The sequence below is a fragment of the Pseudomonas sp. RtIB026 genome, assembly GCF_016861355.2.
Lineage (GTDB): Bacteria > Pseudomonadota > Gammaproteobacteria > Pseudomonadales > Pseudomonadaceae > Aquipseudomonas > Aquipseudomonas peradeniyensis.
In genome coordinates this window covers 4128295-4351041 of record NZ_AP023348.2, presented here as the reverse complement: position 1 = coordinate 4351041, position 222747 = coordinate 4128295, and the positions used below count along the sequence as shown (strand labels likewise).

211 protein-coding genes, 3 tRNA genes, 2 pseudogenes and 1 riboswitch (2 of these 217 cut by a window edge) are annotated in these 222747 nt (G+C 65.3%); of the genes and pseudogenes, 97 read left to right on the top strand and 119 right to left on the bottom strand.

Going from position 1 to position 222747, the window contains the following annotated elements; genetic code table 11:
* Positions 1–322, bottom strand: the 5' portion of a protein-coding gene (gene nhaB, locus PRtIB026_RS19415) for a sodium/proton antiporter NhaB (RefSeq protein WP_198743543.1). Its footprint begins 1181 nt before the window's first position; 322 of the gene's 1503 nt are visible here — the first part of the coding sequence; it begins with the start codon at positions 320–322; its stop codon lies off the left edge, out of view.
* A gap of 151 nt (positions 323–473) precedes the next feature.
* On the opposite strand from nhaB, the gene PRtIB026_RS19410 reads away from it, so the two are divergent.
* Both PRtIB026_RS19410 and nudC read left to right on the top strand, forming a co-directional pair.
* Positions 474–1286, top strand: a complete 813-nt coding sequence (locus tag PRtIB026_RS19410; protein WP_028692407.1) for a crotonase/enoyl-CoA hydratase family protein — start codon at positions 474–476, stop codon at positions 1284–1286.
* A gap of 36 nt (positions 1287–1322) precedes the next feature.
* Positions 1323–2153, top strand: a complete 831-nt coding sequence (gene nudC / locus PRtIB026_RS19405; RefSeq protein ID WP_203652196.1) for an NAD(+) diphosphatase — start codon at positions 1323–1325, stop codon at positions 2151–2153.
* 860 nt (positions 2154–3013) lie between these two features.
* Here nudC and PRtIB026_RS19400 read toward each other — a convergent pair.
* From PRtIB026_RS19400 to PRtIB026_RS19380, 5 genes are all read right to left on the bottom strand, one after another.
* Positions 3014–3787 carry a TSUP family transporter gene (locus PRtIB026_RS19400; protein WP_203652198.1) on the bottom strand — a complete coding sequence of 258 codons (774 nt, stop codon included), beginning with the start codon at positions 3785–3787 and terminating at the stop codon, positions 3014–3016.
* A 167-nt stretch (positions 3788–3954) separates the two neighbouring features.
* Complete coding sequence (locus PRtIB026_RS19395) at positions 3955–5307, bottom strand: glutamine synthetase family protein (protein WP_203652200.1); 1353 nt, start codon at positions 5305–5307, stop codon at positions 3955–3957.
* Positions 5308–5317: 10 nt separating this feature from the next.
* On the bottom strand, positions 5318–5878 hold the full coding sequence (locus tag PRtIB026_RS19390) for a helix-turn-helix domain-containing protein (RefSeq protein ID WP_203652202.1): 561 nt from the start codon (positions 5876–5878) through the stop codon (positions 5318–5320).
* Positions 5871–7160: an NAD(P)/FAD-dependent oxidoreductase gene (locus PRtIB026_RS19385; RefSeq protein ID WP_203652204.1), complete on the bottom strand. Its 1290-nt coding sequence runs from the start codon at positions 7158–7160 to the stop codon at positions 5871–5873. The genes PRtIB026_RS19390 and PRtIB026_RS19385 overlap by 8 nt, the downstream gene beginning before the upstream one ends.
* Before the next feature lie 156 nt (positions 7161–7316).
* On the bottom strand, positions 7317–9263 hold the full coding sequence (locus tag PRtIB026_RS19380) for a DNA topoisomerase III (RefSeq protein WP_203652205.1): 1947 nt from the start codon (positions 9261–9263) through the stop codon (positions 7317–7319).
* A gap of 236 nt (positions 9264–9499) precedes the next feature.
* Between PRtIB026_RS19380 and PRtIB026_RS19375 the strand changes: the two genes are divergently transcribed.
* Positions 9500–11350, top strand: coding sequence for a polyurethanase (locus tag PRtIB026_RS19375; RefSeq protein ID WP_203652206.1), 1851 nt, complete (start codon positions 9500–9502; stop codon positions 11348–11350).
* 159 nt (positions 11351–11509) lie between these two features.
* Here PRtIB026_RS19375 and PRtIB026_RS19370 read toward each other — a convergent pair whose 3' ends face one another.
* The 7 genes from PRtIB026_RS19370 to PRtIB026_RS19340 form a co-directional block, all read right to left on the bottom strand.
* Positions 11510–11944: a GNAT family N-acetyltransferase gene (locus tag PRtIB026_RS19370; RefSeq protein WP_203652207.1), complete on the bottom strand. Its 435-nt coding sequence runs from the start codon at positions 11942–11944 to the stop codon at positions 11510–11512.
* On the bottom strand, positions 11937–13103 hold the full coding sequence (locus PRtIB026_RS19365; protein WP_203652208.1) for a cupin domain-containing protein: 1167 nt from the start codon (positions 13101–13103) through the stop codon (positions 11937–11939). Before PRtIB026_RS19365 ends, PRtIB026_RS19370 begins: the two co-directional genes overlap by 8 nt.
* An 81-nt stretch (positions 13104–13184) precedes the next feature.
* Complete coding sequence (gene purB, locus PRtIB026_RS19360) at positions 13185–14555, bottom strand: adenylosuccinate lyase (RefSeq protein WP_062359667.1); 1371 nt, start codon at positions 14553–14555, stop codon at positions 13185–13187.
* 241 nt (positions 14556–14796) lie between these two features.
* Complete coding sequence (gene hflD, locus PRtIB026_RS19355) at positions 14797–15423, bottom strand: high frequency lysogenization protein HflD (protein ID WP_203652209.1); 627 nt, start codon at positions 15421–15423, stop codon at positions 14797–14799.
* Positions 15420–16544 carry a tRNA 2-thiouridine(34) synthase MnmA gene (gene mnmA, locus PRtIB026_RS19350; RefSeq protein ID WP_203652210.1) on the bottom strand — a complete coding sequence of 375 codons (1125 nt, stop codon included), beginning with the start codon at positions 16542–16544 and terminating at the stop codon, positions 15420–15422. Before mnmA ends, hflD begins: the two co-directional genes overlap by 4 nt.
* Before the next feature lie 59 nt (positions 16545–16603).
* Positions 16604–17044, bottom strand: a complete 441-nt coding sequence (locus PRtIB026_RS19345; RefSeq protein WP_203652212.1) for an NUDIX hydrolase — start codon at positions 17042–17044, stop codon at positions 16604–16606.
* 221 nt (positions 17045–17265) lie between these two features.
* Positions 17266–19491 carry an NADP-dependent isocitrate dehydrogenase gene (locus PRtIB026_RS19340; protein WP_234560762.1) on the bottom strand — a complete coding sequence of 742 codons (2226 nt, stop codon included), beginning with the start codon at positions 19489–19491 and terminating at the stop codon, positions 17266–17268.
* Between the two features lie 522 nt (positions 19492–20013).
* Between PRtIB026_RS19340 and icd the strand changes: the two genes are divergently transcribed.
* On the top strand, positions 20014–21270 hold the full coding sequence (gene icd, locus PRtIB026_RS19335) for an NADP-dependent isocitrate dehydrogenase (protein WP_203652214.1): 1257 nt from the start codon (positions 20014–20016) through the stop codon (positions 21268–21270).
* 77 nt (positions 21271–21347) lie between these two features.
* On the opposite strand, the gene cspD is transcribed toward icd, so the two are convergent.
* Positions 21348–21602, bottom strand: coding sequence for a cold shock domain-containing protein CspD (cspD, locus tag PRtIB026_RS19330; protein WP_186716100.1), 255 nt, complete (start codon positions 21600–21602; stop codon positions 21348–21350).
* Positions 21603–21833: 231 nt separating this feature from the next.
* Here cspD and clpS point away from each other — a divergent pair, with 231 nt between their 5' ends.
* Both clpS and clpA read left to right on the top strand, forming a co-directional pair.
* Positions 21834–22208: an ATP-dependent Clp protease adapter ClpS gene (gene clpS / locus PRtIB026_RS19325; RefSeq protein ID WP_203652216.1), complete on the top strand. Its 375-nt coding sequence runs from the start codon at positions 21834–21836 to the stop codon at positions 22206–22208.
* 30 nt (positions 22209–22238) lie between these two features.
* On the top strand, positions 22239–24509 hold the full coding sequence (clpA, locus tag PRtIB026_RS19320) for an ATP-dependent Clp protease ATP-binding subunit ClpA (protein ID WP_203652218.1): 2271 nt from the start codon (positions 22239–22241) through the stop codon (positions 24507–24509).
* 183 nt (positions 24510–24692) lie between these two features.
* On the opposite strand, the gene infA is transcribed toward clpA, so the two are convergent.
* The 3 genes from infA to aat all read right to left on the bottom strand — a co-directional run bounded on the left by infA (position 24693) and on the right by aat (position 26460).
* Entirely contained in the window at positions 24693–24911 is a 219-nt protein-coding gene (gene infA / locus PRtIB026_RS19315; protein ID WP_002553999.1) for a translation initiation factor IF-1, read from the bottom strand.
* A 103-nt stretch (positions 24912–25014) separates the two neighbouring features.
* Positions 25015–25722, bottom strand: coding sequence for an arginyltransferase (locus PRtIB026_RS19310; protein ID WP_203652220.1), 708 nt, complete (start codon positions 25720–25722; stop codon positions 25015–25017).
* Positions 25723–25779: 57 nt separating this feature from the next.
* Complete coding sequence (gene aat, locus PRtIB026_RS19305; protein WP_203652222.1) at positions 25780–26460, bottom strand: leucyl/phenylalanyl-tRNA--protein transferase; 681 nt, start codon at positions 26458–26460, stop codon at positions 25780–25782.
* A 425-nt stretch (positions 26461–26885) separates the two neighbouring features.
* On the opposite strand from aat, the gene PRtIB026_RS19300 reads away from it, so the two are divergent.
* The 6 genes from PRtIB026_RS19300 to cysG all read left to right on the top strand — a co-directional run bounded on the left by PRtIB026_RS19300 (position 26886) and on the right by cysG (position 34416).
* The gene (locus PRtIB026_RS19300) at positions 26886–29318 is read left to right on the top strand and encodes a DNA translocase FtsK (RefSeq protein WP_203652230.1); all 2433 of its coding nucleotides are present in this window, start codon (positions 26886–26888) and stop codon (positions 29316–29318) included.
* A 62-nt stretch (positions 29319–29380) separates the two neighbouring features.
* Positions 29381–30004, top strand: coding sequence for an outer membrane lipoprotein chaperone LolA (gene lolA / locus PRtIB026_RS19295; RefSeq protein ID WP_203652232.1), 624 nt, complete (start codon positions 29381–29383; stop codon positions 30002–30004).
* Positions 30005–30016: 12 nt separating this feature from the next.
* On the top strand, positions 30017–31342 hold the full coding sequence (locus PRtIB026_RS19290; RefSeq protein WP_203652234.1) for a replication-associated recombination protein A: 1326 nt from the start codon (positions 30017–30019) through the stop codon (positions 31340–31342).
* The gene (crcB, locus tag PRtIB026_RS19285) at positions 31339–31713 is read left to right on the top strand and encodes a fluoride efflux transporter CrcB (RefSeq protein WP_203652236.1); all 375 of its coding nucleotides are present in this window, start codon (positions 31339–31341) and stop codon (positions 31711–31713) included. The genes PRtIB026_RS19290 and crcB overlap by 4 nt, the downstream gene beginning before the upstream one ends.
* A 30-nt stretch (positions 31714–31743) precedes the next feature.
* Positions 31744–33024: a serine--tRNA ligase gene (gene serS, locus PRtIB026_RS19280; RefSeq protein ID WP_203652239.1), complete on the top strand. Its 1281-nt coding sequence runs from the start codon at positions 31744–31746 to the stop codon at positions 33022–33024.
* Positions 33025–34416: a siroheme synthase CysG gene (cysG, locus tag PRtIB026_RS19275; RefSeq protein WP_203652241.1), complete on the top strand. Its 1392-nt coding sequence runs from the start codon at positions 33025–33027 to the stop codon at positions 34414–34416.
* 118 nt (positions 34417–34534) lie between these two features.
* Here cysG and PRtIB026_RS19270 read toward each other — a convergent pair whose 3' ends face one another.
* The 8 genes from PRtIB026_RS19270 to PRtIB026_RS19235 all read right to left on the bottom strand — a co-directional run bounded on the left by PRtIB026_RS19270 (position 34535) and on the right by PRtIB026_RS19235 (position 40337).
* Positions 34535–35494, bottom strand: a complete 960-nt coding sequence (locus PRtIB026_RS19270) for a glutathione S-transferase family protein (RefSeq protein WP_203652243.1) — start codon at positions 35492–35494, stop codon at positions 34535–34537.
* A 97-nt stretch (positions 35495–35591) separates the two neighbouring features.
* A complete protein-coding gene (locus PRtIB026_RS19265) occupies positions 35592–36575 on the bottom strand; it encodes a glycosyl transferase family protein (protein ID WP_203652627.1) in 984 nt (327 codons plus the stop codon).
* Between the two features lie 29 nt (positions 36576–36604).
* A complete protein-coding gene (locus tag PRtIB026_RS19260; RefSeq protein ID WP_028692378.1) occupies positions 36605–36940 on the bottom strand; it encodes a TusE/DsrC/DsvC family sulfur relay protein in 336 nt (111 codons plus the stop codon).
* Complete coding sequence (tusB, locus tag PRtIB026_RS19255; RefSeq protein WP_203652244.1) at positions 36937–37233, bottom strand: sulfurtransferase complex subunit TusB; 297 nt, start codon at positions 37231–37233, stop codon at positions 36937–36939. The genes PRtIB026_RS19260 and tusB overlap by 4 nt, the downstream gene beginning before the upstream one ends.
* Complete coding sequence (gene tusC, locus PRtIB026_RS19250; RefSeq protein WP_203652245.1) at positions 37233–37592, bottom strand: sulfurtransferase complex subunit TusC; 360 nt, start codon at positions 37590–37592, stop codon at positions 37233–37235. Before tusC ends, tusB begins: the two co-directional genes overlap by 1 nt.
* A gap of 1 nt (position 37593) precedes the next feature.
* A complete protein-coding gene (tusD, locus tag PRtIB026_RS19245; RefSeq protein WP_028692375.1) occupies positions 37594–37986 on the bottom strand; it encodes a sulfurtransferase complex subunit TusD in 393 nt (130 codons plus the stop codon).
* An 86-nt stretch (positions 37987–38072) separates the two neighbouring features.
* Positions 38073–39452, bottom strand: a complete 1380-nt coding sequence (locus tag PRtIB026_RS19240; RefSeq protein WP_062573555.1) for a nucleobase:cation symporter-2 family protein — start codon at positions 39450–39452, stop codon at positions 38073–38075.
* Between the two features lie 213 nt (positions 39453–39665).
* Complete coding sequence (locus PRtIB026_RS19235; RefSeq protein WP_028692373.1) at positions 39666–40337, bottom strand: Bax inhibitor-1/YccA family protein; 672 nt, start codon at positions 40335–40337, stop codon at positions 39666–39668.
* A gap of 147 nt (positions 40338–40484) precedes the next feature.
* Here PRtIB026_RS19235 and PRtIB026_RS19230 point away from each other — a divergent pair.
* Positions 40485–40572: transfer RNA gene (locus tag PRtIB026_RS19230), tRNA-Ser, on the top strand.
* Positions 40573–40692: 120 nt separating this feature from the next.
* Here the strand turns inward: PRtIB026_RS19230 and PRtIB026_RS19225 are convergent.
* The 4 genes from PRtIB026_RS19225 to PRtIB026_RS19210 are packed head-to-tail and all read right to left on the bottom strand — an operon-like array spanning position 40693 to position 42463.
* Positions 40693–41628 carry a tyrosine-type recombinase/integrase gene (locus PRtIB026_RS19225; protein ID WP_203652628.1) on the bottom strand — a complete coding sequence of 312 codons (936 nt, stop codon included), beginning with the start codon at positions 41626–41628 and terminating at the stop codon, positions 40693–40695.
* Positions 41544–41930, bottom strand: coding sequence for a hypothetical protein (locus PRtIB026_RS19220; protein WP_203652246.1), 387 nt, complete (start codon positions 41928–41930; stop codon positions 41544–41546). The genes PRtIB026_RS19225 and PRtIB026_RS19220 overlap by 85 nt, the downstream gene beginning before the upstream one ends.
* A complete protein-coding gene (locus PRtIB026_RS19215; protein ID WP_203652247.1) occupies positions 41927–42199 on the bottom strand; it encodes a hypothetical protein in 273 nt (90 codons plus the stop codon). Before PRtIB026_RS19215 ends, PRtIB026_RS19220 begins: the two co-directional genes overlap by 4 nt.
* 15 nt (positions 42200–42214) lie before the next feature.
* Positions 42215–42463, bottom strand: coding sequence for a hypothetical protein (locus tag PRtIB026_RS19210; protein WP_244670984.1), 249 nt, complete (start codon positions 42461–42463; stop codon positions 42215–42217).
* A gap of 292 nt (positions 42464–42755) precedes the next feature.
* Here PRtIB026_RS19210 and PRtIB026_RS19205 point away from each other — a divergent pair, with 292 nt between their 5' ends.
* Positions 42756–43019, top strand: coding sequence for a hypothetical protein (locus PRtIB026_RS19205; protein ID WP_203652248.1), 264 nt, complete (start codon positions 42756–42758; stop codon positions 43017–43019).
* Positions 43020–43155: 136 nt separating this feature from the next.
* Here the strand turns inward: PRtIB026_RS19205 and PRtIB026_RS19200 are convergent, their stop codons facing one another.
* On the bottom strand, positions 43156–43593 hold the full coding sequence (locus PRtIB026_RS19200; RefSeq protein ID WP_244670985.1) for a hypothetical protein: 438 nt from the start codon (positions 43591–43593) through the stop codon (positions 43156–43158).
* A 117-nt stretch (positions 43594–43710) separates the two neighbouring features.
* Between PRtIB026_RS19200 and PRtIB026_RS19195 the strand changes: the two genes are divergently transcribed.
* Positions 43711–43938, top strand: coding sequence for a hypothetical protein (locus PRtIB026_RS19195; RefSeq protein ID WP_203652249.1), 228 nt, complete (start codon positions 43711–43713; stop codon positions 43936–43938).
* Here PRtIB026_RS19195 and PRtIB026_RS19190 read toward each other — a convergent pair.
* Together PRtIB026_RS19190 and PRtIB026_RS19185 are read right to left on the bottom strand one after the other, a co-directional pair.
* Positions 43913–44272: a hypothetical protein gene (locus PRtIB026_RS19190; protein ID WP_203652251.1), complete on the bottom strand. Its 360-nt coding sequence runs from the start codon at positions 44270–44272 to the stop codon at positions 43913–43915. The two genes, PRtIB026_RS19195 and PRtIB026_RS19190, sit on opposite strands and share 26 nt — an antisense overlap.
* 81 nt (positions 44273–44353) lie before the next feature.
* Positions 44354–44803, bottom strand: a complete 450-nt coding sequence (locus PRtIB026_RS19185) for a hypothetical protein (protein ID WP_420713586.1) — start codon at positions 44801–44803, stop codon at positions 44354–44356.
* On the opposite strand from PRtIB026_RS19185, the gene PRtIB026_RS19180 reads away from it, so the two are divergent.
* From PRtIB026_RS19180 to PRtIB026_RS19170, 3 genes and pseudogenes are all read left to right on the top strand, one after another.
* Entirely contained in the window at positions 44721–44924 is a 204-nt protein-coding gene (locus tag PRtIB026_RS19180) for a head-tail adaptor protein (RefSeq protein ID WP_203652252.1), read from the top strand. The two genes, PRtIB026_RS19185 and PRtIB026_RS19180, sit on opposite strands and share 83 nt — an antisense overlap.
* Positions 44925–44932: 8 nt before the next feature.
* Positions 44933–45118 carry a hypothetical protein gene (locus tag PRtIB026_RS19175; protein ID WP_203652253.1) on the top strand — a complete coding sequence of 62 codons (186 nt, stop codon included), beginning with the start codon at positions 44933–44935 and terminating at the stop codon, positions 45116–45118.
* 3 nt (positions 45119–45121) lie between these two features.
* A pseudogene (locus PRtIB026_RS19170) lies at positions 45122–45445 on the top strand (HK97 gp10 family phage protein); the annotation flags it as partial.
* Positions 45446–45596: 151 nt separating this feature from the next.
* Here the strand turns inward: PRtIB026_RS19170 and PRtIB026_RS19165 are convergent.
* Positions 45597–46412: an alpha/beta fold hydrolase gene (locus PRtIB026_RS19165; RefSeq protein WP_203652254.1), complete on the bottom strand. Its 816-nt coding sequence runs from the start codon at positions 46410–46412 to the stop codon at positions 45597–45599.
* Between the two features lie 65 nt (positions 46413–46477).
* Here PRtIB026_RS19165 and PRtIB026_RS19160 point away from each other — a divergent pair, with 65 nt between their 5' ends.
* Entirely contained in the window at positions 46478–46780 is a 303-nt protein-coding gene (locus tag PRtIB026_RS19160) for an ArsR/SmtB family transcription factor (RefSeq protein WP_203652255.1), read from the top strand.
* A 722-nt stretch (positions 46781–47502) separates the two neighbouring features.
* Here the strand turns inward: PRtIB026_RS19160 and PRtIB026_RS19155 are convergent.
* The 5 genes from PRtIB026_RS19155 to PRtIB026_RS19135 form a co-directional block, all read right to left on the bottom strand.
* Positions 47503–48546: a purine-nucleoside phosphorylase gene (locus PRtIB026_RS19155; RefSeq protein ID WP_203652256.1), complete on the bottom strand. Its 1044-nt coding sequence runs from the start codon at positions 48544–48546 to the stop codon at positions 47503–47505.
* A 23-nt stretch (positions 48547–48569) separates the two neighbouring features.
* Positions 48570–49529, bottom strand: coding sequence for a nucleoside-specific channel-forming protein Tsx (locus tag PRtIB026_RS19150; RefSeq protein WP_203652257.1), 960 nt, complete (start codon positions 49527–49529; stop codon positions 48570–48572).
* Between the two features lie 350 nt (positions 49530–49879).
* Entirely contained in the window at positions 49880–50065 is a 186-nt protein-coding gene (locus PRtIB026_RS19145; protein WP_102682584.1) for a hypothetical protein, read from the bottom strand.
* Positions 50066–50362: 297 nt separating this feature from the next.
* Positions 50363–51391 (bottom strand): alpha/beta fold hydrolase, encoded by a 1029-nt coding sequence (locus PRtIB026_RS19140; RefSeq protein ID WP_232855624.1) that lies wholly within the window; start codon positions 51389–51391, stop codon positions 50363–50365.
* A gap of 269 nt (positions 51392–51660) precedes the next feature.
* Positions 51661–52602, bottom strand: a complete 942-nt coding sequence (locus PRtIB026_RS19135) for a LysR substrate-binding domain-containing protein (protein ID WP_203652259.1) — start codon at positions 52600–52602, stop codon at positions 51661–51663.
* A gap of 103 nt (positions 52603–52705) precedes the next feature.
* On the opposite strand from PRtIB026_RS19135, the gene PRtIB026_RS19130 reads away from it, so the two are divergent.
* The 3 genes from PRtIB026_RS19130 to PRtIB026_RS19120 all read left to right on the top strand — a co-directional run bounded on the left by PRtIB026_RS19130 (position 52706) and on the right by PRtIB026_RS19120 (position 54381).
* Positions 52706–53410: an SDR family oxidoreductase gene (locus tag PRtIB026_RS19130; protein WP_203652260.1), complete on the top strand. Its 705-nt coding sequence runs from the start codon at positions 52706–52708 to the stop codon at positions 53408–53410.
* A 78-nt stretch (positions 53411–53488) separates the two neighbouring features.
* Complete coding sequence (locus PRtIB026_RS19125; protein WP_203652262.1) at positions 53489–53980, top strand: GNAT family N-acetyltransferase; 492 nt, start codon at positions 53489–53491, stop codon at positions 53978–53980.
* A gap of 47 nt (positions 53981–54027) precedes the next feature.
* The gene (locus tag PRtIB026_RS19120; RefSeq protein ID WP_203652265.1) at positions 54028–54381 is read left to right on the top strand and encodes an SH3 domain-containing protein; all 354 of its coding nucleotides are present in this window, start codon (positions 54028–54030) and stop codon (positions 54379–54381) included.
* Between the two features lie 2 nt (positions 54382–54383).
* Here the strand turns inward: PRtIB026_RS19120 and PRtIB026_RS19115 are convergent, their stop codons facing one another.
* Positions 54384–54944 carry a cysteine hydrolase family protein gene (locus PRtIB026_RS19115; RefSeq protein ID WP_203652267.1) on the bottom strand — a complete coding sequence of 187 codons (561 nt, stop codon included), beginning with the start codon at positions 54942–54944 and terminating at the stop codon, positions 54384–54386.
* Positions 54945–55540: 596 nt separating this feature from the next.
* Between PRtIB026_RS19115 and PRtIB026_RS19110 the strand changes: the two genes are divergently transcribed.
* Positions 55541–55732, top strand: coding sequence for a hypothetical protein (locus PRtIB026_RS19110; RefSeq protein WP_028691846.1), 192 nt, complete (start codon positions 55541–55543; stop codon positions 55730–55732).
* Between the two features lie 121 nt (positions 55733–55853).
* Here PRtIB026_RS19110 and PRtIB026_RS19105 read toward each other — a convergent pair whose 3' ends face one another.
* Entirely contained in the window at positions 55854–56771 is a 918-nt protein-coding gene (locus PRtIB026_RS19105; RefSeq protein WP_203652269.1) for a LysR family transcriptional regulator, read from the bottom strand.
* Between the two features lie 101 nt (positions 56772–56872).
* Here PRtIB026_RS19105 and PRtIB026_RS19100 point away from each other — a divergent pair, with 101 nt between their 5' ends.
* A complete protein-coding gene (locus PRtIB026_RS19100; RefSeq protein ID WP_203652271.1) occupies positions 56873–57634 on the top strand; it encodes a sulfite exporter TauE/SafE family protein in 762 nt (253 codons plus the stop codon).
* Position 57635: 1 nt separating this feature from the next.
* Here PRtIB026_RS19100 and PRtIB026_RS19095 read toward each other — a convergent pair whose 3' ends face one another.
* The 4 genes from PRtIB026_RS19095 to PRtIB026_RS19080 form a co-directional block, all read right to left on the bottom strand.
* Positions 57636–59054 carry a GGDEF domain-containing protein gene (locus PRtIB026_RS19095; protein WP_203652273.1) on the bottom strand — a complete coding sequence of 473 codons (1419 nt, stop codon included), beginning with the start codon at positions 59052–59054 and terminating at the stop codon, positions 57636–57638.
* Positions 59055–59169: 115 nt separating this feature from the next.
* A complete protein-coding gene (locus tag PRtIB026_RS19090) occupies positions 59170–60999 on the bottom strand; it encodes an SLC13 family permease (RefSeq protein WP_203652276.1) in 1830 nt (609 codons plus the stop codon).
* A gap of 243 nt (positions 61000–61242) precedes the next feature.
* A complete protein-coding gene (locus PRtIB026_RS19085) occupies positions 61243–61623 on the bottom strand; it encodes a glycine zipper domain-containing protein (RefSeq protein WP_203652278.1) in 381 nt (126 codons plus the stop codon).
* A gap of 74 nt (positions 61624–61697) precedes the next feature.
* Positions 61698–61877 carry a hypothetical protein gene (locus PRtIB026_RS19080; protein WP_046855050.1) on the bottom strand — a complete coding sequence of 60 codons (180 nt, stop codon included), beginning with the start codon at positions 61875–61877 and terminating at the stop codon, positions 61698–61700.
* 176 nt (positions 61878–62053) lie between these two features.
* On the opposite strand from PRtIB026_RS19080, the gene PRtIB026_RS19075 reads away from it, so the two are divergent.
* The gene (locus PRtIB026_RS19075; protein ID WP_203652280.1) at positions 62054–62404 is read left to right on the top strand and encodes a hypothetical protein; all 351 of its coding nucleotides are present in this window, start codon (positions 62054–62056) and stop codon (positions 62402–62404) included.
* A 194-nt stretch (positions 62405–62598) separates the two neighbouring features.
* On the opposite strand, the gene PRtIB026_RS19070 is transcribed toward PRtIB026_RS19075, so the two are convergent.
* A complete protein-coding gene (locus tag PRtIB026_RS19070; protein WP_203652283.1) occupies positions 62599–63627 on the bottom strand; it encodes a PAS domain-containing protein in 1029 nt (342 codons plus the stop codon).
* Positions 63628–63763: 136 nt separating this feature from the next.
* Here PRtIB026_RS19070 and PRtIB026_RS19065 point away from each other — a divergent pair, with 136 nt between their 5' ends.
* Positions 63764–64585, top strand: coding sequence for a class I SAM-dependent methyltransferase (locus PRtIB026_RS19065; RefSeq protein WP_203652284.1), 822 nt, complete (start codon positions 63764–63766; stop codon positions 64583–64585).
* Positions 64586–64743: 158 nt separating this feature from the next.
* On the opposite strand, the gene PRtIB026_RS19060 is transcribed toward PRtIB026_RS19065, so the two are convergent.
* From PRtIB026_RS19060 to PRtIB026_RS19045, 4 genes are all read right to left on the bottom strand, one after another.
* Positions 64744–65511 (bottom strand): SDR family oxidoreductase, encoded by a 768-nt coding sequence (locus tag PRtIB026_RS19060; RefSeq protein WP_203652285.1) that lies wholly within the window; start codon positions 65509–65511, stop codon positions 64744–64746.
* A 27-nt stretch (positions 65512–65538) separates the two neighbouring features.
* Positions 65539–66606, bottom strand: coding sequence for a phosphotransferase family protein (locus PRtIB026_RS19055; RefSeq protein WP_186715188.1), 1068 nt, complete (start codon positions 66604–66606; stop codon positions 65539–65541).
* 197 nt (positions 66607–66803) lie between these two features.
* Positions 66804–67121, bottom strand: a complete 318-nt coding sequence (locus PRtIB026_RS19050) for an SCP2 sterol-binding domain-containing protein (protein WP_203652286.1) — start codon at positions 67119–67121, stop codon at positions 66804–66806.
* Positions 67122–67175: 54 nt separating this feature from the next.
* Positions 67176–67889 (bottom strand): histidine phosphatase family protein, encoded by a 714-nt coding sequence (locus tag PRtIB026_RS19045; protein ID WP_203652287.1) that lies wholly within the window; start codon positions 67887–67889, stop codon positions 67176–67178.
* A 199-nt stretch (positions 67890–68088) separates the two neighbouring features.
* Between PRtIB026_RS19045 and sohB the strand changes: the two genes are divergently transcribed.
* The 4 genes from sohB (at position 68089) to PRtIB026_RS19025 (ending at position 71212) form a co-directional block, all read left to right on the top strand.
* Complete coding sequence (gene sohB / locus PRtIB026_RS19040) at positions 68089–69105, top strand: protease SohB (protein ID WP_050706271.1); 1017 nt, start codon at positions 68089–68091, stop codon at positions 69103–69105.
* Between the two features lie 144 nt (positions 69106–69249).
* Positions 69250–69323, top strand: a tRNA-Cys gene (locus tag PRtIB026_RS19035).
* 386 nt (positions 69324–69709) lie between these two features.
* Positions 69710–70672: a hypothetical protein gene (locus PRtIB026_RS19030; RefSeq protein WP_203652288.1), complete on the top strand. Its 963-nt coding sequence runs from the start codon at positions 69710–69712 to the stop codon at positions 70670–70672.
* Between the two features lie 324 nt (positions 70673–70996).
* Positions 70997–71212 (top strand): hypothetical protein, encoded by a 216-nt coding sequence (locus PRtIB026_RS19025; protein WP_203652289.1) that lies wholly within the window; start codon positions 70997–70999, stop codon positions 71210–71212.
* 68 nt (positions 71213–71280) lie between these two features.
* Here PRtIB026_RS19025 and PRtIB026_RS19020 read toward each other — a convergent pair whose 3' ends face one another.
* Both PRtIB026_RS19020 and PRtIB026_RS19015 read right to left on the bottom strand, forming a co-directional pair.
* Positions 71281–71487 (bottom strand): DUF6434 domain-containing protein, encoded by a 207-nt coding sequence (locus tag PRtIB026_RS19020; RefSeq protein ID WP_203652290.1) that lies wholly within the window; start codon positions 71485–71487, stop codon positions 71281–71283.
* Positions 71488–71578: 91 nt separating this feature from the next.
* Positions 71579–72472: a LysR family transcriptional regulator gene (locus PRtIB026_RS19015; protein ID WP_203652291.1), complete on the bottom strand. Its 894-nt coding sequence runs from the start codon at positions 72470–72472 to the stop codon at positions 71579–71581.
* Positions 72473–72584: 112 nt separating this feature from the next.
* Between PRtIB026_RS19015 and PRtIB026_RS19010 the strand changes: the two genes are divergently transcribed.
* On the top strand, positions 72585–73235 hold the full coding sequence (locus PRtIB026_RS19010) for a DsbA family protein (RefSeq protein ID WP_203652292.1): 651 nt from the start codon (positions 72585–72587) through the stop codon (positions 73233–73235).
* A complete protein-coding gene (locus tag PRtIB026_RS19005; protein ID WP_203652293.1) occupies positions 73232–73624 on the top strand; it encodes a nuclear transport factor 2 family protein in 393 nt (130 codons plus the stop codon). The genes PRtIB026_RS19010 and PRtIB026_RS19005 overlap by 4 nt, the downstream gene beginning before the upstream one ends.
* 56 nt (positions 73625–73680) lie before the next feature.
* On the opposite strand, the gene PRtIB026_RS19000 is transcribed toward PRtIB026_RS19005, so the two are convergent.
* Together PRtIB026_RS19000 and PRtIB026_RS18995 are read right to left on the bottom strand one after the other, a co-directional pair.
* Complete coding sequence (locus PRtIB026_RS19000; RefSeq protein ID WP_244670986.1) at positions 73681–74400, bottom strand: META and DUF4377 domain-containing protein; 720 nt, start codon at positions 74398–74400, stop codon at positions 73681–73683.
* A 335-nt stretch (positions 74401–74735) separates the two neighbouring features.
* Positions 74736–75092 carry a hypothetical protein gene (locus tag PRtIB026_RS18995; protein ID WP_203652295.1) on the bottom strand — a complete coding sequence of 119 codons (357 nt, stop codon included), beginning with the start codon at positions 75090–75092 and terminating at the stop codon, positions 74736–74738.
* 184 nt (positions 75093–75276) lie between these two features.
* Between PRtIB026_RS18995 and PRtIB026_RS18990 the strand changes: the two genes are divergently transcribed.
* Positions 75277–75714, top strand: coding sequence for an anti-virulence regulator CigR family protein (locus PRtIB026_RS18990; protein ID WP_046856214.1), 438 nt, complete (start codon positions 75277–75279; stop codon positions 75712–75714).
* 297 nt (positions 75715–76011) lie between these two features.
* Here the strand turns inward: PRtIB026_RS18990 and PRtIB026_RS18985 are convergent, their stop codons facing one another.
* Positions 76012–76686 carry a polysaccharide lyase family 7 protein gene (locus tag PRtIB026_RS18985; protein ID WP_203652296.1) on the bottom strand — a complete coding sequence of 225 codons (675 nt, stop codon included), beginning with the start codon at positions 76684–76686 and terminating at the stop codon, positions 76012–76014.
* Positions 76687–76926: 240 nt separating this feature from the next.
* On the opposite strand from PRtIB026_RS18985, the gene PRtIB026_RS18980 reads away from it, so the two are divergent.
* The gene (locus PRtIB026_RS18980; RefSeq protein WP_050706261.1) at positions 76927–77115 is read left to right on the top strand and encodes a hypothetical protein; all 189 of its coding nucleotides are present in this window, start codon (positions 76927–76929) and stop codon (positions 77113–77115) included.
* A gap of 17 nt (positions 77116–77132) precedes the next feature.
* Here PRtIB026_RS18980 and PRtIB026_RS18975 read toward each other — a convergent pair whose 3' ends face one another.
* From PRtIB026_RS18975 to PRtIB026_RS18965, 3 genes are all read right to left on the bottom strand, one after another.
* Positions 77133–77546 carry a DoxX family protein gene (locus PRtIB026_RS18975; protein ID WP_028692439.1) on the bottom strand — a complete coding sequence of 138 codons (414 nt, stop codon included), beginning with the start codon at positions 77544–77546 and terminating at the stop codon, positions 77133–77135.
* A gap of 105 nt (positions 77547–77651) precedes the next feature.
* Positions 77652–77736, bottom strand: a tRNA-Leu gene (locus tag PRtIB026_RS18970).
* A gap of 93 nt (positions 77737–77829) precedes the next feature.
* Entirely contained in the window at positions 77830–78042 is a 213-nt protein-coding gene (locus PRtIB026_RS18965) for a hypothetical protein (RefSeq protein ID WP_203652297.1), read from the bottom strand.
* 102 nt (positions 78043–78144) lie between these two features.
* Between PRtIB026_RS18965 and PRtIB026_RS18960 the strand changes: the two genes are divergently transcribed.
* From PRtIB026_RS18960 to PRtIB026_RS18945, 4 genes are all read left to right on the top strand, one after another.
* The gene (locus PRtIB026_RS18960) at positions 78145–78429 is read left to right on the top strand and encodes a hypothetical protein (RefSeq protein WP_203652298.1); all 285 of its coding nucleotides are present in this window, start codon (positions 78145–78147) and stop codon (positions 78427–78429) included.
* Between the two features lie 80 nt (positions 78430–78509).
* Complete coding sequence (locus PRtIB026_RS18955) at positions 78510–79670, top strand: two-component system sensor histidine kinase NtrB (RefSeq protein ID WP_203652299.1); 1161 nt, start codon at positions 78510–78512, stop codon at positions 79668–79670.
* A gap of 6 nt (positions 79671–79676) precedes the next feature.
* Positions 79677–81122 (top strand): ATPase domain-containing protein, encoded by a 1446-nt coding sequence (locus PRtIB026_RS18950; protein ID WP_203652300.1) that lies wholly within the window; start codon positions 79677–79679, stop codon positions 81120–81122.
* Between the two features lie 4 nt (positions 81123–81126).
* Positions 81127–81486 (top strand): response regulator, encoded by a 360-nt coding sequence (locus PRtIB026_RS18945; RefSeq protein ID WP_203652301.1) that lies wholly within the window; start codon positions 81127–81129, stop codon positions 81484–81486.
* A gap of 75 nt (positions 81487–81561) precedes the next feature.
* On the opposite strand, the gene csrA is transcribed toward PRtIB026_RS18945, so the two are convergent.
* From csrA to PRtIB026_RS18905, 8 genes are all read right to left on the bottom strand, one after another.
* Positions 81562–81756 carry a carbon storage regulator CsrA gene (csrA, locus tag PRtIB026_RS18940; RefSeq protein WP_023628788.1) on the bottom strand — a complete coding sequence of 65 codons (195 nt, stop codon included), beginning with the start codon at positions 81754–81756 and terminating at the stop codon, positions 81562–81564.
* A 252-nt stretch (positions 81757–82008) separates the two neighbouring features.
* Positions 82009–83031 (bottom strand): DNA topoisomerase IB, encoded by a 1023-nt coding sequence (locus PRtIB026_RS18935; RefSeq protein WP_203652302.1) that lies wholly within the window; start codon positions 83029–83031, stop codon positions 82009–82011.
* 58 nt (positions 83032–83089) lie between these two features.
* Positions 83090–84181, bottom strand: a complete 1092-nt coding sequence (gene modC, locus PRtIB026_RS18930) for a molybdenum ABC transporter ATP-binding protein (RefSeq protein ID WP_203652303.1) — start codon at positions 84179–84181, stop codon at positions 83090–83092.
* A 1-nt stretch (position 84182) separates the two neighbouring features.
* Positions 84183–84863 (bottom strand): molybdate ABC transporter permease subunit, encoded by a 681-nt coding sequence (gene modB / locus PRtIB026_RS18925; protein WP_203652304.1) that lies wholly within the window; start codon positions 84861–84863, stop codon positions 84183–84185.
* On the bottom strand, positions 84863–85621 hold the full coding sequence (gene modA / locus PRtIB026_RS18920; RefSeq protein WP_203652305.1) for a molybdate ABC transporter substrate-binding protein: 759 nt from the start codon (positions 85619–85621) through the stop codon (positions 84863–84865). Before modA ends, modB begins: the two co-directional genes overlap by 1 nt.
* 103 nt (positions 85622–85724) lie before the next feature.
* A complete protein-coding gene (locus PRtIB026_RS18915; protein ID WP_203652306.1) occupies positions 85725–86789 on the bottom strand; it encodes an NAD(P)H-dependent flavin oxidoreductase in 1065 nt (354 codons plus the stop codon).
* 34 nt (positions 86790–86823) lie between these two features.
* Positions 86824–86994 carry a hypothetical protein gene (locus PRtIB026_RS18910; RefSeq protein ID WP_203652307.1) on the bottom strand — a complete coding sequence of 57 codons (171 nt, stop codon included), beginning with the start codon at positions 86992–86994 and terminating at the stop codon, positions 86824–86826.
* 15 nt (positions 86995–87009) lie between these two features.
* Positions 87010–87312 carry a DUF1883 domain-containing protein gene (locus tag PRtIB026_RS18905; RefSeq protein WP_050706249.1) on the bottom strand — a complete coding sequence of 101 codons (303 nt, stop codon included), beginning with the start codon at positions 87310–87312 and terminating at the stop codon, positions 87010–87012.
* 164 nt (positions 87313–87476) lie between these two features.
* Here PRtIB026_RS18905 and PRtIB026_RS18900 point away from each other — a divergent pair, with 164 nt between their 5' ends.
* The 7 genes from PRtIB026_RS18900 to ahpF all read left to right on the top strand — a co-directional run bounded on the left by PRtIB026_RS18900 (position 87477) and on the right by ahpF (position 94724).
* Positions 87477–87836, top strand: a complete 360-nt coding sequence (locus tag PRtIB026_RS18900) for a hypothetical protein (protein WP_050706248.1) — start codon at positions 87477–87479, stop codon at positions 87834–87836.
* Between the two features lie 145 nt (positions 87837–87981).
* Positions 87982–88632, top strand: a complete 651-nt coding sequence (locus tag PRtIB026_RS18895; protein ID WP_203652308.1) for a c-type cytochrome — start codon at positions 87982–87984, stop codon at positions 88630–88632.
* Complete coding sequence (locus PRtIB026_RS18890) at positions 88629–89543, top strand: c-type cytochrome (RefSeq protein WP_203652309.1); 915 nt, start codon at positions 88629–88631, stop codon at positions 89541–89543. The genes PRtIB026_RS18895 and PRtIB026_RS18890 overlap by 4 nt, the downstream gene beginning before the upstream one ends.
* Before the next feature lie 232 nt (positions 89544–89775).
* A complete protein-coding gene (galU, locus tag PRtIB026_RS18885; protein ID WP_010223914.1) occupies positions 89776–90615 on the top strand; it encodes a UTP--glucose-1-phosphate uridylyltransferase GalU in 840 nt (279 codons plus the stop codon).
* 94 nt (positions 90616–90709) lie between these two features.
* Positions 90710–92065, top strand: coding sequence for a glutathione-disulfide reductase (gene gorA, locus PRtIB026_RS18880; protein WP_203652310.1), 1356 nt, complete (start codon positions 90710–90712; stop codon positions 92063–92065).
* A 250-nt stretch (positions 92066–92315) separates the two neighbouring features.
* Positions 92316–92879: an alkyl hydroperoxide reductase subunit C gene (gene ahpC / locus PRtIB026_RS18875; protein WP_008090543.1), complete on the top strand. Its 564-nt coding sequence runs from the start codon at positions 92316–92318 to the stop codon at positions 92877–92879.
* Between the two features lie 282 nt (positions 92880–93161).
* A complete protein-coding gene (gene ahpF / locus PRtIB026_RS18870) occupies positions 93162–94724 on the top strand; it encodes an alkyl hydroperoxide reductase subunit F (protein WP_203652311.1) in 1563 nt (520 codons plus the stop codon).
* Between the two features lie 105 nt (positions 94725–94829).
* Here ahpF and PRtIB026_RS18865 read toward each other — a convergent pair whose 3' ends face one another.
* The 11 genes from PRtIB026_RS18865 to PRtIB026_RS18815 form a co-directional block, all read right to left on the bottom strand.
* Positions 94830–96011 carry an MFS transporter gene (locus PRtIB026_RS18865; protein ID WP_203652312.1) on the bottom strand — a complete coding sequence of 394 codons (1182 nt, stop codon included), beginning with the start codon at positions 96009–96011 and terminating at the stop codon, positions 94830–94832.
* Between the two features lie 58 nt (positions 96012–96069).
* Complete coding sequence (gene dkgB, locus PRtIB026_RS18860) at positions 96070–96873, bottom strand: 2,5-didehydrogluconate reductase DkgB (RefSeq protein WP_203652313.1); 804 nt, start codon at positions 96871–96873, stop codon at positions 96070–96072.
* Between the two features lie 270 nt (positions 96874–97143).
* Positions 97144–98349: an NAD(P)/FAD-dependent oxidoreductase gene (locus PRtIB026_RS18855; protein WP_232855595.1), complete on the bottom strand. Its 1206-nt coding sequence runs from the start codon at positions 98347–98349 to the stop codon at positions 97144–97146.
* 131 nt (positions 98350–98480) lie between these two features.
* Complete coding sequence (locus PRtIB026_RS18850) at positions 98481–99536, bottom strand: GlxA family transcriptional regulator (RefSeq protein ID WP_203652314.1); 1056 nt, start codon at positions 99534–99536, stop codon at positions 98481–98483.
* A 234-nt stretch (positions 99537–99770) separates the two neighbouring features.
* The gene (locus PRtIB026_RS18845) at positions 99771–101897 is read right to left on the bottom strand and encodes a TonB-dependent receptor (protein ID WP_203652315.1); all 2127 of its coding nucleotides are present in this window, start codon (positions 101895–101897) and stop codon (positions 99771–99773) included.
* Positions 101898–102003: 106 nt separating this feature from the next.
* Positions 102004–102209: riboswitch (cobalamin riboswitch) on the bottom strand.
* Positions 102210–102382: 173 nt separating this feature from the next.
* Positions 102383–102952, bottom strand: a complete 570-nt coding sequence (locus tag PRtIB026_RS18840) for a GNAT family N-acetyltransferase (RefSeq protein WP_203652316.1) — start codon at positions 102950–102952, stop codon at positions 102383–102385.
* Between the two features lie 78 nt (positions 102953–103030).
* Positions 103031–103375, bottom strand: a complete 345-nt coding sequence (locus tag PRtIB026_RS18835; RefSeq protein ID WP_198742706.1) for a carboxymuconolactone decarboxylase family protein — start codon at positions 103373–103375, stop codon at positions 103031–103033.
* A 112-nt stretch (positions 103376–103487) separates the two neighbouring features.
* Positions 103488–104261, bottom strand: a complete 774-nt coding sequence (locus PRtIB026_RS18830; protein WP_203652317.1) for a hypothetical protein — start codon at positions 104259–104261, stop codon at positions 103488–103490.
* A 64-nt stretch (positions 104262–104325) separates the two neighbouring features.
* A complete protein-coding gene (locus PRtIB026_RS18825) occupies positions 104326–105603 on the bottom strand; it encodes a bifunctional O-acetylhomoserine aminocarboxypropyltransferase/cysteine synthase (RefSeq protein WP_203652318.1) in 1278 nt (425 codons plus the stop codon).
* Positions 105604–105678: 75 nt separating this feature from the next.
* Entirely contained in the window at positions 105679–106644 is a 966-nt protein-coding gene (locus PRtIB026_RS18820) for an SCO family protein (protein ID WP_267812679.1), read from the bottom strand.
* 91 nt (positions 106645–106735) lie between these two features.
* On the bottom strand, positions 106736–110131 hold the full coding sequence (locus PRtIB026_RS18815) for an Ig-like domain-containing protein (protein WP_254464155.1): 3396 nt from the start codon (positions 110129–110131) through the stop codon (positions 106736–106738).
* A 244-nt stretch (positions 110132–110375) separates the two neighbouring features.
* Here PRtIB026_RS18815 and PRtIB026_RS18810 point away from each other — a divergent pair, with 244 nt between their 5' ends.
* Both PRtIB026_RS18810 and PRtIB026_RS18805 read left to right on the top strand, forming a co-directional pair.
* Positions 110376–111122, top strand: a complete 747-nt coding sequence (locus PRtIB026_RS18810; RefSeq protein ID WP_203652319.1) for a sulfite exporter TauE/SafE family protein — start codon at positions 110376–110378, stop codon at positions 111120–111122.
* Positions 111123–111391: 269 nt separating this feature from the next.
* Complete coding sequence (locus PRtIB026_RS18805) at positions 111392–112132, top strand: hypothetical protein (protein WP_203652320.1); 741 nt, start codon at positions 111392–111394, stop codon at positions 112130–112132.
* A 44-nt stretch (positions 112133–112176) separates the two neighbouring features.
* Here PRtIB026_RS18805 and PRtIB026_RS18800 read toward each other — a convergent pair whose 3' ends face one another.
* Positions 112177–113595, bottom strand: a complete 1419-nt coding sequence (locus tag PRtIB026_RS18800; RefSeq protein WP_186715225.1) for a PLP-dependent aminotransferase family protein — start codon at positions 113593–113595, stop codon at positions 112177–112179.
* 413 nt (positions 113596–114008) lie between these two features.
* On the opposite strand from PRtIB026_RS18800, the gene PRtIB026_RS18795 reads away from it, so the two are divergent.
* The gene (locus PRtIB026_RS18795; protein WP_234560700.1) at positions 114009–115418 is read left to right on the top strand and encodes an amino acid permease; all 1410 of its coding nucleotides are present in this window, start codon (positions 114009–114011) and stop codon (positions 115416–115418) included.
* A gap of 153 nt (positions 115419–115571) precedes the next feature.
* Complete coding sequence (tam, locus tag PRtIB026_RS18790) at positions 115572–116348, top strand: trans-aconitate 2-methyltransferase (RefSeq protein ID WP_267812676.1); 777 nt, start codon at positions 115572–115574, stop codon at positions 116346–116348.
* On the opposite strand, the gene PRtIB026_RS18785 is transcribed toward tam, so the two are convergent.
* The gene (locus PRtIB026_RS18785; protein WP_232855585.1) at positions 116325–116699 is read right to left on the bottom strand and encodes a DUF2784 domain-containing protein; all 375 of its coding nucleotides are present in this window, start codon (positions 116697–116699) and stop codon (positions 116325–116327) included. The genes tam and PRtIB026_RS18785 overlap by 24 nt on opposite strands.
* An 880-nt stretch (positions 116700–117579) precedes the next feature.
* Between PRtIB026_RS18785 and PRtIB026_RS18780 the strand changes: the two genes are divergently transcribed.
* Positions 117580–117708 (top strand): hypothetical protein, encoded by a 129-nt coding sequence (locus PRtIB026_RS18780; RefSeq protein WP_267812674.1) that lies wholly within the window; start codon positions 117580–117582, stop codon positions 117706–117708.
* Here PRtIB026_RS18780 and PRtIB026_RS18775 read toward each other — a convergent pair.
* Positions 117705–118574: a LysR substrate-binding domain-containing protein gene (locus PRtIB026_RS18775; protein ID WP_203652321.1), complete on the bottom strand. Its 870-nt coding sequence runs from the start codon at positions 118572–118574 to the stop codon at positions 117705–117707. The genes PRtIB026_RS18780 and PRtIB026_RS18775 overlap by 4 nt on opposite strands.
* A gap of 245 nt (positions 118575–118819) precedes the next feature.
* Between PRtIB026_RS18775 and PRtIB026_RS18770 the strand changes: the two genes are divergently transcribed.
* From PRtIB026_RS18770 to katG, 6 genes are all read left to right on the top strand, one after another.
* Positions 118820–120136 (top strand): MFS transporter, encoded by a 1317-nt coding sequence (locus tag PRtIB026_RS18770; protein WP_234563100.1) that lies wholly within the window; start codon positions 118820–118822, stop codon positions 120134–120136.
* 14 nt (positions 120137–120150) lie between these two features.
* A complete protein-coding gene (locus tag PRtIB026_RS18765; RefSeq protein WP_203652322.1) occupies positions 120151–121542 on the top strand; it encodes an FAD-dependent oxidoreductase in 1392 nt (463 codons plus the stop codon).
* 118 nt (positions 121543–121660) lie between these two features.
* The gene (locus PRtIB026_RS18760; RefSeq protein ID WP_198745486.1) at positions 121661–122371 is read left to right on the top strand and encodes a YebC/PmpR family DNA-binding transcriptional regulator; all 711 of its coding nucleotides are present in this window, start codon (positions 121661–121663) and stop codon (positions 122369–122371) included.
* Positions 122372–122457: 86 nt separating this feature from the next.
* Entirely contained in the window at positions 122458–123402 is a 945-nt protein-coding gene (locus tag PRtIB026_RS18755; protein WP_203652323.1) for a LysR family transcriptional regulator, read from the top strand.
* A 184-nt stretch (positions 123403–123586) separates the two neighbouring features.
* Entirely contained in the window at positions 123587–124999 is a 1413-nt protein-coding gene (locus tag PRtIB026_RS18750; protein ID WP_203652324.1) for a pyridoxal phosphate-dependent decarboxylase family protein, read from the top strand.
* 316 nt (positions 125000–125315) lie between these two features.
* Positions 125316–127562: a catalase/peroxidase HPI gene (gene katG, locus PRtIB026_RS18745; protein ID WP_203652325.1), complete on the top strand. Its 2247-nt coding sequence runs from the start codon at positions 125316–125318 to the stop codon at positions 127560–127562.
* A 44-nt stretch (positions 127563–127606) separates the two neighbouring features.
* On the opposite strand, the gene PRtIB026_RS18740 is transcribed toward katG, so the two are convergent.
* From PRtIB026_RS18740 to ampC, 7 genes are all read right to left on the bottom strand, one after another.
* Positions 127607–129241, bottom strand: coding sequence for a hypothetical protein (locus tag PRtIB026_RS18740; RefSeq protein ID WP_203652326.1), 1635 nt, complete (start codon positions 129239–129241; stop codon positions 127607–127609).
* Positions 129242–129392: 151 nt separating this feature from the next.
* Positions 129393–130739, bottom strand: coding sequence for an MFS transporter (locus PRtIB026_RS18735; protein WP_267812669.1), 1347 nt, complete (start codon positions 130737–130739; stop codon positions 129393–129395).
* 149 nt (positions 130740–130888) lie between these two features.
* Positions 130889–131341 (bottom strand): hypothetical protein, encoded by a 453-nt coding sequence (locus tag PRtIB026_RS18730; RefSeq protein WP_203652327.1) that lies wholly within the window; start codon positions 131339–131341, stop codon positions 130889–130891.
* Positions 131342–131453: 112 nt separating this feature from the next.
* Positions 131454–132233 carry a DNA/RNA non-specific endonuclease gene (locus PRtIB026_RS18725; RefSeq protein WP_203652328.1) on the bottom strand — a complete coding sequence of 260 codons (780 nt, stop codon included), beginning with the start codon at positions 132231–132233 and terminating at the stop codon, positions 131454–131456.
* 138 nt (positions 132234–132371) lie between these two features.
* Positions 132372–132704 (bottom strand): hypothetical protein, encoded by a 333-nt coding sequence (locus PRtIB026_RS18720; protein ID WP_186714050.1) that lies wholly within the window; start codon positions 132702–132704, stop codon positions 132372–132374.
* Between the two features lie 307 nt (positions 132705–133011).
* Complete coding sequence (locus PRtIB026_RS18715; protein WP_203652329.1) at positions 133012–133635, bottom strand: glutathione S-transferase family protein; 624 nt, start codon at positions 133633–133635, stop codon at positions 133012–133014.
* 1 nt (position 133636) lies between these two features.
* Positions 133637–134776 carry a class C beta-lactamase gene (gene ampC, locus PRtIB026_RS18710; protein ID WP_267812665.1) on the bottom strand — a complete coding sequence of 380 codons (1140 nt, stop codon included), beginning with the start codon at positions 134774–134776 and terminating at the stop codon, positions 133637–133639.
* 142 nt (positions 134777–134918) lie between these two features.
* On the opposite strand from ampC, the gene PRtIB026_RS18705 reads away from it, so the two are divergent.
* Positions 134919–135914: a bile acid:sodium symporter family protein gene (locus PRtIB026_RS18705; protein WP_203652331.1), complete on the top strand. Its 996-nt coding sequence runs from the start codon at positions 134919–134921 to the stop codon at positions 135912–135914.
* Between the two features lie 137 nt (positions 135915–136051).
* On the opposite strand, the gene gspI is transcribed toward PRtIB026_RS18705, so the two are convergent.
* Positions 136052–136411: a type II secretion system minor pseudopilin GspI gene (gene gspI, locus PRtIB026_RS18700; protein ID WP_244670987.1), complete on the bottom strand. Its 360-nt coding sequence runs from the start codon at positions 136409–136411 to the stop codon at positions 136052–136054.
* Between the two features lie 148 nt (positions 136412–136559).
* Here gspI and gspG point away from each other — a divergent pair, with 148 nt between their 5' ends.
* The 7 genes from gspG to gspF are packed head-to-tail and all read left to right on the top strand — an operon-like array spanning position 136560 to position 144380.
* Positions 136560–137006, top strand: a complete 447-nt coding sequence (gene gspG / locus PRtIB026_RS18695; RefSeq protein ID WP_203652333.1) for a type II secretion system major pseudopilin GspG — start codon at positions 136560–136562, stop codon at positions 137004–137006.
* Positions 137007–137030: 24 nt separating this feature from the next.
* Positions 137031–137963, top strand: a complete 933-nt coding sequence (gspK, locus tag PRtIB026_RS18690; protein ID WP_232855569.1) for a type II secretion system minor pseudopilin GspK — start codon at positions 137031–137033, stop codon at positions 137961–137963.
* Entirely contained in the window at positions 137960–138880 is a 921-nt protein-coding gene (gene gspL / locus PRtIB026_RS18685; RefSeq protein ID WP_203652335.1) for a type II secretion system protein GspL, read from the top strand. Before gspK ends, gspL begins: the two co-directional genes overlap by 4 nt.
* Positions 138870–139391, top strand: a complete 522-nt coding sequence (gene gspM, locus PRtIB026_RS18680) for a type II secretion system protein GspM (protein ID WP_203652336.1) — start codon at positions 138870–138872, stop codon at positions 139389–139391. Before gspL ends, gspM begins: the two co-directional genes overlap by 11 nt.
* Positions 139388–141757 carry a type II secretion system secretin GspD gene (gene gspD, locus PRtIB026_RS18675; RefSeq protein WP_203652337.1) on the top strand — a complete coding sequence of 790 codons (2370 nt, stop codon included), beginning with the start codon at positions 139388–139390 and terminating at the stop codon, positions 141755–141757. Before gspM ends, gspD begins: the two co-directional genes overlap by 4 nt.
* Positions 141754–143175, top strand: a complete 1422-nt coding sequence (gene gspE, locus PRtIB026_RS18670; protein WP_254464145.1) for a type II secretion system ATPase GspE — start codon at positions 141754–141756, stop codon at positions 143173–143175. The genes gspD and gspE overlap by 4 nt, the downstream gene beginning before the upstream one ends.
* Positions 143175–144380: a type II secretion system inner membrane protein GspF gene (gspF, locus tag PRtIB026_RS18665; RefSeq protein ID WP_203652338.1), complete on the top strand. Its 1206-nt coding sequence runs from the start codon at positions 143175–143177 to the stop codon at positions 144378–144380. Before gspE ends, gspF begins: the two co-directional genes overlap by 1 nt.
* On the opposite strand, the gene PRtIB026_RS18660 is transcribed toward gspF, so the two are convergent.
* Positions 144361–145287: a LysR family transcriptional regulator gene (locus PRtIB026_RS18660; protein ID WP_203652339.1), complete on the bottom strand. Its 927-nt coding sequence runs from the start codon at positions 145285–145287 to the stop codon at positions 144361–144363. The two genes, gspF and PRtIB026_RS18660, sit on opposite strands and share 20 nt — an antisense overlap.
* Before the next feature lie 87 nt (positions 145288–145374).
* Between PRtIB026_RS18660 and PRtIB026_RS18655 the strand changes: the two genes are divergently transcribed.
* Both PRtIB026_RS18655 and PRtIB026_RS18650 read left to right on the top strand, forming a co-directional pair.
* Entirely contained in the window at positions 145375–145680 is a 306-nt protein-coding gene (locus tag PRtIB026_RS18655) for a putative quinol monooxygenase (RefSeq protein WP_203652340.1), read from the top strand.
* A 14-nt stretch (positions 145681–145694) separates the two neighbouring features.
* The gene (locus tag PRtIB026_RS18650; protein ID WP_203652341.1) at positions 145695–146540 is read left to right on the top strand and encodes a type 1 glutamine amidotransferase domain-containing protein; all 846 of its coding nucleotides are present in this window, start codon (positions 145695–145697) and stop codon (positions 146538–146540) included.
* Between the two features lie 536 nt (positions 146541–147076).
* On the opposite strand, the gene PRtIB026_RS18645 is transcribed toward PRtIB026_RS18650, so the two are convergent.
* Entirely contained in the window at positions 147077–147283 is a 207-nt protein-coding gene (locus PRtIB026_RS18645) for a hypothetical protein (RefSeq protein WP_203652342.1), read from the bottom strand.
* Positions 147284–147454: 171 nt separating this feature from the next.
* Entirely contained in the window at positions 147455–147943 is a 489-nt protein-coding gene (locus PRtIB026_RS18640; protein ID WP_203652343.1) for a signal peptidase II, read from the bottom strand.
* 195 nt (positions 147944–148138) lie between these two features.
* On the opposite strand from PRtIB026_RS18640, the gene PRtIB026_RS18635 reads away from it, so the two are divergent.
* Together PRtIB026_RS18635 and PRtIB026_RS18630 are read left to right on the top strand one after the other, a co-directional pair.
* Entirely contained in the window at positions 148139–149185 is a 1047-nt protein-coding gene (locus tag PRtIB026_RS18635; protein WP_203652344.1) for a class I SAM-dependent methyltransferase, read from the top strand.
* Between the two features lie 131 nt (positions 149186–149316).
* The gene (locus PRtIB026_RS18630) at positions 149317–150177 is read left to right on the top strand and encodes an AraC family transcriptional regulator (protein ID WP_203652345.1); all 861 of its coding nucleotides are present in this window, start codon (positions 149317–149319) and stop codon (positions 150175–150177) included.
* A 64-nt stretch (positions 150178–150241) separates the two neighbouring features.
* Here PRtIB026_RS18630 and PRtIB026_RS18625 read toward each other — a convergent pair whose 3' ends face one another.
* The 3 genes from PRtIB026_RS18625 to PRtIB026_RS18615 form a co-directional block, all read right to left on the bottom strand.
* Complete coding sequence (locus tag PRtIB026_RS18625) at positions 150242–151807, bottom strand: hypothetical protein (protein WP_203652346.1); 1566 nt, start codon at positions 151805–151807, stop codon at positions 150242–150244.
* 169 nt (positions 151808–151976) lie between these two features.
* Positions 151977–152471, bottom strand: coding sequence for a DUF934 domain-containing protein (locus PRtIB026_RS18620; RefSeq protein WP_028691443.1), 495 nt, complete (start codon positions 152469–152471; stop codon positions 151977–151979).
* Positions 152455–154107, bottom strand: a complete 1653-nt coding sequence (locus PRtIB026_RS18615; RefSeq protein ID WP_203652347.1) for a nitrite/sulfite reductase — start codon at positions 154105–154107, stop codon at positions 152455–152457. Before PRtIB026_RS18615 ends, PRtIB026_RS18620 begins: the two co-directional genes overlap by 17 nt.
* A gap of 217 nt (positions 154108–154324) precedes the next feature.
* Between PRtIB026_RS18615 and PRtIB026_RS18610 the strand changes: the two genes are divergently transcribed.
* Positions 154325–155401 carry an ABC transporter substrate-binding protein gene (locus tag PRtIB026_RS18610; RefSeq protein ID WP_267812656.1) on the top strand — a complete coding sequence of 359 codons (1077 nt, stop codon included), beginning with the start codon at positions 154325–154327 and terminating at the stop codon, positions 155399–155401.
* Positions 155402–155764: 363 nt separating this feature from the next.
* Here the strand turns inward: PRtIB026_RS18610 and PRtIB026_RS18605 are convergent, their stop codons facing one another.
* Positions 155765–155983 carry a DUF2970 domain-containing protein gene (locus PRtIB026_RS18605; RefSeq protein WP_050706106.1) on the bottom strand — a complete coding sequence of 73 codons (219 nt, stop codon included), beginning with the start codon at positions 155981–155983 and terminating at the stop codon, positions 155765–155767.
* Positions 155984–156028: 45 nt separating this feature from the next.
* Complete coding sequence (locus tag PRtIB026_RS18600; RefSeq protein WP_203652348.1) at positions 156029–156970, bottom strand: LysR family transcriptional regulator; 942 nt, start codon at positions 156968–156970, stop codon at positions 156029–156031.
* A 139-nt stretch (positions 156971–157109) separates the two neighbouring features.
* Between PRtIB026_RS18600 and PRtIB026_RS18595 the strand changes: the two genes are divergently transcribed.
* The 3 genes from PRtIB026_RS18595 (at position 157110) to PRtIB026_RS18585 (ending at position 160322) form a co-directional block, all read left to right on the top strand.
* A complete protein-coding gene (locus PRtIB026_RS18595) occupies positions 157110–158339 on the top strand; it encodes an acyl-CoA dehydrogenase (protein ID WP_110738959.1) in 1230 nt (409 codons plus the stop codon).
* A gap of 178 nt (positions 158340–158517) precedes the next feature.
* A complete protein-coding gene (locus PRtIB026_RS18590) occupies positions 158518–159930 on the top strand; it encodes a PAAR domain-containing protein (RefSeq protein ID WP_203652349.1) in 1413 nt (470 codons plus the stop codon).
* A complete protein-coding gene (locus tag PRtIB026_RS18585) occupies positions 159927–160322 on the top strand; it encodes a hypothetical protein (protein ID WP_203652350.1) in 396 nt (131 codons plus the stop codon). The genes PRtIB026_RS18590 and PRtIB026_RS18585 overlap by 4 nt, the downstream gene beginning before the upstream one ends.
* A gap of 608 nt (positions 160323–160930) precedes the next feature.
* On the opposite strand, the gene PRtIB026_RS18580 is transcribed toward PRtIB026_RS18585, so the two are convergent.
* The 3 genes from PRtIB026_RS18580 to PRtIB026_RS18570 all read right to left on the bottom strand — a co-directional run bounded on the left by PRtIB026_RS18580 (position 160931) and on the right by PRtIB026_RS18570 (position 164730).
* Positions 160931–162283 carry an SPFH domain-containing protein gene (locus PRtIB026_RS18580; protein WP_203652351.1) on the bottom strand — a complete coding sequence of 451 codons (1353 nt, stop codon included), beginning with the start codon at positions 162281–162283 and terminating at the stop codon, positions 160931–160933.
* 170 nt (positions 162284–162453) lie between these two features.
* Positions 162454–163866, bottom strand: coding sequence for a purine-cytosine permease family protein (locus PRtIB026_RS18575; RefSeq protein ID WP_203652352.1), 1413 nt, complete (start codon positions 163864–163866; stop codon positions 162454–162456).
* A gap of 411 nt (positions 163867–164277) precedes the next feature.
* A complete protein-coding gene (locus PRtIB026_RS18570) occupies positions 164278–164730 on the bottom strand; it encodes an Lrp/AsnC family transcriptional regulator (RefSeq protein ID WP_203652353.1) in 453 nt (150 codons plus the stop codon).
* A gap of 112 nt (positions 164731–164842) precedes the next feature.
* Here PRtIB026_RS18570 and PRtIB026_RS18565 point away from each other — a divergent pair, with 112 nt between their 5' ends.
* Both PRtIB026_RS18565 and PRtIB026_RS18560 read left to right on the top strand, forming a co-directional pair.
* Positions 164843–165457: a LysE family translocator gene (locus PRtIB026_RS18565; RefSeq protein WP_198744729.1), complete on the top strand. Its 615-nt coding sequence runs from the start codon at positions 164843–164845 to the stop codon at positions 165455–165457.
* Positions 165458–165517: 60 nt separating this feature from the next.
* Positions 165518–165985 (top strand): FAD/FMN-containing dehydrogenase, encoded by a 468-nt coding sequence (locus PRtIB026_RS18560; RefSeq protein ID WP_203652354.1) that lies wholly within the window; start codon positions 165518–165520, stop codon positions 165983–165985.
* Between the two features lie 78 nt (positions 165986–166063).
* Here PRtIB026_RS18560 and PRtIB026_RS18555 read toward each other — a convergent pair whose 3' ends face one another.
* The gene (locus PRtIB026_RS18555; RefSeq protein WP_203652355.1) at positions 166064–166813 is read right to left on the bottom strand and encodes an SIR2 family NAD-dependent protein deacylase; all 750 of its coding nucleotides are present in this window, start codon (positions 166811–166813) and stop codon (positions 166064–166066) included.
* 141 nt (positions 166814–166954) lie between these two features.
* Here PRtIB026_RS18555 and PRtIB026_RS18550 point away from each other — a divergent pair, with 141 nt between their 5' ends.
* The 4 genes from PRtIB026_RS18550 (at position 166955) to PRtIB026_RS18535 (ending at position 171477) form a co-directional block, all read left to right on the top strand.
* On the top strand, positions 166955–167374 hold the full coding sequence (locus tag PRtIB026_RS18550) for a RidA family protein (protein ID WP_203652356.1): 420 nt from the start codon (positions 166955–166957) through the stop codon (positions 167372–167374).
* Positions 167375–167580: 206 nt separating this feature from the next.
* Positions 167581–168081 (top strand): GNAT family N-acetyltransferase, encoded by a 501-nt coding sequence (locus PRtIB026_RS18545; RefSeq protein ID WP_267812650.1) that lies wholly within the window; start codon positions 167581–167583, stop codon positions 168079–168081.
* 140 nt (positions 168082–168221) lie between these two features.
* Complete coding sequence (locus PRtIB026_RS18540; protein WP_203652357.1) at positions 168222–170321, top strand: putative bifunctional diguanylate cyclase/phosphodiesterase; 2100 nt, start codon at positions 168222–168224, stop codon at positions 170319–170321.
* Positions 170322–170598: 277 nt separating this feature from the next.
* Positions 170599–171477, top strand: a complete 879-nt coding sequence (locus tag PRtIB026_RS18535) for a DMT family transporter (protein WP_203652358.1) — start codon at positions 170599–170601, stop codon at positions 171475–171477.
* 12 nt (positions 171478–171489) lie between these two features.
* Here the strand turns inward: PRtIB026_RS18535 and PRtIB026_RS18530 are convergent, their stop codons facing one another.
* Positions 171490–172398 (bottom strand): AraC family transcriptional regulator, encoded by a 909-nt coding sequence (locus PRtIB026_RS18530; RefSeq protein ID WP_203652359.1) that lies wholly within the window; start codon positions 172396–172398, stop codon positions 171490–171492.
* A 102-nt stretch (positions 172399–172500) separates the two neighbouring features.
* On the opposite strand from PRtIB026_RS18530, the gene PRtIB026_RS18525 reads away from it, so the two are divergent.
* Genes PRtIB026_RS18525 through PRtIB026_RS18505 form a run of 5 tightly spaced genes read left to right on the top strand, consistent with a single transcriptional unit; the run spans position 172501 to position 176938 of the window.
* Complete coding sequence (locus PRtIB026_RS18525; RefSeq protein WP_254464136.1) at positions 172501–173061, top strand: carboxymuconolactone decarboxylase family protein; 561 nt, start codon at positions 172501–172503, stop codon at positions 173059–173061.
* A 47-nt stretch (positions 173062–173108) separates the two neighbouring features.
* The gene (locus PRtIB026_RS18520) at positions 173109–174173 is read left to right on the top strand and encodes an acyl-CoA dehydrogenase family protein (protein WP_203652360.1); all 1065 of its coding nucleotides are present in this window, start codon (positions 173109–173111) and stop codon (positions 174171–174173) included.
* Positions 174170–174991: an ABC transporter ATP-binding protein gene (locus PRtIB026_RS18515; RefSeq protein ID WP_203652361.1), complete on the top strand. Its 822-nt coding sequence runs from the start codon at positions 174170–174172 to the stop codon at positions 174989–174991. Before PRtIB026_RS18520 ends, PRtIB026_RS18515 begins: the two co-directional genes overlap by 4 nt.
* Positions 174978–176183: an ABC transporter substrate-binding protein gene (locus tag PRtIB026_RS18510; protein WP_110733784.1), complete on the top strand. Its 1206-nt coding sequence runs from the start codon at positions 174978–174980 to the stop codon at positions 176181–176183. The genes PRtIB026_RS18515 and PRtIB026_RS18510 overlap by 14 nt, the downstream gene beginning before the upstream one ends.
* Complete coding sequence (locus tag PRtIB026_RS18505; RefSeq protein WP_203652362.1) at positions 176183–176938, top strand: ABC transporter permease; 756 nt, start codon at positions 176183–176185, stop codon at positions 176936–176938. Before PRtIB026_RS18510 ends, PRtIB026_RS18505 begins: the two co-directional genes overlap by 1 nt.
* Positions 176939–177118: 180 nt before the next feature.
* Here the strand turns inward: PRtIB026_RS18505 and PRtIB026_RS18500 are convergent, their stop codons facing one another.
* From PRtIB026_RS18500 to PRtIB026_RS18490, 3 genes are all read right to left on the bottom strand, one after another.
* Positions 177119–179284 carry a TonB-dependent siderophore receptor gene (locus PRtIB026_RS18500; RefSeq protein WP_267812647.1) on the bottom strand — a complete coding sequence of 722 codons (2166 nt, stop codon included), beginning with the start codon at positions 179282–179284 and terminating at the stop codon, positions 177119–177121.
* 316 nt (positions 179285–179600) lie between these two features.
* Positions 179601–180443, bottom strand: coding sequence for a TIGR03915 family putative DNA repair protein (locus PRtIB026_RS18495; RefSeq protein ID WP_203652363.1), 843 nt, complete (start codon positions 180441–180443; stop codon positions 179601–179603).
* Positions 180440–181660, bottom strand: a complete 1221-nt coding sequence (locus PRtIB026_RS18490; protein ID WP_203652364.1) for a putative DNA modification/repair radical SAM protein — start codon at positions 181658–181660, stop codon at positions 180440–180442. Before PRtIB026_RS18490 ends, PRtIB026_RS18495 begins: the two co-directional genes overlap by 4 nt.
* Positions 181661–182214: 554 nt before the next feature.
* Here PRtIB026_RS18490 and PRtIB026_RS18485 point away from each other — a divergent pair.
* The 3 genes from PRtIB026_RS18485 to PRtIB026_RS18475 all read left to right on the top strand — a co-directional run bounded on the left by PRtIB026_RS18485 (position 182215) and on the right by PRtIB026_RS18475 (position 187890).
* A complete protein-coding gene (locus PRtIB026_RS18485; RefSeq protein WP_203652365.1) occupies positions 182215–183417 on the top strand; it encodes a TolC family protein in 1203 nt (400 codons plus the stop codon).
* 105 nt (positions 183418–183522) lie between these two features.
* Positions 183523–184719, top strand: a complete 1197-nt coding sequence (locus tag PRtIB026_RS18480; protein ID WP_203652366.1) for an efflux RND transporter periplasmic adaptor subunit — start codon at positions 183523–183525, stop codon at positions 184717–184719.
* Between the two features lie 15 nt (positions 184720–184734).
* Entirely contained in the window at positions 184735–187890 is a 3156-nt protein-coding gene (locus PRtIB026_RS18475) for an efflux RND transporter permease subunit (protein ID WP_203652367.1), read from the top strand.
* A gap of 121 nt (positions 187891–188011) precedes the next feature.
* Here the strand turns inward: PRtIB026_RS18475 and PRtIB026_RS18470 are convergent, their stop codons facing one another.
* The 5 genes from PRtIB026_RS18470 to PRtIB026_RS18450 form a co-directional block, all read right to left on the bottom strand.
* Positions 188012–188509: a DoxX family protein gene (locus PRtIB026_RS18470; protein WP_203652368.1), complete on the bottom strand. Its 498-nt coding sequence runs from the start codon at positions 188507–188509 to the stop codon at positions 188012–188014.
* Between the two features lie 128 nt (positions 188510–188637).
* Positions 188638–189363: a sel1 repeat family protein gene (locus PRtIB026_RS18465; protein ID WP_203652369.1), complete on the bottom strand. Its 726-nt coding sequence runs from the start codon at positions 189361–189363 to the stop codon at positions 188638–188640.
* A gap of 92 nt (positions 189364–189455) precedes the next feature.
* Positions 189456–190556, bottom strand: coding sequence for a hypothetical protein (locus tag PRtIB026_RS18460; protein WP_232855541.1), 1101 nt, complete (start codon positions 190554–190556; stop codon positions 189456–189458).
* A gap of 26 nt (positions 190557–190582) precedes the next feature.
* Positions 190583–191215, bottom strand: coding sequence for a LysE family translocator (locus PRtIB026_RS18455; RefSeq protein ID WP_232855540.1), 633 nt, complete (start codon positions 191213–191215; stop codon positions 190583–190585).
* Between the two features lie 2 nt (positions 191216–191217).
* The gene (locus tag PRtIB026_RS18450; RefSeq protein ID WP_203652370.1) at positions 191218–191994 is read right to left on the bottom strand and encodes a YqcI/YcgG family protein; all 777 of its coding nucleotides are present in this window, start codon (positions 191992–191994) and stop codon (positions 191218–191220) included.
* Between the two features lie 189 nt (positions 191995–192183).
* On the opposite strand from PRtIB026_RS18450, the gene PRtIB026_RS18445 reads away from it, so the two are divergent.
* The gene (locus PRtIB026_RS18445; protein ID WP_203652371.1) at positions 192184–193104 is read left to right on the top strand and encodes a LysR substrate-binding domain-containing protein; all 921 of its coding nucleotides are present in this window, start codon (positions 192184–192186) and stop codon (positions 193102–193104) included.
* On the opposite strand, the gene PRtIB026_RS18440 is transcribed toward PRtIB026_RS18445, so the two are convergent.
* Complete coding sequence (locus PRtIB026_RS18440; RefSeq protein WP_203652372.1) at positions 193085–193996, bottom strand: LysR family transcriptional regulator; 912 nt, start codon at positions 193994–193996, stop codon at positions 193085–193087. The two genes, PRtIB026_RS18445 and PRtIB026_RS18440, sit on opposite strands and share 20 nt — an antisense overlap.
* A gap of 114 nt (positions 193997–194110) precedes the next feature.
* Between PRtIB026_RS18440 and PRtIB026_RS18435 the strand changes: the two genes are divergently transcribed.
* The 8 genes from PRtIB026_RS18435 to PRtIB026_RS18400 all read left to right on the top strand — a co-directional run bounded on the left by PRtIB026_RS18435 (position 194111) and on the right by PRtIB026_RS18400 (position 210089).
* A complete protein-coding gene (locus PRtIB026_RS18435; protein ID WP_203652373.1) occupies positions 194111–195316 on the top strand; it encodes an MFS transporter in 1206 nt (401 codons plus the stop codon).
* Between the two features lie 266 nt (positions 195317–195582).
* Positions 195583–197943: a DNA polymerase II gene (locus PRtIB026_RS18430; protein WP_203652374.1), complete on the top strand. Its 2361-nt coding sequence runs from the start codon at positions 195583–195585 to the stop codon at positions 197941–197943.
* 77 nt (positions 197944–198020) lie between these two features.
* Positions 198021–202463, top strand: a complete 4443-nt coding sequence (locus PRtIB026_RS18425) for an NEL-type E3 ubiquitin ligase domain-containing protein (protein WP_203652375.1) — start codon at positions 198021–198023, stop codon at positions 202461–202463.
* Positions 202464–202557: 94 nt separating this feature from the next.
* Complete coding sequence (locus PRtIB026_RS18420; protein ID WP_203652376.1) at positions 202558–207027, top strand: NEL-type E3 ubiquitin ligase domain-containing protein; 4470 nt, start codon at positions 202558–202560, stop codon at positions 207025–207027.
* A 205-nt stretch (positions 207028–207232) separates the two neighbouring features.
* Positions 207233–207793, top strand: coding sequence for a DUF4174 domain-containing protein (locus PRtIB026_RS18415; RefSeq protein WP_203652377.1), 561 nt, complete (start codon positions 207233–207235; stop codon positions 207791–207793).
* A gap of 167 nt (positions 207794–207960) precedes the next feature.
* Positions 207961–208452, top strand: a complete 492-nt coding sequence (locus PRtIB026_RS18410; protein ID WP_110733818.1) for an EF-hand domain-containing protein — start codon at positions 207961–207963, stop codon at positions 208450–208452.
* Positions 208453–208546: 94 nt separating this feature from the next.
* Positions 208547–209380, top strand: coding sequence for a DUF692 domain-containing protein (locus tag PRtIB026_RS18405; RefSeq protein WP_203652378.1), 834 nt, complete (start codon positions 208547–208549; stop codon positions 209378–209380).
* Entirely contained in the window at positions 209373–210089 is a 717-nt protein-coding gene (locus PRtIB026_RS18400; RefSeq protein WP_203652379.1) for a DNA-binding domain-containing protein, read from the top strand. Before PRtIB026_RS18405 ends, PRtIB026_RS18400 begins: the two co-directional genes overlap by 8 nt.
* 41 nt (positions 210090–210130) lie before the next feature.
* On the opposite strand, the gene PRtIB026_RS18395 is transcribed toward PRtIB026_RS18400, so the two are convergent.
* From PRtIB026_RS18395 to PRtIB026_RS18350, 10 genes are all read right to left on the bottom strand, one after another.
* Entirely contained in the window at positions 210131–211375 is a 1245-nt protein-coding gene (locus tag PRtIB026_RS18395; RefSeq protein ID WP_028691662.1) for a saccharopine dehydrogenase family protein, read from the bottom strand.
* 30 nt (positions 211376–211405) lie between these two features.
* A complete protein-coding gene (nspC, locus tag PRtIB026_RS18390; RefSeq protein ID WP_203652380.1) occupies positions 211406–212503 on the bottom strand; it encodes a carboxynorspermidine decarboxylase in 1098 nt (365 codons plus the stop codon).
* Positions 212504–212847: 344 nt separating this feature from the next.
* Positions 212848–213462: a TetR family transcriptional regulator C-terminal domain-containing protein gene (locus tag PRtIB026_RS18385; protein ID WP_267812638.1), complete on the bottom strand. Its 615-nt coding sequence runs from the start codon at positions 213460–213462 to the stop codon at positions 212848–212850.
* Between the two features lie 334 nt (positions 213463–213796).
* Complete coding sequence (locus PRtIB026_RS18380) at positions 213797–214711, bottom strand: pyridoxal-phosphate dependent enzyme (RefSeq protein WP_203652382.1); 915 nt, start codon at positions 214709–214711, stop codon at positions 213797–213799.
* A gap of 15 nt (positions 214712–214726) precedes the next feature.
* On the bottom strand, positions 214727–215413 hold the full coding sequence (locus PRtIB026_RS18375) for a helix-turn-helix transcriptional regulator (protein ID WP_203652383.1): 687 nt from the start codon (positions 215411–215413) through the stop codon (positions 214727–214729).
* A 231-nt stretch (positions 215414–215644) separates the two neighbouring features.
* Positions 215645–217360 (bottom strand): amidase, encoded by a 1716-nt coding sequence (locus PRtIB026_RS18370; protein WP_203652384.1) that lies wholly within the window; start codon positions 217358–217360, stop codon positions 215645–215647.
* A gap of 185 nt (positions 217361–217545) precedes the next feature.
* The gene (locus tag PRtIB026_RS18365; RefSeq protein WP_203652385.1) at positions 217546–218130 is read right to left on the bottom strand and encodes a hypothetical protein; all 585 of its coding nucleotides are present in this window, start codon (positions 218128–218130) and stop codon (positions 217546–217548) included.
* A 16-nt stretch (positions 218131–218146) separates the two neighbouring features.
* Positions 218147–218710, bottom strand: a complete 564-nt coding sequence (locus PRtIB026_RS18360; protein ID WP_203652631.1) for a hypothetical protein — start codon at positions 218708–218710, stop codon at positions 218147–218149.
* A gap of 174 nt (positions 218711–218884) precedes the next feature.
* A complete protein-coding gene (gene yghU / locus PRtIB026_RS18355) occupies positions 218885–219721 on the bottom strand; it encodes a glutathione-dependent disulfide-bond oxidoreductase (protein ID WP_203652386.1) in 837 nt (278 codons plus the stop codon).
* Positions 219722–219784: 63 nt separating this feature from the next.
* A complete protein-coding gene (locus tag PRtIB026_RS18350) occupies positions 219785–220750 on the bottom strand; it encodes a DMT family transporter (RefSeq protein ID WP_203652387.1) in 966 nt (321 codons plus the stop codon).
* A gap of 104 nt (positions 220751–220854) precedes the next feature.
* On the opposite strand from PRtIB026_RS18350, the gene PRtIB026_RS18345 reads away from it, so the two are divergent.
* Both PRtIB026_RS18345 and PRtIB026_RS18340 read left to right on the top strand, forming a co-directional pair.
* Positions 220855–221739: a LysR substrate-binding domain-containing protein gene (locus PRtIB026_RS18345; protein ID WP_203652388.1), complete on the top strand. Its 885-nt coding sequence runs from the start codon at positions 220855–220857 to the stop codon at positions 221737–221739.
* A 120-nt stretch (positions 221740–221859) separates the two neighbouring features.
* Positions 221860–222747, top strand: a pseudogene (locus PRtIB026_RS18340) (diguanylate cyclase domain-containing protein); it runs 166 nt beyond the window's last position.

Below are 222747 nucleotides of genomic sequence, written 5' to 3'. Positions count from 1 at the left end.
GAATGCCGGCGACCATGAACATCAGCAGCAGGATCACCGGGAAGTTGTGCTGCAGCTCTTCGTACAGGGCCTCGGGCGTGGTCATGCGCAGCAGCAGCGCCTCGACCAGCAGCAGGCCGCCGGGCATCAGCGGGTAGCACTTGAGCGCCATCCCCAAGGTGAAGATGAACTGGATCACCAGCACCCAGCCGGTGACCACCGGGCCGAGGGTTGCCAGCAGCAACGGGTTGAGGACCAGGAACAGGCAGATGACGGCCTTGTACCAACGCGGCGACTGGCCCAGGAAGCCGTGGGCGAGGGCGCCGGTCAGGGAACGGGACATGAATTTGTATCCTTTTGATTCAGCAGTGGCGCAAGGTGCCGCATCGCGCCTCGGGGTGCAAGTCATCCAGTCCGGCTTTTGGCACATGTGCAGCCTTGCGGGTGCGCTAAGATCCGGCGTTGTGAATCCTTTTCCCACAGGAGTGCCGCTCGTGACCGAATACACCGCGTTCAAGGTCGAACTGACCGACAACATCGCCCACGTGCAGATCAACCGCCCGGACAAGATCAACGCGATGAACGCCGCCTTCTGGGAAGAGCTGGTCGAGATCTTCCAGTGGATCGACGACACCGACGCGGTGCGCGTGGTGGTCATCAGTGGCGCCGGCAAGCACTTCTCTTCCGGCATCGACCTGACGATGCTGGCCACCCTGGCGCAGCAACTGGGCAAGGATGTCGGACGCAACGCCCGGGTGATGCGCCGCACCATCCTGCGCCTGCAAGGCTCGTTCAACGCCGTGGACAACTGCCGCAAGCCAGTGCTGGCGGCGATCCAGGGCTACTGCATCGGCGGCGCCATCGATATGGTCTCGGCCTGCGACATGCGCTACTGCGCCGCTGACGCGCAGTTCTCGATCAAGGAGATCGACATGGGCATGGCCGCCGATGTCGGCACCCTGCAACGTTTGCCGCGTATCATCGGCGACGGCATCATGCGCGAGCTGGCCTACACCGGCCGCCGGGTCGACGCCCAGGAGGCGCTGCGCATCGGCCTGGTCAACCGCGTCTATGATGACCAGGCGGCGCTGCTCGACGGGGTCTTTGCCATCGCCCGCGAGATTGCCGCAAAATCGCCGATCGCCGTGGCCGGCACCAAGGAGATGATCAGCTACATGCGCGACCATCGCATCGACGATGGCCTGGAGTACATCGCCACCTGGAACGCGGCCATGCTGCAGTCCGAAGACCTGCGCGTGGCCATGGCCGCGCACATGAGCAAACAGCAACCGACGTTCGCCGACTGACTGGACAGAGGCGGGCGCCATCAAGGGACCCGAACCATGTCAGCACGCTGGACAACCGCAGTACTCGACCCGCAGATCACCGGGGGGCTGGCCGTCGCCCGCAGCCCGGAGGGGTTCCTGGTGGACGCCAACGGCGCGCTGTTTCCCCGCGACTGGCTCAAGCGCCAGGACCTTGATGTGCTGTGCGAGCATGGTATCGGCCATTTTGATGGCCAGCCGGTGTTCCTGCTGGAGCTGCGTGGTGCCGGTGAAGTGCCGGGGTGTCACTGGCAGGGGCTGCGCCGGTTCATGCTTGAGGGCGACTTCGACACCTACAAGGTACTCGGGTACGCCGCGCAAATCGGTACCTGGGCTCGCGAGCACCGTTTCTGTGGCAGTTGCGGGCAGGCCATGACGCAGATTCGCTGGGAGCGGGCGATGTATTGCCAGCCGTGCGACTTGCGCAGCTATCCGCGGATTTCTCCGAGCATGATTGTGTTGATTACTCGTGGCGACGAGGTGCTTTTGGCCCGTTCGCCGCGCTTTGTCACCGGGGTCTATAGCACCCTGGCGGGATTCGCGGAGCCTGGGGAGTCGGCCGAGGACTGCCTAGTGCGCGAGGTGCGTGAAGAGGTGGCGGTGGAGGTCAGGAACATCCAGTACGTTGGCAGCCAGTGCTGGCCGTTTCCGCATTCGATGATGCTGGGGTTTCATGCCGAGTATGCTGGGGGGGAGATTGTCATGCAGGCGGATGAGATCGAGGATGCGCGGTGGTTCAATGTGCATGAGTTGCCGCCTTTGCCGGCGGGGCGGTCGATTGCTCGGTATCTGATTGATTTGTATGTTGCTCGGCGGTTGGGGCTTCCTGAGCCGGTGTTGTCTGCCTGAGTTGTTTTAGTTGGTTTTAGTTCGTTTCAGTTGGTTTTTGAAGTTGTATGCGCATTCATTTGTGATGTAGACGCTTATTCACCTTTCCGCCCTTACGGCGGGTAACTTTTTGAAGGATCAAAAAGTCACCAAAAAATCCTCGCTCCATTCATCCGGCCCTACGCTTCGCTCCGGGTCCCCTCACTCCGGCCTTGCTCCCGGGAGGACCGCGCTGCAGGGCCCATCCTGGGCCCCAGCGCTTGACGGGCATCCATGCCCGTCACCTCCCTCCGCAAGACCTGCGCTCGGCCTCCTGAAGTCGCGAAGTTACGGGCGGCGCCTGAACTGGCGCAGCTGTCGCTAGTGGGAGCTTAATTAATCTCTCGATCACATCGCGGGGCAAGCCCGCTCCCACGCAATAGTCGCCGCTATATATAACCCTGTAGGAGCGGGCTTGCCCCGCGAAAGGGCCGGAACAGCCAATACATAACTAATGGTAAAACAACTAACTTCGCGCCTCTTGCTCTTGCTCTTGCTTCTAAGCGCGCGATAGTCCAGGCGCCACCAATTGCGACTTCAGGAGGCCGAGCGGAGTTCTTGCGGAGGGAGGTGACGGCCATGGATGGCCGTCAAGCGCTGCGCCCCAGGATGGGGCGTTCAGCGCGGTCCTCCCGGGAGCAAGAACGGAGCGAGGGGACCCCGGAGCGCAGCGTAGGGGCCGGATGAACGGAGCGGAACGGTTTTGCCTACTTTTCCCAAGAGAAAAGTAGGCCGCCGTAAAGGCGGAAAGGTGACTAAATGTCGATATCTTCTACGAATGTGCTTACAAAAATCAAAACGCTCACCAGAGTCCAAGCCCAAGCCCAAGCCCAAGCCCGACCCTACCCAAACCAATGCTGCCAAGCCAACCGCACAGTCAACGCCAACACCACGGCAATAAACACCGGCCGAATAAACTTGCTCCCCCCGCTGATCGCCGTACGCGCCCCAAAGAACGCCCCGACCATCACCGACACCCCCATGCACAGCCCAACGATGTAATCCACCTGCCCGGAAATGATGAACACCGTAAGCGCCGCGATATTGCTGACAAAGTTCATGCTGCGCGCCACGCCACTGGCGCGAACCAGGTCGATCGGGTAGAGCAGCAATGTGCTAACGGTCCAGAAGGCACCGGTGCCCGGCCCGGCGACGCCGTCATAGAAGCCCAGGGTGAAACCTTGCGGGAACTGCCACTTCTTCCTGATCGGCGCCTCGGCGTCCAGAGGCGCCTTGGGCGTGCCGCCGAACAGCAGGTAGACGCCACAGGCGAAGACGATCACCGGCAACATCTTGTTCAGCCATTCGGCGGGCATGTAGTGGGCCACCACCGCGCCGATCAGCGCGCCCACCAAGGTGCCGACGATCGCCAGGCGCCACTGCGCCGGATGGAACAGCTTGCGCCGATAGTAGGTGATGCTGGCAGTAGCGGCGCCGAAGGTCGAGCTGAGCTTGTTGGTGCCCAGCACCAGGTGCGGCGGCATGCCGGCGGTGAGCAGCGCGGGAGTGGTCAGCAGGCCACCGCCGCCGGCAATGGCGTCGATGAAGCCAGCGACGAAGGCGACCAGGGCGAGGATCAGCAGGGTGAGCGGTTCTACGGTGAGTTCGAAGGGCATGGAGTTTGGCTGGCGAGGGGGTGGGTGCGGCAAAAGGCCGCGCTAGAGGGGGCACATGGTAATCCCGGACGGTAGGGGTTGCCAGTGCCGGCCTCATCGCGGGGCAAGCCCGCTCCCACGCCAGTTCGGGATCGTTGCGTGGGAGCGGGCTTGCCCCGCGATGGATGTCACAGGAACCAGCGATATTCCCGCGCACTGACCTCCTGCAGGAACGCCAGATGGTCCTGGCGCTTGTTCTCGCAATAGACCATCACGAATTCCGCACCCAACCCTTCGTTGACGGCCGGATGCCCGCGCATCGCCGCCACCGCGCCGAGCATGTCCTTGGGAAAGTCGATCCCGCTGCCACGATCCTCGTTCAGCGGTGCAATCGGCTCCTGCGCGGTGTCCAGCCCATGCTCCATCCCGCAGAGGATCGCCGCCAGTACCAGATACGGATTGGCTTCCGCCCCGGCCAGCCGGTGCTCGATCCGCAGGTTGCGCGGATCCGACTCTGGAATGCGGATGCACGCGTCGCGGTCCTCGAAGCCCCAGCTCGCACGGCTGGCGGCATTGACCATGGCGCCGTAGCGGCGAAACGCGTTGTGGTTGGCGGCGAACACCGGCATGCAGTGCGGCAGCAGCGCCAGGCAGCCGGCCACGGCGTGGCGCAGCGGGCGCTGGGCGTCGGCGGCGAGCAGGTTGTTGCCGGCCGGGTCGTAGAGGCTGACATGCACATGCATGCCGCTGCCCGGCGCATGCAGGTAGGGCTTGCTCATGAACGAGGCACGCAGCCCATGCTTGAGCGCCACGCCCCGAGTGCTGCGGCAGAACAGCGCCGCCCAGTCCGCGGCGCGCAGCCCATCGTCGCAGTGGCCGAAATTGATCTCGAACTGGCCAGGGCCCAGCTCGGCGGTGATGACGTTGGCGTCCACCCCCTGGGCGTTGGCGGTCTCGACCATTTCGCGCAGCACATCGGAAAAGCGTGACAGGCGCTCGATATGCATGTTTGGCTGATCGTCGGCATCGCCACTGGCCGGGTCGCGGGGGAACTGCGGCAGGCCGTCTTTCAGCGCCCGGTCGAACAGGTAGAACTCCAGTTCGAACGCCACCACCGGGCGGATGCCCCGGCGCTCCAGGCGTTGCAGGACACGGGCCAGCACCTCGCGGGGCTCGAATTCGATGGGCGCCGCGGTACCGTCCGAGGTGATCAACATCTGCCCCAGCGGCTCACGCTCCCAGCTCACCGGTTTCAGCGTACCGGGTACCAGGCGGCGCGGGGCGTCCGGGTCGCCGTCGTTGAAGCAGTAGTCGCCGATGGGGAACAGCCCGCCCTGCACGCCGAGCAGCACGCAGTTCTGCGGCAACTTGAGCGGGCTGCCGGCGGCTACCTTTTCCAGCATGTCGATGGGATAGCGCTTGCCGTAGAAGTGCCCAGGGATGTCCAGGCTGAGCAGGTCGACGTAGCGCACCTGCGGGTGTTGGACGCGGAAGGCGCGTACTTCGCTGAGCAGATCGGGGAAGCCTGTTGTACTTGTCATTGGCATGCTCTCAACGGAAGACCCAGAGAACCCGGGTCGTTCGGGCGGTCAGGTTGGCGTAACGGAACTGGCTGTGGGGCGGCAGCTGGAAGCTGTCGTTGGGGTACAGGGTGATCGCATCCTCCTGGCCTTCGAGCCACAGGGTCAGCTCGCCCTCGAGAACGAAACCGCCCTGTTCCGAGCTGTCATCCAGATGCCCTTCGCCACTGCTGGCGCCGGGCGCCAGGTGGCTTTCGAGCATGGCGAAGCGGCCGGTGAGGGTCGGTGAGACCAGCACGTCGGTGACCCCGGCGGCGTAGTACAGGGTGCGTCGCTCACCGGGACGGGTGACCCAGTCGATCGCCCGGGGCGGCACGGCCTGGTAGAAGTAGGTGGTGGGGACCTGCAGCGCCTCGCTGATGGCGGTGAGGTCGGCCACCGTGGGGCGTGACAGGCCGCGCTCGACCTGCGAGAGAAAACCCAGCGAGCGCTTGACCCGACCGGCCAGCTCGTCCAGGGTCAGCCCGCGGTGCTTGCGCAGGTCGCGTACCAGCCGCGCCAGGCCCTGGTTGTCGTCGATCGGTTCAGACATGGTCGCGCATCCTGTACCAGGCCTTGGCGGCCGCTTCCAGCGGCGCGGCCAGCAGGTCGCCGCCGGGGAAGCGGCCACTTTCGATGCCCTGATAAAGCGCGAGCAGGTCGTCGTCACCCAGAATCGCGTCACTGACGGCGCGTGCGCCGGCCAGGGTCGGCAGCACGCCGTGGCCGGAGAATCCTTGCAGCCAGTAGCGTTGGCCCTGACGGCCGATATCCGGGGTGCGCTGGATGCTGCAGTCGATGTGGCCGCCCCAGGCATGTTCGATGGCCACCCCGCGCAACTGCGGAAAGGCTCGCTCCAGATAGGGGCGGGTGGCGCTGGCGACGTCCTTGGGGATGCCGCCCAGGTAGGTGCAGCCGCCGCCGAACAGCAGGCGGTGGTCGGGCGTCAGGCGGAAGTAGTCGGGAACGAACTGGTTGTCGATCACGCAGCTGTTGCGCGGCAGCAGCGAGGCGGCGAACTCGGCATCCAGGGGGGCCGTGGCCACCTGGTAGGAGCCCACCGGCAGTAGCCGGCGCGAGAGCGTGCGGTCGAGGCGGTCGATATAGGCATTGCAGGCCAGCACCAGTACGCGACTGCGCACTTCGCCCTGTTCGGTGCGGGCGACGAAGCCGTTGGCGTGTTCGTGGTAGTCGAGCACCTGGCTCTGCTCGTAGATCCGCCCGCCGTTCGCCTCGATCACGCTAGCCAGGCCCTGGGCCAGCTTCAGCGGGTTGAGGTGGGCGCCATTGGGGTCGTACAGCGCGGCCTGGTAACGGGGGCTGTCGATCCACTCGGGCAGTTCGTCGCGGCCGATCAGGCGCAGGCAGTCGTAGCCGAACTTCTCCTGTGCTTCGCGTCGGGCCGCCTCCAGCAGTTTTACCCGGCGTGGCAGCACGGCGGTCCACAGGCTGCCCAGGTGATAGTCGACATCGAAGCCATGACGCTGGGGCAGTTCGCGCAGCTCGCGGGCGGCCCAGCACATGCTGTCCCACAGGCGTCGGCTGCGCTCCAGGCCCAGGGCTCGCTCAAGTGGGGGCATGTCGCACGACCAGCCCAGCAGTGCCTGGCCACCGTTGCGGCCCGAGGCGGCCCAGGCCACCCGGCTGGCTTCCAGCAGGGTCACGCGCTGGCCGGCCAGTGTCAGGCGCAGGGCCGTGTGCAGGCCGCTGAAACCGGCACCGACGATCAGGATGTCGGTGTCATGGGCGCCCTGCAGGGTGGGGCGCAGGGGGATGGTGGCGGGGTAGGTGCGGGCGTAGTAGCTGGCGACGTGCTGGGCGGATTGCTTGAACATGCCGGGGCCTCGTGAAATTTTTTATGATTATTTTCATGAAAAAATAGCAGAGGATTTTCATTGCGCCAGTAGATGGCGCCATCGCGAGGCAAGCCCGCTCCCACGCGTCGAATACGAACAGGCGTGGGAGCGGGCTTGCCCCGCGATTGGAGCGCGCTAGGTCGCTGCCTTGCGCCGCGGCTGTCGGGGCTTGCCGGCTGCTGTCTTGCCCTTGGCGGCACCCTTGCGCTTCTTCTTCCACGGCGCCGCCGCCTTGCCCGCCGCCGGCCCGCTGATGGTCAGGCGCAGGCCGCTGCAGCGTTGCACCAGCTTGCCCATCCAGGCCGACTGGCGGGTGACGAACTCGTCCAGGCTCATCTCGCCGCTCTGCACCATGTCCAGCGCCTGTTCCCAGATTGCCGTGGTGCCAGGGTCGGCGATGGCCCGGGGCACGGCGTCGATCAGGCTGAAGGCGGCGGGCGTGGCCGACAGGGCCTTGCCGTTCTTGACCAGATAGCCACGGTCGAGCAGGCCCTGGATGATGCTGGCGCGGGTGGCCTCGGTGCCGATGCCGGTGGTTTCCTTGAGCTTCTGTTTCAGCCGAGGATCGTCGACCAGCTTGGCGACGTTCTTCATTGCCTTGATCAGGTCGCCTTCGGTGAAGGGCTTGGGTGGCTGGGTCCACAGGTCTTTCAGCTGCAGGTCCCGCACTGCGCAGTCCTGGCCTTCGCGCAGTGCTGGCAGCACCTGGGCCGGTGGCGCCTCGCGGCCCTTGGCCGGGGTCAGTGCCTCGGGCAGCGCCCGGCGCCAGCCCGGCTCGACGATCTGCTTGCCCACCGCCCGCAGCGCATGGCCGGCGCAATCGAACTCGGCCTGGGTGCGGTCGTACTCGTGGTTGGGCAGGAACTGCGCCAGGTAGCGGGCGCGGATCAGGGTATACACCGCCTTGTACTTGGGCGGCAGGCGCGCCGGGTCGCTGGCGGCGGCGGTGGGGATGATGCCGTGGTGGGCGCTGACCTTCTGGTCGTTCCATGCCCGTGAGCGGCGGACCGGATCCAGGTGCGCCCGCAGCGGCGCGAGGCTGTTGTCGGCCCGTTGCAGGGCGGCGAGGATACCGGCAGCCTCGCCGTGCTGGCTGAGGGGCAGGTAGCCGCTGTCGCTGCGTGGGTAGGTGATGAGCTTGTGGGTCTCGTACAGAGCCTGGGCGATGTCCAGGGTCTCCTGGGCGCCGAGGCCGAGTTTCTTCGAGCACACCTCCTGCAGGGTACCGAGGTCGAAGGGCAGTGGCGCCGCCTCGCGCACGCGTTCGGTGGCGATCTTGCGCGCCCGGGCGCTGGCGGCCGCCTGCATGTCGGCGGCGGCCTGCTGGGCCAGCTCCTGCCTCAGGCAGCGGCCCTGGTCGTCGCAGGCGTCTTCCGGCGCGCGCCACTGGGCGTTGAACACGCTGCCGGCGCTTTCCAGCTGCACCTCGATGGCCCAGAAGGGCACCGGCACGAAGTCGGCGATGCTGCGGTCGCGGTCCACCACCAGGCGCAGCGTCGGTGTCTGCACCCGTCCCACCGGCAGCACGCCCTGGTAGCCGGACTGGCGGCCGAGCAGGGTGAACAGGCGGCTCATGTTCATGCCGATCAGCCAGTCGGCGCGTGAGCGGCCAAGGGCCGAATGGTACAGGCTGAAGGTCTCCTGGCCCGGCAGCAGGCGGCCGAGTGCCTTGCGGATCGAGGCGTCGTCCAGTGCCGACAGCCACAGGCGCTGGATCGGTCCCCGGTAGCGGCAATGCTCGACCAGCTCCCGGGCGATCATCTCGCCCTCGCGGTCGGCGTCGGTGGCGATCACCAGCTCGCGGGCCTCGCCGAGCAGACGTTTGACTGCCTTGTACTGGCTGGCGGTTTTGGGCTTGACCGTCATCTTCCACTTCTCCGGGATGATCGGCAGGTCCTCGAGGGCCCAGCGCTTGTAGCGCTCGTCGTAGCTGTCGGGCGGGGCGGTCTCGAGCAGGTGGCCGATGCACCAGGTCACGCAGACATCGGTTCCTTGCCAGCAGCCGTCGCCACGACGCTGGGCGCCGAGGACCTTGGCGATGTCTTTTGCCTGGGAGGGTTTTTCGCAGAGGAAGAGGCGCATGGCCGAAACGCTTGATCGCGGAAGATGGGCACTAGGATGCGCAAGCCAGGGCGTGCAGGCAAGCTTTATCTGTATGCATGTACAGGTTTTTCGCCCGCATGTTTGGCAGGGTAGCCACCCCTTGGGGTTGGACGAGTCGGCAAATGCGTGCCAGCTTTGCCTTTCGCCCGCCAGTCGTGTCACTGGACGATGTCGCTGGGGTGTCCTTCCTACAATAACAACAGGGATGTAAACCAATGCCCGTTTTCGATTACCGACAGCTCGACAGCACTGCCTCTTCCTCGCTCTATAAAGATGCCATGGCCCTGGCCACCTATGCCTACCATGGTATCGACGATGGCTTCAGCGCCGGCTACCAGAAGTACGGCTTCGGTCTGGGCCTGCCGGCCACCCTGGTCAAGGCGCTGATCGGCGGCACCGACAGCCAGGGCGTGATCCCCGGCATCCCCTGGAACCCCGATTCCGAAGCCCGCGCCCTGGCCCAGGTCAAGGCCGCCGGCTGGACGCCGATCAGCGCGGCGCAGCTGGGCTACCAGGGCAAGACCGACGGCCGTGGCACCTTCCACGGCGAAGCGCCGGGCTACACCTCGGCGCAGGTGGAAATCCTCGGCCGCTACGATGCCGCCGGCCAGCTCAGCGGCATCGGCATCGCCTTCCGCGGCACCAGCGGCCCGCGCGAGAACCTGCTGGGCGACACCATCGGCGATGCCATCAACGACCTGCTGGCGGCGATCGGCCCGGCCGGCTATGCCCGTGACTACGCCGGTAACGCATTCGGGCAACTGCTCGCCGATGTGGCGGCCTTTGCCAAGGCCAATGGCCTGAGCGGCGCCGATGTCACCGTCAGTGGTCACAGCCTCGGCGGCCTGGCGGTCAACAGCCTGGCCGACCTGAGTGGCTCGCGCTGGGGCGGTTTCTACCAGGATGCGCGCTACGTCGCCTTCGCCTCGCCGACCCAGGCCGCCGACGCCGGCAAGGTGCTCAATATCGGCTACGAGAACGATCCGGTGTTCCGCGTGCTCGACGGCACCTCGGCGACCTGGGGCACCCTGGGCGTGCACGATGGTGCCAAGGCCTCGGCCACCAACAACATCGTCAACTTCAACGACCACTATGCCTCCGACGCCTGGAACCTGCTGCCGTTCTCCATTGGCAACATCGCCACCTGGCTGTCGCACCTGCCGACGGCCTATGCCGATGGCCTTGGCCGGGTGCTGGGCTCGTCGTTCTATCAATGGACCAGCCGCGACTCGACCATCGTGGTCAGCAACCTGTCCGATGTCACCCGTGGCTCGACCTGGGTCGAGGACCTCAACCGCAATGCCGAGCCGCACAAGGGCAGCACCTTCATCATCGGCTCAGAGCAGGACGACCTGATCCATGGCGGGCGCGGCAACGACTACCTCGAGGGGCGGGCCGGCAACGACACCTTCCGCGATGACGGCGGCTTCAACCTGATCGATGGCGGCGCCGGTCATGACACCCTGAAGCTGCAGGACGCCCTGGCCAATCTGAGCATCGCCCGGGACGGCGAGGGCACGCTGTACGTGCGCGACGCCCAGGGCGGCATCAGCCTGGTGCGCAATGTCGAGAACCTGGTGAGCAAGGAGTCGAGCCTGCTGATCTTCAGCAAGGAGGTCAGCCACGGGGTGGCGGCGCAAGGTCTGTTCGAGAGCGGCAAGGTCACGCCCTATGCGTCCTCGCTCAACGGCACACAGGCCGGCGACCAGCTGGTGGCGGGCAACCAGGGCCAGTGGCTGTTCGGCCTGGGCGGCGACGACCGGCTGCAGGGCGGCGCCGGCAATGACGTGCTGGTCGGTGGTGTGGGCAATGATGTGCTCATTGGCGGCGGCGGGCGCGACACCTTCCTGTTCAGCGAGCATTTTGGCCAGGACCGGGTGCTGGACTTCACCGGGCAGGACCGGCTGGTGTTCATCGGTGTGGATGGTGGTACGGCGACGCCGGACTGGCGTGCCCATGCCAGCCAGGTTGGCGATGACCTGGTGCTGAAGTTCGGCGGGGACAGCGTGACGCTGGTGGGGATCTCTGCTCAGGGGGTGGGGGATGGGCAGATCGTGATTGCCTGAGGGGGCGGGCGTAACCCTGTAGGAGCGGCCTTGTGCCGCGAAAGGGCCGCATAGCGGCCCCGGCGATCTTTGCGCCAACGCTGAAATCCTGGGGCTGCTATGCAGCCCTTTCGCGGCACAAGGCCGCTCCTACAAAGAGTAGGCCGCCAACCTGGTGGCTCAGGCCATCTCGCGCGAGTCGCGAACCATGTCCACGTGCGGGATGCCGGCCTCGAGGAACTCCTCGCTGACCACACGGAACCCCAGGCGCTCGTAGAACGGCGTGGCGTGTACCTGGGCGCTGAGCATCTGCTGCTTGAGGTCGCGGTTCTGCGCCTCGATGATCACCGCGCGCATTAGCGCGTCACCCACGTTCAGGCCGCGCCAGTCCTTGAGCACCGAGACCCGGCCGATGGTGCCGTCGGGCAGCAGGCGGGCGGTACCGATCGGGTAGTCGCCCTCCATGGCCAGGAAGTGCACGGCGGTCGGGTCTTCTGCGTCGAATTCCAGCTCCGGCGGCACGTGCTGCTCGGCGACGAACACGGCGCTGCGGATGCGGTGGATGTCGGCGTTGTCCTTGTGCCAGTCGGCCAGTCGAACACTGATCTTATTCATCGGCGAATCCCAGGCTGCCTTGCATGACCAGCTGTTGTACCAGCATCAGGCCGTCTTCGTCCTGCAACCACTGGCCAAGGTTCTCGCTGTGCAGGGCGTCGGCGGAGCAGATCAGCTTCAGCAGTTCGCGCAGTTTGCCCGGCAGCGGGCAGCTGCGACCGCTGGCGAACAGCAGCAGGTCGTCACCGAACTCCGACCAGGCCAGGCGCGCGCTCGGGTTGCGGATCAGGATGGCGCCCTGGCCGAGGTAGTCGAGCAGCTCCTGCTCGCTCAGCTCTTCGCCGACGACCTGCTCGGGATAACGCGGCTCGGTCATGAACTGGCCGAACCAGGTCAGCAGCAGGTCCTTGTCGGCCATGTGCTTGTTGATCAGCGCCTTGAGGCGGTCGAGGGCATCATGCTGGATCTGGTGCGGGTCGCTGACCGGCTGGGCGTCGGCGTCGCTGTAGCGCTCTTCATCGGGCAGGAACTGGCCGAGGAAGTCGGTGAAGTGGGTCAGCACTTCGGCGGCGCTCGGGGCGCGGAAGCCCACCGAGTAGGTCAGGCACTCGCTCTCGGCAACGCCGTAGTGGGCCAGGCGCGGCGGCAGGTAGAGCATGTCGCCCGGCTCCAGGGTCCACTCCTCGCTCTGCTCGAAGTCGGCCAGGATACGCAGGTCGGCGTGGTCGATCAGCGCGCTGTCGCTGTTGCACATCTGCCCGACTTTCCAGTTGCGCGTGCCGTCGCCCTGCAGCAGGAATACGTCGTAGTTGTCGAAGTGCGGGCCGACGCTGCCGCCGGGTGCCGCATAGCTGATCATCACATCGTCGATGCGCCAGCTGGGCAGGAAACGGAACTCTTCGAGCAGCTCGGCGACTTCCGGCACGAACTGGTCAACCGCCTGCACCAGCAGGGTCCAGTCGCGCTCGGGCAGGTCGGCGAAGGCGTCCTCGGCGAACGGGCCGCGACGCAGCTCCCACGGGCGCTCGCCGTGCTCGAGCACCAGGCGCGACTCGACTTCTTCTTCCAGGGCCAGGCCGGCCAACTCGTCGGCGTCGATGGGGCTGACGAAGTCGGGGAAGGCCTGACGCACCAGCAGTGGCTTCTTCTGCCAGTAGTCGCGCAGGAATTCACGGGCCGTAAGGCCGCCCAACAGTTGCAGTGGAGTATCAGAATTCATGTTCAACCTATTGAAAAAACTTGGTTTTCGTACGGGAATAAAAACGCCCGGCCAGGCCGGGCGTTAGGCGCGGGGCACAGGTCAGATGCGTTTGGCCTGGGCTACCGCGTTGCCGATGTAGGTGGCAGGAGTCAGTTGCTTGAGCTCGGCCTTGGCTTCGGCCGGCATGTCCAGGCCGTCGATGAAGGTCAGCAGCGCTTCAGGGGTGATGCCCTTGCCACGGGTCAGCTCCTTGAGCTTCTCGTAGGGGTTCTCGATGTTGAAGCGGCGCATCACGGTCTGGATCGGCTCGGCCAGGACTTCCCAGCAGGCGTCCAGGTCGGCGGCGATGCGGGCGGCGTTGACTTCCAGCTTGCCGATGCCCTTCAGGCTGGCTTCATAGGCGATGACGCTGTGGGCGAAGCCCACGCCCAGGTTGCGCAGCACGGTGGAGTCGGTCAGGTCGCGCTGCCAGCGCGAGATCGGCAGCTTGCTGGCCAGGTGCTGGAACAGTGCGTTGGCGATCCCCAGGTTGCCTTCGGAGTTCTCGAAGTCGATCGGGTTGACCTTGTGCGGCATGGTCGAGGAGCCGATTTCGCCAGCGACGGTCTTCTGCTTGAAGTAGCCCAGCGAGATATAGCCCCAGACGTCACGGTCGAAGTCGATGAGGATGGTGTTGAAGCGGGCGATGGCGTCGAACAGCTCGGCGATGTAGTCGTGCGGCTCGATCTGGGTGGTGTAGGGGTTGAACACCAGGCCCAGCTCGTCCTCGATGAAGGCGCGGGCATTGGCTTCCCAGTCGATCTGCGAGTAGGCCGACAGGTGGGCGTTGTAGTTGCCCACGGCGCCGTTGATCTTGCCCAGCAGCGGCACGGCGGCCACTTGGGCGATCTGGCGCTCCAGGCGGTAGACGACGTTGGCCAGCTCTTTACCCAGGGTGGTCGGCGAGGCCGGCTGGCCGTGGGTGCGCGACAGCATCGGCACGTCGGCGTGGGCGTGGGCCAGGGCGCGGATGGATTCGGCGATCTGGCGCATCAGCGGCAGCAGCACATCGTCACGGCCAGCGCGCAGCATCAGGGCGTGGGACAGGTTGTTGATGTCCTCGCTGGTGCAGGCGAAGTGGATGAACTCGCTGACCTTGGCCAGCTCAGGCAGTTGAGCCGCTTGCTCCTTGAGCAGGTACTCGATGGCCTTGACGTCGTGGTTGGTGGTGCGCTCGATTTCCTTGACGCGTTCGGCGTGCTCGAGCTTGAAATCGGTGGCCAGGCTGTCCAGCACGGCGTTGGCTTCGGCGGAGAACGCCGGCACTTCGCCGATCTGCGGGTGGGCGGCCAGGCGCTGCAGCCAGCGTACTTCGACCAGGGCGCGGAAACGGATCAGGCCGAATTCGCTGAAGATGGGGCGCAGGGCCTGGGTTTTGCCGGCATAACGGCCGTCTACAGGGGAAACCGCAGTGAGCGAGGAGAGCTGCATGGGGTGTTCTCGGACAGTCAGGCTTTTGGAAGGGCGCATATCATACATGAAAAACGCGCCCGAGTCGGGTGGCTGACCAAAGGTCGGGCCTGTGAATCATGTCGCAATACCCTGTGTAGGGGCGGCCTTGTGCCGCGAAAGGGGCGCGCAGCGGCCCCAGAACCTTCGCCCCGGCACAGATTGCCGGGGCTGCTGCGCAGCCCTTTCGCGGCACAAGGCCGCTCCTACACAGGGCGCAGTTTCAATCAGCGGTACGCATCATCCCGTACAGTTCATTGAGCAACTTGCGCCGGCTGAACACCAGTTGCCAGCGGTGTCCGCCCAGCTGTCGCCACAGGCGCGCGGCACGGATGCCGGCCAGCAGCAGGGCGCGGATCTTCGAGGCATTGCTGGCCTGCTGCAGGAAACGCATGTCGCCGTGCACCTGGATGCGTTGGCGCAAGGTGCTCAGGGTGTCCTGATACAAGGCTCCGCTGGAAGCGATGACGTTTTCGTGAACCAGGCCGAAATGCTCGGCCTGGGACTGGATCTGCGGCAGGCGGTTGCCGATCGTGTCGAGCAGGTCGCCACGCTTGTTCAACTGGCGTTCCAGGCCCAGCATCGACAGGGCATAGCGCAGCGGTTCGCGTTGCAGGCTGCTGGGGTCGCGCTCCAGGGCGCCGACCAGCGCGCGGTAGCCGTCGCGCAGGTTGAGGTCGTCGCCGCCGAACACCTCCAGGGTGTCCTTCGGGTCGCGCACCAGCAGGCTGCCGAGCATGCAGCCGATATTGGCTTCGCTGGCCTGGCCGGTGCGGGCGATGCGGTCGACCAGCACCGCGGCCTGGAACACGCCGCCCAGGGCGATCAACTGCTCCTGGAGGTTGTTCATCGGCGCGGGCTCCATGGCTCGGCGGTTTCAATCACGCCGCCGCCCAGGCACACCTCGCCGTCGTAGAACACCACCGACTGACCCGGGGTCACGGCGCGCTGCGGCTCGTCGAACACGGCGCGGTAGCCGCTTTCGGTGCGTTCCAGGGTGCATTGCTGGTCGCCCTGGCGGTAGCGCACCTTGGCGGTCAGGCGGCGCGGGCTGGACAGGTTGATCGGGTTGACCCAGAAGATCTCCGAGGCCAGCAGGGCGCGGGAGAACAGCCACGGGTGCTCGTTGCCCTGGCCGACCACCAGCACGTTGCGCGAGAGGTCTTTCTCCAGCACGTACCACGGCTCGTCGCCGGCGTCTTTCAGGCCGCCGATGCCCAGGCCCTGGCGCTGGCCTATGGTGTGGTACATCAGGCCATGGTGCTGGCCGATCACTTCACCTTCGGTGGTCTGGATCTCGCCGGGCTGGGCCGGCAGGTACTGCTTGAGGAAATCGCTGAAGCGGCGTTCGCCGATGAAGCAGATGCCGGTGGAGTCCTTCTTCTTGGCGGTGGCCAGGCCGTGTTTCTCGGCGATGGCGCGTACCTCGGGCTTTTCCAGTTCGCCGACCGGGAACAGGGTGCGGGCAATTTCCTTGCCGCCGACGGCGTGCAGGAAGTAGCTCTGGTCCTTGTTCGGGTCCAGGCCCTTGAGCAGCTCGGTCAGCTCGCCTGTGTCGCGGCGGCGCACGTAGTGGCCGGTGGCGATCAGGTCGGCGCCCAGGGACAGGGCGTAGTCGAGGAACGCCTTGAACTTGATCTCGCGGTTGCAGAGGATGTCCGGGTTGGGCGTGCGGCCGGCCTTGTACTCTTCGAGGAAGTGCTCGAACACGTTGTCCCAGTATTCGGCGGCGAAGTTGGCGGTGTGCAGCTTGATGCCGATGCGGTCGCACACGGCCTGGGCGTCGGCCAGGTCTTCGCGGGCGGTGCAGTATTCGGTGCCGTCGTCCTCTTCCCAGTTCTTCATGAACAGACCTTCCACCTGGTAGCCCTGCTCGATGAGCAGAAGGGCGGAGACGGAAGAGTCCACGCCGCCGGACATGCCGACGATGACGCGGGTCTTGGCGGGGTCTTTGAGTGCTGGGCTGGTCATGGCTACCGGTGTGTATCAGAGGGGAAAAACGCCGATTCTATCAAACCCGCGGGCTGGCGTCAGTCGCGCAGCAGATCGAGGCTATGCAGCGGGCCTGCCAGGTAGTCGTCGAGGCAGCGCGGTACCAGCTCGCTGCGCCAGCGCGACGGCTCGGCCAGCAGTTCGTCGCGGGTCAGCCACACGGCGCGGACAATGTCGCTGTCCAACGCCAGGTCAGCGTGATGGCGCACGGGGCGGGCGGCGAAGCAGATGCGCTGGTAGGTGACGCCGTTGCTCGGGGCGGTATAGAGGTAAATGCCGACCACGCCGGTGAGCTCGACCTCCCAGGCGGTTTCTTCGAGGGTTTCGCGCAGGGCGGCCTGGGTGATGGTTTCGTTGGCTTCGAGGTGGCCGGCGGGTTGATTGAATACGTGCTGGCCGGCCTTGAATTCCTCGACGAAGAGGAACTTGCCGTCGTGTTCGACGATGGTGGCGACGGTGATGTGGGGTTGCCAGGTCATGTGCGATTCCTATGGTAGGCGCGGGCCTTGTAGGAGCGGCCTTGTGCCGCGAATGGGCTGCGAAGCGGCCCCGGATTTTCAGCTTCGCAACAAACATTGCCGGGGCCGCCTTGCGGCCCATTCGCGGCACAAGGCCGCTCCTACAAGGGGCCGTTTCTGCGCTGCAGAAAGCACAAACCCCGGTGCGTGGCCGGGGTCTGTGCTGTTACGTCAAGCGAACCTTACAGGGCGGCAATGGCGCTGTTCAGGGTCTGGCTTGGGCGCATCACCTTGGCGGTCAGCTCGGCATCCGGGGCGTAGTAGCCACCGATGTCGGCCGGCTTGCCCTGGACGGCGTTGAGCTCGGCGACGATGGTCGCCTCGTTCTCGCTCAGGGTCTTGGCCAGCGGGGCGAAGCGCGCCTGCAGGGCGGCGTCGTCGGTTTGGGCGGCCAGTGCTTCTGCCCAGTACAGGGTCAGGTAGAAGTGGCTGCCACGGTTGTCGATACCGCCGACCTTGCGCGAAGGCGACTTGTTGGTGTCGAGGAACTTGCCGGTAGCCTGGTCCAGGGTGTTGGCCAGGACCTTGGCGCGCGGGTTGTCGTAGGTGTTGCCCAGGTGCTCCAGGGAGGCGGCCAGGGCCAGGAACTCACCCAGCGAGTCCCAGCGCAGGAAGTTCTCTTCGACCAGCTGCTGCACGTGCTTCGGTGCCGAACCGCCGGCGCCGGTCTCGAACAGGCCACCGCCGTTCATCAGCGGGACGATCGACAGCATCTTGGCGCTGGTGCCCAGCTCCATGATCGGGAACAGGTCGGTCAGGTAGTCGCGCAGCACGTTGCCGGTCACCGAGATGGTGTCCTTGCCTTCGCGGATGCGGGCCAGGGAGAACTTGATGGCGTCGACCGGGGCCAGGATGCGGATGTCCAGGCCGGAGGTGTCGTGATCCTTAAGGTACTGTTGCACCTTCTCGATCATCACGCCGTCGTGGGCGCGGGCCGGGTCCAGCCAGAACACCGCCGGGGTGTTGCTCAGGCGGGCGCGGTTGACGGCCAGCTTGACCCAGTCCTGGATCGGCGCGTCCTTGGTCTGGCACATGCGGAAGATGTCACCGGCTTCGACGTTCTGCTCCAGCACGACCTGGCCCTTGCCATCGACCACGCGCACGACGCCGTCGGCCTTGATCTGGAAGGTCTTGTCGTGGGAACCGTATTCTTCGGCTTTTTGCGCCATCAGGCCGACGTTCGGCACGCTGCCCATGGTGGTCGGGTCGAAGGCGCCGTTGGCCTTGCAGTCTTCGATGGTGGCCTGGTAGATGCCGGCGTAGCAGCGGTCCGGGATGATCGCCTTGGCGTCCTGCAGTTCACCGGCGGTGTTCCACATCTTGCCCGAGTCGCGGATCATCGCAGGCATCGAGGCGTCGACGATGACGTCGCTCGGTACGTGCAGGTTGGTGATGCCCTTGTCCGAGTTGACCATGGCCAGGGCCGGGCGAACAGCGTACAGGGCCTGGATGTCGGCTTCGATCTCGGCTTGCTTTTCAGCAGGCAGGTCCTTGATGCGGGCGTACAGGTCGCCGATGCCGTTGTTGGCGTTGAAGCCGACTTCGGCCAGGGCGGCGGCGTGCTTGGCCAGCACGTCGTTGTAGAACTCTTCGACGATCACGCCGAACATGATCGGGTCGGAGACCTTCATCATGGTGGCTTTCAGGTGCACCGACAGCAGCACGCCGGAGGCCTTGGCATCGGCGATCTGCTCGGCGATGAAGGCTTTCAGGGCCTTGCGGCTCAGGGTGGCGCAGTCGATGACTTCGGCGGCCTTGACGGCGGTTTTTTCTTTCAGGACGGTGGTGCTGCCGTCTTTACCGACCAGTTCGATGCGCAGGCTGTCGTCAGCCTCGATCAGCGCGGCTTTTTCGCTGCCGTAGAAGTCGCCCTGGGTCATGTGGGCAACGTGCGACTTGGAGTCGGCGGCCCAGGCGCCCATCTTGTGCGGGTGCTTGCGGGCGTAGTTCTTGACCGACAGCGGGGCGCGGCGGTCGGAGTTGCCTTCGCGCAGGACCGGGTTCACGGCGCTGCCCTTGATGCGGTCGTAGCGGGCGCGGGATTCTTTTTCCTCGGCGCTGGCTGGCTCGTCGGCGTAGTCGGGGATGTTGAAGCCCTTGGCTTGCAGCTCCTTGATCGCGGCCTTCAGCTGTGGAACCGATGCGGAGATGTTCGGCAGCTTGATGATGTTGGCTTCAGGGGTGGTGGCCAGCTGGCCCAGTTCCGCCAGGTGATCGCCTACCTGCTTACCTGCGCCCAGTTGCTCCGGGAAGGCGGCAAGGATACGGCCGGCCAGGGAGATGTCGCGGGTTTCGACGGCGATATCGGCCGAAGCGGTGAAGGCCTCGACGATCGGCAGCAGCGAGTAGGTGGCGAGGGCGGGGGCTTCGTCGGTGAAGGTGTAGATGATCTTGGAACGGGTGGGCATGCGGGTTAACTCTCTATGTGCTGAGCGTACTCGAGTCTCGAGGTGCGCAGGGTAGGCGCTTCGCCCTGGCGACGCCATGAGCGGAAAGTCGAGAGGCTGCGAGCGGTGATGGTGGATGCATCAGTCGAGCGTCAAGTGCTGGGCCGCGGTAACAACCCAGGCTTTGTGGTCATTCATGACCAAGGGCGAGCCGCATTTTCCTAGGGTTCGCCCCGATGACCCTATGGTCGCGCCGGAGTATATCAAACCCTTTGGGCTATTCAGCAAGGCGAAGTGGTATCAGCGCATTTATAAGACCAAAGACGTAGGAGCAATGTGGCGTGTTGCCGCAGGCGGTGGCGATGCATTTTTTCGCGGGTAAACCCGCTCCCACAGGGGTGTGCGTGATTCTGTGGGAGCGGGTTTACCCGCGAAAGAGGCGTCGCCGACTCGAGGATGCAAGCTTGCAGGTCGGCAGATGTGGTTTAGGCTCAGTGGATCGCACGATTTCCAATCACCCCAGGAAAAGCGGAGTAGTGCAGCATGGGATACCAGAAAATCAAGGTTCCGTCTGATGGTGCCAAGATCACCGTCAATGCAGACCATTCGCTCAATGTTCCCGACAACCCCATCATTCCCTACATCGAAGGCGACGGTATCGGCGTGGATGTCTCGCCGGTGATGATCAAGGTGGTTGATGCCGCCGTGCAGAAAGCCTACGGCGGCAAGCGCAAGATTGCCTGGATGGAAGTGTACGCCGGCGAGAAAGCCACCCAGGTCTACGACCAGGACACCTGGTTGCCCCAGGAGACCCTGGATGCGGTAAAGGATTATGTCGTGTCGATCAAGGGGCCGCTGACCACCCCGGTCGGTGGCGGCATCCGTTCGCTCAACGTGGCCCTGCGCCAGCAGCTCGACCTTTATGTGTGCCTGCGTCCGGTGGTCTGGTTCCAGGGCGTGCCGAGCCCGGTGAAAAAGCCGGGTGACGTCGACATGGTGATCTTCCGCGAGAACTCCGAGGACATCTATGCCGGCATCGAGTGGAAGGCCGGCTCGCCCGAGGCGAACAAGGTGATCAAGTTCCTCAAGGAGGAGATGGGCGTCACCAAGATCCGCTTCGACCAGGACTGCGGCATCGGCGTCAAGCCGGTCTCGAAGGAGGGCACCAAGCGCCTGGTACGCAAGGCGTTGCAGTATGTGGTGGACAACGACCGCAAGTCGCTGACCCTGGTGCACAAGGGCAACATCATGAAATTCACCGAAGGGGCCTTCAAGGATTGGGGCTACGAGGTGGCGCGCGACGAGTTCGGCGCCGAGCTGCTCGATGGCGGCCCGTGGATGAAGTTCAGGAACCCGAGAACCGGCCGTGAGGTGGTCGTCAAGGATGCCATCGCCGACGCCATGCTCCAGCAGATCCTGCTGCGTCCGGCCGAGTACGATGTGATCGCCACCCTCAACCTCAACGGCGACTACCTGTCCGACGCGCTGGCGGCGGAAGTGGGCGGGATCGGCATCGCGCCGGGGGCCAACCTGTCGGACACCGTGGCCATGTTCGAGGCCACCCACGGCACCGCGCCGAAGTACGCCGGCAAGGACCAGGTCAACCCGGGGTCGGTGATTCTGTCGGCCGAAATGATGCTGCGGCACATGGGCTGGACCGAGGCGGCCGACTTGATCATCAAGGGCACCAATGGCGCCATCGCGGCCAAGACCGTGACCTACGACTTCGAGCGCCTGATGGACGGCGCGACCCTGGTCGGTAGCTCGGGCTTTGGCGAGGCGCTGATCAAGCACATGTAAGCGGGGCAAAAAAACCGGTCGCCTCTTTTATTAAAGGGGCGACCGGTTTTTTCGTTTACCGGCAGGCAGGTCGGGGATCAGACTTCGACGGTGTTGCCCGGGTTCGTCGCGCTGGCCTGGACGCTGCTGGTGGCGCTTCTGATGTCGGTCGCGTGCAGCCCTTTGGGGCCCTGGATGATCTCGAAGTTCACGGCTTGGCCTGCTTTCAGCGTCTTGTAACCGTCCATCTGGATCGCTGAATAATGGGCGAACAGATCATCAGTCTTGCCGTCCTCGTTGATGAATCCGTAGCCCTTGGCATTGTTGAACCACTTGACTTTACCGCTTGCCATCCCTATGTCCCTCTGCAAAGGACTCCATCACTGGAGTATCATCCACTTCATCCGCATACGAACCTTGCGAGAAAATCTGGTTGACTGCGCGGATCTTTATCGACCACGGTGGGTTCTTATTGGTTGTAACACCGTTTTGCCGATAGTCAAGGTCAGCCGGCGCCCGCGCCGGAAGTGGCCTGCGCGGTCAACCCACAACCTTAACCTGTCGCTCATGATGAAATTCTTTCCATGCATGTACCCAGTGAGATTCGACTAACATTCAATCAGGATCGCCCGCAGTCGAACGAGGACGGGCATGAGGACGATGGCGCCGGCCTTGCAGTCCAGGAGGCCAAGCCGATCCTGCAGGCGCCACCGATGTACAAGGTGGTTTTGTTCAACGATGACTACACGCCAATGGATTTCGTCGTCGAAGTGCTCGAGACGTTCTTCAATCTGAACCGCGAGCTGGCAACGAAGATCATGCTGACCGTCCATACCGAAGGGCGGGCAGTATGCGGATTGTTTACCCGTGACATCGCCGAGACAAAGGCCATGCAGGTCAACCAATACGCCAGGGAAAGCCAGCATCCGCTACTCTGTGAAATCGAGAAGGACGGTTAATCGCCGACCACTTGGGTATGAGGTGAAGCTATGTTAAACCGCGAGCTCGAAGTCACCCTCAATCTGGCCTTCAAGGAGGCTCGTTCGAAGCGTCATGAGTTCATGACCGTCGAACATCTGCTGCTGGCACTCCTTGACAATGAGGCTGCCGCGACCGTTCTGCGCGCCTGTGGCGCCAATCTCGACAAACTCAAGCACGACCTGCAGGAGTTCATCGATTCGACCACCCCGCTGATCCCCGTGCATGACGAGGACCGCGAGACGCAACCGACCCTGGGCTTCCAGCGTGTGCTGCAGCGTGCCGTGTTCCACGTGCAGAGTTCCGGCAAGCGCGAAGTGACCGGCGCCAACGTGCTGGTGGCGATCTTCAGCGAACAGGAAAGCCAGGCGGTGTTCCTGCTCAAGCAGCAGAGCGTGGCGCGCATCGACGTCGTCAACTACATCGCCCACGGCATCAGCAAGGTGCCGGGCCACGGTTCGCACAGCGAGAGCGAGCAGGACATGCAGGACGAGGAGGGCGGCGAAGCGTCGTCTTCCAGCAACCCGCTGGACGCCTATGCCAGCAACCTCAACGAACTGGCCCGGGCCGGGCGCATCGACCCGTTGGTCGGGCGTGAGCAGGAAGTCGAGCGCGTGGCGCAGATCCTCGCCCGCCGGCGCAAGAACAACCCGCTGCTGGTCGGTGAGGCCGGCGTGGGCAAGACCGCCATCGCCGAAGGCCTGGCCAAGCGCATTGTCGATGGCCAGGTGCCCGACCTGCTGGCACAGAGCGTGGTCTACTCGCTCGATCTGGGCGCGCTGTTGGCCGGTACCAAGTACCGTGGCGACTTCGAAAAGCGCTTCAAGGCGCTGCTCGGCGAGCTGAAAAAACGTCCGCAGGCCATCCTGTTCATCGACGAGATCCACACCATCATCGGCGCCGGCGCGGCTTCCGGTGGCGTGATGGATGCGTCCAACCTGCTCAAGCCACTGTTGTCGTCCGGTGAGATCCGTTGCATCGGTTCCACCACCTTCCAGGAGTTCCGCGGCATCTTCGAGAAGGATCGCGCCCTGGCGCGGCGCTTCCAGAAGGTCGACGTCACCGAACCGTCGGTGGAGGACACCGTGGGCATCCTGCGCGGGCTCAAGGGCCGCTTCGAGAGCCACCACAACATCGAGTACAGCGACGAGGCCCTGCGCGCCGCCGCCGAACTGGCCTCGCGCTACATCAATGACCGGCACATGCCGGACAAGGCCATCGACGTGATCGACGAGGCTGGCGCCTACCAGCGCCTGCAGCCGGAAGCCAATCGGGTCAAGCGCATCGACGTGCCGCAGGTCGAGGACATCGTCGCCAAGATCGCACGGATTCCGCCGAAGCACGTCACCAGCTCCGACAAGGAGCTGCTGCGCAACCTCGAGCGTGACCTGAAACTGACCGTGTTCGGCCAGGATGCGGCGATCGACTCGCTGGCCACCGCCATCAAGCTGTCCCGTGCCGGCCTCAAGGCACCGGACAAACCGGTCGGCTCGTTCCTGTTCGCCGGCCCCACCGGCGTGGGCAAGACCGAGGCCGCCCGCCAGCTGGCCAAGGCCCTGGGCGTGGAACTGGTGCGCTTCGACATGTCCGAGTACATGGAGCGGCACACCGTGTCGCGCCTGATCGGTGCGCCGCCCGGCTATGTCGGGTTCGACCAGGGTGGTCTGCTGACCGAGGCCATCACCAAGCAACCGCACTGCGTGCTGCTGCTCGACGAGATCGAGAAGGCCCACCCGGAAGTCTTCAACCTGCTGCTGCAGGTAATGGACCACGGTACCCTGACCGACAACAACGGGCGCAAGGCGGACTTCCGCAACGTGATCCTGATCATGACCACCAACGCCGGCGCCGAAACCGCCGCGCGGGCGTCGATCGGCTTCACCCATCAGGACCACTCGTCCGACGCGATGGAGGTCATCCGCAAGAGCTTCACGCCGGAGTTCCGCAACCGCCTGGACACCATCATCCAGTTCGGCCGCCTGTCCCACGAGACGATCAAGAGCATCGTCGACAAGTTCCTCATCGAACTGCAGGCGCAGCTGGAAGACAAGCGTGTGCTGCTGGAGGTCACCGACGCCGCCCGCGGCTGGCTGGCGGCCTCGGGCTACGACGTGCAGATGGGCGCGCGGCCGATGGCGCGGCTGATCCAGGACAAGATCAAGCGGCCGCTGGCCGAGGAGATCCTGTTCGGCGAGCTGGCCGAGCACGGTGGCGTGGTGCACATCGACCTGCGCGATGGCGAGCTGGTGTTCGATTACGAGACCACGGCCGAGGTCGCGTAAGGCTGGGGCCGCTGTGCGGCCCTTTCCGGCCGGTCCGACGCCTCGGCAAGGCCGCTCCTACAGAAATATGCATTCCCCTGTAGGAGCGGCCTTGTGCCGCGAATAGGGCTGCAAAGCAGCCCCGCTTTATGAAGGCCCACAAAAAAGCCCGGCACATTGGCCGGGCTTTTTCATGGCTTGAGCTTAGCGCGCACGGTAGGTGATGCGGCCCTTGCTCAGGTCGTACGGCGTCAGTTCGACGCGGACCTTGTCGCCAGTGAGAATACGGATGTAGTTCTTGCGCATCTTGCCAGAGATGTGCGCGGTAACGACGTGCCCGTTTTCCAACTCCACGCGGAACATGGTGTTGGGCAGGGTGTCGACGACAGTGCCTTCCATTTCGAAGCTGTCTTCTTTCGACATGCAGTAAAGCCCTCGGTATCCAGTGATGGCCCGACGCACGACTGCACCGGGCAAAAAAGTGGCGTGGATTATGCCCGAAATTTGTGTTTCAAGCCAATGTCTTTCAGTTGAGGCTGACCCAGCGCTGGTTGATCAGCAGTTCGATGGGGCGGTACTGGGTCTTGTAGTTCATCTTCTTGCAGTTCTTGATCCAGTAACCGAGGTACACCGCCTCGAGGTCCTGGCGCAGGGCCTCGGTGATCTGCCAGAGGATGGCGTAGCGCCCCAGGCTGCGGCGTTCCTCCTCGGGTTCATAGAAGGTGTACACCGCCGACAGGCCGTTGGGCAGCAGGTCGCACACCGCCACGGCCAGCAGCCGGCCCTCCAGGCGAAACTCGTAGAACCAGCAGAACGGCAGGTCGCGGACCAGGAAGGTGGAGAACTGGTCGCGGCTGGGCGGGTACATGTCGCCGTCGGCGTGGCGTTGCTCGATATAGCGCCGGTACAGGTCGAAGTATTCTTCCTTGAAGGACGGGCGGGCGGCAGTGACGGTCAGGTCGGCATTGCGTTTGAGGATGCGCCGCTGCTGGCGGTTGGGAATGAAGCGCGCCGCCGGGATGCGCGCCGGCACGCAGGCGTTGCATTGCTGGCAATGCGGGCGATAAAGGTGGTCGCCGCTGCGGCGAAAGCCCATTTCCGACAGGTCGGCGTAGACGTGCACGTCCATCGGCTGGCTCGGGTCGAGGAACAGCGTGGTCGCCTGTTCATCCGGCAGGTAGCTGCAGGAGTGGGGTTGAGTGGCATAGAACTTCAACCGCGCCAGCTCTGTCATGATCAACCCCTTAGGTGAGACGTTGTCTCTAAGTGTAAGCCAGCTCCGGGAACTCGCCTAGGCAACCCAGCGGGCGCCGCTGGGCTGGTCCAGGTACTGCGCCAGATGGCTGGCGAAGTCGACCCGGCTGATGGCGCGGGCCCCCAGGCTGTGCAGGTGGTCGGTGGGCATCTGGCAGTCGATCAGCACGAAGCCGGCCTGCCTGAGGTGCTCGACCAGGGTCACGAAGCCCACCTTGGAGGCGTTGTCGGCGCGGCTGAACATCGACTCGCCGAAGAACAGCCGGCCCATGGCCAGGCCGTACAGGCCGCCGACCAGCTCGCCGTCGCGGCGCACCTCCACCGAATGGGCGATGCCGCGCCGGTGCAGCTCGCAGTAGGCGGCGCGCATGTTGTCGGTGATCCAGGTGCCGTCGGCATAGTCCCGTGGCGCGGCGCAGGCGTCGATCACGGCGCTGAAGTCGCTGTCGAAGCTCACCTGGTAGCGGCCCTGGCGGATCAGCTTGGCCAGCGAGCGCGAGACGTGCAGCTCGTCCGGGAACAATACGGTGCGCGGGTCGGGTGACCACCAGAGGATTGGCTGGCCATCCTGGTACCAGGGGAAGCAGCCATGGCGATACGCCGCGACCAGACGGTCCGGGGTAAGGTCGCCGCCGGCGGCGAGCAGGCCATTGGGGTCGTGCAGGGCCTTTTCCAGGGGAGGGAAGGTCAGCGAATCGCGGGTCAGCCAGGTGAGCATGGGGTTCTTGAGCGGCGGGGGAGGGGAGAGGGCAGCATGGCGTGCGTGCCTGGCAGGGTCAACTGCTGTGGCGCCTTCGCGGGCAAACCCGCTCCCACAGGCGTGCCGATAACCCTGTGGGAGCGGGTTTACCCGCGAAGGCGCCGGATCAGGCGAAACCCTTGGTAATTGCCCTGCCATTGACAGGTCACTTGGCACCATCTGGCGCTTTTGCTGTCACACCTGTGCAAAAACACAGCATAAGCCTTTGTCACAAAAGAAAATGCATGCTCAAATTGCAGCTATATGAAAGTAGCCCCCGTTCACGCCCCACACGGCGTGCCGCCATGGCGGCTGGCGGGCAGTAATGTTAAAAGTAGTGGTTCATTGGCCAGTGACCGGCCAATCACTATTGGACGCGCAGCACGCGCAGGAATAGACGCGTTTTGAAGAAATCCACCGCAACTCCAGCCCCCTTGCCAGTGCCCCTGTGGCGGCAACAGCTGCATTACCGCCTGAAGGAAGGTGCGCTGATTGCCGTCGGTGCCCTGTGCCTGTACCTGTGGATGGCACTGGTGACCTACGACACCGCCGACCCGGGCTTCAGCCACACCAGCAACGCCGAGCAGGTGCAGAACGCCGCCGGCCGCGCCGGGGCCTACTTCGCCGACATCCTGTTCATGGTACTTGGCTACTTCGCCTATATCTTCCCGCTGCTGCTGGCGATCAAGACCTGGCAGATCTTCCGCGAGCGCCACCAGCCCTGGCAGTGGAGCGGCTGGCTGTTCTCCTGGCGCCTGATCGGCCTGGTGTTCCTGGTGTTGTCGGGCGCGGCGCTGGCGCATATCCACTTCCACCCGCCGGCGAGCATGCCGTTCTCCGCCGGTGGCGCCTTGGGCGAGAGCCTCGGCGATCTGGCGCGCAACCTGCTCAACGTGCAGGGCAGCACGCTGATGTTCATCGCCCTGTTCCTGTTCGGCCTGACCGTGTTCACCGACCTCTCGTGGTTCAAGGTGATGGACCTCACCGGCAAGATCACCCTCGACCTGTTCGAACTGGTGCAGGGCGCCGCCAACCGCTGGTGGGAGGCGCGCAACGAGCGCAAGCGCCTGGAAGCCCAGCTGCGTGAAGTCGACGACCCGGTCTTCGACCTGGGCGACAAGCGCGAGCCGGCCAAGCCGCAGCCGCGTGAACGCGCCGAGCCCGTGGTGATGCGCGAGGAGCCGCCGGCCCGTCCGGTCGCACCGCGCGAAACCGTGGTAGCTCGCCCGCAGCCCGCCACCCCGGTGATCATCCCGCCGACCGCGGACAAGGCGCCGGAGCCGAGCAAGCGGGTCATGAAGGAAAAACAAGCGCCGTTGTTCATCGACAGCGCTGTGGAAGGCACCTTGCCGTCGATTTCCATCCTTGACCCGGCCGAGCAGAAAAAGATCGAGTATTCGCCGGAATCCCTGGCCGGCGTCGGCCAGTTGCTGGAGATCAAGCTCAAGGAATTCGGCGTGGAAGTCGCGGTCGACTCGATCCACCCGGGCCCGGTGATCACCCGCTACGAGATCCAGCCGGCCGCAGGCGTCAAGGTCAGCCGTATCGCCAACCTGGCCAAGGACCTGGCGCGCTCGCTGGCGGTGACCAGCGTGCGCGTGGTCGAGGTCATTCCCGGCAAGACTACCGTGGGTATCGAGATCCCCAACGAGAACCGCCAGATGGTGCGCTTCTCCGAGGTGCTGTCGTCGCCGCAGTTCGACGAGAACAAGTCGCCGGTCACCCTGGCCCTGGGCCATGACATCGGCGGCAAGCCGGTGATCACCGACCTGGCCAAGATGCCGCACCTGCTGGTGGCCGGTACCACCGGTTCCGGTAAGTCGGTGGGCGTGAACGCGATGATCCTGTCGATCCTGTTCAAGTCGGGCCCGGAAGACGCGCGGTTGATCATGATCGACCCGAAGATGCTCGAGCTGTCTATCTACGAAGGCATCCCGCACCTGCTGTGCCCGGTGGTCACCGACATGAAGGACGCCGCCAACGCCCTGCGCTGGAGCGTGGCCGAGATGGAGCGCCGTTACAAGCTGATGGCGGCCATGGGCGTGCGCAACCTGGCGGGCTTCAACCGCAAGATCAAGGACGCCCAGGAAGCCGGCGAGATCATCCACGACCCGCTGTACCGTCGCGAGAGCATGGACGACGAGCCGCCGGCGCTGAAGACCCTGCCGACCATCGTGGTGGTGGTCGACGAATTCGCCGACATGATGATGATCGTCGGCAAGAAGGTCGAAGAGCTGATCGCGCGTATCGCCCAGAAGGCCCGTGCCGCCGGTATCCACCTGATCCTGGCCACCCAGCGCCCGTCGGTGGACGTGATCACCGGCCTGATCAAGGCCAACATCCCGACCCGCATGGCGTTCCAGGTGTCGAGCAAGATCGACTCGCGGACCATCATCGACCAGGGCGGCGCCGAACAGCTGCTCGGCCACGGTGACATGCTCTACATGCCGCCGGGCACCAGCCTGCCGATCCGGGTGCATGGCGCGTTCGTTTCCGACGACGAGGTGCATCGCACGGTCGAGGCCTGGAAGCTGCGCGGCGCGCCGGACTACAACGATGACATCCTCAACGGCGTCGAGGAGGCCGGCAGTGGCTTCGAAGGCGGCGGTGGCGGCGGCGATGGCGACGACCCGGAAGCCGACGCGCTCTACGACGAAGCCGTGCAGTTCGTGCTGGAAAGCCGCCGGGCGTCGATCTCGGCGGTGCAGCGCAAGCTCAAGATCGGCTACAACCGCGCCGCGCGGATGATCGAGTCGATGGAGATGGCCGGCGTGGTCACGCCAATGAACAGCAACGGCTCGCGGGAAGTGATTGCCCCGGGCGGCCCGCGCGACTGATGAACAACCTGCCGGGCGCCATTGACAGCGTCCGGCCCCTTCACTGTGCAATGAGGATTTCCATGCGCGCGATTCGCATGCTGTTGGTTTCTGCCCTGGCTACGGCCAGCCTGTCGGCCCAGGCCGGCGAACAGGACGTCCAGCGCCTGACGCAATTGCTGGAAAAGTCGCAGACCATCGAAGCCAACTTCTCCCAGCTGACCCTGGATGCCGGCGGCACCAGCTTGCAGGAGACCAACGGCAAGATGACCGTCAAGCGCCCGGGCCTGTTCTACTGGCACACCGATGCGCCCCAGGAGCAGGTAGTGGTGTCCGACGGCAAGAACGTCACCCTGTGGGACCCGGACCTGGAGCAGGCCACCGTCAAGAAGCTCGACGTGCGCCTGAACCAGACCCCGGCGCTGCTGCTGTCCGGCGATGTGTCGAAGATCAGCCAGAGCTTCGACATCACCTCCAAGGAGCAGGGCGAAGTGATGGACTTCACCTTGAAGCCCAAGACCAAGGACACCCTGTTCGACTCGCTGCGCGTGTCGTTCCGCAGGGGCCTGATCAATGACATGCAGCTGATCGACAGCGTCGGCCAGCGCACCAACATCCTGTTCAATGGGGTCAAGGCCAACCAGCCAGTCCCGGCGGACAAGTTCCAGTTCAAGATTCCGGAAGGCGCTGACGTCATCCAGGAGTAATGAGAGAGCGTGATGGACCTGTTTCGAAGCGAACCCGTCGCCCAGCCCCTGGCCGCCCGCCTGCGTCCGTCCAACCTGGGCGAGTACGTCGGCCAGGAGCACCTGCTGGCGCGTGGCAAGCCGCTGCGCGAGGCGCTGGAGCAGGGTGCGCTGCACTCGATGATCTTCTGGGGGCCGCCCGGGGTGGGCAAGACCACCCTGGCGCGGCTGCTGGCGCAGTTCTGCGACGCCCACTTCGAAACGGTGTCGGCGGTGCTGGCCGGGGTCAAGGAGATCCGCCAGGCGGTCGAGGTGGCGAAGCAGCAGGCCGGCCAGTATGGCCGGCGCACCATCCTGTTCGTCGACGAGGTGCACCGCTTCAACAAGTCGCAACAGGACGCCTTCCTGCCCTACGTGGAGGACGGCACGCTGATCTTCATCGGCGCCACCACCGAGAACCCGTCGTTCGAGCTGAACAACGCGCTGCTGTCGCGGGCGCGGGTCTACGTGCTCAAGAGCCTGGACGAGGCCGCGCTGCGCAAGCTGGTCGATCGCGCCCTGAGCGAGGAGCGCGGCCTGGGCAAGCGCAACCTGCGGGTGGGCGATGAGGCGTTCAAGATGCTCATGGCCGCCGCCGACGGCGATGGCCGGCGCATGCTCAACTTCCTCGAGAATGCCTCGGACCTGGCCGAAGACGGCGGCGAGATCGGCGTCGAGCTGCTGCAGAGCCTGCTCGGCGACAGCCGCCGGCGCTTCGACAAGGGTGGCGAGGCCTTCTACGACCAGATTTCCGCGCTGCACAAATCGGTGCGCGGCTCCAATCCGGACGGCGCGCTGTACTGGTACGCGCGCATGCTCGACGGCGGCTGCGACCCGCTGTACATCGCCCGCCGTGTGGTGCGCATGGCCAGCGAGGACATCGGCAATGCCGACCCCCGCGCCCTGAGCCTGTGCCTGGCGGCGTGGGACGTGCAGGAGCGCCTGGGCAGCCCCGAAGGCGAGCTGGCGGTGGCCCAGGCCATCACCTACATTGCCTGCGCGCCGAAGAGCAACGCGGTGTATATGGGCTTCAAGGCGGCCATGCGCGAGGCCGCCGAGCACGGTTCGCTGGAAGTGCCGCTGCACCTGCGCAACGCGCCGACCAAGTTGATGAAGCAACTGGGCTATGGCGAGGAGTACCGCTACGCCCATGACGAGCCGGATGCCTACGCCGCCGGCGAGGACTATTTCCCCGAGCAGCTCGAGCCGCGCCAGTATTACCAGCCGGTGCCGCGAGGGCTTGAGCTGAAGATCGGCGAGAAGCTCAAGCACCTGGCCGAGCTGGACCGCAACAGCCCCCGCCAGCGGAGAAAACCGTGATTGCACTTATCGCTGCCGTCAGCGCCGGCGGGGTTGCCGGCACGCTGCTGCGCTTCGCCACCGCCAACTGGGTCGCGGCCCACTGGCCACGGCACTTCTATGCCGGTACGCTGGCGGTCAACCTGGTTGGCTGCCTGCTGATCGGCCTGCTCTACGGCTTGTTCCTGCACAAGCCGCTGGCGCCGGTCGAGCTGCGCGCCGGGCTGATCGTCGGTTTTCTCGGCGGCCTGACCACTTTTTCCTCCTTCTCGCTCGATACCGTGCGCCTGATGGAAAGCGGGCAGGTCCCGCTGGCCTTGGGCTATACCATTATCAGCGTGGTAGGCGGCCTGCTCGCGACCTGGGCCGGCCTGTCCCTGACCCGATTCTGAACCAACATCTACACATAACGAGAGAACGACATGCTCGATTCCAAACAGTTACGCACTGAACTTCAGGTAGTGGCGCAACGCCTGGCCACCCGTGGCTTCAGCCTGGATGTCGCGCGCATCGAATCGCTGGAAGAGCGCCGCAAATCGGTGCAGACCCGCACCGAGCAACTGCAGGCCGAGCGTAACGCCCGTTCCAAATCGATCGGTCAGGCCAAGGCCAAGGGCGAGGACATCGCGCCGCTGATGGCCGACGTCGAGCGCATGGCCAATGAGCTGGCCGCCGGCAAGACCGAGCTGGACGGTATCCAGGCCGAGCTGGACGGCATCCTGCTGACCATCCCCAACCTGCCGGACGCCAGCGTGCCGGTCGGTGCCAGTGAAGACGACAACGTCGAAGTGCGCCGTTGGGGCACCCCGACCACCTTCGACTTCGAGATCAAGGACCACGTCGCCCTGGGCGAAGTCAGCGGTGGCCTGGACTTCGAGGCCGCGGCCAAGCTGTCCGGCGCCCGCTTCGCCGTGCTGCGCGGCCCGATCGCCCGTCTGCACCGCGCCCTGGCGCAGTTCATGATCAACCTGCACACCGGCGAGCACGGCTACGAGGAACACTACACCCCGTACCTGGTGCAGGCCCCGGCCTTGCAGGGCACCGGCCAGCTGCCGAAGTTCGAGGAAGACCTGTTCAAGATCAGCCGCGAAGGCGAGGCCGACTTCTACCTGATCCCGACCGCCGAAGTGTCGCTGACCAACCTGGTGGCCGGCGAGATCCTCGACGCCAAGCAGCTGCCGCTGAAGCTGGTCGCCCACACCCCGTGCTTTCGCAGCGAAGCCGGCGCCTCGGGCCGCGACACCCGCGGCATGATTCGTCAGCACCAGTTCGACAAGGTCGAGATGGTGCAGGTCGTCGAACCGGCGAAATCCATGGAAGCCCTGGAAGGCCTTACCGCCAACGCCGAGCGTGTGCTGCAGCTGCTGGAACTGCCGTACCGCGTGCTGGCGCTGTGCACCGGCGACATGGGCTTCGGCGCGGTGAAGACCTACGACCTGGAAGTGTGGGTGCCGAGCCAGGACAAGTACCGCGAGATCAGCTCCTGCTCCAACTGCGGTGATTTCCAGGCGCGGCGCATGCAGGCCCGCTGGCGCAACCCGGAAACCGGCAAGCCGGAGCTGGTACACACCCTCAACGGTTCGGGCCTGGCTGTCGGCCGGACCCTGGTGGCGGTGCTGGAGAACTACCAGCAGGCCGACGGTTCGATCCGCGTGCCGGACGTGCTCAAGCCGTACATGGGTGGCGTCGAGGTCATTCGCTGAATGGACTACCTGCCGCTTTTCCATAAGCTGCAGGGCGGCCGTGTGCTGGTCGTCGGTGGCGGCGAGATCGCCTTGCGCAAGGCGCGCCTGCTGGCCGATGCCGGCGCCGCGCTGCGGGTGGTGGCGCCGGAGGTCGACGGCCAGCTGGCCGCGCTGGCCCGCGAGGGCGGTGGCGAGGTGCTGGTGCGTGGCTACCAGGCGAGCGACCTGGAGGGTTGCCGCCTGGTGATCGCGGCCACCGACGACTCGGCGCTCAACGCCCAGGTCTCGACCGAGGCCCAGGCACGCAGCCTGCCGGTCAACGTGGTGGATGCCCCGGCCCTGTGCACGGTGATCTTCCCCGCCATCGTCGACCGTTCACCCCTGGTGGTGGCGGTCTCCAGCGGTGGCGACGCCCCGGTGCTGGCGCGCTTGATCCGCGCCAAGCTGGAAGCCTGGATCCCGTCCGCCTACGGCGAGCTGGCCGGGCTGGCGGCGCGTTTCCGGCACAAGGTCAAGGCCTTGTACCCGGACGTCAACCAGCGCCGTGGCTTCTGGGAGAGTGTGTTCCAGGGCCCGGTCGCCGAGCGCCAGCTGGCCGGGCAGGGCGCCGAGGCCGAGCGCCTGTTGCAGGCGATGGTCGATGGCGCGCCGGTGCAGCAGGGCGGCGAGGTGTACCTGGTGGGCGCGGGGCCGGGCGATCCGGACCTGCTGACCTTCCGTGCCCTGCGCCTGATGCAGCAGGCCGACGTGGTGCTGTACGACCGCCTGGTGGCCCCGGCCATCATCGAGATGTGCCGGCGTGACGCCGAGCGTATCTATGTCGGCAAGCGCCGCGCCGACCACGCCGTGCCACAGGACAAGATCAACCGCCTGCTGGTCGACCTGGCCCGCCAGGGTAAGCGCGTGCTGCGGCTCAAGGGTGGCGATCCGTTCATCTTCGGTCGGGGTGGCGAGGAGATCGAGGAGCTGGCTGACGAGGGTATTCCGTTCCAGGTGGTGCCGGGCATCACTGCGGCCAGTGGTTGTTCCGCCTACGGCGGGATTCCGCTGACCCACCGCGATTATGCCCAGTCGGTGCGCTTCGTTACCGGTCACCTGAAGGATGGCACCAGCAACCTGCCTTGGGATGACCTGGTGGCGCCGGCCCAGACCCTGGTGTTCTACATGGGTTTGGTCGGGTTGCCGACCATCTGCGCCGAGTTGATCCGTCATGGGCGTGCGGCGAGCACGCCGGCAGCCCTGGTGCAGCAGGGGACCACGCGCAATCAGCGGGTGTTCACCGGTACCCTGGCTGACCTGCCGGAGCTGGTGGCGCGGCATGAAGTGCATGCGCCGACCCTGGTGATTGTCGGGGAAGTGGTGCAGCTGCGCGAGAAGCTGGCGTGGTTTGAAGGGGCGCAGGACAGCTGAAATTGCTGGGGCCGCTTTGCGGCCCTTTCGCGGCACAAGGCCGCTCCTACAGGGATCGCATACCCTCTGTAGGAGCGGCCTTGTGCCGCGAAAGGGCTGCAAAGCAGCCCCGGCTCTCTCAACCCCGCCAGATCCCCTTGCCCGACAACCGCTCCCGATCATGCGGCAAGCCAAAGTCCTGCAATGGTCCCTTCGGCACGATCCCATTCGGGTTGATGGTCTTGTGGCTCATGTAATAGTGCTTCTGGATATGCTCCATGTTCACCGTGCCCGCCACCCCCGGCCACTGGTACAGCTCGCGCAGCCAGTTGGACAGGTTCGGGTAGTCGCTCAGGCGGCGCAGGTTGCACTTGAAGTGCCCGTGGTACACCGCATCGAAACGCACCAGCGTGGTGAACAGGCGCACATCGGCCTCGGTCAGGTACTCGCCGGCCAGGTAGCGCTGGCGACCCAGCAGCCCCTCCAGATGATCCAGCTCATTGAACACCTCGTCGAAGGCGGTCTCGTAGGCGTCCTGCGAAGTGGCGAAGCCGGCGCGGTACACGCCGTTGTTCACCGCCGGATAGATACGCTCGTTGAGCCCATCGATGGTCGCCCGCAGCGGCTCGGGATAGAGATCCAGGGTATTGCCGGTCAGCCCGTCGAAGGCGCTGTTGAAGATGCGGATGATCTCGGCCGACTCGTTGTTGACGATGCGTTTCTCCTGCTTGTCCCACAGCACCGGCACGGTCACTCGCCCGGTGTAGTGCGGGTCGTCCTGAGTGTAGCGCTGGTGCAGGTACTGCAGCGCATCCAGTTGATCGCCGCTGGAGCCTTGCTGCTGGTCGAAGGTCCAGCCGTGCTCGCCCATCAGCCAGCTGACCACCGAGACATCGATCAATGGCTCCAGGCCCTTGATGGCGCGGAAAATCAGGGTGCGATGCGCCCAAGGGCAGGCCAGCGACACGTACAGGTGATAGCGGCCGGCCTCGGCGGCGGGCAGCGGGTTGCGCCGCTGCGCGTTCTCGCGCTGGAAGGCGCCGTCCTTGCTGCTCTGGTACCACTGGTCATGCCAGCGGCCATCGATCAAAAGGCCCATCTCGGAGCTCCTCGAAACACAATCGTTTGTCGTTGGAGCTCAGTCTAGGGCAAAGCGTTCGAAGAAATAGCGCAAAGACTGCCCTATTCCTATCGGATTATTCGATGTCTTTACGGGCGGCCCAGTAGGCGCGGGCATTGCCGAACGCCTGCTCGCGTTCCTGGCCGAGCCCACGCAGGGCCAGGGCCATGGTCGCGACCACGGCCAGTTCGCCGTAGCTGTCCTGCGCCTCGCCGCGCCACACCGCCAGCAGGTGCTCGGGCTGCAGGCTGGCCGGCTTCACATGGCGCTGGGCACTAAGCGCCGGCCACTCTTCGTCCCAGGCCTCGCCGGCCGAGGTGCCGTACAGGTGGCTGACGACATCCGGGTTGACCTCGATCTCGCCACCGTCGCCCTTGATGACCACGGCATGATCGCCGAGCAGGCGGCTGGCTTCGCGGTGCACGGCCTGGTAACCGGGGTGGAAGATGCTCTGCAGGCCGCAGCGGGCGGCAAGCGGGTTGAGCACCCGGGCCAGCGAGTGGATGGGCGAGCGCAGGCCCAGGGTGTTGCGCAGGTCGATCATGCGTTGCAGTTGCGGCGCCCAGTCCTGCAACGGGAAGAAGGCCAGCCGGCGGCTGTCCAGGGCTTGCTCCACGGCCGTCCAGTCACGGCAGAGCGGGATGTCCAGCAGGTCGAGCAGTTGCTCGGTGTACAGCCGCCCGGCCGTATGGGCGCCACCACCGTGCATCAGGATGCGCACGCCGTTGCCTGCCAGGCACTTGGCCGCCAGCAGGCACCAGGGCAGGTGGCGCTTCTTGCCGGCGTAGCTCGGCCAGTCGAGGTCGACGGCGATGCGCGGCGCCTGCAGGTGGGCGCGCAGCGCCTCGGTGAAGCCGGCCAGTTCCTCGGCGCTTTCTTCCTTGTGCCGCAGCAGCATCAGGAAGGCGCCCAGCTGAGTGTCCTCGACCCTGCCTTCGAGCAGCAGGGTCATGGCGGCGCGGGCTTCCTCGCGGGTCAGGCCGCGGGCGCCGCGCTTGCCCTTGCCGAGGATGCGCACGAATTCGGCGAACGGGTGTTCGGCCGGGGTTTCCAGGGTCAGCGGGCGTACATCGTTCAGCTGTGGCTCGGTCATATGCAGTTGGTCGGCTTGGGCAGGCCCGCCAGCTTGGCGGCGAGTTTGGCGGGGGTGCCATTGAACAGGCGGTTCAGGTGCGGGCTGTTGCCTTTTTCCGCCCCGAGCTTGAGCGCGGTGTACTTGATCAGCGGGCGGGTGGCCGGCGACAGCTGGTACTCCTGGTAGAACTGGCGCAGCAGCTCGAGGATTTCCCAGTGGTCCGCGGTCAGGGCGATGCTTTCGCGGGTGGCGAGGGCCTCGGCGACTTCGTGGGACCAGTCCTGCAGCTCGACCAGGAAGCCGTCCTTGTCCAGGGCGATGTGGCGATCGCCGACAGTCAGGGTACTCATAGCCAGCTGTTGACCTTGTCGTGGCGCAGGGACAGTTCGACGAAGGCGGCGTAGTCCACGGCCTTGGCCAACTGGCTGTCGAGGGCACGGGCCTGCAGGTCTTCGTCGAGGGCGAACAGGCGCGCGCCGAGGTTGGCGGCCTGCAGGGCGGCGAACGGCTCGCTGCCGGCCTTGAGCGCGTAGGTGGCATCGCCGCACAGCAGCAGCGCGTCTTGCGGGCCCAGCAGGCGCAGGCAACTGGCCAGGCGCTCGTCGCCGAAGGGCGAGTGGGCGATTACATGCAGGGTCGTCATCAGAGCGTCACCACCTGGTCGAAACGGGCAATCAGCGCGGCCAGCGCGGTAGCGTCGAGCACCTCGACCGGCAGCGCCAGGGCGTCGCCGTCCAGCCCACGACGGGCCAGGCTGTGGCCGCAGGCGAACAGTTCCTCGACCCCGAACATCGGCAGGGCCTGGAGGTTGGCGGTCAGGTTCTTCTGCTGCAGGGCATCGGGTTGCTGCCCGGCGGCGAGCTGGAACACACCGTCATCGAGGAACAGCATGCCCAGCGGCAGGTCGAAGGCGCCGCCGGCCAGGGCGATGTCCAGCGCCTCGCGGGCGGACGGGCCGCTCCACGGCGCCTGGCGGCTGATGATCAGCAAGGACTTGGCCATCTCAATCACCTCCGAAGCAGACCAGGCGGTCGGCCAGTTGCGCGGCTTCGTGCAGCTGGCCCAGCCCGGACAGTTCCCACGGCATCGGCAGGTTCACCGCCGGGCGCTGGTAGCGGTTGGCCTCGGTGTCGTCGAGCACGCCCCGGCGCAGGGCCGCGGCGATGCACACCACGGCGTCCAGGCGGTGGTCGCTGACGAAGGCGCGCCATTGCGCGGCCACGTCCAGCTCGTCCTGGGGCGTGACGATATTGGCCGAGGCGCTGTGCACCCCGTCCTGGTAGAAGAACAATCGGGCGATTTCATGCCCGCCGGCCAGCACCGCCTCGGCAAAGCGCAAGGCGCGGCGCGAGGAGGGCGCATGGGCCGGGGAAAAGACCGCGATGGCGAATTTCATGGAAGGCTCGTGCAAATGAATGCGGCCATGATAAAGCAAAAAGCCCGCGCTGGTGGGCGCGGGCTTTGTGCTCAGGCGGGCGCGGCTCAGGCCTGTTCCTTGCCCTCGGGCAGGAACCAGTTGAGCAGCAGGGCGCAGATGCCGCCGGTGGCGACGCCCGACTCCAGCACGTTGCGCAGCGCCGCCGGCATGTGCGCGAGGAACTCCGGCACCTGGGCCACGCCCAGGCCCAGCGACAGCGACACGGCGATGATCAGCAGGGCGCGGCGGTCGAGGCGGGTGCTGGCGAGGATATTGATGCCCGAGGCCGCCACGGCGCCGAACATGACCATGGCCGCGCCACCGAGCACCGGCTCCGGCACCGCCTGGATCACCCCGGCGACGCTGGGGAACAGGCCCAGCAGGATCAGCATGGCGGCGATCCAGATGCCGATATGGCGGCTGGCGATGCCGGTCAGCTGAATCACGCCGTTGTTCTGGGCGAAGATCGAGCTGGGGAAGGTGTTGAACAGGCCGGCCAGCAGCGAGTTGGCACCGTTGACCAGCACCCCGCCCTTGATCCGTTGCATCCATACCGGGCCTTCCACCGGCTGGCGCGAGACCTTGCTGGTGGCGGTCACGTCACCGATGGCTTCCAGCGACGTGACCAGGTAGATCACCAGCATCGGGATGAACAGCGACCAGGAGAAGCCCAGGCCGAAGTGCAGCGGCGTCGGCACCTGGAACAGCGCGGCCTGGTGCATGCCGGTGAAGTCCAGGCGGCCCAGGTAGCCGGCCAGGGCATAGCCCACGGCCAGGGCGATGACGATGGCGCAACTGCGCATCCACACCACCGGAATGCGGTTGAGGATGACGATGATCGCCAGCACCACGCCCGACAGCAGCAGGTTCTCGCCATCGGCGAAGGTGCCGTTGGCCATGGCGCCGAAGCCGCCGCCCATGCTGATCAGGCCGACCTTGATCAGGGTCAGGCCGATCATCAGCACGACGATGCCGGTCACCAGCGGGGTGATCAGGCGCTTGACGAAGGGCAGGATGCGCGACACGCCCATTTCCACGAACGAGCCGGCGATGACCACGCCGAAGATCGCCGCCATCACGCTCTCCACCGGCGTGCCCTGCTTGACCATCAGCGCACCGCCGGCGATCAGCGGGCCGACGAAGTTGAAGCTGGTGCCCTGGACGATCAGCAGCCCGGCGCCGAACGGCCCGAAGCGCTTGCACTGGACGAAGGTGGCGATACCCGAGATCACCAGCGACATCGACACGATCAGGTTGGTGTCACGCGCCGACACGCCCAGCGCCTGGCAGATCAGCAGGCCCGGCGTGACGATCGGCACGATGATCGCCAGCAGGTGCTGCAGCGCCGCCAGCAGGCCGATCAGCAGGCGAGGCTTGTCCTCGAGGCCAAGGACCAGTTCATTGGCAGGCGCCGCCGCGCCTGGGCCGTGTTCGTGTGAACTCATGGGAAAATGCCGCCCCGGAAGAAAAAAGGAGCGCATTCTACGGGCAGAAAGCCCATAGGGGTAGAGGCAAGCACGATGGCCGCACAATCGCGGAGAAATGGGGCAATAAGCTGACTTTTAAGTCAATCTTCGGGGGCTTTGCCGATGCTGTTCAGCAGGCACGAAAAAGCCCGCCGAAGCGGGCTTTTTGTGAGGCGCTGTCGACCGATTCGATCAGTCGTCGCGGCCCATGATGCCGAACAGCTGCAGCAGGCTGACGAACAGGTTGTAGATCGACACGTACAGGCTGATGGTGGCCATGATGTAGTTGCGCTCGCCGCCATGGATGATGGCGCTGGTCTGGAACAGGATGCAGACCGACGAGAACAGTACGAAGCCAGCGCTGATCGCCAGTTGCAGGCCGCTGATCTGGAAGAAGAAGCTGGCCACCACGGCACCCAGCAGGACGAAGAAGCCGGCGGTGATGAAGCCGCTGAGGAAGCTCATGTCCTTGCGGGTGATCAGCACGTAGGCCGACAGGCCGCCGAACACCAGGGCGGTCATGGCGAAGGCCGAGCTGACCACTTCGGCGCCACCGGCCATGCCGAGGTAGCGGTTGAGGATCGGGCCGAGGATGAAGCCCATGAAGCCGGTGAGGGCAAAGGTGGACACCAGGCCCCAGGCCGAATCACGCAGCTTGTTGGTGAGGAAGAACAGGCCGTAGAAGCCGATCAGCACCACGAAGATGTTCGGGTAGCCGACACGCATCTGCTGGGCGACGAAGGCCATGATGCCGCTGAAGGCGAGGGTAAGGGCCAGCAGGCTGTACGTGTTGCGCAGGACCTTGCTGACCTCCTGCTGCTCGACCTGCTGGCCGTGTTGGACGGCGTAATCCTGTTCGCGCATGGCGCACTCCTTTGGGGTGAGGCCGCGGTCCGGGACCGGCGGTAGTGGAACGTATGAGGCAGAGCATATCAGAGCTGTCGCAGGGCGCGACACAGAGAGTTTGACAGCTTGTTACATTACGGTATGATTGCCGCCGCAAAACCAGCTGGAAGCGTGGCCGAGTGGTTTAAGGCAACGGTCTTGAAAACCGTCGATGGGCAACTATCCTAGGGTTCGAATCCCTACGCTTCCGCCATTCAAAAGCCCCTGAATTCGGGGCTTTTCGTGTTTCTGGGATATGCGTTTACACCAGATGATTCCCGCATGTGTTCCGCATCTTTTTAGTGGTGTTCCGCAACTTGGCTTGTTTAACCCATCACCGGGTGGGCTTTACAACCTCGCCAACGCGGCGGTAAACCACCTCTGTTATGCGCTTGTCGGTGTGACCGAGCAGCCTGCTTGCATGGGCCAGGTCCTCGATTTCGCTGGCGGCCTTTGGGCGGATGTCTCGGAACTGGAAGCCCTTGATCATCTCGGCCAGGGCAGGGTCCATGTCCTCAATCGCCCTGTCTGCCGCTGCCTTTCTCGCGTCATCCCATCGGAGTCGAAGCATCGACTTGGTGACGTTGCGGCCGTCCTCTGTATTGATCAGGTAAGGACCGCGCACACCTCGCTCCCTACGTTGCAGCAGCAGACGCTCAAGCAGCAGCGACAACTGGCTCTGCTCACCGTCAGTGGCCAGGCGTATCCGAAGCTTCTTGGCTGTCTTGCCCTGGTCGATTTGCAGGTACCCGTCGACCACGTCTGAGGCCCTAGAAGCCAGGACATCGGCTGGTCGCTGACTAGTGAGGTAGGCCAGGTCCATCGCATCCTTGAGTTCCGGTACGGCGACTGCGTACACCGCATCCCAGATTGCAGGGCCGGCGTAGAAGTCCCGCGGCTTCTCCTTGTTCTTGCGAACCCCAGCCGCTGGGTTGACCTGAGATGTCACACCCCATTCCCTCGCCATGTTGAAGATATGCGACAGCAGGGCGATCTCTCTATTTGCCCGCACCTTACCAGTGCGCCTGTCGCGGTATTGAGCAAGCGTGTGCGGCGTGATCGCTTCGATGGGGGCGTCGCTGAAAGCCTTCCTGAGCTGCCGAAGCTCGGCCAGATTGTCCTTCTGTGTCCGAGGCTTCTTGGTTGGGATGACATCTCGCTCGTATCGATCGAAGAGATGGCTCATCAAGCGAGTGACCTTCGGCACGGCTTTGCTATCAAGCTTCGCCCATTCCACCTTTGCCACGTCCAGATCGCTCCCCAGTGGTATCTCCTTGCGGTTTCCCTCCTCATCCCTCCCGTTGGCTGGGCCAGGAGGGCGCGCAGCTCATCAGCAGCCCGCAGCCAGCCGTCACGCACGTACACGCTATCAGGCAGCTCCGGTAGCTCCTCGCATTTGTCCAGGGCGTCGCTCAAGGCCTCGAAGTCGACTCGCTGGCAGTCAATGCCTTCGTCCCCGCAATCCTCGCTGTTATCGGCCAGCCAGTGCACTGCACTTGCCACCCCGGCCAGAAGGTTGATGAGCTGCAGGGCGCGCTCACGCGGCACGCTGACCATCTCGGCAGTGCTCACGCTGGAATCTCCTTGAGCTTCAGTTCGATCGGGCCATTACGGGGTGAGCCGAACAGGACGCCATCCAGGCCGGCGATATCCTGGCGGCTGAGGTTCCGCCACTTGGCGATATCCCATTCACCCTTCATCACGCCGATTGGCTCGTCACGACAGGTCGATCCGTAGCTGTAGCCATTCTCTCGGAGCCAGTCTTGCGCGGCATACAGGGCTTGGAATGTGCCTTCTTGGGCGAAGGTCTTGGTGAACATGAACAGGTTTTCTGTAGGCATGGGGATACCTCCGTGTCAGGCGACTTTGGCAATCTCTGGCGACCAGTCTGCCCACCCGATGACGGGCATCTTGGTCTTGGGGTTGATGATCGTGCGGCCCTTCTCATCGACCAGCGCGGCCTTGGCGCGGATTCGCAGGTCGCGGCAGGTGCCGGAGCGCTTGGCCAGGTCGATGAACTTCTGGGCGTGCTGCGGGGTGTCGTACAAAACGCTGAGCTGCTTGACCTTCTCGCCGGCCATGAACACCTCAACGTTGCGCTGCACCGCCTCCTCCCACTCGGCCAGGGTAAGGTCCAGGGGGGGCAGCCAGCCTTGCCGCTTGGCTTGGTGGTCTTGGTTTTCTTCCGGGCATCGGCAAGCGCTGCTGCGGCAGTCATGCCGAACACTGCGAACGTACTCATGGTGATCTCCGGGCATGCGCCGCCCTCGCCGGGTCGGCGTTATCGTTGAATAGGGGAAGGCGCGGGCGGGCAGCTTCTGGGAAAATTGCGCTAGACTTTTTCAGATGGTCTGAGCAGCCATCAATTCGTAGTGTTTCTAGAAAGGAGTCTGAATCGTGAAAGCACCCGAAATCGAAAACGTGCTTGAGCCAATGGACTTTGAGGCCGAGCAGTTGGGCACAGAGCCGGTCATAGTCCACATTCCGCAATATTCTGGCATGCAAGAGCGCGACACGATCCAACTCGTCTGGAGTGGCTCCGTCTCCCCAGCGCCCGCCTCAGAAGCGGTTGATCCCAATCTCGTATTTAAGATTGATGTTGCTGGCCTAGAACGCGACAACAGCAGCGTAAAGGTTAGTTACGTTGTGCTGAGATCGTAGCCTTTGCCGTAGTGGCGAGCGGAGCGGGGTCAGTCGGCGATGGGGAACTGTTTGGCCAGCGCCTGCTGCACCGTTCCGATGATCCGGCAGAGGTAGGCCCAATCTGGGTTGGGCTCCATGGCATCGGCCGGCAGTTTCACCAGTCGTCACCGAACACGCGGTGCATGAACTCGCGGTGAGCGCCGCCGCACTCATCGAGCGAGCTGGTGTGGCGAACACCCTCGGCTTCGTCGAGCAGGCTCCGGGCGTCTTCTGCGTCCAGGTCCCGGTCACGCCGCATTTGCACGATCACTTTCCGCGCTTTGTCGGCCAGGGCCTCAGCACTGAACCGGCGAGAGCTCAGCGACCGGTCGAAGTAGCCGATGATGTAGGCGTCGTGCAGCTTGCAGAAGAACTGGCCGATGGTCAGGCCATCCCACATGCCTCCCCAGTAGGCGTGCCAGGTCTTGTCGTAGCAGCTGACGGTGATCTTGCCCTTGCAGGGCGCGAAGTCTTCCAGGTAGACGCTGATCGGGTCCAGGCCTTCGGCACCGGTGATCAGCAGCTTGGTGACTGTTGAGGTCTCGACTTGCATTGCGGTACTCCATGCATGCGCCGCCCTCCGTGCTGGCGGCGGCATGGTGGCAATTTGGGGTGGGATGGGGTATTACGGATGGCCGGCATGAGGCCGGGCAATGACAAGGAGTTTGCAATGGCAACCGTTCGTGAAATCGCACTAGAACAAGCGCTCATCGCAGTAATTGGCGCCGCCAAGGTTGAAGGTCATGACGAGAAGCAGGTCGTTGATCGGGCCGTGGCTCTTCTGCTGGGGAACAACGTACTTCGTACAGTCGATCACCCACACATGGACAACGCGGTGAAAGAGATCAGCGATGCCCACGCCGAAGCTTTGGTCAGGCTTTCCCCGAAGGGGGCTTGATCTCATCGCCAGGGTCTCGCTTCAGCTCCGCCATACTGGCTTCTTCGAACTGTCGCGCTAGTTTCGGCGAGATGTAAAAAGCTGGCGCGTCAGGCCGTTCGAGTCGACGCGCCCGCTCTTCATGGTCCTGCGCGATCCACGACAGGGCCAGGTCCTGCCAGAGCTCCTGCACCTGGTCGTAGCCGTGGCGCTCGATCTCGGCAGACAGTGCAACCTTGATCCCGGCAGGCATGTTGAAGAACACCTTCTCGATGCCCAGCTTCGCGGCCTTCGTCCTCTCGCGCTCGCGGTAGTCCGCTGAGTGCTTGGCGGCTCCAGTCTTCTGCTCGGCCATGGCCGATACCTCCCAAGCCGCTGGGCGGCAGATTGATGTGTTGCTGGCGTCGGCCGTGCCGGACGCGTGCGGTGATGCGTTTCATGCTGCTCTTTGCTGATTCCAGGCGCCCACTGCGGCAAAGATCTTGGCGGCCTCTGCTTCGTCGAGCGTTGTGTCGGTAGGGATGGCGATCCAGCCGGATGCCACCAGGTGATTAGGGTTTGCCGTGGCCCGCAGGTCGGTGTAGGTGGCCTCGATCACATCGGTCAGGTGCTCGGCCCGGTAGTTGCCACGCGGCGCGACCTCAATCGACTTGTGGTACTGCACGCCGAAGTGGTCTCGGCACAACACGCTGAGGTAGATGGTCCACTGGTGCGGGATGTCGCATACGGCGTCGACCAGCTGGCGCACCCGGATCTGCTTGAGATTCTTCCAGTTGATCAGCACCTGCTGACCGCTCGGGTCGATGTTCACTACGGCGGCGTGGTTGGCCGAGCAACTGGAGGTGGTCGTCAGCGCGGAGATCCGCATTCGCCCCCGGGCCGACATCGCCGCTGGCTGGAGGGTGACCGACAAACGCACCGACGTGGCCTACAAGGTCGAGGCTGCGCTACCCAACAACGATCGGGACCTGCTGCGCCTGCTGTGCTCCAGCGTCCCCAACCCATGAGGTGAGCCATGAAGATTCGTGCACTGGGCCGGCTATCCGGCGCCACCGGCGAACGCGATAAGGGCGCCGAGTTCGTGATCGACAAGGAGTACGGCGCCGGCCTCATCGCCCGCGGCTACGCCGAGGAAGTGGCCGAGCAAGGCGCCGCCGAGAAGCCCGCGAAGCCAGGCAAGGCCGCCCAGGCCAAGGAGTAGTCCATGGCCAGGCGCTCGAGCATCCGGGGCGATATCCGGCTGCGTCGGACGCTCCGTAACATTCACAAGACCATGGACAACGAGCTGAAGCCGGCGATGGAGATTGCGGCCAACCGTATCCTTGAATCCCAGCGGCAGCTTATTCCGAAGGACACCGGCGCCGCTGCTGCCGCGCTGAAGGTCTACGTCTCGCCCAGCGGCCTGGACGCCCAGATCGGGATCCGCGGCAAGCGCGACAACCGGAGGTTCTTCTACCTGCGCTTCATCGAGTACGGCACGAAGGGCTACTCCGGTGACAAGCGTGCGGGTAAGCGACAGGATCGATCTTTGACCAGTCCGTGGTACCAAACGGGATTGCTGTCAGTTCCATGACAACCTCTTGGAAACAGTGAGGCCTGAACCGTACCGATGAAATCGCTCTGCCAATAGACACAGACCGCTGGGAATTTGGACATACAGACAGTCCAGCGAACCTGCCTCAGGGGCCAAGCTGCTTCAAAACCGCCGCCACAATCGCTTCCGGCCTGTCTTCCTGCATCAGGTGGCCTGAGTTCACTACTCGGACGCAGGGCTGTTGGGAGATAAGCCCAGCAAGACGCTCCCCTTGGGAATAGGGAATCCAGGCGTCCTCCGAGCCCCAAAGCACCGATACGGGGCAATCCAGCTTCCCGTAAAGCGGTTCGATTTCGTCGGTGTAGCGCTGATTCATCTGTGCGATCTGCCTGTAGAAGGCTGCCTGGCCAATCGGCCCCAGCCATGGAGCGCTGTACGCTTGCAGGGCTTCGTCACTGAGGGGATTGGCCGCAGCGGTTTGCAGGTAGGCTGCCAGCAGCGCTCGGTGCATGTAGTCGGGCATCCCGGCAAAGGCGGCCTCATGTTGACGGACATGCTGAACAAAAGGAGAGCCCCAGGGTGCCAGGGCTACGGCATCGAAAATGGTGAGGGAGGCATAGCGCAGACCGTTCAGGTAGTAAGCGCGCAGTGCTGTCGCGCCTCCAAAGTCATGGGCCAGCACGTCAGGGCGCTCGATGCCCCATTCCTCGAAAAGCGCAGCCAAGACGTTGTTCTGCATCGCCAGTGAAACGTCCTGGCCCTCTCTCATTTCAGACAGGCCATAGCCAACCAGGTCGAAGTAATACACGGTCCTGCGGTCAGCGAGATGAGGTATGACACGCCGCCATACCTGCGAAGAGAAGGGGGTGCCATGGATGGCGACCAGCGGCGCGCCTGTCCCCAATTTTCCCCATCTGACGGTGTTGCCTTCGATGCTCGATGCGTAGGGTAGATCCAACATGGCTCACCTCACATTGTCATTTAGCTAAATGACTATATGATGTGGGCATGGACAGATCAATACAGATGAAAGCGATGAGCAGTGAGGTTCGCATGGCGATCCTTCGCCTGCTCGCAGCACCTCGTGACCACTTCGCCGATCAATGGTCGGCAGACCCCGTCGAGTTCGGCGTCTGCATGACCCTTATCGCAAGTGCGCTGGGTATCGCCCAGCCAACAGCGAGCCGGCACCTTGAGATCCTCAGGCAGGCGAGGTTCATCTCGGTTTCAAAGCAGCAAAAATGGTCGTACTGCAAGCGTAACGACGCCGAGATTCTTGAGTACCTGGAGTGGCTCAGGCTTGAGTTGGCGCCGGGTGGATGTGTCTAGCAATTTTGGTTCGCTGGTGCCTCGCAGCACCGCAGGCGATTCGCTTCACTGCAGAACAAACAAGGAGAGTGAGTGCCAGTGGGCAGAAGGTTGGAAAAGGTCCGAGAGTGGCTCACGCCACGCAGGCGCATCTGGGCAGGCGTAGGTCTGTTAGCCGCGTTTTTTTGATTCCGGCAGTTAGTTCAGGAACGACGGTGGATTGGCTGATAGGGCCAGCAGCCGTTTTCCTCATAGGCGGCCTCATGCCCGAGGCGACCAGGAGACAATGAGGCGCTGACGGGCAGTGCAGCGAGTCGAAGGAGGGCAGCAGGCATTTTTCGCCGCTGCCCTGTCTGTCGTTACTTACCGCGAGGCTTGCCAGCATCACTGCGCTTATCACGGACTTGGCCGTCCTTGTTGCGAGAGCGTGGTTGTTCACCACCGCCAGGTGTGGAGCTTTATGGCCTATCCCGAATCAAGGAAACGATAGCGGCAGATGCAAAAGAGGGAAGGGTTGGGCGACCACCATTTGGGTTTGAGGACCAGCCCTTACAAGGTGTTGAGAATGGGTGTTCGACTTGGGCTTGCCGGGGTCGCTTTGCGACCCTTTCGCGGCACAAGGCCGCTCCTACAGGTGACCGCGCCATCCTGTAGGAGCGGCCTTGTGCCGCGAAAGGGCTGCAAAGCAGCCCCGGCAATCTTGAATTGAAGCGACCATCTCCTAGCCGGCCTGGGCGTGATGCTCAAGCCTCCGGAACCCCTTTCTCCCAAACCGCCCAATTCTTCAGAATCTCCTGCACCAGCGGATTCCCAGTCCGATAAAGATTCTCCAGCGCCGGAACAAAACCGCCCTGGTCGGCATACTTGAGCAAATTTCCCACCTCACTTCCCCCCGGCTCAGGCCGATCAAAGTCAGACCCAGCCCGCACCACCGCCACCCGCTGCACATCCACCAACCCTTCACGACTGGCCCGCAGCAGCGCTTCATAGGTGGAGTTATCCTCCTGCTGGGTAGTGCAATATTCCCCCTTGTTATCCGTCAGCAACCGAGTCCAGACCTCGGCCCGCTCACTCAAGCGCGTCCCGGAAAACCAGGTGTTGCCCGCCACGGTGTCACACCGGGTCACCACCGGCGGCTGGTTGGCCGGCGCCATCGGGTACTTGAGCCGCCAGGCCGCCGATTCCTTGCTCTCGCTCAGGCTCACCCCGTGTGACAGGGCATAGGCCTTGGCCTGCAGCTTCGGATTAAGCTCGAAGACCTCGGTCTTGTAATCCAGCGGCGGCTTCTCGTTCGGGCCCTTGGTGTTGATCCCCAGGTAGCCCGTCGCCCAGTCCTTGGGCGCATCCCGCGAGTCCAGCTCCCACTGGGTGCCGAACTCCACCAGGTAATGGGCCCAGGCGGTGGTGCCGAGGGTCCCGTGCTTCGGGTTGATCCCGGCAATCCCCGCGACCAGGAAGTAGCTCTTGCGCAGGTCGAACTTCGGCGACAGCGCCAGTGCCAGGGTCGAGGCCGCGGCGTTGGTCTGGCCCATGCCGGTCACCAGCAGGCAGACATCCTGGCTGTTGCAACGTATCACCGGATACTCCGCCGACAGGCCCGGCACACGCACCTCCTGCTTCAGTTCCAGGCGCTCGATCCAGTGCTGGGCCTCGGGAGCGAACATGGCGATCAGCATCACCTTGGGCCTGATCGGCGGCGCAGCCGTCTCGCCGGCCTGGGCCGTCGAGGTGAGCAGGATGCCGCAGGCCAGGCCCACGGCGAGGGAAAGACGGTGCATCGGGTGCATGCAAGCCTCCATGGCGCAAGCGATCAGAACTGGTAGCCGACCCCGGCGTAATACCCCCAGCCATCGGACCTACCGCGGAAATCGCCGTCGCCGAAATTCAGCTGGCTGCCATCCTGCCAGTTGCCGCCATTGTGGAAATGGCGGCCCACCAGGGTGAAGCGCAGGTGGGTGAAGGCGTACAGCAGCACGTTGGTGGATACCGTGGCATTGGCCGTGCGGTTGGGGTTGTTCTTGTGCAGGTCCGAGCCGAAATCGAAGTTGGTGAAGCCGATATAGGTCAGCGAGGCGCCGTTGTCGAACTTGCCGAGGGGCACGATGTACTTGAGCTGGGCCCGGTAGCCATCCCACGAGTACTCGTTGCTGGCGCCGTAGTTTTCCCACTGGTAACGGCCGTAGAAGTTGGCCGACAGGTTGACCCGCGAATGGGTGTCGATGTCGGTGCCCAGGCCGCTGTACAGGGTGTTGGCGCGGTTGGCGCTGTTGCTGCCGTGGTCGTAGATCCAGTCGAAGGCTACGTACCACTCCTTGAACGGGCCGACGGCCAGGCTGCGGCCGGCCAGGTAGTCGATGGAGATCCGCGGCTCGTGTTCCATGAACAGCGGCGAGCCGTGGTCCCACGCGCCTTTGTCATGGCTGTTGCCGATGTCGAGGACCTTCGGGATGTCGATGTAGCCGTACAGCTCGAACGGCCCCTTGCGGCCGAAGTACTCGTATTCGAGGTAGATATCGTCGACAGGGCGGGGGCCGAAACTGATGTCCTTGGTGCCGATCAGGGTGAAGTTCTGGTTGTACCAGTTCGACAGGTAGGGCCCCGATTTGGCCGGTGCGGCGGCCGGGCTCAGGGCCTCGCCCTGGGCTGACTCGCTGGGGGGATTTTCCTGGGCCTGGGTGGTGACGCTGAGTAGTCCCGTAACAGCGCCCAGTAGCAAGGAGACAGCCAGGGGGGAGCGAGCCGCTGGGCGCAGGGATGCAGGTTGACGCATTGAAAGTCCTTGTTCATGCGGTGGTAGCCCCGAGAGGCTGAGGTGAGCGAAAGCTTCGGCGATTGTTCGCTTAATTGTTTTGAGCAAACGTTTGCATACTCTGTACCAACCTGCCAGAGGTGTTTGAAATAAAAGCAGAGCTCGGGGTTTTAGCTGACCTTTCGGTTAGAAAGTTGCACTGGAGCTGGGCGTGGGATGGGGGCGGGCACGAGCTTGGGGCAGTCATGCTGCGGGTAGCGACGAAAAATGAGGGAGTGGGTCTTCGATTGAGCGTGGGCGGTGTACGCGATGGGCTTGCGGCGCCTCACCAGGGCGAGCCGCAAATCCATCACCACCTTGCTGGCATCACTTCACTGCAGTGTTTCGGGCTTCCTTCCCTGGGAGGCCTCCTTCAATCCCTGCTCCATCCGCCCAATTACCTGCGCCAGTATCGCGGCTCTTTCCAGCTCTCCCGACGCTTTCATCCGTGCATGATCCCGGCGCAGGTTCAGCAGGCATTTCTGCAGTCCAAGCGCTGAGCTGTCGTAGTTGTCCATGTCGTTCTCACTGGCCGTGGGCATCCGTGCCGTTGTAGGAAAGGCTCGACGGTATCAGGTCAATTCCCCAGCCAATACTGATTATTCATACACCGGATCACAAACCCGTAGAAACGTCCTACAGCAACAAAAGAGGCGTCTTACAGGATGGCCGGGGTGAATGTTTCGGCATGCGTCCGCTCATTCTGCGGCAGGCCCCGGAGTATAAGGCCTGCCACGGAACAGACGGGTTGCAGAGGCAATCCGCGTCTCCCGGCACCCGACATGCGCTGCCGAAACGATATGTTGCAATTGCCCTTACAGATGGTCCGCATCCACCACGGCCTTGACGAATGCCTCGGGCGCTTCCTGCGGCAGGTTGTGGCCGATGCCACCGCTCACCAGGCGGTAGGCGTACTTGCCGGTGAAGCGCTTGGCGTAGGCCTCGGCCGGTGGATGCGGCGCGCCGTTGGCATCGCCTTCGAGGGCGATGGTGGGTACGCCGATGGCGGGGAAGGTGGCCAGCTTCGCCTCCAGCGGGTCGTAGCGGGTCTCGCCCTGGGCCAGGCCGAGCCGCCAGCGGTAGTTGTGCACGGTGATGGCGACCTGGTCGGGGTTGTCCAGGGCCTTGGCGCTGCGCTCGAAGGTGGCGTCGTCGAACTTCCACTGCGGCGAGGCGGTCTGCCAGATCAGCCGGGCGAAGGCGTGGCGGTTGCTGTCGTAGCCGGCGCGGCCGCGCTCGGTGGCGAAGTAGTACTGGTACCACCACTGCAGTTCGGCGCTGGGCGGCAGCGGGGCCTTGGCGGCTTCCTGGCTGCTGATCAGGTAGCCGCTGACCGACACCAGCGCCTTGACCCGCTCGGGCCACAGGGCCGAGACGATATCGGCGGTGCGCGCGCCCCAGTCGAAGCCGCCGAGCACGGCGCGCTTGATCCCCAGGGCGTCCATGAAGGCGATGACGTCGCTGGCCAGGGCGGCGGGTTGGGCATTGCGCGGGGTGTTCGCGCAGAGGAAGCGGGTGTCGCCGTAGCCGCGGGCGTAGGGCACCAGCACCCGGTAACCCTGGGCGGCCAGTTGCGGCGCCACCTGCTCGTAGCTGTGGATGTCGTACGGCCAGCCGTGCAGGAGGATCACCACCGGGCCGTCGGCGGGGCCTTGTTCCACGTAGGCGACGTCCAGCACGCCGGCCTGGACATGCTTGAGCGGGCCGAAGGGGGTGGACTGGCGGGCTGCGGCAGGCGAGCGGGTTTCCTCGGCCTGACCGGGGGTGGTGGTCAGCAGGGCCAGAGGCAGCAGGGCGCAGGCGAGCAGGGCTGAGCGGTTGAGGCGGTTGGCGCTGGCGAACATGGTGCATCTCCTTGGCGGGCCATCGGTGTGGGCGGGATGGCGTGTAGTTAAGGAGGTGGCTGTGTCCGGGGTGTGTCGGGTGCTGGTGGGGTGGGCGTTCGTGTGTATCGGGAGGCGGTTGGTACACAGAATGCTACACAAGGGCAGGGCTTCGTGAGCAGTTTCAGCTATCAGCGTGGGAGCGGGCTTGCCCCGCGATGCAATGGATGGCACCGGCCATGCCGGTGATCGCGGGGCAAGCCCGCTCCCACGCAGACCTCGCTAGCCCGCTAAATCAGAGCGTTGTGATTTGGCCGTTCTTGGGTTTCATCGTTCGCTTGCGCCTGCAGCCAGTGCACCACTTGCTCGGCGGCCGAGCCTGCCTGCGGAGCATGGCCGGCGAGCAGGTGGAAGCCGGCGTTGCTGTGCAGTTCATGGTCTTCAAGGGCGAGTACCAGCGTGCCGGCCTTCAGGGCATTCGCCACCAGCAGGCGGGGCACCAGGGCGATGCCCATGCCTTGCTCGGCGGCCTCGATGGCGAGGATGGTCTGGGAGAACACCGGGCCGCTGAAGCGCGTGCCGGGCAGCGCGTAGTGATCGAACCAGCGCTTCCAGTTGTTGTGGCTGTCGGAGATCAGCGGCTGCTGCGCAAGATCCGCGGCTTGCCGCCAAGGGTGTTCACCGCGCAATGCCGGCGCGCACACCGGCACCGCCACGCCGGGCAGCAGGGGCAGGGCATAGGCGTCGGCGAAGGGCGGGGCTCCCCAGCGCACCGCCAGGTCCACGGCGCCCTTGCCGCTCAACGGGCGGGTACTGTCGGAGGCATCGATCATCAGCGCCACCGGCGGGTGGGCCTGGGCCAGCAGGCCCAGGCGCGGGATCAACCAGCGGCTGGCGAAGGCGGGGGTGGTGCTGAGCAGGATCTGCCGGGGATCGCGCTGGCTGTCGCGCTCCAGCAGTTCGCCGGTGGCGTCCTCGATGATGTCCAGGGCCAGGCGCACGCGGGTCAGGTAGTCGGCGCCGTCCCGGTTGGGCCGCAGGCCTCGGGGCAGGCGCTCGAACAGCGGGCGGCCGAGCTTGTCCTCGAGGGTGCGCACCTGCTGGGCGACGGCGCCGGGGGTGACGTGCAGCTCGTCGGCGGCGGCGCGGAAGCTGCCCAGGCGGGCGGCGGCCTCGAAGGCCACCAGGTGATTGACGATGGCGGGGGCATTGCGTCGCTTGGGCGCGCTCATCCAGTAGATTTCCTGCAGGCTGCTGCCAGTATTTGTGATTGGTGCGATAAGCCGGATTCTGGCTTCATGGGCCTACTTGATCAACTCCCATAAGGAGCAGCATATGTCTTCCCAGAAAGTTGCAATCATCACCGCAGGCGGCAGTGGCATGGGTGCCGAGGCCGCGCGGCGGCTGGCCGCCGATGGTTTCAGGGTGGCGATCCTGTCGTCGTCCGGCAAGGGCGAGGCGCTGGCGGCCGAGTTGGGCGGCATCGGCGTGACCGGCTCCAACCAGTCGGTAGAAGACCTGCAGCGTCTGGTCGACACGGTGATGCAGCACTGGGGGCGGGTCGATGTGCTGGTCAACAGCGCAGGCCACGGCCCGCGCGCGCCGGTTCTCGAGCTGAGCGACGACGACTGGCACCGTGGCATGGAGGTGTACTTCCTCAACGTGGTGCGCCCGACCCGCCTGGTGACGCCGATCATGCAGCGCCAGGGTGGCGGCGCCATCATCAACATCTCGACCTTCGCCGCCTTCGAGCCGGATCCGACGTTCCCGACTTCCGGGGTGTTCCGCGCCGGGCTCGCGGCCTTCACCAAGCTGTTCGCCGACCGTTACGCGGCCGAGAACATCCGCATGAACAACGTGCTGCCGGGCTTTATCGACAGCCTGCCGGAGAAAGCGGAATTCCGTAGCCGGATTCCCATGGAGCGGTACGGCAAGGCCGAGGAGATTGCGGCCACTGTCGCCTTCCTGGCCTCCGAGGGCGCGGGCTATATCACCGGGCAGAACCTGCGGGTCGATGGGGGTATCACCCGTTCGGTCTAACTGGCATGGCGGGCATACAGCTGGGCGACGACTTCCGTTAGCATGTCGCCCCTGTTTCCCGCTATCCGGATCCGCCCCATGAGCACCCCGATGTTCCGCCAGGCCACGGCAACCGACGTGGACCGTTGCTACCAGATCGAAACCAGCGCCTACGAAGGCGACGAGGCCGCCACCCGGGAGAAGATCGCCACGCGCATCGCCCAGTACCCGGAGGGCTTCCTGGTGCTGGAAGCCGATGGCCAGGTGATCGGCTTCATCAACAGCGGCTGCGCCGACCAGGTGGTGATGTCGGACGAAGCCTTCAAGGAGCTGGTCGGGCATGATCCGCTGGCGCCCAACGTGGTGATCATGTCGGTGGTGCTCGACCCTGCGTACCAGGGCCTGGGCCATGCCGGCCGGCTGATGGCGCGTTTCGTCGAACAGATGCGCGAGCGCGGCAAGGCGACTATTCACCTGATGTGCAAGGAACGGCATGTCGGGCTGTACGAGAAGATGGGCTACGCCTATGTGCGCCCGTCGGCCTCCGACCATGGCGGCATGGCCTGGCACGAAATGATCATGGTGCTCTGAAGGACCTTCGACTAGCATCGACGCTTTTCGCAGCCAGGGAGAGGCCTGTGAACTACGTCGTGATTGCCGCACACCGCAGTGAGTATCCTGCGCCCATCACCTTCGCCCGAGGCACGCTGCTGGACATCGGCCAGCGTTACGAGGGTGATGAGCACTGGGAGGACTGGTACCTGTGCAGTTGCCAGGGCCAGGAGCCAGGCTGGGTGCCCGGCCAGCTCATCGAGCGGCTTGGCGTCGGCCGGGGCAGGGCGGTGGAGGCCTATTCGGCCCATGAGCTGGATGTTGACCCCGGCCAGTCGCTGGAGGGCCTGCGCCCCCTGAACGGCTGGCTCTGGTGCCGTCGTGCAGGCAATGGGGAGCTGGGCTGGGTACCGCTGGCGAAGCTGCGCCAGCTGGACTGAGATCAGACCGCAGCCAGCAAGGCCGCGCTGTCGAGAATCCGCGCATAGTCCATGGCCAGGTTGCCCAGGGCCAGGGCATGGACGTCTTCCGCCGGCCACAGTCGGCCCTGCAGGTCGTGCTGGTCGAAGGTGTAGCAGGCATCGGCCACCACTACCGTATCGAACCCCAGGTTGCCCGCCGAGCGTGCGGTCGACTCCACCGAGTTGTTGGTGATCACGCCGACGATGACCAGCTGGCTGATGCCGCGCTGGTGCAGCCAGCGTTCAAGGCCACTGTTGCAGAAGGCGTCGGGCACGTGTTTTTCGAACACGGTCTCGCTGGCCTGCGGGGTGAAGGCGGGCTGGAACTCGCAACCGGGCTGGCCCGGCCAGAACACCGAATCCGGATCGCGGGAAATGTGGCGCACGTGTATCACCGGACGCGTGCTTGCACGCCAGGCGGCGAGCAGTTCGCTGATGCGCTGTTCGGCTTCGGGGTTGTTGCGACGGCCCAGGCGAGGGTGGTTGATGCCGTTCTGCATGTCGATGATCAGCAGGGCGGCGTTGCTGGCGAGCGCGGTCATCTCTGGGAGTTCTCCTTGTCTGGGCTTCGGACCGTAGCACAGGTGTGTCGCCTGCGCGGAGGTCATCGTGGGGCAAGCCCGCTCCCACGCCGATCGCGTTGGCCTCAAGGTATGCGCCCCGCGATGGGAGGAATCACCATCTGATCCGCTTTTTTTCCACGAACCTGAATCTGTAACCGTATCAGCCGCTGCCGGAAAATACACCCAGGCCCAGCCTTCCAACCCGGTGTGCGCTGGGCAGGCTGCCCCGCTGCACTGCCGCAGCGGCCAGCCCCGCCGTTACGTCATCACACTGTAGAGGTTCCGATGGGCAAGCTCGCGCTGTTTCTGGGTGGTTTTCTGCTGCTGACTATCATGATTGGCCTGCTGGGTACCATTCCGCCAAGCTGAGCCGCAACTTTTTCCTGTCCCGGCCCGCCTGGCACAATGGCGGGCCAGACCCTTCCCCAAGTTTTTCCCGCCTCCTGGCCGCAGTCGTCTAGACAAGCGGTAGCTGCAAGTCGTTCTCAAGTACAAGTCGCTCGTGTAATCTCCCGCCCCCAATCCCAGGGCCCGGGCACACGGGCCGTTTACTTGCCTTGGAGACAATACACACTATGGAATGCAAGAAAGGCACTGCAGCGATGCTGGAGTGGCGCGGTCGTTTTCTCGGTGAGGGCATCCTCCACGAAGCGGACTACGATCAGGCACTGCGCCGTGCCGAAGAGTTGGAGCGTTCCGGTGTGATCAGCGCAAGCGAATGGATCGAGTTGGTCAAGTTGGCCAATGCGGCCTTGCTGCGCTTGTAAAAATTCCTTCAAGGCTTGCAGAAACTGTCCACAAAATTCGTGGGTAGGTCTGTGGATAAAGCGCTACAGGCCATGGTTCTCAGGGCCTCTGTTAGATTGAGCAGAAATTGAGCAGCCCGGTTCAGGGCTGTTCCCCTCCCCGCAGACCGGCCTCGCGCAGGGTCTGCAGCAGCTCGCGGACCTTCGCCGGCAGGTCGCCGGCCGGGTACACGGCGTGCATCTGCGGGTCCTGCCCGGTGCTGGATGTCAGGTGGTAGTCGGGGCAGACCCGCACCAGGCGCCCGGCACGTACCTCCGGCTCCCCCAGCCAATCCGCCAGCCGGGCGATACCGGCCCCCGCCAGGGTGCTTTGCAGCACAGCTACCCCCGAGCCCAGGCGCAGCCGTGGTCGCGGGCGCAGGCTGACGATGTGTCCGTCCTTGCTGAAATGCCAGGCCTTCAGGATGCGCGGCGCGGTGTGCAGGATCAGCGTATGCCGCTCGAGGTCTTCCAGCACCTGCGGCGTGCCGGCCAATGCCAGGTACTGAGGGCTGGCGTAGAGATGGCGGCGGTAACGCCATAGTGGATAGCCGATCAGTTCGCTGGACTGCGGGAAGGCCCCGCGGATCACGAAATCCAGCTTGCCTTGCAACGGGTCGAAGGCCTGGTCGCCGTACTGTACGTCGAGGGTGACGTGGGGGTGGCGGCGGGAAAATTCGGCCAGCACCGCCGGCAGCACCTGCTGGGCCAGCACCTCGGGCGCGGCCAGGCGGATCCAGCCCTGGGCGTCGCCGGTCAGCGCTGCCAGTTCGTCGGCGGCGTCCCGTTGCACATCCAGCAAGCGCTCGGCATGGGGCAGTAGCCGCTCGCCGGCCTCGGTGAGCGATACTGAACTGGCGCTGCGGTTGAACAGTTTGGCGCCGCTGTTATCCTCCAGGGCCTGCACGGCCCGGGTCACCGCGCTGGGCGAACGACCCAGGGCGCGGGCAGCGCTGACGAAGCTGCGCTTGTGCGCGACGCTGACGAACGCCTGTATTTCTCGCAGCATGTCCAGTGCCATAGCGGGGTTCCTTGTTGCAGTTTTCGCAATATGGCATTTCAACACAAGCGCGCCGCTTTGATTAGTCTGGCAGCCTGTTTTATGCCGCCCGGACCCCCGAGATGATGGATATCGCCCTGCTTTCACTGTTTGCCTTCGCCGCTGGCCTGATCGACGCCGCCGTGGGAGGCGGTGGGTTGATCCAGATCCCGGCGCTGTTCAACGTGCTGCCCAACGCCCAGCCGGCGGCGTTGCTGGGCAGCAACAAGCTGGCCTCGGTGTGCGGCACCAGCTTTGCGGCGCGTTCGTTCATCCGCAAGGTCAAGCTGGACTGGGGGCTGATCGTGCCGGCGGCGCTGAGCGCCTTCGTCATGTCGTTCTGCGGCGCGGCCACCGTGTCGCTGGTACCGGCCAGCGTGATGCGGCCGATGGTGCTGGTGTTGATCGTGCTGATGGCCATCTACACCTTCTGCAAGAAGGACTTCGGCACCTTGCACAAACCCATGGCGATCGACCGCAAGGAACAGTGCCTGGCGGTGTTGATCGGCGGCGCCATCGGCTTCTATGACGGATTGTTCGGCCCAGGCACCGGCAGCTTCCTGATCTTCCTGTTCATCCGCTTCTTCGCCCTGGACTTCCTGCATGCCTCGGCTTCGGCGAAGCTGGTCAACATCGCCACCAACCTGGCGGCGTTGGTGTTCTTCATTCCGTCGGGCAATGTGCTGTGGGCCATTGCGCTGCCGATGGCGCTGTTCAACATCCTCGGCGCGCTGACCGGCACCTGGCTGGCGGTGCGCAAGGGCGCGGGGTTCGTGCGCGGGCTGTTCCTGGTGCTGCTGTGCGTGCTGATCGCCAAGCTGAGCTGGGACCTGCTGGCCGGTTGAGTCACACCACCTGGCGCTGTCCCTCGGCCTGTTCGACCCGGTTGCGACCCTGGGCCTTGGCCCGGTAGAGCGCCTGGTCGGCGCTGGCCAGCAGTTCGTCGAGGCTGGGCGCCGGGGTGTCGGCGGTGCAACCGCTTACTCCGATGCTCACGGTGATCCGCAGCACCTGCCCGGGCTGCGCGATGTGCTGGTCCTGTACCGCCCGACGCAGGCGCTCGGCGGTGAACCTGGCCAGTTCCGGCGCCAGCCCCGGCACGACGATGACGAATTCCTCGCCGCCCAGGCGGGCGAACAGCTCGCCGTCGTGCAACTGGTCCTGCAGGGTCATGGCGAACTGGCGCAGCACCTGGTCGCCGACCGCGTGGCCATGCTGGTCGTTGATGGTCTTGAAGTGATCGATGTCGAGCATCATCAAGGTCAGCGGCGCTTGCCGACGGTTGTCGAGCAGGGCGTGGGCGCGGCGGATGAAGGCGCTACGGGACAGCGTGCCAGTGAGGTGGTCGATGGTCGCCTGATGCGCCAGGCGCGCCATCAGGCTGCGGTTGGCGCTGCTGACACAGGCCAGCACCAGCGGGCCGAGCACCAGCATGGCGATGCCCAGGCGCGCCGACATCAGGGTGGTGACCCCCGATTCGCTCTGCGGGATGCTGAAGTGCATGAGGTTCTGCGCCACGGCGACGATCAGCGTGCTGCCGGCGGTGAGCGCCAGCAGCGCCACCAGGAATGGCGAGTAGCTGAGCGCGCACCACAGCAGCGCGGCGATTGGGAAGGCGATGGCCCCGGGGCCGCCGAAGACGATGCTGACCGCCAGCGAGGCGAGCAGCACCAGCAGCGGCGCCAGGCGGATCGGCTGGCTGGCGCTGCCGTGGCCGCTCAGGGCGCGTGGCGAGGGGGCGGTGAGCAGCACGGGCAGGACCAGCACGCTGGTGGAGAACTGCTCGCTGAACCAGGCAAGCCAGGTGGCGCGCAGCGATTGTTCGAACCAGGGCGTGGCCATCACGCAGGCCAGGCTGGCGGCGACCACGGCGCCGACCGCGCAGGCGCCGAACAGGTACAGGGTGCCGTGGGGCGTGCGCAGGCGTCGGTGCACGCGTGGCAGGCGGGCCATCAGGTACCAGATGCTGACGATGGCGCCGAGGTTGCACAGGTTGAACCACAAGGCTGGCTTCCAGGCGCTGCCGCAGGCCAGGTCGGCGCCCACCATGGCCAGGTAGATCAGGGCGAAGCCGGAGGGGGTGGCCTGGCGCGGATTGCGCAGCAGCACCCCGGCGAGCACCGCGTTCACCGGCCAGAACAGCGACAGCGATTCGATGGGGCGGGCGAGGATGCCGGCCAGGGTCAAGGCCAGGGTCAGGCCGAACAGGCTCAGCAGGGGCAGCAGGCGCGACGGGGCTGGTGACACCATGGGTTCGACCGGCAAGCGAAGACGAAATCCAGGAAAACGGCCGTAGGCACCTGGGACGATAGTCTGAGAGTGTCTTTCAAGTCGCCAATTGATGTCAATTCGCCGCAAATCGCCTGGATCGTGCCGCCGACTACAAGCCGAACACCCACGGCACCATCAGCACGGTGACCAGCATCACCAGCAGGGTGAAGGGCACCCCGATTTTGACGAAGTCGGCGAAGCGATACTGGCCGGGGCCCAGCACCAGGGTGTTGACCGGCGACGACACCGGCGTCATGAACGCCGCCGACGCCGCCAGGGCCACGGTCATGGCGAACGGGTAGGGCGACATGCCCAGCTGCTGAGCGGTGCTGACCGCCACCGGGGCCATCAGCACCGCCGTCGCGGTGTTGGAGATGAACAGGCCGATCAGCGCGGTAAGGGCGAACAGGCAGGCGAGGATCACGCTCGGCCCGGCGCCGCCGAGGGTACTGACCAAGGCGCCGACGGCCAGGTCGATGCCGCCGGTCTTCTGCAGGGCCAGGGCGAAGGGCAGCATGCCGACGATCAGCACCAGGCTCTGCCAGTGGATGGCGCGGTAGGCGCTGTTCATGTCGATGCAACGGCCGGCGCCCATCAGCAGGCAGCCGATCAAGGCGGCGATGACGTTGGGTACCAGGCCGCTGACCATCAACCCGACCATCACCGCCAGGCTGATCAGCGCGTAGGGCGCGCGGGCGCGGGCCGGGGCGACCTGGTCGATCTCCGCCGGCAGGCTCAACACCAGGAAGTCGCGGGGCTTGCCCTGCAGTTGGCGTACCGCTTTCCACGGACCGACCACCAGCAGGGTGTCGCCCAGGCGCAGCTTTTCTTCCACCAGCGGCCCTTCGATCGCCTGCTGGTCGCGGCGCAGGCCGACCACATTGAGGTCATAGCGGGTGCGGAAGGTCAGCTCGAGGAGGGTCTTGCCGATCAGTTGCGAGCCCGGAGGCAGCGAGATCTCGGCCATGCCCACTTCCTGGGACTGGTCGATGAAATAGGCCGCCTTGAAGTGCAGGGGCTCGAGCAGCATCGACTGGCACAGGCTGCGCAGGTCGTCGCGGTTGGCGAACAGGTCCAGCAGCAGCACGTCGTCCTGTTGCAGCAGGGTACCGGAGTCGGCGGGGATCACCCGGGTGGTGAACTTGTGCTGGCGTTCGATGCCGATCACGTTGGCGCCGTGGCGGGTGCGCAGCTCCAGCTCGCCGAGGGTGTGGCCGATCAGCGGCGAATGGGGGCGGATGCGCAGGCGCCGCTCGCGGCCGCTGAGCTTGTAGTCCAGCACCAGGTCGAGCAGGGTGCGTCGGCTCTCGACGCGACCGTCCTTGCGCACCTCGCCGTTGAGCCAGTGGCGGGTCAGCAGCATGTAGCCGATGCCCAGCACCAGCACCACCAGGCCGAAGGGGGTGAAGCTGAAAAAGCCGAAACCGCTTTCGCCGTGGCGCACCAGCTCGCTGTGCACCACCACGTTCGGCGGGGTCGCCACCAGGCTGAGCATGCCGCTGATCAGGCCGGCAAAGCTCAGCGGCATCATCAGCCGGCTGGGCGAGAGCTGCAGGCGCGCGGCGATGCTCAGCACCACCGGGATGAAGATAGCCACCACGCCGGTGGAGCTCATCACCGAGCCCAGGCCGGCCACCGCCACCATCAGCAGCACCAGCAGGCGCGCCTCGCTGTTGCCGGCGCGCTCGCTCATCCACTCACCGATGCGATAGGCAATGCCGGTGCGCACCAGCCCTTCGCCGATCACGAACAGCGCGGCGATCAGCACCACGTTGGGGTCGCTGAAACCGGCCAGGGCCTGCTCGACGGTGAGAATGCCGGACAGCGGCAGCGCGAGGATCACCAGCAGGGCGACCACGTCCATGCGCGGGCGGTTGATGATGAACAGGACGACGACGACGGCCAGCAGGCCTAGGACCCAGAGCAGCTCATGGTTCATGGGGAGGGGATGTTCCTTCACACAGGGGCACGAAAGGCGATGGCCCTAGTGTGGCAGCTTGACGCGAATGCGTCGTTGACGTGCTGCAGTGTTTTGCCGGGGATTGCCCAACCCTGTGGGGGCGGGTTTACCCGCGAACACCAGCAAAGCTGGTGCCAGGCACCGCGGTGCTTGTTTCGCGGGTAAACCCGCTCCCACAGGGGGCGTGAAGCCGCTCGTAGGGCTGGGCGATCGCCTGCAGGATCAGTGGCGATGCTTGTGCTTGCGGTTGTTGTCGCCCATGTGGTTGCCGATCGCGCCGCCCGCCGCGCCGCCCAGGCCCGCGCCGACGGTCGAGCCGGTGGAGCCGCCGAGCTTGCCGCCGATCAGCGAGCCGCCGGCCGAACCCAGGCCACCGCCGATGGCGGCTTCGGCACGGTTGCCCTTGCGTGCGCCCACCGCGCTGCCGGCCGCGCCGCCCAGGCCCGCGCCGATGGCCGCGCCGGTGCTGCCGCCGATCTGTTTGCCGACGACGTTGCCCAGGGCACCGCCCAGGCCGCCGCCGATGGCAGCGGTGCCGTCACCGGCGAAGGCGCCCTGGCAGAGCAGCAGGCCGAGGGCGAGGGAAGGCAGAGTCAGACGCATGTTGTGAACCTCAGGGGAATCATCAGGGGGAGGGTGCCGCGTGGTTGGCGGCGAGTCAGGGTTTGAAAGACGCTTCAGCGGTAGTAGCGGTCACGGTACTGGCGGTCGTCATCGTCACGGTCGTGGCGATGGTGATGACGGTGGCCGCGGTCACGGTCGCGCCAGCCGTCGTCATCGTCGTGGTAGTGGTTGCTGTAGCAGCCACCGAGCAGCAGCAGGGTGGCGACCATCGAAAGGCTTGCAAGGCGTTTCATCACGTTATAGGTCCTTGATCCGCAACGGTTTACGCGGTACCTCCTGTGACCTGTGGCGATCGATTTGGTTCTTTGCCGCGCAAACTTTTATCGCGGCGGCGATGAGCGGCAGCGGCGATTCCCCGGCCGGCCCGGCAGTGCTAGAGTCTGCTTCTTTTTTGTCCCGAGGATGGAACATGCGAGCAATTCTGCCGATCACCGTGGCGCTGCTGCTGGCGGGCTGTGCATCGTCGACCATGGAAGCGGCGCGCAACGGCTCGCCCACCGCACGCCTGGATTCGCACAAGACACCGGACCTGGTCGCCCAGTGCATCCAGTTCAGCTGGCAGGAAGAGAACACCTTCGGGGTCGATGCCAGCGGCTACCTGGAGGCGCGCAAGCAGGGCGGGTTCACCGTGTACACTCGGGAGGCGGAGTCGTTCGTCGATATCTACGCCCAGGCGGGGGGCACGCGGGTGGACTATTACGCGCAGAAGAATGACGGCGTGGCGTTGCAGCGCCGGGCGGCGGCGGCCACCTGTCTATAGCTTGAAGCCAGGCCAGTGCAGGACTAGAACAGGCAAATCGACACCCTGTGGGAGCAACTGTCTTGCTCAATTTTTGGAGTCTGGCGCGATACCTGTGGGAGCTGGCTTGCCCGCGAACACCGGCGTAGCCAGTGCCAAGCACCGCGTCGGATTCTTCGCGGGTAAACCCGCTCCTACAGGGGGCGCTGTGATGCTTACCCTGCCGCGCGCTCGGCAGTGATGTCCTCGAACACGCTGATCAGATGCTCCGGCTGCCCGTCGGCGCGACGTTCGAGTGAGGTGCGCGCCCGTACCCAGATATAGCGCCCGTCCTTGTGGCGCACGCGCTTCTGCACCTCGTAACGCTCGATCTCGCCGGCCAGCATGCGCTGCAGCAACGCCAGGTTGCCCGGCAGGTCGTCGGGGTGGGTGATCTGCTGGAAGGTCGTGCCGTACAGTTCGTCCTCGCGGTAGCCCAGCAGCTCGCAGAAGCTGCCGTTGACCCGCTGCCAGCTGCCATCCGGGTCGATATAGGCCAGCGCGCCCCAGGCCAGTTCGAAGATGGTGCGAAAACGCGCCTCGCTCTGGCGCAGCTCTTCTTCGGCGACCTTGCGCTCGGTGTTGTCCATGCTGATGCCGACCATCTTCACCGGGCGCCCGACGCTGTCACGCAGCACCGTGGCGCGCGAGGCGATCCAGCGCTGGCCACCGTCGGGGCGAGTGATGCGAAAATCGCATTCGCAGCCGGTGCCGTCGGCCACTGCCTGGGCATACATGCCCTGCATGTGACGGGCGTCATCGGCGTGGATGTGCTCCCAGAAGTCCTCGTTGCGGCGCAGCGGCCAGCCATACACCGCCTCGACGTTGGGCGAGTAGGTCACTTCGTCGGTGACCAGGTTCCATTCCCAGGTGACGATGCGCGCGCCTTCCTGGGCCAGCTTCATGCGCGTCTCGCTTTCCATGATCTCGGCGGTGTAGCGGCGGCGCACATCGGTCATCGGCAGCTCGACCACCTCGGCCTGGCGCACGCTGTGCAGGGCCTCTTCACCGTAGCGCAGCCAGATCCAGTTGACCTTGAGCAGGTCGGCCAGGCGGCGCAGGTTGTCGTAGTCGATCTCGCCGCCACGGGTCCACTTGTGCACCGCCGTACGCGAGATCCCCAGCGCCGTGCCCACGGCCTGCAGGGTCAGCTTGTGGTGTTCGAGCAGTTCCTTGAGGCGAAAGGCGAAGCTGTTTTCGGTCATGGGCGCTGGATCCTTGGGCGGGCACGAAGCGGGCAGTATACCCGAGCCGTCAACTTCTGGTTGACGGGGTGGTTGCCGGGTTTGTCGGGGCCGGTTAACGTGGCGCCTGACTCAATCAGGACAGGGAAGCACCGCTATGAGCCGATCACTGGAACTCAACCGCGCCAGCTGGGACGAGCGCGCCCCCCTGCACGCCGCCTCCGGGGACTACGAAGTCGAGCGTTTCGTCGCCGAGCCCGGGCACCTGTCCGAGGTGGTGCGCTTCGACCTTCCACGCCTGGGCGATATCCACGGCCTGCGCGCGGTGCACCTGCAATGCCATATCGGCACCGACACCCTGTCGCTGGCGCGCCTGGGCGCCGAGGTCTGCGGCCTGGATTTCTCCGCGGCGTCCCTGGTCCAGGCACGCCAGCTGGCCGAGCGCTGTGGGGCGGGCATCGCCTATGTCGAATCGGACGTCTATCAGGCCGCGCAGGTATTGCCGGCGGCGGCTTTCGACCTGGTCTACACCGGCATCGGCGCGCTGTGCTGGCTGCCGAGCATCGAGCGCTGGGCGCAGACCGTGGCGGCGTTGCTCAAGCCGGGCGGGCGGCTGTTCCTGCGCGACGGTCATCCGATGCTGATGGCCGTGAACGAGGACCATCAGGACCGCCTGCAACTGGAGTACCCGTATTTCGAGCGCGAGGCACCGACGGTGTGGCACAGTGACGAGACTTATGTCGAAACCGACCAGGCACTGACCCAGACCGAAACCCATGAGTGGAACCATGGCCTGGGCGAGGTGATCACCGCGCTGCTGAACAACGGCCTGCGCATCACTGGCCTGGAGGAGCACCAGAGCATCCCCTGGGAAGCGCTGCCGGGGCAGATGACGCTGGGCGATGACGGCGAGTGGCGCCTGAACGAGGCGCCGTGGCGGTTGCCGCTGAGCTATACGTTGCAGGCGATCAAGGGATAGATCCGCGGGTTGCGCCATCCCTGTAGGAGCGGCCTTGTGCCGCGAAAGGGCTGCAAAGCAGCCCCGCGATCTTTGCATCAGCGCTGAAATCCTGGGGCTGCTGCGCAGCCCTTTCGCGGCACAAGGCCGCTCCTACACAGGGCGTGCGTGGATCCGGATCAGGACAGGAACCCACCATCGACATTGAGCGCGGTGCCGGTGGTATAGCTGGAGGCATCGCTGGCCAGGTACAGCACCGCGCCGCCCATCTCGCTCGGGTCGGCCACGCGCTTGAGCGGGATCTGTTGCAGCGCGGCGTTGCGGATGCTGTCGTTCTTCACCAGCGCCGAGGCGAACTTGGTGTCGGTCAGCCCCGGCAGCAGGGCGTTGCAGCGGATGCCGAACTGCGCGCACTCCTTGGCGAAGACCTTGGTCATGTTGATCACCGCCGCCTTGGTCACCGAGTAGATGCCCTGGAACAGCCCGGGCGAGACACCATTGATCGAGGCCACGTTGATGATGCTGCCGCCGCCGTGCTCGCGCATCAGCTTGCCGGCCTCCACCGACATGAAGAAGTAGCCGCGGATGTTGACGTCGACGGTCTTCTGGAATGCCCCCAGGTCGGTGTCCAGGACATTGCAGAACTGCGGGTTGGTGGCGGCGTTGTTGACCAGGATATCGAGACGGCCGAACTGCTCGCGGATGCCGGCGAACACCTGCTGGATCTGCTCCATCTCGCCGATGTGGCAGGCCACCGCGGTGGCCTTGCCGCCGGCGGCGACGATCGCTTCGGCCACCTGCTGGCAGCCGTCGAGCTTGCGGCTGGAGACGATCACATGGGCACCCTGCTGGGCCAGCAGGTGGGCGATGGCTTCGCCGATGCCGCGGCTGGCGCCGGAAACGAAGGCGATCTTGCCATCGAGGTCGAACAGGTGGGTCTTGGACATGCGCGTATTCCTTGTTGTCTGCCGAAGTTACAGGCTGGATTTGCCGATCAGTTGCAGGCTCATCTGCTCCAGCAGCCGGTTCATGTGGATGAACTGGGCGAAGCGCTTGTCCTGGGTCTGGCCGTGGAAGAAGCGGTAGTAGATCTGCTGGACGATGCCGGCCAGGCGGAACAGGCCGTAGCAATAATAGAAGTCGAAGTTGTCGATGCGGATGCCGGCGCGCTCGGCGTAGTAGTCGACGAACTGCTGGCGAGTAAGCATGCCGGGGGCGTTGCTCGGCTGGCGGCGCATCAGTTGCACCGGCGCCGGGTCGCCGGCCTCGATCCAGTAGGCCAGGCTGTTGCCCAGGTCCATCAGCGGGTCGCCGATGGTGGCCATCTCCCAGTCCAGCACGCCGATGATGCGCATCGGGTTGGCGCTGTCGAGGATGACGTTGTCGAAGCGGTAATCGTTGTGCACGATGCCCGGGCGCGGATGGTCGGCGGGCATCTTCTCGCGCAGCCAGGCGATCACCTGCTCCCAGCGCGGCGCGTCGGGGGTCAGGGCTTTTTCGTAGCGGCTGGCCCAGCCTTCGACCTGGCGCTGCACATAGCCTTCCGGCTTGCCCAGGTCGGCCAGGCCGCAGGCCTGGTAGTCCACCTGGTGCAGCTCGACCAGGCGGTCGATGAAACTCTTGCACAGGGCTTCGGTGCGGCCGGCGTCCAGGTCCAGTTCGGCGGGGATGTCCGAGCGCAGGATGATGCCGTTGACCCGTTCCATTACATAGAACTCGCCGCCGATCAGCGACTCGTCGGTGCAGTGCACGTAGGCCTTGGGGCAATAGGGGAAGCCAGCGTTGAGCTGGTTGAGGATGCGAAACTCACGGCCCATGTCGTGGGCCGACTTGGCCTTGTGGCCGAATGGCGGGCGGCGCAGCACGAACTCCCGGTCCGGATAGCTGACCAGGTAGGTCAGGTTGGAGGCGCCGCCGGGGAACTGGCTGATGCTCGGCGTGCCCGCGAGGCCGGGAATGTGATCCTTGAGGTACGGATCGATGACGGCCGCGTCGAGTTCTTCGCCGGGGCGTACCTGGGTGGACTGGTCGGTGAGCGTCATGCGATTTCCTTATGATCAGTAGCAAGGACTATTGGCTAATCTAATTTCCTGTCAAAGCTGGTACAAGCGTGCCAGACGTTTATTGGCCTGGGTGTTGCCGGGCGATCAATGGCCCTGATGGGCGGGCCTTGCAGCGGGCAAAAAAAAACCGAAGCCCGTCAGGCTTCGGTTTTTTCATTGGCGATTCGCCGCGCCGATCAGGACGGGAACAGCTCGCTGAGCTTCATCGACAGCATCATGTCGCCTTCGACGCGCAGCTTGCCGCCCATGAAGGCCTGCATGCCGTCGGTGTCACCGCTGACGATGCCCTTGAGGGTTTCGCTGTCCATCACCAGGGTGCAGTTGGCGTCGGCGTTCTCGCCTTCCTGGATCTCGCAGGTGCCATCCTTGACCAGCAGGGCGTAGTGCTTGTCTTCGTCGGTGATGTTGAAGCCGAACACCAGGTCCAGGCCGGCGGCAGCGGATGGGTTGAATTTTGCCTTCATCGCCTCGACGGCTTTAGCTACATCGCTCATGGTGTATTCCTTGTTAAGTGATATTCGCGTCCGCAGGGACACAACAGACCGGGCTCATCGGTAGGTGACGAGCTCCGGCAACCGCAACAGCCGCACATGGGCTTGGCTGTTGAAGGAAGCCAGGGTGACGTCGCGGCCACGGAACTTCAGTTGGCTGAGCGACGTATTGATGATCTGCCAGTTCAGGCTGAACGCCTGAGCCGGCGTAATTGCGCTTACCAGATGGAGCAGGGCGGCGATGGTGCCGCCGGAGGTGAACAGGGCGATGTTGTCGCCGTTGGCGGCGCTGTCGAGCAGGCGCCGCAGGCCATCGCCGACCCGGCCGGTGAAGGCCTGCCAGGTTTCCAGGTGCTCGTCGTGGGCGTGGTCGCCGTCGTGCCAGCGCTGCACCATCAGGGCGAACAGGCGCTGGAACTCGCTGCGGTGCTGGGCGCCGTTGCGCAGCACGTGCAGGGCCTCGGGTTCTTCGGGCAGCAGGGCAGGGAGCAGGGCGCGGATCACGCCGTCGGCGTCGAACTCATTGAAGGCCGCGTCGGTCTCTATGGCCGGGACTGCTTCGCCATGGGCTTGCAACGCGTCCAGAGCCAGGCGGGCGGTGTCCTGCTGGCGACGCAGGGTGCCGGCCACGCAACGGTCCAGGCGCAGGCCCAATTGGGCGAAGTGCTCGCCCAGTGCCTGGCTCTGACGCTCGCCGACCGGCGAAAGGACGTCGTAGTCGGCGGCACCAAAGGAGGCTTGCCCATGTCGGATCAGGTAGAGATTGCCCACGTTGAAGTCCGGCCCGGTTGGAGGTTGCTGCGAGGTTAGGTTGCCCCAGGCGGGCTGTCAACGAAAAAACATACAAGCGTTTGAAAAGGTCGTTTGAACTGTGTTGCCAGCATTTTCACCGGCTGGCAGCGGCCCTGGCGCCCCGGTATGCTTGCATCCAGTTCGCGCCGTTGCGGCGCTGGTTTATCAAGGAGTCAATGTGGAGTTTCTTGCCGAATACGCAAGCTTTCTCGCCAAAACCGCCACCCTGGTGATCGCCATCCTGGTGGTGCTGTCGGCCATCGCCGGCCTGCGTGGCAAAGGGCGGCGCAAGCCGGGCGGGCAATTGCAGGTTACCCGTCTCAACGAGTTCTACAAGGAGCTGCGCGAGCGCCTTGAGTCGGGCCTGCTCGACAAGGCCCAGCTCAAGGCCCTGCGCAAGCAGCAGGCCAAGGCGGAAAAACAGCAGAAGAAAAAGCCCGAGGACAAGCGCCGGGTGTTCGTCCTCGACTTCGACGGCGACATCAAGGCCTCGGCCACCGAGAGCCTGCGCAACGAGATCACCGCGCTGCTGACCCTGGCCACCCCGCGTGACGAGGTGGTGTTGCGCCTGGAGAGCGGCGGCGGCCTGGTGCACAGCTATGGCCTGGCGGCTTCGCAGCTGGCGCGCATCCGCGAGGCCGGCATCCCGCTGACCATCTGCATCGACAAGGTTGCCGCCAGCGGCGGCTACATGATGGCCTGTATCGGCGAGAAAATCGTCAGTGCGCCGTTCGCGGTGCTGGGCTCGATCGGCGTGGTGGCGCAGATGCCCAACGTCAACCGCCTGCTGAAAAAGCACGACATCGATTTCGAGGTGCTCACCGCCGGCGAATACAAGCGCACCCTGACCGTGTTCGGCGAGAACACCGACAAGGGCCGGGAGAAGTTCCAGGAAGACCTGGACATCACCCACCAGTTGTTCAAGGACTTCGTCGCCCGCTACCGCCCGCAGCTGCATATAGACGAGGTGGCCACTGGCGAAGTCTGGCTGGGCATCGCCGCGCTCAATCGCCAGTTGGTCGACGAACTGGGCACCAGCGACGAGTACCTGAGCCGCAGCGCCCGCGAGGCCAATGTGTTCCACCTGCGCTTCGCCGAGCGCAAGAGCCTGCAGGAGCGTATCGGCGTGGCCGCCAGCGGGGCAGTGGAGAACACCCTGGTCGGCTTGTGGAGCAAACTCGGGCGTCTGCGCTAACACCTTGAACCCCTTGAAGATTTTTTTCTTCAAGGGGGTTGCAAGGTGCATCGAATGCCGACATAATGGCGTCCATCGAAACGCAGCTGACTTGAAAAAGCCCAGCGGTTTCAAGGAGATAGCGAAAGCTGACTCCGACTTTGAGGCCGAGTAGCAAAGTGGTTATGCTCCGGATTGCAAATCCGTCTACGCCGGTTCGATTCCGACCTCGGCCTCCACCATTCGAAAGCCCCGCAATCATTTAGGTTGCGGGGCTTTTTTCATGCCTGCGAATTGTCCCGGGACGTCCTATTTGGGACAAATTTGGGACACCGAAGGAAATTACGCGTCCCAAAAGCCGGGCATCACCGGAGCATGTCGATCAGCGAATCCACTCAAGCGCGGTGGATGCGCTGAGTTCACTGAATAAAAACCTCAGAATACTGGTTGAATATACAGTGCTCATGTGGCATAATTTCCTACATCAGCGACAGGTCTGAGGTTGGTGAAACCTCATCACCCCTGATCTTCGCCAGAGGACCTCGAGTCTCGAACCATCGCCCATGAGCGCCATACGCCCAATACAGAGGCCTGAACTTAAATCAGCTCAGTAACGGAGTTTAAAATGGATAACGCAAACTCGGCGTCTCAAACCTTGCAAGATCTTTGGACTCAAGTAGACCCGGTGGAGAACACCGGCATGCTTAGGCGCGTGGTTTTTGCGCAAGGCAAGTTTTATGCGGCTGGTGGCAACGGTCTTCCCACAACCACTCAGGTTGTCACTGGAGACGCAACTGGTACAGCGTGGACCAAGCTTAAGGGCGCCGTCACCTCTGATAGCGGAAAGGTCCTCAACGAGCTGTACTGGAACGGTCTTGGGACAACGCTTCAAGGCCTTTCTCAATCCGGCAATGTGGTCCACGGCAGCATTGCACGCCCTTTAAATGATTGGACAGACCTTACGGCAGCTGCTCGCGCGTATGTAGACTTGCATGGCATTGTGTATTATCAGCCAATTTACGGCGACATCGCGACCTGGATACTGGTTGGGTCTAACGGTAAAGTCTTTTCCCGTTATGAGGATTGGTCAGGCACGGTGGAGCGCACTACGACCTTCACTTCTAGCGAGACTGTGCACTGCGTCAACGTCATTGGCGTTTTTGTGTTGATTGCGGGATCGAATGGGAAGCTGCTTAGTGCTGTGAAGATGCCAACGGGTAATCCGCAATCATTCGCGACCAGAACCAGCACCTTCGGCACTAGCACCATCCTTTCCATGAAGCTTTGCAACGGGAAAATGTTTATCGTTGGTGCGGATGGCAAGATGGCATATTCATCCGATGGGCTTACCTGGACTGCTGTTGAAGATACCAGTTTCGGTGGAACCATCATCCGCGACATTGCTTACGGTAATGGCAAGTATGTAGCTGTCGGCGACGGCGGCAAGACAGCCGTTTCCGAGGATGGGATCGGCTGGGTTCAGCAAGCCAACACTTTCGCAGGAACCGATATCCGGAGCGTCGCCTACGGCAACGGCAATTTTGTAGCTGTTGGTGCAGCCGGCAAGATTGCTTACTGGACTCCATGATCTTCTACCTCCTTGCGTAATAGAGCCCAGCCGTCGCGCTGGGCTTTTTCATTTCTGATTCAGGCTCGCCACAGCCAGGGTGGCCCTTCTGGGGATGCCTGGACGCGCGGCGAGACTGGTTCAGTTGGGTGCCAGCGCTGCAAGCCCATTGGCGGACAAACTGGAAGATTGGCAAAACCCCGCAGATCTGGGTCTGTGTTTTTTTAATGCCTGCGAATTGTTCGTCGCCCCGCCATCTGGGACAATCTTGGGCCACGAAGGAAAGTGTGTGACCACCGGTAAATTCGCTGTGATCCTCTACGGGTTATTCAAGGATGAAACGCAATGAAAAAGCTCAAAGAACTGGACGCAGCCGCCACCCGTTACCTGAGCAGGTACTCCCGCAAGCAGTTTTTCTCGATTTTCGTTGTGATTACGGCGCTCAACTATTGGTGCGCCTACAACGTAGAGGGATACAAATCGATCTGGCTGGCAATGATCGGCGGCTGGTTCTTCGGTATGACCTTCGCGCCGTTCCACGCTAAAAAGGGCCAATCCTGAAGGCGGCTACCGGGTAGCATCCGGGGTGAGAGGAAGGGCGGCCAGCGTGGGACAGCAAGCGGCCTGGATCAGCCGCGTCTGCGCAGCCATTCATCCGCAACTTCCCCCATGGTGGCAGGCGCTCCGCTCTTGATCCAGGCCATGAAGGCGCGGTCGAACTTGAAGGCCTCGCCACATTCACCGACCAGGAACCGCCGGACCTTCTGTGTGTTCCGGTAGTGCCGGTCCAGTGGGGTGGCGCGGGTGATCGGTCCAGCATGCCAGTCGAAGCTCATCTTCATTCCCTTGGATGGCTGTGATCCCAGGAGCGTAGCATTGTCGGCGGCTGCGCGGGCGTGCCCTGACCTGATGGTCTGTGCCGTCTCATTAAGCCAGGCGGCTTGCCAGAAGCTCGATGAATGCACGCACCTTGACCGGTCGAAAGCGAGCCGTCGGGAAGACCGCATGGATCTCGCCTCGGGGCAGCGACCATTGCGGCAGGACCTCGATCAGCCGGCCTGCTTGCAGGTCTGGTTCCGCCACATAGTCCGGAAGGACCGATAGCCCGGCCCCGAGCAGCGTGGCTTCGCGCACTGCCAAGGTGGCGTTGAGCGACAGGCTGGCTTTCATCTCCACTGTTTCGCGCTGCGTGGCGTCCTTGGCAAATACCCACCGGGTCGGTTCTCGCAGCGCCAGGTTCGCCACGATCGGCAACTCGGCCAGCTCCGCCGGGGCCTGCAGTTTGTCCACTCGCGCTTGCCATTGAGGGCCGGCCACCAACCGTTGCGCAAACTCGCCGATTCGCCGGGCCTGCAGATGTTGCTCGGTAATCCAGCCAACGCGAATGGAAAGGTCCAGATCGTTGGCGCCCAGGTCCAGGGTCTGGTCGCTGAAGTGTGCCTCGACCTTGCACTGCGGATATCGCTGCGAGAATGCGGTGATGGCCGGCACCACGACACCGATGCCGTAATCGAAAGGGGCGGTCAGGCGTAGGGTGCCCGTCGGCTCGCTGGCCGCTTCGGACAATTCCTCGAAAGCCTCTTCAGCTTCTTTGAGGATCAATGCACAGCGGTGATAGAACTGTTGGCCCGCCTCGGTGGTGCGGACTTTGCGCGTGCTGCGAACCAGCAGTGTGGTACGACAGTCGCTTTCCAGCCGCGCTACCTGTTGGCTGACCACGGCCTTGGTGATGCCGAGGCGCTCTGCTGCTGCGGTGAAGGAGCCGGTTTCGACCACTGCGGTGAAGTACGCAAGCCTGTTCAGGCTGGAAGCGCCGGTCATTGATATATCCTTTAATGTATGTTTGTAGCATACAGTGTGTTTATTTCGTATGCGTTTAAATGTCAATTCGCTCGCTATAAGATTCGAGGCATTCCATTCAAGGCGTTTCACCATGAACAAGACCCTGGTTTACCTCTTCGACCCACTGTGCGGCTGGTGCTACGGTGCAGGAGGACCGCTGCCTCGGGTTCTCGAATCCACGGGCCTCGCGTTGCGCCTGATACCGACGGGGCTGTTTTCCGGCAGCGGTGCTCGCGCCATGGATGATGACTTTGCGGCCTACGCCTGGAGCAACGACCAACGCATCGAGCGGCTGACCGGGCAGGTCTTCAGTGAGCGCTATCGTGACCAGGTACTCGCCGACCGCCTTCAGGCGTTCGACAGTGGTCCGTCTACCCTGGCGCTCAGCGCAGTGAACCTGACTGCGCCTGAGCGCGAGTTCGAAGCGCTCAAGGCGATTCAGGCGGCGCGCTATGTCGATGGCCTGGATGTGACTCGACTGGAGACGTTGACAGCTGTGCTGGCGAACCTGGGCTTGAATGCCGCCGCCGAGCGGCTGGCGCGCCCGGATTCGGCCTTGCTGCAGGCCAACGACGATCGTGTGGGGCAGGGGCGTGCCTTGCTGGGTCGCGTGGGCGGCCGAGGCGTCCCGACATTTGTCCTGCAAGAGGCGGAAGATGCCCTGCAGTTGTTACCTGCCAGCGCTATCTTTTCAGATCTTCAGGCCTTCATTCGCGAGCTGAACGTGGGGGTAAAGCCATGAGCAAGAGCAACCTGGACATCATCCGAGCCTCGTACGAAGGCTCAGCCGAACAGAATGGCCAGAATCTGCTGGCGGCGCTGGCAGCGGACGTGACCTGGACCGAGGCGGCCGGCTTCCCTTATGCCGGTACCTATGTCGGCCCGCAGGCGATCATGGAGGGTGTGTTCCATCGCCTGGCCACCGAATGGGATGGCTACCAGGCCAAGGTGCATACCTATGTGGCCGAGGACGACCGAGTTGCCGCCTTTGGCGTTTACTCGGGGACCTATCGCAAGACCGGGAAGGCGATGACGGCTACCTTTGCCCACCTGTACCGGCTGAACAACGGCAAGATCGTCAGCATGGAGCAATACGTCGACAGTGCGCAGGTCAACGCGGCGCTCACCTGAGGTCGCCGTCGGTTCCAGGCGCAGGCCGCTGCAGGGCGGCCTGCGCCGACTGGCAATTACTTGCCCGAAGCGTCCTGCTCGACCACCAGGTCCAGTACATAGACCTGCGACGGGGCGTCGGCCGGCGGGTTCTTCCATTCGTATTGCTTCACGCGCAGCACGGTGCGCACGCCGTCACGGTGCTCGAAGCCCTCGATGGACTGGTACAGCGGGTGCCAGTTGTCCTGGGTCGCCAACTGCAGGCCGGCGTCGTCATAGCGACGCTCGCGCACTTGCAGGCACTGGTAGTTGGGGATCAGTGGATGGCTGCACTTGACGGTCTTGGCGGCCACTTCCAGGAACTTGATCTCGCCCTTGCTGCCGTAGCGGGTCTCCGGGGTGGCTTCACCCTGGAACTTCAGCACAGAGCCGTCCTGGGTGGTCAGTTGCAGCATCGGCTCCCCGGCATCGTCGGATAGGGTGGTACGCAGGTCGCCCTTGAACAGGCGCCCGACCTGGGCGTCCAGTTCCATCAGGGGCTTGTCGCAGGCCTTCAGGGTCGAGGCCAGTGATTGCACCTTCAGTACGCCGTCCTGGTAGGAATAGCCGCCGAACTGGTTGTTGCAGCCGCCGCTGATGTTCAGCTTGCGTTCGGCGAAGTTCAACCGCAGTTTGCCCTCGATGCCTGGGGCCATGGCGGTGATGGGCTTGCCCGACGCATCGTTGGCCGCTACCAGGTTCCAGTAGTAGGCCGAGAGGTTGGGCTGGGTGGCGCTGGATGCGGCAGTGGCGGGCATGGAAGGCGTCCCTTCATGGGAGGTGGAAGCCGGGGCACATGCCTGGAGCAGGGCGGCGCAGACGGCAACGAGGAGAATGTTCTGTTTCATGGTTCGCTCTTTCAGCCTTGAAAAATGAGGGCGGCATCCTCGACAGGTGGGATGCGCGCGCCGGTAAACCGGGATATCGAGGCCGTTTCAGGATCGCTTCGCGATGTGGACCTTGCCACGTCTGTGAGCGCTATCGGACGGCCTCGGCAGTAACCGATGGCAATGGGACAGCATCGATCCCATTGAGTTTCATCGACGGGGTGGCCTGTAAGTGTTGCCAGATTTTGCAGCACAGCCAGCGCCCTCTAGACCTGCGGACCTTTGCAGGGGTATCCACTCATTTTCGCGGCCTGCAGCGCCCGCTCGCTGGTCAAGGGCTTGAGTGCTCCCGCGGCGTAGCCGTTCTTGATGTAAAGAAAATAGTTGCCCTTCAGATCGTGGAAGATCCGGTACACATCGGCAGCTCTATGGGGGGTTGGCAGCGTGACGTTGTCGACCACCAGTTCATAGCCGTCGATACCCAGGTTGCCCAGCCTGGTCGTGAAGTCTGCTTCGAAGGCTGCGCGCCAGCGATTGCGCTCGAAGGTGCATGCCCAGAAGAGGGCGATCAGTAGCAATAGCCCCGCGCACAGGAAGGCTATGTCGGTGAGCAGTTTCAGCATGTCGTTCCTTTGACCTGTGGTCCTTCAATACCGGCTGGATGCCACTTTACCAAGTCGCAACGGTAATATGCGCGCCCGCCGTGGTGCCGATAGGCCTGATTGCTCAAGCAGGGTCATGGCGAAGCCCCATGTCGTTGTCATGGTCTAGGATTGCACAGACCCCAATCTTCAGAGGCAAGCAGCGATGAGCAAACGCCGCACAGTCATTGCCACACTGACATCCATCGCACTGGTACTGGCGCCCTGCATATCCTTCGCCGACCCGGGTAATGGCAAGGGGCACGGCAAGGGGCAATCCCAGCAGAACCATGGCAACCAAGGGGCGGGCAAGCACGATGGCGGTCATGGCGGTCCCGTGATCGACCGGGGCGATGTGCTCGGTATCCTGGGTGGGCACCGCGACTACTGGAGCCCGGGGCCTGCATTGCCTCCCGGCATCCAGAAGAACCTGGCGCGTGGCAAGCCGTTGCCCCCAGGCATCGCCAAGAAGCTCGATGGCCGGTTGCTGGGCCAGCTGCCGCGTTATGACGGTTATGAATGGATGCAGGCGGGTGTCGACCTGATTCTGGTGGCAGTCGCCACGGGGGTGATCTACGAAGTACTCAACGGTGCTTTCGACTAGCGCGCAGGCAAAGAAAAGGCCCGCTGGGGAGGGCGGGCCAAGTGTTTCACGGATGAGTCATCACCTTGGCACGGCAGACGTGAAAATGTTGTCAATTGGCGCAGCTTTCGTGCAAGCGGGAAGCACAAAAAAGAAAACCCGCCAATCAGGCGGGTTGAACAGAACGTATCGAAGCCAGGTCAGTCTGCCTGGGCGTTTGTCAGAATTTCGTGAAGGCCATCCGGGTAATCGTGCAGTAAACGTTACCGAGTTTTTCATAAGTCTGGCGAACGCTCCCCGGCAACGGCTCCCGAGCCTCTAACGGTGCAGCAGCTCCAGCTGGCTGATCACGCAGACAGATGCGTCTGTGGATGGGGTGTCATCGCTGAAGTCCACCTGGTTGTAGACGCCGCCATGGAAGTTGAAGGTGTGGTCCTTCCAACCCGAGGTCATCTGCAGCAGGCCGGAGTCGCCGCTGCGGCCGTTGCAGGCAGCGGTCACCGTCGCGACCCTGGCCGCAGTGACTTCGAGGGTGATGTCGAAGGGTGTGCCCAGGGGCACATCGACGAGAAGGGTGCTGTTGGCTGGCGTCGTCTGGTTGAAGTCCCGGCGAAAGCCGAGGGTGATCTTGCCCTTGTTCCAGAACACCTTGATCGCCGGGCTGTCGTCGTCTTTCACATGCAGCTGCGCGATCACCACCTTCTGTGCCGAGTTGACCTGCTCCAGCACCATGCGCTGGTGGCTGAAATGTCGGCTGGCGCTGCTCATGGCCCAATAGGTGGCCTCCTTCCACTCGCAGCGGGTTCGATGGGTACTCTTGCTCGATGCGCCCTTGGTCGGGGCGCTCATGCGCACTGCGCCACTGCTCAGCCGGCTCACAACCTGGGGCAGGCTGGCGAGGGCCTGGGCGCCGGTGACCTCCAGGGCCACAGGGTTGGTAGCGGATTTGGGCACCGGGGTGGTAATGATCAGGTGGTCGATATTCACGGCCATGGGGAAAGCTCCTTGATGGAAAAGATCCTGCACCCATGCGAGCGCTGAAATGGCGGGCGGTTCAGTGGTGCGGGGGAGGGCCGGGCAAAAAAAGCCCGCCAGGGCGGCGGGCAAAGAACGTTTTTGAAGGGAGAGCCTGCACCATGCGCCTTGTCGGTTAAGCCGGGGTTAAGCGCCGCGAGGATTGACCGCCCGCGTCGATGCGCCTATACAGGCGTGCCGTTGTTACCGGAGCCTGCGATGCACGACGAAGACGATCTGCCCGAACCCGAGCACGACCACCTGCTCGACCCTGAATTCCACGAAGACTTCGACCCCGAGGCGGACGCCTACGGGGCGCTGGACGAAGTCGAGGAGGACGAAGAGTCACTCGACGACTTCGATGATGAAGATGACCATCCGGCCTGGCACGACGACTGCGATGATTGAAATCACCGCAGTCGCGTTCAGCGACGGTCGAGGGAGAAGCGCCCGGCGCCGGTGAGGGCCAGCAGCAGCAACCCGCCGACAATGGCGAGGTTCTTCAGGAACTGGGTCATGTTGGCGCTGCGCTCGGGCTCGACCATGTTCCAGAACGGGTGCCCGAGCAGCGCGGTGCCCAGCACGAACAGGGCGAACAGCAGGGCCAGCGGACGGGTGTAGAAGCCCAGGATCAGCAGGATGCCGACCAGCAGCTCCATGATCACGGCAACGGCCGCCGCCAGCATGGGCGCGGGCGCGCCGAGAGAGGTCATGTAGCCGACCGTGCCTTCGAAACCGCTCAGTTTGCTCCAGCCAGAGAGCACGAACAGGATCATCAGCAGGATGCGGGCGAGCAGCAGGATGACGTCGCGTTGACCGTCGAGCAAGCTATAGCGCATGGCGGCGCTCCAGTGGACAGTGACAGGTTCCACTCTAGCAGCTGCGCGGCGGTTTTCCGGCGGGCATGAAAAAGGCGCCGCAAGGGCGCCTCGATCGACAGAAGATGGTGCGAGTGGCGGGACTCGAACCCGCAAGGCTCACGCCGACAGATTTTAAGTCTGCTGTGTATACCAATTCCACCACACTCGCACGATTGACCGGCATGCTTCATAGCAGCAGGGCCAAGGCAATCAGGCGCGCTTTATAACCCATTGTTATAGGAGCGTCAACCGGCCACAGGGTTCAGGGCCTGATGCTACGGGCGATTTCACGCATCTCGCAGGCCGAGTGGTGCAGGTCATCGACATGCCCGTCCATGGCCTGGGCATCGGCCTGGTGGATCGAATGGCGCAGGAACCGCGCATGGCCGTCCAGGGCCTGGCACAGTTGGTCGAGTTCGCCGGCGCTGCGCACCAGGTCGTCCTGCAGCCCTTGCATGCGAAGGTTCGAAGTCATGTCGCTTCCTTGTGAAATCGGGGCGCGACCACTATAGGTCAATTGACAGGATGCCGCCATTACGCCACTGTCCAGGCATTGGATCCAACGGGTTGTATCGCCATGTCATCGCGTTCCCCCGACCCAGAGGCAATCCGGCGTGTGCGCCCGAAGCTGTTCTGGCGTCTGCTGTTCCTGCTTGTCTGCCTGCTGGCGGCATTCTTGTACGCCGGTTTCATGAGCCTGGGCGGCTACCTGCTGATGCTCGGGCTCGATCAGGAGCACCCAGAACCACAGCGCGTGCTGGCATTGGGCGGCGGGGCGTCGATCCTGCTGCTGGGGTTGTGGCTGTTGAAGGTGGCGATGCCGCGCCGGCTGGTGCCGACGGTGGTGGAGCGCGAGCACTGACGATCGTCGCCTGAAGGGCTGTGTCGGCGGGACTTTTGACTACGCTCAATATGTCCTTTCGCGGTGCTTGTGGAGCTTGCATGGTGTCGACAGACCGCCCCACCCATTCGGTGATGCCCGAAGCGCGCTACGAGCAGTTGGTCCAGGCAGTGGTGGACTACGCCATCTACATGCTCGATCCGACCGGCCATGTGGTGTCGTGGAACGCGGGTGCGCAGCGGATCAAGGGTTATCGCGCCGACGAGGTGATCGGCCGGCATTTCTCGTTGTTCTTTACTGACCAGGACCGTGCCGAAGGCCGTCCGCAACAGCTGCTGCACCAGGCCTTGGAAGAGGGCAAGGTGCAGGACGAGGGCTGGCGCGTGCGCAAGGACGGTACGCAGTTCTGGGCGCTGGCGGCGCTGGATGTGATCCGTGACGAAACTGGCGAGGTCATCGGCCTGGCCAAGGTCACCCGCGACATCACCGACCGCCGCGAGTCCGCCCTGCAACTGGACGCCATGCGTGCGCAGCTGTTCCAGGCGCAGAAGCTCGAGGCCCTGGGGCAGTTGACCGGCGGCCTGGCCCATGACTTCAACAATCTGCTGACCATCATCCTCAGCTCTGCCCGGCTGGCCTCTGGCAGCCAGGACCCGGCACGGGTACGACGCCTGCTCGAGCATATTCTTGATGCCGGCGAGCGCGGTACCCAACTGACCCAGCAACTGCTCAGTTTTGCCCGGCATCGGCAACTGAGCATCACCCGCATCGCCCCGGCCCAGATGGTCGACACCACCTGCGGGCTGGCGGAGCACGCGCTGCCCAGGGACATCGAACTGCTGCCGCAGGTGCAGCCGGACCTGCCGCTGATCGAGGTGGACGCCGGGCAGTTGCAGATGGTCCTGCTCAACCTGGTGTTCAACGCCCGCGACGCCATCGCGGCGACCGGGCAAATCCACCTGGCAGTCGAAAGGGTTCGCCTGGCCGGCGAGGTGGAGGGGCTGCATGGGCACTTCGTGCGCTTCGATGTGCGCGATGACGGGCAGGGCATCGACCCTCAGGTGTTGCCGCGCATCTTCGAGCCGTTCTTCACCACCAAGGCCTTCGGCAAGGGCACCGGCCTTGGGCTGAGCCAGGCCTATGGTTTCGCCCGCCAGAGTGAGGGCGCGATCAGCGTGTCCAGCCGCCCTGGCGAAGGCACCTGCATGAGCCTGTACCTGCCCGCCCGAACGGGCGACGATACGCCTGCGAGCGAGGGATAGACGACCATGGTCGAGCAACTCAAGCGACTGGCCACCGGCATCGAAGGGCTCGATGCGCTGCTCAAGGGCGGGCTGGTGGTCGGTGCCTCCTACATCGTCCAGGGGCACCCGGGCTCGGGCAAGACCATCCTCGCCAACCAGCTGGCCTGCAACCATGTGCGCGACGGTGGCCGGGTGCTGGTGGCGACCCTGCTCAGCGAGTCCCATGAGCGCCTGTTCCAGTACCTGTCGACGCTGAGTTTCTTCGACCCGGCGCTGGTCGGTGACAGCATCCAGTTCGTCAGCGCCTTCGACACCCTGGAGCAGGATGGCCTGGATGCGGTGGTCAGGCTGTTGCGCCAGGAGATTGCCCGGCAGCAGGCCACCTTGCTGGTCGTCGATGGCCTGCTCAACGCACGCTCGCGGGCGGAAACCAGCCTGGACACCAAGAAGTTCGTCTCCGAGCTGCAGGGGCATGCGGCGTTCGCCGGTTGCACGGTGCTGTTGCTGACCAGTGCCCGGCTGGAGGAGGGCAGCCCCGAGCACACCATGGTCGATGGCGTGATCGAGCTGGGCGAGCACTTGGTCGGCAGTACCGCGGTGCGGCATGTCCAGCTGCGCAAGACCCGCGGCAGCAGCGCGCTATCCGGGCGCCACGAATGCCAGATCGATGAGTCGGGGTTGCAGGTCTATCCGCGCCTCGAAGCGCTCTACAGCCGGCCCAGCCAGCAGGATGCGCAAACCCTGGCGCGGGTCGCCACCGGGGTCGCCGACCTGGACGGCATGCTCGGTGGCGGGCTGGCCGAGGCCTCGGTGAGCCTGCTGATGGGACCCTCCGGTGTGGGCAAGACGGCCTTGGGCATCGCGTTTCTCGCCGCTTCGACGAAGGCCGCGCCGGGCCTGCATTTCGGTTTCTACGAGACGCCGGCGCGGCTGCGCTTGAAGGCGTCCGCACTGGGCTTTGAGCTGCCGGCGCTGGAGCGCGAGGGGGCGGTGCAACTGAGCTGGCAGCCGACCACCGAAGGCCTGCTGGACCAGCTCGGCGCCCGTCTGCTGGCGCAGGTCGAGGCATTGGGTGCGCGGCGCGTGGTGATCGACAGCCTGGGCGCCTTTGGCCGCCTGGCGCTGGAGCCCGCCCGCCTGAACGCGTTCTTCCGCGCGCTGACCGGCGAGCTGCGCGCCCGCGGCGTCACGGTGCTGCTGACCTGGGAGATGCGCGACATCTTCGGTTCGGAAATCACCGCGCCGGCCCCGGACCTGTCGAGCATCGTCGACAACCTGATTCTCATGCGCTTCGCCGAGCTTGATGCACAACTGCACCGTGCCCTGTCGATCATCAAGGTGCGCGACAGCGACCACGATCCGGCCCTGCAGGCGTTGAGCCTGGGACCGAAGGGCATCAGCCTGGCGCGGGCGTTCGATGGCGCCAGCGGCGTGCTCAGCGGCTCGGCGACAACGCCAGGAGACCGCTGATGGGATGAACAGCATCCTGATCGTCGATGACGAGTACCTGATCGCCGATATCCTGGGTTTCGCCCTGGAGGACGAGGGCTACCTGGTGGAAAAGGCCAGCAATGGGCGCAAGGCCCTGGAGGCCCTGAAAGAAAAACGCGTGGACCTGGTGATCACCGACTACATGATGCCGGTGCTCAATGGCGAGGAGTTGCTCAACGCAATTCGTGAAGAGCTGCAGCTGGCGGACTTGCCGGTGATTCTCATGAGCGGTGCCCAGGCCAGCCAGGGTCGGGCCTGCCCCGGAAGGTTCGCGGCGGTGTTCGACAAGCCATTCGACATGGACCGAATGATCGCCACGGTGCGCGAGCTGCTCGGCACCTGAGGTTCGGGAGAGGCTCCCCGCATGGGCGGGCAATCGATCAGGCGCATCCGTGCGGCATGATGCGTTGGCTTGGGATTACTCGTCGTTGCTCTTTTCCGGCGCCGGGCTGCCGGCCTGGATCCGCTTGTAGATCTCTTCACGGTGCACCTGGACATCCTTCGGTGCATCGATACCGATCCTCACCTGCATCCCCTTGACGCCCAGAATGGTGACTTTGATGTCGTCGTCGATGACGATGCTTTCGCCAACCTTGCGTGTGAGTATCAGCATGTAGTTCTCCTTGGTGATGTAGAAAACCGCCGAGCCTGATGGTCTGCGGTGGGAGCCTGTCCCTCTTCCTTCTCATTAAAGACGCTTTCGGCGGATAGTAATTCCCCGACAGACAAATTCTGTTATCGATCTTTAGTTGCAGGTGCCAGTGGGGGTGCTACGCATTCCACTGGCCAAGGTGCTCGGTGGCAAGGATAGGGTGCTTGGCGCCATATGGGAAATTTCTCTGCTCGATGAACTAAATAGTGGGGCTCAATGATCGTTCTGGCCCTGCAGGGCCTGGAGGAAGCGCAGCAGCGACACTTCCTCGAGTTCCAGGCCCTTGCGCGCCCGTGCGCGGGGCAGGTCCGCCAGGCGTCCGAGCTGGAAGTGTTCGAGAACCGCGGGATGGATGTAGCAGCGCCGGCACACCGCGGGTGTGTTGCCCAGGCGCGCCGCCACCTGGCGGACGGTGTCGGCGACCTGGCGCCGCGCTTCGCTATCCGGCTCCCAGGCCAGTGGCCGTAGCAGGCTCAGGGCCAGGCTGCTGCCGGCCCAGGTGCGGTAGTCCTTGGCGGTGAAATCGGCGCCGGTCAGTTGCTGGAGGAACTGGTTGACCTCGGTCGAGCCGATGCCATGGCGCTGGCCCTGGTCGTCCAGATACTGGAACAAGGCCTGGCCGGGCAGCTCCATGCAGCGCTTGACCAGCCCGGCCAGACGCCGGTCGGTCAGGGTGACGTTGTGCTCGACCCCGCGCTTGCCGCGGAACTGGAAGCGGATTCGGCTGCCCTTGACCTGCACATGGCGGGTATTGAGCGTGGTCAGCCCGTAGGAGCGGTTGTCACGCAGGTACTGGCGGTTGCCGATGCGGATCAGCGTGCTGTCGAGCAGGCTGATCACCAGCGCCATGACCTTCTCCCGGCCCAGCCCCGGGCAGGCAAGGTACCTGTCCAGTTGCTTGCGCAGCCTTGGCAGCGTTTCGGCGAAGGCCAGCATGCGTCCGTACTTGTGCTGGTCGCGCAGCTCGCGCCATTGCGCGTGGTAGCGGTACTGCTTGCGCCCCCGGGCATCCCGTCCGGTGGCCTGCAGGTGCCCCTGCGGGTCGGCGCAGATCCATACATCGGTGTAGGCCGGCGGGATCACCAGGGCGGCGATGCGCGCCAGGGTGTCGGTATCGCGTACCCGCTGGTTGCCGGCGTCGAAATACTGAAAACCATCGCGCCAGCGCCGCCGGGTCAGGCCGGGCTGGCTGTCATCGACGTAGTGCAGGGCGGCAGGCAGCGGGCAGTCGGACATGGGCGCGGTCCATCAAGGGCACTGTTGCTGCAATGGACAGCGTCCGTTGCTGCATTGCTCAACCCAGCAGCGCCACCGACTTGATCTGCGCCCACAGCATCTGGCCCGGCTGCACCGCGAGCTGGTCCGCCGAATAGCGGGTGATGCGCGCCAGCAGGGCGTTGCCGGCGGCATCCAGGCTGACCAGCACATGGGCCGGGTTGTCCGCCGGGCGGCACTCGCGGACCCGCACCGGCAGGCGGTTGAGGATGCTCGAGGCGCTGTCTGCGGTCAGTGCCAGGCTGACATCCCGGGCTTGTACCTTGAGGCGCAGGGTGCTGCCCATGTGCAGCCCGGGGTGGGCGATGCGCAAGCACTGGCCGTCACCGCCGGGCAGGCGCAGTTCGAACAGCTGGTAATGCGGGTCGTGGCCCACCACCACGCCTTCGAGCACCACGCCGGCATCTTCGCCCTGGGCCAGGGGCAGGTCGAGGCGCGCCAGGGTCTGGCCGATCGGCCCGCTGGCCACGGCCTTGCCCTGTTCGAGCAGGACCAGGTGGTCGGCCAGGCGCGCCACTTCGTCCTGGGCATGGCTGACGTAGATCAGCGGGATATCCAGTTCGTCGTGCAGGCGCTCCAGGTACGGCAGGATCTCGCGCTTGCGCGCGCTGTCGAGCGCGGCCAGCGGTTCGTCCATCAGCAACAGCCGTGGGCTGCTGAGCAGTGCCCGGGCGATGCCGACCCGCTGCGCCTCGCCACCGGACAGGGTCGCCGGCTTGCGCGCCAGCAGGTGGCCGATGCCCAGCAGCTGGCAGGCCTGTTCCTGGCTGATCTTGCGCGCCTCGGGGGCGATGCGACGCCAGCCGAACTCGAGATTGCCGCGCACCGACAGGTGCGGGAACAGGCTGGCTTCCTGGAACACGTAGCCGACCGGGCGCTGGTGCGGCGGGGTGAAATGCCCGCGCGCGCTGTCTTCCCAGACCTCGCCATTGACCTCGATGTAGGCGCTGGCGGCTCGCTCCAGGCCGGCCAGGCAGCGCAGGCACGAGGTCTTGCCCGAGCCGGAGTGGCCGAACAGGGCGCTGATGCCGCGTCCGGGCAGGTTCAGGTCGACGTCCAGGGTGAAGTCGTCGCGCGCCAGTTTCAGGCGCGCCTGTATCGATGCACTCATGTCAGCTCCAGCCAGCCTTGCCACGGCGGCCTGCATAGAGCATCAGCAGCACCAGGAACGAGAATACCAGCATGGCCCCGGCCAGCCAGTGCGCCTGGCTGTATTCCATGGCCTCGACGTGATCGAAGATCTGCACCGAGACCACGCGGGTCTTGTCGGGAATATTGCCGCCGATCATCAGCACCACGCCGAACTCGCCCACGGTGTGGGCGAAGCCGAGGATGCTGGCGGTGACGAAGCCGGGGCGCGCCAGTGGCAGCACCACGTGGATGAAGGTGTCCCAGGGGCTGGCGCGCAGGGTGGCGGCTACCTCCAGCGGGCGCTGGCCGATGGCGCCGAAGGCATTCTGCAACGGCTGCACCACGAAGGGCATGGAGTACACCACCGAGCCGATCACCAGCCCGGTGAAGCTGAACACCACGCTGCCCAGGCCCATGGCCTGGGTGGCCTGGCCGATCCAGCCATGAGGGCCAAGGGCCAACAGCAGGTAGAAGCCGATCACCGTCGGTGGCAGCACCAGGGGCAGGGCCACCACCGCGCCGATCGGCCCGCGCAGCCAGGAGCGGGTGCGCGCCAGCCACCAGGCGATGGGCGTGCCCAGCACCAGGAGGATGGCGGTGGTCAGGCTGGCCAGCTTGATGGTCAGCCAGATCGCGCCCAGGTCACTGGCGTCGAGCGGCATCAGAGCTCATAGCCGTAGGACTTGATCACCGCGGCGGCCTTAGGACCCTTGAGGTAGTCGACCAGGGCCTTGGCGGCCGGGTTGTCCTTGCCTTTGTTGAGGATCACCGCGTCCTGGCGGATCGGCTCATGCAACTCGGCGGGCACGATCCAGGCGGAGCCTTCGCTGACCTTGCCGTCCTTGTAGATCTGCGACAGGGCGACGAAGCCCAGCTCGGCATTGCCGGTGGACACGAACTGGAAGGCTTGGGTGATGTTCTGGCCTTCGACGATCTTCGCCTTGGTGGCCTCGGTCAGCTTCAGCTTGTCCAGCACCTGGGTGGCGGCCAGGCCGTAGGGAGCGGCCTTGGGGTTGGCGATGGACAGGTGCTTGTATTCGTTCTTCTTCAGCACTTCGCCCTTGGCGTCGACGTAGCCCGGCTTGGCCGACCACAGCGCCAGGGTGCCGATGGCGTAGGTGAAGCGCGAGCCCGCGACGATCTCTTTTTCCTGCTCGAGCTTGGCAGGGGTGCTGTCGTCGGCGGCGAGGAACACTTCGAACGGTGCGCCGTTCTTGATCTGTGCGTAGAACTGGCCGGTGGCGCCGTAGGCGGCGACCAGCTTGTGGCCGGTGTCCTTTTCGAAGTCCTTGGCGATGGCCTGGATCGGCGCTGTAAAGTTGGCCGCTACAGCGACCTGGACTTCATCGGCCTGGGCGGCATTGACGGTGATCAGGGTGGCCAGGGCACTGAAGGCCAGGTGGGACAGGCGAATACGCATGCAAACGGCTCCTAGGGACGGCGGGTTATCGTTATGGCTTGAACTATATAGCGATACGCCATCCGTCGGGAAGAGGGTGTCCGAATATTTCCTGATCTATGGGTCAGCTTTTTGTTGTCTGCCCGGCAATGGCCCGAGTCAGGTCGCCCGCCGGCATATGCCGCCCGAGGCGCAGCGCCTGTCCCGACCACAGGTTGCTGAAGTCGGCGTTGCCCTGTGGATCGGTGATCGCCCGCAGTGGCATCAGCGCGCCGCCGGCCAGCGGGAAGCGTGGGGCGAGGGGACTCATCGGCCCCAGTTCGCGCATCAGGCGGTTGTTGATGCCGCGGGCCGGACGACCGGTGAACAGGTTGGTCAGGGCGGTATCGCTGGCGGGCGCGCTGTCCAGGGCGTGGCGGTGCGCCGGGGACACCTTGGCCTCGGGGCAGAACAGGTAGGCGGTGCCCACCTGTACCGCCGAAGCGCCCAGGGCCAGGGCGGCGACCAGACCGCGATGATCGCCGACACCGCCCGCCGCGATCACCGGCACCTGCACCGCATCGACCACCTGGGGCACCAGGGCGAAGGTGCCGATCTGGCTGGTGATGTCGCTGCCGAGGAACATGCCGCGATGGCCGCCGGCCTCGTAGCCCATGGCGATGATCGCGTCGCAGCCGTGCTGCTCCAGCCACAGTGCTTCCTCCACCGTGGTGGCGCTGGACAGCACCTTGGCCCCGCTCGCCTTGACTCGCCGCAGCAGCTCGGGCGTCGGCAGACCGAAGTGGAAGCTGATCACCTCTGGGCGCAGTTCCTCCACCAGCCGGCAGCTCTGTTCGTCGAAGGGCGCACGATTGGACACCGGCGTTGGCGCCTCGAAGTCCGCGCCGACTTCCTCGTAATAGGGCTTGAGCGCCTGCTTCCAGCGGGCGTCGCGCTCGGGGTCGGGCGCCGGCGGCTGGTGACAGAAGAAGTTCAGGTTGAGCGGGCCCTGGCAGGCGGCACGAAAGGCCTCGATCTCGCCGCGCACCTGTTCGGCGGTGAGCATGGCGCAGGGCAGGGCGCCCAGGCCACCGGCGTTGCCCACGGCAATGGCCATGGCCGAACCGCTGGCGCCGGCCATGGGCGCCTGGAGAATGGGCAACTCGATACCCAGCAGGTCGAGGATGCGGCGGTCTTGCCAGGGGCTCATGGGCGACTCCTTGAGTGCGGGGCGTGCGGCGTGGTTACAAGGCCTTGCTGACCTGAATGTCGCTGATCTTGTCGGCGTCGTCGCCGTGGATCTTGCGCAGGGCTTGCTGCGCCTGCTCGAGGGAGGCATCGGGCATCAGGGCGAAGTCCCAGCGGCGTTCACCGTCGAGCTTGTACTTGATCACGTACTTGATGGTCTGGGTCATGCGGCTATCCGAGTGTTATCCGAGTTTCGACGACGAGCGACGGATGATCTTGATCTTGTGGCTGAGGGCCGGCTTGCGCGTCACCGAGATCGGGCGAGTGGTCACGGTATCGATGGTGATGTTCCAGAAACCGGTGCTGGGCACGGTGATCTTCGCCGGGAAGCGCTCGAAGTGACCACCGTGGTAGGTGTGGCGCCCGCCATTCTTGAAGCTGCGGAAGTTGGCGTCGTTCATCAGGCGGATGTTGCAGCGCTGGGAGCACTCGATGACGACGATGTCGTCCTCGTTCAGGTGCTCGCGCTGGTGTACGAATTTCATGGGGTGCTCCGCAAGGATTGGTTCAGCAAACGCGAAAGATACCACGATGTGAGGTTACACTTGCGCCCGGGCTGGCCAAGCCAAGGAGATTTCTGCCAGACGTGGGAGCAAAACCGCCTGGATGTGGTCAGAGGATGACTTTGAAGAAGCTGGAGACGATGTAGATGAAATGGGTAGCAGCAGCGGTGGCGCTGACGTTGGGTGGCTGTGTCAGCGTGACGGAGCTCGAGCAGTCCCACGCGACGCTGGATGTGATCTCCGGCAAGACGCCGCGCGAGTATGCCGACTGCGTCAAGCGCAAGCTGGCCGATACGCGTGATCCCTTGCAGGAAGAGGTGCGTGGCGATGGCTTGCGCCTGACCGTGCCGCAGAAGGTGTCGGCCGGCGTCGGCCCTGCGGCGCTGCTCGATATCGACAAGCGCGGCAGTGGCAGCGCGATCAAGGTGTACGAGCGGTTGAACAACTTCCCGCTGCGCCTGGGTGATGTGCGCACCTCGGCGACCCAGTGCATCTCCGGTTCTTGATCCAGCTCAGTTAATCGGCAATTAGCTGGCGGTTTGCCACTTTCCTTCCCGGTGACACGTTGTCGCACGTCGGGGAATAGGCCTAGTATTTCTGGGCTTATATCGTTTAAGCCTAAGCTTATAACAAGGAAATGGAGCCTCCGTGATGAAACCCCTGAGCCATGTCGTGATCGGCAGCCTGCTGATCTTGGCCTGGCCCTCGGCGCACGCTGCCGATGGCCAGAAAATCTTCAACCAGGGCGGGCAGAACCCCGCCGCCATGGCCTGCCTGGGCTGCCATGGTCCGGACGGCAAGGGTATCGCCGCCGCCGGTTTTCCCCGTCTTGCCGGCTTGCCTGCCGGCTATCTCAGCAAGCAATTGCATGACTTTCGTAACGGCAGCCGCAAGCAGGCGGTGATGGAACCGTTGGCCAAGGCCCTGGACGATGCCGAGATCGAAGCGGTCAGCGCCTACCTGGCCAAGCTGCCGGCCGATGCCGCGGCGGACACGCGCCGCCAGCAGATCGCCAACGATCCGGTGACCCGCCTGGCCATCTATGGCGACTGGAGCCGGTTGATCCCCGGTTGCGTGCAGTGCCACGGCCCGGGCGGCAGTGGCGTCGGTGAGCACTTCCCGCCACTGGCCGGACAACCCGCCGCTTATCTGGTGGCGCAACTCAATGCCTGGCGCGATGGCAGCCGCAGCAACGACCCCAACCAGTTGATGGTCAACGTGGCCAAGGCAATGACCGACGCCGAGGTCAAGGCGGTTGCCGACTATTTCGCCCAACCGGCCAGCCAGGAGGTCAAGCCATGAAAGTCCTGATGCCAACCCTGCTGCTGGTGGCGATGGGCACTGCCCAGGCCGCGCCCATCGCCATGGAAGACCAGTCCCAGCTCAAGGTCCCGGGTGTGCAGGCTGCCCCGCAGTTCGTGCCGCCTGCGGAAAGCGCGATCCCGGACAACGCCTTTGGCAAGATGATTCGTGAAGGCCACGCCCTGTTTGTCGATACCCGCCGGCTGATGCCCGAAGCGGTCGGCAACGGCTTGAACTGCAGCAACTGCCACCTCGACCAGGGGCGCCTGGCGCATTCCGCGCCGCTGTGGGGGGCGTACCCGATGTATCCGGCGTATCGCAAGAAGAACGACAAGGTCAACACCTTCGCCGAGCGTATCCAGGGCTGCTTTACCTTCAGCATGAACGGCAAGCCGCCGGCGGCCGACAGCCCGCAGATGACCGCCTTGAGCGTTTACGCCTACTGGCTGTCGACCCAGGCGCCGACCGGTGTGGAGATCGCCGGTCGTGGCTACCCGGAAGTGCCCAAGCCCGAAGGCGGTTACGACTTCAAGCGCGGCAAGCAGGTGTACGACGAGCAATGCGCGATCTGCCACGGCGGCAATGGCGAAGGGCAGAAGGTGGCCGGGGAGTACGTGATGCCGCCGCTGTGGGGCAAGGATTCCTATAACTGGGGCGCCGGCATGCACCGGATCAATACCGCGGCGTCGTTCATCAAATACAACATGCCACTGGGCAAGCCCGGCAGCCTGAGCGACCAGCAGGCGTGGGACGTGGCGGCGTGGATCAACCGCCATGAGCGGCCGCAGGATCCGCGGCTGGTCGAAGGCTCGATCGAGAAGACCCGGCTGAAGTTCCATGCCAACGACGGGGTCAACCTGTACGGGCAGAAAGTTGATGGCGTGTTGATCGGGCAGGGGATCGGCGGTTGAGCTGAAACCCTCGCGGGGCAAGCCCGCTCCCACGCCCAGCAAGGGATGATCGTGGGGGCGGGCCCGCCAAGCGATGATGTCGCCGGTCGCCTGAAATTCACGGCCTGGCGGAACTATCTACACTGGAATGTCTCTATGATGGCATCGGCCAGCGCGGGGGGCATTGTAAGGTGACCGCCGCCTGATTAGACTGCGCCGAATTTCGTACGCAAAGCCCTTGTTAAGGACGTATATGATCAAGAAATGCTTGTTCCCGGCAGCCGGTTACGGCACCCGCTTCCTGCCCGCTACCAAAGCCATGCCCAAGGAAATGCTGCCGGTGGTCAACAAGCCACTGATCCAGTATGGCGTTGAAGAAGCGCTGGACGCCGGCCTCAACGAGATCTCCATCGTCACCGGCCGTGGCAAGCGTGCCCTGGAAGACCACTTCGACATCAGCTACGAGCTGGAAAACCAGATCAAGGGTACCGACAAGGAGAAATACCTGGTCGGCATCCGTCGTCTGCTCGACGAGTGCTCGTTCTCCTACACCCGCCAGACCGAGATGAAAGGCCTGGGTCACGCGATCCTCACCGGTCGTCCGCTGATCGGCGACGAGCCGTTCGCCGTGGTGCTGGCCGACGACCTGTGCGTCAACCTCGAAGGTGACGGCGTACTCAAGCAGATGGTCAAGCTGTACAAGCAGTACCGCTGCACCATCGTGGCGATCATGGAAGTCGACCCTCAGGAAACCAGCAAGTACGGCGTGATCGCCGGTGACCTGATTGGTGACGACCTGTACCGCGTACGCAACATGGTCGAGAAGCCAAAGCCTGAAGATGCACCGTCGAACCTGGCGATCATCGGTCGCTACATCATGACCCCGGACATCTTCAAGCTGATCGAAGAAACCGAGCCGGGCAAGGGCGGTGAAATCCAGATCACCGACGCCCTGATGAAGCAGGCCCAGGACGGCTGCGTCATCGCCTACAAGTTCAAGGGCAAGCGTTTCGACTGCGGTGGCGCCGAAGGCTACATCGAGGCGACCAACTTCTGCTTCGAGAACTTCTACAAGACCGGCAAGGCTTACTGAGTCCCCGGCGTTGTAAAAAGCCACCTTCGGGTGGCTTTTTTGTTTGCGGCGGCCAACGGCGCTATGCTGGGCGCCTGCCCAGGAGACTGAATACATGGCTTACGATTTTGATCTGTTCGTGATTGGCGCCGGTTCCGGCGGTGTGCGCGCGGCGCGTTTTGCTGCGGGTTTCGGCGCAAAAGTGGCGGTGGCCGAGAGCCGCTACCTCGGCGGCACCTGCGTCAATGTCGGCTGCGTACCGAAGAAACTGCTGGTGTACGGCGCCCATGTCGCCGACGAACTGGAACAGGCTGCAGGTTTCGGCTGGACCCTGGAAGAGGGCCACTTCGACTGGGGCACGCTGATCGCCAACAAGAACCGCGAGATCGAGCGCCTCAACGGCATCTACCGCAACTTGCTGGTCAACAGCGGCGTCACCCTGTTGCAGGGCCACGCCCGCATCACCGGCGCCAATGAGGTGGAGGTCGAGGGCCAGCGCTACAGTGCCGCCAACATCCTCATCGCTACCGGCGGCTGGCCGCAGGTGCCGGACATTCCGGGCAAGGAACTGGCCATCACGTCCAACGAGGCGTTCTACCTCAAGCAACTGCCGCGACGCGTGCTGGTGGTGGGCGGTGGTTACATCGCCGTGGAGTTCGCCGGGATCTTCCAGGGCCTGGGCGCCGACACCACGCTGCTGTATCGGGGCGATCTGTTCCTGCGCGGTTTCGACGGCTCGGTGCGCACGCACCTGAAGGAAGAACTGGAAAAACGCGGCATGGACCTGCAATTCAACGCCGACATCCAGCGTATCGACAAGCTTGCGGACGGCAGCCTCAAGGCCACCCTCAAGGATGGTCGCGAGCTGGTCGCCGATTGCGTGTTCTACGCCACCGGCCGTCGGCCGATGCTGGACAACCTGGGCCTGGAGAACACCGGCGTGGAGCTGGACGAGCGCGGTTACATTCGCGTGGACCAGCAGTACCAGACCACCGCCCCGTCGATCCTGGCCATCGGCGACGTGATCGGCCGCGTGCAACTGACCCCGGTGGCGCTGGCCGAAGGCATGGCCGTGGCCCGCCGCCTGTTCAAGCCCGAGCAGTACCGCACGGTCGACTACCAGAACATTCCGACCGCAGTGTTCAGCCAGCCGCCAATCGGCACCGTGGGCCTGACCGAGGAGCAGGCGCTGGCCGCCGGGCACAAGGTGCAGATCTTCGAGAGCCGCTTCCGGGCGATGAAGCTGACCCTGACCGATATCCAGGAAAAGACCCTGATGAAGCTGGTGGTCGATGCCGACACCGACAAGGTGCTGGGCTGCCACATGGTCGGGCCGGATGCCGGCGAGATCATCCAGGGCCTGGGGATCGCCTTGAAGGCCGGGGCGACCAAGCAGCAGTTCGACGAGACCATCGGCGTGCACCCGACCGCCGCCGAAGAGTTCGTGACCATGCGCACCGTCACCCGCTAATTGTCGGGGCCTATTCGCGGGTAAACCCGCTCCCACAAAGGTATGCATGGAACCTGTGGGAGCGGGTTTACCCGCGAAGAGGTCAGCACGGCCGGCGCAATCCTTTGCTCAGCCCAATCCCTTCTATTAATAATCCCGCCTTATAGCCAAAACCAATCACCAGCATGAGCTTTGCCAATGAGCCTTCGAGGGGACCAGCGGTTAGGATTCTCTCCGTCAACCGAATTCAACCCATGAAGGAGCGTCTCTCATGCCAATCATCAACAGCCAGGTCAAACCGTTCAACGCCACTGCTTTCCACAATGGCGAATTCGTCCAGGTCAGCGAAGCCGACCTGAAAGGCAAGTGGTCCGTCGTGTTCTTCTACCCGGCCGACTTCACCTTCGTCTGCCCGACCGAACTGGGTGACCTTGCTGACAACTACGCCGAGTTCCAGAAGCTGGGCGTGGAAATCTACGGTGTGTCCACCGACACCCACTTCACCCACAAAGCCTGGCACGACACCTCGGACACCATCGGCAAGATCAAGTACCCGCTGATCGGTGACCCGACCCACGTCATCTCGCGCAACTTCGACGTGCTGATCGAAGAAGCCGGCCTGGCCGATCGCGGTACCTTCGTGATCAACCCGGAAGGTCAGATCAAGATCGTCGAAATCAACGACGGCGGTGTAGGCCGTGACGCCAGCGAACTGCTGCGCAAGGTCAAGGCTGCCCAGTACGTTGCCGCCCACCCAGGTGAAGTCTGCCCGGCCAAGTGGAAAGAAGGCGAAGCCACTCTCGCTCCGTCCCTGGACCTGGTCGGCAAGATCTAATTTTCGTCCGATAAGCGCCTGCGCGACGACCATGCTGCGTTGAAAACAGGCTCGGAATGCTCATTTGCAACCAGCAAAGTCGAGCGCGACTCCGACCGTTCCTCGCCTGTTTTCGCCTTGCCTGATCGCCGCGCAGTCACTTCTCGAACGAAAATCCGATTATGCGCCAATCGCGGGCGGTAGACAGCCGCCAAAGCTGAAGTAGTTACCGCCCCGTAAAAACGCCCGGGCGATCTCGCCTGGGCGTTTTTGTATCCGAGTTTTGAAAAAGGAATCGCCCGTATGTTGGACGCCACGCTTAAATCGCAACTGAAAACCTACCTGGAGCGGGTCACCCAGCCGATCGAGATCGTTGCCTCCCTCGACGACGGCGCGAAGTCCCGCGAACTGCACGACCTGCTGGTGGAAATCGCCGGCCTGTCGAACCTCATTACCTTCAGCGCGGATGGCAACGACGCCCGTCGTCCTTCGTTCTCGCTGAACCGCCCTGGCGCGGATATCAGCCTGCGTTTCGCCGGCATCCCCATGGGCCACGAATTCACCTCCCTGGTGCTGGCGCTGCTGCAGGTCGGCGGCCACCCCTCCAAGGCCAGTGCCGAAGTGATCGAGCAGATCCAGGCGCTGGAGGGCGAATTCACCTTCGAAACCTACTTCTCGCTGTCGTGCCAGAACTGCCCGGACGTGGTCCAGGCGTTGAACCTGATGGCGGTGCTCAACCCCAATGTGCGCCACGTCGCCATCGATGGCGCGCTGTTCCAGGATGAAGTCGAAGCCCGCAAGGTCATGGCGGTGCCGAGCATCTACCTGAACGGCGAAGTGTTCGGCCAGGGCCGCATGGGCCTGGAAGAGATCCTCGGCAAGATCGACACCAATGCCGGCGCTCGCCAGGCCGAGAAGATCAACGCCAAGGACGCCTTCGACGTGCTGGTGGTCGGGGGTGGCCCGGCTGGCGCCGCCGCGGCGATCTACGCCGCCCGTAAAGGCATTCGCACCGGTGTCGCCGCCGAGCGCTTTGGCGGCCAGGTGCTCGACACCCTGGCGATCGAGAACTTCATCTCGGTGCAGGAGACCGAAGGGCCTAAGCTGGCCACGGCCCTGGAAGAGCATGTCAAGCAGTACGACGTCGACATCATGAACCTGCAGCGCGGCGAAGCGCTGATCCCGGCCACCGATGGTGGCCTGCATGAAGTACGCCTGGCCGGCGGCGCCTCGCTCAAGGCCAAGACCGTGATCCTCGCCACCGGCGCCCGCTGGCGTGAAATGAACGTGCCGGGCGAGCAGCAATACCGCGCCCGTGGCGTGGCCTACTGCCCGCACTGCGACGGCCCGCTGTTCAAGGGCAAGCGCGTGGCGGTGATCGGTGGTGGCAACTCCGGCGTGGAAGCGGCCATCGACCTGGCCGGCGTGGTCGCCCAGGTGACCCTGATCGAGTTCGACAGCCAGCTGCGCGCCGATGCCGTGCTGCAGCGCAAGCTGCACAGCCTGCCGAACGTCAAGGTGATCACCAGCGCGCTGACCACCGAAGTGGTCGGCGATGGCGAGAAGGTCACCGGCCTGCGCTACAAGGACCGCACCAGCGACACGCTGCATGACCTGGCGCTGGAAGGCATCTTCGTGCAGATCGGCCTGCTGCCGAACACCGATTGGCTCAAGGGCACGGTGGAGCTTTCGCCGCGTGGCGAGATCATCGTCGATGCCAAGGGCCAGACCAGCATCCCCGGCGTGTTCGCCGCCGGCGACGTGACCACGGTGCCGTACAAGCAGATCGTCATCGCCGTGGGCGAGGGCGCCAAGGCGTCGCTGGCGGCCTTTGATCACCTGATCCGCACTTCGGCGCCGGCCTGACGGCAGCGGGGTGTAAACGTGAAACCGCCGCCATTCCTTCGGGGATGGCGGCGTTCTTGTGTTGGGGCTATCGCGGGCAAGCTCGCCCCATGTGGGTGATCCCGGTCAGGCTGGATTACTCAGCGCCTCGTCGGCGGCCTTGCCGCGCCCGCCCAGCCACACCAGCAGCAACCCGGTCGCCGCCAGCAGGCCACCGGCCATCGGCACCGCCGCATAGCCTAGGTCCAGGCTGATCACCGCGCCACCCAGGGCGGCGCCGACGGCATTGCCCAGGTTGAATGCACCCACGTTGATCGATGACGCCAGCCCCGGAGCCTCGGCTGCGGCGATCATCACTCGCATCTGCAGCGGCGGCACCACGGCGAAGGTGAACATCCCCCACACCAGCAAGGCCAGCGCGGCGCCGACATGGCTGCCCAACACCAGCGGCATCAGCAGCATGATCGCCGCCAACGCGCCGAGGAAGATCCGCGCGGCGCCGTCCAGCGACCAGTCGGCCAGCTTGCCGCCCAGGCTGTTGCCGAGGGTGAAGCCGACGCCGATCAGCACCAGGCCGAGGGTGACGAAACTGTCGGAGGCGCCGGTCAGTTCGGCGAGCACCGGGGCGACATAGGTGTACAGGGTGAACATCGCGCCGGCGCCCAGTACCGTGGTGGCCATGGCCAGCAGCACGTTGGGGCGGGCGATCACCGCCAGTTCCTTGCGCACATGGGGCACGCTGCCGCGCTCGCCCTTGGGCAGGGCGTACCACAGCGCCGCGATGGCCAGCACGCCGAGCACCGCGGTGCCGGCGAAGGCCATGCGCCAGCCGACCTGCTGGCCGAGCCAGGTGGCGGCTGGCACGCCGCCGATGTTGGCGATGGTCAGGCCCATGAACATGGTGGCCACGGCGCTGGCCTGCTTGTCCCGGGGCACCACGCTGGCGGCCACCACCGCGCCCAGGCCGAAGAAGGCGCCGTGGTTGAGGCTGGTGATCAGGCGCGAGAGCAGCAGGGTGTAGTAGTCCGGCGACAGGGCCGAGAGCAAGTTGCCGACGGTGAAGATGCCCATCAGCATCATCAGCGCGGCACGCTTGCCGAAGCGGCTGAACAGCAAGGTCATGATCGGCGCGCCGACCATCACGCCGATGGCATAGGCGGTGATCAGCATGCCCGCGCTGGGGATGCTGGCACCGACGCCATCGGCGATCACCGGCAACAGGCCCATGGGGGTGAACTCGGTGGTGCCGATGCCGAAGGCGCCGATGGCCAGGGCGAACAGCACCCGTTTGGGGGAAAGCGTGCTCATTGGGAGCTCCGAAAAAGCGGTTGAGAGCGGGGCGGTGGGCCTCCATGCCCGAAGGATATCAGTCCCAGGCTGGCGCCAGGCCGTCCGGGCTGACTTCGCGGCCGTTGCGCTCCAGGGTGGCGATGCGCGCCATGTCGTCGGCGTCAAGGCGCAGGCTGCGGGCAAGCAGGTTGCTGGCCAGGTTCTCGCGTTTGGTGGACGACGGGATAACCGCATAGCCCAGTTGCAATGCCCAGGCCAGGGCCACCTGGGCCACGGTGGCCTTGTGCTTGGCGGCGATCTCGGTCAGCAGCGGATCCTTCAGCACCTTGCCGTAGGCCAGGGTCATGTAGGAGGTGGTAGTGATGCCCTGCTCCTGGAGGAAGGCAGTCAGCTTGCTGTTTTGCAGGTACGGGCTGAGTTCGATCTGGTTGGTGGCGATCTCGCCCTGGCCGACCACGGCGATGGCCTGGCGGGTCAGCTCGATATTGAAGTTGGAGATGCCGATCTGGCGGGTCAGGCCCTGGCGCTTGGCGTCGGCCAGCGCCTGCATGTATTCGGGCAGCTCGACGCCGTTGCCCGGCGCCGGCCAGTGGATCAGCAGCAGGTCGACATGGTCGGTGCGCAGTTTGGCCAGGCTCTCGCGCAGGCTGGGGATCAGTTTGTCGGCGGCGTAGTGGTCGACCCAGATCTTGGTGGTGATGAACAGCTCGTCGCGCGGCACGCCGCTTTCGGCGATGGCCTGGCCGACCTCGGCCTCGTTCTTGTAGATCTGCGCGGTGTCGATGGCGCGGTAGCCCAGCGCCAGCGCCGACTTGACCGAATCGATGACGGCCTGGCCGGTGAGGCGGAAGGTACCCAGGCCAAAGGATGGAATGCTCATGCAACTGCTCCTGTCGAGTGAGGGGATCGAGGCCCGGGCAGTGGGGCACGGGATCGAACGGGTAGGTGCAGTGTGCGGTGTTCGGCGGGATTGATTAAGCCGTTGACGCGCCAAGGTCCTTTGACCTGGAGTCATGAATACCTGGTTGGATTGTGAGCGGGGCGAGGCAATGGCGGCTATCGCGGGGCAAGCCCGCAGGGGCTGCGCTGACTGCTCTCAGTAACAGCGCAGCCCCGGGGGTGGGCGATCTGCGGCAGGTTGGCAGTGCTGTCAGGCGACCGGTATCAGCGGGTCGGCCGCTGCCAGTGCCGTGGCCCGGTCCGCTGCTGGCGGGTAGATCCACACCGAGTTGATCTGCTGCTTGAGCTGCTTGGCCTCGGCCTTGTCGGTCGGTGGCGAAACGGTACGTTCCCAGCCTTCGGTGTACACCGCGCCCCAGGCGCCGAGGTCCAGGCAGGTGACGTACTTGGGCTGGCTGTAGGTCATCGGCGCCACGCCGATCAGCTCGGCGGCGGCGTTGTTGCCGGCGTAGCGGCCCAGGGGGATGGCGTGCTGGCAGGACATCACGGCAAAGTTGCCGACCTCGTCGCAAGCCGCGTAGGCCACATCGCCCGCGGCATACACATCCGGGTTGCCGATGACCTTGAGCTGGCCGTCCACATGCAGGCGGCCCTGGCGATCGCGCTCGCCGGTGATCTGCTCGGTCAGCGGGTTGGCCTTGAAGCCGACGGTCCAGACCACCGTATTGGCGGCGATGCGTTCGCCGTTGTCGAGCAGCACGCCACCGGCATCCACCGAGGCCACCGTGGCGCCGCAGACCCATTCGATGCCCAGCGCCGCCGAGGCCTGCTCGATGGCCGGGCGGATACCGTCGCCCAGGGCGGCGCCGATCTTCGCCCCGCGGTCGACCACGACGATGCGCGGCGTGACCTTGTCGCCCAGGATCGCCCGCAGCCGGCTGGGCAGCTCGGTGGCGGTCTCGATGCCGGTGAAGCCGCCCCCGGCCACCACCACGGTGTTGCGCGCCGGGCTGTCGGGGCGGGCGGCCAGGGACTTGAGGTGTTCTTCCAGGCGGGTGGCTGACTCGATCTTGTCGACGTCGAAGGCGTGACGGTCGAAGCCTTCCAGCGCCGGGCGGTTGAGCAGGCTGCCGCAGGCCATGATCAGGCGGTCGTAGCCAAGCCTGGCGTCGATGCCGCCGGGCTGGCGGTACGCCACTTCACGGCTGGCCTGGTCGATGTGGTAGGCGCTGCCTTTGACGAAGCGCACGTTGACCGCGTCGAACAGCGCCTGCAACGGCGCGCCCATGGTGTGCACGTCGGGTTCGTAGAAGCGTGGGCGGATGTGCAGTTCCGCCTGGGGGGCGAGCACGGTGATCTGCACGTCGTCGTGTTTGTGCTGGTCGAGCAGGCGGGCGGCGCCGAGGGCGCTCCACAGCCCGGCGAAGCCTGCGCCAATGATCAGGATCTGTTTCATGGGGTGCTCCTGGATGCCGCGATTATCGATGTTGTCGCTGCGGCAGTGGGAAAAGGGTACGCCTTGTGGGTGGGCCTGGATTGCGGCCCGACAGGCGTGCAGCAGATGCTAAAGGCGTGCCCCGTTTGCCCCTAGGCCAAAGAACCCTGGATTTCGGCCAGCGGCACGCTGCGGGCAAAGCGTGCCCGGTAGTCCCGCGGGGTCACCGCCAGATGGCGCTGGAACGCCAGGCGCATGCGCTCCTCGCTGCCGAACCCGCAGTGGCGGGCAACCTGCTCGATATGCTGGTCGGAGTTCTCCAGCAAGCGGCGCGCCGCCTCCAGGCGGAACACTTCGATGGCCTTGGCCGGGGTGCGGCCGGTCTTGTGCTTGTACACCCGGGTGAAGTTGCGCAGGCTCATGCGCGCCTGCTCGGCCAGCCGCTCGACCGTCAGGCGCGGGTCGCCCAGGTGCTCGTTGAGCCACAGGTGCAGGGCCTCGAAGGCGGCGCCGTCCTCGCCCTGGGCCTTGAGCAGTTCGCTGAACTGCGCCTGGCCGCCGGGGCGCTTGAGGAACACCACCAGTTCGCGGGCCACCTGCATCGCCACCTCGCGGCCGCAGTCGGCCTCGACCAGGGCCAGCGCCAGGTCGATGCCGGCGCTGACCCCGGCCGAGGTCCACACCTGGTCCTGTTGCACGAAGATCGACTCGGCATCCACCTCGATGGCCGGGAAGCGCCGGTGCAGCGCATCGCACATTGCCCAGTGGGTGGCGGCCCGGCGGCCGTCGAGCAGGCCGGCGGCGGCCAGCAGGAAGGTGCCGCTGCACACCGAGGCGGTGCGTCGGGCGCGCTGGGCGGCCTGGGCCAGCCAGGCGATCAGCTCGGCGTGATCGGGGAGGGTGTGGACGATCTCCGGTGCGCCGGGCACCACCAGGGTGTCAAACGGCTCGCACAACCAGGGTGCCAACGGTTCGGTGCCTATCGACAGGCCTTCTGCGGTGGGCACCAAGCCGCCTTCGAGGCTGGCAGTGACCAGGCGATAGCCCGGCAGGCCACGCGCGGTACGGGCCTTGGTCGCGGCCCAGAACACCGTCTGCGCGCCGGTGAGGTCGAGCAGGCCCATCTGCGGGTAGGCGAGGAACAGCAGGGTGCGCGGCTGATCCAGGGCGTGCACGGGCGGGGTGGGGATCTGCGGGATGTCGGTCATGGCGCGCTGCTTGTGACGGAGGCGTAGCGCTAAGTCGAGCACTTGGCGCGGCGCCGATCAAGCGCCGCGCGACAGGCGCAGGCGCCGAGGCTTTGCAGGAACAGCGTGGGAGCGGGCTTGCCCCGCGATGACGTCGGCCCAGGTTGGCGAAGCATCGCGGGGCAAGCCCGTTCCCACGCTGCCCCAGTCAGATCGGAGATTTACATTTTGAACCCCGAGTGGGCTGTACCTGCCTCAGAAGCTGTAGTCGACCGTGGCGAAATACGAGCGCGGCGCGCCCAGCAGCCATTGCTCGCCGCTGTAGCTGGACTGGGCGTACTGGCGGTCGAACAGGTTGTTCAACTGCAGGCCCAGGCGCACATCGGGCAGTACCTGCCAGCCCAGGTTGGCATCGACCACGGCGTAGCCCGGCACGCGCTGGTCGTTGGCGGCGCTGGCGTAGCGCTCATCCACGTAACGCAGGCCGATGCCTGCGTCCACGGTCTGGCCAAAGCCCTTGCTCAGCCACAGGTTGGCGGTGCGCCGCGGCACATCCTGCGGGCGGTTGCCAGCACGGTCGTGGACCGTGCCGTTGCTGCCTTCCTCGAGGAAGTCGTCGTACTTGGCCCGCACCAGCGCGGCATTGGCCGAGAGCTGCCACTGGTTGCCCAGCGCCAGTTCCAGGCTGGCCTCCAGGCCGTCGGAGGTCTGCTGGCCGGCCTGCTGGCTGTCGTGGGTGAGCGGGTTGTACACCGGCAGTTTCTTCTTGACGATGTGATAGGCCGCCAACGTCCACTCGCCACGCGCATCCCAGAAGCGTTGCTTCAGGCCGATCTCGGTCTGCTTCGCTTCGGTCAGCTCCAGGCGCTTGTTCGGGCGCTGGGTGAGCAGGTCGCCGACGCCGTCCTCGCTGGTGGAGTACTGCCCGTACAGCGACAGGTCGTCGGTGAGCGCGTACACCAGCCCGGCGCGCCAGTTGCCGCCTTGCAGGCTGCGGTCGCTGCGGGCGTTGTTGACCAGGTCGTCACGGTCGATGTGGTTCTGGTCGCGGCGGATGCCGGTGACCAGTGCGAGACGGTCGCTCAGCTGGGTGCGGTTTTCGGCGAACAGGGCGAAGGTGTCGACCTTGGACAGCGTCTGCGCGCGGGTCGGGCTGAGGCTGTGGAAACCGCCCGGAGCCGGATGCCACGGGTCGAGCGGGTCGCTATTGCCATCGCTGTAGGGCGAGTTGCTGTCGACGTTGAAGCGGATGCGGTTGTATTCGGCGCCGACCACGGTCTTGCTGGCCAGGCCGAACAGGCCATGGTCGAAGGTAAAGCTCTGGCGATCGCCGAGCTGTTCCTGGTTGTGGCGGATCTCGAGGAAGCTGCCGCGCTGGATCACGCCGTTGGCGGCCTCCCAGGCGTAGGACTCGGCATTGCGCCACTGGCGGCGGCTCTTGATGTAGTAGAGCTGGTTGCTGGCGCTGATACTGTCGCTGAGGGTCCAGTCGGTGGTCAGGCGCGTCCACTCGTCGTGGTAGCGCTGTTCGTCGTTGCTGACGTTGTAGTTCTTGCGGCGCACGCTGCTGCGCAGGTGCCCGTCGATCAGCGGGGTGCCGTAGTAGTTGGCTGGTTGCGCATCGCCGCGTTCGTGGGCGAGGGTGAAGCTCAGGTCGTCGCTGGCATCGAAGCGCAGGGCGGCGCTGAGGGCCAGGCTGCGCGAGTCGGTGCGGTCGACCCAGCCGTTGCCGGCCTGCTGGTTGAGGGTCACGCGGTAGCTCAGCCGCTCGCTCAGGCTGCCGCCGCTGTCCAGGCCCAGCTGCTGGCGGTCCCAGGAGCCGTAGCCCAGGCGCAGGTGGTTGCGGATGTCACCGGCGAACGGCTTCTTCGGCACCACGTTGACCACCGCGCCGGTGGCGCCTTCGCCGTACAGCACCGAGGCGGGGCCGCGGATCACGTCGATGCGCTCGACCATCCACGGGTCGACCGGGAAGGTCAGGGTGCCGGCGCCGGCGTACAGGCGCGAGCCGTCGAACAGGGTCATCACCGAACTCTGCCCGGTGAAGCCCCGGGCCGACAGGCCGGTACCGCCGTCGCCCGGTGTGCCGATGAAGGTCAGGCCCGGCGAGCGGGTCACGGCGTCCTGCACGGTGAGGTTGTTGCGCTGCTGGATCTGCGCCTCGGTCAGGCTGCTGGTGCTGGCCGGGGTGTCCAGGGCGCTGAGGTTCAGGCGCGAGCCGGCCGGGGTTGGCGTGGCCAGGTCGATGACCTGTGGCTCGCGGGTGTCGGTGATCGCCGTGGAGGGCAGGGTGAGGGGCGCCACTTCATGGTCGTCGGCCAGGGCTGGCAGGGACACGGCCAGGCAGGCCGCCAGGGTGTGAAGCTTGTTGAATCGGGACATGTCGTTCCACTGCTGCAGGAAGGAATGGATCCCGGTGGAAAACACGCAACGGCGAAGCGCGCACGCAGGCGCGCGCGGATACCGGCCTGCGCCCGCCCACCGCGGGTTGCCAAGTGAAGCCTCAGGCCGGTCTCCGGGCTTGCGAGGAGCATGAAGCCTTCACCTTCCCATGCGTGCGCACAGTGGTCTGTCGAAGGATTCGCTCGCTTACCGTTGCGGGGGCAGCGCCGGACTTGTCGTGACAACGACGCACCGGCTTCCCGTTTCACCCTGCGCGCGGCGGCGCAGGACACCTGAAACTGGCGCGCATCTGACCATCGAACGGGTGGCGAGTCAATCGCCTGGGTGGCAGGAAAATATCTGGTGGGGCAATGGGTTAGCTGCAATTGCGTTGTCGCTGATCGCGGGGCAAGCCCGCTCCCACGGCGATACCCTGGCAGCTCCAGGCAATCGGATCGTGGGAGCGGGCTTGCCCCGCGATGGGTTCAGCGCCCGCGCCGACGCGAAACCCGCGCCTCGATATTCTTGCGTCCGATCAGCAGCGCCGGCTTTTCCACCACCGGCTCGTCGGCCAGCCACTTGTACATCACCAGGCAGTCCACCAGGCCCAGCTCGGCATGGCGGTAAGCCCTGGGCAGGCGGCCGACGGTCTCGAAGCCGAGCTTGTGCCACAGCGCCACCGCCACCTCGTTGCTGGCCACCACCGAATTGAACTGCAGGGCCAGGAAGCCCTCCTGGCGCGCCAGCTTCTGCGAGTGCTCGCACATCAGCCTGGCCACGCCCCGGCCGCGGGCCTGCTCGCAGACCATGTAGCCGCAGTTGCCGACATGCCCGCCGGGGCCGGCGGCATTGGCCTTGAGGAAGTAGGAGCCGAGCAGCACGCCGTCGTCCTCGGCCACCAGGGTGCGCAACGGGGTTTCCAGCCACAACCGACGCGCCTGGTCGACGTCCAGGGCCGGGTCGAAGGCGTAGGTCTGGCGGGCCTGGACAATGGCCTGGAAGGTCGGCCAGAAGCGTTCGAAGTCTTCCGGGGTCATGGGGCGGATCTGGATCATGGTGGTTCCTGCACGGGCTGAACCGCCAAGTCTGGGTGTCGCGGCGCCGTCGCGCAAGGGCGGCGGCGCCATGAAGTTTCAGGCGCCAGTCTTGCCCACGGCGTCCAGCGCCCTGGCCGAGTAGACCAGCGCGGCGCCGGCGTTCATTGCCACCGCCACGCCCAGGGCCTCGGCGATCTCCTCGCGGGTGGCGCCGTGCTTGACCGCCTGCTGCGAATGCACGGCAATGCAGCCGTCGCAGCGGGTGGTGACGGCGACGGCCAATGAGATCAGCTCACGGGTCTTGGCGTCCAGGTGATTGGTCTTGGCCCCGGCGCCGCTGGCGGTCGCGTAGCCGGCCACGGTATCGGGTGAGAGTTGCTTGAGATCGCCGATGCCGGCCATCAACTGCTTACGGTAGGCGTCCCAGTCCATCATGCTCATCGTCTTCACCTTGTCAGGTTGGCAACAGGAGCATTCAGGCTAGTCGATATTTCGCTGGAGGGGCTGGCCCCAGGGAGGATGGATCAAACCCGGGACCTGTTCGAATCACTGGTCAATCGGTCGGTACCCGGCGCAGCGCCGCCGCCAACGCGACGGTCAGTGCCACTGCCAGGCCCATGGCGAGGCCGATGGTCACGGCAACCCCCAATCGTTCCAGCAACCCCGCCATCGCCAGGTAGAATGCAATCACTCCCACCGCACCAATGGCATTGCCCCGCACCATCGCCGCCATCCCGGCTCGGCCGCCCTGCACATGGGCGAACACCACCAGTGGCCAGGCGATCACCGGAATTGGCGCCAGCATGCCGCTGGTGGCCGGCCCCAGCCAGCTGGCCAGGCTGGTGGTGATCATCAGCAGCGAGGTGGCCGATACCATGCGCAAGGGAATCTCCCAATACCGCTGCCGGGGACGGGCGAGGGTGTCGGGCCTGGGCTCGCGGCCACTGGCGCGGATCAGCACGCCGATCAGCAGCAGCGCCACGGCCACCGACAGGTAAAGCCCACCCCAGTGGGTGAAGGCATAGGCCGCCAGGCCGTAGAACAGGATCGCCAGCAGCACGGCCGGGGCGATATCGACCCTGCGCGTGGCGAACAGGTAGAAGGCGTAGGTGGCCTGCACCGCCGCCAACCCACCCAGCGCGCCGGGCACCGCGCCCAGGGCGAAGCCCGTGCCTTGCTCCAGGCACAGGAAGGTCATCACCAGGGCCGAGGTGATCGGCAGACCGGACAGCAGCCCGCCGAGCAGTCCGCCCCAGCGCCGCGAGGCGAGGGAGATGGCCCACATCAGCAGCGGGGTGACCAGGAGTTTCAGGTAGAAAAGGGTCATTACGCGAGGTTCCGGTTCTGCAGGGTACGCGCCCGCCGTCGGCATTGGGTGGGGCGCGGGTCGATCAGCCGCGGCTGGCCTCAAGGGCCTGGGCGAGGTCGGCGATGATGTCGTCGCTGTGCTCGATGCCGATCGACAGGCGCACCATGTCGCGCGGTACGCCGGCCTTCTCCAGCTCTTCGTCGTTGAGTTGACGATGGGTGGTGGAGGCGGGGTGGCAGGCCAGCGACTTGGCGTCGCCGATGTTGACCAGGCGCACCACCAGTTGCAACGCATCGATGAAGCGCGCCCCGGCGGCCTGGCCGCCCTTGATGCCGAACGACAGGATCGCCGCCGGCTTGCCGCCGGTGTAGCGCCGGGCCAGTTGGTGCTCGGGGTGGTCCGGCAGGCCGGCATATTTCACCCAGGCCACCTGGTCGTGTTCCTGCAGGTAGCGGGCGACCTTGAGCGCATTCTCGGTATGGCGCTCCATGCGCAGGGCCAGGGTCTCCAGGCCTTGCAGGATCAGGAAGGCATTGAATGGCGACAGCGCGGCGCCGGTGTTGCGCAGCGGCACCACGCGGCAGCGACCGATGAAGGCGGCGGGGCCGAAGGCTTCGGTGTAGGTGACGCCGTGGTAGGACGGGTCGGGAGTATTGAGCAGGGCGAAACGCTGCTTGTGGTCGGCCCAGGGGAATGTGCCCGAGTCGATGACGATGCCGCCGATGCTGGTGCCGTGGCCGCCGATGTACTTGGTCAGCGAGTGCACGACGATATCGGCGCCGTGCTCGAACGGGCGGCAGAGAATCGGCGTGGCCACGGTGTTGTCGACGATCAGCGGCACGCCATGGCGGTGGGCTGCCTCGGCCAGCGCGGCGATATCGACGATGTTGCCGGCGGGGTTGCCGATCGACTCGCAGAACACTGCCTTGGTGCGCGCGTCGATCAGGGCCTCGAGGGCGGCGATGTCGTCGTGGGCGGCGAAGCGGGTGGTGATGCCCATGCGCGGCAGGGTGTGGGCCAGCAGGTTGTAGGTGCCGCCGTACAGCTTGGCCACCGAGACGATGTTGTCACCAGCTTCGGCGACGGTCTGGATGGCGTAGGTGATGGCGGCCATGCCCGAGGCCACGGCCAGCGCGCCGACCCCGCCCTCGAGGGCGGCCATGCGTTGCTCGAGCACGTCGTTGGTGGGGTTCATGATGCGCGAGTAGATGTTGCCCGCGACCTTGAGGTCGAACAGGTCGGCGCCGTGCTGGGTGTCGTCGAAGGCGAACGAGGTGGTCTGGTAGATCGGCACGGCCACCGCCTTGGTGGTCGGGTCGGGGCTGAAGCCCGCGTGGATGGCGAGTGTTTCCAGCTTCATGCGGTCGTTCCTTGAGCGTGGGATGGAAGCGGTTGAGCATGGGCTGGGGCGGCGCTGGCGGTCAAGGGTCGAGGTTCAACGTTGCGCCGAGGGCACCTGGCGCCGTTGTGTTTCTTCCTCGAGATAGCTGATCAGCGCGGCCACTTCGGTTTCCCCCAGGCGCATGTTGGGCATCGCCAGCTGGTTGTACTGCGCGTACAACAGCATTGCCAGCGGGTCTTGCTCCGCCAGCATCCGGTCCGGCTCCATCAGCCAGCGTTTCAACCACTGTTCCTCGCGCTGGCGGGTCACCCCCAGCAGGTCCGGGCCGATGCCACGGGTGGCACCGGGCTCGGCATCGCCCAGGGTATGGCACGACGAGCAGCGGGTACGGAACAGTTGTTCACCGGCGCTCGGCGGGCGGATATCCGGGGCCTGGGTGTAGTCGCGGCGCTGGGCGCTGGCGGTCTTCCAGTTATGCAGGCTGTTGGCCAGGCGGTCGGCGAGGATGTACGGGCTTTCGAAGGGCGAGGCCTTCATCCAGCGGCCGGTGGCCTGGTTGCCGATGATCAGGCTGAGGTTGTGGTCCTTGCTGCGGCCGTTCTCCAGTCCTTCGATGTACAGCCCGAGGCTGCGGCGCAGTTGCTCGATGTCGGCGGCTTCGCCAGTGAGCAAGGTCCAGCCGGGGCCGATGGCGAACTTCTCGGCGTAGCGCTTGAGGGTGGCGGGGGTGTCGTTGTAGGGGTCGATGCTGATCGAGTAGATGAAGATGTCCTGGCCGACGCGCTCGCCCAGCAGCTTCTGCACCTGGCGCAGGCGCGCGGTTTCCACCGGGCAGGAGTCGCCGCAGCCGGTGAAGATGAAGTTGATGGCCACCACCTTGTCCTTGATCAGGTCGTCGAAGAAGCGCACCTGTTGGCCGTCCTGGGTGAGCAGGGGGATGTTGGGGAAGTAGTCGGCGCCCCAGGGTGTGGAGGGCGTTGCGCGGGTGCTGGGGGGGAGCGACCAGGCAAGGCTGAGGGGGAGCAGCAGCAGGAGCAGCAGGCGGCAGAGGCGGGGCATGGTTCTACCCTCTGGTCAGGGGACAGGCAAGGACAGCGTGGGAGCGGGCAAGCCCGCTCCCACGCCAATCCCCAGTGTGGTCTTGGCGATATCAACGGATACTCAGCGGCACCGTCACGCTCTGCCCCAGCGCCGACTTCACCGTCACCGCCGGTGGCGAGGCCGGGCCGCTGCCAGTAGTGGTCACCGACAACTTCCAGCGCGCGCCGCTGCCGCTGGTGGTCAGGGTCGCCAGGCCCAGGTCGAGCGGCCCGCTGGTGGTGTTGGTGGAGACCCGGATACTGTTGCCGGCGGCCACCGAGGTGGTCCCGGCGATTTCCCAGGTCCAGCGGCTGTTGCTGCGCAACTGTACCGTGGCGCTGCTGACCTGGATCTGGTCCATCGGTACCGCCGGCGAGACCGCAATGCTCACCGTGGCCGGCGCCAGCGACTCGAGGCCCTTGGCGTCGCGCGCGGCATAGGTGAAGCTGGCGGTGAATGCCGTGGCGACCGTGGCCGGGGGGGTATAGGTCAGCTGGGTGCCGTTGCTGCTCACCGTGCCCTGGCCGGAGTCGGGCTGAGCCAGGCTGCTGATGCTCAGCGGCAGGTTGCCGTCGGGATCGGTGTCGTTGGCCAGCACGTTGAGCACGATCGGCTTGCCGGCCATGGTCGCGGCGCTGTCGTTCACCGCCACCGGCGGCTTGTTGCTGTCGTTGCCGGGGCCACTGCTGGCAGTGCGGAAGGTCGGCAGGGCGGCGGAGTTGATGTATTCCACGCCATCCCAGCCGGGCAGCGGCGTCGGCATCATCTGGAACTGGCCGGGGTGTTCCAGGTCCCAGCGCAGCAGCATCGAGGTGTCCTCGTGCTGGGTGTTGTGGCAGTGCTCCATGTAGGTGCCGGCGAACTCGCGGAAGCGAATGGCCATTTCCACTTCTTCCGACGAATCAGCATCCGGGCCGATGCGGTACACGTCCTTGCGCGCCCATTTTTCCCATTCCGGCGGCGCCTTGCCGTCGCGGCTGAGGATCACCCCTTCCTCGAAGTGCACGTGCACCGGGTGGCTCCAGCCGTTGCCGCCGTTCTTGATCTTCCACACTTCCAGGGTGCCATCGCCGCTGAAGCCGGCGTCGGTGGCTTCGTTGGCCAGTTGCGGGGCGGCGCTGATACGCCGTGGGTCCATGGTGAAGCCAAAGCCGCCGTCGGTCTTGATGGTCCAGGGCGTGCTGTCGGTGCCGTCGGAGCGGCCGAAGATGAACTCGCGGTGGCGAGCGGCCTTGATCTTGACCTGATCGCTGGCGCTGTTGCGGTCGATGGGCAGGGGGATCATCGCCAGGCCAGCAGCCTTGCCGGGCTTGGCCGGTTCATACAGGCTCGGGTCCATGCTGACGTCCTGGCCGGTGTAGGGCTGCACGATCAGTTGCATGAACTTGCCGACCACCGGGTCGCCGCCATCCCATTCCGGGCCGTTGCTGGTCTGCTTGATCACAGGCTTGTACTTGCCCGACAGCACGTCGGCCAGGGCGATGGGCTGTTTCGGGCCCTTGCCGGTCTCGTGTTCCATGAGGTTGACGAAGTACAGCTTGTCGCCGACCTTGATCCCGTTCCTGGCGAAATTGATGATGATGTCGTAGCGCTCGGCGATGCCCTGCAGCGGCATGATGGCGTTGTTGTCCTGCAGGTTGCCGTCACCGTTGAGGTCCAGGGTGCCGTCGAACGGCACGGCGTGTTCCATGATGTTGCCGTCGTTGGCGATCATGTGGAACGGCACCCGGGCGTAGGAAAGGTTGGAGCCGGTCGGGCCCTTGAACTCGCCGCTGGTGCCGGCGATTTCACGCACCACGGCGAACTTGAAGTAACGCGACACCGAGCCGTTGAGAATGCGGAAGCGGTAGCTGCGCGCGCGCACCTTGAGCTTGGGCTGGTACTGCCAGTTGACCAGGATCTGGTCGCCGAGGAAGCCGTCGGTGTTGAACGGGTTGAACCACAGCTGGCCGTTGGCATCCCAGGCCTTGTCGGCGATCACCAGGTTGACGTCATAGTCGCGGTTGCCCCACGGCATCGCCGCGCCGCTGGGAAAACGCAGGTTGACGCCGTCCTGCAGGGCCTCGTTGCCGCGGTCGATGGCCGAGTAGTAGTTCATCATCACCGCGTTGCCCTTGTAGACGTTCTGCGCGGTGAAATCGAGCATGTGGTCGTGGAACCAGTGGGTGCTCATGGTCTCGCGCCAGTCGCCGCGGATCTTGATGCTGCCGTTCTCGCAGGTCTTCAGGCCTGGTGAGGCGTCGTTGACGTACAGGGTTTCGCCCGGCGCGCAGGGGAAGGCGGCGCGCGGGTCCTGGGCACGGGTGTTGATGGTGTCGTAGCCGGCCAGCTGGATCGGCCAGCGGTAGTCGTAATACTGGCCGGGGAAGAAGTAGGCGTTGGCGAAGCCGTCGCTCTCGGCCGGCGAGTGGCCGTTATGCTCGTGGGTGGAGATGGTGTGCAGGCCGAAGCCGTTGTTGGCCGATGGGTCGATCGGCAGGGCGTTGTAGTGGCGCATCAGTACCGGCTGGCCGTAGCGCACCATCAGCAGCTTGACCGGGAAGGTGCCGTCGAAGGTCCACAGCGCCTTGTGGCCCTGCAGGGGCATTTTCGGGTGGAAGCGCGTGTCGATGCCCTTGGTGGTGCCCAGGGTGGTGGGGATGTCGGAGGTCTGGTAGTACAGCCCGCCCGGGGCGAATTCACCCTTGGCGTAGTTGTGCAGCTGCTTGCGGTCGCGCAGGCCCTGGTTGATGCGCGCCCCGGCCTGGGCGGTCTTGAACGCGGCCTGGGGGTAGAACTCGTTCCAGCGCTGGTGCGACCAGCCCTTTCCTGGCGGCCGGCCTTCGGCGGGCGAGCCGACCCCGCTGCGGTTGAGGAACATCTCGATCTGCGCCTTCCACGGGTTGCGGTCGAGCACGTTGGCGTACTGCGACGGGAACGGCGTCAGCCCCGGCTGGGTCAGGAACGCTTCCAGGGCGTTGCCGTTGGGGCTGCTGCGGGCGGCGTAGTCGGGGTCCTGGGCGGGGGCCGCGCCGATCACGGGCGGCGGGAAGGTCATGGCGTAGGGCGGGGTGGCCGGGTCGAGTTTCTCCGGGCCGAATTCTTCGAACAGCAGCAGCTGCTGAGTGAACGGCTCGGCGCCGAACAAGGGGCTGGGCTTGCCGTTGGTGGGGTACTTGCGCGAAGTCTGCAACGCAGGGGGCAGCACGTTGTTGCTGGTCACGGTGGCGCGGGTGCCGTAGACGCCATTGGTCAGCTCCAGCGAGCCTTCGTTGGCCTCGGGCATCGACTTCAGGGCCTCCAGTGCCGCCGCCTGGGCCGCTGGCGTGGCGGGCGGGTCGCTGTACGCGGAAGGATCGGTAGGAGGTGGCTGGCTCACGTCGTCGAGCGACCCGGCGACCGCGCTGGCCAGCCCCAGGCTGAGCAGCAGTGCCGTGAGGGAGGACAACCTGGACACCTGGGTCGATGTTGCAGCTGGTTTCTTCATTGCCGTATGCCCCGTGTTGTGCAGACTGGCATCTGTTGCCACTCGAGGAGCGGCGATGTGCCTTGAACAGAGGTCAGCAACGGCTGTGCCAAGCGGTAAATGGCCAAACGCCAGTTGTTTCAAGATGTTGCAGTGTTGCGAACGAGAAACGCTCAAGGTGTTGCCGCAAACCTGGGGCTGGACACCCATTGCTGGGTGGGGAATGCTCCCCAGCCGATGTCATCGATCGTCGCAGGGGGCCCACATGGATCCGCTCTATCTCATCGCCCTTGGCGCCATCGTCGCCGGTTTCGTCCAGGGTCTGTCGGGCTTTGCCTTCGGCATGGTGGCCATGTCGTTCTGGGCCTGGGGGCTGGAGCCACGGGTGGCGGCGGTGCTGACCGTGTTCGGTAGCCTTACCGGGCAGTTGATCGCCGTGTTCAGCGTGCGCCGGGGCTTCAGCTGGACGCTGCTGTGGCCCTTCGTGCTGGGCGGGCTGGCGGGGATTCCACTGGGCGTGTGGGTGCTGCCTTACCTGGACATGCTGTGGTTCAAGGCGGTGTTCGGCACGCTGCTGGTGGTGTGGTGCCCACTGATGCTGCTGGCGCCGCGCCTGCCGCGTCTGCAGGGCGGGCGCCTGGCCGATGGCGCGGTGGGCATGGTCGGTGGGGTGCTGGGCGGCATCGGTGGCTTTACCGGCACGGTGCCGACGCTCTGGTGCACCCTGCGCGGGTTCGAGCGCGACACCCAGCGGGCGGTGATCCAGAACTTCAACCTGTCGATGCTGGCGGTGACCATGCTCACCTACCTGGGCAGCGGACTGGTGACCCCGGCGTTGCTGCCGGCGTTCGCGGTAGTGGCGTTGGCGATGGCAGTGCCGACGCTGCTGGGTACGCGGCTGTACCTGGGGATCAGTGAACTGGCGTTTCGCCGGATCGTGCTGAGTCTGCTGACCCTGTCCGGGGTGGCGATGCTGGTGGTGGCTGTGCCGGGATTGCTGGCGCGGGGCTGATGCGGCCGATCACCTCCTCTGTAGGAGCGGCCTTGTGCCGCGAAAGGGCCGCAAAGCGTCCCCGGCGATCTTTGCATCGACGCTGAAATCCAGGGGCCGCTACGCAGCCCTTTCGCGACACAAGGCCGCTCCTACAGGGAAACGCTTACATTTCGGTCATCGCACAAGACCGCTTCATCACACGCAGCCAACCCTTGCCCGAACCCGGTGTTCTTGGCACCCTTGCCTGCCTTGCCTCTCGTCACGCCCGTAAACAAGGAACCCTCAAGGTGAATTGGGAAAAAGTCGGTAAATCCCTGGTGGGCCTGCTGGCCCTGGTCACCGTCGCCGCCGCGCTCTATGCGGTGCTGCGCGACGACGACCGCCTGCAGGCGCGCCTGACCTACGCCCATCTCACCTATCCGGGCCAGTTCAGCGAGCGTATCAGCCAGGCCAACGACCTGCTCAAGTACGAGCGGCTGCACACGCAGATCAGCGAGATCGGCGCTGGTGCCCTCAGCCATCCGCAGATCGACAAGCTGGTCGATCTGGCCCAGGCCCCGTATCTGCAGCTGTTTGCCAGGCCGTTCGAGGCCGGATTGGTGGATCACCGCACCGGCCTGCTCATCGAGCTGTACAACCCCGCGCAGGCGCCGCTCAAGGCCGTGCACATCCGCTTGCCGGCCAAGGGCCTGGTGCAGGTACGCGACGCCGCCGGCAATGACACGCTGGTGCCGACGCCGACCAGCAGCATCGACCTGCCGGCCATCGACGGAGTGAGCGAGAGCAAGGTCTGGGTGTACTTCGACGCCGACTACTCGCAGATCCGCCAGGGCGGCATCAGCATCCGCGATGCCGACGGCAGCGCCGATATCCAGGTGACCCGCGAGGTGGTGGGGTTCCCGGCGCTGCTGGCGCGCTACAGCCAGCTGGTGGCGGCGGTGTTTGCCGGGCTGGTGCTGGGGTTGCTGGCGTTGGCGTATGCGTGGCTGGGGCGGAGCAGGGCTGCGGGTGTTTCGCACTCTCTTTAGGTGAGTGCGCCGGGCTACTTCCGCGCTTATGAGAAGTGTTGACTTCAACCTCGGCGAACGTGCTTGACCAACACCTTCTCCAGCAACTCCCACATCGCCGGATCGGTACTGAACGCCACATTGAAGCGCATCCAGCCGGTGGCCTTGGCATCGACCATGAACAACTGCCCGGGCCCGAGCATGATGCCTTTCTCCAGGGCATCATCCAGCAGCGCGGCGCTGTCGGGGATCGCCGGATGGCGGGTCCAGATGTACATCCCCTCATCCGATTCGATGAACAGCTCGAAACCCAGCCGGTGCAGGTGCCGGCCGACTTCCTGGTGCGCCTCGGCCAGGCGTTGGCGCAGGCGCTTGAGGTGCTTGCGCCAGCGACCGTCGATGATCGCGGCGTACACCACCCGTTCCATCACCTGCGAGGTGGTCAGGCCCGAGCGCATCTTCAGGTGCAACAGTTGCTGGGTCAGTTCGGGGTTGGCCAGCAGGTAGCCGACCCGCACGTTGGGTGAAATGCTTTTCGAGTAGCTGCCCACGTACACCACCTGCTGCAAGTGGTCGAGGCTGGCCAGGCAGGGCAGCGGGTCGGCGATCATGTCGGCGTAGAGGTTGTTCTCCACCAGTCGGAAACCATGCTGGCTGGCCAGTTGCAGCAAACGGTGCAGCTGCGCCAGCGGAGTGCGCGAGCAGGTCGGGCTGTGCAGGTGCGGCTGGGTGAAGAACGCCGTGGGGCGGTGGTGGGCCAGCAGGCGCTCGAGCTGGTCGAGGTCGTAGCCGGCCGGAGTGCGAGGCACGCCCACCAGGGTGGCGCCCTGGGTGCGCAGGATGCTCATCAGGTTGGGGTAGCCGGGGTCGTCCACCAGCACTACGTCGCCGGGACGTACCAGGGTGCGCACGGCCAGGTCCAGGGCCTGGCTGGCGCCGTGGGTGAGCATCAGCTGCGCCGGGTTGGCGACGATCGACAGTTCCTGCTGCAGGTTCTGCGCGGTCAGCGCACGCAGCTCCGGCAGGCCCAGGGGGTCGCCGTAGCCGGACAGCTCCAGCGGGCTGCCGGCCACCTGGCGCAGGCCGCGGCGCAGGCCCTCCTCGTACATCCAGTCGTTGGGCAGCCAGCCGCAACCCGGCTTGAATGGCAACTGGCGGATCTCGAAGATCTGCTGCAGGTACCACTCGGAATTGAAGGTGGGGCGGCTGGTGTCGACTTCGACGTTGTGCTTGTCCAGCAACTCGTTCGCCGCACGATTGACGAAGAACCCTGCATTGCCCTTGCTCACCAGCAACCCTTGGGCCACCAGGCGGTCATAGGCTTCGACCACGGTGAAGGTGCTCACCGAGTAGGTCGAGGCGAACGCCCGGATCGACGGGACCTTGGCCCCGGGCTTGAGGGTCTGGTCGTCGATCAGCGCGCGCAGCCCGTCGATGATCTGGTTGACCAGCGGGGTGGAGGAGTCCGGATGGAGCTGGAGCATTCGGGTGCCTGCAGGGGGTATCGCGGGTGTATTGCATCGGCGGCCTGTACAGTGCAGTGCGATTTTCATGCCGCTGTGCATGGCCCTATGTGTTCGACATTTTTACATTACGTGTCAGATATAGCCAACACAGCACGTACCAGCGCCATGAATAATCACAACATCGCTGCTTTGCCGTCGGGGTTTGCCCCGCACCTTCCTTTCGCCTGGCCGGACGCTTCTCGTCCGTCCCCAGCATGGTTCAGTTCGTCCAGAGGGTTGCCTCTGGCCGCGTAAGCAGGCCGCCACGGATGGCCTGCGTGTGCTCCGCACACCTCCCTGCCCGCAGTAGCACTGATGTACAGGTGAGACCGATAACCATCGGGGTTTCACAGTTTTTCCTTGGATAAAAAGAAGCACGGGGTAAATAACTGATGGACGCAACATCCACATCCACCACCGCGAAGGATGGGCACGAGAGCAAGCTCAGTGCCTCGCTCAAGTCGCGCCACCTGACGATGATGTCGATCGCCGGGGTGATCGGCGGCGCCTTGTTTGTCGGTTCCGGCAGCGTGATCCACAGCGCCGGCCCGGCCGCCGTGCTGGCCTATCTCGCCGGCGGCATCCTGGTGGTGCTGATCATGCGCATGCTCGGCGAAATGGCGACCTCCTCGCCGGACACCGGCTCGTTCTCCACCTACGCCGACCGCGCCATTGGCCGTTGGGCCGGTTTCACCATCGGCTGGCTGTACTGGTGGTACTGGGTGATCCTCATGGCCTGGGAGGCCTACGTGGCGGGCAAGATCCTGCACGGTTTCTTCCCCGACGTGAGCGTCAACGTGTTCGTGCTGGCCACGACGCTGCTGCTGATCACCGTCAACTTCTTCAACGTCAAGCACTACGGCGAGTTCGAGTTCTGGTTCGCGCTGATCAAGGTGGTGGCGATCGTCTGCTTCCTGGTGGTGTGCACCGCCGCGGTGATGAACATCTGGCAGTTCGGCGAAGTGCGCGGTATCACTCATTTGACTGCCGAAGGCTTCATGCCCAACGGCATCACCACGGTGATCGGGGCCTTGCTGGGGGTGATGTTTGCCTTCCTTGGCGCCGAGATCGTCACCATTGCGGCCTCCGAGGCGAAGGATCCGGCCACCCAGATCGTCAAGGCGACCAACTCGGTGGTGTGGCGGGTGTGCCTGTTCTATGTCGGCTCGATCTTCCTGATCGTCTGCCTGGTGCCGTGGAACGACCCGCACCTGGGCGTTTCCGGCTATGGTGCCTACCGCCGTACCCTGGAGCTGCTGGGCGTGCCGTATGCCGAGTTGCTGATGAACTTCGTGGTGCTGACTTCGGTGAGCAGCTGCCTGATCTCCGGCCACTACACCGCCTCGCGCATGCTGTTCTCCCTGGCCCAGCGCGGCGACGCGCCGCGCCTGTTCAAGTACACCCGCACCGGTACCGGCGTGCCGGTGAATGCGATCATCGGCTCGTGCCTGGTGGCGGTGTTCTGCGCGCTGATCAACTTCAGCGACACCCTGCGGCCGAAGGACGTGCTGGAAACCCTGATGAACACCACCGGCATGATCGCCCTGCTGGTGTACCTGGTGATCGCCTTCTCGCAGTTGCGCATGCGCCGCAAGCTGATCGCCGAGGGCAAGGAAGTGCGCCTGAAGATGTGGCTGTTCCCGTGGCTGACCTACCTGGTGATCCTGTTCATCGTGGCGGCCCTGGTGACCATGGCCTTCATGCCTGACTACCAGATCCTGGTGATTTCCACTGGCATCGCCGCGGCGATCGTGGTGGCGATGGGCGTGGTGCACCAGATCCGTACCGCCACGCGTCACTGATCGCGGTAGTGCCTCTGGCAACGGCCGGTCCCTTTTAAGGGACCGGCCGTTTTCATTTGTGGGCATCGCCTCCTTTGCCAGTCAGATCATCCTTACGTTGCTACATGCCGACATGGCTTATGCTGCACACAATTGCCCTACAAGGAGTCGCCCATGGCCTGGTCCGCCACCCAGTATTCGTTGTTCGAAGACGAACGCACCCGCGCCGTGCGCGATCTGCTGGCTGCCGTGCCGGCGCGTCCGGTGCGGCATGCCACGGACCTGGGCTGCGGCCCGGGCAACTCTACCGAGGTATTGCTGCAGCGCTGTCCGGATGCCCAGGTCGTCGCCCTGGACAGCGATCCGGACATGATCGGCAAGGCCCGGCAGCGGCCACGCCTGAGCATTCCGCGGGTGCGCTGCGAGATTGGCGAGATTGCCAGCTGGACGGCCCACGAGCCCCAGGACCTGATCCTTGCCAACGCGTCGCTGCAGTGGGTGCCGGATCATGCCAGCCTTTACCCGCATCTGGTGCGGCAATTGGGCGATGGCGCCAGCCTGGCCGTGCAGACCCCCGACAACCTCGACGAGCCGGCGCACCGCCGGTTGCGCGAGATCGCCAGCCAGGGGCCCTGGGCCGGGAAGTTCGCCGATTTCAGCCTGCCGCCGCGGCACAACGCCGGCTTCTACTACGACCTGCTCAGCCCGCTGTGTGCGCGGGTGGATGTGTGGCGCACCACCTATCACCACCCGCTGGAAGGTGGTGCCGAGGCGGTGGTGGAGTGGTTCAAGGGCTCGGCGCTGCGGCCTTACCTGGCGCGGCTGGATGAGCAGGAGCAGACGAGTTTCCTGCAGCTTTACCTGCAGGCCATGCAGCGTGACTATCCGCCGGCCAGCGATGGCAGGGTGTTGTTGCCGTTCCCGCGGTTATTCGTGGTGGCGACGCGCTAGGCGCCAGATCACGCAGGCGTAGACCCCCAGGTTGAGCAGCAGCACGACGGTGCCCAGCCACAGCTGGATCTGTGGGGTCAGGCCGGCGGGGTAGATCACTGGCCAGACGTAGTGTTCGACGAAACCGCCGTGGTAGCCGGCGTCGCCGGCGGCGGTGCGCAGGTGGTTTTCCCAGTCGGTCAGGGGGCACTCCAGGTGCAGGCCTTCCACGGCCAGGCCCCAGGCGAGGGCGGGGAGGTGGATCAGCAGGGCGCGGCGGCGCCAGAGCACCAGCAGGCCGCCGAACAGGACCAGCAGGATGAACGAGAGGTGGAACAGGACCAGGGTGTCGGCGGCCAGGCGGTAGAACATGGCGGGTGTGGCCTTGCTGTTGGAGTCGGGTTATTTTGTCATGGTTTTTTGTTTCTGGGTTTCTGGGTTTCTGGGTTTCTGGGTTTCTGAGGCTGGGCGGTTATTGTTTTGATAGTTGTATGCGCATTCATTTGCGATGTCGACGCTTATTCACCTTTCCGCCCTTACGGCGGGTTACTTTGGTCTTAACTCGCCGTCCGCGGCCAAAGTAACCAAAGCCGTTGCGCTCCATTCATCCGGCCCTACGCTTCGCTCCGGGTTCCCTCACTCCGGCCTTGCTCCCGGGAGGACCGCGCTGCAGGGCCCATCCTGGGCCCCAGCGCTTGACGGGCATCCATGCCCGTCACCTCCCTCCGCAAGTCCTGCGTTCGGCCTCCTGAAGTCGCGAAGTTAGGGGCGGCGCCTGGATTGGCGCAGCTGTCGCTAGTTCAAATTTAATTAATCTCTCGATCGCATCGCGGGACAAGCCCGCTCCCACGCAATAGTCGCCGTTATATAAAACCCTGTAGGAGCGGGCTTGCCCCGCGAAAGGGCCGGAACAGCCAATACATAACTAATGGTCAAACAACTAACTTCGCGTTTCTCGCTCTTGCTCTTGCTTCTAAGCGCGCAATAGTTCAGGCAACACCAATTGCGACTTCAGGAGGCCGAGCGGAGTTCTTGCGAAGGGAGGTGACGGCCATGGATGGCCGTCAAGCGCTGCGCCCCAGGATGGGGCGTTCAGCGCGGTCCTCCCGGGAGCAAGAACGGAGCGAGGGAACCCCGGAGCGCAGCGTAGGGGCCGGATGAACGGAGCGGGGCGGCTTTGGTTACTTTGGCCAAGACCAAAGTAACCCGCCGTAAGGGCGGAAAGGTGCCTAAATGTCGTTATATTCTACGAATGCGCATACAAAAACCAAAACAATCACCAAAGACCCAGACCCAGACCCAGACCCAGACCCAGACCCAGACCCAGACCCAGACCCAGACCCAGACCCAGACCCAGACCCAGACCCAGACCCACCCCTAAAGCCCCTCCAAAACCATCTCCAAAAACGTAGCCACCACCCGCCGCGTCCTCTGCTCACTCAAACAAACCAGCGTCTCAGTCAAATGCCGCCGACAATCCACAATCGGCAAAGCACAAACCCGCGCATCAGCCCCGAACTCCGCCGCCGAAACCACCCCCACGCCAATCCCAACCACCACCGCCTCCCGCGCCGCCTCACGCCCCTCGACCTGGATCGCCGGCCGGATCCGCAACCCGGCCCGCTGCATTTCCTCCTCCAGCGTCTGCCGCGTCACCGACCCCGGCTCACGCAGCACCAACGGCGTGTCATCCAGGTCCGCCAGGTTGATCTGCCCCCGGCTGGCCCACGGATGGTTGTGCGAAACGAACGCCACCATCGGGTCACGCCGCATCGGCACGCAGAACAACCGCTCATCATCGACATCGCGCCCGAGCAGGGCCAGGTCCGCCTGGTAGCTGAACAGCCGGGCCAGCGACTCGTCGGTATTGCCGGTCTCGATCTTCACCTGGATCCCCGGATACCGCTGGCAGAACCGGGCGATCTGCGGCAGCACGTGCACCGGCGCGTCCACCGCCAGGGTCAGGCTGCCGGTGTGCAGGGCGCGGGAGTCCTGCAGCAGCTCCACGGCCTCGGCCTCACAGGCGAACAGACGCTGGGTCACGCCCAGCAAGCGCTCGCCCAGGTCGGTCAGCTGCACCGAGCGCTTGTTGCGCTGGAACAGCAGCACACCGAAGCGCTCCTCGAGCTTGCGCACCTGGTCGGACACCGCCGGCTGGGTCAAAAACAGCTTCTGCGCCGCACGGGTGAAGCTGCCCTGTTCGGCGACTGCATGAAAGGCCTTGAGTTGAGCATGGGAGACCGACATCGAACACTCCGCTTACAAGCTGGGCTTATGTGTGAAATACGATAAATCGATTTTATTTATCAGTCAGCAGCTGTTTCCATGTGTTTCAACCCGGCTGCGCCGCCACGAGCGGCGCCATGTCGGCCATGGCGGCACCACCGCCATCTGACCAGGTGACGTCCCTCCGTCACGCAGTGCGCAACACAACAACAAGACAGGCGTTTCTTCACATTCTGCCGGCACACTCAAGCAAGAGGTCAGAGTCAATGAATCAATCCCTGGGCGCTATCAAACGCTGGCGCGTGCAGATCTTCGCGATCACCTGGCTGGCCTACGCCGCCTTCTACTTCACTCGCAAAGCCTTCTCAGTGGCCAAGCTCGGCATCGGCGAGGATCCGAATTTCATGCTCGACAAGGCCGCCATGGCCAACCTCGATGCGATCTACCTGGCCGCCTACGCCGTGGGCCAGTTCACCTGGGGCATGCTCGCCGACCGCTTTGGCCCCCGTGTGGTGGTGCTGGGCGGGCTGCTGATCTCGGCGGCGGCCGCGGTGGTGATGGGCAGCTACGCGACCTTCCCGATCTTCGCCACCTGCATGCTGATCCAGGGGCTGGCGCAGTCCACCGGCTGGGCGGGGCTGTGCAAGAACATCGGCAGTTTCTTCCCGGCCTCCCAGCGCGGACGGGTGCTGGGGCTGTGGAGTTCGTGCTACGCCTTCGGCGGCCTGGTGGCCTCGCCGTTCGCCGGCTGGTGGGCCTACACCCTGGTCGGCACCTGGCATGCGGCGTTCTTCTCCAGCGCCGTGGTGGTGGCCGTGGTGGCGGTGCTGTTCTTCATTTTCCAGCGCAACAAGCCCGAGGACGTCGGCTTGCCGGCGGTAGAGCCCGAGCCGCAGAGCATGGCCCCGGGGGGCAATCTGTGCAGCGTGTGGGCGCCGCTGCGCGAGATCCTGCGCAACCGCACGGTGCTGACCCTGGGCCTGGCCTACTTCATGCTCAAACCTGCGCGCTACGCCATCCTGCTGTGGGGCCCGGTGATCGTCTTCGAGCAGATGCCGTCGGTGGGCAAGGTCGGCGCGGCGATCATCCCCACGGCCTTCGAACTGGCCGGGTTGCTCGGGCCGATTCTCATCGGCCTGGCCTCGGACAAACTGTTCGGCGCCCGGCGCATGCCGGCCTGCGTGATCAGCCTGGTGCTGCTGACCCTGACCCTGGCCGGTTTCATGGCGGCGATGCACAGCGGCAGCGTGCTGCTGGTGGTGGCCCTGCTGTTTGTGATGGGCCTGACCCTGTATGGCCCGGACTCGATGATCAGCGGCGCCGCGGCCATCGACTTCGGCACGGCCAAGGCCGGCGCCACCGCGGCCGGCTTCGTCAATGGCTGCGGCTCGGTGGGTGCGGTGCTCGGCGGCCTGCTGCCCGGCTACTTCGACAGCGTCACGGTGTTTATCGTCTTCGCCGGCACGGCGCTGTTCTCCGCCCTGGTGCTGCTGCCGCACTGGAACAGCCGCCCGGCAACAGCACCCCAGGCCACCGATGTGGCACCCAACACCAGCATGGCGATCAAGCCACTGCGTACCTAAAGGAAAGCAAGTAGATGAGACCCTTCTGGCTGCAACAGGCCCTGGACCAGGAAGACCAGGCGCCGTGCCCGCCGCTTGCCGGCGACGTGCGCTGCGACGTGTGCATCGTCGGTGGTGGCTACACCGGCCTGTGGACCGCGCTGATGATCAAGGAACAGGCGCCGCAGCTGGAAGTGCTGCTGCTCGAGGCGGACATCTGCGGCGCCGGGGCCAGCGGGCGCAACGGTGGCTGCGCGCTGTCCTGGTCGGCCAAGTACTTCACCCTCGAGCGCTTGTTCGGCGTGGCCGAGGCGGTGCGCCTGGTGCGCGAGTCCGAGCGCAGCATCGGCGCCATCGGCGAGTTCTGCGCGGCCAACGGCATTCGCTGCGACTACCGCATGGACGGCACGCTCTACACCGCCACCAACCAGGCCCAGCTCGGTGGCACCGATGCGGTGATCGCCGCGCTGGAGCAGCAGGGGATCAATTCGTTTCAGCGCCTGGCGCTGGAGCAGGTGCAGCGCCTGGCCGGCTCCGACCGGCATCTGGAGGGCTGGTACTCGCCGGCCGCGGCCACGGTGCAGCCGGGGCGGCTGGTGCGCGGCCTGCGCCGGGTGGCCTTGCAGCGTGGCGTGCGCATCCACGAGGGCACGGCGATGACCGGCCTGGAATACGGCGCGCCGGTGCAGGTGCGCACCCGCGCCGGCACCGTCCGCGCCGACCGCGTGGTGCTGGGCCTCAATGCCTGGATGGCGCGGGCCTTCCCGCAGTTCGAACGCAGCGTGGCGATCGTCTCCAGCGACATGGTGATCACCGAGCCGTGCCCCGAACTGTTGCGTCAGATCGGCCTGGACAGCGGCGTCAGCGTGCTCGACTCGCGGATCTTCGTGCACTACTACCACAACACCTCCGATGGCCGGTTGATGCTCGGCAAGGGCGGCAATACCTTCGCCTACGGCGGGCGCATGCTGCCGGTGTTCGACCAGCCTTCGCCGTACCAGCCACTGCTGCGTGAAAGCCTGGCCGAGTTCTTCCCGGCGCTGGCCGAGGTGCCGCTGGCGGCAAGCTGGAACGGGCCGTCGGACCGCTCGGTGACCGGGCTGCCGTTCTTCGGTCGGCTCGATGGGCAGGGCAACGTGTTCTACGGCTTCGGTTACTCCGGCAGCGGGGTGGGGCCGTGCCACATGGGCGGGCAGATCCTGTCGTCGCTGGCACTGGGGCTGGACAACGCCTGGACCCGCTCGCCGCTGGTCAAGGGGCCGCTGGGGCAGTTTCCGCCGGAGCCGGTGCGCTACCTGGGGTCGTTGCTGGTGCGCAATGCCATCCGCCGCAAGGAACGCGCCGAGGACCGTGGCGTGCGGCCGCGCCGGCTGGACGTGCACCTGGCGAAGTTCGCGGCGGCGGCGGGGAAGGCGGACAAGGGCTGAGCTCCCATGTGGGTTATGCGATTTCTTGTCGAACCCGGTGCGCAGGGCGTATAAACTCTCCCCACTTTATTAAGGCCGGTCGCTTCCTGAACCGGCCGCGGAAACAAAGAGAGTCGATATGGGCGCACAGTGGAAAGCCAAACATAGAGAAACAGCGGCCAATGCCAAAGGCAAGATCATGGGCAAGCTGGCCAAGGAGATCCAGATCGCTGCCAAGTCCGGTGCCGACCCGGACATGAACCCGCGCCTGCGCCTGGCCATCGTCCAGGCCAAGAAAGCCTCGATGACCCGTGAGACCCTGGAGCGCGCGATCAAGAAAGGCGCGGGCCTGGACGGCGAGGCCGTGCAGTACCATGCGGTCAGCTATGAAGGCTTCGCCCCGCACCAGGTGCCGCTGATCGTCGAGTGCCTGACCGACAACATCAACCGCACCGTGGCGCAGATCCGCGTGCTGTTCCGCAAGGGCCAGCTCGGCGCCAGCGGTTCGGTGGCCTGGGACTTCAACCATGTCGGCCTGATCGAGGCTACCCCGGAAGGCGACGCCGACCCGGAAATGGCGGCCATCGAGGCCGGTGCCCAGGACTTCGAGGATGGTGAGGAAGAGGGTTCGACCCTGTTCATCACCGACACCACCGACCTCGACGCCGTGCAAAAGGCCCTGCCGGAGCATGGCTTCACCGTCACCTCGGCGAAGATCGGCTACACCCCGAAGAACCCGGTGAGCGCCGCCAGCCTGAGCGCCGAAGCGCTGGCCGAGGTCGAGGCCTTCCTCGAGGCGATCGACGAGAACGAAGACGTGCAGAACGTCTATGTCGGCCTGACCGACTGATCCGCGCGTCATCCTCGCGGGGCAAGCCCGCTCCCAGCGCGTCTGTGGGAGCGGGCTTGCCCCGCGATCATTTCCGGACCTGCCTCATGCACCCCACCTTCGCCTCCCTCAGCCTCGCCCACCTGCGCACCCTCGACTGCCTCCTGCAGCTGAAGAACCTCAGCCACGCCGCCGAACGCCTGGGCTGCAGCCAATCGGCCCTGAGCCGCCAGCTGGCCAGCCTGCGCGAGGCCTTCGATGACCCGCTGCTGGTGCGCCAGGGCCGTGGCTATGTACTCAGCGAGCACGCCGAGGCGCTGGTCGAGCCGTTGCGCCAGGTGCTGGAGGAGCTCAACGCCCTGCGCCAGCCCGCGGCGTTCGACCCGGCGCGCTGCGAGCGGCGCTTCTGCCTCGCCGCCTCCGACTACGTGGCCGAGCACATGCTGCCGCAGCTGGTCGCGGTGCTGGAGCAGGAAGCGCCGGGCGTGTCGCTGGAGTACCGCACCTGGCAGGCTGGGCAGTACGCCTTGCTTGCCAGCGGCGAGATCGACCTGGCCACCACGTTGTTCGACGAATCGCCGCCCAACCTGCACGGCCGGCTGCTGGGCGAGGACCGGGCGGTGTGCCTGATGCGCCATGACCATCCGCTGAGCACCCGCGCCGAGCTGAGCCAGGACGACTACCTGGCCTTCAAGCATGTGCGGGTGTCCGGGGGCGGCGACAAGGACAGCTTCATCGACCGTCATTTGCGCGCCCAGGGGCTGCAGCGGCGCATCAGCCTGGAGGTGCCGTTCTTCAGTGCCATGGTCCAGGTGCTCGGCAATGGCCAGGCCCTGGCTACAGTGCCCGAGCACATCGCCCGGCAACTGGCGCGGCTGCACGGCCTGAGCTGGCGGCCGATGGGCTTCATCGACCACACCCAGCGCTACTGGGTGGTGTGGCACCAGCGCCTGCAGGCCTCGGCCGAGCACCGCTGGCTGCGCAACCGGGTATTCGAGGTGTGGCGCCAGTCGCAGTTCGGCGTGCAAGGTGGGCATGCGCCTTCGCCATAGCAGCTATGCGCGAAGCGGGGTTATTCGCAAGCCGGCAGGCGCCTAGACTGCGGGCATTGTGTTGCCAGTGCCGGCCTCTTCGCGGGGCAAGCCCGCTCCTACAGGATTGCGCGGTCCCTGTAGGAGCGGGCTTGCCCCGCGAAGAGGCCGGCACACGCACCTGACAATCCACAGGAGAGCCCCCGTGACCCCCGAACAATTCCGCCAGTACGGCCACCAACTGATCGACCTGATCGCCGACTACCGCCAGACCGTCGGCGAGCGCCCGGTCATGGCCCAGGTCCAGCCGGGCTACCTCAAGGCCGCCTTGCCCGAGGGCGCGCCGCAGCAAGGCGAACCGTTCGAAGCCATCCTCGCCGACGTCGACAAGCTGGTGATGCCCGGCCTGTCCCACTGGCAGCATCCGGACTTCTACGGTTACTTCCCCTCCAACGGCACCCTGTCGTCGGTGCTCGGCGATTTCCTCAGCACCGGCCTGGGCGTGCTTGGCCTGTCGTGGCAGTCCAGCCCGGCACTGAGCGAGCTGGAGGAAACCACCCTCGACTGGCTGCGCCAGCTGCTGGGCCTGAGCGGGCAGTGGAGCGGGGTGATCCAGGACACTGCCTCGACCAGCACCCTGGTGGCATTGATCAGCGCCCGCGAACGCGCCACCGACCACGCCCAGGTGCACGGCGGCCTGCAGGCCCAGGCCAGGCCATTGATCGTCTACGTCAGCGCCCACGCCCACAGCTCGGTGGACAAGGCCGCGCTGCTGGCCGGATTCGGCCGCGACAATATCCGCCTGATCCCCACCGACGCCCGCTACGCCATGCGTCCGGAGGCGCTGCGCGAGGCCATCGAGCAGGACCTGGCCGCCGGCAACCAGCCCTGCGCCGTGGTCGCCACCACCGGCACCACCACCACCACCGCGCTGGACCCGCTGCGTCCGATCGGCGAGATCGCCCAGGCCAACCAGCTGTGGCTGCACGTGGACTCGGCCATGGCCGGCTCGGCGATGATCCTTCCGGAGTGCCGCTGGATGTGGGACGGCATCGAGCTGGCCGACTCGGTGGTGGTCAACGCCCACAAATGGCTGGGTGTGGCCTTCGACTGCTCGATCTACTACGTGCGCGATCCGCAGCACCTGATCCGGGTGATGAGCACCAACCCCAGCTACCTGCAGTCGGCGGTCGATGGCGAGGTGAAGAACCTGCGCGATTGGGGCATCCCGCTGGGGCGCCGGTTCCGCGCGCTGAAACTGTGGTTCATGCTGCGCAGCGAAGGGGTCGAGGCCCTGCAGCAACGCCTGCGTCGCGACCTGGACAACGCCCGTTGGCTGGCTGCCCAGGTCGAGGCGACGGCGCAGTGGGAAGTGCTGGCGCCGGTGCAATTGCAGACCCTGTGCATCCGTCATTGCCCGGCGGGCCTCGCGGGTGAGGCGCTGGATGCCCATACCCGTGCCTGGGCCGAACGTCTCAACAATTCGGGCGATGCCTACGTGACCCCGGCGACTCTCGACGGGCGCTGGATGGTGCGGGTGTCGGTGGGGGCGCTGCCGACCGAGCGTGCGCATGTCGAGCGGCTGTGGGCCCGGTTGCAGGCGGTAGTGGCCGAGTAACGCGGCAAACTCAAGCGCTGAACGCTGTCGCGGGGCAAGCCCGCTCCCACGTGTTTGTGGGGGCGGGCTTGCCCCGCGACACGTTTTGCAATGCTGACAGAGCAAGGCTATCACCCCCCAATAGCGCCTCTATTAGACCTCTGCCCAAGCTCGGCTAGTCTTTCTGCTGGTTCCGCGAAAAGCCGGTGCACCGCCGTGCCCGGCCACACTGATGAGGAGTGGGCGCGCTTTCGGGCGCACCCGTTCCAACACCTGGCAACGAAAATACAAGAACGCCCGGAAATCTGAATTGAACCGACCCAAAAGGTAGAAGCAGATGGCGAACGAATCGAAATGCCCGTTCCATCAGACCGCCGGTGGCGGCACCAGCAACCGTGACTGGTGGCCTGACCAGCTCAACCTGAAGATCCTCCACCAGCACTCCAGCAAGTCCGACCCCATGGACCCGGACTTCGACTACGCCAAGGCGTTCAAGAGTCTCGATTTCCAGGCCCTGAAAAATGACCTGACCGCCTTGATGACTGACTCACAGGACTGGTGGCCGGCCGACTTCGGCCACTATGGCCCGCTGTTCATCCGCATGGCCTGGCACAGCGCCGGCACCTACCGCATCGGTGACGGCCGTGGCGGCGCCGGCTCCGGCCAGCAGCGCTTCGCCCCGCTCAACAGCTGGCCGGACAACGTCAGCCTGGACAAGGCCCGGCGCCTGCTGTGGCCGATCAAGCAGAAGTACGGCAACAAGATCTCCTGGGCCGACCTGATCGTGCTCACCGGCAACGTCGCCCTCGAATCCATGGGCTTCAAGACCTTCGGCTTCTCCGGTGGTCGCGCCGATGTGTGGGAGCCCGACGAGGACGTGTACTGGGGCTCGGAGAAGGTCTGGCTGGGTGGTGATACCCGCTACGGCAAGGACCAGGTCAAGGCCCAGCCGCCCGGCCAGGGGGACCTGGTGGCCGAGCCCGCCAAGCATGGCGAGGAACAGAACCGCGACCTGTCGGCCGAACGCAACCTGGAAAACCCGCTGGCCGCCGTGCAGATGGGCCTGATCTACGTCAACCCGGAAGGCCCGGAAGGCGAGCCCGACCCGGTGAAATCCGGCAAGGACATCCGCGAGACCTTCGGCCGCATGGCCATGAACGATGAAGAAACCGTGGCGTTGATTGCCGGCGGCCACGCCTTCGGCAAGACTCACGGTGCCGGCCCTGCCGACAATGTCGGCGCCGAGCCGGAAGCCGCAGGTCTGGAGTTGCAGGGCCTGGGCTGGAGCAACAAGTTCGGTACCGGCAAGGGCGGCGACACTATCACCAGCGGTCTGGAAGTAATCTGGACGTCGACCCCGACGAAGTGGAGCAACGAGTACCTCAACAACCTGTTCAATTTCGAGTGGGAACTGACCAAGAGCCCCGCGGGTGCCCACCAGTGGCGGCCAAAGGACGGCAAGGGTGCGGGGACCGTGCCCGATGCCCACGACCCGGGCAAGACACATGCGCCCTCGATGCTCACCTCTGACCTGGCGCTGCGTTTCGACCCTGTCTACGAACCCATCGCCCGGCGTTTCAAGGACAATCCCGACCAGCTTGCCGACGCCTTCGCCCGTGCCTGGTACAAGCTGATCCACCGTGACATGGGCCCGTTGGCCCGCTACCTAGGGCCAGAAATGCCCAACGAGGAGTTGCTGTGGCAGGACCCGTTGCCCAAATCAGGACCGCAACCGAGCGACGCCGATATCGCCGCGCTCAAGGCCAAGGTGCTGGCTTCGGGGCTGAGTGTCCCTGAACTGGTTTCCGCCGCCTGGGCCTCGGCCTCGACCTTCCGCGGCTCCGACAAGCGCGGTGGTGCCAACGGTGCGCGGTTGCGCCTGGCTCCGCAGAACGGTTGGACGGCGAACCAGGGCCTGGACAAGGTGCTGACGGCAATGGAGAAGATCCGCAGCGAGGGCGGCAACAAGATCTCCCTGGCCGACCTGATTGTGCTGGCTGGCAGCGCGGCGGTGGAGAAGGCGGCCAAGGATGCCGGGCACAACATCAGCGTGCCATTCCATCCGGGGCGTGTGGATGCCTCGCAGGAGCAGACTGACGTCGAGTCGTTCGCCGTGCTCGAGCCGCTTGCCGACGGTTTCCGTAACTTCAGCAAGACCCGCTACAGCGTCAAGGCTGAGAAGCTGCTGCTGGACAAGGCCCAGTTGCTGACGCTCACCGCACCGGAGCTGACCGTGCTGATCGGCGGCCTGCGGGTGCTCGGCGCCAACCATGGCGGCAGCAAGGACGGCGTGTTCACCGACAAGGTCGGCGTGCTCAGCAATGACTTCTTCCGCAACCTGCTGGACATGGGCGTGGAGTGGAAGCCGACCTCGGCGGACAACGAGGCGTTTGAAGGCCGTGACCGCAAGACCGGTCAGGTGAAATGGACTGCCAGCCGGGTCGACCTGGTGTTTGGCTCCCATGCGCAACTGCGTGCCTTGAGTGAGGTGTATGGCAGCAGCGATGCCAAGGACAAGTTCGTCAAGGACTTCGTGGCGGCGTGGGTGAAGGTGATGGAGTTGGACAGATTCGATTTGCCTTAATACCTGCGGGTCAGGGGGCGCTGTGCGCCCCCTTTTTACCTTATTCAACTCACAACGGTTTGCGTTTCGCTAGGTGCTGGATCCAGTTCGAAGTATTCAGGCGGTATGTCACCCCAATCGGTGGGGTAGCGTATGACCAGTCGATTATGCTGCGCATCGAATGACATCCCTTCGACGAAGCATTCGCTGGCCATGCGGGGATATCGCTTGAGCATCCCTGCCAGATTCGCCTTGACCCACTGTAGAAACTCGACGTGAAGTGTTCTCCAGGTCGATCCATAGCCGCTGTCTTCCTTGGAGACCACGAAGCCGAGCACGTTGAGGCAATATCCCAGCAAGCGAACGCTATCGAGATCCGGGCATTGCTTGATCGTGTTCAGGAGCTGTTCATGTACGATGATCTGGATCGCTGTACCTGCATCGCTCCTGAGTGCGCAGGAGTTGAGGATGTCCTCCCAGACCAGTGTGGCCTGGATCTTCCTCGCCACGTGGCGTGGCTTGCGTACGCAAGAGGCTGCTTCAATCAGATCAAGGATGATCTTGGCGATAGTTGTGTGCGGCAGGGGCGCAGGCGCTTTGTGCTTGTCCAGCAGTTCAACCATGTTCTCGATTAATTCTCCAAGGGCCTTGAGGCGCTGGTAAAGATCCTCGTCGGGCCGCAATTCCTGAACTGACAGATCCGCATTCAGATCTGCATAAATCGCGCGAATTTTCTGATATGCCCAATGCAGCGAATTGGGATTCGTTGTGCAGGGCCCCTTCACATACGTAGCGAACGCTTCCAGGACCAAGTGGAGGTAAGCGCGCCATTGTTCGAGATCCCATGGGGTTTTGCGCGAAGTGTAGGGAGAAAGCAGCATGCTGATACCGTTGACCATGGTCAGGTCGCCACACAGTGCCCTGATAACGGGGTAGTCCTTCAAACCGAGCTCTTCATGCTGCAGTTCTACGAACAGGAACGAATCACGATTGTTGATGGCGGCGGTCAAGACATTTCGTGCAAGATTTTCTGCTTCGGGACCATACGCCTCTTGTATGCGGATTTCGTTGAACAAGCTGATGATCAACTTCGGCGCGCTTTCCACGAACACCCTGCAAAACCTGGGACTGGCAATGGTTTTGAGTAACTCCCTGGCGCATGCTGTCGTCTCGAGATTACTTTTCACTGCCCGCTCGGCAGCATGGCTGATAATGCTGCTGGATGACCGGGTCAACTCTGCTGCGACAATCGTCAATTCGCTCGCGGCCCCACGCTCTAGCCGAGACTCGACACTCTTGCAGAATTGACTGGCATTTCGGCGGTTGAAGACGGGAGGGCTCAGGAACGCGACAATCAACCACGTGCTGAATACCGCGAAGAACACCAGGCCCAGTATGAATTGCCAGATCTCGGGAGTGATCGGCCCTTTTTGGGGGAGCCACCATTGGCTGTAGCGCCATAGATCAGTAATCAGTATCACTACACCTAGCGCCAAGACGATAGCGATCGAGGTGTCTCGTACCCTGAATCCGGCGGTCTCAATACGAAATTTGTAGCGTACATCGGCAATGGTCCAGACCAGCAGGGTCAGGGCCAGGCCACTGAGCAGTTCGGCGAAACCAAAGAACTTGGGAGCAGCCTTGTCCAGCTGGAAGCAGTCAAAAGCGATTCCCATCAGGGTGCAGACATCTGTAGCCATTCACGCATCCTTCACATGGCATTGGCCCACTCACGGTACTGTGAGTGGGAGCAAGACTGGCGGCCTTAGGCCACCAAAACCAGGCATGCTAATACATGGCCCATGGCCATGTCTTGGTGCTATCGGAAGGGCGCGTAAATATGCTGCATGTTCAGTCTGGCGCCATCGCCTGATCCTCATCGGCAAGCTGGGGCGCCCCCTTGTCTTCCCCATGCAGTGAGACCTGCGAAGTCTCCGGCAGGGCCAACCCACCCACCAGGGCCAATAGGGCAATCACCACCAGGTAGAACGCCGGCGCCAGGCGGCTGCCACTCTGTTCGATCAGCCAGGTCGCCACCAGCGGCGCGGTGCCGCCGAACAGGGTGTAGGCGACGTTGTAGGTGATCGCCGAGGCCGTGTAGCGGCTGCGGGTGGGGAAGCATTCCGACAGCAGCGCGGCGGTGACCACGCCGCTCATCAGTGCGCCGATGGCCAGCAGGATCACCCCCAGCAATGCCCCCGGCAACGAACCGGAACTGGCCAGCCAGTAGGCGGGAAACACCGCGAGCATCACCCACAGGCAGGTGAAACCGATGGTCCGGCGCCTGCCGACGCGGTCGCTGAAGGCACCCGCCAGCGGACAGCCGGCGGCGGCGAACAGCAGGGCCACGGTCGAGACCAGCAGTGCCTGGGCGCGGCTCAGATGGCCGACCGTCTGCAGGTAGGTGGCGAAGTAGGTAGTGAACATGTAGAACGACAGCGCCGTCAGCGAGATGAATGCGCCGAGATTGCGGATGGTCCGGCCGTGGTGGCGCAGGGTATCGCCCAGCGGCGAGTGCCCGTGGGCCTTGCCTTCGGCCAGCGCCTGGCGAAACGCCGGAGTCTCTTCCATGCGCCAGCGCAGGTACAGGCCCACCAGGCCCAGGGGCGCGGCGACCAGGAACGGCACGCGCCAGCCCCAGGTATTCATCGCCTCGGATGTGAGGCTGGCCTCAAGGCCGTAAGCGATGACCGCCGCGCAGGCGAACGCGGAGAAGGTCGAGACCGGCACGAAACTGCCGTAGAACGCTCGTCTGCCTCGCGGTGCGTGCTCCATCAGGTAGGCGCAGGCACCGGCGTATTCGCCGCCTGCGGAAAACCCCTGCAGGCAGCGGGCGAGGGTGAGCAGTACCGGGGCCAGCACGCCGATGCTGGCGTAGGTCGGCAGCAGGCCGATCAGGGTGGTGGAGCCGGCCATCAGCAGGATGGTCAGCGACAGGATGCGCTTGCGTCCGAGCCGGTCGCCCAGCGCGCCGAACACGATACCGCCGAGCGGGCGCAGGGCGAAGGCCACGGCGAACACGGCGAAGGTCTTGAGCAGGGCGACGCCTGCGTCTTCGCTGGCGAAGAACTGGCTGGCGATCAGGGTGGCGAGAAAACCGTAGACGGCGAAGTCGAACCATTCGACGAAGTTGCCGATGGCCGAGGCGACGATCACCCGCCGCAAGGTGGCGGGCGGGACCTCATGCGGGATGGACATGGATGCTCTCCGTTGCGCTGGGCAGCCTGGGCGGATGCGGCGCGCTCGAGACGCGCCGTCGTTGTTCTGCGGCCAGTAGACAAGCGGCAGGGCGAGGAGGCTTTGTCGGGGGCGACCTCCGGATATCCGTTAGCACCGCCCCATCGACCTCATGGCCGCACAAGCGATCTCTGCAGGTGAGGCATCAGTACCAGGGGGGCGATCACCTCGACCTCGTTGTTCTCGAACAAGCCCTCGGGTACGGGCGGGTAGGTGGTTTGCCAACATTGGCGCTCGACCAGTTGCGCCAGCTGTTTGAAGTCGGAGGTTACCGTCAGCGGGGGCAGTTGGCTTTGCACGGCGGGGGAGCTGCGCACGGCCTTGCAGGCGGTGGGTTGGTTGTTTCGGTCCAGGGTCAGCTTGAGCGTGACCACGCCAACCAGGGTGCCCTGGTTGGCGGCAGCGATCCGGTTGATGAGCGCGCTCTGCATGGCTGCCGTGAAGCTGGCCATGGTGATGGCGTCGACTTTCGCGTTTACCTGGGGAGGGGCACTGCAGGCCATGAGGGTCGTCAGGCCGAGGGCGGCGAGGGAGAGTTGGATAAGGCGGTGGATCTGCGACACGGGAACGTCCTTGGTTGAGCGCTTCGGTACTTTCATGGACCAGGTTGGCAAAGAGGTGAGGCCCGCTGGATGAACGAGGCCGGAGCGATGATCTTCAGGGAACAGGTTGCGGTCATTCCCGATCGCAACGTGCGGGTAGCGGCCAGGTGTGCGATGCGCGCAGGTCCTTGAGCGACTCGGGAACATCGATTGGCAGTTCGTCCGGGCCGAGCAACGCCTCGATTTCACGAACGCTGCGCAGGTATGGGTCGAGGTCGGTGCCCAGCCCGGCCTGGTGCGGGATCCACCAGGCGATGACCTGGGGCTTGCCCTGGTCATCCTCGGTCAGCAGCACCTTCCAGAACACCTCGGGCGTGGCAATGCCGTGGGACGTGACAAAGGCGTCGTTGTCCAGTGCCGCGCCGGCATGACCAAACACCACGCCACCGATCACCGTCACCGGGTGCAGGTCGCGGTAGCACTCGGTGAGCAGCTCGGTCTGGTACCAGGTGCGGCTGTTGTGAGAGGCCAGCTGCGGGACGATGTTGCTCATCAGGTTGGAGGCATCCATCGCCACGCGGTCGTCGTCGAAATGATTGTTGGCCGCCAGGTGTCCGCGGTGGTAACCCTTGGGAGTCGAGTAAGCCTTGGCCGAGAACTGACCCCTGCAGCCCTCGGGCAGGCTACGGTCGATACGGAAGTTGTCGATGCGCTGCAAATGGCCCTGGTCTTTCCATAGGGTGAACGCGAAGCGGTGCGGCTCGCCGCGCTGACAGTCGTACCAGAGCCGGAAGCGGCCATGATCGAGCAGGGTGAGGGGCGGGGCGGCGGGTTCGGGAGCCGGCGGGGAGGGCAGGCGCGGGGCGCAGGAGGTCAGGCTGAGGAGCAACAGCAGGAACAGCAAACGGCGCATGGCGCGTCTTCCTTGATCAAAGGCGCGGGATGGTACAACAGTCTGCGGATCGGTTGCCTGTGAAAGGGCTGGCCATCAGGCATGAAAAAGCCCGGCCTTTGCGGGCCGGGCTCAAGCAACGGTGGACTGCCGAGGCATTCAGTTCAGCGAGTCGATCACCTTGATTGCCTGCCGCTCGCGGGCGGCGGGCCATTCTTGTTGCAGGGTCTGCAGCACGCGACCGACAAAGGAAGTGTCGGCGGCGGCCTTCCTGCCGACGTAGCCCTGGCCACGGCGGTAGACCTTGAAGCGGGCGCGCATGCTGGGCATGTGCGATTCGAATTCGGCTTCAACCGTGTTCGGCGGCAGGCGATCCAGGCGGACCTCGCCGGACTGGCTGACCCACAGCAGGTGGTCGTCGAGGCTGTCCTTGCGTGCGGCGAACAGCCGGGCCAATTGGTCGATGGTTGGATTGTTGTTCAAGTTCATCATAAAGCCCCCATTACTCTCATTCGTTGGTGAAGTTCGGCTGAAGTTCACATTCGGCGCCACACCATGTAGCGCGCTAACCAAGGCTGCTACAGCAGCATCGCAACAGGGGCTTTCTCACGCTGCCTTCTGGGCAGTTTCCCTCTCCACGGACGGCCTGCGTTACCGCGCAGGCCGTCTGGAACACCCTTGCCACCGCTCCCGATCGGGGAGACGGCCTCATCATGCACAAGGCGCGGGAAGGGCGTCAACAGGTTTGTAGTGAATATTTTTGCTCACTACATCTTGTCGGACAATCCTGCCGGTTCTGTCACGCCAGTCCGTTGTCGCCGTGCTCGAGGTAGCCAGGGCGTTGGCGCAGCCGCTCATGATAGGCCTCCAGCGCCGGCAGCTCGGGGTGCTCCAGGGGCGTGCGCCGCCAGCGGTTGAGGGACAGACCGATGGCCACGTCGGCGAGGCTGAAGGCGTCGCCGGCGACATAGGCGCCGGTGGCCTGCAGGCGTGCTTCGAGCAGGCGCATCCTGGCCGTCCACTGAGCGCTGCTGGCGGCCAGCAGCGCGGGGTCCTGGTGCGCCGGCGACTGGCGCACCAGCGACATGAACGGGTAGCGCCAGGCGTCGTTGAGGTCGGTGGCCTGCCAGTCGAGCCACTGGTCCACCGCGGCGCGGGCGCGGGGGGCGCCGGGGTAGAGCGCCTCGCCGCCGTACTGGTTGACCAGGTAGCGCAGGATGGTATTGGATTCCCACAGCACGAAGTCGCCATCGACGATCACCGGCACCATGGCGTTGGGATTCAGCGCCAGGAACTCGGGCGTGTCGGTGGCGCGAAAGCCGCTGCCCCAGTCTTCGCGCTGGAACGGCAGGTTCAGTTCGGCGCAGGTCCACAGCACCTTGCGTACGTTGATCGACGAGGCCTTGCCAAGGATCTTCAGCATGTCACGGCTCCAGGCTGGAAAGGATGCGTTGCGCGGCGCGCACGCGTTCTTCGTTGGGGTAGTTGCGGTTGGCCAGCAGCACGATGCCCATCTGCCTGGACGGCACGAACGCCACGTAGGCACCGAAGCCGCCGGTGGCGCCGGTCTTGTTGTACCAGGCGGCAGGCTCGGCGGGCAGCGCCGGGTTCAGCGCCTGGATCGGGTTTTCTCCGCGGATGATCTTGTCGCCGTTGTATTCCAACAGGGTGTCGAGGCTGACCGGGTAGGGGTAGCGCTCCCAGCCCAGACCCTGGGTCATCGCGCCGACCTTGAAGTAACCGGACTGGGTGATGGCGATGGCCTTGCGCATGACCGGGTCGAGGGTGTCCGGTTGCAGCTGTAACTGCACATAGCGCAGCAGGTCGCTGGCACTGGTCTTGATGCCATAGGCCTGCTCGGCATAGGGGCCCGGGTTGACCCGCACCGGCTTGTCGTTGGCGTCGTAGCCTTGTGCGTAGAGCCCGCGGGCACTGGCCGGCACCTCCAGATAGGTGTGCTTGAGCCCAAGGCGGGGCAGCACCTGTTGGGTCATCAGTTCGGCGAACGGCCGCTGTTGGGCGCGGGCCGCGAGGTCGCCGAACAGGCCCAGGCTGGGGTTCGAGTAGCAGCGGTGGGTGCCGGGCGCGAAGCGGCGTTGCCAGTGCTGGAACCAGGTCAGGGTCTGGGCCGGCGTCTGCACCTCATCGGGGAACTGCAACGGCAGGCAGTCGCCGCTGTAGGCCCCCAGTTCCAGCACGCTGGCGCTGCCGATCGAGGCTTTGGCCAGGGCCGGCTGGTAGCGGCTGGCAGGGGCCTGCAAGTCGAGCTTGCCTTCGGCGCTGGCCAGGGCGGCGAGGGTAGCGGTGTAGGTTTTGCTCACCGATCCGACCTCGAACAGCGTGTCGCGGCTCACTGCCTGGCGGCTGGCCTTGTCGGCCAGACCGTAGTTGAAGTAATGCGACTGGCCGTTGGCATACACCGCCACGGCCATGCCGGCGATGCCTCGCTCGCGCATCAGCGCCGGGATCACGTCATCGACGGTGGCTTGCAGGTCGTTGGCCAGCAGCGGCGGCGCGGCCAGCATCAGGGTGGCGGCCAGCAGCAGGCGTGGGGGGCGTTTCATGGTGGGGCGTTCCTTGTCGTGGATCAGGGGCGTGGCGAAGCGAGGTGTCCGTTGGGCGACACCGACAGGGGTTCCGGCGTTAGCGGCACAAGGGCCAAGACCTTATCGTCCAGGCTTGCACAAAGACAAGACGGAAACTGTGATGAGATATCTACGGATGCTGTTCGACAACTTTACCCTGGCCCTGCTCGGGGTGGTGTTCATCGCCACCGTGCTGCCGTGCTCCGGCGAGGGGGCGGTGCTGTTCGGCTGGCTGACCAACCTGGCCATCGGCCTGCTGTTCTTCCTGCATGGCGCCAAGCTGTCGCGCGAGGCGATCATCGCCGGTGCCGGTCACTGGCGCCTGCATTTGCTGGTGTTCTCCTGCACCTTCGTGCTGTTCCCGTTGCTGGGCCTGGCGTTCAAGCCGCTGTTTGTGCCGTTGGTGGGCAACGAGCTGTACCTGGGCGTGCTGTACCTGTGCGCCTTGCCGGCCACGGTGCAGTCGGCCATCGCCTTCACTTCGCTGGCCCGGGGTAACGTGCCGGCGGCGATCTGCAGCGCGGCGGCCTCGAGCCTGCTGGGGATCTTCCTGACGCCGCTGCTGGTGATGCTGTTGCTGGGCGCCTCGGGCGACACCGGCTCCGGGCTGGACGCGGTGCTGAAGATCACCCTGCAGTTGCTGGTGCCCTTCGTCGCCGGGCAGGTCGCCCGCCGCTGGATCGGCGCCTGGGTCAAGCGCAATGCACGTTGGCTGAAGGTGGTGGACCAGGGTTCGATCCTGCTGGTGGTTTACACCGCCTTTAGTGAAGCGGTGGTCACCGGTCTGTGGCATACGGTGTCGCCGCAGCACCTGGCCGGGCTGTTCGCCGTGTGCGCTATCCTGCTGGCGGTGGTGTTGCTGGGCACGCGCTTGCTCGGGCGGGTGCTGGGATTCAATGTCGAGGACCGCATCACCATCCTGTTTGCTGGTTCCAAGAAGAGTCTGGCGACAGGCGTGCCCATGGCGCAGGTGTTGTTCGTGGGGGGCGGCATTGGGGCGATGATCCTGCCGTTGATGCTGTTTCATCAGATCCAGCTGATGGTCTGCGCGGTGCTGGCGCAGCGGTATGCGGCGCGGGTGGAGGAGGGGCATCCTGAGGTGCGCGCCTCGCTGTAAGGATCATCCCTGAAGGCCTGGCTGTAAGGATGCGGTGGGAGCGGGCTTGCCCCGCGATAGCGATTGCCTGGGCGAGCGCTATCGCGGGGCAAGCCCGCTCCCACGAGTTCGCTCTCACGAAGGCGTCCGATTCACATTCACTGACCCACCAATGTCTGCAATCGCGCCAGCGCCGGCCCTTCGCGCTGGCGGTCGAAGACCAGCAGCGACACTTCCAGCATCGCCCCCGGCGCACGCGACAAGCGTTGCTCACAGCGCAGGCGCAAACGCCCCTGGTCGCATTCGAACTGTCTGACGCCTGCCTTCGCGCCGCCCTCCAGGCGCAGTTCGGCCAGGCGCCCCTGGGCCGCCAGCAGGGCCAGTCCCTTGTCGCGCAACAGCCCGTTGCCCTGGGTCATCAACCCGGTGGCACGCACGGCGGCGGCCATGGCCACGGCGACGATGGTCAGCGCCACCAGCACTTCGATCAGGGTGAAACCGTCCTCGGTGGTGCGCACGGGAACTCCATTCGCGCAGGCCAAAGCGGCACTGTAGAGCGGCGCGATGACGGTTTGACGACGCCGACTCCCGAGCTTTTTCAATATCCGTGACATACCGGCTTGCCACAATCGGCCCCCGATTCGAACTCACGCAAGGAATGCCGAGATGCAGATCGACCGCCGCAACATGCCCGCCCAGCGTATCCGCCAGCAAGGCTTTACCCTGATCGAGATCATGGTGGTGGTGGTGATCCTCGGGATTCTCGCGGCGATGGTGGTGCCCAAGGTGCTTGATCGCCCCGACCAGGCCCGCGCCACTGCGGCGCGCCAGGATATCGGCGGGCTGATGCAGGCACTCAAGCTGTACCGGCTGGACAACGGCGCCTACCCCAACCAGAACCAGGGCCTGAAGGTGCTGGTGGAAAAACCGGCCCAGGCCAAGGACGGCCAATGGCGCGCCTACCTCGACCGCCTGCCCAACGACCCATGGGGGCGCCCGTACCAGTACCTGAACCCGGGCGCCAACGGCGAGATCGATGTGTTCTCCCTGGGCGCCGACGGCCAGGCCGGCGGCGACGGGGTGAATGCCGATCTCGGCTCCTGGCAGTTGTGACCGGCCATGGCGCGCCAGGAGGGCATGGCCGTGATCAGTGCGTTGCTGATCGCTGCGGTAGTGGCGGTGATTGCCGCCGGCATGATCGAGCGTCAGGGCTTGCTGACCCGTCAGGTGGAGAATCGCCAGCTGGCATTGCAAGGCCAATGGGCCCTGGAAGGCGGCTTGCAGCTTAGCCGCCAGGTGCTGTTCGAACAGCGCCTGCGCGATCCGCTGGTGCGCGGCGGCCAGCCCTGGTCACGCCCGATGCGCGATGTGCCGTCCGCCAGCGTGCGTTTCGACGGGCAACTGGAGGACGAGCAGGGCAAGTTCAACCTGCGCAACCTGGTGGTCGATGGCCAGGTGGACGTCGAGGCGTTGGCGACCTTCCAGCGTCTGTGCGCGCTGATAGGGGTCAATGAGCGACTGGCCACGGCCATTGCCGGGCAGGTGATCGATAGCTACCCACAGCGTCCGCTGGCCACTCCCGCCAATGCCGGCTTGGGCCTGGCCAGCGGCCGTGCGACTTCACCGGCCAGCGCCGACGAAGCGTTGCCGGCCAGGCGCCCGATGCTGCGCAGCGTCGAGGCCCTGGCCGGGCTCAAGGGCATGGATGGCGAAGCCCTGAAGCGCCTGCGCCGGTTCGTCACGGTGCTGCCGGCGCTGACCTGGGTCAACGGCAACACCGCCAGTGCCGAAGTGCTTGCCGCTCAGGTGCCGGGCCTGTCGTTGCAGCAGGCCGCGGCGTTGGTGGCTGAACGTGACGGCGGGCGCTGGTTCATCAATCGCGGCGATTTCGTCAATCGTCTGCGCATGCCATCCCTCGCCATGGCCAACGTCCGGGTGGGGATCAACAGCGACTGGTTCCGCCTGCATGGCCTGGCGCGCCTGGGCAATCGTGAACTTCCCCTGCAGGCGCTGTTGCGCCAGCGCGAGGGGCAGTTGCCGGATGTCATCTGGCGTCGGGTGGGCGCATGAGCACGGTCATGGAGGTATGGCTGGCACCGCTGGCCGAACTGGACGAGGCGTCGGTGCTGGAGTATCGCCTGGCTGATCGGCACGGGCAGGCGAGCCGTGGACAGTTGCTTCGGCAGGCCAAGGGCGCGCCCTGGCGTCTGCACCTGCACGAGCAGGATAGCCTGGCCCTGGAGATCGCCATGCCACCCCTGGCCGGCAAGCGCCTTACGTCGGCCGTGTGCTGCGCGGTGCAGGGGCTGGTGCTGGGTGATGCCGGGCAGGTCCATGTCGCGCATGGGCCGCGTCGGGCCGATGGGCAGGTCGCGGTGGCCTGGCTCGGGTTGACGGAACTGGCGAGGCTGCAGGCGTGGTTGCAGGTCGATGGCATCAGGTCGGCTGGATTGTACGCCCGACAGGACGATGCCCTGTCGGCGGCGGATCTGTGCGGCGGGCTGGCCGGGCCGACGAAGCCGATGGCCTGGGGGCGCACGATGGGCATCTGGGCGGCGGCAACGTTGGTCTGGTGCCTGGGCCTTAATCTTTACGCCGCGCACCTGGCTCGAGAGGACGAAGCATTGCGTACCCGCATGGTCACACAGGTGCGCACGGCCTTCCCGCAGTTGCCGGTGGTGCTCAACCCGTTGCAGCAGGCGCGCCAGCAACTGCAGGGCGGGCAGGGTAGCGCGGCGGCGGGGCTGACGGCATTGCTGGAGGGTGCCGGGCAGGTCATGCCGTTCCTGGCCGGTAATGTCGAGGCCATGGATTACCAGGATGGCCAGCTGCGTATTACCCCCTTGCCCGACGGCGGCAAGGTCCCGGCGGACAGCGCCTGGCAGGCTGATCTTGCCGCCCGTGGCATCGACGGCCAGGCCAGCGGGCAGGGCTGGACACTGCGAGCGGCCAATCCGTCTGGCGAGGAGCTGGCCCATGTCGATTAAGGCGCGCCTGGCTACCCTGCGTGCGCAGGGGCGGCAACGCTGGCAGGCCCTGGCCGCGCGGGAGCGCCGCGCCGTCGCCCTGGGCGGCGGTCTGCTCGGCGTGCTGTTCTGCTGGCAGGTGCTGGTCCAGCCGGCCCTGGCCCGGATCGACCACTGGCAAGCCGAGACACCCAAGCTGCGCGGCCAGGCCCAGGCGCTCGACGCACTGCTCGGCGAGCGACTGGCGCAGCGCCCAGCAGACATCGCCCTGGCATTGCGGCAAAGCCTGGAGCAGGCAGGCCTGCAAGAACACTCACAACTCGATGCCGAGGGCGATGCCTGGCGCCTGAGCTGGCACCGGGCCCCGGCCGAAGCGGCGATGGCCTGGCTGCAGAGCGTGCCGCCACGGCTCGGCCTGGACACCGGCCAACTGGCGCTGCGCCGCGATCCGGCTGCCGAGCCGGGCAGCCCGGTGACCTTCTCCGGAACTCTTCGCATGGATCAGGCGCATGGCGCTAAGGACCCTTCATGATGTCCCTCCGTTCACCGCGACTGCCGTTCGCGCCCTTGCTCCTGGCCTTGGCGCTCAGTGCCTGCGCCAGCGCGCCGATCGCGCAACGCCCCCTGGCCAGCAGCGAGCTGGGCCGCCCGCTGGCCGAGGCCGGCGCCTCGTCGGCCGGGCTGGATCATCGTGCGCAGCCAGAGCCGCAAACACGCCCGGCAACGCGTCAGCCTGCCCCTCGGGTCGGTCAGCGCCACAGCCGCGCCGTGGCGACGCCGCCCCAGGCCAATCCACTGGGTGACCAGCCGGTACAGCTGAACTTCGTCGACGCCGATATTCAGGCGGTGGTACGCGGCCTGTCCCGTGCCACGGGGCGTCAGTTCCTGGTCGATCCGCGGGTCAAGGGCCAGCTGACCCTGGTCTCCGAGGGCGAAGTCCCCGCCAGCAAGGCCTACGCCATGCTGCTGTCGGCCCTGCGCATGCAAGGTTTCAGCGTGGTCGACGTCGGCGGTGTGGCCCAGGTGGTGCCCCAGGCCGACGCTAAGCTGCTCGGCGGCGCGCTGGTGACCGGGGACCGCGACGCCGGCAACGGCATGGTCACCCGCACCTTCCGCCTGCAATACGAGAACGCCGTCAACCTGATCCCGGTGCTGCGCCCGATCGTCTCGCCGGACAACCCGATCAATGCCTACCCCGGCAACAACACCCTGGTCGTCACCGACTACGCCGAGAACCTCGAGCGGGTGGCGCAGATCCTCGACCGGGTCGACATTCCCACGGCCATCGACACCGACGTGGTGGCGATCAACAATGGGATCGCCAGCGACATCGCCGGCATGGTCAATGAACTGCTCGACAGCCAGGGCAGCGACCCGACCCAGAAGATCAGCGTATTGGGCGACCCGCGTTCGAACAGCGTGGTGATCCGCTCCGGCAGCCCTGAGCGCACCCAGCTGGCCCGCGACCTGATCTACAAGCTCGACAACGCCCAGAACAGCGCCGGCAACCTGCATGTGGTGTACCTGCGCAATGCCCAGGCCGACAAGCTGGCGCAGAGCCTGCGCGGGCTGCTGACCGGCGAGAGTGACACTGCCGGCAACGACACCACGCGTGCGCTGCTCAGTGGAGGCGGCATGCTCACCGGCGGCAGTAGCAACGGCGCCAACGGCAATGGCAGCAGCACGCAAGGCAACAGCGCCAACAACAACGCCAGCAGCATCCGTGGCAACAGCCAGGGCGCCGGCACGACACCGAACGGTTATGGCAGCACCACCCAGCAGAACGACCAGGGCACCGCGTTCTCCGCCGGTGGCGCGACCATCCAGGCCGACAAGACCACCAACACCCTGCTGATTTCCGCGCCCGAGCCGCTGTACCGCAGCCTGCGCGAGGTCATCGACCAGCTCGACCAGCGCCGCGCCCAGGTGGTGGTGGAAAGCCTGATCGTCGAAGTCGGTGAAGACGACGCCAACGAGTTCGGCATCCAGTGGCAGGCCGGTAACCTCGGCAAGAATGGCGTGTTTGGCGGCGCCAACCTCGGCGGCAGCGGCTTGGTCAAGGGACCCAGCAGCATCGACGTGCTGCCGAAGGGGCTGTCAGTGGGGGTGGTCGATGGCACGGTGAAAATCCCGGGCATCGGCGAGGTGCTCGACCTCAAGGTGCTGGCCCGTGCGCTGACGAGCAAGGGCGGCAGCAACGTGCTGTCGACACCCAACCTGCTGACCCTGGACAACGAGGCGGCGAGCATCTTCGTCGGCCAGACCATCCCCTTCGTCAGCGGCCAGTACGTCACCGACGGCGGCGGCAACAGCAACAACCCGTTCCAGACCATCCAGCGCGAGGAGGTGGGGCTGCGGCTGAACGTGCGTCCGCAGATCTCCGAGGGCGGCACGGTCAAGCTGGACGTCTACCAGGAAGTCAGCAGCGTCGACCAGCGCGCCTCCAGCGCCGCCGGCACGGTGACCAACAAGCGCGCCATCGACACCAGCATCCTGCTCGACGATGGCCAGATCATGGTCCTGGGCGGCCTGCTGCAGGACGGCTACACCCAGACCAACGAGGGCATTCCGTGGCTGTCCGGGCTGCCGGGGGTCGGTGCGTTGTTTCGCAGCGAGCGCCGCGCCAGCAACAAGACCAACCTGATGGTGTTCCTGCGCCCTTACATCGTGCGCGATGCGGCGGTCGGGCGCAGCATCACCCTGAACCGCTACGACTTCATCCGCCGCGCCCAGGGCAGCCTCAAGCCCGAGCATTCCTGGGCCTTGCCGGACATGGACATGCCGCTGTTGCCGCCAGTGGAGCAGGGCGTGCCCGACCAGGGCCGCGCCCAGCCGGCGGCGCTGCGCGCACCACGGGCCGCGATCCGCGCGGTGCCGGTGGACGAGGTGGCGCGTTGAGCCGCTTGCCATACGCCTGGGCCAAGGCCCAACGCCTGGTGCTGCAGGTGGATGGCGAGGCCGGTGCGGTGCTGTCGCGCTGCCCGTCGAGCCCGGCCTGGGCAGTGGCCGAAGTGCGCAGGCGCCATGGCCAGGTGCTGGTCGAGGCGCTCGACGATGCGCAGATGGACGCGCTGCTGGTCAGTGCCTACGCCGACACCGGAAGCGCGGCGGCGGTGGTGGGCGCGGCGGAGAACGAGGTGGACCTGGATCGCCTGCTGCAGGACATCCCGGAAGTCACCGACCTGCTCGAGGCCCAGGACGACGCGCCGGTGATCCGCATGATCAACGCCTTGCTCACCCAGGCCGCGCGCGACCAGGCCAGCGACATCCATATCGAGCCGTTCGAGAGCCATTGCCTGGTGCGCTACCGGGTCGACGGCACCCTGCGCGACGTGGTTTCGCCGCGCAAGGCGCTGCACGGCGCGCTGGTGTCGCGGATCAAGATCATGGCGCAGCTGGACATCGCCGAAAAGCGCTTGCCCCAGGACGGCCGCATCGCCCTGCGCGTGGCCGGGCGACCCATCGATATCCGCGTCTCCACCGTGCCCACCGGTCATGGCGAGCGGGTGGTGATGCGCCTGCTCGACAAGCAGGCCGGACGCCTGCGCCTGGAAGCACTGGGCATGGACGCAGGCCTGCTGGCGCGGCTCGACCAGCTCATCCGCCAGCCCCATGGCATCGTGCTGGTCACCGGCCCCACCGGCTCGGGCAAGACCACCAGCCTGTACGCCGCGCTGGCGCGGCTGGACGCCAGCGTCAGCAACATCCTCACCGTGGAGGATCCGGTGGAATATGACTTGCCGGGCATCAGCCAGATCCAGGTCAACGCGCGTATAGACATGAGCTTCGCCGTGGCCCTGCGCGCCATCCTGCGCCAGGACCCGGACGTGATCATGATCGGCGAGATCCGCGACCTGGAGACCGCGCAGATCGCCGTGCAGGCCTCGCTGACCGGGCACCTGGTGCTGGCCACCCTGCACACCAACGACGCGGTGTCGGCGGTCAACCGCCTGGTCGACATGGGGGTCGAGCCGTTCCTGCTGGCCTCGGCGCTGCTCGGGGTACTGGCCCAGCGCCTGGTGCGCCGATTGTGCCCGCACTGTCGCGAGCCCGACCCGGCCACGCCCGGGCAGTACCGTGCGGTGGGCTGTGCGCACTGCAACCATTGCGGCTATAGCGGTCGTACCGGCATCCACGAGCTGTTCTGCGTGGACGACGAGGTGCGCAGCCTGGTGCATCAGGGCGCGGACGAACAGGTCCTGCGCGCCGCCGCCCGGCGCAACGGCATGCGCAGCATGCGCGAGGACGGCCAGCGCTGGGTCGACAGTGGCAGCACCTGCCTGGAAGAGATCCTGCGTGTGACACGGGACGCCTGATGAATCGCTATCGCTATGAAGCCGCCGATGCCCAGGGCCGCGTAGTCAAGGGCCTGCTCGAAGCCGACAGCCCGGCGGCGGCGATGGCCCAACTGCGTGCCCTGGGCCTGACCACCCTGGAGGTCGAGGCCCAGGCCGCGGCCGGGCAGGGCAATGGTCTGTTCGGCGCGAAGCTGTCCGACGGCGACCTGGCCTGGGCCACGCGCCAGCTGGCCAGCCTGCTGGCCGCCGGCCTGCCGTTGGAAGCGGCGCTGGGTGCGACCCTGGAGCAGGCCGAACGCAAGCATGTGGCGCAGTTGCTGGGCGCGGTGCGCGGCGATGTGCGCAGCGGCATGCGCCTGGCCGATGCCCTGGCCGAGCGGCCACGGGATTTCCCCGAGATCTACCGGGCGTTGGTGGCGGCGGGCGAGGAGTCCGGCGACCTGGCCCAGGTGATGGAGCGCCTGGCCGACTACATCGAGGACCGCAACACCCTGCGCGGCAAGATCCTCACCGCGTTCATCTACCCCGGGGTGGTGGGGCTGGTGTCGGTGGGTATCGTCATTTTCCTGCTCAGCTACGTGGTGCCACAGGTGGTCAGTGCCTTCACCCAGGCGCGCCAGGACCTGCCCGGGTTGACCCTGGCCATGCTGGCGGCCAGTGACTTTGTGCGCGAATGGGGTGTGCTGTGCTTCGCCCTGTTGGCCGGGGTGTTCTGGGGCTGGCGGGTCTACCTGCGCGCGCCGGCGGCGCGCCTGGCCTGGCATGGGCGGATCCTGCGCCTGCCATTGTTCGGACGCTTCGTGCTGGGCCTGAACACGGCGCGTTTCGCCTCCACGCTGGCGATCCTCGGCAGCGCGGGGGTGCCGCTGTTGCGGGCTTTGGAGGCGGCGCGCCAGACCCTGGGCAACGACCGCCTCGACCAGTGCGTCAACGAGGCCACGGCGCGGGTGCGCGAGGGCGCCGGGCTGGCTTCGGCGCTGGCGGTGGAGAAGGTCTTTCCGCCGCTGCTCATCCACCTGATCGCCAGCGGCGAGAAGACCGGCAACCTGCCGCCGATGCTCGACCGCGCAGCCGACAGCCTGGCCAAGGACATCGAACGCCGCGCCATGGGCATGACCGCGCTGTTGGAGCCGTTGATGATCGTGGTCATGGGCGCGGTGGTACTGCTGATCGTCATGGCCGTGCTGATGCCGATCATCGAGATCAACCAGCTGGTGCAATGACCTGTTGCGCCACCTCCCACACCTGCTGGCGGAACCAGCCACGCAAGGGATCGGCGTGGGTGCGCGCGTGCCAGATCTGCATCACCTCGACGTGCGGCAGCACCAGGGGCAGGGCATGCAGGCGCAGGCCTGGGTCGCGCTCGACTGCCTCCATGGCCAGCGAGCGCAGGCAGGTCAGCAGCAGGTCGGTGCCACGCACCAGGCGTGTGGGGGCGATGAAGCTGGACAGCCCGGCTACCACCCGACGTTGCTGGCCGAGGGCCCGCAGGGCCTGGTCGACCCGGCCGTCGAGATCGCCGGTCAAGGTCGTCAACAGGTGGTCGCAGGCCACGAATGCCTCCAGGGTCAGGCCGTCGACCAACCTCGGGTTGTCGGCGGCGGCCAGCACCACGAAGTCCTCGCTGAGCAGCCGCTGCTGGTGGAAGGTGTCCGGCAGGTCGCTGTAGAAGCCGGCGATGGCCAGGTCGCAGGTGCCTTTCTCCAATGCCTCGCGGGGCAGGTCGCCCCGGGTGTTGTGGGTGATCAGGGTCAGGTTGGGCGCTTGGTCACGAAGAATCGGCAGCAGCCCGGGCAGCAAGGTCTGCTCCAGGTAGTCGGTGCTGTACAGGTGCAACTGGACCGGGCGTTCGAGGAAGTGCTCGCCGTCGCAGCGGCTGAAGAAGTCCTGCAGGTGCCCGATCAACTGTTGCACCTCGGGTGCCAGTTCGTGGGCCCTGGGGGTGGGCGTGAGGCCGCGTGGCGCGCGCACGAACAGCGGGTCGCCAAACTGGTGGCGCAGCTTGTTGAGCTTGTGGCTCAGGGCCGGCTGGCTGAGCGCCAGGCGTTGCGCGGCACGGGAGGCGCTGCGCTCTTCGTAGAGCACCTGGAACAGGTGCAGCAGGTTGAGATCCTTGTTACCGATATTCATATATTGGATCGCAGAAATAAGTTCTTTCGAATTATCGAATCATAGCGCGATGGTTAGGATGGGCCCAACCTGTTGAGGGAGTCGCCCATGACCATCGCCATTTTCGCCATCATCCAGCCCCTTCCCGAATACCGTGACGCTACCGAGCAGGCCCTGCGCCGGATGGTCGAGCATTCCCGTGCCGAGCCAGGCAACCTGCGCTACGACTTGTTCGTGCGCGAGGGCGGGACGCTGGCGTTCGATCTGTTCGAGCTGTACGTCGACGAGGCCGCCGTCGAGGCCCATCGCCAAAGCACCCATTACCAGGCCTACCGCGCCGCCACCGCCGATTGGCTGGCCGCACCGACCCAGGTGCAGCTTGCCCGTCCGTTGGACATCGCGCCATTCAACTGAATCAGGAATCGACCATGAACAAGATTGCTCCCGTTGCGCTGGCGCTGGCCGGCGCCTTGCTGGGTGGCCACGCCGCCGCTGCCGCGAAGGGCGAAGTGCTGGTGCTGCTGTCCAGCGAGAACCAGTTGCCGCTCAAGGACGGCAAACAGTATCCCACCGGTTATTATCTCAACGAGTTCGGCGTGCCCGCCGACCGCTTGCTCAAGGCCGGCTACAAGCTGGTGCTGGTGACGCCCAGGGGCAATGCGCCGAGTGTCGACGAACGCTCGATCGACCCGATGTACTTCGGCGGCGATGCCGGCGAGATGCAGCGAATCCGCCAGGTGGTCGAAAGCCTGCCGGACATTCGCGACACGCTGTCGTTGAAGGAGGTGCTGGCGGGCGATCTGGATCGTTACGCCGGGATCTTCATCCCAGGTGGCCATGCGCCGCTGATCGACCTGGCCAACAACCCGGACGTCGGCACCTTGCTGCGTCATTTCCACCAGGCCGGCAAGCCCACGGCCGCCATCTGCCACGGCCCGATCACGCTGCTGTCGGCGCAGCAGGATCCGGTCGCCTATCGCGCCGCATTGGCCCGTGGCGAAACCCCGGCAGCCGGAGATTGGAGCTACCAGGGTTATCGCATGACCATCTTTTCCGACCCGGAGGAGCAGGTGTTCGAAGGCTCGCTCAAGGACCAGCGCCTGCAGTTCTATCCGGCCAAGGCCATGGCCGGCGCGGGAGGTGACATGAGTTATGCCGAGGCCTGGCAGCCCCATGTGGTGGTTGATCGTGAGTTGATCACCGGGCAGAACCCGTTCTCCGACAAGGCGTTGGCCGATGCGCTGCTGGAACGGTTGGAGGCTGCAGGGCAATAGCGATTCAGGTGCTTGGCGAAACAGGTATAGCGCCTATGAGATCGAGCGCCGCCCGCGCGGCGCATCGCGACGCAAGGCCGCCCACAGGCGTGGCGCGTGGCTTGAGGGCTGCACGGTCGCTGTGGGAGCGGGCTTGCCCGCGAACACCGGCATAGCCGGTGCCAGGTACCGCGTCGCCTGCTTCGCGGGTAAACCCGCTCCCACAGGGATCGCGCCAGATTCTAAAAATTGAGCAAGACAGTTGCTCCCACATTTGTTGCAACGTGCCGAGCCTGTCAGGCCATGGTTGCCCGCCTTGGTGCATGTCTTGAGACAGGCGAGGCGGCAGTAGTGCCCACGCTGAAACCGTGCTGGACCAACAAGGCGGACAAGGTAATGGCACAGGATTGACTGGCCCGAAACAGATGTGGGAGCGGCCTTGCGTCGCGATGCGCCGCGCGGGCGGCGCTCGATCTCATAGGCGCTGCAAGGGTTACGGCAGGCACCTGGCGGCCCAAACGCGATCAATAGCTTCGCGACACCAGGGCTCACATTTCTCAGGTGTTTGAGAGCCTGCGTGGCTTGCGCGGTCTGCCAGCATAGGCTGAGCTTTCGACATTTTTGAAGGCATCAATGACTTCATCTGTAAGGAAACTGCCGTACTGCTTCGATGCTAGAAGTCGGGACAACTTCTCGACGGCAATAGCCTCGAAGTAGGCGACGTCTGAATTGACCTCATGCTGATCTTTTATCTCTTCGTCCATGCGCTGCCCTCGAATGCAGGAAAACTGAGGTAGCGTGAAATTAACTCGAGTTGCTCTCGGACTGGGCCTTGAGAGTTGAAGGAAGTTTCCTGGGCTTGTGTGGCCAGTATCTGGCCAAGCGATTTTGGAGGTCGGACGCTGTCTGGCGCTCGACCTCCTGGCAAGGGGGACTCAGATCCTGGCCGGTTTCTTCAATGCACCCAACGCCAGCACCAGCGCACCCGCCATGATGGCGATGTCGGCAAGGTTGAACACGCCGGTATGCAGCGGCCCAAGGTTGAGCACGAGGTAGTCGACCACATGCCCGTCGCGCAGCACCCGGTCGATCAGGTTGGCCAGTCCGCCCATGGCGATGAAGTAGGCTGCGCCGGCCTTCACCGGGGTTGCCTGCCAGTGCCTGAGCGCCCAGGTCACGGCCCAGCAGCAGGCCACGCCTACCGCGGCGACGAAGATCAGTTGCTTGAGGCCCGGCGACAAACTGGCGCCGAGGCTGAGGAACGCGCCCGGGTTCAGGCTCAGGGCCAGGTCGAGCCAGGCGAACTGGTTGCCGAACACATAGCTGTGGTTGTTCAGGGCGACCAGGGCGATCAGTTTCACCCACTGGTCGAGCAGGATGAAGGCGACGCCGAGGATCAGGACGAGGGTACGGCTGGAGGGCATGCAGGCAATTCCTTCGCTGCGCGGGCGCGGCCGTCCGGTATTGGCGGGGCTGCCGGCAGCGCGGCGAAGATAGCGCAGGCGGGTCTAGACTTAAAGTCCGGGTCGGTTGCAGACGCGGCCCGATCATCCATCCGACCACCGCCTCCCGGACCGGACGTCGCCGACGGTGGCCTTCTGGCAAGAGGAGGGCAGGTCATGGACGAGGCACGGCTTCAGGAATTCATGGGCAAGCTGGTGGGCGACATGGGCGCGGCGGCGACGCTGGCCAATGTCATTCTAGGGGATGAACTCGGGCTGTACCGGGCCATGGCCGACAGCCTGCCGGTCACCCCCGAGGCGCTGGCCGAACGCACCGGCTGCCAGCCAAGGCTGGTGCGCGAGTGGCTAAATGGCCAGGCCGCGGCGGGTTACCTGGTGCATCACGACGGGCAGTTCACCCTGCCGCAGGAGCAGGCCATGACACTGGCCCTGGAGGACTCCCCGGTCTACATGGCCGGTGGTGCCTCGGTGCTGGCGGCGCTGTTCCATGACAAGGACAAGCTGGTCGCGGCCATGCGCGGCGACGGCGCGCTCGCCTGGGGCGATCATCATCCATGCATGTTCAGCGGTACCGAGCGCTTCTTCAGGCCGGGCTATCGGACCTTCCTGGTGGCCGACTGGCTACCGGCACTGGAAGGCGTGGTGGCCAAGCTGCAGGCTGGCGCCCAGGTGGCCGATGTCGGTTGTGGCCACGGTGCCTCGACCATCGTCATGGCCGAGGCATTCCCGGCCTCGCGCTTTATCGGTTACGACTACCATGCACCGTCGGTGCAAACTGCCAGCGAGCGGGCCCGCGATGCGGGGGTGGGCGACCGGGTCAGCTTCCAGCAGGCCTCGGCCAAGGACTACCCCGGCCGCGACCTGGACCTGGTGTGCTTCTTCGATTGCCTGCATGACATGGGCGATCCGGTGGGGGCGGCGCGGCATGCCTACCGGGCGCTCAAGGACGACGGCACGGTGATGCTGGTCGAGCCGTTCGCCGAGGATACGCTGGATGCCAACATCAACCCGGTCGGCAGGCTGTTCTATGCGGCGTCCACCTTCATCTGCACGCCCAACTCGCTGTCCCAGGAAGTGGGACTGGGGCTGGGGGCCCAGGCGGGCGAGGCGCGCCTGCGGGCGGTGTTCGAAGAGGCTGGGTTCCGCCAGTTCCGCAGGGCGACGCAGACACCGTTCAACTTGATTCTGGAGGCCAGGAAGTAGAGATTCGTCGGTACTGTTCTCGGTGCGGGGCAAGCCCGACTACCAAGGGATGTTTGAGCAAATACGGCTAGGCGGGCCCAGGGGCGGATCGGCGAACCTGTGGCCTGCCGTGATTCCAGGAGCAACCGAGCTTGTCCGTCAATGCCCATTACAAGACCCGCTTCGACACTGTGCTCGCCTACATCCAGGACAACCTGGAAGGCGATCTGTCGGTGGAGGCCCTGAGTGTGGTGGCGCACTTTTCGGTGTTCCATTTCCATCGCCAGTTCAGCGCCTATGTGGGCGTGCCGGTGGCCCGCTATGTGCAACTGATGCGTTTGCGTCGTGCGGCGCATCGGCTGGTCGGCCAGCCCGGGCACTCGGTGCTGGAGGCCGCGCTGGAGGCGGGCTTTGAAAGCCCGGAAGCGTTCAGCCGGGCGTTCCGGCGGGCATTCGGGCACGCGCCCAGCGCGTTCCGCCGCCGGCCCGACTGGCAGGTATGGAACACGGTGTTTGCCATCCCTCATTTTTCCAGGAGCATCACCATGCAGGTACGAATCGTCGATTTCGCCGCCGTGCGCCTTGCGGCGCTGGAGCATCGCGGGCCGGCCAGCCAGGTCAGCGAGACCGTGCGCCGCTTCATCGACTGGCGCATGAGCAGCGGGCAATCGCCTGTGGCCAGCAGCCGCAGTTTCGGCATCCCGTTCAACAACCCGGATACCACGGCACCGGAGGACTTCCGCTTCGCCATCTGTGGGGAAATCCACGAGGCGGTGGCGCCCAACGCCCAGGGCGTGCTGGAGTCGGGCCTGCCCGGTGGGCGTTGCGCCGTGGTGCGGCATGTCGGCTCGCCAGATCATATCGGCGAGACGATCTACCCGATCTACCGCGATTGGCTACCGGCCAGTGGCGAAGAGCTGCGCGATCATCCGCTGTTTTTCCATTACCTGAGCATCTACCCGCAGACGCCGCTCGAGCAGTGGCAGACGGATATCTACGTGCCGTTGCGCTGAGCGCAGACAAGCCCGCCCCTGCAGTCCTTGCGGGGGCGGGCTTGTCTGTGCGGCGGCGTCTCGGTCAGTCGTGGATCTTCGCCGGGTCGGTTTGCAACTGCCACAGCCCGGCATGGGCCGCCAGCTGTGCGTCGAGGTCGTACGGGCTGCCGTTGCGCCGGGCCTTCTCATCGGTCTTGAACAGATCGTCGAGCAGGTTCAGCAGGTTGCGCGAGCGGCTCACCGATTCGGGCGTGCTGACATCCGACTCGAGCTTGCCACCCTCGTAGGTGAGCACGCGCTTGGTGCTGGTGGCCTCCTGGGTGGCCTTGGCTTCCTTGAGCACGTTGTCGACGAACGCCAGTTCGGTGGTGCTGCTCGCCGTTTCGCTGAGCGTGTGGTAGCGATAGTTCTTCTCGTCGAACGGATCCGCTTCGGTCAGCTTGGCCGCGGACGACAGGCTCGAATGCCAGGCGGCGTCCAGCTTGGCCTCCTGGCGTTGCTGACGGGCGATGGTGGTGCCCTGGCCACTGGTCGAGGTCGATTGCGACACCTGGTAGGCGAAGCGGTCTTCCTCGTCCAGGCGCCGCGCATTCAGGCGGCTGGACGGTTGCACGATCGAGGCCTTGAAGTCGGCCAGGCCGCTGAGCAGCGCGCGGCTGTAGGTGTTCACCGCGTCGTTGTGGCCCGCCGGGCGCGGGCTGTTGTCGTCGATGCTGTTCAGTTGGCTGAAGGCATCCTTGAGCAGCGAGGTCAGTTGTGCATCGCCCTTGCCGCGTTTCTGCGCCTCGTCGAACTGGATCAGGTAGTTGTCCAGGGCGGCCTGGCGCTGGGCCTTGCCGCCCAGCAGCGCGCCACCCTGGCTATCGAGGTCCAGCTGCACCTGACCGCTCGGGCCATCGAGTTTCAGGCTGCGGGTGGAGCCGTCCAGGCGCAGGTCGAAGGTCTGTTGCCCACCGCTGGGCAAATCCAGCTTGGCGTTCATCTGCAGGCCGCTGAACAGGCTCGGGTCGAGCTTGACCAGCGCGCCGAGCTGCAGGCTCGGCGGTTGCCGGGTCAGGCCATTGATCGCCGACTGGAAACCGTCGGCCAGGGCGGCCAGGCCCTTGAGCTCGTTGGCGTTCAGCTCGCCGCCCTGGACTTCGGCGTCGACCGCCAGGCCCCGTTCACCGTTGTACAAGCCCAGTTTTACCGTGGCGCCGGAGGCAGTGGTGAGGCTGAGGGTGACGGTATTGCTGGCGAACTCGCGCAGGCGTGCCTGCTGCAGGCTCAGCGCGGTGGTGTCGGTCTCGTTGAGCTGCAAGGCTGATTGGGAGACGCGCTGGCCGCCGTTGGCCGCCAGTTGTTCCACCAGGGCGCTGCCCAGGCCCTGGAAGCGGGCGGCGGTGGTGGACGACTTGACCGCGCTGAACATGTACATGCTCAGCTTGTCCAGTCCGTCCTGTTCCCAGGTGTAGCTGGGCTGCGCGCTGTCCAGCGTGCCTCGCGAGGTGTAGGTCTCGCTGTCGGGAATGCGGGTGTCCTGCCCCAGGCTGACCTGGGTGCCAGGGGCGCTGGCGACGCTCGCGGGTTGGCGAACGATCAGGTTCTGCGCGGGAGCAGGTGGCGTTTGGATCGGCGTCAGTCGCAGTGCCGAAGTGATCGGGCTCATCGTCGCTGTCCTTGCGGAGTGAAAAGGATATGCCCTGATATCGGCATGCCATCAGAAAACCTGAGCGAGCGTTCGGATTTTTCCTCGGCCATATCCGGACTGATCGTCTTGCAGGCGTAAAAACGAATCGGCCCGCCAGAAGGCGGGCCGAGCGTACGGCAAGCGACGATCAGCGGCGGCGGAACAGCGGCAGCGGTTCGTCGGTGGCGCCCTGGTAGGTCACCGAAAAGTCCTTCAGGCTCTGCAGCGCGTCTTCCGGGTCCTTGTCGGCACGGATGGCGAACGCGTCGAAGCCGCAGCGGGCCATGTAGAACAGCTGGTCGCGCAGCACGTCGCCGATGGCGCGCAGCTCGCCCTTGAACTTGTAGCGGTCACGCAGCAGGCGCGCGTTGGAGTAGTTGCGCCCGTCGGTAAAGGCCGGGAAGTTCAGGGCGATGACCTGGAAGTGCTCGACGTCTTCACCGATTTCCTCGGCTTCCTCGTCGCTGTCCAGCCAGATGCCCAGGCCGCCATCGCGGGCCTTGAGCAGGCTCGGATGATCGCGCCACAGCTGCAGCGGCACGATGTAGTCGTCGCAGTTGGTCAGCTCGTCGATCGAGACGTCCTTGGGCAGCAGGTGCCAGGTTTCGTCGACGATCTGGTTGTTCTTAATGATTCGCTGCATAGACGCGTTCCTTGAAGGGGTCGATGCCGATCCGCTGGTAGGTGTCGATGAAGCGCTCGTCTTCGGTGCGCTGCTCGACGTATACATTGATCAGCTTCTCGATCACGTCGGCCATGTCGTCCTGGGCGAAGGAGGGCCCGAGGATCTTGCCCAGGCTGGCGTCGCGGGCAGCGTTGCCGCCCAGCGAGACCTGGTAGAACTCTTCGCCCTTCTTGTCCACGCCAAGGATGCCGATGTGGCCGACGTGGTGGTGGCCGCAGGCGTTCATGCAGCCGGAGATGTTCAGGTCGAGCTCGCCGATGTCGAACAGGTAGTCCAGGTCGTCGAAGCGGCGCTGGATGGATTCGGCGATCGGGATCGACTTGGCGTTGGCCAGCGAGCAGAAGTCACCGCCCGGGCAGCAGATGATGTCGGTCAGCAGGCCGATGTTCGGGGTGGCGAAGCCTTGCTCGCGCAGTTCCAGCCAGAGGGCGTGCAGCTGGCGCTGCTCGACGTCGGCGAGGATGATGTTCTGCTCGTGGGAGGTACGCAGGTAACCGAAGCTGTAGCGTTCGGCGAAGTCCGCGACGGCGTCGAGCTGCTTGTCGGTCAGGTCGCCCGGGGCGACGCCGGTGGGCTTGAGCGACAGGGTCACGGCAACATAGCCCGGCTTCTTGTGCGCACGGGTATTGCGCGAGCGCCAGCGGGCGAAGCCCGGGTGCTCGGCGTCCAGGGCGCTGTAGTCGATATTGTCGAGGGCCAGGTACTCGGGGTCGACGAAGTGACGGGCAACGCGCTGCACTTCGTCCTCGGTCAGGGTGGTGCTGCCGCCGCGCAGGTGGGCCATCTCGGCCTCGACCTTCTCGGCGAACACTTCCGGGGTGAGGGCCTTGACCAGGATCTTGATCCGCGCCTTGTACTTGTTGTCACGGCGGCCGTAACGGTTGTACACGCGCAGGATGGCGTCCAGGTAGCTGAGCAGGTCCTGCCAGGGCAGGAACTCGTTGATGAACGAGCCGATCACCGGAGTACGGCCCAGGCCGCCGCCAACCAGTACGCGGAAGCCCAGCTCACCGGCGGCGTTGCGCACCGGCTCCAGGCCGATGTCGTGCACTTCGATGGCGGCGCGGTCGTCGCTGGAGCCGTTGACGGCGATCTTGAACTTGCGCGGCAGGTAGGCGAATTCCGGGTGGAAGGTGGTCCACTGGCGGACGATCTCGCACCACGGGCGCGGGTCCACCAGCTCGTCGGCGGCGACACCGGCGAACTGGTCGGTGGTGACGTTGCGCAGGCAGTTGCCGCTGGTCTGGATCGCGTGCATCTGCACGGTGGCCAGCTCGGCGAGGATCTCCGGGATGTCTTCCAGCGCCGGCCAGTTGTACTGCACGTTCTGGCGGGTGCTGATGTGCGCGTAGCCCTTGTCGTAGTCGCGGGCGATCTTCGCCAGCATGCGGGTCTGGCGGGCGTTCAGCTGGCCATAGGGCACGGCGACACGCAGCATCGGCGCGAAACGTTGGATATACAGGCCGTTCTGCAGGCGCAGAGGGCGGAATTCTTCTTCGCTCAGCTCACCGGCCAGGTAGCGGCGGGTCTGATCACGGAACTGCTTGACGCGGTCCTCGATGATCCGCTGATCGTACTCGTCGTATACGTACATATAAGTCCTGTCTCAGGCTAGCATGCAGCTAATCGCGCGCACGGCCGCGCACTCCGGGTCGGAGCCGAGGCACGATAGCAGAGTGGGTTTATGCGCTAAAGTGATGTTTTTGCATATGAAAAGAACCATTTGGACTAAGTGAGACTGACTGGCATTTGTCCGCGCCGGTACATCGCGGCGCTATAATCTGGGGTTTGCTCCGCAGGGAAGTAACAGCATGCTCAAGGCCTTGTGCCAGAGCCTGTGCCTGAGCCTGCCGCTGGCAGCGAGCGCACAGGCCGCGTCCGTGGTGTTCCTCAACCCGGGCTATTCCAACGAGACGTTCTGGGTCGATTACTCGCGCTTCATGCAGGCCGCCGCCAACGACCTGGGCATGGCCTTGCGCGTGCAGTACAGCGAGCGCCGCGCCGACCTCGCGCTGACCCAGGCCCGCGAGGTGCTGCAAGGTCCGCAGCGCCCGGACTACCTGGTGCTGGTCAACGAACAGTATGTCGCGCCGGAGATCATCCGCCTGTCGCGGGGCACCGGAGTCAAGCTGTTCCTGGTCAACAACGGCCTTACCGACAGCCAGGCGCACAGCATCCAGGCGCAGCCGGACAAATACCCCGAAGTGCTTGGTACCCTGGTCAGCAACGACGAGGAGGCTGGCTACCAGATGCTCAAGGCGATGGCGGCGCAGCTGCCGGCTGAGGCGCAGGCGGTTGAGCTGCTGGCGTTCGCCGGGGTCAAGACCACGCCGGCCTCGCAGCTGCGCGTGCAGGGCATGCGCCGGGCGTTGGCGGAGTTCCCCCAGGTGCGCCTGCGCCAGGTGGTGTACGGCGGCTGGAGCCGCCAGCGCGCCTTCGAGCAGGCGCAGATGCTGCTGGAGCGCTATCCCGACACGCGCCTGGTGTGGTCGGCCAACGACCAGATGGCGTTCGGTGCCATGCAGGCGTTCGAGGCGCTGGGCAAGGTGCCGGGGCGCGATGCCCTGTTCAGTGCGGTCAACAGCTCGCCCGAGGCCCTGCGGGCGCGGATCGACGGACGCCTGAGCGTGCTGATGGGCGGGCATTTCACCCTGGGAGGCTGGGCCATGGTCATGCTGCACGATGACGCCCAGGGGCTGGTGGTGGGCCGCGACGGCCAGCGTGAACATAGCGTGCCGGCCTTGCAGCTGATCGACCCGGACAAGGCCCGACGCTGGCTCAAGCTGCTGGAGCAGGACAACCACGGCATCGACTTCCACCGTTTCAGTGCCGAGGGCAGGCCGACGGACTTTCGTTACCCCTTTCTCACGTCACCCGTCGACTATTGAAAGACCCTGCTTGAGGGAAGGGCATTGCTGGACTTAACTGCTGCTTGTGAAGTGCATTCCCATAACCACTACAAGAGGCAATGCAATGGGAAACTCTACCAAGGTCCGCAAAGCTGACAGCAGTGTCGATGCCTGGGCGATCCTGTGTCTGATCGTGCTGGTGGTGGTCACTGCGGTGTACTGGGTCAGCCATCAGTAGCGGATAACTGCTCGAGACCGTGAGTAACACCTGAACCGCCCGCGGAAGGGAAATCCGCGGGCGGGTTGCGTTTGGGTCGGCCCCGGCGATCTTTGCCCAAAACGCCGACATCCTGGGGCCGTTGCACGGCCCTTTCGCGGCACAAGGCCGCTCCTACAGGGGCTTTAGCGCGCCGTCAGGTGCATCGCCAGCTGCACCAGGCCGATCAGCACGAAGATGAAGATCAGCGTGAACAGCGTCCCCATCACGATGAAATGGCTGGCCTTGCCGTAGGTGAAGTCGCGGGCGCGGTTCTTGCCGCTCTGCACGCCGAAGGCGGCGGCGAGGATGCTCTGCAGCATCTGCCAGAAGGTCGGTGGCTTGCCGTGTTGGTGATCGTCCATGAGTGGCTCCCTGATTCAGAGGCAATCACCGACAGTGTAGGCGACTCAGGCCGATGCCATGGCCGGATCCGCCTGTTCCTGCTCATCCTGGGCCACCACCCGTTCGCACAGCTCGATGATCTGCTCGCGCATCCAGCGGTTGGCCGGGTCCTGATCGGTGCTTTCGTGCCAGTACAGGTGGGTCTCCAGCGCCGGCACCTCCACCGGCAGCGGCTGGTGGCGCAGTTGGTGGCGACGGACGAAACGCTCGGGCACGGTCATGACCATGTCGGTCTGCTGCAGCACCTGCGAGGCCATCAGGTAGTGCTGCGAGCGCAGCGCGACACGCCGCTGCACGCCCATCTTGCCCAGGGCCAGGTCCACATAGCCCAGGCCGTTGCGGCGGCTGGAGATATGGATGTGGGTCATGGCCAGGTAGCTGTCCAGGGTCAGCTTGCCGTCGGCCTGCGGGTGGCCGGGGCGCATGGCGCAGACGTAGCGGTCCTGCATGAGCTTGACGTGGCGCACCTGCGGGTCGGTGTTCAGCGGCGCGTCGACGGCGAAGTCCAGGCGCCCGGCAGCCAGTTCCTTGGTGGTCTCGCGGCGCTTGCACAGGAAGCTCTCGATCACCAGTGCCGGGGCCAGCCGACGCAGGCGCTGGAACAGCGGCGGCAATATCACTGCCTCGGTGAGGTCGGTCATGCTGATGCGGAAGGTCTTGCTGGCCTGCAGTGGGGTGAAGATGCGGCTTTCCTGCACCGAGGTGCGCAGCAGCGACAGTGCGTTGCGCACCGGGCCGATGATGTTCTGCGCCATGGGCGTGGGCACCATGCCCTGGGCGGTGCGCACGAACAGCGGGTCATTGAAGGTCTCGCGCAGGCGCGATAGGGCGTTGGACACCGCCGGCTGGGTGATGCCGACGATCTGCCCGGCGCGGGTCAGGTTGGCTTCGGTGTAGATGGCGTCGAAGACGATGAACAGGTTGAGGTCGACCTTGCTGAGGTTCATGGCGCCGCTCTTTGTTGGAGTTATCGGGGGATCATATATTGGTTATGAATGTTTATACACGTAGAAAATAGACTAGGTGGATGAAGGGTGGCTGTTCTAGGCTCAGGTCCATGTTCTTCATTGACTGAAGGTAGCCCCGATGGATTTCGCCTATTCGCCCAAGGTCCAGGCACTGCGCGAGCGCGTCAGCGCATTCATGGATGCATACGTCTACCCGGCCGAGCCGGTGTTCGAGCGCCAGGTCGCCGAGGGCGACCGCTGGCAGCCCACCGCGATCGTCGAGGAACTCAAGGCCAAGGCCCGCGCCGAGGGGCTGTGGAACCTGTTCCTGCCGGAATCGGAGTACGGCGCGGGGCTGACCAACCTCGAATACGCGCCACTGGCCGAGATCATGGGTCGTTCGCTGTTGGGGCCCGAGCCGTTCAACTGCTCGGCGCCGGACACCGGCAACATGGAAGTGCTGGTGCGCTACGCCAGCGAGGCGCAGAAGCGCCAGTGGCTCGAGCCGCTGCTGCGCGGCGAGATCCGCTCGGCGTTCGCCATGACCGAGCCGGACGTGGCCTCCTCGGACGCCACCAACATGGCCGCCACCGCCGTGCGCGACGGTGACGAGTGGGTGATCAACGGCCGCAAGTGGTGGACTTCCGGCGCCTGCGATCCGCGCTGCAAGGTGATGATCTTCATGGGCCTGTCCAATCCGGACGGCCAGCGCCACCAGCAGCACTCGATGATCCTGGTGCCCACCGACGCACCCGGGGTGAAGATCGTCCGCCCGCTGCCGGTGTTCGGCTACGACGACGCGCCCCACGGCCACGCCGAAGTGCTGTTCGAGAACGTCCGCGTGCCTTATGAAAACGTGCTCTTGGGCGAGGGCCGCGGCTTCGAGATCGCCCAGGGCCGCCTTGGCCCGGGCCGCATTCACCACTGCATGCGCTCGATCGGTATGGCCGAACGCGCCCTGGAGCTGATGTGCAAGCGCTCGGTCGAGCGCACCGCCTTCGGCCGGCCCTTGGCGCGGTTGGGGGGCAACGTCGACAAGATCGCCGACTCGCGGATGGAGATCGACATGGCCCGCCTGCTGACCCTGAAGGCCGCCTACATGATGGACACCGTCGGCAACAAGGTGGCGCGCAGCGAGATCGCCCAGATCAAGGTGGTGGCGCCCAACGTTGCGCTGAAGGTGATCGACCGGGCCATCCAGATCCATGGCGGGGCGGGGGTGAGCGGTGATTTCCCGCTGGCGTACATGTATGCGATGCAGCGCACCCTGCGCCTGGCCGACGGGCCGGATGAAGTGCACCGGGCGGCGATCGGCAAGTATGAGATTGGCAAGTATGTGCCGAAGGAGATGTTGCGCAGCGGGCACTGAAGAGCATCGTGACCAGCCCGCTCAGGTTCGGCCGCACGCCTGAACAGGCTGGTTACAGGGTTGGTTTTAGGACTTTTCTCTAGGTAGAGTAGGAAAGTTCTCTTTCGCTTTTTCTCGGGTAACAGGGCGAACTTCATTTGTTAGGTTCTTGAGCTCTCAGCGCAAAAGGAACCTGCACATGTATCGCGTCAGTCTTGATGGGAAAGGCCAGGCAGTAGATGGTGATGTGACCACCACGGGTGCAATTTGCATTGCCAGCGGTGAGAGTTACATCTGTGATGGACGAAAGGTCCTGCGGGTCGGGGACTCGACTACCGAATGTCCGCTCTGCTGCCAACCTGGCGTCGTTGTAGAGGGCTACCTCGGGTGGATTTCCGACGGTCAGCCACTGGCGATGGATGGTTCACTGGTTGCCTGTGGCTGCCCGAACGGCAGTAACAGGGTGGTTGCTCCTTTGGGTGGAATGGCGCCGTCCAGTCATCCCATGCATGGCAGGCAGACAAACGCGGCGACGGCCCCCGGCGCCCGCACTCTCCATGCCCCAGCCAACGCACAGATGCCTGGCGCCATCGCGTCTGCGCAAGTCGGGTTGGAACCCGGTTTTCATATCGTTCCCCGCAGCATGTCCGGTCCCCAGGTACTGGCGCAGTTGTTGGCGCAGGACAGCACACTGCCTATTGCACGCATCCAGCGCCTGAACCCTACCTTCGAGCAAGGTTTCAAGGCCGGTGAAATCTTTGTCCTCGGTGACCCCGACAATCACCACGCCTGCACCCGCGAGGAGGCCGACCTGATGGCTGCGGCGCAGCGGGCGCGGGAGGCACTGGCTGTGCTCGACGAGCAGGAGGCCAACTTCATGATGCAGCACATTGGCGAGGTCGCCGGAGTGCTCAATGGCGCGAGTCAATCCATGGGCGTGGGCAAGGACATGCTGTCGCGTGGGCTGGGGCAGGTTGGGGATACGCTCAAGGGGCTCGAGCGCCTGCATCAGCGCGAGTTCACTTTGCATGGTCATCTCAATAGCCCGCAATTCTTCGAATCACGTCGAGCGCTCTATCAGCAACTGGATGCACAGCTGCGTAGTGCGTTTCTAGGCAAGTACCTGAACCTTGGTGGGCATGAAAGCCTGCGTAAGAGCTTGAATATCTCCACCAAAAGCCTCGTTCATCACTGGTCCAAGGCTGGTGCGCCGGGGGCGATACCGGGGTATGCGACGCATTTGGATGAAGTGGCGAAGATGTCGAAGTATTTGAAGTATGGGGGGCATGTGGCGGTGGGGTTAGGTGCGACATCGTCCTACCTTAAAGTACAAGAGGTATGTCGTGCAGGGGAAACTGAGCAATGCAGAAAGGTTCGCTTCACTGAAGCTGGCAGCTTTGCTGGCGGGCTTGCCGGTGGCGTTCATGGTGCACGGGTAGGCACCCTGATGGCCACCTTCTCTTGTGGAGCCGTAGGTGCTGTTACAGCTGGCGTTGGGGGTGCTGCGTGCGGTCTAGTGCTTGTGGGGGCAGGTTCATTCATCGGTGCCACAGGTGGTGGTATGGGAGGTGAGTGGCTAGGAGAAGCTTTGTATGAGTGGCGATCGAAATGAGCAGTTTCTGGTCGACGGGATGGGCCATGGTGTTTATGGCGATACCGTTTTTGCTTTGCCAGATCGGATTGATCATGAGTTTGATGCTTACTCGTGAGAGTTGTTACGACCGTGTTGTCAAAGCGCTCCCCAGAAGTGTTTGGGTGGAACAGCGGAGACGTTCCTTTGATGAGCTAAGTTTCAGATCAAGGTGGTATTTTATAAATACAGTCAGTGGGGCGTTTCTCTACCCTTCTTATGTCATTCGCAAAGGCCTTTTTGACGAGAGCGAGGTAGTGGCTTTCCCTGCCGGTCTTCGATGCATGATGGTTGTATCTGCCTGGTTTTCCATTGTTGGATTTTTATGGTTGATATTTGCAGTGGCGTTGCTGGCGTTTACACGGGTTGGTTGATCATTATGATTGACCTCAGTGGATGGCCTGTCGGTTTACGGATAGTGCTGCTGATTGTTCCATTTGTATTGTTGATCATCGGCGTCGCTATCAATGCCTATATTGCAGGGTCGCGTCACTTCAATGTTATGTGTCATGCCTTTCGACGTAGTAGTGGTCTTGACGACGAGGTCGCTGTATGGGGTACGAAAAATTTGAAGTCACGGATGTTGATCGTTAGCACCATGAGCCTTGGGGTGATATGGCCATCCTTTGGGCATCGTTGTGGGTGGTTGAGCATTAAAGATAGCGATGAATTTCCCAGTTACCTGAAATGGAGGATGAAGTTAAGCAGCTATTGTTTACTGGCTGGCTTAGGGGGGCTGTTTTTCCTAACGACATTTGTGAAGATCATAGAGTCATGAATGTTTAGGTGCTATTTGCAAAACGCTACACTAGTGTCCTGTCTCGGAAATAAGCTGTTCACTTTTGGCGGCGTCTTGGGCGCCCGGCCGGCGTTGCCACTCCTCGCCATAGCCCTGCTATGACTCGTTGCGGCGCCTTGGCCGAACACCCAAGACACTCGCCAAAAGAGAACGTATTTCCGAGACAGGACACTAGGGGGTTACTCAAGGCGTCTTGAGGTCCAGCACCAGATCCTTCGCCGCCTTGGTCGCGAGCACGCTCATCAGTTTGCCCATCTCGTCCTGACGACCAAGCCCCGCGTCGGAGCCTCCCATCATAACGCTGGGCACCGGCGCCTGGGCTGCTGCGTTGGCCCAGGCGCGGTTGATCTGCACCAGGGCGTCGAGCTTGGTCTGCAGGGCACCGTCGGCCTTGAGCGAGGCCTCGCGTGCATAGGCTTCCGCATCGGCCGTGATCTTGGTGGCCTCGGCGTTGACCCTGGCCTTGTCACGGAGCAGCTCGGCGGTTTGCTTGTCGATCTCGGCCCGGCGTTTTTCCCGTTCGGCGTTGATCAGGGTGAGCTGTTTCTCGGTCTCGGCTTCCGTGGTGCGTTCGATCTGCTGGCGCAGGCTTTCCTGGCGCTTGGCCTCGACGTCCTTGGCGCCGCGGGCGGAGACCAGCTCCTTCTCTTCTTCTTCCTTGAGCCGGTTCTGCCGGGCCACGGCGAGCTCGGCCAGGGCCTGCTGTACCCTCACCATGCGTTCCTGGTACTGGGGGTTGGGGTCGATGTGCGTCACCCGGGCATCGACGACTTCGACGCCGAACAGGCGGAACTGCTGTTGCTTGCGCAGTTCCTGGCCGTCCTTGTCGAGCTTCTTCTCGATGACGAAGCGGGTCGCGGAGTTATCGCCGAAACTGCCCTGGTCGGTGCCCGACTGGAGTATCGCGGTCTGTGCCGGCAGGTTGTCGCGCTGCACGCGAATCTCCTTGCGGCTGGTCAGGTACAGGCCGTTGCGCAACTGGTTCTCGAACTCGGCGCCAAAGTGGCTGCGGTTGCCGGCGTAGTAGTCATCGGCGCTCATCAGCGAAGCGGTGGCCTGCAGGGTTTCCTTGACGGCGGGCAGCAGGGCGCGCTGCAGGAAGTTGTCGGGGGTGCGGTACTCCTGGGCAATCTTCAGGAAGGCATCGCCCGAGGGCAGGCGGAACTGGGTGCTGAATTCGGCCTTGGCGTCGACGTTGCCGAGGAACACGATCGGCAGGTTTTCCAGGATCACCGACGGTTGTCCGCTGCGGTTGTCCTCCTGGTTGTCCACCCGCAGGGCGGACTGGACGCCAATGGTGCGTCGCCAGACCGTGCTACGACCGAACCACTTGGTCGCGTAGCCGACATCCTCGACCACTTTCTCTTCGCCGAAGATCGTGCGCACGTGAGTCATCTGGCCCGCTTCGTTGTAGAAGAACACTTCGTTGAACACGGCGGCGATGGCGCCGAGGGCAAGCACCGGCAGGGTGATGGCGGCAATCAGCTTGCGCTTCTTGCGCAGGATCGTGAAGTCGGGGGCTGGCAATTTTTGCATGGGACACTCCTTGTGCGGGAAGTGCGTATGCTCGCCAAGGTGTTTTGCCTGGAGTAGTCAGCTGGGTCCGCTTGCTATGTAGGACGTTTCTGGGTGAGCGGTGAGCATGCCGGGAAATGGCAGAAGACCCGCCGCGGCGGGTCTTCCTGTCGATCATCAGCCCGGCGGATTCAGACCCCCGCCGCCAGCTTTGCACTCACTTGCCGACGACGATATTCACTGTCCCGGCTGGCCAGCCACCAGTACAGCGGCGAGGTGATCGCCAGCCCCACCAGCCACGACAGGTCGGCGCCATTGATGTGCACGGACACCGGCCCGACGTACAGCGGTGTGTTCATGAACGGGATCTGCACCGCGATACCCACCGCGTAGGCAATCAGCGCCTGGGGGTTGTAGCGGCCGTAGATGCCGCCGTCGACCTTGAAGATCGAGTCGATGTCGTAGTCGCCCTTGTGGATGACATAGAAGTCGATCAGGTTGATCGCCGTCCACGGCACCAGCACCACCAGCAGCACCAGCACCATGTCGACGAAGTGGCCGATGAAGTCCGCCGAGGCGAACACCGCCACCACGCAGCAGGCGGCCAGGACGATCAGCGACAGCACGGCGCGGCTCTTGGCGGTGGGGATCCAGCGGTAGGCGAAGGTCTGCACCAGGGTGATGATCGACAGCACCGCGCCGTACAGGTTGAGGGCGTTGTGGCTGATCACGCTGAGCAGGAACAGCACCAGCATCAGCGGGCCGAGGGTGCCGGTGGCGAGTTTGACCGCGTCCATGGTGTCCATCCCGGCCGGGATCGCCAGCACCGCGACCGCGCCGAAGATGAACGACAGGCTCGAGCCCAGGGCCGAGCCCAGGTAGGTGGTCCAGAAGGTCGAGGACACCTTGACGTCGGCCGGCAGGTAGCGCGAATAGTCCGATACGTAGGGGGCGAAGGCGATCTGCCACAGCGCCGCCAGCGACACGGTGGCCAGCCAGCCGGCCAGGTTGAAGCCGCCGCGGGTGAGGAAGTCGTCGCTCTGCACATGGCTGAAGATGTAGCCGAAGCCGACCACTATGCCGATGCCCAGCACCCAGGTGCCGATGCGGTTGAGCACGTGGATGAAGCGGTAGCCGATGATGCCGATGATGCCCGAGCCCAGGGCGCCGATGACGATGCCTACCGGCACCGGCACGCTGTCGACCACGCCGTGCAGCGACTTGCCGGCCAGGACGATGTTGGAGGCGAAGAAGCCGATGTACATGACCCCGGCGATCACCACCACCAGCAGGGCGCCGAGCGAGCCGAACTGGGCGCGGCTCTGGATCATCTGCGGGATGCCCATCTGCGGGCCCTGGGCCGAGTGCAACGCCATGAGCACGCCGCCGACCAGGTGACCGACGAGGATCGCGACGATGCCCCAGACCAGGTTGAGGTGGAACAGCTGCACGCCGAGCGCGCCGGTGACGATGGGCAACGGCGCGATGTTGCCGCCGAACCACAGTGTGAACAGATCCCTTACCTTTCCATGGCGGTCTTGCGGCGGCACGTAGCCGATCGTGTGTTTCTCGATGAGGGGTGCCGAATTGGCTGCACTGGTCATGACTGACTCCAAGGCAAGGTGGGGCATCGGGGGAGGCCCGGGTGCGTGCCGGCAAGGGGCGACGCGTTCTTGTTGGAGCGATGATGCGGGGCGGGCGGGTATCGAGAAATTAGTAAATTTGTGCTCATGAACCTTAAAAAACCTAAGGCTGGCAAAAGGTTAAGCGGGGGACGGGAGCAAGGAAGGTGCCAGGTGGCGGGAGCGCCTGAGGTAGGTGGGTTGCCGGGGCTGCGGGTGGCTTCGGGTGCGCGGTGGTGGTGCAGAATGAGCATTGCTGGTGCACGGGTACAGGTTGACCAGGCCGGCCCATTCGCGGGTAAACCCGCTCCCACAGGTTCATCAATAGCCTGCGGAATCTGTGGGTTTACCCGCGAATGGGCCGGTGCAGGCAATACATACCGACCAGGCTACCTACATCGGCAACAACCGGTCCTGGATCACCTCCTTCATCACCAGCGTCGAGCTCAGGCGTTTGACATTGGGAATGCTGGTCAGCTGTTCGTCGTACAGTTTCTGGAACGCCGGCAGGTCCCTGGTCACCACGTGCAGCAGGTAGTCCGGATCGCCGAACAGGCGCTGAGCCTCGACGATCTGTGGAATGTCTGCGAGCGCCGCCTCGAAGTCCGCCACTGGCTGGCGGGTCACTTCGCGCAAGGTCACGAACACCAGCGCGGCGAAGTTCAGGCCCAGGGCCGCCGGGGCCAGGCGGGCGTGGTAGCCGAGGATGGCGCCGGATTCCTCCAGCGCCTTGAGGCGGCGGTGGCAGGGCGACAGGCTCAGGCCCACGCGCTCGGCCAGCTCGGTGACCGACAGGCGCCCGTCTTTTTGCAGCTCGGCAAGGATCTTTCGATCAGTTCGATCCATGGGGGAGAATCTTCCATCGATTGGCTTGGTAGAGGGAATATACGAAAGAAAATCCCCGGGCGATATCCGTAGTCTTTCTTTCACCGAAACCTGCGTGAAAGGAAGGATCGAAATGACCATGAGTGTATTGGCGGCGTTCTGGGCCGTTTCCCTGCTGTTCGTGATCACCCCCGGTGCCGACTGGGCCTATGCCATCTCGGCCGGCATGCGCGGACGCTGGGTGGTGCCGGCGGTGGCGGGCATGTTGTCCGGGCATTTCCTCGTCACCCTGGTGGTGGCGGCCGGGGTCGGCAGCCTGCTCGCCGGGCATCCGCTGGCGCTGACCCTGCTCACCCTGGCCGGCTGCCTCTACCTGCTGTGGCTGGGCGGCAACTTGCTGTTGAGCCCGGCGGTGCCCGAGGCGGGCGAGGGCGGCGAGCGCGACTCGGGGTCGCGCTGGGCGTTCAAGGGCTTGTGCGTCAGTGGGCTGAATCCCAAGGTCTTCCTGCTGTTCCTGGCGTTGCTGCCACAGTTCACCGACCCGCAGTCGAGCTGGCCGCTGCCGTTGCAGATCCTGCTGCTGGGGCTGGTGCACCTGGGCAGCTCGCTGGTGATCTACCTGATGGTCGGCTACGGCGCCAAGGCCGTACTGCGCACCCGGCCCGCGGCGGCGCGGGTGGTGGGGCGGTTGTCCGGCGGCGTGATGATCCTGATCGCCGTGGGGCTGATTGCCGGGCAATTGCGCTGAACCTGTCAACGGCGGCGGCTTGGGCTATGCTGACGGCCCTTACGAACCGGACCGACAACCATGAAATACGCCGCCGCACTCCTGCTCAGCCTGCTTCCGTTCCTGGCTCACGCTGCGCAGACCGGGGAAACCCTCGCGCCCTGGACCCTGCTCGACCAGTACGACCAGCCCTACAGCCTGGGCAGCGACACCCGCATCCTGCTGGTCGCCCGCGACATGGACGGTGCCAAGCTGATGAAGGCGGCCCTGGCCGAGCAGCCCAAGGGCTACCTGGAGGCGCGCAATGCGGTGTTCGTCGCGGATATCCAGCGCATGCCGGCGCTGATCAGCAAGCTGTTCGCCATCCCGGCCATGCGCGACTACAGCTACCGGGTGCTGCTGGACCGTGAAGGCCAGGTCGCCAGTCGTTATGCCGGCGAGGAGGGCAAGGTGCTGTGGCTCTCGCTGGACAAGGGCGTACTGGTCGGGCAGAAGACCTATACCGCTGCCGATGACCTGAAAGCGGCGCTGGAGCAGGCCGGCCACTGAGCCGATGGCCCTGTGCAGGCGAGCCTCGTGGGAGCGGGCTTGCCCCGCGAAAGGGCCACCAGCGACAGCGCGGCAGGTTCAGGTAAACGCCTGGCGCATCAACTCAGGCAACATTTCGCCCGCCTTGCCGGCCAGCACGAACTCTCGCGGATGCCCCTCGCTCTCAGGCTGCGGATTGACATGCACCACCGTCGCCCCCGCCGCCAGCGCCAGCCGTGGAATCGAGGCCGCCGGCTGCACCACGCCGGACGTTCCCACCGACAACAGCAGGTCGCATTGCTGCGCGGCGTCGAACGCCCGCTCCAGCGTCTGCTCCGGCAACATCTCGCCGAACCACACCACCCCGGGCCGCAGCGGCCCGGCGCAACGGCTGCAGCGCGGAGGCTCAATGCGCCGGCCTTGCAGGGCGTCCTCGGGCAGGGCCACAGGCGCGTCCACCGGCCGTGCGCAGTCCAGGCAGCGGAACGCGTCCAGCCGCCCATGCAAATGCAGCACGTCCTGGCTGCCGGCGCGCTCGTGCAGGTCGTCAACGTTCTGCGTCACCAGGGTCAGCTTCGGTACCCGCGCCGCCAGCGCGGCGATGGCCTGGTGAGCGGGGTTGGGCGTGGCCTGGGCGATCCCCGCTCGGCGCATCTGGTACCAGCCCCAGACCAGCGCCGGGTCGGCGCGAAAGCCTTCGGCGCTGGCCAGTTGCGCTGGGTCGAAACGCTCCCACAACCCGGTCAGCTTGTCGCGGAAGGTGGCGATGCCGCTTTCGGCGGATACCCCGGCACCGGTGAACACCACCACGTGGCGGGCTTGGGTGAGCAAGGTTGGATCGAACGGCATGGGGGCTCCAGGACGACGGTGCGAGGGCGCCACTGTGCCAGTGGGGCCGGAAGGCGACAAGCACCGGGGAGTCGGGGGCTTGACCTCGACCTAACCTGAGGTCTGATACTCGGCCGCTCATTCCATCGACGGAGCGATACCATGACCCAGCCAGCCGCCTTCGCCCTGAGCAACCCCGAAGGCCTCTACGACCCCAGTGGCAATGCCTATTCCCATGTCGCCGAAGTGCGTGCCGGCAGCCGCCTGCTGTGCATCGCCGGGCAGGGCGGCGAGGACCTGCAGGGCAATCTCTCGGCGCGTTTCGACGAGCAGGCGCGCCAGGCCCTGGTGAACCTGAAGATTGCCCTGGCCTCCCGTGGGGCCACTCTCGAGCACGTGTTCAAGCTCACCTTGCTGGTGGTCGATCATTCCGAGGCGCGCCTGAGCCAGTGGGTGGCCGAGGCCGAGCGCGCCTGGGGTGGCAGGATGACGCCGACCTGCACGCTGATTCCGGTCCCGCGCCTGGCGCTGGACGGGATGCTGGTGGAAGTGGATGCGGTGGCGGCGCTGCCCGAGGCGTGAGCGATCGGCCCTGCACAATCCCTGTAGGAGCGGCCTTGTGCCGCGAAGGGGCGCGTAGCGGCCCCAGGTTTCCAATTTAAAGCAGAAATCGCCGGGGCCGCTTTGCGGCCCTTCGCGGCACAAGGCCGCTCCTACAGGGGGGCGTGCAAGCCCTGCCCACGATGGACTGGTAGACTCGCGATTTGCCAATCGATCGAGCCTGCGCCATGACCGCCCCTGTCGAACTGCACCAGACCGGCCCCGAGCACGTCGAACTGGTGCGCAACCTCTACCAGTTCTACGCCTACGAGTCCTCCGACTGGGAGCAGGAGGACGTCGAGGTGGACGGGCGCTTCTACATCCACGAGCCGCACTTCGCCCGCTACTGGCAAACCCCCGGCTGGAGCGCCAACCTGATCCTGGTGGACGGCTTCATCGCCGGCTTCATGCTTATCGAGCGCAGCGAACTGCCCGGCATCGAGGCCTGCGAGTTGGCCGACCTGTTCATCCTCAAGAAGTACCGCCGCCAGGGCGTGGGCCTGGCGGTGGCGCGCCAGACGCTGTGCGAAGGCGACAGCGACTGGCTGGTGCGCTGCTATCGCGAGGATGCCCCGGCCCTGGCGTTCTGCCAGGCAGTGCTGGCGGACCTGCCGCGTCCGGTGCGGGAGATCGCGCTGGATGACGAGCCGCAACTGCGCAATTTCCTGGTGACCCGACGGCGGCACTGAACCCCTGCAGATTTTTTGTGACGCACTTCACAAAAGACCTGCGTCGAGCGGCATAATGCCAGCACTTCGTTATTTCGGACTGTTCCGACGTACGGTCCGGAGGTTTCCTATTCCTGCTGTGAAGGAGTCAGGTCATTCCCATGCCGCTCGCCGCCAATCCTGACATGATGTACCGGTTGTTGATCCAGAGTGTGGCGGACTATGCCATCTACCAGCTCACCCCCGAGGGCATCGTCGCCAACTGGAACCCGGGCGCGCAGCGGGCCAAGGGCTACCAGGCCGAGGAGATCATCGGCCAGCACTTCTCGGTGTTCTATACCGACGAGGACCGCCATGCCGGCCTGCCGGCGCTCAGCCTGGACACCGCGCGTAACGAGGGGCGTTTCCAGGCCGAAGGACTGCGCCAGCGAAAGGACGGTTCGCACTTCTGGACCAGCGTGGTGATCGAGCCGATCAAGGATGAACACAGCGGACAGTTGATCGGCTATGCCAAGATCACCCGCGACATCTCCGAGCGCCGCCAACATGAGCTGGAGCTGCTCAAGGCCAAGGAGCTGGCCGAACAGTACAGCCAGGAGATGACCACCCTGTCGCAGTTCCTCGACTCGGTGATCGCCAACATTCCTGCCAGCGTCATCGTCCAGGACCTGCAGAGTCAGCAGATCCTCCTGGCCAACCAGCAGGCCGAGCACCTGTTCGGCCGCCAGGGCACGCGCATGGTCGGCCAGCTGCCCGGCCAGTGCCTGGTGCCAGCGGCCGTCGACTACCTCGAACAGCAGTTGGCGCGCGGGGCGCGCAGTACCAAGGGCTATGCCGCCGAAACCCGGGTCGACACCGCCACGGGGCCGCGCACCCTGCGCAGCCGGGCCACGCTTTGCGACAACCGCGAAGGGCAGGGGGACTACGTGCTGTTCGTCGCCGAGGACGCCACCGAGGAACTGGCCGCCCATGCCCAGATCCATCACATGGCCCACCACGACGCGCTGACCGGGCTGCCTAACCGTACCCTGTTCCACGAGCGTCTCAAGCAGGCGCTGCTGCGCGGCGAGGACAGCGACAAGCTGACCGCCGCCCTGTGCCTGGACCTGGACAACTTCAAGAACATCAACGACACCCTTGGCCACGCTTTCGGCGACAAGCTGCTGCGCGCCCTGGGCAAGCGCCTGCGCCGCGAGCTGCGCGAGCACGACACCCTGGCCAGGCTCGGTGGCGACGAGTTCGCCGTGGTGCTGTCGGGCCTGGAGACCGGCGACGCGGCGCGTAACACTGCCCAGCGCCTGATCGAGGCGATCTGCCCGCCGTTCCATATCGAAGGGCACCAGTTCAGCGTGGGGGTGAGCATCGGCGTGGCGGTCGCGCCCGACGACCACGACCAGGCCGAGCAGTTGCTGGGCTACGCCGACATGGCCCTGTACGAGGCCAAGCGCAATGGCCGCAACCGCTACGAGTGCTTCCATGTCGAACTGGATGTCGCCGCCCGCCAGCGCCGCCTGGTCGAGACCGACCTGCGCACCGCGCTGCACCTGGGCCAGCTGCAGCTGCACTACCAGCCGGTGGTGGACCAGCAGAGCGCCAGCGTCACCGGCTACGAGGCCCTGCTGCGCTGGGAGCACCCGAGCCGCGGCATGATCATGCCCATGGATTTCATCCCCATCGCCGAGGAGACCGGGCTGATCCACGAGATTGGCGCCCGGGCGCTGAACCTGGCATGCCAGGAGGCGGCCAGCTGGGGCACCGCGCAGACGGTGTCGGTCAACCTGTCGCCGGTGCAGTTCAAGAACGCCAACCTGGTGCACACCGTGGCCCTGGCTCTGGCTGACTCGGGACTACCGGCCACGCGCCTGGAGCTGGAGATCACCGAGTCGGTGCTGCTGGGCAACAGCGAGGAGAACGTGCGCACCCTGCGGGCATTGAAGGATCTGGGTGTGTCGATTTCCCTCGACGATTTCGGCACGGGGTATTCCTCGCTCGGCTACCTGCGCTCGTTCCCCTTCGACCGGATCAAGATCGACAAGTCGTTCGTCCACGACATGTGCGAAAGCCGCGAGGCGATGTCGATCATCCGCGCCATCACCGAGCTGTCCAACAGCCTGATGATCAAGACCACGGCCGAAGGGGTGGAGTCGGCCGAGCAGATGGAGCGTCTGCTGGCCGAGGGGTGCTCGCATTTCCAGGGCTACCTGTACGGCCGACCGGCACCGGCGAGCGAGCGCTTGACGCAGGTGATGCCGCGGTCCTGACGGGTTCTGCACGCCCTTGTAGGAGCGGCCTTGTGCCGCGAAAGGGCCGCAAAGCGGCCCATGCGATCTTTGCAGCAATGCTGAATCCTGGGGCTGCTGCGCAGCCCTTTCGCGGCACAAGGCCGCTCCTACAGAATCCGCAAGGCATTCGGCAAAAGTGGTCGATCAGCGAACAAAATGTACCAGTTGGACCACAAGGCTTTGTCGCGTCCCCGGGTTCTCTTCTAGAATCCGCCCATGCCCCGGCACCATGCCGGGGCCATCGCCCGAGAGCCTCATGAGTTCCAGTTCGCCGCTGTCCGGAGTCAACCAGCCGCTGCGTGGCATCGCCCTGGTGGTGGTGGCCACCTTCCTGTTCGCCAGCCACGACGCACTGTCGAAACTCCTCGGTGGGATCTACCCGATCATCATGGTGGTCTGGGTGCGTTACCTGGTGCACACCCTGCTGATGGCCGGGATCTTCCTGCCCAAGGCGGGCCTCGCGGTGCTGCGTACCCGCCGGCCATTGTTGCAGACGCTACGCGCGCTGAGCCTGCTCAGCACCAGCCTGCTGTTTACCGCCGGCTTGCAGTACCTGCCGTTGGCGGAGGCGACCGCGGTCAACTTCCTCGCGCCGGTGCTGGTCACCGCGCTGTCGGTGCCGCTGCTCAAGGAGCGGGTGACGCCGGGGCAGTGGCTGGCGGTGGTGATGGGCTTCATCGGTGTGCTGGTGGTGGTGCACCCGGGCGGGGCGATGTTCACCCCGGCCATCCTGTTCCCCTTCGGCTCGGCGCTGGGGTTCTGCTTCTACCAGTTGCTGACGCGCAAGCTGGCCGCCCACGACACTCCAACCACCAGCAACTTCTATGCGGGGTTGTGCAACACCCTGATCATGACGGCACTGGTGCCGTTCTTCTGGCAGGCGCCGCAATGGCCCCATGTGCCGCTGATGCTGGCGCTGGGCGGCTGCGGGATGACCGCGCACCTGTTGCTGACCCAGGCGTTCCGCCATGCCGCACCGGCATTGCTGGCACCGTTCAGTTATTGCCAGATCGTGTTCGCCGGGCTGCTGGGGCTGGTGGTGTTCGGCCAGGTCCCGGATGGCACGAGCCTCGTCGGCATCGCGGTGATCTGCCTCAGCGGGCTGGGGGCGGCCTGGATGCAGCGAAGGGCGTGAGGGGCATGCCCCTCAGCCAGCACCCTGCTGTTTGCGATAGGCCCCGGGTTGCACGCCGACCGCCTTGGCGAACGCCCGGGTAAAGGCCGCCACCGATTGATACCCCGCCTGCGCGCCCACCTGTTCGACGGTATTGCCCGCCTTGAGCAACTGGCAGGCATGGCGCATGCGCAGCGCCAGCAGTACCTGCCCGGGCGATTGCCCGGCCAACTCGTTGAAGCGCTTGAAGAAGGCCGAGCGCGAAAGCCCCGTGCAGGCCGCCATGTTCTCCAGCGTCCAGGCCTGCCCCGGCTCCTCGATCAAGCGTTCCAGCAAGCCGGCGAAGGCCGGCTGGCGGGCGAGGGCGACCAGCCCGCCCAGCGAGTGGCCGGCGTGCACCTGCTGGCGCAGCACATACAGGAACAGCAGGTGGGTGAGGCGTTCCAGCAGCGCCTGGGAGGGCTGCGGGCGACGGCATTCCTCGAGGATCAGCCCGAACAGCGCCCGCGCCGCGCTGCCGGCCGGCTCGCTGGCGCGCAGCAGGATCCAGTCCGCCAGCCCGTCGACGATCAGTGACGACAACCCCGACTGGAAGTGGAAGAAGCCGCACACCAGCCCCACGCCGTCGCCCGCTTCGAGGTCCAGCGCCTGCATGCTCCGGCGCGGCTGGGCACAGGCGTCGGCGGCATCCTCGTCGCCGGACAGTCGATAGGCCAGGTCCCGCAAAAGGAATACCGCATCGCCGCTCTCCAGGCGCAGCGGCTGCGCCTGGCCATCGATATGCAGCCAGCAATGGCCCTGCACCACCAGGTGGAAACTGGCCCGGCCCATGCCCTGGGTGCTGGCGTGCCAGCCCCCGCAGTAGCGGCCGACATGGAACAGGCTGGCGTCGAGCTCCAGGCTCTCTAATAACCAATCGACGAGGGGGCTGGAAGAAATCATCTAATGCAAGGACTCTGGAGCAAGGAAAGGCGACTGATGAATATGGATGCTACTTCTTATAACCAACAGACTGTAGCGACCTACATCAAAGGAGACCACTCCATGTCCGCACGCATCACTCTACACAGCCTGCAGACCGCCCCGGAAGCCGCCCGCCCGTTCCTCGAGAACGCGCAGAAGAACTCAGGCTTCATTCCCAACCTGCTGGGCATCCTGGCCAACGCCCCGGCGGCGCTGGAAACCTACGTTACCGTCTCGGCGCTCAACGGCAAGTCCGAGCTGACCCTGGCCGAGCGCGAGGTGGTGCAGTTGATCGCCGCCACCCAGCACGGTTGCGATTTCTGCGTCGCCGGCCACACCGCCGTGGCGCTGAACAAGGCCAAGCTGCCTCAGGACGTGGTCGATGCCCTGCGTGCCCGCGGCGAGCTGCCTGACGCCCGCTACGAGACCCTCGCCGAATTCGCCCGTGAAGTGATCGCCACCCGCGGCAACGTCGGCGATGCCACCTATCAGGCATTCCGTGACGCCGGATTCAGCGAAGGCAACGCCCTGGAAGTGATTCTCGGCGTGAGCCTCGCAACCCTGTGCAACTTTGCTAATGTGTTCGCCCAGACGCCGCTCAACGACGAGCTGAGCAAGTACCGCTGGCAGCCTTCGGCCTGATCAAGGCCTGATGCCGGCGCGTCCGGCGTTTCAACAGGAGTAGGGACATGCTTGATCATGCATTTCGACAATGGCTGGATGCCAATGCCGAGGCCATCGACCAGGGCCAGTGCGATCCACACCTGGTGCTGGCGCATATCGCCGAATCGCAGCTGCTGCGCATCGGCGTCGACCCGGCCCTGGGCGGCTCGGGTGGTGACGTCAGCGCGGCGGTCGAGGCCATCGCCGCCATCGCCAGCCGTTCGCTGGCCGCGGCCTTCGTCTGCTGGGGTCAGCGCGCCTTCATCGAATACCTGCTGCAAAGCCCCAACCGGGCGCTGTGCGAACGGCTGCTGCCCGACCTGCTGAAGGGCGAGCTGGCCGGGGCCACCGGCCTGTCCAACGCCATGAAGTTCCTCTCCGGGATCGAGGCCTTGCAGGTGCGCGGCCGTGCCGCGAGCGACGGTTGGAACCTGGAAGGGCGCCTGCACTGGGTGACCAACCTGCGCAAGCGTGGCTTCGTGGTGGCCGCGGCCATCGAGGATGACTCCGGCGGCGCGCCGTTCGTGGTCGCCATCCCGTCGAACGCGCCGGGCCTGGAGCGCTCCGACGACCTGCAACTGATGGGCCTGCAATCGAGCAACACCGCGGCGCTGGCCTTCCACCAGGTACCCTTGGCCCGCGACTGGCTGCTGCACGACAACGCCCGCGAGTTCCTGCCCAGGGTGCGTCCGGCGTTCCTGGCGCTGCAGTGCGGCATGGCCATCGGCCTGGCTCGCCGCGCCCTGGAGGAGGCACAGGCACACCTGCAGGGGCGTGGCGCGTTCCTCGATGAGGCGCGTCAGGTGCTCGCCGAGCGCCTGGAGAACACCGTCGCCGAGCTCAAGCAGGGGCTGCTCGACGGCCGCTTCCAGAGCCAGCCGGCCGCCTTGTTCAAACTGCGCATCACCCTCGCCGAATGCGCCGCCGACGCCGTGCAGCTGGAGTTGCAGGCCAGCGGTGGCAAGGCCTACCTGACCGCCTATGGCGAGGGCTTCGCCCGCCGCTGGCGCGAGTCGGCGTTCGTGCCGATCGTCACCCCGAGCCTGGTGCAGCTGCGCGCCGAGCTGCAACGCCAGGCGGCCTCTGCATGACCGACGTGCTACTCGAAGCCCGCGACATCAGCCTGGGCTACCCGCGCGAGGGTGGCTGGCAGGCGGTGCTGGAGCAGTTCGACCTGGCGCTGGCGCCGGGGGAGGTGGTCAGCATCCTCGGCCCCAGCGGGGTCGGCAAGTCCAGCCTGCTGCGCGTGCTGGCCGGCCTGCAGCAGGCCCGTGGCGGCAGCGTGCAGTTGCGCGGCGAGCCGCTGCAGGGGCCGCATCCGCGCCTGGCGGTGGCATTCCAGGACCCCAGCCTGCTGCCTTGGCTGAGCCTTGAGAAGAACGTCGCCTTCGGTCTCGACTTTGCCCGCCAGCCCAGGCTGCCGGCGGCCGAGCGGCGCGCACGGATTGACCACGCCATCGACGCGGTGGGCCTGGCCCACGCCCGTGGCCAGTACCCGGCGCAGCTGTCCGGCGGCATGGCCCAGCGCACCGCGCTGGCCCGCTGCCTGGCGCGCCAGCCCGAGGTGCTGTTGCTGGACGAACCCTTCGGCGCGCTGGACGAGGTGACCCGGGCCGACATGCAGCAACTGCTGCTGCAGCTGATCGCCACCCACAACACCGCCGCCGTGTTGATCACCCACGACATCGACGAAGCCCTGCTGCTGTCCGATCGCGTGCTGCTACTGGGCAACCACCCGGCGCGCACCCTCGGCCAGTGGCACATCGACCTGCCGCAGCCGCGTGCGCAGCGGGTCGAGGAACTGGGCGCGCTGCGCATCGAGATCCTGAAAACCCTTCGGCGGGCAAGCCGCACAGCCGAACCCACTCCATCCCCCTTGCCCTCGGAGGCTGTCCATGTGCATGGATGACTGCTGTTCCACGACGTCCCGTCGCGACTTTCTCAAGCTGAGCGCGATGCTCACCGCCGCCGGCGCCGTGCCGCTGCTGTCGAGCCTGCAGGCCCGCGCCGCCGCCGAGCCGGACGCGCCGGTGCGCATCGGCTACCTGCCGATCACCGACGCCACGCCTTTGCTGGTGGCGCACAACAACGGCCTGTTCGAGGCCGAGGGCATCAAGGCCGAGCGCCCGGTGCTGCTGCGCAGCTGGGCGCAGGTGATCGAGGCGTTCATCTCCGGGCAAGTCAACGTCATTCACCTGCTGTCGCCGATGACCGTGTGGGCGCGCTACGGCAGCAAGGTGCCGGCCAAGGTCGTGGCCTGGAACCACGTCGGCGGCTCCGGCCTGACCGTGGCCCCGGACATCACCGAGATGAAGCAGCTCGGCGGCAAGACCGTGGCGATTCCGTTTTGGTACTCGATCCACAACGTGGTGCTGCAACAGATGCTCACCGACAATGGCCTCAAGCCCGTGTCCAAGCCGGCCGACGCGCAACTGGCGGACAACGAGGTCAACCTGCTGGTGCTGCCGCCGTCGGACATGCCACCGGCCCTGGCCAGCAAGCGCATCGCCGGCTACATCGTTGCCGAGCCGTTCAACGCCCTTGCCGAGAACCTCAAGGTCGGCCGCGTGCAGCGCTTCACCGGCGATGTCTGGCGCAACCATGCCTGCTGCGTGGTGTTCATGCACGAGCACGACCTGAACAACCGTCCGGAGTGGTCGCAGAAGGTGGTCAACGCCATCGTCAAGGCCCAGCAGTGGACCCGCGAGCACCGCGCCGAGGCCGCCGCGCTGCTGTCCAAGGCCGGCCCCAACAAGTACACCCCGCACGAGCCGGCGGTGCTGACCAAGGTGCTGGCGCCTTCCGCCGAAGACCGCGCGGGCTACATCGCCAGTGGCGCGATCCAGCACCAGCAGTGGGACGAGAAGCGCATCGACTTCCAGCCTTATCCGTTCCCCAGCTACACCGAGGAACTGGTCAAGCGCCTGAAGAACACCCTGATCGTCGGCGAGAGCGATTTCCTCGCCGCCCTGGACCCGGCGCAGACCGCCCGTGACCTGGTGGACGAGCGTTTCGTGCGCAACGCCATCGCCGCCGTGGGCGGCCCGGCCGCGTTCGGCATCGCCGAGAACTTCCAGCGTAGCGAGGAGTTCGCGGTCTGATGCGCAGGCATGTCGTACATGGCGCCCTGGGCCTGGCGGGCCTGGCGGCGCTGCTGTTGCTGTGGTGGGCGGGCGTGCGCCTGTTCGGCGCCGCCGATGGGCTGTCGGCGCGCTTCGCGCCCCAGGCCACGTTGCAAAGCCTGGTAGAGCTGCTGGGGCAGGGCGAGGTCTACGGGCATATCTGGGTGAGCCTCAAGCGCATCCTCGTCGGCCTGCTGCTGGCGCTGCTGATCGGTGTGCCACTGGGCCTGCTGGTGGGTAGCTACCGGCACCTGGAGGCGGCGACCACGCCGGCGTTCCAGTTCCTGCGCATGATCTCGCCGCTGTCGTGGATGCCGGTGGTGGTGATGCTGATGGGCGTGGGCGACCAGCCGATCTACTTCCTGCTGGCCTTCGCCGCGCTGTGGCCGATCCTGCTGAACACCGCCGCCGGGGTACGCCAGCTCGACCCACGCTGGCTGCAGTTGAGCCGCAGCCTCAGCGCCACGCGCTGGGAGACCTTGTGCAAGGTGATCATCCCCGGGGTGATCGGCGATGTGCTGACCGGCGTGCGGCTGGCCATCGGCATCCTGTGGATCGTGCTGGTGCCGTGCGAGATGCTCGGGGTCAGCGCCGGGTTGGGCTACTTCATTCTCGATACCCGTGACCGGTTGGCTTACTCGGAGCTGATGGCGATGGTGCTGCTGATCGGGGTGCTGGGGTTCATGCTCGATGCCCTGGCGCGCGGGCTGCATCGGCGCTGGGTGCATGCCTGAAGTCTGTAGGAGCGGCCTTGTGCTGCGAATGGGCCGCAAAGCGGCCCCGGCGATCTTTGTATCAACGCTGAAATCCTGGGGCCGCTACGCGGCCCTTTCCGGCCGGTCCGACGCCTCGGCAAGGCCGCTCCTACAGGGGGAGCGCGTGAGGCCTGGACGCGCGTCCCTGCGCCTCGGGATTCAGAAACTGTACTTGGCCGTCAGCATCAGGTTGCGCGGATCGCCGAAGGTGTCGCTGCCATAGTTCACAGACTTGGAGATCGACGAGTAGTACTTGCGGTCGAACACGTTGTTGGCATTGAGCTGCAGGTCCAGGTGCTGGTTGACCGCGTAGCCGGCCATCAGGTCGGTGACAGCGTAGGCGCCCTGCTCGAGGCGGTAGCTGCCGCCGTCGGCCACGGTGAAGTCGTTGTACATGCGGCTCTGCCAGGTGACGCCGCCACCGACCCGCAGTTTTTCCAGCGGGCCCTGGAAGCGGTAGGTGGTGAACAGTTTCAACTGGTGCTGCGGCGTGTCGGACTCGAACGGCTTGTTGACCTTCTCTGGATTCTTGGCGTCCTTGACCGTGTGTACGCGGGCATAGGTATAGCCTGCGCCGATCTGCCACTGCTCGGTCAGCGCGCCCTGCACCTCGAAGTCGATCCCCTGGCTGCGCACTTCGCCGGAGGCCTCGTAGCAGGCGAACTGACCGGCCCGGCACAGGCTCTTGTCCACCTCGACCGCGCGGTTCTCCTGATCAATGCGGAACACCGCGAGGCTGGCGTTGAGCGCGCCGTCGAAGTACTCGCCCTTGATGCCCACCTCGTAGTTCTTGCCTTCGATCGGCCGCACCGGCGTGCCGCTGGGGTCCTTGTTGTCCTGGGGCTGGAAGATGTCGGTGTAGCTGGTGTACAGCGAGTGGTGCTCGTCCAGCTCGTAGATCAGGCCGGCATAGCGGGTGACGTTGCGGGTCACCTTGTAGTCGCCCTCGTTGCTGCCGCGCTGGTCGTAGTCGTACCAGTCAAGGCGCCCGCCTAGGATCAGCTTGAGCGGGTCGGCCAGGCTCAGGCGGGTGGTGGTGTACACGCCTTCCTGGTTGATCAGGTAGCGGCTGCTGCTGGTGTGCAGGAAGTCCGGTTTGCCGCCGTCGATGGGGTAGTCCAGGTCGTAGGGGCTGTAGTTGCGCTCGGTCATGTCGTAGATGCGCTTGCTGGCACCCACCACCAGCTCGTGGGTGCGGCCGAAGGCCTCGAACGGGCCGCTGGCGAAGGTGTCCAGGCCCAGCTGGTTCTCGTCGTGGGCCGACTGGTAGACCGTACGGCTCAGCGGCTTGGCCAGGTCCCAGCGCGACTGGTAGGAGCCACGGAACAGCGCGTTCTGTTCGCTGTAGATGGCGTTGACCTGCAGCTTCCAGTCATTGGCCAGGCGCTGGCGCAGCTCGGCGAACAGGGTGTTGATCTCCTGGTCCTTGACCTCCCAGTCGGTGGCCGGGTTGTACGAACGGGGCAGGTCCTGGTGGTGGCCGTTCAGGTCGGTGGGAATCGCGCCCCAGAATACGTTGGTCTTGTCCTTCTGGTGGGACAGGCCAAGGGTCAGGGTGGTGTCCTCGCCCAGGTCGGCCTCGGTGATCGCGTAGAACAGCCCGTGGTCTTCCTGCTGCCCGTCACGGAAGCCGTTGGCGTCGCGGTACGAGGCCACCACGCGACCGCGCAGGGTGCCACTGTCGTTGAGCGGGCTGGAGGCGTCGAGTTCGCCGCGGTAGTTATCCCAGCTGCCGGCGGCACCGGTGAGGGTGACCTTCTGTTCCGCCAGCGGACGCTTGCGCACCAGGTTGATGGCCGCCGAAGGCGTACCGGAACCGGTGACCAACCCGGTGGCGCCGCGCACCACCTCGACCCGGTCGAACATCGCCAGGTTGGGCTGGGCGCCGACCACCCAGCCGGTGTAGGCGCTGGGGATGCCGTCGTACATGATGTTGTCGACGTCGAAGCCGCGGGCCTTGTAGGTCTGCCGGCCCGGGCCGTTGGACTGGTTGAGGAACAGCCCCGGGGTGTACCTGGCCACGTCATTGATGCTGGTCATGCCCTGGTCGTCCATGCGCTGGCGGGTGATCACGGTCACCGCCTGGGGCGTTTCGCGCATGGTCAACGGCAGCTTGGTGGCGGTGGACATGGAGCCGGTGGTGTACGACTTCGACCCCTCGGTGGTGCTGCCCAGGCTGCTGTCGTTGATGGCCGTGGCGCCCAGCTCGATCACGGCCGGCGCTTGCTCCTCGGCCAGCGCCGGGGTGAGGGTCGCCATGCAGATGGCCATGGCCAGCAGGTTGCGGCTGGGCGTGAAACGGTGAGGGGAGAGGTGCGGTGACATGCCGGGCTTTATCCTTATTGCTAGTGCTTATGAGAATAATTAGCAATAAGTGTGTCGGATTATCAGGCTCGTAACAATGCATCCGAATCTGAATTGATGAATTTTTCAAAAATTCAATTCGATTGAGTTATTTCTTGTGGAGTCATCCCCGTGGGAGCGGGCTTGTCGGAACGCCGCACCGCCCGGATCACCGGCTATGCCGGTGCCATACACCGCTTCGCGGGGCAAGCCCGCTCCCACGATGGTGATGCTGGCAACCCTGTTCCCTGTGGGATATCGCAGCACGAAGGGCTGGGCGATCTCCTGCAGGTGACGGTTATGGCAGTGGATCAGCCACCGTAATCCGTTTGCCACGCTGACGCCCGACCTCCAGTGCCTGCCCGTCGCGCTGCTTGCCATGTCGCGCCTGGCCGACCAGCTCGGGGATCAGCGGGCCCTCCGGCAGGTGGCGCCAGAAGCGCCCGGGCAGGTGCTGGCGCAACGCACCGGGGTTGAGCCGGGCGGGGTTGAAGGTGTGCCGGTAGTAGGCCAGCCACAGCTCGGCGCCGGGGTCTTCGGCGTTGCGCGCCCATTGCTGCCACGCCTGCGGGCACTGGCGCTGGTAGTCCAGGTGCTGGCCGTCGAAGCGCACGCCATCGAGGGGCGTGGCGATCAACCAGCGCTGGCGCCCCAGGCGATCGGCGAAATGCCCGCAAGCGCTGTCGAGGATGTCGTGGGCAGGTTCGTGGTAGGCGACCAGGTCCAGTTGCAGTTGTTCGGCCAGTGCCTCGGGCAGCGGCACGAAGCGCACGAAGGCATGCAGGTGATGGGCTTCGCGGCCGACCTGGCGGATGCGCCGCTGCATCTCGCTGCCCAGGCGGTCGCCGGCGAGCATGGCGGTGCGATCGCCGTGGGCGACGCGCCAGAGTACTTCGTACAGCAGGTTCCAGCGCTGCTCGCCGCGGTAGCGACCGGCCTGCTCCAGCTGGGCCAGCAGCGCCGCCGGCACGCGGGCGCGGAACGGGCCGGGGCCGACGGGCAGGGGCGTGGGCACGGCCAGCAGGTCGTCCATACGTGCCTGGCCCCAGGTCACCGTGGCCGGGTCGATGCCATGGCCGAGCAGTTGCCGCGCCTGGTCGCGCCAGGTGGCGAAGTCGTCGCCGCAATCCAGCGCAATCATCCCCACAGGCCCATCTGCACCGGTGCCTGGGGTTCACGCAGGCGGGCGCGCAGCAGGCCACTGCGCAGCTCGGCCTGGGCCGGGCCGTAGTCGCTGGTGACGATGAACGGGCGGGCCTTGTCCAGCACGCAGCGCAACTGGATCAGGTCGTCGTAGCGGATACGCCGCTCACGGCGCAGGGCCACCAGGCGCTGCACGCTGCGCAGGCCGATACCGGGGATGCGCGCCAGCAGGGCCGGCTCGGCGCGGTTGACGTCGAGCGGGAACACCTCACGGTTGGCCAGCGCCCAGGCCAGCTTGGGGTCGATGTCCAGGGCCAGGTTGCCGGTTTCGCCCAGCAGTTCGCCGGCCTTGTAGCCGTAGCCGCGCAGGAGGAAGTCGGCCTGGTACAGGCGGTGTTCGCGCAGCAGCGGCGGGGCCGCCAGGGGCACGCTGGACGGGCTGTCGGGGATCGGGCTGAAGGCGGAGTAGTAGACGCGCCTGAGGCCGTAGCCCTGGTACAGCGACTCGGCGTTGCGCAGCAGGGCGCTGTCGTCGGTGGCGTCGGCGCCGACGATGACCTGGGTGCTTTGCCCGGCGGGGGTGAAGCGTGGCGCCCGTGGGTCACCGGCGACGGCCTGCTGGCCGTGGTGGATCACGCCCATGGCCTGGCGGATGGTGCTGGCGCGTTTTTCCGGGGCCAGGCGTTCGAGGCTGGCGTCGGTGGGCAGCTCGATGTTCACGCTCAGGCGGTCGGCCAGGCGCCCGGCTTCCTCGATCAGCAGCGGGTCGGCGTCGGGAATGGTCTTGAGGTGGATGTAGCCGCGAAAGCCATGCTCCTCGCGCAGCAGGCGCGCCACCCGGATCAGCTGCTCCATGGTGTAGTCGGCCGAGCGGATGATGCCGGAGCTGAGAAACAGGCCGCTGATGCAGTTGCGCCGGTAGAAGTCCAAGGTCAGGCGCACCACTTCCTCGGGGCTGAAGCGCGCCCGCGGCACGTTGCTCGAGCGGCGGTTCACGCAGTATTGGCAGTCGTACAGGCAGAAGTTGGTCAGCAGCACCTTGAGCAGCGACACGCAGCGCCCGTCGGGGGTGTAGCTGTGACAGATGCCCATGCCGTCGGTGGCGCCGAGGCCGTCGCGACCACGGGAGCTGCGCTTGGGGGCGCCGCTGCTGGCGCAGGACGCGTCGTACTTGGCGGCATCGGCGAGGATGCCGAGCTTGGCGATGAGCTGCATGGGGTAATCCGATTTTACTGTTCATGCATACAGTATTTCGGCGTTGGGCTGATAGCAAGTGTTTGCAGGTGGTTTTGATGGCGTGATGGCGCAGAGGTGCCTGGCGAGAGTCCTGTAGCGCCTATCAGATCGAGCGCCGCCCGCGCGGCGCATCGCGGGACAAGCCCGCTCCTGCATTTGTTGCAACGTGCCGAACCTGTCAGGCCATGGTTGCCCGCCTTGGTGCCTGTCTTGAGACAGATGAAGCGGCAGCGGTGCACACGCTGAAACCGTGTCGGACCAACAAGGCGGACCAGGTAATGGCACAGGATTGACTGGCCCGAAACAGATGTAGGAGCGGGCTTGTCCCGCGATGCGCCGCGCGGGCGGCGCTCGATCTGACAGGCGCTGCAACTCTAACGTCGAACACCCTGAAAGACCCTCATCTCAAGGCGATCCACCCTCGGCACCCCTTGATTACAAAATTGTAATCTTCCCGCCACCCCCCCGATAACCACCGCTGCCTAAAGTCCCTCGCCAAAGCATTCCGCCGCTTGTCGACGAGGACTTCCGCCGTGCCCATCCCCCGCAAGATCGCCTTGCTCTGCCTGTTGCTGGCCGGCCCTGCCGGTGCCCAGGGCCTGAGCCTGGAGCAGGCGCTCGACGCCGCCTTTGCCCAGAACCCGGACTTCGCCGCCATCGGCCGCGAGATCGGCATCGCCGAGGGCGAGCGCCGCCAGGCCGGGCTGATTCCCAACCCCGAGCTGTCCTGGGAAGTCGAGGACACCCGCCGCGACACCAGCACCACCACCGTGACCCTCAGCCAGGCCCTGGAGCTGGGCGGCAAGCGCGGCGCGCGGATCGAAGTCGCCGAGGCCGGCCAGGCGATCGCCCGGTTGGAGCTCGAGCGCCAGCGCAACAGCCTGCGCGCCGATGTGATCCAGGCCTTCCATGCCGCCTTGCGGGCACAGACCGCGCTGGAACTGGCGCAACAGTCGCAGGTGCTGACCGAACGCGGCCTGCGGGTGGTGGAAGGGCGGGTGCGGGCCGGGCAGTCCTCGCCGGTGGAGGCCACCCGTGCCCAGGTGCAGTTGGCCCAAGCCGAGGCGGCGGTGCGTCGGGCACGCACCGAACGTGGCGTGGCCAACCAGGCCCTGGCGCGCCTGACAGGCAGTGCCGAGGCCCGCTTCGACCGGCTCGACGCGAGCAACCTCTCGCCTGGCCCGGCGCCGCAGACCGAGCGCCTGCTGGCCAAGGTCGAGCAGACTGCCGAGTGGCGCCTGGCCGCGGCGCAGATCGAGCGTGGCGATGCCAGCCTCGGCTCCGAGAAGGCCCAGCGCATCCCCAACCTGACCGTCAGCCTCGGCAGCCAGTACAGCCGCGAGGACCGTGAGCGGGTCAACGTGGTCGGGCTGTCGATGCCGCTGCCGCTGTTCGACCGCAACCAGGGCAACGTGCTGGCCGCCGCCCGCCGCGCCGACCAGGCCCGCGACCTGCGCAACGCCGTGGATCTGCGCCTGCGCAGCGAAACCCGCAGCGCCCTGGAGCAGTGGGGCACGGCCATGGGCGAGGTCCAGGCCTACGACCGCACCATCCTGCCCGCCGCCCAGCAGGCGGTGGACACCGCCACCCGCGGCTTCGAGATGGGCAAGTTCGCCTTCCTCGATGTGCTCGATGCCCAGCGCACGCTGATCGAGGCGCGCGGGCTGTACCTCGAGGCGCTGGCCCAGGCGACCGATGCCCGGGCGCAGGTGGAGCGGATCTACGGCGAGCTTTGAGCCTCGTCCCATCGCGGGGCAAGCCCGCTCCCACGGGAATGCGTGGGAGCGGGCTTGCCCCGCGATGGGCCCTGAACTGCAACGACTTTTCCAGCAGGAGCAACAATGACCAACCCACGCAAGCTCGCCATCCTCGCCGCTGCCCTGGCCGTTCTCGGCCTCGGTGGCGCGGCCTGGACCGGTACCCTTGGCAAGGCCGGCAGCGGCCAGGCCCAGCACGACGACCATGGCGAGGAAGGCCATGGCCATGAAGAAGGAACGGCAGAGGAGCATGCCGACGAAGAGGGCCAGCTGCACCTCTCCGCCGAGCAGATCCAGGCCGCCGGCGTGCAACTGGCCACTGCCGGCCCACAAAGCCTGGGTACCGCCATCAGCTTCCCCGGCGAGATCCGCTTCGACGAGGACCGCACCGCCCACGTGGTGCCCCGCGTCCCCGGCGTGGTCGAGTCGGTGCAGGCCGAGCTGGGCCAGGCGGTCAAGCGCGGCCAGGTGCTGGCGGTGATCGCCAGCCAGCAGATCTCCGAACTGCGCAGCGAGCAGCAGGCCGCCCAGCGCCGCCTGGAGCTGGCGCGCCTGACCTTCGAGCGCGAGAAGCAGCTGTGGCAGGAGCGCATCAGCGCCGAGCAGGACTACCTGCAGGCCCGCCAGGCGCTGCAGGAGGCCGAGATCGCCGCCGCCAACGCCGGGCAGAAGGTCGCCGCCGTGGCGCCGGCCGGCAAGGGCAATCGTTACGAGTTGCGCGCACCGTTCGACGCGGTGGTGGTGGAAAAGCACCTGACCGTGGGCGAGGTGGTGGACGAGACCAGCAATGCCTTCACGCTGTCTGACCTGAGTCGGGTCTGGGCCACCTTCGCCGTGGCCCCGCGCGACCTGGACAAGGTAGTCAGCGGCCGTGGCGTCAGCGTCAGCGCGCCGGACCTCGGTGCCCAGGTGGAAGGCAAGGTCAACTACGTCGGCAGCCTGCTCGGCGAGCAGAACCGCGCCGCCACCGTGCGCGCCACCCTGGCCAACCCCAATGGCGCCTGGCGTCCCGGGCTGTTCGTCAACATCGCGGTCACCGTCGAGCGTTTCGACGCCGCCGTGGTGGTGCCGGAAAGCGCCCTGCAGACCTGGGAAGAGCAGACCGTGGTGTTCGCCCGTACCGACGAAGGCTTCGAGGCCCGCCCGGTGAAGACCGGGCGCCGCGACGCTGGTCAGGTGGAAGTGCGCGAGGGGCTGGCCGCCGGCACCGTGGTCGCCGCCGCCGGCAGTTTCGTCCTCAAGTCCGAGCTGGGCAAAGGCTCGGCCGAACACAGCCACTGACCGGGGACGCCTTTCATGTTCGAACGTCTTATCCAGTTCGCCATCGAGCAACGCCTGGTGGTGATGCTCGCCGTGGTGCTGATGGCCGCCGTGGGCATCCACAGCTACCAGAAGCTGCCCATTGATGCCGTGCCCGACATCACCAACGTGCAGGTGCAGATCAACACCGCCGCGCCCGGCTACTCGCCGCTGGAGACCGAGCAGCGCATCACCTTCGCCATCGAGACCGCCATGGCCGGCCTGCCGGGCCTCAAGCAGACCCGCTCGCTGTCACGCTCGGGATTGTCCCAGGTGACGGTGATCTTCGACGACGGCACCGACATATTCTTCGCCCGCCAACTGGTCAACGAGCGCCTGCAGGTGGCCCGCGAGCAGTTGCCCGAGGGCATCGAGGCGGGCATGGGGCCGATCTCCACCGGCCTTGGCGAGATCTTCCTGTGGACGGTCGAGGCCAAGGAGGGCGCGCTCAAGGACGACGGCACGCCCTATACCGCCACCGACCTGCGGGTGATCCAGGACTGGATCATCAAGCCGCAGCTGCGCAACGTACCGGGCGTGGCCGAGGTGAACAGCATCGGCGGCCATGCCAAGCAGTACCTGATCGCTCCCGAACCCAAGCGCCTGGCGGCCTACAAGCTGACCCTCAACGACCTGGTCGCGGCGCTCGAGCGCAACAACGCCAACGTCGGTGCCGGCTACATCGAACGCAACGGCGAGCAGTTGCTGATCCGCGCCCCGGGCCAGGTGGCCTCGGCCGAGGACATCGCCAACATCGTCATCTCCAGCGTCGATGGCACGCCGATCCGCGTCAGTCATGTGGCCCAGGTCGGCCTGGGCCAGGAACTGCGCTCGGGCGCGGCCACCGAGAATGGCCGCGAGGTGGTGCTGGGCACGGTGTTCATGCTGATCGGCGAGAACAGCCGCACGGTGTCCCAGGCGGTGGCGGCCAAGCTCGAGGAGATCAACCGCAGCCTGCCCAAGGGTGTGGTGGCGATCACCGTCTATGACCGCACCAACCTGGTGGAAAAAGCCATCGCCACGGTGAAGAAGAACCTCATCGAAGGCGCGATCCTGGTCATCGCCGTATTGTTCCTGTTCCTGGGCAACATTCGCGCGGCACTGATCACCGCCATGGTCATCCCGCTGTCGATGCTGTTCACCTTCACCGGCATGTTCAGCAACAAGGTCAGCGCCAACCTGATGAGCCTGGGTGCGCTCGACTTCGGCATCATCGTCGACGGCGCGGTGGTGATCGTCGAGAACGCCATCCGCCGCCTGGCCCACGCCCAACAGCATCATGGCCGCATGCTGACCCGCTCCGAGCGCTTCCACGAAGTGTTCGCCGCCGCCCGCGAGGCACGCCGCCCGCTGATCTACGGGCAGTTGATCATCATGGTGGTGTACCTGCCGATCTTTGCCCTGACCGGGGTCGAGGGCAAGATGTTCCACCCCATGGCCTTCACCGTGGTGATGGCACTGCTGGGGGCGATGATCCTCTCGGTGACCTTCGTGCCGGCAGCCCTGGCGCTGTTCGTCACCGGCAAGGTGAAAGAAGAGGAGGGTGTGGTCATGCGCACCGCCCGCCGTCGCTACGCCCCGGTGCTGGACTGGGTGCTGGGCCGACGCAACCTGGCCTTCGCCGGCGCCGCCACCCTTGTGCTGTTGTCCGGCGTGCTGGCCAGCCGCATGGGCAGTGAGTTCATCCCCAGCCTCAGCGAGGGTGATTTCGCCCTGCAGGCCCTGCGCGTGCCGGGCACCAGCCTGTCGCAATCGGTGGACATGCAGCAGCGCCTGGAGAAGACCATCATCGCCCAGGTGCCGGAAGTCGAGCGGGTGTTCGCCCGTACCGGCACCGCCGAGATCGCCTCCGACCCGATGCCACCGAACATCTCCGATGCCTACGTGATGCTCAAGCCCCGCGAGCAATGGCAGGACCCGGGCAAGCCGCGCGATGAGCTGATCGCCGAGGTGCAGCGCGCCGCCGCCAGCGTGCCGGGCAGCAACTACGAGCTGTCGCAGCCGATCCAGCTGCGCTTCAACGAGCTGATCTCCGGGGTGCGCAGCGATGTCGCGGTGAAGGTGTTCGGCGACGACATGGAGGTGCTCAACCGCACCGCCGCGCAGATCGCCGCCAGCCTGCAGCAGGTGCCGGGCGCCTCCGAGGTGAAGGTCGAGCAGACCACCGGCCTACCGGTGCTGACCATCGATATCGACCGTGACAAGGCGGCCCGTTACGGCCTGAATGTGGGCGACGTGCAGGACGCCATCGCCATCGCCGTGGGCGGTCGCACTGCCGGCACCCTCTATGAAGGCGATCGCCGTTTCGACATGGTGGTGCGCCTGTCGGAGGCGCTGCGAACCGATGTCGACGGTTTGTCCAGCCTGCTGATCCCGGTACCGGCCAGCGCCGCCGCCGGTGCTTCGCAGATTGGTTTCATCCCGCTGTCGCAAGTGGCCACCCTGAACCTGCAACTGGGCCCCAACCAGGTCAGCCGCGAGGATGGCAAGCGCGTGGTGGTGGTCAGCGCCAACGTGCGCGGGCGTGACCTCGGTTCGTTCGTCGAACAGGCCTCGCAGACGCTGATCGACCAGGTGCAGATACCGCCGGGCTACTGGACCCGCTGGGGTGGCCAGTTCGAGCAGCTGCAGTCAGCGGCCGAGCGCCTGCGGGTGGTGGTGCCGGTTTCGCTGCTGCTGGTCATGGCCTTGCTGCTGATGATGTTCAACAACCTCAAGGATGGCCTGCTGGTGTTCACCGGCATCCCCTTCGCACTGACCGGTGGGGTGCTGGCGCTGTGGCTGCGGGATATCCCGCTGTCGATCTCGGCGGGGGTGGGCTTTATCGCGTTGTCGGGCGTGGCGGTGCTCAACGGCCTGGTGATGATTGCCTTCATTCGTAACCTGCGTGAGGAAGGTCGAGGCCTGCGCGCCGCGGTGGAGGAGGGCGCGCTGACCCGCCTGCGGCCGGTGCTGATGACCGCGCTGGTGGCGTCGCTGGGGTTCATTCCCATGGCCCTGGCCACGGGCACCGGCGCCGAGGTGCAGCGGCCGCTGGCGACGGTGGTGATCGGCGGAATCCTGTCGTCGACGGCGCTGACCTTGCTGGTGTTGCCGGCGTTGTATCAGTGGGCGCATCGGCGGGATGAGGACAACCTGGCAGAAGGTATGTAACGCTATCTCCTGTAGGAGCGGCCTTGTGCCGCGAAAGGGCCGCGCAGCGGCCCCAGATTTCAGCATTTATGTAACAATCGCCGGGGCCGCTTTGCGGCCCTTTCGCGGCACAAGGCCGCTCCTACAGGTATCTGCGCAGCCAGTGATCCAGACTCAACCTGCCAGCCCCCTTCAACAGCAACGGCAGCAACGCCACCAGGTAGATCAGCGGCAGTTTGAAGTTGCCGAAGCCCTGGTCGGTGATCGCATACCCCCGCCCCAGTTCCGCCAGGCTCGACCACTGGCTCGGCCAGTGCACCGCGGCTATCGCCACCACCGTCACCACCATCAGCACCGCCGAGGCCAGCCGGGTACCGAGCCCCAGCAGCAGGAGCAGCGGGCAGATCAATTCGGCCCACATCGACAGCTGCCAGTTGAGGTCCGCCGGCAGCAGGTCGAACGGGAACGGAAAACTGCCTTGCAGGTCGGCGAACCAGTTGGCGCCGTTGAACTTCTCCAGGCCCGATTCGAAGAACTCCCAGGCCAGGAACAGGCGTAGCGGCAGGTCGGCGCTCCAGTTGCCGGTGTGATCAAGGGCGTTGAACAGCTTCCATTCAGCAAACAGTGGCAGGGCTTTCATGGGCAGGCTTCCCGGTGTAGGCGGCAACGGCGGGGTGCCGTCGCGCTGTTGTGGCCGGGAGTGTGCAGGGCGGGGGTATCGGCAGTGTGTCGGGGGCGATGGGGTTATGTATCGCTGTGTAGCGAGGCTCAGCGATTGCTGGTCAGGCGCTGTTGCGCCGCCGCGCAGCCGTTGATGTCCACCGCCTTCTGCAGGAAGGCCTGGCGCTGGCGGGGGTCGAGCTCACCGAGCAGCCGGTAGATCTCGGCCTGGTAGTCGCGCTGGCGCCCCCACTGCATTTGCAGGCCCTGCGGGCGGGTGCGGCTGCACGCCAGGCGGGTGGCCGGCTGTGGGTAGTAGGCGGCGTACAGGGTGGCCATGCTGGGCACCGCCTCCAGGGCCTCGCGGTAGGCGGGGCTGGCATTGTAGGGCGAACACCAGTGGGCGATGGCCAGCGCGGGCGGGGCGAAGCCTTGCTTGAGGCTGGCCTCCAGCAACGGGCAGGCGGCTTCGGCGATCTGTCCTGCCGGCAGATAGGTGGTGTAGTACAGCGCCAGGCGGTACTGCGCCACCGGGTGGCCGAGGGCCACCGACCTCTTCAGCAGGGCCACCGCCGTTGGCAGCGTGTGGGCCATCGCCTGGCCTTGGCGGCTGAGCTCGGGGTCGCCGCCGGCGGTGCGCAGCGGGCTGGCGCCGTCGTCCTGGCTGTCAGCCTGCTCGAGCAGCGGCAACGCCTGGCGATAGAGCAGGTCGGCATGGGGGTCGATGTTCACGTCCAGGGCCTGGGCGCCTGTGGCGGCCAGCAGCAACGGCAACGACGCGACCAGACAGGCGCGGGGACGGGCCAGAAGCGAGGGGACGGCAGGAATGGTCATGGCGGTTACGCGGTTGCCTCGGGCAAATCAGGAGCGACGACGGCCTATTCTATCCATCCGCGTGCGTTCCCCGAAAGCCCGGCGTGCGGCCATCAGACCAGCTTGATCGGCGCGACCTTGCGCAGGGCCTGTCTTTCCTGGGCTAACCCCAGCTTGGCGGTGATCACCTTGGCCAGCGTGTTGTTACCCAAATCATTGAAGTGCAGGCGGTCGACGAACAGGTGCTCGGCGAACACCGGCGAACTGCTGAGCATGCTGTTCATGTCGTAGCAGGGGACCGGGTCGGCCTGGCTCTTGATGCGACGGAAGAAGGCCATGTGCAACTGGCTGTCGAAGGTGTCGCCGAGCAAACGGTCGAAATTCGACGGCTGACGCTCAAGCTTGCCGAGCATGGCCTGTTCCGCCTTGGGCAATGCCTCGCGGCACCAGGGCAGCAGCGGCTGCAGGATGAAGGTGAGGGTGGTGTGGCCGTCTGCCAGCAGGCGGTCCCATTGGCGCAGGGTGCGGCCCACGGCATCGGCGGCGCGGATCAGGCGCTTGTCCGGACTCGATAGCGGTTCCACCTGCGGCCAGTGTGCTTCCCGGGCCGGCGCCAGGAGCTGGCCCAGGCGTTGCCAGAATGATTCGCGGCGCGCTTCGCCTGGCGTTTGCACGCCTTCGTTGAAGCGGTTGAGGAAATCCTGGTAGGCCTGCGCCCGGTGCGGGTCCTGTGCGCCGGACAACACCTCGGCGAGGGCCTCCTGGGCCAGCGTGTTCAGGCCGCTGAGCACCACCACGTGACCGATCTGGCCAAAACGGTGCTGATGGGTGAGGAACATCAGCAGTTCCTGGGTGGCGTTCAGGCCGCAACCGGCAAGGCTCAGCCAGATCTCGCCAGTCAGTACCGACAGGTACGAGGCCACAGTATGCTCGTCGGAACTGGCGCCGATGCCCATCGCGGTGGAGCCGCCCACCAACAGGTTGACCCGCGCCGCGCCACCGCGCTCGGCCACCGAGAAGCGCTTGCCGGCGCAATGGCTGTAGCGCATGCCCAGGGCATCGGTGTTGATGGTGCCGGAGCGATAGCCGCGCTCGTGCACGTACAGCGTGTGCGGCGCGCGGCGGCTGCCCAACTGCAGGAAGCGCTGGTAGTCCTGCGCCAGGGGGTCGGGCGTGCCCATGCTGCCGGTGGCGGCGGGGTCGATCGGGGTCATGGGCGCTCCTTCTTTTGGGGGTTGGCTCAGGCGGCCAGCTCCTTGAGGTTGTAGGCCAGGCCGACGCCGGCGATCAGCAGCAGGGCGACCCCCGAGGCCAGGCTGATCACACGGTTGCTGCGCGGCGAGGCGATCTTGCCGATGGCGAAGATGTACAGGCTGAGCACGGCGAAATCGATGGCGATCCACAGCAGCGACAGCACCACCATGCTCTTGCCGAACGACTCGGTGATCTGGATGAACTGTGGGAAGAAGGCGATGAAGAAGATGATGTCCTTGGGGTTGGAGATGCCGACCATGAAGCCCTGCAACAGGCCGCCACGACCCGGCTGCGCGCTGGCCGATGGCTGCGGGGCACTGTCGACCGGTGCTTGCAGCGCCTCGCGCAGGGTGCCAAGGGCGATGTAGCCGATGAACAGGCAGCCCAGCAGGCTCATGCCGCTGAGCCAGGCCTTGTCGATGGCCGCGCTGGTCAGGATGATCCAGGCGGCCGCGCCGATCAGCACCAGTGACGCCCAGTTGGTGCCGACCGCGGTGAACAGGGCCTTGCGCGAGCCCGAGGCGGCGGCGGTGTTGACGATCAGGGCCACCACCGGGCCGGGCGTGGCGATCAGCAGCAGGACGGTGAGGGCGTAGGTGGCGGTCAGTGCGGTATTCACGATCAGTTCTCGGTGAGGGTTGCAGCGGTTGCATGGGCATGGAACGGGCAGCGCGCCGGGCTCGGCGAGCCGGGCTCCTGCAGTTGGTACTGCTTCCATTCGAAGTTGTCGTCCTGGCCAAAGAAGCCCAGGGTGTCGGGCATCACCCCGTCGTTGTAGTGGCGCACCCGTTCGCGGATGCGTGCGCGGATGCGCTGGCCGCTTTCGGTGCTGGCGCTGGCGACCTCGTCGAAGCTTTCCCGCGGGTTGATGACGAAGGCGATGTGCCGGCCCAGGTTGCGGCTTTTCATCAAGCGGTGGGCGGGGAAGCTCATGTTGATGAACAGCGGCATGCCGGCGAAGCAGAACGACCAGCGCGTGTCGTGCGGGTCCTGCGGGACCTCTTCGGGCCAGGGCTGCGGGTCGCGTGCATGGACCTGGTTCAGCACATCCCAGGCCAGTGTCTGTTGCGCCTGCAGCGTTGTGTCGGGCGCCGTCTCGAGGAACACCAGCAGCGGGTTGCCGATGCGCTGCTTGAGCGGAATCGGCTCGATGGTGCGGATGTAGTCACCCAGGCCCCGGGCAATATCGTCGGCCAGCCGTTCGGCACGGGCGAAGACGATGTGGCAGGTGCGCGCGTTGACCGCCTTGCGTCCGAACAGGCACGGGAAGTCGGGGTTGGCGAGGGTTTCCTTGAAGTGTTCTATGGTCTTGTGCGTCCAGTGGTGGCGGTTCTGGACATGTTCATCGGCGAGCTCCAGCGCATCCAGGCGGTAGCAGTTTCCATAACCCGTAAACATGATTTCCCCAGGCATATCCGTATGCAGTGTTTAGTAGGACTTCTCGTTCAATAGATCGTTTTCATTACAACTCGGCAGGTTTGCTATATTTAATTGTTATTTACCGGCATTTTCCGAGATGGTTCCCGCGTTGTAAAACGCCTGGATCTATGACCTACTATTAGCTTCACTCATGCTCTGGAAGGCGCCATGTCGGAACGGATTCAAGCCTTGCACGCCTTGCGCGCCTTCGAAGTGGCCTCGCGTTACGGCTCCTTTACCCGCGCGGCCCAGGAGCTGGCCCTGACCCAGGGCGCGGTCAGCCACCACATCAAGACCCTCGAAGCCCTGTTCGGCTGCGACCTGTTCGAACGCCGCGGCCCCAAGCTGCGCCTGACCGAGCACGGCCGGCTGCTGGCCCAGGAGCTCAAGGTCGGTTTCAAGATCATCGAAAACGCCTGCGCGCTGCTGCGCCAGGACCGCTATGGCGTGCGCCTCAAGGCACCTTCCACGCTTACCGTGCGCTGGCTGCTTCGGGCCCTGGACGGCTTCAAGCGGGTCGACAACAGCTGCTCGGTGCAGTTGTCGAGCGTGTGGATGGACATCGACGCGGTGGACTTCTATTCCGAACCCTATGACTGCGCCATCCTGCTCGGCAACGGGCGCTTTGCGGCAGACGTGGAGAGCCTGAAACTGTTCGATGAATGGCTGATCCCGGTGTGCCACCCGAGCTACCTCGAGCAGGCCCGGCCGGAGCTGTCGGTGCTTTCCAGCTGTGAATTCCTCCACCCCTCGCCGGACCGGCGTGACTGGCGGCGCTGGCTGGCGCGCATGGACGCGCTGGACATCAGCATCGACCAGGGCCAGGTGTTCGATACCCTCGACCAAGGCATCTCGGCCGCCCAGCAGGGGCTGGGCATCTCGGTGGTCGACCTGGTGCTGGCCAGCGCCGACCTGGCCGCGGGCAACCTGGTCACGCCGTTCCCCCACGCGGTGGCCACTGGCGATGGCTACTACATGACCTGGCTCAAGGCCAGCCCCAAGGCCCACCAGATGCACAAGCTGCGCGACTACCTGGTGGCGCAGGTGCCGGGGTTGTCGCACAAGGACATCAGCTACCTGTACGGCTGAGGTCGGTGGCCGGCAGCACCCGTTCGAGCATGAAGTCGATGAACACCCGCAGCTTGGGCGGCATCTGCCGCCCCGATGGCCACAGCAGGTAGAAGCTGCCGCGCCGCTCCATGAAACTTTCGAGCACGCTCACCAGTCTGCCGGCCGCCAGTTCCTTGCGCACGCTGAAGTCCGGCAGGCAGGTGATGCCGCGGTGGTTGAGGGCAAAACAGATGCGCGTCTCGACATGGTTGCAGACCATCGAGATGGGGATCGTGTAGTCCTGCTCGGGGTGCTCCCGGCGCAGCGGCCAGGTTTCCAGCTTGCCGCTGCTGGGGAAGCGGTAGTGCAGGCAGCTGTGCCCGGCCAGTTCGCGGGGATGCTGCGGCGTGCCGCGCTCGCGCAGGTATTCGGGGGAGGCCACCAGGCGATGCTGGAAGTGCCCGAGGAACTTGGCGTTGAGCCGCGAGTCCAGCGGCTGGCCACCGCGCATCACCACGTCGAAGCCCTCGCCGACGATATCCACCATGCGGTCGCTGAAGTCCAGGTCCAGTTCGATCTCGGGGTAGCGCGCCATGAACTCGGCCAGCGCCGGCATCACCAGCCCGGTCACCTGCGGCAGGCTGACCCGCAGGCGCCCGCGGGGCGCGCCGCTGGCCTGGGAGAGTTCCTGCTCGGTGGCTTCGATCTCGGCGAGGATGCGCCGGCTGCGTTCGAGGAACAGTGTGCCCTCGGCGGTCAGGGTGATGCTCCGCGTGCTGCGGTGGAACAGGCGCACGCCCAGGCGTTCCTCCAGCCGTGCCACGCGCTTGCCCACGGCGGACGCACTGATCCCCAGCGACTGGCCGGCGGCGACGAAACTGCGGGTTTCGGCGACCCGGTTGAAGACCATGAAACCGCTGAGGCTGTCCATGTTGCACTCCGATTGCGGACATCGATGTCCTGACTGATCGGAATTGTACCCGGCTTTTTCCGCAATGCCCCAGCGGCGCACCATGCCTGCCTTGATCGATAGCCGGAGACAACCATGCATTCACCTTCCCCGACGGCGAGCGTCGCCGCATCCCCCGCCAGCGCCGCACGCCTGCCCCTGAGCGGCCTGCTGGCCCTGGCCCTGACCGGCTTCATCGCCATCCTCAGCGAAACCCTGCCGGCCGGCCTGCTCGACCAGATCGCGGACGGCATGCAGATCAGCCAGGCCATGGCCGGGCAGTGGGTCACGGCCTATGCCCTGGGCTCGCTGCTCACCGCCATTCCACTGGTGACCCTGACCCAGGGCTGGTGGCGGCGCCGCGCGCTGTTGCTGGCCATCGCTGGCTTCATTCTGTTCAACGGCCTCACCGCACTGTCCTCTGACAACACCCTGACATTGTGCCTGCGCTTTCTCACGGGCGCCGCCGCCGGCCTGGCCTGGGGCCTGATCGCCGGCCATGCGCGGCGCATGGTGGAGCCGGCCCAGCAGGGCAAGGCCATGGCGGTGGCGATGCTCGGGCAACCCATCGCGCTGTCGCTGGGCCTGCCTATCGGCACATGGCTCGGCGCCTGGTTGGGTTGGCGCGCAGCCTTCGTGGTGGTCACGGTCGCGGCGTTGCTGCTGACCGTCTGGGTGGTGCGAGCGGTGCCGGATTTCCCCGGCCAGGCCGCCGGCAAGCGCCCCGCGGCACTGGCGGTGCTGCGCACGCCGGGCGTGGCGCGGGTGTTGCTGGTGATCCTGGCGTGGATCCTCGGCCACAACATCCTCTACACCTACATCGTGCCGCTGCTGGCGGCGGCGGGCATGGCGGCCGAGGTGGGCCAGGTGCTGATGACCTTCGGCCTGGCCTCGCTGGCCGGCATCGTGCTGGTGGGCCTGGGTGTCGACCGTCATCTGCGCGGGCTGGTGTTGCTGTGCCTGGCCGGGTTCGCCCTGGCGACCCTGGCCTTGGGGCAGGCGCAGGGCGCTGCGTGGCTGGTGCATGTCAGCGTGGCGCTGTGGGGGATGACCTACGGCGGTGCGCCGACGCTGTTGCAGACCGCCTGCGCCGATGCGGCGGGCGAGGGCGGCGATGTGGCGCAGTCGATGCTGGTGACGGTGTGGAATAGCGCGATCGCCCTGGGCGGGATCATTGGCGGGCTGCTGCTGGTCGGCGCCGGGGTCGGGTCGTTTGGCGCGGTGGTGCTGGGGCTGGTGGCGCTGGCGTGGCTGCTGGTGTTGAGCGGGCGGCGGACCGGGTTCGTCGCGGGCGCACGTTAGCCCGGGGGAACGCAAGCGTGTAGGAGCGGCCTTGTGCCGCGAAAGGGCCGCGAAGCGGCCCCGGCGATCTTCCATCAACACTGAGATCCTGGGGCTGCTACGCAGCCCTTTCGCGGCACAAGGCCGCTCCTACAAGGGGCAGGGCATGGCTGGGCGTGGGAGCGGGCTTGCCCCGCGATGGGGCCAGGCCTGCAAACACCCCTTTATGCCAGGAGGAACGGTACAATCCGCCTATATGAGAAAAGCAGCGATCCGAGGTCCCCGCAGTGCCGTTGCAACAAGGCTTCGTCCTGACCCGCCACTGGCATGACACGCCCGAAGGCACCTGCGTGGAGTTCTGGCTGGCCACCGACCAGGGCCCACGGCGCCTGCGCCTGGCCGCGCAGCCCTCGGTGGCGTTCATTCCCGCGGCCCAGGCTGCCCACGCCCGGGCGCTGCTGGCCGACGAACAGGGCGTCGAACTCAAGCCGCTGCAACTGCGCGACTTCGATCTGCGCCCGGTGATGGGCCTGTACTGCCGCCAGCACCGCCAGCTGATCGCCCTGGAAAAGCGCCTGCGCGCCGCCGGTGTCGAGGTGTTCGAAGCCGACATCCGCCCCCCGGAGCGCTACCTGATGGAGCGCTTCATCACCGCCCCGGTGCGCTTCGATGGCCGCCCCGACAGCCAGGGCGTCCTGCACGATGCCCAGCTCAAGCCCGACCCGGACTACCGCCCGCCGTTGCGCCTGGTGTCGCTGGACATCGAGACCAGCGAACGCGGTGAGCTGTACAGCATCGCCCTGGAAGGCTGCGGCCAGCGCCAGGTCTACATGCTTGGCCCGGCCAACGGCGAGGCGGGCGAGTTGGACTTCGACCTGCATTACTGCGCCGATCGCGCCGAGCTGATCGTCTGCCTCAACCAGTGGCTGGTCCGCCACGACCCCGATGCGATCATCGGCTGGAACCTGGTGCAGTTCGACCTGCGCCTGCTGCATGAGCACGCCCAGCGCCTCAATGTGCCGCTGTGCCTGGGCCGCGACGGCGCGCCAATGCACCTGCGCGAGCATGGCAGCCGCAGCCACTTCTTCGCCGAGGCCCCGGGCCGATTGCTGATCGACGGCATCGAGGCCTTGCGCTCGGCGACCTGGAGCTTCCCCTCGTTCAGCCTGGAGAGCGTCGCGCAGCAGTTGCTGGGCGAGGGCAAGGCCATCGATACACCGTACCAGCGCATGGACGAGATCAACCGCCGCTTCGCCGAGGACAAGCCGGCCCTGGCCCGCTACAACCTCAAGGACTGCGAACTGGTGACGCGGATCTTCGCCCATACCCGCTTGCTGGACTTCCTCCTCGAACGCGCCTCGGTCACCGGCCTGGCCGTGGACCGCAGCGGCGGGTCGGTGGCCGCGTTCTGCCACCTGTACATCCCGCACATGCACCGCCTGGGCTATGTCGCGCCGAACCTCGTCGGCGGCGAGGGCGAGGCCAGCCCGGGCGGTTTCGTCATGGACTCACGGCCCGGGCTGTACGACTCGGTGCTGGTGCTTGACTACAAGAGCCTGTACCCCTCGATCATCCGCACCTTCCTGATCGACCCGGTGGGGCTGGTCGAGGGCCTGCGCCAGCCGGATGACGCGCACTCGGTGGAGGGCTTTCGCGGTGGCCGTTTCTCGCGCAGCCAGCATTGCCTGCCGGCCATCGTCGAGCGTGTCTGGCAGGGGCGCGAGGCGGCCAAGCGCGCAGGCAACGCGGCGCTTTCGCAGGCACTGAAGATCATCATGAACGCCTTCTACGGCGTGCTCGGCTCCAGTGGCTGCCGCTTCTTCGACCCGCGCCTGGCCTCGTCGATCACCCTGCGCGGGCACCAGATCATGCGCCAGACCCGGGCGCTGATCGAGGCGCGGGGCTTTGATGTGATCTATGGCGACACCGACTCCACCTTCGTCTGGCTCAAGGACGCCCACGACGAGGACGCCGCAGCGTGCATTGGCCGCGAACTGGTGGCCGAGGTCAACCAGTGGTGGCAGCGGCACCTGGCCGACACCCTGGGCCTGGAAAGCGCCCTGGAGCTGCAGTACGAAATCCACTACCGGCGTTTTCTCATGCCGACCATCCGTGGTACCGACGAGGGCAGCAAGAAACGCTACGCCGGTCTGGTGCGCCGCGCCGATGGCAGCGAGGAGATGGTCTACAAGGGCCTGGAGTCGGTGCGCACCGACTGGTCGCCGCTGGCTCGCCAGTTTCAGCAGGAACTCTATGGCCGGGTGTTCCGGGGCCAGCCGTACCGGGACTACGTGCGCGGCTACGTCGAGCGCACGCTGGCCGGTGAGCAGGATGAACTGCTGATCTACCGCAAGCGCTTGCGCAGGCCGTTGGCCGACTACCAGCGAAACGTCCCGCCGCATGTGCGCGCAGCAAGGTTGGCGGACGAGTACAACAGCCGTCTCGGGCGGCCCCTGCAGTACCAGCGTGGCGGCTGGATCAGCTACCTGATCACCACCGCCGGCCCGCAGCCGCTGGAGGACCTGCAGGCGCCGATCGACTACCAGCACTACCTCAGCCGCCAGCTGCAGCCGGTGGCGGATGCCATCCTGCCGTTCGTCAACGATGACTTCACCCGTCTGACTGATCGGCAACTGCTGCTGTTCTGAGTGGGTGGTAGCTATCTAATCATTGCTAGCGCCTCGCTTTGCCTAGCCTCGGGCCTCCACGCACTATGGAGGTCAGCATGCAGAGCAGTAACCAGCAGCCATCGGTTGCAGTCGATAGCCTGGCCGTGGCCCAGGCCTACCAGGACCAAATGATCGCCAAACGGCTGCCAGCCTGGGTCACGCGGTTGAGCGAGTCCGAGTTCACGCTGCTCGGTGATGCCCTGCGCAGGCTCCTGGACTGCGAGCAAAAGCTTTCGGCCGCGTTTGCCCGGATCAGGCATATCGATGTCTTCAGCAAGCCATTGCTGCAACAGGCGCTCCAAGCTCACGGCAATCTTGACCCCGCGGCTATGTACTTTCGGCGTTGGTATGTCTATGAGGCAAACACGGTCAGCTACCTGGCAGGTCGTGTGCTCGTTCCGGACAGCGACTACTACGATATGCCGGTGCTGGAGTCCGCGCTCTACAACTTCACTGAATCCGAGTGTTGGCAACAGCCTCGGCGCAATGCCGTGGTCGATGGCAAAGGCGTTCGTCAGCCGGGGCTGTCCGCGTTGACCCTGGCCAGACTGTGTCGAGCGCTAGACATGGGGCAGCAGTATCAGGATCACCTGGACTCGGTTCTGCTTGCAGGCACCGACGCATACAGTGTCAAGACACTGCTGGCGCAGTTCCTGCGCAGCAGCATGCTTGCCGACGCCTTGCAGGCCAAGGCGCAGGGAGGGCTGAGCGAGGCCGAGCTGCAATTGGTGATCGGGCTGTGCCGGGATGACAAGCTTGGCAGTCTGGAGGGTGCGCCGGTCCATGCCCGGCAACTGAAGATCTTCGGTTGCCCGGTGCAGCGTGTCGTTGTGCTGGATGTCATCGATGAGGGGTGGGTCTTCAATACCAGCAAGCGAGTGCTGGTGTACGTGCCGGGCGACCCACTGGGCGCCTGGAGCGTCAGTGACGATCTTGAGGAGTATGCGCGTCGCGTGCTGGGGCAGCGACTGCGCAAGGATGACTACCGTCGATTCTTCAGCCGTTTCGTGCGCCGTCGTGACAGCCACCGGGTCTTTACGGCGGTCAGCGAGCGCTTGGGTGACCTGGCGGACTGGGCGACCCGCGATCTCGATGAGCAGACCACAGGCTACCGGCTGCCGCTGTTCGAGCATCTGGCGCAGGCCTGGATCGCACAGATCAAGGACGATGCCGCAATGATCGCCCCGCCCGTGGCGCAACTGGACCGTCAGGTGCAGGCCGAACACGACAGGCGCCTGCGCTCCGAAGGCTGGATGTTGCTGACCGTGGCCGGATTGTTCGTGCCATTGCTTGGCGCGGCGCTGGCGGCGCTGATGGTCTACGAGTTGCTGCGCGAGTCCTTTCAAGCCATCGACGACTGGCGCAACGACGAGCGTGATGCCGCCCTCGAGCACTGGCTGAACGTTGGCAAGGGCGTGGTGACGCTGGCTGCGACTGCCGCAACCGTCACCGTGGTTCGCCGCGGCTGGAGCAAAGTGGACCGCTTGGTCTCGGCGCGGCTGGACGATGGCAGTGAAAAACTGTGGAACGGTGATCTGCAGCCCTACCGCGGCGAAGGGCCGCCGAGTGACGCGGTCATCGACGAACAGGGTATCCACCGGCATCGAGCGAGCCGCTGGATCGAGATGCAGGGGCACTGGTATCGGGTCGGCCAGGACCGTGCTGGCGAGCCTTGGCGATTATTGCCTTATCGCGGACACCGCCCGCAGCTGCGTCACAATGATGCCGGGGCGTGGCGGCTCTGGCACGAGCAACCGGCCGAGTGGAGCGGTTCGCACATGATGTTTCGCCGGCTGGGCAGGCCGTTCAGTTCGCTCGATGAACAGCAGATCGACCAGGTCATGGCCATTCACGATTTGCAGGAAGATCACCTGCGGGCCTTGCATGTCTATGGCCGGCGCCCGGATGCGGCAGTGACCGATACGGCCAGCCGCATCCTGCTGGCCAGCCGCATCGGGGAACTGGCTCAGCAGTTGCGCAGTGGCGCGGCCGTCACCGACGCCACGTTGCTTCGGCGCGCACGCGGTCTGCCTGGGGCAAAGGGGCAGGACGGTCAGTCCCTGGCCGATGTGGTATGGCGTCAGCGCCGTGTCCTGCTGCAGCAATGGTATGACTCGGATTTTCCCGATACCGAAGCCAGTTCGATCCTGCGCGGCAGTTTCGCCAGTCTGCACCGTCTGGCGGCAGATGAAGTCTGGCGTACGGCCAGTGCCGATGACCAGGCTGCATTGTTGGATACGCGGCGGGTGCCGTTGTCCATGGCCCAGTCGGCCAGGCGCCAGGTCATGGGCATCCGTATGGCGCGCGTGTACGAGGCGCTGCTATTCGATACGCCGCAGACACTGGACCTCGGACGGGTCGTCCTGAATCTGCTCGGCCGATTGCAGGGGGCTGCGACCAGGCCCGGCTGGCGGCTGTACGATGGCGATGCAGACCAGCCGTTGGTGAGCATCGCGGGGCGTGGAACACCTTTCGATCTGATCCACCGCAATGGCGTGTTCAGCTGTCGTGTGGCAGGCGCTGAGCCCTTGGCGACCGAGGGCGAGCTGTTCGACATCCTGGGCAAAGCCTACGGTAATGAGCAGTGGGCCTCGCTGGGTCTTGACGAACCCCATGCGCCCGCATTGCGCGCACGACTGGCGGCGGATGCCGGCAGCCTGCGGACCCTGATCGCGACCTGGCTGGGCGCGGATCAGCCAAACGGTGCGTTTCTGGCCCCGTTGCCGCTTGGTGACGGCAGGGTAGGCTATCCGTTGAGCGGTGGCAGATTCTGGGCGACCATGGGTCAGCGCCCGCCGCGGGCCCTTCAGGCACGGCTGCGAGACCTCTATCCGGCGTTCAGCGACGAGCAGATCGGGCGATGGCTTCAAGGAGAGGACGCACAGGCGCGCCTGGACGCGTTGGAGCAACAATACAACGTACTGAACAACCACCTGAACCTGTGGGTTCGAGGTGCATTTCCCACATTCGAACTGTTGGCCCGGCGTGCCTTTCGCAAGGGTCTGATCGACTGCTGGCGCTGGTTGGTACCGGAACTGGAAGGCGGCCTGGCGGAGTCGCAACGCTACATGTTGTTCCAGGTCCGCAGTCGGCTGCAGCGCTTGCCGAGCATCCCGTCGTCCGTCAGCTTCCCCCATATCTCGATTCTCGGGCTGCATGACATGCGCCTGGAGTCGATTCCGGATGACTTTCTGCGGGCATTTCCCAATTTGCGCAGCCTGGAGATCACCCACTGTCGGCTCAGGCGCCTGCCCCTGCCGGAAACCCTCACTGGGCAGCTGGAGGTGCTCGACCTGTCGGGCAACCAGATCGCCCTGGATGAGGGGCAAACCCTGGTCCTGGCCAGCTGCCAGTCGCTGGTGTATCTCAACCTCTCGTTCAATCCACTGGGCAGGAGTTTTTCGGTCTTCGGCATGCCCAGGCTCAATGCCTTGCACCTTCAAGCCAGCCAGCTGGACACCTTTCCCTACGGCGTCATGGACAGCCCGGAGCTGCACACACTGGACCTCAGGGACAACGCGCTTTACGACTTGCCTGAGGATTTTCACCAGTCGAATCTGTGGCGGGTGGGCAGGGTGAACCTGCGTGGCAACCTGTTCGCCGCAGCGCCGGAGTCTTTGAGTCGATGGCATTGGCTGGAAGCCAGTCGCGTGCCTTACCGCCTGCGTTGGCTGGATGTCGTGCCGGTCGAAAGGCGTGACGAGATGTCTGCCCTGTGGACGCAACTGGAAACGGAACAGGGTTCTGCCGACTTTTTCAATACGCTGGCCGCGCTGACTTCATCGGGTAACTTCAAGTCGGCGCCATTGGCCAGGAACTTCGCGGTGCGCCTGTTGGACATGTTCGAATTCATGAGCCGAGACCCTGTGCTCAAGCGGGAGTTGTTCGACAACGCAGCCGTGACTGATTGCCAGGACAACGCAACGATTCGCTTCACAGACCTCGAACTGCGTGTACGGGTGTGGCGGGCGCGACACAGCGAACTGGCACGTCAGCCGGAACAGGCGCTGCTGCACCTGGGTGGGCAGCTCTGGCGGATGAACGTGCTGGATCAGTTCGCGGCTGAGCATGCGCTCAGGGCGGGCGCGAGCAGCGAGTCGATCGAGTTCGCGCTGGCCTATCGCATTGCGTTGCGCAGCAAGCTCGACCTGCCGATCCAGCAGGATGACATGCTCTATTTTGGCATTCCCAACCTCACTCCCTGGGACCTGCACAATGCCACGCATGCGGTCATCGCCGAGCAATCGGCGAACAACCTGGCCCAGTACCTGGCCAGGCAACCATACTGGCAGGACTACTTGCGGGCCAACTACGCCCGCAGGCTCAGGGTGCCATCAGGTATGCATGAAGAGCTGCAGCGGCTCATGGAACTTGGCGACAGGGACCAGGAGATCGCGCGCCTGCATATCGACAACCAGCAACGGGAGCATGAGGTGATGCTGCAGTTGACCCGCGAAGCCATGGGCCGGGCCAGGACAATATCGCTGGGCGCTTCATGAGCAAACTGGAATGCGTGAAGGTGGTAATTAGCTAGCGCCAGGCAAGCCGATGCGTCGGATAGGCTCCTATACCTTTGCGAGCCGGAGCAACGACATGGACAGCGCAGTCAAAAGGTCAGCAGGAAGCATTGATACGCTGGCCATGGAGCAGGCCTACCAGGACCAACTGATCGCCCGGCGCCTGCCGCCGTGGCTGAGTGGCCTGAACCCGGCACAGTTCGCCGTGCTGGGCGAGGCGCTCAAGACCAGCCTGCGCTGTCGTCAGGGATTGAGCATGGCGCTGACGCGGATCCAGGCTATCGACCAGTTTGCCAGGCCGCTGTTGCAGCAAGCGCTGGGCGACCGCCATGGTGTCGTCCAGCCCGTCGATGACTTGTCTTTTCGCCGACAGTATTTCCACTTTGCCAACGAACCTGGCCTGATTGCCGGCCGCTATCCACTTCAGGGGTCGAGTGACTACGAGATCCCTTTGCTCGAAGCGGCCATGTGCAACTTCACGGCGCAAGAAGCTGGCGCCAACGGACAGCCGCGGCACAGTGCGGTGGTCGACGAAGCGGGGCAGGTCCTGTCTGGCGTGGACGCCAAGGGCTTTGCCAGCTTGTGTCGGACGCTCGACCTGGGCGCACAGTATCAACGCCATCTCGACGAAGTGCTGGGGTCGGATGTCGCCGGGCAGAACGTCAAGGTGCTGCTCAGGCAATCACAGCAGGCCAACCTGCTGATCGATGCCTGCAAGGCCAGGGTCGAAGGCGTGCTGAGTGATGCCGAACTGGCCTTGATCATTGGCCTCTATCACGATGGGAAACCGGGCACGCTTGCCGGTGCCCCGGTGATCGCCAAACAGATGAAAGCATTCGGTTGCGAGCTGCAGCAGATCGTCGTGCTGGATGTGATCGACAAGGGCTGGTTGCGCGATACCAGCAAGCGCGTGCTGGTGTACATCCCAGACGACCCCCACGGCCCCTGGAGTGCCCGTGACGACCTGGAGGACTTTGCCCGGCGAGTGCTGGGCAAGCGCCTGCGCAAGGTCGAATACCAGCGCTTCTTCGCACGCTTTGTGCGCAGGCGTGACTGCCAGGTGTTCTTCTCAAGTGTCCAGCAGCGTGTGGGTAATCTGGCCGACTGGGCAACCCGGGACCTCGACGAGCATATGCACGCCTACTCTGGCGCATTGTTCGAGCATCTGGCCAGCGCCCGTATCGCCCAGATCAAGGACGACGCCGCGATGATCGCGCCACCCGTGGCCCGGCTTGATCAGGCGTTGCAGGCCGAGCACGACAAGCGCCTGGCGGCCGAAGGCTGGACCTTGCTTGGCCTGGCCGGTTTGTTCATACCCCAGGTCGGTATCGCGTTGCTGGCGGTGATGGCCTGGGATCTGTTGAAGGAGACCTTCCAGGCCGTCGAGGACTGGCGCGAAGGCGACACCAATGCCGCCCTGGATCACCTGTTGACGGTAGGCAAGAGTACCGCGCTGGTTGGGGCGACGGTGGCCGGGGTGGTGGTGCTGCGTCGAGCCTGGAGCCTGGTGGACGAACTGCTGCCGGCACGGCAGGAGGATGGCAGCGAGAAACTGTGGAGCGGCGACCTCACGCCCTTTCGCAGTGACGCGCCGCCTGCCGCCGCGCAAGTGGACGAGCAGGGCGTCTATCAGTTGGGCAACCAGCGCTGGATCCGCATGGAGGGGCACTACTACCCGGTGCGCCTGCGGGCGAGTGACGAGCAATGGCAGTTGTGCCCGCACCAGGGCCACGGGCCATTGCTGCGCCATAACGACGCTGGCGCCTGGCGGCTGTGGAGCGAGTCGCCGAGCGAGTGGGATAACCGACACAGGATGTTTCGCCGGTTGGGCGGTGCGTTCGAGCGCCTGGACGATGCGCAGGTAGACCAGGCCATGGCGATCCATGGGATGGATGCCGGACAACTGCGAGGTTTGCACGTGTATGGCAGGGCAGCGCAGGCGGAGTTGACCGATACGGTGGCGCGCATGGAGCTGGCCGAGCGGATCCGGGAGGTGACAACTCAACTGCGTGCAGGCGCCCAGGTGGTTGACCTGGCGGTGCTGGAAAAGGCCAAAGGCCTGCCGGGAGCCGGGGAGATGAGCGACCAGGCGTTGGCCGGGCAACTGTGGCACGACCGCCGGATCGTGTTCCGACAGCTGTACGATGAGCAGAATGTCGATACCGAGTCCACCCAGCTTTTGCGACGGGACTTCGCCAGCCTGCATCGGTCGGCCGCGCAGACCTTGCTGCGCGAGGCCAGCGACAGCGACCGGCAACGGCTGCTCGATGAGCGCCGGGTACCAGTGGCAATGGCCCTGGCGGCCAGCACCCGGGTTCGGCGCATTCGCCTGGCCAGGGTGCTGGAGGCGTTGACCTTCGATACCCCGCAGAACCTCGATCTGGCCAGGGTGGTCCTGGCGCTGCTCGAAAAGATGCCTGGCGCGGCCACCGCACCGGCCTGGCGGCTTTACGATGGCGCCGCCAGCGAGCCATTGCTCAGCACCTCGGGCACGGGGCGAGAGCTGCAACTGGTGCATCGCACCGGTGTCTTCCAGCTTGCCGACCACGACGGCGCGGCCATCGGCCAGCCGGGTGAGCTGTTCGCGGTGCTGGCACAGGGTTACGACGCCGGTCAGCGGGCGGCGATGGGTATTGCTGAGCCGTTCGCCGAGTCCCTGCAGGCGGCGCTGGCCCGGCAGGCGTTGCAGCAACGTCAGTCCGTCGCGAGCGTACTGGGCCTGGATCGCGCACCGGTTTCGTTCATGGCCCCGCAACGGCTCGAGGACGGTCGCCTCGGTTATCCACTCAGCGGCTGGCGCCGCTGGTTGGGCATCAGCAACAACCGGCCGCGCGCATTGACGGCCAGACTGCGCGATCTGTATCCGGCGTACAGCGATACCCAGCTCCAGCAATGGCTCGAACAATTGCAGCAGAGCGGCCGGGATGCCGATACCACGCTGGGTGAACTGGAACAGCAGCATGCCCTACTGCAGGAGACACTGACCACCTGGAAGCGCAAAGCGTTCGCTACGAGCGAATGGGAGGCGCGACGCGACCTGGGGCGCGGGTTGATGGACTGCTGGCGGTTCCTGGTTCCCGAGCAGGCCAATGGTGCGCTGCCGACCGGAGGCTACCTGCTGACCCAGACCCGCAGCCGCCTGCGGCAACTGCCGAGCCTACCTGCCCAGGTCAGTTTTCCCCATGTGTCGAGCCTGGCGCTGAGGGCCATGCGGCTGCGTGAGGTCCCGGACGCGTTCCTGCGGGCCTTCCCCAACTTGCGCACACTGGAGATTACCCACTGCAAGCTGCAGCAGTTGCCGTCAGCGCTCAACGAGCAGCTTGAAGTGCTCGACCTGTCCGGCAACCGCATCACCCTGGATGCCGAGCAAGAACGGATCCTGGCCAACTGCAGGGCGCTGATCTACCTGAACCTGTCGCACAACCCGCTGCGCAGTTCGTTTTCCGTTCGTGGCATGCCGCGCCTGAATGCCTTGTTGCTCAGCCGCACCGAGGCGACCGCCTTGCCCGACGGCGCACTGCAGGCCCCACGCTTGCATACTCTGGACCTCAGCGACAACGGTATCGAGGCGCTGCCCGAGGGCTTTCACCAGTCACATCTGTGGCGCGAGGGCAGGGTAAGGCTGTTCGGCAATCTACTGGCCGTGAGTGTGGACGCGATGGACACGTGGAACCCTGTTACGCAAACCCGGGTGCCCTATCAGTTGCGCTGGCTCGACCTGGTAGACGGGGACGTGCGAGATGACATGGCGGCGGTCTGGGTTCAGCTGGAGAGTGAGGTGAATTCCGCGGAATTCTTCAACCTGCTGGCCGAACTCACCGACTCCGCTGACTTTCACAGCGAGTTTGGCGCCCGCTACCTGGGCGCCCGGCTGTTGCGCATGCTGCAAGCGATGCAGGAGAGCCCGGCGTTGCGCGAGGAACTGTTCGCCAATTCGGCGGTGACCCGCTGCGAAGACAGCGCGACGTTCCGCTTCAGCGATCTGGAGGTACGCCTGAAGGTCTGGCAGGCCGAGCAGGGCACGCTGCCGGGCCAGCGCGAACAGGCCCTGCTGCACCTGGGCGGCCAGCTCTGGCGCCTGCAGCGACTCGACGAACTGGCCTGGACCCACGCCGAACTCATGCCCACCGCGGGCGTGGAGTCACTGGAGGTGGCGCTGGCCTATCGGATCGACCTGCGCGACGAGCTGGACCTGCCGGTCGAGCTCAGCAACATGCTCTACCGTGGCGTGGCCAACCTCAAACCGGCAGACCTCGCCTGGGCGCGCAACTGGATCCGGGCGGCGCAGACCGAGAATGCGATCAGCGAGTGGATGGTGGGCCTGCGTTTCTGGCGGCAATACCTGGAAACGACCTTTGCCGAACGCCTGCGGGTTCCCCAGGCCGACCACGACACCCTGGACGACCTGCTGGCCCTGGATGCCCCGGAGGAGGCAATTGACCGCCTGCATGCACGGTTCCTGCGGCGCGAGCACGACACCCTGGTGGCGCTGACCCGCGAGGCGCTGGCCAGGAACGCGCTTAGCTGGCAGGTGCCGCTGCATTGACGGGCCTCACGGGCGCGGGCATTGAACTATGCTCAGCTCAGCCGTAGACGGTTTCCGGGGGGCAACGGCCAGTCATGATGGATCCGGTAATGGCAAGTTACCTTTAGCCCAAGCACCGGTCTATCCGGGTGGTTTAGGCTCCCGCGTCGGATCTTTCTCCCTGATCCGCAGTCTTTGGTTTTATCGAGAGAATAAGGAGATGCCCATGCTCGTCCGGTTACTGACCCTCGCCACCTTGCTCGCCGTAGCAGGCCCCTTGTATGCCGCCGACAGCGACGCGCCCCTGGCCAAGGAACTGGGCAAGGCCAGGCCACTGGTGGTCATTGCCCCGAGTTCGGCCGACCCGACCCTACGCGGCCTGGAAGAGGCGCTGAAAGATCCCGCCACCCAGGCCGGATTCAAGGAGCGTGGCCTGGTGTTGTACAGCGTGGCCCAGATGATGGGTAAGCGTGAGGACAAGAACCTCGAGCAGCAGACCACCATGGCCCTGATCCGCGAGCTCAAGCTGGGCGCGAGCAAGGGCACCAAGGTGATCCTGGTGGGCAGGGACGGCGAGCGCCATATGCTCAAGGACGACGACAGCGGCGCGAAGCTCGACCCGCAGGTGATCTTCAAGGCGGTCGACGAACTGCCGGCCAGCGAGAAGGCGGTCATCGCTCCCGAGCCCGTCGCCGCCGCGCCCGCCGAGCCCAAGGCAAAGGACAGCAAGGCCAAGCCTGCGAAGCCCGCCAAACCTGCCGCACCACCCAAGCCGCTGGAGGACTGACACCTCTGCCACGGCCCTCTGCGTGATCAGGGGGCCGTTCGTGTATCTCTGTGTATCTGTGCCTCGCCGCGACCCACTGGCATACAAAACATCGCCTGCCTCGATACATCCGCGACACACCGCTGCGGCTCAATGGCTCCACTTTCCAACCACAGTGGAGCGACACCATGAAAACGACCCGTCAAACCCTCGGCCTGCTCGGCGCCACCCTGCTCGGCGGCATGGTCCTGGGCAACAGTGCCTTTGCCGTAGAACCCCTGGCCCAAGGCTACCAGCTGGCCGCCGCCAAGACCCCGGGCGAAGGTAAGTGCGGCGAGGGCAAGTGCGGTGCCGGCGGCAAGGCCACGCAGAGCGAAGGCAAATGCGGTGAAGGCAAGTGTGGCGCCAGCGCCAAGGCCGGAGCCGAGGGCAAGTGCGGTGAGGGCAAGTGTGGCGACGCCTCGTTCGCCCGCACCGACAGCAACCACGACGGCAAGGTCTCCCGCGAAGAGTTCCTGGCCGTGGCCAAGGACCGCGCGGCTGACTTTGACAAGATCGACCGCAATCACGACGGCTTCATCTCCGAGCAGGAGGCCCACGATCACCTGGCGGCGATCTACAAGGCCAACGGCAAGGCCATGCCTGATGGGCTGTTCAGCCACCTGACCGGCAAGTCCTGAAGCCTGTCGCGGGGCCAGCCCGCTCCCACGCATGACATTGTGGGAGCGGGCTGGCCCCGCGATGCCGTTCAACGCCCCACGGAGCCCTCCGATCATGCCCCAACCCCAATTGCACACCGGCCTCGGCCTGCGCCGTGGCCTGCTGTCCGACCTGCTGACGATGGAGGCGGGCGCGGTGGACTTTCTCGAGTGCGCCCCGGAAAACTGGATCGGCGTCGGCGGCGCCTTCGGCCAGGGCCTGGCGCGCCTGGCGGAACGCTTTCCCATCGCCTGCCATGGCCTGTCGTTGTCACTGGGCGGTACCGCGCCGCTGGACCGCAGGTTCCTCGAGCGCACCCGACAGTTCCTCGACCGCCACCAGGTGCGGATGTACAGCGAGCACCTGAGCTATTGCAGCGACGACGGCCATCTCTACGACCTGATGCCGATTCCCTTCACCGAAGAGGCCGTCCACCATGTGTCCGCACGCATCCGCCAGGTCCAGGACGTACTTGGCCGGCGCATCGCCGTGGAGAACATCAGCTATTACGCCGCGCCGTACCAGGCGATGCCCGAACTGGACTTCGTCCGCGCCGTGCTTGACGAGGCCGACTGCGACCTGCTGCTGGATGTGAACAATGTCTTCGTCAATGCTTGCAACCACCGCTACGACGCACGGGTCTTCCTCGCCGGCCTGCCTCGCGAGCGGGTAGTGAGCATGCATGTGGCCGGTCATTACGACGAGGCACCGGACCTGAAAGTCGATACCCACGGCGCGCCGGTCAAGGAGGATGTCTGGGCGTTGTTCGCCGACGCCTGCCGACGCTTCGGGACGCAGCCCACCGTGCTCGAGCGCGACTTCAATTACCCGCCGCTGGCCGAACTGCTGGCTGAAACGGCGCGGATCCGCAGCCTGCAACGTGCCCACGGAGCGCCAGGCCATGACTGAGACCCTGCGCACCCAGCAGTTCACCCTGGCGCGCCACCTGCGCGACCCGGCCGCCAACCCGCCGCCGCCCGGCATTGAGGCACGGCGCCTGAAGGTCTATCGCGAGCTGTTCTACGGCGCCATCGAAGGACTGCTGGCCGGTAGCTTCCCGGTGCTGTGCCGGACCCTGGGCGATCAGCGCTGGCATGCGCGGGTGCGTGATTTCTACGCCCATTACCGCAGCCAGACACCACTGTTCACCGAAGTCGCCGAGGCATTCCTCGACTACCTGCAGGGTATCGAGCCCGATACGCCCTGGCAGCTGGAACTGGCGCACCATGAATGGATCGAGGCGCAGCTGTACCTGAGCGATGCCGAGGATCCGCCGCACGATCCGGGCGGCGACTTGCTCGAAGGCGAGCCGCTGTTGTCGTGTGTGGCGCGGGTACTGGCCTACCGTTGGCCGGTGGAACGCATCGGCCCGGACCACCAGCCGAGCGAAGCGCCGGAGCAGCCTACGCTGTTGCTGGTCTACCGCGACGCCGACCTGCAGGTACGTTTCGCCCGCCTGGCGCCGCTGGCCTGGCAGCTGCTGATGGGCCTGCCCGGCACCGGCCGCGAGCGCTTGCGCGCGCTGGGCGATCAGCATCTGCAGGAGGGGTTGCACCTGCTGCGTCAATTGCGCGAGCAGGGCATTATTGTCGGGACCGTGCAGCGCGCGGTGCCGTAAAAACAGAAGGGGCGCCATCTGGCGCCCCTTCGTCGTGCAGCTTAGGCTTCAGCGTCCCACGGACGGTCACCTTTTTCATCCTTGACGCGGGTCGGCAGGCCCATCACGTCCAGCGCCTTGAGGAACGGCTCGGCCGGCAGCTCCTCGACGTTGACCATGCGCCCTGCGTCCCACTCGCCACGGGCGACCAGCAGCGCGGCGGCCACCGGCGGCACGCCGGCGGTGTAGGAGATGCCCTGGCTGTCAGTCTCGGCGTAGGCTTCTTCGTGATCAGCCACGTTGTAGATGAACACTTCGCGCGGCTGGCCATCCTTGGTGCCCTTGACCAGGTCGCCGATGCAGGTCTTGCCGGTGTAGCCCGGGGCCAGCGAGGCCGGATCCGGCAGCACGGCCTTGACCACTTTCAGCGGCACCACTTCCAGGCCTTCGGCGGTCTTGACCGGTTGCTCGGAAAGCAGGCCGAGGTTCTTCAGCACGGTGAACACGTTGATGTAGTGCTCGCCGAAGCTCATCCAGAAACGTACGTTTGGCACGTTGAGGTTCTTCGAGATCGAGTGCACCTCGTCGTGGCCGGTCAGGTACAGGTTCTGCGAACCCACCACCGGCAGGTCGTCGGTACGCTTGACTTCGAACATGGTGTTGCTGGTCCACTGGCTGTTCTGCCAGCTCCACACCTGCCCGGTGAACTCGCGGAAGTTGATTTCCGGGTCGAAGTTGGTGGCGAAGTACTTGCCGTGGGAACCGGCATTGACGTCGAGGATGTCGATCGAATCAATGCGGTCGAAATACTGCTGCTGCGCGAGTTTCGCGTAGCTGTTCACCACACCCGGGTCGAAGCCGACACCGAGAATGGCGGTAATGTTCTTCTGCTGGCATTCCTCGAGGTGTTTCCACTCGTAGTTGCCATACCAGGGCGGGGTTTCGCAGATCTTGCCCGGTTCTTCGTGAATCGCGGTGTCAAGATAAGCGACACCGGTATCGATGCAGGCGCGCAGCACCGACATGTTGAGGAAGGCGGAACCAACGTTGATCACGATCTGCGATTCGGTCTCGCGGATCAGTGCCTTGGTCGCCTCGACATCGAGGGCGTTGAGCGAGAAGGCCTGGATGTCGGCGGGTACCTTGAGGCTACCCTTGGCCTTGACGCTGTCGATGATGGCCTGGCATTTGGAGATGTTCCGTGACGCAATCGCAATACGACCCAGTTCGTCGTTATGCTGTGCGCACTTGTGGGCCACCACCTTGGCGACACCTCCTGCACCAATGATAAGAACGTTCTTCTTCAATTCAGCTTCTCTCCTTCATGAAAGCCTGTCTTACGACAGGCTCGAAACGTAGTCTTCGAACCCGAACTCGCGCACCACCTCGACGCTGCCGTCGAGCTGCTTGACCGCGATGGACGGCATTTTCAGACCGTTGAACCAGTTTTTCTTGACCATGGTGTAACCGGCGGTGTCGACGAACGACAGGCGGTCACCGATCTGCAGCGGCTTGTCGAACTGATACTCGCCGAAGATATCGCCGGCCAGGCACGACTTGCCGCAGACCATGTAGGTGTGCGCGCCGTCGTTGGGCGCCATCTTGGCGTTGAGGCGATAGATCAGCAGGTCGAGCAGGTGCGCCTCGATCGAGCTGTCGACCACGGCCAGGTGCTTGCCGTTGTACAGGGTGTCGAGCACGGTCACTTCCAGCGAGGCGCTGTTGGTGATGGCCGCTTCGCCCGGCTCCAGGTAGACCTGCACGCCATATTTTTCCGAGAAGGCTTTCAGGCGCGCGCAGAACGCGTCCACCGCGTAGTCTTCGCCGGTGAAATGGATGCCGCCACCGAGGCTGACCCACTCCACCTTGTGCAGGAGGTGGCCGAAGCGCTCCTCGATGTGCGTGAGCATCTTGTCGAACAGGCCGAAGTCGCCGTTCTCGCAGTTGTTGTGGAACATGAAGCCGGAGATCTTCTCGATCACCTTCTCGATCTTTTCCGGGTCCCACTCGCCCAGGCGGCTGAATGGGCGCGCAGGGTCGGCCAGCAGGTAGTCGGAGCTGCTCACCTGCGGGTTGACGCGCAGGCCGCGCACCTTGCCCTCGGATTGCTCGGAAAAGCGCTCGAGCTGGCCGATGGAGTTGAAGATGATCTTGTCGCAGTTCTCGAGCATCTCTTCGACTTCATCGTCGGCCCAGGCCACGCTGTAGGCGTGGGTCTCGCCGGCGAATTTCTGGCGGCCGAGCTTGAGCTCGTACAGCGAGGAGGAAGTGGTGCCGTCCATGTACTGCTGCATCAGGTCGAACACCGACCAGGTGGCGAAGCACTTGAGGGCGAGCAGGGCCTTGGCCCCGGACTGCTGGCGCACATAGGCAATCTTTTCCATGTTGCCCAGCAGTTTCTGTTTATCGATGAGGTAGTACGGCGTCTTGATCATTTAAAGGCCCCCGGCCAGGCCGGCCAAAAAAAGGACACGCATTGTGCCTTCACTTGCCGCGCTACGAAAGGGCGCGAGACGCATTTCGTCCGAGTTGCGCTGCTCTTCGTTAGCGAAGCGCCATCAGGCCCGCGGCTGTGCCGTCCCTGGTGCCGGACCGGTCCGCGCCGCAATGGCCGACCGACAGCCTTTTCCTGCTGGGGCAACAGCAAGTTGAACAAACGAATGTGACTATCGTAATCGGCTGTTCCCGGGCGCAGGGAGAATCCGATGAGCGCGGGAAGAGAGCGATCATTCAATGCATTGCAGGTAAGATAGTCGTTATATTTTTATTGATATAGCGATCAGGCGATCCTGCCCAATGGCCATGGTTCCGGGCGCAGGCTGCGCAGCAGAAGGTCGGACTGGGCCTGAGTGGATGCATGGGTCGGCTTGATCTGCCCCGAGCTGCCGGGGGCCATGCCGAAGCGGAAGGTCGCCAGCGACGTGGACCAGAGGAACAGCAGCAGATGCTCTGGCGCGGTCCGCACGATCAGCCCCCGGTCCATCCACTGCGCCAGACAGGCCAGGGTCTGCCGGGCACTCTGCTGCAGCAGCTCGGCGCGCTCGCCTGGCAGTTGCCGGGCGCCATGCAGCATTTCCTTGAGCCATACCCGCACGGCACCGGGATGACGCCGCGCCACTTCGGCCTTGGCCTTGAAGTAGCGGGGCAGGGCCTGCTCGGGGTGAGCGTCCGGCACCAGGCTGCGCGCGGCGCGTAGCAGCGGCTCCATCACCAGGTCGAGCACGGCTGCGTAAAGCAGGCGCTTGTTGCGAAAGTAATAGAACACATTGGCCCGGGGCAGGCCGGCGCGGGCGGCAATGTCATCGACCCGGGCGGCGGCGAAGCCGTGGTGGGCGAATTCTTCGCTGGCGGCAGCAAGGATCAGTTGCAGGTTGCGGTCACGGATACTGGGCATGGCAAACATGTACTTCTGAATCGATATGTTCAAAAGTATATAGCGGTGGCGTGCTCGCCGATAGCAGCACGGATTCCTGTGCGCAGATCACCCAGCCCTTCGGGCTACGCTGTCGCGCAGGGAACTGTTATCCCTGTGGGAGCGGGTTCACCCGCGAACACCGGCGCAGCCGGTGCCATACACCGCGCTGGATGCTTCGCGGCGGTGCGGCGGTTCGATAAACCCGCTCCCACAAGGCCAAGCTAAATCAATGGGTTGCGTGTTGTTCCATAGGAGCGGGCTTGCCCTGGATCAAAAATTAGGTTTTGTTCCAGCAGAACGGGTCTGTGTCGAATCAGCAGGTCGCTCGCCAGGCGCGGATCTGCTCCAGCGTGGCGGTGGCGCCGCCGCAGACGATCACCAGCACATTGCCGTAGGCCGCCATGGCCTCGGGGTGTTCGAGCAGGGCCAACGCGGCGCCGCAGGCCGGCTCCACCAGCAGGCGATGGTCGCGCAGCAGCCGCTCGCAGGCGTCGAGGGCTTCGCGGTCACTGACCAGGTGGCTGAGCACCGGCTGCTGGCGGGTGCAGGCCAGCGCCTGCTCGGCGACCCGCTTGGCGCCCAGCGAAGTGGCCACCGAGGCGATGCGCGGCAGTTCCACGGTATGCCCGGCGGCCATGGCGGCGTGCAGCGACGCCGCGCCGTCGGTCTCCACCGCCAGTACCGGTACGTCGTGCCAGCCGTTGCGCTGCAAGCCCTCGACCACCCCGCAGAGCAGGCCGCCGCCGCCAACCGAAAGCACCACCGCGTCGGGCTTGAAACCTGCTGCGGCGACTTCGTCGATCATGCTGGCGTGGCCGGTCCACAGCAGCGGATCGTCGAACGGGTGGATGAAGGCGTCGTCCGCGCCGACCAGGGTCTGGGCGTGCTCATTGGCTTCCTGCCAGGAACTGCCGCGCACGACCACGCTGGCGTCTTCCAGGCGTAGCAGTTCCCTGGCCCGCTCGGTGGTGGTCTCGGGCACCACCACGGTCACCGGCACACCGAGCTTGCGCCCGGCATAGGCCACCGCCAGGCCGGCGTTGCCACCGGACGACGAGACGAAATGCCGGGCACCGCGGGCATGGTGGACCTCGCAGGCGTGGCCGACGCCGCGCAGCTTGAACGAGCCGCACGGTTGCAGGGCTTCGAGCTTGAGCCACACCGGGCGGCCGGCGCTCAGGGACAGCGGGCGGGATTCGATCAGTGGGGTAGGAATGTGCAGCGGCATGATGGGCTCCGGGGTTCAGTCGCGGGCAGCCGTGGCGGGTTCGCCGCGCAACTGCTCCAGGTAGTTGTAGATGGTATAGCGGGTCACGCCGAGGGCCTCGGCGGCTTTCTCCACGCCACCCTTGACGATGAACAGGCCGCGCTCCTGCATGATGCGCACGGCCTCGACCTTGGCCTGTTTGTTCATCCGCCCCTGGCCGCTGCGTTGCAGCGCATCCTGGATGATCCCGGCCATCAGCGCGGTCATGTCGGCCGCCTCGTCGGTCGCCGCCGGTGTGGCGCCCAGTGGCTGGAAGTGCTGGAGAAAGGCCATGGCCGCGTCCAGGCCGGTGACATCGGTGTTCACGCACAGGCTGGCGAAGGGGTGGCCATTGCGATCACGGAAGATCGCCGTGGCGCTGCGCAGGCTGCGACCCTTGAGGGTGGTGGGGTAGTCGGGCAGCACCACTGGCGCGCAACCTTGTTGGTCGGCCGAGGCCTGCATCAGCGCTTTGAAGCCCTGGTCCTGCTCGGGGGCGGCGAGAATCGGACTGCCGACCCGGCGGCCGGAGAGATGGCCGTTGACGATCGCCACCACCGAGCGCTCCGGGTGATCGAGGTCGTGCAGGAGGATTTCGACGTTGCGTGGGACGACACTGCCCAGGGCCTGCAGGGTGGCCTTGAGGATGGTCAGGGTGAGCTGGCGTTCTTCGAGGAGGGTCATGGGATCATGCAAATATCAACATAAAGTTGATATTTGCATGATTTGTTGAGTTTTACCAGCGTGCTCGTTGATCACGCCCCCTCAAGCCTTGCGCGATCCTTGTAGGAGCGGCCTTGTGCCGCGAAAGGGGCGCACAGCGACCCCGGCGATCTTTGCCTGATCACTGAACCTGGGGCTGCTACGCAGCCTTTTCGCGGCACAAGGCCGCTCCTACAGGATGTGGCCGGTACTTCAGCCTTGTGGGTCCGCCAGCTTGGGCGTGCGCGGCGGGATCATGCGACGCGAGCCGGTCGACTCGAAGGCGGCAGCAAATTTCAACAGATTGTTGTCACTGTACGCCTTGCCGGCGAAGGTCAGGCCCACCGGCATGCCGATATCGGCCATCACGCCCATCGGCACGGTCACGGTCGGTACGCCCAGGTGACGGATCGCCAGGTTGCCGTTGGCCACCCAGATGCCGTTGCTCCAGGCGATATCCGCCGATGCGGGGTTCACATCGGCGTCCGCCGGGCCGACGTCGGCCACGGTGGGGAACAGCACCGCATCCAGGCCCTGGGCGTCCATCCAGTCTTCCAGGTCGAGCTTGCGGGTGGCTTCCAGGCCGCGCAGGCCATCGGGCACGCTGGCGATCTGGTCCCAGGTCTTCAGGCCGCGCTTGGCCATGTTGACGTATTCGTCCATGCCGGCGGCCAGGTCGTCCTCACGGTTGGGCAGGGTGCCCGGGTCGTGGGGGAAGATCCGCGGGCCGTCGACATCGGCCAGGCGGTTGAGCTTGGGATCGTCGTTGGCGCGCAGGAAGTCATCGAAGGCCCAGCCGGACAGCTCCCACAGTTCGTCATGGAGGAATTCCTTGCTGACGATGCCGCGGGTGAACACGGTCGGCGCGCCCGGGCGGTCGCCCTCGCAGTTGGACACCAGCGGGAAGGCGGTCTCGACCACTTCGGCGCCGGCCGCTTCCAGCGCCTGGCGGGCTTGCTTCCACAAGTCGATCACGCTGGCGCGGGTGTTGATGCGCTGGCCGGTCGGGCCGCCGATGCCAGGCTTCTGCGAGGTACCGGCTTCGCTGTCGGCGTTGATGTACATGCGTGGCACGGCGAAGCGCTTGCCCTTGAGCGACTCGGCGCCCACGGCGAGGTCCAGGTACGACTGCGGACGCACGCTGGAGGCGGCCGGGATCGGCACCCAGGGCTGCAGGCGCCACAGGTCGCCGCGGCTGTCGGCGTCGTCGGCCACCACCACGTCGAGGATTTCCAGCAGGTCGGCCATGGTCCGGGCGTAGGGCACGACCACGTCCATGGTCGGCGTCAGCGGCCAGTTGCCGCGCACCGAGATCACCCCGCGCGACGGGGTGTAGGCGCACAGGCCGTTGTTCGAGGCCGGGCCACGGCCACTGGACCAGGTTTCCTCGGCCAGGCCGAAGGCACTGTAGCTGGCGGCGGTGGCGGTGCCGGCGCCGTTGGACGAGCCGGAGGCGAAGGGCGCGGTCAGGTAGGCGGCGTTGTACGGGCTCTCGGCGCGGCCGTAGACGCCGCGCTGCATACCGCCGTTGGCCATGGGCGGCATGTTGGTCTTGCCCAGGCAGATGGCGCCGCCGGCGCGCAGGCGCTCGACGGTGAAGGCGTCACGCTGGGCGACCAGGTCCTTGAACGCCGGGCTGCCGGAGGCGGCGGTCAGGCCTTTGACCAGGTAGCTGTCCTTGGCGGTGTAGGGAATGCCGTCCAGCGGGCCGAGGGTTTCGCCACGGGCGCGGCGGGCGTCGGAGGCTTCGGCCTCCTTGAGCGCGTCAGGGTTGCGCACAACCACGGCATTGAGTGCGGTGGCGGTGTCCTTGCCATCGTAGGCGTCGATGCGCGCCAGGTAGGCCTTGACCAGTTCGACGGCGGTCGTGCGGCCGGACTCGAGCGCGTCGCGCAGCTCGGCAATGGAAACCTCGGTTACCTCGATCATGCTGTCACCACAGTTGTGCAGGTGGAAAAATCATGGCGCGAGTGTAGCAAGAAGGTCCCGATGGGCGCAGGCATGCAGTGGCGAAATGCTTCGTTGCAGCGCGGCATTCAGGCGCTTGCGGGGCAGGGCTGAATAACCGGGGAGCGGCGAACCGCCGCTCCCCCGTTATCGATGGGCTTTGCTGATTACAGCAACTTGCGCTGTACCGCCTCGTCCAGGGTGCTGCGGGCCAGTTCGCGGACCACGTCGCGGGTATCGGCCTGGAACGGCAGGCCGACGATCAATACCAGCTGCATCCAGGTGCGCACCGACTCGCTCTTGCTGACACGGCCGATTTCCTTGCCGTCCTTGTCCTTGAACACGGTCTCCAGGGTGAAGGTGTTCTTGGCGGTCGACGGCACGATGAAGAAGGTGAAGCCGGTGATGAACGCCGAGGCCACGACGAACTGCTCATGGTTGGTCAGGGTCGATTCGGCGTACAGGTCGGCCGTGCCTTTCTGTGTGGTCACCTGGGTGAAGCGTCCGGACTCCTGGTAAGTCTCGGTGAGGGTCTTTTCCCACATCTGCGCCTGGGCGCCGGCGGCGGCGGTGGCCGGGTTGTTGTTGGCCTTGAAGAGCGACGTGCTGCGCAGGTAGGCACTTGGCTTGACCGCCTCGACGCTGGCCTTGGGCGGCCAGGTGCCGACCGGGGGCAGGTCGCCGGTGGAGTAGGAGACGCAGCCGCCGAGCAGCAGTGCGCCGAGCAGCAGCAGGTGTTTGAAGCCGTTCATGGGGTGATCCCTTCTTTCAACGTTTGGCCAGTTGCACGGTGGCGGTGTCCATCAGTTCGGTCACCAGCTGGTTGAGCTGTTTCGAGCCCATGGTCGGTGCCCAGTATTCGCGGCCATACAGGCCGACATTGCGCTCGAGCTTGACCTGGTCCTTGGCCCTGGCCAGCTCGCTGCCGTTGCGGTCGACGATGACCAGGTCGCCGGCGACATCGAAACTGTCGACATAGATCGGGCCATTGACCCAGATCCACAGCGTCAGCGTCAGCAGGGCGCCGGGGAAGTAGCCCGGGTGCGGGGCGCGACGGCCCTTGAGGGAGGTCATGTCGAACTTCAGCAGCACGTCCTGCTCGTCGAGGCGAGTGGGGTACTCGCTGATGGCCTTGAAGTAGCCGCCTTTTTCCACGTACTGGCCAAGCTGGCTGGTCAGCGAGCGGCTGATGGTGGTGCGCGTGGCTTCGTCGATGCCGGGGGCGGACACCACCACGTCGGCAATCTGCGCGGTGCGTGGGCTGGTGACCGAGGCAGGGTGTGGCGGGGTGCCGACGGGGCCGGTGACGTTATAGGAAATGCAACCGGTCATGGACAGCAGAGCCGCCAGGGTGGCGGCTCGCAGCAGTGTGTTCAACGTGGGACTTCCTTGCACAGGTGTGAAATCTGAGCAGGATGACGGCCGCGTCGCAGGGAACTTTAGGATGCGATGCCATTAAATTGATATCGCCCTGGGAGCAGGGCCGGCAATCGACCCCGTTCGATATCAGGCAAGGTCCGCCGCCGAATGGCGTTCCGCCACCTGGCTGGCTTCCTCGCCCCAGGTCCGATTGACCCGGGTGCCGCGTTGTACGGCCGGGCGCTGGGCGATGGTTTCGGCCCAGCGCTGTACGTTCGGGTATTCGTGCACCGCGAGGAACTCCGCCGCGCCGTACAGGTTGCCACGCACCAGCTGGCCATACCAGGGCCACACGGCGATGTCGGCGATGCTGTACTCGGGGCCGCCCAGGTAGGCACTTTCGCCCAGGCGGCGGTCGAGGACGTCGAGCTGGCGCTTGGCTTCCATGGTGAAGCGGTTGATGGCGTACTCGAACTTTTCCGGCGCGTAGACGTAGAAGTGGCCGAAACCTCCGCCCAGGTAAGGCGCCGAGCCCATCTGCCAGAACAGCCAGTTGAGGGTTTCGGTGCGCGTGGCGATGTCCTTGGGCAGGAAGGCGCCGAACTTTTCCGCGAGGTACAGCAGGATCGAACCGGACTCGAACACCCGCACCGGCGGTTCGACGCCGCGGTCGAGCAGGGCGGGGATCTTCGAGTTGGGATTGACCTGCACGAAGCCGCTGGCGAACTGGTCGCCCTCGCCGATGCGGATCAGCCAGGCGTCGTATTCGGCGCCGCCGTGGCCGAGGGCCAGCAGTTCTTCCAGGAGGATGGTGACCTTGACGCCATTGGGCGTGGCCAGGGAGTACAGCTGCAGCGGGTGCTTGCCGGTGGGCAGCGGCTTGTCGTGGGTGGGCCCGGCCACCGGACGGTTGATGCTGGCGAACTGGCCGCCGGAGGGCGCCTCGAAGGTCCAGACCTTGGGCGGAACGTAGGGCTTGCTCATGGGGAATCTCCAGTATGGCGCTATGCAGGTGGACTGCTTTCTATGCCATGGATTCGCCAATAGTCACAAGCGCGACATGCTCTGTGTAGGGGCTGCGGGCTGGGGCGCGGGCTTTTTCGCGGGTTTCAGCCGCGACACCCCGAACAACACCAGCACCAGCCCGGCCACCTGGTACAGCGAGACCGCCTCGCTGAGGATCAGCCAAGACGCCAGCATGGTCAGCACCGGCCCCAGGTTGCCCACCGCCGCCGTGTGCGTGGGGCCCATACGCTGGATCGCCAGGGCCACCCAGTAGATCGGCAGCACCGTGGAGAACAACGCCATCAGCGCCGCGTTGAGCCACACCGCGCTCGGCAGCTGCAGCAACGGCGCGACATCCGCCACCAGCAGGTAGTGGGCCAGCACCATCAGCGACGAGGCGCTGCCGCACAGGCCGGCCAGGCGCATCGAGTTCATGCGCTTGAGCATCATCCCGGTACCGGAGTAGTACAGGGCATAGGTCACCGCGCTGGCGAATACCCACAACGAGCCGACCAGCACCTGGTTGCCGCCGCCCGCGCTGCCGATGTCATGCACGAAGGCGATGCCCAGCCCCAGGTAGCACAGGCCCATGGCCGCCAGCGTGCGCAAGGTGGGGCGTTCGCGTTGGACGACGGCCTGGATCACCAGCACCAGGGTCGGGTAGGTGAACAGGATCAGGCGCTCGAGGCCGGCGCTGATGAACTGCAATCCATAGAAGTCGAACAGGCTGGCCAGGTAGTAGCCGAACAGGCCGAGCAGGGCGACCCGCAGGCCATCGCCGGCGCTCAGCGGCGCTCCGTCCTGGCCACGGCTGGCCCACACCAGCCAGGCGAACAGCGGCAGCGACAAGGCCATGCGCAGCGCCAGCAGGCTGATGGCGTCCACGGGGCCGGCGGCATAGGCGAGCTTGACGAAGATGGCCTTGAAGCTGAAACCCAGGGCCGCGAGCACGGCATACAGGCTGCCGTTGGCGAGGGCGCGGTGGAGCGGGGCGGGTAGGCGGGTCATGACAGGTCCGTGACGGCAAAGGGGCGTGGCTTATTCTGCGCAGAACGCAGGCAGGCTAGAATCGCTTTTTCTCGAACATGGCGTTCTGATTTGGAGAAGCCTCGATGCACTTCGACCTCGTGGACCTGCGCCTGCTCGCGGCCATCGCCGCGACCGGCAGCCTGAGCAAGGCGGCGGCGACCTTTCCGGTGGCGGTGTCGGCCGCCAGCACCCGGCTGCGCCTGTTCGAGGCGCGCTGTGGCTTGACCCTGTTCCTGCGCAAGGCCGACGGCATGCAGCTGACCCCCGCCGGGCGCCTGGTGCTGGAGTCGGCGCGCGGCGTGCTGGGCGAGGCGCAGAAGCTGCACGACACCCTAGGCGAGCTGGCCGGCCAGCGGCGCATTACCCTGCACCTGGCGGCCTCCACGGTGACCAACAGCACCTTGCTGCCGGCGGTGCTCGGGCCGTTCCTGGCCGACTACCCGGAGGTGGACCTGCAACTGGTCGAGCACAAGAGCATCGATGTGCTGCGGGTGGTGCTGGCCGGTGAGTGCGAGATCGGCGTGTACGACGGCAACCTGGTCAACGATGGCCTGGTGTCGCTGCCGTTTCGCACCGAACGCCTGGTGCTGCTGGTGCCGCTCGATCACCCGTTGGCCGGGCGTGGCCAGCTGCGCCTGGCGGACGCCCTGGGTTTTCCCTTCGTCTGTCTGCCGGCCGAGCGCGCCATGCAGCGTTTCGTCGAGGAGCTGGCGATGAACCTGGCCATGCCGCTGAAGGTGCGGGTACGCGCCCCCAGCTTCGAAGCCATCGCCCAGCTGGTGGCCCAGCACGCCGGCATCGCCATGCTGCCCGAGACCGCCGCGGTACGCGCCGAACAGGAACTGGCGGTGCGCCGGGTGGCGCTGGAGGAGCGCTGGGCGACCCTGGAACTGCGCATCTGCTTTCGTGGCTGGGAGGCGCTGAGCTCCCATGGGCGGCAGCTGGTGAGCTTCCTTTCCGGGCAATAGCGCGGACGGATGTGTTTCCCGTCGAAATGCCATCATTTGGATATCAAATGTACCTGTGCAAACGCCGTCGAGCGCATACAATCAGCGCTCTGAACGGTAATTCACAGGCCACTCCCACCCATGGCGTTCGACGCTTCCACCCTGCTGACCCTCTCCATCGCCCTGGCCGCGGTCGCCGCCTTGTACCTGGCCGTGGAATGGATCAGTGTGCGCGAGTCTTCCTTGCTGTGCTGGAGCGCCAGCTTCGCCACCATCAGCGTCGGCTCCTCGCTTGCCCTGCTGCGCGGCAGTGGTTATCTGTTCATCGGCATCTGGTTCGCCAATGGCATGCTGGTCGCCGCCCACTGGCTGTTTTTACTGGGGGTTTCGCGCTTCACCGAGGCGCGCCTGTCACGGGCCTGCTACCTGGCGCCGCTGCTCTGGCTCGGCCTGTTGCTGCTGCCGCAATGGCCGCTGTGGTCGAAGACTTTCCTGGTGGTCAACTCGCTGCTGGTCGCCAGCTTCACCCTGTACGCCAGTGCATTGCTGCGCCCGCACGGCAAGTCCCTCAGCGTGGGGGCGGTCCAGCTGCGCTACATCCTGCTGCTGCATGGCCTGTTCTACCTGGCCAAGACCTTGCCGGCGCTGCTGCCGGGGACGCTGATCGACCTCACGGCGTTCCGCGGGCAGATCATCCAGGCGTCGCTGGTGGAGGGTGCCATGGCGATCATGCTGATCGCCCTGTCGATGACCGGCACTGTGCGCTACCGCCGCGAGGAGCGCATCGAGCGCCTGGCCGCGCGCGATCCGCTGACCGCGCTGTACAACCGTCGGGCCCTGGAGGTGCGGGCGGCGAACCTGCTGAAGGAGGTCTCGCCGCAACGTCCGGGCGCTCTGTTGCTGATCGACATCGACCACTTCAAGCTGGGGTGGTGACGAGTTCGTCATCCTGCTGGGTGATGCGTCGCGCCAGGCCATTGAACAGCTGGCCGATACCTTGCGCCGGCAGTTCCAGGCCACGGCCGAGCA

Bases quoted from the DNA above. Each gene is read 5' to 3' on its own strand.
- nudC (WP_203652196.1), top strand. From the start codon at position 1,323: ATGTCAGCACGCTGGACAACCGCAGTACTCGACCCGCAGATCACCGGG.
- PRtIB026_RS19400 (WP_203652198.1), bottom strand. From the start codon at position 3,787: ATGCCCTTCGAACTCACCGTAGAACCGCTCACCCTGCTGATCCTCGCC.
- PRtIB026_RS19395 (WP_203652200.1), bottom strand. From the start codon at position 5,307: ATGACAAGTACAACAGGCTTCCCCGATCTGCTCAGCGAAGTACGCGCC.
- PRtIB026_RS19390 (WP_203652202.1), bottom strand. From the start codon at position 5,878: ATGTCTGAACCGATCGACGACAACCAGGGCCTGGCGCGGCTGGTACGC.
- PRtIB026_RS19385 (WP_203652204.1), bottom strand. From the start codon at position 7,160: ATGTTCAAGCAATCCGCCCAGCACGTCGCCAGCTACTACGCCCGCACC.
- PRtIB026_RS19380 (WP_203652205.1), bottom strand. From the start codon at position 9,263: ATGCGCCTCTTCCTCTGCGAAAAACCCTCCCAGGCAAAAGACATCGCC.
- PRtIB026_RS19375 (WP_203652206.1), top strand. From the start codon at position 9,500: ATGCCCGTTTTCGATTACCGACAGCTCGACAGCACTGCCTCTTCCTCG.
- PRtIB026_RS19370 (WP_203652207.1), bottom strand. From the start codon at position 11,944: ATGAATAAGATCAGTGTTCGACTGGCCGACTGGCACAAGGACAACGCC.
- PRtIB026_RS19365 (WP_203652208.1), bottom strand. From the start codon at position 13,103: ATGAATTCTGATACTCCACTGCAACTGTTGGGCGGCCTTACGGCCCGT.
- purB (WP_062359667.1), bottom strand. From the start codon at position 14,555: ATGCAGCTCTCCTCGCTCACTGCGGTTTCCCCTGTAGACGGCCGTTAT.
- hflD (WP_203652209.1), bottom strand. From the start codon at position 15,423: ATGAACAACCTCCAGGAGCAGTTGATCGCCCTGGGCGGCGTGTTCCAG.
- mnmA (WP_203652210.1), bottom strand. From the start codon at position 16,544: ATGACCAGCCCAGCACTCAAAGACCCCGCCAAGACCCGCGTCATCGTC.
- PRtIB026_RS19345 (WP_203652212.1), bottom strand. From the start codon at position 17,044: ATGACCTGGCAACCCCACATCACCGTCGCCACCATCGTCGAACACGAC.
- PRtIB026_RS19340 (WP_234560762.1), bottom strand. From the start codon at position 19,491: ATGCCCACCCGTTCCAAGATCATCTACACCTTCACCGACGAAGCCCCC.
- icd (WP_203652214.1), top strand. From the start codon at position 20,014: ATGGGATACCAGAAAATCAAGGTTCCGTCTGATGGTGCCAAGATCACC.
- cspD (WP_186716100.1), bottom strand. From the start codon at position 21,602: ATGGCAAGCGGTAAAGTCAAGTGGTTCAACAATGCCAAGGGCTACGGA.
- clpS (WP_203652216.1), top strand. From the start codon at position 21,834: ATGCATGTACCCAGTGAGATTCGACTAACATTCAATCAGGATCGCCCG.
- clpA (WP_203652218.1), top strand. From the start codon at position 22,239: ATGTTAAACCGCGAGCTCGAAGTCACCCTCAATCTGGCCTTCAAGGAG.
- infA (WP_002553999.1), bottom strand. From the start codon at position 24,911: ATGTCGAAAGAAGACAGCTTCGAAATGGAAGGCACTGTCGTCGACACC.
- PRtIB026_RS19310 (WP_203652220.1), bottom strand. From the start codon at position 25,722: ATGACAGAGCTGGCGCGGTTGAAGTTCTATGCCACTCAACCCCACTCC.
- aat (WP_203652222.1), bottom strand. From the start codon at position 26,460: ATGCTCACCTGGCTGACCCGCGATTCGCTGACCTTCCCTCCCCTGGAA.
- lolA (WP_203652232.1), top strand. From the start codon at position 29,381: ATGCGCGCGATTCGCATGCTGTTGGTTTCTGCCCTGGCTACGGCCAGC.
- PRtIB026_RS19290 (WP_203652234.1), top strand. From the start codon at position 30,017: ATGGACCTGTTTCGAAGCGAACCCGTCGCCCAGCCCCTGGCCGCCCGC.
- serS (WP_203652239.1), top strand. From the start codon at position 31,744: ATGCTCGATTCCAAACAGTTACGCACTGAACTTCAGGTAGTGGCGCAA.
- cysG (WP_203652241.1), top strand. From the start codon at position 33,025: ATGGACTACCTGCCGCTTTTCCATAAGCTGCAGGGCGGCCGTGTGCTG.
- PRtIB026_RS19270 (WP_203652243.1), bottom strand. From the start codon at position 35,494: ATGGGCCTTTTGATCGATGGCCGCTGGCATGACCAGTGGTACCAGAGC.
- PRtIB026_RS19260 (WP_028692378.1), bottom strand. From the start codon at position 36,940: ATGAGTACCCTGACTGTCGGCGATCGCCACATCGCCCTGGACAAGGAC.
- tusB (WP_203652244.1), bottom strand. From the start codon at position 37,233: ATGACGACCCTGCATGTAATCGCCCACTCGCCCTTCGGCGACGAGCGC.
- tusC (WP_203652245.1), bottom strand. From the start codon at position 37,592: ATGGCCAAGTCCTTGCTGATCATCAGCCGCCAGGCGCCGTGGAGCGGC.
- tusD (WP_028692375.1), bottom strand. From the start codon at position 37,986: ATGAAATTCGCCATCGCGGTCTTTTCCCCGGCCCATGCGCCCTCCTCG.
- PRtIB026_RS19240 (WP_062573555.1), bottom strand. From the start codon at position 39,452: ATGAGTTCACACGAACACGGCCCAGGCGCGGCGGCGCCTGCCAATGAA.
- PRtIB026_RS19235 (WP_028692373.1), bottom strand. From the start codon at position 40,337: ATGCGCGAACAGGATTACGCCGTCCAACACGGCCAGCAGGTCGAGCAG.
- PRtIB026_RS19215 (WP_203652247.1), bottom strand. From the start codon at position 42,199: ATGCCTACAGAAAACCTGTTCATGTTCACCAAGACCTTCGCCCAAGAA.
- PRtIB026_RS19200 (WP_244670985.1), bottom strand. From the start codon at position 43,593: ATGCAAGTCGAGACCTCAACAGTCACCAAGCTGCTGATCACCGGTGCC.
- PRtIB026_RS19195 (WP_203652249.1), top strand. From the start codon at position 43,711: ATGGCAACCGTTCGTGAAATCGCACTAGAACAAGCGCTCATCGCAGTA.
- PRtIB026_RS19190 (WP_203652251.1), bottom strand. From the start codon at position 44,272: ATGGCCGAGCAGAAGACTGGAGCCGCCAAGCACTCAGCGGACTACCGC.
- PRtIB026_RS19180 (WP_203652252.1), top strand. From the start codon at position 44,721: ATGTTCACTACGGCGGCGTGGTTGGCCGAGCAACTGGAGGTGGTCGTC.
- PRtIB026_RS19185 (WP_420713586.1), bottom strand. From the start codon at position 44,803: ATGTCGGCCCGGGGGCGAATGCGGATCTCCGCGCTGACGACCACCTCC.
- PRtIB026_RS19175 (WP_203652253.1), top strand. From the start codon at position 44,933: ATGAAGATTCGTGCACTGGGCCGGCTATCCGGCGCCACCGGCGAACGC.
- PRtIB026_RS19165 (WP_203652254.1), bottom strand. From the start codon at position 46,412: ATGTTGGATCTACCCTACGCATCGAGCATCGAAGGCAACACCGTCAGA.
- PRtIB026_RS19160 (WP_203652255.1), top strand. From the start codon at position 46,478: ATGAAAGCGATGAGCAGTGAGGTTCGCATGGCGATCCTTCGCCTGCTC.
- PRtIB026_RS19155 (WP_203652256.1), bottom strand. From the start codon at position 48,546: ATGCACCCGATGCACCGTCTTTCCCTCGCCGTGGGCCTGGCCTGCGGC.
- PRtIB026_RS19150 (WP_203652257.1), bottom strand. From the start codon at position 49,529: ATGCGTCAACCTGCATCCCTGCGCCCAGCGGCTCGCTCCCCCCTGGCT.
- PRtIB026_RS19145 (WP_102682584.1), bottom strand. From the start codon at position 50,065: ATGGACAACTACGACAGCTCAGCGCTTGGACTGCAGAAATGCCTGCTG.
- PRtIB026_RS19140 (WP_232855624.1), bottom strand. From the start codon at position 51,391: ATGTTCGCCAGCGCCAACCGCCTCAACCGCTCAGCCCTGCTCGCCTGC.
- PRtIB026_RS19135 (WP_203652259.1), bottom strand. From the start codon at position 52,602: ATGAGCGCGCCCAAGCGACGCAATGCCCCCGCCATCGTCAATCACCTG.
- PRtIB026_RS19130 (WP_203652260.1), top strand. From the start codon at position 52,706: ATGTCTTCCCAGAAAGTTGCAATCATCACCGCAGGCGGCAGTGGCATG.
- PRtIB026_RS19125 (WP_203652262.1), top strand. From the start codon at position 53,489: ATGAGCACCCCGATGTTCCGCCAGGCCACGGCAACCGACGTGGACCGT.
- PRtIB026_RS19115 (WP_203652267.1), bottom strand. From the start codon at position 54,944: ATGACCGCGCTCGCCAGCAACGCCGCCCTGCTGATCATCGACATGCAG.
- PRtIB026_RS19110 (WP_028691846.1), top strand. From the start codon at position 55,541: ATGGAATGCAAGAAAGGCACTGCAGCGATGCTGGAGTGGCGCGGTCGT.
- PRtIB026_RS19105 (WP_203652269.1), bottom strand. From the start codon at position 56,771: ATGGCACTGGACATGCTGCGAGAAATACAGGCGTTCGTCAGCGTCGCG.
- PRtIB026_RS19100 (WP_203652271.1), top strand. From the start codon at position 56,873: ATGATGGATATCGCCCTGCTTTCACTGTTTGCCTTCGCCGCTGGCCTG.
- PRtIB026_RS19090 (WP_203652276.1), bottom strand. From the start codon at position 60,999: ATGAACCATGAGCTGCTCTGGGTCCTAGGCCTGCTGGCCGTCGTCGTC.
- PRtIB026_RS19085 (WP_203652278.1), bottom strand. From the start codon at position 61,623: ATGCGTCTGACTCTGCCTTCCCTCGCCCTCGGCCTGCTGCTCTGCCAG.
- PRtIB026_RS19080 (WP_046855050.1), bottom strand. From the start codon at position 61,877: ATGAAACGCCTTGCAAGCCTTTCGATGGTCGCCACCCTGCTGCTGCTC.
- PRtIB026_RS19075 (WP_203652280.1), top strand. From the start codon at position 62,054: ATGCGAGCAATTCTGCCGATCACCGTGGCGCTGCTGCTGGCGGGCTGT.
- PRtIB026_RS19070 (WP_203652283.1), bottom strand. From the start codon at position 63,627: ATGACCGAAAACAGCTTCGCCTTTCGCCTCAAGGAACTGCTCGAACAC.
- PRtIB026_RS19065 (WP_203652284.1), top strand. From the start codon at position 63,764: ATGAGCCGATCACTGGAACTCAACCGCGCCAGCTGGGACGAGCGCGCC.
- PRtIB026_RS19060 (WP_203652285.1), bottom strand. From the start codon at position 65,511: ATGTCCAAGACCCACCTGTTCGACCTCGATGGCAAGATCGCCTTCGTT.
- PRtIB026_RS19055 (WP_186715188.1), bottom strand. From the start codon at position 66,606: ATGACGCTCACCGACCAGTCCACCCAGGTACGCCCCGGCGAAGAACTC.
- PRtIB026_RS19050 (WP_203652286.1), bottom strand. From the start codon at position 67,121: ATGAGCGATGTAGCTAAAGCCGTCGAGGCGATGAAGGCAAAATTCAAC.
- PRtIB026_RS19030 (WP_203652288.1), top strand. From the start codon at position 69,710: ATGGATAACGCAAACTCGGCGTCTCAAACCTTGCAAGATCTTTGGACT.
- PRtIB026_RS19025 (WP_203652289.1), top strand. From the start codon at position 70,997: ATGAAAAAGCTCAAAGAACTGGACGCAGCCGCCACCCGTTACCTGAGC.
- PRtIB026_RS19020 (WP_203652290.1), bottom strand. From the start codon at position 71,487: ATGAGCTTCGACTGGCATGCTGGACCGATCACCCGCGCCACCCCACTG.
- PRtIB026_RS19015 (WP_203652291.1), bottom strand. From the start codon at position 72,472: ATGACCGGCGCTTCCAGCCTGAACAGGCTTGCGTACTTCACCGCAGTG.
- PRtIB026_RS19010 (WP_203652292.1), top strand. From the start codon at position 72,585: ATGAACAAGACCCTGGTTTACCTCTTCGACCCACTGTGCGGCTGGTGC.
- PRtIB026_RS19005 (WP_203652293.1), top strand. From the start codon at position 73,232: ATGAGCAAGAGCAACCTGGACATCATCCGAGCCTCGTACGAAGGCTCA.
- PRtIB026_RS19000 (WP_244670986.1), bottom strand. From the start codon at position 74,400: ATGCCCGCCACTGCCGCATCCAGCGCCACCCAGCCCAACCTCTCGGCC.
- PRtIB026_RS18995 (WP_203652295.1), bottom strand. From the start codon at position 75,092: ATGCTGAAACTGCTCACCGACATAGCCTTCCTGTGCGCGGGGCTATTG.
- PRtIB026_RS18990 (WP_046856214.1), top strand. From the start codon at position 75,277: ATGAGCAAACGCCGCACAGTCATTGCCACACTGACATCCATCGCACTG.
- PRtIB026_RS18985 (WP_203652296.1), bottom strand. From the start codon at position 76,686: ATGGCCGTGAATATCGACCACCTGATCATTACCACCCCGGTGCCCAAA.
- PRtIB026_RS18980 (WP_050706261.1), top strand. From the start codon at position 76,927: ATGCACGACGAAGACGATCTGCCCGAACCCGAGCACGACCACCTGCTC.
- PRtIB026_RS18975 (WP_028692439.1), bottom strand. From the start codon at position 77,546: ATGCGCTATAGCTTGCTCGACGGTCAACGCGACGTCATCCTGCTGCTC.
- PRtIB026_RS18965 (WP_203652297.1), bottom strand. From the start codon at position 78,042: ATGACTTCGAACCTTCGCATGCAAGGGCTGCAGGACGACCTGGTGCGC.
- PRtIB026_RS18960 (WP_203652298.1), top strand. From the start codon at position 78,145: ATGTCATCGCGTTCCCCCGACCCAGAGGCAATCCGGCGTGTGCGCCCG.
- PRtIB026_RS18955 (WP_203652299.1), top strand. From the start codon at position 78,510: ATGGTGTCGACAGACCGCCCCACCCATTCGGTGATGCCCGAAGCGCGC.
- PRtIB026_RS18950 (WP_203652300.1), top strand. From the start codon at position 79,677: ATGGTCGAGCAACTCAAGCGACTGGCCACCGGCATCGAAGGGCTCGAT.
- PRtIB026_RS18945 (WP_203652301.1), top strand. From the start codon at position 81,127: ATGAACAGCATCCTGATCGTCGATGACGAGTACCTGATCGCCGATATC.
- csrA (WP_023628788.1), bottom strand. From the start codon at position 81,756: ATGCTGATACTCACACGCAAGGTTGGCGAAAGCATCGTCATCGACGAC.
- PRtIB026_RS18935 (WP_203652302.1), bottom strand. From the start codon at position 83,031: ATGTCCGACTGCCCGCTGCCTGCCGCCCTGCACTACGTCGATGACAGC.
- modC (WP_203652303.1), bottom strand. From the start codon at position 84,181: ATGAGTGCATCGATACAGGCGCGCCTGAAACTGGCGCGCGACGACTTC.
- modB (WP_203652304.1), bottom strand. From the start codon at position 84,863: ATGCCGCTCGACGCCAGTGACCTGGGCGCGATCTGGCTGACCATCAAG.
- modA (WP_203652305.1), bottom strand. From the start codon at position 85,621: ATGCGTATTCGCCTGTCCCACCTGGCCTTCAGTGCCCTGGCCACCCTG.
- PRtIB026_RS18915 (WP_203652306.1), bottom strand. From the start codon at position 86,789: ATGAGCCCCTGGCAAGACCGCCGCATCCTCGACCTGCTGGGTATCGAG.
- PRtIB026_RS18910 (WP_203652307.1), bottom strand. From the start codon at position 86,994: ATGACCCAGACCATCAAGTACGTGATCAAGTACAAGCTCGACGGTGAA.
- PRtIB026_RS18905 (WP_050706249.1), bottom strand. From the start codon at position 87,312: ATGAAATTCGTACACCAGCGCGAGCACCTGAACGAGGACGACATCGTC.
- PRtIB026_RS18900 (WP_050706248.1), top strand. From the start codon at position 87,477: ATGAAATGGGTAGCAGCAGCGGTGGCGCTGACGTTGGGTGGCTGTGTC.
- PRtIB026_RS18895 (WP_203652308.1), top strand. From the start codon at position 87,982: ATGAAACCCCTGAGCCATGTCGTGATCGGCAGCCTGCTGATCTTGGCC.
- PRtIB026_RS18890 (WP_203652309.1), top strand. From the start codon at position 88,629: ATGAAAGTCCTGATGCCAACCCTGCTGCTGGTGGCGATGGGCACTGCC.
- galU (WP_010223914.1), top strand. From the start codon at position 89,776: ATGATCAAGAAATGCTTGTTCCCGGCAGCCGGTTACGGCACCCGCTTC.
- gorA (WP_203652310.1), top strand. From the start codon at position 90,710: ATGGCTTACGATTTTGATCTGTTCGTGATTGGCGCCGGTTCCGGCGGT.
- ahpC (WP_008090543.1), top strand. From the start codon at position 92,316: ATGCCAATCATCAACAGCCAGGTCAAACCGTTCAACGCCACTGCTTTC.
- ahpF (WP_203652311.1), top strand. From the start codon at position 93,162: ATGTTGGACGCCACGCTTAAATCGCAACTGAAAACCTACCTGGAGCGG.
- PRtIB026_RS18865 (WP_203652312.1), bottom strand. From the start codon at position 96,011: ATGAGCACGCTTTCCCCCAAACGGGTGCTGTTCGCCCTGGCCATCGGC.
- dkgB (WP_203652313.1), bottom strand. From the start codon at position 96,873: ATGAGCATTCCATCCTTTGGCCTGGGTACCTTCCGCCTCACCGGCCAG.
- PRtIB026_RS18855 (WP_232855595.1), bottom strand. From the start codon at position 98,349: ATGAAACAGATCCTGATCATTGGCGCAGGCTTCGCCGGGCTGTGGAGC.
- PRtIB026_RS18850 (WP_203652314.1), bottom strand. From the start codon at position 99,536: ATGACCGACATCCCGCAGATCCCCACCCCGCCCGTGCACGCCCTGGAT.
- PRtIB026_RS18845 (WP_203652315.1), bottom strand. From the start codon at position 101,897: ATGTCCCGATTCAACAAGCTTCACACCCTGGCGGCCTGCCTGGCCGTG.
- PRtIB026_RS18840 (WP_203652316.1), bottom strand. From the start codon at position 102,952: ATGATCCAGATCCGCCCCATGACCCCGGAAGACTTCGAACGCTTCTGG.
- PRtIB026_RS18835 (WP_198742706.1), bottom strand. From the start codon at position 103,375: ATGAGCATGATGGACTGGGACGCCTACCGTAAGCAGTTGATGGCCGGC.
- PRtIB026_RS18830 (WP_203652317.1), bottom strand. From the start codon at position 104,261: ATGACCCTTTTCTACCTGAAACTCCTGGTCACCCCGCTGCTGATGTGG.
- PRtIB026_RS18825 (WP_203652318.1), bottom strand. From the start codon at position 105,603: ATGAAGCTGGAAACACTCGCCATCCACGCGGGCTTCAGCCCCGACCCG.
- PRtIB026_RS18820 (WP_267812679.1), bottom strand. From the start codon at position 106,644: ATGCCCCGCCTCTGCCGCCTGCTGCTCCTGCTGCTGCTCCCCCTCAGC.
- PRtIB026_RS18815 (WP_254464155.1), bottom strand. From the start codon at position 110,131: ATGAAGAAACCAGCTGCAACATCGACCCAGGTGTCCAGGTTGTCCTCC.
- PRtIB026_RS18810 (WP_203652319.1), top strand. From the start codon at position 110,376: ATGGATCCGCTCTATCTCATCGCCCTTGGCGCCATCGTCGCCGGTTTC.
- PRtIB026_RS18800 (WP_186715225.1), bottom strand. From the start codon at position 113,595: ATGCTCCAGCTCCATCCGGACTCCTCCACCCCGCTGGTCAACCAGATC.
- PRtIB026_RS18795 (WP_234560700.1), top strand. From the start codon at position 114,009: ATGGACGCAACATCCACATCCACCACCGCGAAGGATGGGCACGAGAGC.
- tam (WP_267812676.1), top strand. From the start codon at position 115,572: ATGGCCTGGTCCGCCACCCAGTATTCGTTGTTCGAAGACGAACGCACC.
- PRtIB026_RS18785 (WP_232855585.1), bottom strand. From the start codon at position 116,699: ATGTTCTACCGCCTGGCCGCCGACACCCTGGTCCTGTTCCACCTCTCG.
- PRtIB026_RS18780 (WP_267812674.1), top strand. From the start codon at position 117,580: ATGCGCATACAAAAACCAAAACAATCACCAAAGACCCAGACCCAGACC.
- PRtIB026_RS18775 (WP_203652321.1), bottom strand. From the start codon at position 118,574: ATGTCGGTCTCCCATGCTCAACTCAAGGCCTTTCATGCAGTCGCCGAA.
- PRtIB026_RS18770 (WP_234563100.1), top strand. From the start codon at position 118,820: ATGAATCAATCCCTGGGCGCTATCAAACGCTGGCGCGTGCAGATCTTC.
- PRtIB026_RS18765 (WP_203652322.1), top strand. From the start codon at position 120,151: ATGAGACCCTTCTGGCTGCAACAGGCCCTGGACCAGGAAGACCAGGCG.
- PRtIB026_RS18760 (WP_198745486.1), top strand. From the start codon at position 121,661: ATGGGCGCACAGTGGAAAGCCAAACATAGAGAAACAGCGGCCAATGCC.
- PRtIB026_RS18755 (WP_203652323.1), top strand. From the start codon at position 122,458: ATGCACCCCACCTTCGCCTCCCTCAGCCTCGCCCACCTGCGCACCCTC.
- katG (WP_203652325.1), top strand. From the start codon at position 125,316: ATGGCGAACGAATCGAAATGCCCGTTCCATCAGACCGCCGGTGGCGGC.
- PRtIB026_RS18740 (WP_203652326.1), bottom strand. From the start codon at position 129,241: ATGGCTACAGATGTCTGCACCCTGATGGGAATCGCTTTTGACTGCTTC.
- PRtIB026_RS18735 (WP_267812669.1), bottom strand. From the start codon at position 130,739: ATGTCCATCCCGCATGAGGTCCCGCCCGCCACCTTGCGGCGGGTGATC.
- PRtIB026_RS18725 (WP_203652328.1), bottom strand. From the start codon at position 132,233: ATGCGCCGTTTGCTGTTCCTGCTGTTGCTCCTCAGCCTGACCTCCTGC.
- PRtIB026_RS18720 (WP_186714050.1), bottom strand. From the start codon at position 132,704: ATGATGAACTTGAACAACAATCCAACCATCGACCAATTGGCCCGGCTG.
- PRtIB026_RS18715 (WP_203652329.1), bottom strand. From the start codon at position 133,635: ATGCTGAAGATCCTTGGCAAGGCCTCGTCGATCAACGTACGCAAGGTG.
- ampC (WP_267812665.1), bottom strand. From the start codon at position 134,776: ATGAAACGCCCCCCACGCCTGCTGCTGGCCGCCACCCTGATGCTGGCC.
- PRtIB026_RS18705 (WP_203652331.1), top strand. From the start codon at position 134,919: ATGAGATATCTACGGATGCTGTTCGACAACTTTACCCTGGCCCTGCTC.
- gspG (WP_203652333.1), top strand. From the start codon at position 136,560: ATGCAGATCGACCGCCGCAACATGCCCGCCCAGCGTATCCGCCAGCAA.
- gspK (WP_232855569.1), top strand. From the start codon at position 137,031: ATGGCCGTGATCAGTGCGTTGCTGATCGCTGCGGTAGTGGCGGTGATT.
- gspL (WP_203652335.1), top strand. From the start codon at position 137,960: ATGAGCACGGTCATGGAGGTATGGCTGGCACCGCTGGCCGAACTGGAC.
- gspM (WP_203652336.1), top strand. From the start codon at position 138,870: ATGTCGATTAAGGCGCGCCTGGCTACCCTGCGTGCGCAGGGGCGGCAA.
- gspD (WP_203652337.1), top strand. From the start codon at position 139,388: ATGATGTCCCTCCGTTCACCGCGACTGCCGTTCGCGCCCTTGCTCCTG.
- gspF (WP_203652338.1), top strand. From the start codon at position 143,175: ATGAATCGCTATCGCTATGAAGCCGCCGATGCCCAGGGCCGCGTAGTC.
- PRtIB026_RS18660 (WP_203652339.1), bottom strand. From the start codon at position 145,287: ATGAATATCGGTAACAAGGATCTCAACCTGCTGCACCTGTTCCAGGTG.
- PRtIB026_RS18655 (WP_203652340.1), top strand. From the start codon at position 145,375: ATGACCATCGCCATTTTCGCCATCATCCAGCCCCTTCCCGAATACCGT.
- PRtIB026_RS18650 (WP_203652341.1), top strand. From the start codon at position 145,695: ATGAACAAGATTGCTCCCGTTGCGCTGGCGCTGGCCGGCGCCTTGCTG.
- PRtIB026_RS18645 (WP_203652342.1), bottom strand. From the start codon at position 147,283: ATGGACGAAGAGATAAAAGATCAGCATGAGGTCAATTCAGACGTCGCC.
- PRtIB026_RS18640 (WP_203652343.1), bottom strand. From the start codon at position 147,943: ATGCCCTCCAGCCGTACCCTCGTCCTGATCCTCGGCGTCGCCTTCATC.
- PRtIB026_RS18635 (WP_203652344.1), top strand. From the start codon at position 148,139: ATGGACGAGGCACGGCTTCAGGAATTCATGGGCAAGCTGGTGGGCGAC.
- PRtIB026_RS18625 (WP_203652346.1), bottom strand. From the start codon at position 151,807: ATGAGCCCGATCACTTCGGCACTGCGACTGACGCCGATCCAAACGCCA.
- PRtIB026_RS18620 (WP_028691443.1), bottom strand. From the start codon at position 152,471: ATGCAGCGAATCATTAAGAACAACCAGATCGTCGACGAAACCTGGCAC.
- PRtIB026_RS18615 (WP_203652347.1), bottom strand. From the start codon at position 154,107: ATGTACGTATACGACGAGTACGATCAGCGGATCATCGAGGACCGCGTC.
- PRtIB026_RS18610 (WP_267812656.1), top strand. From the start codon at position 154,325: ATGCTCAAGGCCTTGTGCCAGAGCCTGTGCCTGAGCCTGCCGCTGGCA.
- PRtIB026_RS18605 (WP_050706106.1), bottom strand. From the start codon at position 155,983: ATGGACGATCACCAACACGGCAAGCCACCGACCTTCTGGCAGATGCTG.
- PRtIB026_RS18600 (WP_203652348.1), bottom strand. From the start codon at position 156,970: ATGAACCTCAGCAAGGTCGACCTCAACCTGTTCATCGTCTTCGACGCC.
- PRtIB026_RS18595 (WP_110738959.1), top strand. From the start codon at position 157,110: ATGGATTTCGCCTATTCGCCCAAGGTCCAGGCACTGCGCGAGCGCGTC.
- PRtIB026_RS18590 (WP_203652349.1), top strand. From the start codon at position 158,518: ATGTATCGCGTCAGTCTTGATGGGAAAGGCCAGGCAGTAGATGGTGAT.
- PRtIB026_RS18585 (WP_203652350.1), top strand. From the start codon at position 159,927: ATGAGCAGTTTCTGGTCGACGGGATGGGCCATGGTGTTTATGGCGATA.
- PRtIB026_RS18580 (WP_203652351.1), bottom strand. From the start codon at position 162,283: ATGCAAAAATTGCCAGCCCCCGACTTCACGATCCTGCGCAAGAAGCGC.
- PRtIB026_RS18575 (WP_203652352.1), bottom strand. From the start codon at position 163,866: ATGACCAGTGCAGCCAATTCGGCACCCCTCATCGAGAAACACACGATC.
- PRtIB026_RS18570 (WP_203652353.1), bottom strand. From the start codon at position 164,730: ATGGATCGAACTGATCGAAAGATCCTTGCCGAGCTGCAAAAAGACGGG.
- PRtIB026_RS18565 (WP_198744729.1), top strand. From the start codon at position 164,843: ATGACCATGAGTGTATTGGCGGCGTTCTGGGCCGTTTCCCTGCTGTTC.
- PRtIB026_RS18560 (WP_203652354.1), top strand. From the start codon at position 165,518: ATGAAATACGCCGCCGCACTCCTGCTCAGCCTGCTTCCGTTCCTGGCT.
- PRtIB026_RS18555 (WP_203652355.1), bottom strand. From the start codon at position 166,813: ATGCCGTTCGATCCAACCTTGCTCACCCAAGCCCGCCACGTGGTGGTG.
- PRtIB026_RS18550 (WP_203652356.1), top strand. From the start codon at position 166,955: ATGACCCAGCCAGCCGCCTTCGCCCTGAGCAACCCCGAAGGCCTCTAC.
- PRtIB026_RS18545 (WP_267812650.1), top strand. From the start codon at position 167,581: ATGACCGCCCCTGTCGAACTGCACCAGACCGGCCCCGAGCACGTCGAA.
- PRtIB026_RS18540 (WP_203652357.1), top strand. From the start codon at position 168,222: ATGCCGCTCGCCGCCAATCCTGACATGATGTACCGGTTGTTGATCCAG.
- PRtIB026_RS18535 (WP_203652358.1), top strand. From the start codon at position 170,599: ATGAGTTCCAGTTCGCCGCTGTCCGGAGTCAACCAGCCGCTGCGTGGC.
- PRtIB026_RS18530 (WP_203652359.1), bottom strand. From the start codon at position 172,398: ATGATTTCTTCCAGCCCCCTCGTCGATTGGTTATTAGAGAGCCTGGAG.
- PRtIB026_RS18525 (WP_254464136.1), top strand. From the start codon at position 172,501: ATGTCCGCACGCATCACTCTACACAGCCTGCAGACCGCCCCGGAAGCC.
- PRtIB026_RS18520 (WP_203652360.1), top strand. From the start codon at position 173,109: ATGCTTGATCATGCATTTCGACAATGGCTGGATGCCAATGCCGAGGCC.
- PRtIB026_RS18515 (WP_203652361.1), top strand. From the start codon at position 174,170: ATGACCGACGTGCTACTCGAAGCCCGCGACATCAGCCTGGGCTACCCG.
- PRtIB026_RS18510 (WP_110733784.1), top strand. From the start codon at position 174,978: ATGTGCATGGATGACTGCTGTTCCACGACGTCCCGTCGCGACTTTCTC.
- PRtIB026_RS18505 (WP_203652362.1), top strand. From the start codon at position 176,183: ATGCGCAGGCATGTCGTACATGGCGCCCTGGGCCTGGCGGGCCTGGCG.
- PRtIB026_RS18500 (WP_267812647.1), bottom strand. From the start codon at position 179,284: ATGTCACCGCACCTCTCCCCTCACCGTTTCACGCCCAGCCGCAACCTG.
- PRtIB026_RS18495 (WP_203652363.1), bottom strand. From the start codon at position 180,443: ATGATTGCGCTGGATTGCGGCGACGACTTCGCCACCTGGCGCGACCAG.
- PRtIB026_RS18490 (WP_203652364.1), bottom strand. From the start codon at position 181,660: ATGCAGCTCATCGCCAAGCTCGGCATCCTCGCCGATGCCGCCAAGTAC.
- PRtIB026_RS18480 (WP_203652366.1), top strand. From the start codon at position 183,523: ATGACCAACCCACGCAAGCTCGCCATCCTCGCCGCTGCCCTGGCCGTT.
- PRtIB026_RS18475 (WP_203652367.1), top strand. From the start codon at position 184,735: ATGTTCGAACGTCTTATCCAGTTCGCCATCGAGCAACGCCTGGTGGTG.
- PRtIB026_RS18470 (WP_203652368.1), bottom strand. From the start codon at position 188,509: ATGAAAGCCCTGCCACTGTTTGCTGAATGGAAGCTGTTCAACGCCCTT.
- PRtIB026_RS18465 (WP_203652369.1), bottom strand. From the start codon at position 189,363: ATGACCATTCCTGCCGTCCCCTCGCTTCTGGCCCGTCCCCGCGCCTGT.
- PRtIB026_RS18460 (WP_232855541.1), bottom strand. From the start codon at position 190,556: ATGACCCCGATCGACCCCGCCGCCACCGGCAGCATGGGCACGCCCGAC.
- PRtIB026_RS18450 (WP_203652370.1), bottom strand. From the start codon at position 191,994: ATGTTTACGGGTTATGGAAACTGCTACCGCCTGGATGCGCTGGAGCTC.
- PRtIB026_RS18445 (WP_203652371.1), top strand. From the start codon at position 192,184: ATGTCGGAACGGATTCAAGCCTTGCACGCCTTGCGCGCCTTCGAAGTG.
- PRtIB026_RS18440 (WP_203652372.1), bottom strand. From the start codon at position 193,996: ATGGACAGCCTCAGCGGTTTCATGGTCTTCAACCGGGTCGCCGAAACC.
- PRtIB026_RS18435 (WP_203652373.1), top strand. From the start codon at position 194,111: ATGCATTCACCTTCCCCGACGGCGAGCGTCGCCGCATCCCCCGCCAGC.
- PRtIB026_RS18425 (WP_203652375.1), top strand. From the start codon at position 198,021: ATGCAGAGCAGTAACCAGCAGCCATCGGTTGCAGTCGATAGCCTGGCC.
- PRtIB026_RS18420 (WP_203652376.1), top strand. From the start codon at position 202,558: ATGGACAGCGCAGTCAAAAGGTCAGCAGGAAGCATTGATACGCTGGCC.
- PRtIB026_RS18415 (WP_203652377.1), top strand. From the start codon at position 207,233: ATGCTCGTCCGGTTACTGACCCTCGCCACCTTGCTCGCCGTAGCAGGC.
- PRtIB026_RS18410 (WP_110733818.1), top strand. From the start codon at position 207,961: ATGAAAACGACCCGTCAAACCCTCGGCCTGCTCGGCGCCACCCTGCTC.
- PRtIB026_RS18405 (WP_203652378.1), top strand. From the start codon at position 208,547: ATGCCCCAACCCCAATTGCACACCGGCCTCGGCCTGCGCCGTGGCCTG.
- PRtIB026_RS18400 (WP_203652379.1), top strand. From the start codon at position 209,373: ATGACTGAGACCCTGCGCACCCAGCAGTTCACCCTGGCGCGCCACCTG.
- nspC (WP_203652380.1), bottom strand. From the start codon at position 212,503: ATGATCAAGACGCCGTACTACCTCATCGATAAACAGAAACTGCTGGGC.
- PRtIB026_RS18385 (WP_267812638.1), bottom strand. From the start codon at position 213,462: ATGCCCAGTATCCGTGACCGCAACCTGCAACTGATCCTTGCTGCCGCC.
- PRtIB026_RS18380 (WP_203652382.1), bottom strand. From the start codon at position 214,711: ATGCCGCTGCACATTCCTACCCCACTGATCGAATCCCGCCCGCTGTCC.
- PRtIB026_RS18375 (WP_203652383.1), bottom strand. From the start codon at position 215,413: ATGACCCTCCTCGAAGAACGCCAGCTCACCCTGACCATCCTCAAGGCC.
- PRtIB026_RS18370 (WP_203652384.1), bottom strand. From the start codon at position 217,360: ATGATCGAGGTAACCGAGGTTTCCATTGCCGAGCTGCGCGACGCGCTC.
- PRtIB026_RS18365 (WP_203652385.1), bottom strand. From the start codon at position 218,130: ATGAACGGCTTCAAACACCTGCTGCTGCTCGGCGCACTGCTGCTCGGC.
- PRtIB026_RS18360 (WP_203652631.1), bottom strand. From the start codon at position 218,710: ATGACCGGTTGCATTTCCTATAACGTCACCGGCCCCGTCGGCACCCCG.
- yghU (WP_203652386.1), bottom strand. From the start codon at position 219,721: ATGAGCAAGCCCTACGTTCCGCCCAAGGTCTGGACCTTCGAGGCGCCC.
- PRtIB026_RS18350 (WP_203652387.1), bottom strand. From the start codon at position 220,750: ATGACCCGCCTACCCGCCCCGCTCCACCGCGCCCTCGCCAACGGCAGC.
- PRtIB026_RS18345 (WP_203652388.1), top strand. From the start codon at position 220,855: ATGCACTTCGACCTCGTGGACCTGCGCCTGCTCGCGGCCATCGCCGCG.